At 73.7% G+C, this 230,686-nt stretch carries 186 protein-coding genes, 1 tRNA gene, 1 other RNA gene and 2 pseudogenes (2 of these 190 only partly in view); 88 read left to right on the forward strand and 102 right to left on the reverse strand.

All coding sequences use genetic code 11. From position 1 onward, the window contains the following. On the reverse strand, positions 1 to 50 hold the 5' portion of the coding sequence (locus tag IEZ07_RS07855) for a PP2C family protein-serine/threonine phosphatase (protein WP_191894150.1). The gene continues 748 nt to the left of window position 1, outside the view; 50 of the gene's 798 nt are visible here — the first part of the coding sequence; it begins with the start codon at positions 48 to 50; its stop codon lies off the left edge, out of view. Between the two features lie 84 nt (positions 51 to 134). On the opposite strand from IEZ07_RS07855, the gene IEZ07_RS07860 reads away from it, so the two are divergent. Together IEZ07_RS07860 and IEZ07_RS07865 are read left to right on the forward strand one after the other, a co-directional pair. After that, complete coding sequence (locus IEZ07_RS07860; RefSeq protein ID WP_191894151.1) at positions 135 to 2,150, forward strand: N-6 DNA methylase; 2,016 nt, start codon at positions 135 to 137, stop codon at positions 2,148 to 2,150. Positions 2,151 to 2,177: 27 nt separating this feature from the next. Further along, positions 2,178 to 3,071 (forward strand): serine/threonine-protein kinase, encoded by an 894-nt coding sequence (locus IEZ07_RS07865; RefSeq protein ID WP_191894152.1) that lies wholly within the window; start codon positions 2,178 to 2,180, stop codon positions 3,069 to 3,071. Positions 3,072 to 3,151: 80 nt separating this feature from the next. Here the strand turns inward: IEZ07_RS07865 and IEZ07_RS07870 are convergent, their stop codons facing one another. Further along, positions 3,152 to 4,600: a phosphoribosyltransferase family protein gene (locus tag IEZ07_RS07870; RefSeq protein ID WP_191894153.1), complete on the reverse strand. Its 1,449-nt coding sequence runs from the start codon at positions 4,598 to 4,600 to the stop codon at positions 3,152 to 3,154. Positions 4,601 to 4,832: 232 nt separating this feature from the next. Between IEZ07_RS07870 and IEZ07_RS07875 the strand changes: the two genes are divergently transcribed. The 13 genes from IEZ07_RS07875 (at position 4,833) to IEZ07_RS07935 (ending at position 19,830) form a co-directional block, all read left to right on the forward strand. Further along, positions 4,833 to 6,512 carry a GspE/PulE family protein gene (locus tag IEZ07_RS07875; protein WP_191894154.1) on the forward strand — a complete coding sequence of 560 codons (1,680 nt, stop codon included), beginning with the start codon at positions 4,833 to 4,835 and terminating at the stop codon, positions 6,510 to 6,512. A gap of 169 nt (positions 6,513 to 6,681) precedes the next feature. After that, on the forward strand, positions 6,682 to 7,797 hold the full coding sequence (locus tag IEZ07_RS07880) for a type IV pilus twitching motility protein PilT (RefSeq protein ID WP_275413786.1): 1,116 nt from the start codon (positions 6,682 to 6,684) through the stop codon (positions 7,795 to 7,797). A gap of 10 nt (positions 7,798 to 7,807) precedes the next feature. Next, a complete protein-coding gene (locus tag IEZ07_RS07885) occupies positions 7,808 to 9,031 on the forward strand; it encodes a type II secretion system F family protein (RefSeq protein WP_204054307.1) in 1,224 nt (407 codons plus the stop codon). Positions 9,032 to 9,154: 123 nt separating this feature from the next. Next, complete coding sequence (locus IEZ07_RS36170; protein WP_191894156.1) at positions 9,155 to 9,616, forward strand: prepilin-type N-terminal cleavage/methylation domain-containing protein; 462 nt, start codon at positions 9,155 to 9,157, stop codon at positions 9,614 to 9,616. Positions 9,617 to 9,698: 82 nt separating this feature from the next. Continuing rightward, on the forward strand, positions 9,699 to 10,487 hold the full coding sequence (locus tag IEZ07_RS07895; protein WP_189235187.1) for a prepilin peptidase: 789 nt from the start codon (positions 9,699 to 9,701) through the stop codon (positions 10,485 to 10,487). Positions 10,488 to 10,553: 66 nt separating this feature from the next. Next, positions 10,554 to 11,591, forward strand: coding sequence for a type IV pilus assembly protein PilM (gene pilM / locus IEZ07_RS07900; protein WP_191894157.1), 1,038 nt, complete (start codon positions 10,554 to 10,556; stop codon positions 11,589 to 11,591). Next, on the forward strand, positions 11,591 to 12,313 hold the full coding sequence (locus tag IEZ07_RS07905) for a PilN family protein (RefSeq protein ID WP_191894158.1): 723 nt from the start codon (positions 11,591 to 11,593) through the stop codon (positions 12,311 to 12,313). The genes pilM and IEZ07_RS07905 overlap by 1 nt, the downstream gene beginning before the upstream one ends. Next, complete coding sequence (locus tag IEZ07_RS07910) at positions 12,313 to 12,945, forward strand: type IV pilus inner membrane component PilO (RefSeq protein ID WP_191894159.1); 633 nt, start codon at positions 12,313 to 12,315, stop codon at positions 12,943 to 12,945. The genes IEZ07_RS07905 and IEZ07_RS07910 overlap by 1 nt, the downstream gene beginning before the upstream one ends. 227 nt (positions 12,946 to 13,172) lie before the next feature. Beyond that, a complete protein-coding gene (locus IEZ07_RS07915) occupies positions 13,173 to 14,993 on the forward strand; it encodes a putative Ig domain-containing protein (RefSeq protein ID WP_191894160.1) in 1,821 nt (606 codons plus the stop codon). Next, on the forward strand, positions 14,993 to 15,835 hold the full coding sequence (locus tag IEZ07_RS07920; RefSeq protein WP_191894161.1) for a PulJ/GspJ family protein: 843 nt from the start codon (positions 14,993 to 14,995) through the stop codon (positions 15,833 to 15,835). The genes IEZ07_RS07915 and IEZ07_RS07920 overlap by 1 nt, the downstream gene beginning before the upstream one ends. A 29-nt stretch (positions 15,836 to 15,864) precedes the next feature. Continuing rightward, positions 15,865 to 17,418 carry a ricin-type beta-trefoil lectin domain protein gene (locus tag IEZ07_RS07925; protein ID WP_191894162.1) on the forward strand — a complete coding sequence of 518 codons (1,554 nt, stop codon included), beginning with the start codon at positions 15,865 to 15,867 and terminating at the stop codon, positions 17,416 to 17,418. A 128-nt stretch (positions 17,419 to 17,546) separates the two neighbouring features. After that, positions 17,547 to 18,854: a methyl-accepting chemotaxis protein gene (locus IEZ07_RS07930; protein ID WP_191894163.1), complete on the forward strand. Its 1,308-nt coding sequence runs from the start codon at positions 17,547 to 17,549 to the stop codon at positions 18,852 to 18,854. Between the two features lie 280 nt (positions 18,855 to 19,134). Then, the gene (locus IEZ07_RS07935; protein ID WP_191894164.1) at positions 19,135 to 19,830 is read left to right on the forward strand and encodes a trypsin-like peptidase domain-containing protein; all 696 of its coding nucleotides are present in this window, start codon (positions 19,135 to 19,137) and stop codon (positions 19,828 to 19,830) included. A gap of 80 nt (positions 19,831 to 19,910) precedes the next feature. On the opposite strand, the gene IEZ07_RS36175 is transcribed toward IEZ07_RS07935, so the two are convergent. Continuing rightward, positions 19,911 to 20,855: a DUF6597 domain-containing transcriptional factor gene (locus IEZ07_RS36175; protein ID WP_307729008.1), complete on the reverse strand. Its 945-nt coding sequence runs from the start codon at positions 20,853 to 20,855 to the stop codon at positions 19,911 to 19,913. On the opposite strand from IEZ07_RS36175, the gene IEZ07_RS07945 reads away from it, so the two are divergent. Continuing rightward, on the forward strand, positions 20,845 to 21,387 hold the full coding sequence (locus IEZ07_RS07945) for a TIGR03086 family metal-binding protein (protein WP_191894166.1): 543 nt from the start codon (positions 20,845 to 20,847) through the stop codon (positions 21,385 to 21,387). The two genes, IEZ07_RS36175 and IEZ07_RS07945, sit on opposite strands and share 11 nt — an antisense overlap. A 659-nt stretch (positions 21,388 to 22,046) precedes the next feature. Here IEZ07_RS07945 and IEZ07_RS07950 read toward each other — a convergent pair. From IEZ07_RS07950 to IEZ07_RS35520, 4 genes are all read right to left on the reverse strand, one after another. Beyond that, positions 22,047 to 22,355 (reverse strand): helix-turn-helix domain-containing protein, encoded by a 309-nt coding sequence (locus tag IEZ07_RS07950; RefSeq protein WP_191894167.1) that lies wholly within the window; start codon positions 22,353 to 22,355, stop codon positions 22,047 to 22,049. Continuing rightward, positions 22,355 to 22,723, reverse strand: a complete 369-nt coding sequence (locus IEZ07_RS07955; protein WP_204054308.1) for a type II toxin-antitoxin system RelE/ParE family toxin — start codon at positions 22,721 to 22,723, stop codon at positions 22,355 to 22,357. Before IEZ07_RS07955 ends, IEZ07_RS07950 begins: the two co-directional genes overlap by 1 nt. A gap of 388 nt (positions 22,724 to 23,111) precedes the next feature. Next, a tRNA-Arg gene (locus IEZ07_RS07960) sits at positions 23,112 to 23,186 on the reverse strand. Positions 23,187 to 23,267: 81 nt separating this feature from the next. Further along, complete coding sequence (locus IEZ07_RS35520; protein WP_301549310.1) at positions 23,268 to 23,744, reverse strand: C40 family peptidase; 477 nt, start codon at positions 23,742 to 23,744, stop codon at positions 23,268 to 23,270. A 644-nt stretch (positions 23,745 to 24,388) separates the two neighbouring features. Between IEZ07_RS35520 and IEZ07_RS07970 the strand changes: the two genes are divergently transcribed. Further along, the gene (locus tag IEZ07_RS07970; RefSeq protein WP_239319670.1) at positions 24,389 to 24,772 is read left to right on the forward strand and encodes a response regulator transcription factor; all 384 of its coding nucleotides are present in this window, start codon (positions 24,389 to 24,391) and stop codon (positions 24,770 to 24,772) included. A 78-nt stretch (positions 24,773 to 24,850) separates the two neighbouring features. On the opposite strand, the gene IEZ07_RS07975 is transcribed toward IEZ07_RS07970, so the two are convergent. Beyond that, positions 24,851 to 27,625 (reverse strand): helix-turn-helix transcriptional regulator, encoded by a 2,775-nt coding sequence (locus IEZ07_RS07975; RefSeq protein WP_275413788.1) that lies wholly within the window; start codon positions 27,623 to 27,625, stop codon positions 24,851 to 24,853. A 102-nt stretch (positions 27,626 to 27,727) separates the two neighbouring features. Here IEZ07_RS07975 and IEZ07_RS07980 point away from each other — a divergent pair, with 102 nt between their 5' ends. Beyond that, positions 27,728 to 28,348, forward strand: a complete 621-nt coding sequence (locus IEZ07_RS07980) for a LysE family translocator (protein ID WP_191894170.1) — start codon at positions 27,728 to 27,730, stop codon at positions 28,346 to 28,348. Between the two features lie 88 nt (positions 28,349 to 28,436). On the opposite strand, the gene IEZ07_RS07985 is transcribed toward IEZ07_RS07980, so the two are convergent. After that, complete coding sequence (locus IEZ07_RS07985; RefSeq protein WP_191894171.1) at positions 28,437 to 29,177, reverse strand: alpha/beta fold hydrolase; 741 nt, start codon at positions 29,175 to 29,177, stop codon at positions 28,437 to 28,439. A gap of 57 nt (positions 29,178 to 29,234) precedes the next feature. On the opposite strand from IEZ07_RS07985, the gene IEZ07_RS07990 reads away from it, so the two are divergent. Continuing rightward, positions 29,235 to 29,807 carry a TetR/AcrR family transcriptional regulator gene (locus tag IEZ07_RS07990; protein WP_191894172.1) on the forward strand — a complete coding sequence of 191 codons (573 nt, stop codon included), beginning with the start codon at positions 29,235 to 29,237 and terminating at the stop codon, positions 29,805 to 29,807. A 176-nt stretch (positions 29,808 to 29,983) separates the two neighbouring features. Here the strand turns inward: IEZ07_RS07990 and IEZ07_RS07995 are convergent, their stop codons facing one another. The 3 genes from IEZ07_RS07995 to IEZ07_RS08005 are packed head-to-tail and all read right to left on the reverse strand — an operon-like array spanning position 29,984 to position 32,771. Beyond that, entirely contained in the window at positions 29,984 to 31,195 is a 1,212-nt protein-coding gene (locus IEZ07_RS07995; protein ID WP_191894173.1) for a hypothetical protein, read from the reverse strand. 30 nt (positions 31,196 to 31,225) lie between these two features. After that, entirely contained in the window at positions 31,226 to 31,612 is a 387-nt protein-coding gene (locus IEZ07_RS08000) for a Rid family detoxifying hydrolase (RefSeq protein ID WP_068894676.1), read from the reverse strand. 25 nt (positions 31,613 to 31,637) lie between these two features. Then, complete coding sequence (locus IEZ07_RS08005; protein ID WP_191894174.1) at positions 31,638 to 32,771, reverse strand: alanine racemase; 1,134 nt, start codon at positions 32,769 to 32,771, stop codon at positions 31,638 to 31,640. Between the two features lie 207 nt (positions 32,772 to 32,978). Between IEZ07_RS08005 and IEZ07_RS08010 the strand changes: the two genes are divergently transcribed. After that, complete coding sequence (locus IEZ07_RS08010; protein WP_191894175.1) at positions 32,979 to 34,697, forward strand: glycosyl hydrolase family 8; 1,719 nt, start codon at positions 32,979 to 32,981, stop codon at positions 34,695 to 34,697. Positions 34,698 to 34,751: 54 nt separating this feature from the next. Here IEZ07_RS08010 and IEZ07_RS08015 read toward each other — a convergent pair whose 3' ends face one another. Beyond that, the gene (locus tag IEZ07_RS08015; protein WP_301549311.1) at positions 34,752 to 38,384 is read right to left on the reverse strand and encodes a DUF4153 domain-containing protein; all 3,633 of its coding nucleotides are present in this window, start codon (positions 38,382 to 38,384) and stop codon (positions 34,752 to 34,754) included. 120 nt (positions 38,385 to 38,504) lie between these two features. Next, entirely contained in the window at positions 38,505 to 39,194 is a 690-nt protein-coding gene (locus tag IEZ07_RS08020) for a response regulator transcription factor (protein ID WP_191894176.1), read from the reverse strand. A gap of 247 nt (positions 39,195 to 39,441) precedes the next feature. Here IEZ07_RS08020 and IEZ07_RS08025 point away from each other — a divergent pair, with 247 nt between their 5' ends. The 3 genes from IEZ07_RS08025 (at position 39,442) to IEZ07_RS08035 (ending at position 43,688) form a co-directional block, all read left to right on the forward strand. Continuing rightward, entirely contained in the window at positions 39,442 to 41,226 is a 1,785-nt protein-coding gene (locus tag IEZ07_RS08025) for a serine/threonine-protein kinase (RefSeq protein WP_191894177.1), read from the forward strand. Next, positions 41,223 to 43,262, forward strand: coding sequence for a protein kinase family protein (locus IEZ07_RS08030; protein ID WP_191894178.1), 2,040 nt, complete (start codon positions 41,223 to 41,225; stop codon positions 43,260 to 43,262). The genes IEZ07_RS08025 and IEZ07_RS08030 overlap by 4 nt, the downstream gene beginning before the upstream one ends. A gap of 234 nt (positions 43,263 to 43,496) precedes the next feature. After that, on the forward strand, positions 43,497 to 43,688 hold the full coding sequence (locus tag IEZ07_RS08035; protein ID WP_191894179.1) for a tail-anchor membrane protein: 192 nt from the start codon (positions 43,497 to 43,499) through the stop codon (positions 43,686 to 43,688). 144 nt (positions 43,689 to 43,832) lie between these two features. On the opposite strand, the gene IEZ07_RS08040 is transcribed toward IEZ07_RS08035, so the two are convergent. Both IEZ07_RS08040 and IEZ07_RS08045 read right to left on the reverse strand, forming a co-directional pair. Beyond that, positions 43,833 to 44,150, reverse strand: coding sequence for a DUF3817 domain-containing protein (locus IEZ07_RS08040; RefSeq protein ID WP_203871812.1), 318 nt, complete (start codon positions 44,148 to 44,150; stop codon positions 43,833 to 43,835). 134 nt (positions 44,151 to 44,284) lie between these two features. Next, the gene (locus IEZ07_RS08045) at positions 44,285 to 45,127 is read right to left on the reverse strand and encodes an SURF1 family protein (protein WP_191894180.1); all 843 of its coding nucleotides are present in this window, start codon (positions 45,125 to 45,127) and stop codon (positions 44,285 to 44,287) included. Between the two features lie 179 nt (positions 45,128 to 45,306). Here IEZ07_RS08045 and IEZ07_RS08050 point away from each other — a divergent pair, with 179 nt between their 5' ends. Together IEZ07_RS08050 and IEZ07_RS08055 are read left to right on the forward strand one after the other, a co-directional pair. Continuing rightward, a complete protein-coding gene (locus IEZ07_RS08050) occupies positions 45,307 to 45,477 on the forward strand; it encodes a hypothetical protein (RefSeq protein WP_189235215.1) in 171 nt (56 codons plus the stop codon). A gap of 237 nt (positions 45,478 to 45,714) precedes the next feature. Continuing rightward, on the forward strand, positions 45,715 to 47,172 hold the full coding sequence (locus IEZ07_RS08055) for a flavin-containing monooxygenase (RefSeq protein WP_191894181.1): 1,458 nt from the start codon (positions 45,715 to 45,717) through the stop codon (positions 47,170 to 47,172). Between the two features lie 162 nt (positions 47,173 to 47,334). Here IEZ07_RS08055 and IEZ07_RS08060 read toward each other — a convergent pair whose 3' ends face one another. Next, positions 47,335 to 49,158: a gamma-glutamyltransferase family protein gene (locus tag IEZ07_RS08060; protein ID WP_191894182.1), complete on the reverse strand. Its 1,824-nt coding sequence runs from the start codon at positions 49,156 to 49,158 to the stop codon at positions 47,335 to 47,337. A gap of 127 nt (positions 49,159 to 49,285) precedes the next feature. Between IEZ07_RS08060 and IEZ07_RS08065 the strand changes: the two genes are divergently transcribed. From IEZ07_RS08065 to IEZ07_RS08085, 5 genes are all read left to right on the forward strand, one after another. Further along, positions 49,286 to 50,509: a sensor histidine kinase gene (locus IEZ07_RS08065; protein WP_191894183.1), complete on the forward strand. Its 1,224-nt coding sequence runs from the start codon at positions 49,286 to 49,288 to the stop codon at positions 50,507 to 50,509. A 50-nt stretch (positions 50,510 to 50,559) separates the two neighbouring features. Next, positions 50,560 to 51,207: a response regulator gene (locus tag IEZ07_RS08070; protein WP_191894340.1), complete on the forward strand. Its 648-nt coding sequence runs from the start codon at positions 50,560 to 50,562 to the stop codon at positions 51,205 to 51,207. A gap of 68 nt (positions 51,208 to 51,275) precedes the next feature. Next, a complete protein-coding gene (locus IEZ07_RS08075; protein ID WP_189235219.1) occupies positions 51,276 to 51,899 on the forward strand; it encodes a Uma2 family endonuclease in 624 nt (207 codons plus the stop codon). A 119-nt stretch (positions 51,900 to 52,018) separates the two neighbouring features. Continuing rightward, positions 52,019 to 53,113 carry a sulfite exporter TauE/SafE family protein gene (locus IEZ07_RS08080; RefSeq protein WP_191894184.1) on the forward strand — a complete coding sequence of 365 codons (1,095 nt, stop codon included), beginning with the start codon at positions 52,019 to 52,021 and terminating at the stop codon, positions 53,111 to 53,113. 85 nt (positions 53,114 to 53,198) lie between these two features. After that, positions 53,199 to 54,722, forward strand: a complete 1,524-nt coding sequence (locus IEZ07_RS08085) for a tetratricopeptide repeat protein (protein WP_191894185.1) — start codon at positions 53,199 to 53,201, stop codon at positions 54,720 to 54,722. Between the two features lie 103 nt (positions 54,723 to 54,825). Here IEZ07_RS08085 and ald read toward each other — a convergent pair whose 3' ends face one another. Continuing rightward, the gene (ald, locus tag IEZ07_RS08090) at positions 54,826 to 55,944 is read right to left on the reverse strand and encodes an alanine dehydrogenase (RefSeq protein ID WP_191894186.1); all 1,119 of its coding nucleotides are present in this window, start codon (positions 55,942 to 55,944) and stop codon (positions 54,826 to 54,828) included. A 41-nt stretch (positions 55,945 to 55,985) separates the two neighbouring features. Further along, positions 55,986 to 57,380: an aspartate aminotransferase family protein gene (locus tag IEZ07_RS08095; RefSeq protein ID WP_189235223.1), complete on the reverse strand. Its 1,395-nt coding sequence runs from the start codon at positions 57,378 to 57,380 to the stop codon at positions 55,986 to 55,988. 283 nt (positions 57,381 to 57,663) lie between these two features. On the opposite strand from IEZ07_RS08095, the gene IEZ07_RS08100 reads away from it, so the two are divergent. From IEZ07_RS08100 to IEZ07_RS08115, 4 genes are all read left to right on the forward strand, one after another. Next, entirely contained in the window at positions 57,664 to 59,013 is a 1,350-nt protein-coding gene (locus IEZ07_RS08100) for a M20/M25/M40 family metallo-hydrolase (protein ID WP_068894661.1), read from the forward strand. A gap of 89 nt (positions 59,014 to 59,102) precedes the next feature. After that, a complete protein-coding gene (locus tag IEZ07_RS08105; protein ID WP_191894187.1) occupies positions 59,103 to 59,987 on the forward strand; it encodes an ABC transporter ATP-binding protein in 885 nt (294 codons plus the stop codon). Beyond that, positions 59,984 to 62,335, forward strand: coding sequence for a YhgE/Pip domain-containing protein (locus IEZ07_RS08110; RefSeq protein ID WP_239319675.1), 2,352 nt, complete (start codon positions 59,984 to 59,986; stop codon positions 62,333 to 62,335). Before IEZ07_RS08105 ends, IEZ07_RS08110 begins: the two co-directional genes overlap by 4 nt. Before the next feature lie 14 nt (positions 62,336 to 62,349). Further along, complete coding sequence (locus IEZ07_RS08115) at positions 62,350 to 62,931, forward strand: TetR/AcrR family transcriptional regulator (protein ID WP_204054309.1); 582 nt, start codon at positions 62,350 to 62,352, stop codon at positions 62,929 to 62,931. A 102-nt stretch (positions 62,932 to 63,033) separates the two neighbouring features. Here IEZ07_RS08115 and IEZ07_RS08120 read toward each other — a convergent pair whose 3' ends face one another. Continuing rightward, the gene (locus IEZ07_RS08120) at positions 63,034 to 63,558 is read right to left on the reverse strand and encodes a cysteine dioxygenase family protein (RefSeq protein ID WP_239319678.1); all 525 of its coding nucleotides are present in this window, start codon (positions 63,556 to 63,558) and stop codon (positions 63,034 to 63,036) included. A gap of 75 nt (positions 63,559 to 63,633) precedes the next feature. On the opposite strand from IEZ07_RS08120, the pseudogene IEZ07_RS36180 reads away from it, so the two are divergent. Together IEZ07_RS36180 and IEZ07_RS08135 are read left to right on the forward strand one after the other, a co-directional pair. Next, positions 63,634 to 64,689: pseudogene (locus IEZ07_RS36180) on the forward strand (LysR family transcriptional regulator); the annotation flags it as partial. 216 nt (positions 64,690 to 64,905) lie between these two features. Continuing rightward, positions 64,906 to 65,550: a LysE family translocator gene (locus IEZ07_RS08135; protein ID WP_068894658.1), complete on the forward strand. Its 645-nt coding sequence runs from the start codon at positions 64,906 to 64,908 to the stop codon at positions 65,548 to 65,550. 135 nt (positions 65,551 to 65,685) lie between these two features. On the opposite strand, the gene IEZ07_RS08140 is transcribed toward IEZ07_RS08135, so the two are convergent. Next, positions 65,686 to 65,988 (reverse strand): hypothetical protein, encoded by a 303-nt coding sequence (locus IEZ07_RS08140; RefSeq protein ID WP_068894657.1) that lies wholly within the window; start codon positions 65,986 to 65,988, stop codon positions 65,686 to 65,688. A 184-nt stretch (positions 65,989 to 66,172) separates the two neighbouring features. Between IEZ07_RS08140 and IEZ07_RS08145 the strand changes: the two genes are divergently transcribed. Both IEZ07_RS08145 and IEZ07_RS08150 read left to right on the forward strand, forming a co-directional pair. Continuing rightward, positions 66,173 to 68,134 (forward strand): protein kinase domain-containing protein, encoded by a 1,962-nt coding sequence (locus IEZ07_RS08145; RefSeq protein ID WP_191894188.1) that lies wholly within the window; start codon positions 66,173 to 66,175, stop codon positions 68,132 to 68,134. Continuing rightward, on the forward strand, positions 68,134 to 70,209 hold the full coding sequence (locus tag IEZ07_RS08150; RefSeq protein WP_191894189.1) for a serine/threonine-protein kinase: 2,076 nt from the start codon (positions 68,134 to 68,136) through the stop codon (positions 70,207 to 70,209). The genes IEZ07_RS08145 and IEZ07_RS08150 overlap by 1 nt, the downstream gene beginning before the upstream one ends. A gap of 22 nt (positions 70,210 to 70,231) precedes the next feature. Here IEZ07_RS08150 and IEZ07_RS08155 read toward each other — a convergent pair whose 3' ends face one another. The 3 genes from IEZ07_RS08155 to IEZ07_RS08165 all read right to left on the reverse strand — a co-directional run bounded on the left by IEZ07_RS08155 (position 70,232) and on the right by IEZ07_RS08165 (position 73,738). After that, entirely contained in the window at positions 70,232 to 71,191 is a 960-nt protein-coding gene (locus IEZ07_RS08155; RefSeq protein WP_191894190.1) for an aldose epimerase family protein, read from the reverse strand. A gap of 146 nt (positions 71,192 to 71,337) precedes the next feature. Next, positions 71,338 to 72,591, reverse strand: coding sequence for a serine hydrolase domain-containing protein (locus tag IEZ07_RS08160; RefSeq protein WP_191894191.1), 1,254 nt, complete (start codon positions 72,589 to 72,591; stop codon positions 71,338 to 71,340). 163 nt (positions 72,592 to 72,754) lie between these two features. Further along, complete coding sequence (locus IEZ07_RS08165) at positions 72,755 to 73,738, reverse strand: LacI family DNA-binding transcriptional regulator (RefSeq protein ID WP_191894192.1); 984 nt, start codon at positions 73,736 to 73,738, stop codon at positions 72,755 to 72,757. A 451-nt stretch (positions 73,739 to 74,189) separates the two neighbouring features. Between IEZ07_RS08165 and IEZ07_RS08170 the strand changes: the two genes are divergently transcribed. Both IEZ07_RS08170 and IEZ07_RS08175 read left to right on the forward strand, forming a co-directional pair. Continuing rightward, complete coding sequence (locus tag IEZ07_RS08170; RefSeq protein WP_191894193.1) at positions 74,190 to 75,509, forward strand: ABC transporter substrate-binding protein; 1,320 nt, start codon at positions 74,190 to 74,192, stop codon at positions 75,507 to 75,509. 304 nt (positions 75,510 to 75,813) lie between these two features. Beyond that, the gene (locus IEZ07_RS08175) at positions 75,814 to 77,283 is read left to right on the forward strand and encodes a UvrD-helicase domain-containing protein (protein ID WP_204054310.1); all 1,470 of its coding nucleotides are present in this window, start codon (positions 75,814 to 75,816) and stop codon (positions 77,281 to 77,283) included. Positions 77,284 to 77,406: 123 nt separating this feature from the next. On the opposite strand, the gene IEZ07_RS08180 is transcribed toward IEZ07_RS08175, so the two are convergent. Further along, a complete protein-coding gene (locus IEZ07_RS08180) occupies positions 77,407 to 78,627 on the reverse strand; it encodes an MFS transporter (protein ID WP_191894195.1) in 1,221 nt (406 codons plus the stop codon). A gap of 71 nt (positions 78,628 to 78,698) precedes the next feature. Here IEZ07_RS08180 and IEZ07_RS08185 point away from each other — a divergent pair, with 71 nt between their 5' ends. Beyond that, on the forward strand, positions 78,699 to 79,658 hold the full coding sequence (locus tag IEZ07_RS08185) for an ArsR/SmtB family transcription factor (RefSeq protein ID WP_191894196.1): 960 nt from the start codon (positions 78,699 to 78,701) through the stop codon (positions 79,656 to 79,658). 167 nt (positions 79,659 to 79,825) lie between these two features. Here the strand turns inward: IEZ07_RS08185 and IEZ07_RS08190 are convergent, their stop codons facing one another. After that, entirely contained in the window at positions 79,826 to 81,328 is a 1,503-nt protein-coding gene (locus IEZ07_RS08190) for an aldehyde dehydrogenase (NADP(+)) (RefSeq protein ID WP_191894197.1), read from the reverse strand. A gap of 231 nt (positions 81,329 to 81,559) precedes the next feature. Between IEZ07_RS08190 and IEZ07_RS08195 the strand changes: the two genes are divergently transcribed. After that, the gene (locus tag IEZ07_RS08195) at positions 81,560 to 82,381 is read left to right on the forward strand and encodes an acyl-CoA thioesterase (protein WP_191894198.1); all 822 of its coding nucleotides are present in this window, start codon (positions 81,560 to 81,562) and stop codon (positions 82,379 to 82,381) included. 70 nt (positions 82,382 to 82,451) lie between these two features. Here the strand turns inward: IEZ07_RS08195 and IEZ07_RS08200 are convergent, their stop codons facing one another. The 6 genes from IEZ07_RS08200 to IEZ07_RS08225 form a co-directional block, all read right to left on the reverse strand. Next, entirely contained in the window at positions 82,452 to 83,450 is a 999-nt protein-coding gene (locus IEZ07_RS08200; protein WP_191894199.1) for a zinc-dependent alcohol dehydrogenase family protein, read from the reverse strand. Between the two features lie 357 nt (positions 83,451 to 83,807). Further along, positions 83,808 to 85,394 carry an acyl-CoA synthetase gene (locus IEZ07_RS08205; RefSeq protein ID WP_191894200.1) on the reverse strand — a complete coding sequence of 529 codons (1,587 nt, stop codon included), beginning with the start codon at positions 85,392 to 85,394 and terminating at the stop codon, positions 83,808 to 83,810. 50 nt (positions 85,395 to 85,444) lie between these two features. Further along, on the reverse strand, positions 85,445 to 86,596 hold the full coding sequence (locus IEZ07_RS08210; protein WP_191894201.1) for a thiolase family protein: 1,152 nt from the start codon (positions 86,594 to 86,596) through the stop codon (positions 85,445 to 85,447). 61 nt (positions 86,597 to 86,657) lie between these two features. Further along, positions 86,658 to 87,689, reverse strand: coding sequence for a thiolase family protein (locus IEZ07_RS08215; protein WP_191894202.1), 1,032 nt, complete (start codon positions 87,687 to 87,689; stop codon positions 86,658 to 86,660). Between the two features lie 10 nt (positions 87,690 to 87,699). Beyond that, positions 87,700 to 88,731: a Zn-ribbon domain-containing OB-fold protein gene (locus IEZ07_RS08220; RefSeq protein WP_191894203.1), complete on the reverse strand. Its 1,032-nt coding sequence runs from the start codon at positions 88,729 to 88,731 to the stop codon at positions 87,700 to 87,702. Continuing rightward, a complete protein-coding gene (locus IEZ07_RS08225; protein WP_191894204.1) occupies positions 88,715 to 90,265 on the reverse strand; it encodes an acyl-CoA synthetase in 1,551 nt (516 codons plus the stop codon). Before IEZ07_RS08225 ends, IEZ07_RS08220 begins: the two co-directional genes overlap by 17 nt. A gap of 379 nt (positions 90,266 to 90,644) precedes the next feature. On the opposite strand from IEZ07_RS08225, the gene IEZ07_RS08230 reads away from it, so the two are divergent. The 3 genes from IEZ07_RS08230 to IEZ07_RS08240 all read left to right on the forward strand — a co-directional run bounded on the left by IEZ07_RS08230 (position 90,645) and on the right by IEZ07_RS08240 (position 93,914). After that, complete coding sequence (locus tag IEZ07_RS08230; protein ID WP_191894205.1) at positions 90,645 to 92,135, forward strand: hypothetical protein; 1,491 nt, start codon at positions 90,645 to 90,647, stop codon at positions 92,133 to 92,135. A 108-nt stretch (positions 92,136 to 92,243) separates the two neighbouring features. Next, positions 92,244 to 93,017, forward strand: a complete 774-nt coding sequence (locus IEZ07_RS08235; protein WP_191894206.1) for a class F sortase — start codon at positions 92,244 to 92,246, stop codon at positions 93,015 to 93,017. 81 nt (positions 93,018 to 93,098) lie between these two features. Then, on the forward strand, positions 93,099 to 93,914 hold the full coding sequence (locus IEZ07_RS08240) for a crotonase/enoyl-CoA hydratase family protein (protein ID WP_191894207.1): 816 nt from the start codon (positions 93,099 to 93,101) through the stop codon (positions 93,912 to 93,914). A gap of 123 nt (positions 93,915 to 94,037) precedes the next feature. On the opposite strand, the gene IEZ07_RS08245 is transcribed toward IEZ07_RS08240, so the two are convergent. After that, on the reverse strand, positions 94,038 to 95,594 hold the full coding sequence (locus tag IEZ07_RS08245) for an alpha/beta hydrolase (RefSeq protein ID WP_191894208.1): 1,557 nt from the start codon (positions 95,592 to 95,594) through the stop codon (positions 94,038 to 94,040). A gap of 189 nt (positions 95,595 to 95,783) precedes the next feature. Between IEZ07_RS08245 and IEZ07_RS08250 the strand changes: the two genes are divergently transcribed. Next, positions 95,784 to 96,959 carry a sensor histidine kinase gene (locus IEZ07_RS08250; protein WP_191894209.1) on the forward strand — a complete coding sequence of 392 codons (1,176 nt, stop codon included), beginning with the start codon at positions 95,784 to 95,786 and terminating at the stop codon, positions 96,957 to 96,959. Continuing rightward, positions 96,956 to 97,627 carry a response regulator gene (locus IEZ07_RS08255; protein WP_191894210.1) on the forward strand — a complete coding sequence of 224 codons (672 nt, stop codon included), beginning with the start codon at positions 96,956 to 96,958 and terminating at the stop codon, positions 97,625 to 97,627. Before IEZ07_RS08250 ends, IEZ07_RS08255 begins: the two co-directional genes overlap by 4 nt. Before the next feature lie 28 nt (positions 97,628 to 97,655). On the opposite strand, the gene IEZ07_RS08260 is transcribed toward IEZ07_RS08255, so the two are convergent. From IEZ07_RS08260 to pgfA (IEZ07_RS08285), 6 genes are all read right to left on the reverse strand, one after another. Continuing rightward, positions 97,656 to 98,006 carry a hypothetical protein gene (locus IEZ07_RS08260; protein WP_191894211.1) on the reverse strand — a complete coding sequence of 117 codons (351 nt, stop codon included), beginning with the start codon at positions 98,004 to 98,006 and terminating at the stop codon, positions 97,656 to 97,658. Positions 98,007 to 98,264: 258 nt separating this feature from the next. Continuing rightward, entirely contained in the window at positions 98,265 to 99,380 is a 1,116-nt protein-coding gene (locus IEZ07_RS08265; protein WP_191894212.1) for an NAD(P)H-dependent flavin oxidoreductase, read from the reverse strand. Positions 99,381 to 99,487: 107 nt separating this feature from the next. Then, complete coding sequence (gene dprE2 / locus IEZ07_RS08270; RefSeq protein WP_191894213.1) at positions 99,488 to 100,234, reverse strand: decaprenylphospho-beta-D-erythro-pentofuranosid-2-ulose 2-reductase; 747 nt, start codon at positions 100,232 to 100,234, stop codon at positions 99,488 to 99,490. Continuing rightward, positions 100,231 to 101,577, reverse strand: a complete 1,347-nt coding sequence (gene dprE1, locus IEZ07_RS08275) for an FAD-binding oxidoreductase (RefSeq protein WP_191894214.1) — start codon at positions 101,575 to 101,577, stop codon at positions 100,231 to 100,233. Before dprE1 ends, dprE2 begins: the two co-directional genes overlap by 4 nt. Next, positions 101,574 to 102,491 carry a decaprenyl-phosphate phosphoribosyltransferase gene (locus IEZ07_RS08280; protein ID WP_191894215.1) on the reverse strand — a complete coding sequence of 306 codons (918 nt, stop codon included), beginning with the start codon at positions 102,489 to 102,491 and terminating at the stop codon, positions 101,574 to 101,576. Before IEZ07_RS08280 ends, dprE1 begins: the two co-directional genes overlap by 4 nt. Positions 102,492 to 102,511: 20 nt before the next feature. Next, positions 102,512 to 103,432, reverse strand: a complete 921-nt coding sequence (gene pgfA, locus IEZ07_RS08285; protein ID WP_068894631.1) for a cell envelope lipid trafficking protein PgfA — start codon at positions 103,430 to 103,432, stop codon at positions 102,512 to 102,514. Between the two features lie 123 nt (positions 103,433 to 103,555). Between pgfA (IEZ07_RS08285) and IEZ07_RS08290 the strand changes: the two genes are divergently transcribed. Next, positions 103,556 to 104,806: an acyltransferase family protein gene (locus IEZ07_RS08290; RefSeq protein WP_239319681.1), complete on the forward strand. Its 1,251-nt coding sequence runs from the start codon at positions 103,556 to 103,558 to the stop codon at positions 104,804 to 104,806. An 8-nt stretch (positions 104,807 to 104,814) separates the two neighbouring features. On the opposite strand, the gene IEZ07_RS08295 is transcribed toward IEZ07_RS08290, so the two are convergent. Continuing rightward, complete coding sequence (locus IEZ07_RS08295; protein WP_191894216.1) at positions 104,815 to 106,710, reverse strand: glycosyltransferase family protein; 1,896 nt, start codon at positions 106,708 to 106,710, stop codon at positions 104,815 to 104,817. Between the two features lie 113 nt (positions 106,711 to 106,823). Between IEZ07_RS08295 and IEZ07_RS08300 the strand changes: the two genes are divergently transcribed. Next, on the forward strand, positions 106,824 to 107,567 hold the full coding sequence (locus IEZ07_RS08300; protein ID WP_191894217.1) for a class I SAM-dependent methyltransferase: 744 nt from the start codon (positions 106,824 to 106,826) through the stop codon (positions 107,565 to 107,567). Here the strand turns inward: IEZ07_RS08300 and pgfA (IEZ07_RS08305) are convergent. From pgfA (IEZ07_RS08305) to IEZ07_RS08330, 7 genes are all read right to left on the reverse strand, one after another. Beyond that, positions 107,517 to 108,596 carry a cell envelope lipid trafficking protein PgfA gene (gene pgfA, locus IEZ07_RS08305; RefSeq protein ID WP_191894218.1) on the reverse strand — a complete coding sequence of 360 codons (1,080 nt, stop codon included), beginning with the start codon at positions 108,594 to 108,596 and terminating at the stop codon, positions 107,517 to 107,519. The two genes, IEZ07_RS08300 and pgfA (IEZ07_RS08305), sit on opposite strands and share 51 nt — an antisense overlap. Further along, complete coding sequence (locus IEZ07_RS08310; protein WP_191894219.1) at positions 108,593 to 112,732, reverse strand: alpha-(1->3)-arabinofuranosyltransferase domain-containing protein; 4,140 nt, start codon at positions 112,730 to 112,732, stop codon at positions 108,593 to 108,595. The genes pgfA (IEZ07_RS08305) and IEZ07_RS08310 overlap by 4 nt, the downstream gene beginning before the upstream one ends. Positions 112,733 to 112,751: 19 nt before the next feature. After that, complete coding sequence (locus IEZ07_RS08315) at positions 112,752 to 114,098, reverse strand: glycosyltransferase family 4 protein (protein ID WP_373868846.1); 1,347 nt, start codon at positions 114,096 to 114,098, stop codon at positions 112,752 to 112,754. Between the two features lie 169 nt (positions 114,099 to 114,267). Continuing rightward, complete coding sequence (locus IEZ07_RS35525) at positions 114,268 to 114,399, reverse strand: hypothetical protein (protein ID WP_255529966.1); 132 nt, start codon at positions 114,397 to 114,399, stop codon at positions 114,268 to 114,270. A gap of 133 nt (positions 114,400 to 114,532) precedes the next feature. Then, entirely contained in the window at positions 114,533 to 116,359 is a 1,827-nt protein-coding gene (locus IEZ07_RS08320; RefSeq protein WP_191894220.1) for a hypothetical protein, read from the reverse strand. Between the two features lie 86 nt (positions 116,360 to 116,445). Then, a complete protein-coding gene (locus IEZ07_RS08325) occupies positions 116,446 to 118,719 on the reverse strand; it encodes an acyl-CoA dehydrogenase family protein (RefSeq protein WP_191894221.1) in 2,274 nt (757 codons plus the stop codon). A 54-nt stretch (positions 118,720 to 118,773) separates the two neighbouring features. Further along, on the reverse strand, positions 118,774 to 119,883 hold the full coding sequence (locus IEZ07_RS08330) for a hypothetical protein (protein WP_191894222.1): 1,110 nt from the start codon (positions 119,881 to 119,883) through the stop codon (positions 118,774 to 118,776). A gap of 131 nt (positions 119,884 to 120,014) precedes the next feature. Here IEZ07_RS08330 and IEZ07_RS08335 point away from each other — a divergent pair, with 131 nt between their 5' ends. Both IEZ07_RS08335 and IEZ07_RS08340 read left to right on the forward strand, forming a co-directional pair. Next, a complete protein-coding gene (locus tag IEZ07_RS08335; protein WP_191894223.1) occupies positions 120,015 to 121,499 on the forward strand; it encodes an AMP-binding protein in 1,485 nt (494 codons plus the stop codon). A 93-nt stretch (positions 121,500 to 121,592) separates the two neighbouring features. Further along, positions 121,593 to 122,675, forward strand: coding sequence for a S1C family serine protease (locus IEZ07_RS08340; protein WP_191894224.1), 1,083 nt, complete (start codon positions 121,593 to 121,595; stop codon positions 122,673 to 122,675). A 35-nt stretch (positions 122,676 to 122,710) separates the two neighbouring features. Here IEZ07_RS08340 and IEZ07_RS08345 read toward each other — a convergent pair whose 3' ends face one another. After that, complete coding sequence (locus tag IEZ07_RS08345; RefSeq protein ID WP_191894225.1) at positions 122,711 to 123,913, reverse strand: RNA-guided endonuclease InsQ/TnpB family protein; 1,203 nt, start codon at positions 123,911 to 123,913, stop codon at positions 122,711 to 122,713. Positions 123,914 to 123,930: 17 nt separating this feature from the next. On the opposite strand from IEZ07_RS08345, the gene IEZ07_RS08350 reads away from it, so the two are divergent. Continuing rightward, complete coding sequence (locus tag IEZ07_RS08350; protein ID WP_191894226.1) at positions 123,931 to 124,080, forward strand: Arc family DNA-binding protein; 150 nt, start codon at positions 123,931 to 123,933, stop codon at positions 124,078 to 124,080. A 168-nt stretch (positions 124,081 to 124,248) separates the two neighbouring features. On the opposite strand, the gene IEZ07_RS08355 is transcribed toward IEZ07_RS08350, so the two are convergent. Together IEZ07_RS08355 and IEZ07_RS08360 are read right to left on the reverse strand one after the other, a co-directional pair. Beyond that, positions 124,249 to 125,094 (reverse strand): isocitrate lyase/PEP mutase family protein, encoded by an 846-nt coding sequence (locus IEZ07_RS08355; RefSeq protein WP_191894227.1) that lies wholly within the window; start codon positions 125,092 to 125,094, stop codon positions 124,249 to 124,251. A gap of 209 nt (positions 125,095 to 125,303) precedes the next feature. Continuing rightward, positions 125,304 to 126,689, reverse strand: a complete 1,386-nt coding sequence (locus tag IEZ07_RS08360) for a D-arabinono-1,4-lactone oxidase (RefSeq protein WP_191894228.1) — start codon at positions 126,687 to 126,689, stop codon at positions 125,304 to 125,306. Between the two features lie 315 nt (positions 126,690 to 127,004). On the opposite strand from IEZ07_RS08360, the gene IEZ07_RS08365 reads away from it, so the two are divergent. Further along, positions 127,005 to 127,319, forward strand: coding sequence for a type II toxin-antitoxin system Phd/YefM family antitoxin (locus IEZ07_RS08365; protein WP_191894345.1), 315 nt, complete (start codon positions 127,005 to 127,007; stop codon positions 127,317 to 127,319). After that, positions 127,316 to 127,738, forward strand: coding sequence for a type II toxin-antitoxin system VapC family toxin (locus tag IEZ07_RS08370; RefSeq protein ID WP_191894229.1), 423 nt, complete (start codon positions 127,316 to 127,318; stop codon positions 127,736 to 127,738). The genes IEZ07_RS08365 and IEZ07_RS08370 overlap by 4 nt, the downstream gene beginning before the upstream one ends. A gap of 144 nt (positions 127,739 to 127,882) precedes the next feature. Here IEZ07_RS08370 and ssrA read toward each other — a convergent pair. From ssrA to ftsE, 5 genes are all read right to left on the reverse strand, one after another. After that, positions 127,883 to 128,270: a transfer-messenger RNA gene (ssrA, locus tag IEZ07_RS08375) on the reverse strand. 449 nt (positions 128,271 to 128,719) lie between these two features. Then, positions 128,720 to 130,609: a penicillin-binding transpeptidase domain-containing protein gene (locus tag IEZ07_RS08380; RefSeq protein WP_239319687.1), complete on the reverse strand. Its 1,890-nt coding sequence runs from the start codon at positions 130,607 to 130,609 to the stop codon at positions 128,720 to 128,722. Then, positions 130,606 to 131,073 carry an SsrA-binding protein SmpB gene (gene smpB, locus IEZ07_RS08385; RefSeq protein WP_068894618.1) on the reverse strand — a complete coding sequence of 156 codons (468 nt, stop codon included), beginning with the start codon at positions 131,071 to 131,073 and terminating at the stop codon, positions 130,606 to 130,608. Before smpB ends, IEZ07_RS08380 begins: the two co-directional genes overlap by 4 nt. 22 nt (positions 131,074 to 131,095) lie before the next feature. After that, complete coding sequence (gene ftsX / locus IEZ07_RS08390) at positions 131,096 to 132,004, reverse strand: permease-like cell division protein FtsX (RefSeq protein ID WP_068894617.1); 909 nt, start codon at positions 132,002 to 132,004, stop codon at positions 131,096 to 131,098. A gap of 47 nt (positions 132,005 to 132,051) precedes the next feature. After that, positions 132,052 to 132,741 (reverse strand): cell division ATP-binding protein FtsE, encoded by a 690-nt coding sequence (gene ftsE / locus IEZ07_RS08395; RefSeq protein WP_043620538.1) that lies wholly within the window; start codon positions 132,739 to 132,741, stop codon positions 132,052 to 132,054. Positions 132,742 to 132,975: 234 nt separating this feature from the next. Here ftsE and IEZ07_RS08400 point away from each other — a divergent pair, with 234 nt between their 5' ends. Next, positions 132,976 to 133,167 (forward strand): hypothetical protein, encoded by a 192-nt coding sequence (locus IEZ07_RS08400; protein ID WP_068894616.1) that lies wholly within the window; start codon positions 132,976 to 132,978, stop codon positions 133,165 to 133,167. 111 nt (positions 133,168 to 133,278) lie between these two features. Here IEZ07_RS08400 and prfB read toward each other — a convergent pair whose 3' ends face one another. Then, positions 133,279 to 134,397 carry a peptide chain release factor 2 gene (gene prfB, locus IEZ07_RS08405; protein ID WP_191894230.1) on the reverse strand — a complete coding sequence of 373 codons (1,119 nt, stop codon included), beginning with the start codon at positions 134,395 to 134,397 and terminating at the stop codon, positions 133,279 to 133,281. A gap of 123 nt (positions 134,398 to 134,520) precedes the next feature. Here prfB and IEZ07_RS08410 point away from each other — a divergent pair, with 123 nt between their 5' ends. Then, the gene (locus IEZ07_RS08410; RefSeq protein WP_191894231.1) at positions 134,521 to 135,570 is read left to right on the forward strand and encodes a DUF8094 domain-containing protein; all 1,050 of its coding nucleotides are present in this window, start codon (positions 134,521 to 134,523) and stop codon (positions 135,568 to 135,570) included. A gap of 135 nt (positions 135,571 to 135,705) precedes the next feature. On the opposite strand, the gene IEZ07_RS08415 is transcribed toward IEZ07_RS08410, so the two are convergent. Beyond that, positions 135,706 to 140,628: an NAD-glutamate dehydrogenase gene (locus tag IEZ07_RS08415; protein WP_191894232.1), complete on the reverse strand. Its 4,923-nt coding sequence runs from the start codon at positions 140,626 to 140,628 to the stop codon at positions 135,706 to 135,708. 640 nt (positions 140,629 to 141,268) lie between these two features. Here IEZ07_RS08415 and IEZ07_RS08420 point away from each other — a divergent pair. The 5 genes from IEZ07_RS08420 to IEZ07_RS08440 are packed head-to-tail and all read left to right on the forward strand — an operon-like array spanning position 141,269 to position 147,452. Next, on the forward strand, positions 141,269 to 142,471 hold the full coding sequence (locus tag IEZ07_RS08420) for a sugar transferase (RefSeq protein WP_204054312.1): 1,203 nt from the start codon (positions 141,269 to 141,271) through the stop codon (positions 142,469 to 142,471). Then, the gene (locus IEZ07_RS08425) at positions 142,461 to 143,939 is read left to right on the forward strand and encodes an O-antigen ligase family protein (protein ID WP_191894233.1); all 1,479 of its coding nucleotides are present in this window, start codon (positions 142,461 to 142,463) and stop codon (positions 143,937 to 143,939) included. The genes IEZ07_RS08420 and IEZ07_RS08425 overlap by 11 nt, the downstream gene beginning before the upstream one ends. After that, on the forward strand, positions 143,936 to 145,504 hold the full coding sequence (locus IEZ07_RS08430) for a lipid II flippase MurJ (protein WP_204054313.1): 1,569 nt from the start codon (positions 143,936 to 143,938) through the stop codon (positions 145,502 to 145,504). Before IEZ07_RS08425 ends, IEZ07_RS08430 begins: the two co-directional genes overlap by 4 nt. Continuing rightward, positions 145,501 to 146,217 (forward strand): polysaccharide deacetylase family protein, encoded by a 717-nt coding sequence (locus tag IEZ07_RS08435; protein ID WP_239319690.1) that lies wholly within the window; start codon positions 145,501 to 145,503, stop codon positions 146,215 to 146,217. Before IEZ07_RS08430 ends, IEZ07_RS08435 begins: the two co-directional genes overlap by 4 nt. Continuing rightward, on the forward strand, positions 146,214 to 147,452 hold the full coding sequence (locus IEZ07_RS08440; protein WP_191894235.1) for a glycosyltransferase: 1,239 nt from the start codon (positions 146,214 to 146,216) through the stop codon (positions 147,450 to 147,452). The genes IEZ07_RS08435 and IEZ07_RS08440 overlap by 4 nt, the downstream gene beginning before the upstream one ends. 14 nt (positions 147,453 to 147,466) lie before the next feature. Here the strand turns inward: IEZ07_RS08440 and IEZ07_RS08445 are convergent. After that, positions 147,467 to 148,666: pseudogene (locus IEZ07_RS08445) on the reverse strand (RNA-guided endonuclease InsQ/TnpB family protein). A gap of 143 nt (positions 148,667 to 148,809) precedes the next feature. Between IEZ07_RS08445 and IEZ07_RS08450 the strand changes: the two are divergent. After that, positions 148,810 to 149,562 carry a Wzz/FepE/Etk N-terminal domain-containing protein gene (locus IEZ07_RS08450; protein WP_191894236.1) on the forward strand — a complete coding sequence of 251 codons (753 nt, stop codon included), beginning with the start codon at positions 148,810 to 148,812 and terminating at the stop codon, positions 149,560 to 149,562. After that, positions 149,559 to 150,932, forward strand: a complete 1,374-nt coding sequence (locus IEZ07_RS08455) for a glycosyltransferase (protein ID WP_204054314.1) — start codon at positions 149,559 to 149,561, stop codon at positions 150,930 to 150,932. The genes IEZ07_RS08450 and IEZ07_RS08455 overlap by 4 nt, the downstream gene beginning before the upstream one ends. Here IEZ07_RS08455 and IEZ07_RS08460 read toward each other — a convergent pair. Then, entirely contained in the window at positions 150,851 to 151,897 is a 1,047-nt protein-coding gene (locus tag IEZ07_RS08460; RefSeq protein WP_191894237.1) for a glycoside hydrolase family 26 protein, read from the reverse strand. The genes IEZ07_RS08455 and IEZ07_RS08460 overlap by 82 nt on opposite strands. 409 nt (positions 151,898 to 152,306) lie before the next feature. On the opposite strand from IEZ07_RS08460, the gene IEZ07_RS08465 reads away from it, so the two are divergent. From IEZ07_RS08465 to IEZ07_RS08485, 5 genes are all read left to right on the forward strand, one after another. Beyond that, positions 152,307 to 153,596, forward strand: coding sequence for a carboxylate--amine ligase (locus tag IEZ07_RS08465; protein WP_191894238.1), 1,290 nt, complete (start codon positions 152,307 to 152,309; stop codon positions 153,594 to 153,596). Positions 153,597 to 153,678: 82 nt separating this feature from the next. Next, complete coding sequence (locus IEZ07_RS08470) at positions 153,679 to 154,935, forward strand: NAD(P)-binding domain-containing protein (protein WP_191894239.1); 1,257 nt, start codon at positions 153,679 to 153,681, stop codon at positions 154,933 to 154,935. Between the two features lie 186 nt (positions 154,936 to 155,121). Further along, complete coding sequence (locus IEZ07_RS08475; RefSeq protein WP_191894240.1) at positions 155,122 to 156,588, forward strand: FAD-binding oxidoreductase; 1,467 nt, start codon at positions 155,122 to 155,124, stop codon at positions 156,586 to 156,588. Between the two features lie 90 nt (positions 156,589 to 156,678). Further along, positions 156,679 to 158,847: a sensor histidine kinase gene (locus IEZ07_RS08480; RefSeq protein ID WP_191894241.1), complete on the forward strand. Its 2,169-nt coding sequence runs from the start codon at positions 156,679 to 156,681 to the stop codon at positions 158,845 to 158,847. After that, positions 158,844 to 159,473: a response regulator gene (locus tag IEZ07_RS08485; RefSeq protein ID WP_191894242.1), complete on the forward strand. Its 630-nt coding sequence runs from the start codon at positions 158,844 to 158,846 to the stop codon at positions 159,471 to 159,473. Before IEZ07_RS08480 ends, IEZ07_RS08485 begins: the two co-directional genes overlap by 4 nt. Here the strand turns inward: IEZ07_RS08485 and IEZ07_RS08490 are convergent. Further along, positions 159,445 to 160,119, reverse strand: coding sequence for a hypothetical protein (locus IEZ07_RS08490; RefSeq protein ID WP_191894243.1), 675 nt, complete (start codon positions 160,117 to 160,119; stop codon positions 159,445 to 159,447). The two genes, IEZ07_RS08485 and IEZ07_RS08490, sit on opposite strands and share 29 nt — an antisense overlap. Before the next feature lie 154 nt (positions 160,120 to 160,273). Further along, positions 160,274 to 160,897: an NAD(P)-dependent oxidoreductase gene (locus tag IEZ07_RS08495; protein ID WP_191894244.1), complete on the reverse strand. Its 624-nt coding sequence runs from the start codon at positions 160,895 to 160,897 to the stop codon at positions 160,274 to 160,276. Positions 160,898 to 160,977: 80 nt separating this feature from the next. On the opposite strand from IEZ07_RS08495, the gene IEZ07_RS08500 reads away from it, so the two are divergent. Further along, on the forward strand, positions 160,978 to 161,337 hold the full coding sequence (locus IEZ07_RS08500; RefSeq protein ID WP_307729010.1) for a winged helix-turn-helix transcriptional regulator: 360 nt from the start codon (positions 160,978 to 160,980) through the stop codon (positions 161,335 to 161,337). 79 nt (positions 161,338 to 161,416) lie between these two features. On the opposite strand, the gene IEZ07_RS08505 is transcribed toward IEZ07_RS08500, so the two are convergent. The 6 genes from IEZ07_RS08505 to IEZ07_RS08525 all read right to left on the reverse strand — a co-directional run bounded on the left by IEZ07_RS08505 (position 161,417) and on the right by IEZ07_RS08525 (position 168,117). After that, entirely contained in the window at positions 161,417 to 162,277 is an 861-nt protein-coding gene (locus IEZ07_RS08505; protein WP_239319692.1) for an endo alpha-1,4 polygalactosaminidase, read from the reverse strand. Positions 162,278 to 162,561: 284 nt separating this feature from the next. Continuing rightward, positions 162,562 to 162,996 carry a hypothetical protein gene (locus IEZ07_RS35530; RefSeq protein WP_239319695.1) on the reverse strand — a complete coding sequence of 145 codons (435 nt, stop codon included), beginning with the start codon at positions 162,994 to 162,996 and terminating at the stop codon, positions 162,562 to 162,564. 30 nt (positions 162,997 to 163,026) lie between these two features. Beyond that, a complete protein-coding gene (locus IEZ07_RS35535) occupies positions 163,027 to 163,428 on the reverse strand; it encodes an AAA family ATPase (RefSeq protein ID WP_239319697.1) in 402 nt (133 codons plus the stop codon). Positions 163,429 to 164,088: 660 nt separating this feature from the next. Then, complete coding sequence (locus IEZ07_RS08515) at positions 164,089 to 166,098, reverse strand: acetoacetate--CoA ligase (protein WP_191894245.1); 2,010 nt, start codon at positions 166,096 to 166,098, stop codon at positions 164,089 to 164,091. A 161-nt stretch (positions 166,099 to 166,259) separates the two neighbouring features. After that, a complete protein-coding gene (locus IEZ07_RS08520) occupies positions 166,260 to 167,111 on the reverse strand; it encodes a serine hydrolase (protein WP_191894246.1) in 852 nt (283 codons plus the stop codon). Positions 167,112 to 167,187: 76 nt separating this feature from the next. Continuing rightward, the gene (locus IEZ07_RS08525) at positions 167,188 to 168,117 is read right to left on the reverse strand and encodes a LysR family transcriptional regulator (protein ID WP_191894247.1); all 930 of its coding nucleotides are present in this window, start codon (positions 168,115 to 168,117) and stop codon (positions 167,188 to 167,190) included. Positions 168,118 to 168,225: 108 nt separating this feature from the next. Here IEZ07_RS08525 and IEZ07_RS08530 point away from each other — a divergent pair, with 108 nt between their 5' ends. Then, entirely contained in the window at positions 168,226 to 169,782 is a 1,557-nt protein-coding gene (locus IEZ07_RS08530) for a penicillin-binding transpeptidase domain-containing protein (RefSeq protein WP_191894248.1), read from the forward strand. Positions 169,783 to 169,808: 26 nt separating this feature from the next. Here IEZ07_RS08530 and IEZ07_RS08535 read toward each other — a convergent pair whose 3' ends face one another. From IEZ07_RS08535 to IEZ07_RS08580, 10 genes are all read right to left on the reverse strand, one after another. Next, positions 169,809 to 170,522 (reverse strand): HAD family hydrolase, encoded by a 714-nt coding sequence (locus tag IEZ07_RS08535; RefSeq protein WP_191894351.1) that lies wholly within the window; start codon positions 170,520 to 170,522, stop codon positions 169,809 to 169,811. 124 nt (positions 170,523 to 170,646) lie between these two features. Then, complete coding sequence (locus IEZ07_RS08540; RefSeq protein WP_191894249.1) at positions 170,647 to 171,282, reverse strand: HAD family hydrolase; 636 nt, start codon at positions 171,280 to 171,282, stop codon at positions 170,647 to 170,649. Positions 171,283 to 171,345: 63 nt separating this feature from the next. Next, positions 171,346 to 171,852, reverse strand: coding sequence for a DUF6912 family protein (locus IEZ07_RS08545; RefSeq protein WP_191894250.1), 507 nt, complete (start codon positions 171,850 to 171,852; stop codon positions 171,346 to 171,348). Positions 171,853 to 172,097: 245 nt separating this feature from the next. Further along, positions 172,098 to 172,742, reverse strand: a complete 645-nt coding sequence (locus tag IEZ07_RS08550) for an HAD family hydrolase (RefSeq protein ID WP_068894590.1) — start codon at positions 172,740 to 172,742, stop codon at positions 172,098 to 172,100. An 85-nt stretch (positions 172,743 to 172,827) separates the two neighbouring features. Continuing rightward, positions 172,828 to 174,168 (reverse strand): glycoside hydrolase family 3 protein, encoded by a 1,341-nt coding sequence (locus tag IEZ07_RS08555; RefSeq protein ID WP_239319701.1) that lies wholly within the window; start codon positions 174,166 to 174,168, stop codon positions 172,828 to 172,830. A gap of 148 nt (positions 174,169 to 174,316) precedes the next feature. Then, complete coding sequence (gene ptsP / locus IEZ07_RS08560; protein ID WP_191894251.1) at positions 174,317 to 176,002, reverse strand: phosphoenolpyruvate--protein phosphotransferase; 1,686 nt, start codon at positions 176,000 to 176,002, stop codon at positions 174,317 to 174,319. Further along, positions 175,999 to 176,256 (reverse strand): HPr family phosphocarrier protein, encoded by a 258-nt coding sequence (locus tag IEZ07_RS08565; RefSeq protein ID WP_068894585.1) that lies wholly within the window; start codon positions 176,254 to 176,256, stop codon positions 175,999 to 176,001. The genes ptsP and IEZ07_RS08565 overlap by 4 nt, the downstream gene beginning before the upstream one ends. Before the next feature lie 257 nt (positions 176,257 to 176,513). Then, positions 176,514 to 176,960 carry a PTS sugar transporter subunit IIA gene (locus IEZ07_RS08570; RefSeq protein WP_191894252.1) on the reverse strand — a complete coding sequence of 149 codons (447 nt, stop codon included), beginning with the start codon at positions 176,958 to 176,960 and terminating at the stop codon, positions 176,514 to 176,516. 208 nt (positions 176,961 to 177,168) lie between these two features. Beyond that, positions 177,169 to 177,405 carry a PTS sugar transporter subunit IIB gene (locus tag IEZ07_RS08575; protein WP_191894253.1) on the reverse strand — a complete coding sequence of 79 codons (237 nt, stop codon included), beginning with the start codon at positions 177,403 to 177,405 and terminating at the stop codon, positions 177,169 to 177,171. A gap of 46 nt (positions 177,406 to 177,451) precedes the next feature. Further along, positions 177,452 to 178,486, reverse strand: coding sequence for an SIS domain-containing protein (locus IEZ07_RS08580; protein WP_068894582.1), 1,035 nt, complete (start codon positions 178,484 to 178,486; stop codon positions 177,452 to 177,454). Between the two features lie 161 nt (positions 178,487 to 178,647). On the opposite strand from IEZ07_RS08580, the gene IEZ07_RS08585 reads away from it, so the two are divergent. From IEZ07_RS08585 to IEZ07_RS08595, 3 genes are all read left to right on the forward strand, one after another. Then, positions 178,648 to 179,388, forward strand: coding sequence for a GntR family transcriptional regulator (locus IEZ07_RS08585; protein ID WP_189235309.1), 741 nt, complete (start codon positions 178,648 to 178,650; stop codon positions 179,386 to 179,388). Positions 179,389 to 179,499: 111 nt separating this feature from the next. Then, positions 179,500 to 180,942 (forward strand): PTS transporter subunit EIIC, encoded by a 1,443-nt coding sequence (locus tag IEZ07_RS08590; RefSeq protein WP_191894254.1) that lies wholly within the window; start codon positions 179,500 to 179,502, stop codon positions 180,940 to 180,942. 318 nt (positions 180,943 to 181,260) lie between these two features. Continuing rightward, a complete protein-coding gene (locus IEZ07_RS08595; RefSeq protein WP_191894255.1) occupies positions 181,261 to 181,770 on the forward strand; it encodes an Rv3235 family protein in 510 nt (169 codons plus the stop codon). A gap of 99 nt (positions 181,771 to 181,869) precedes the next feature. Here the strand turns inward: IEZ07_RS08595 and IEZ07_RS08600 are convergent, their stop codons facing one another. Further along, positions 181,870 to 182,463 (reverse strand): helix-turn-helix transcriptional regulator, encoded by a 594-nt coding sequence (locus IEZ07_RS08600; protein ID WP_068894579.1) that lies wholly within the window; start codon positions 182,461 to 182,463, stop codon positions 181,870 to 181,872. 146 nt (positions 182,464 to 182,609) lie between these two features. Here IEZ07_RS08600 and IEZ07_RS08605 point away from each other — a divergent pair, with 146 nt between their 5' ends. Further along, on the forward strand, positions 182,610 to 184,106 hold the full coding sequence (locus tag IEZ07_RS08605) for an MFS transporter (RefSeq protein WP_191894256.1): 1,497 nt from the start codon (positions 182,610 to 182,612) through the stop codon (positions 184,104 to 184,106). A 103-nt stretch (positions 184,107 to 184,209) separates the two neighbouring features. On the opposite strand, the gene secA is transcribed toward IEZ07_RS08605, so the two are convergent. Further along, a complete protein-coding gene (gene secA, locus IEZ07_RS08610) occupies positions 184,210 to 187,008 on the reverse strand; it encodes a preprotein translocase subunit SecA (protein ID WP_068894578.1) in 2,799 nt (932 codons plus the stop codon). A 264-nt stretch (positions 187,009 to 187,272) separates the two neighbouring features. Between secA and IEZ07_RS35540 the strand changes: the two genes are divergently transcribed. Both IEZ07_RS35540 and IEZ07_RS08620 read left to right on the forward strand, forming a co-directional pair. Next, positions 187,273 to 187,653: an HGxxPAAW family protein gene (locus tag IEZ07_RS35540; protein WP_239319703.1), complete on the forward strand. Its 381-nt coding sequence runs from the start codon at positions 187,273 to 187,275 to the stop codon at positions 187,651 to 187,653. Between the two features lie 105 nt (positions 187,654 to 187,758). After that, positions 187,759 to 188,937, forward strand: a complete 1,179-nt coding sequence (locus IEZ07_RS08620) for a winged helix-turn-helix domain-containing protein (protein WP_239319705.1) — start codon at positions 187,759 to 187,761, stop codon at positions 188,935 to 188,937. 51 nt (positions 188,938 to 188,988) lie between these two features. Here IEZ07_RS08620 and IEZ07_RS08625 read toward each other — a convergent pair whose 3' ends face one another. From IEZ07_RS08625 to mtrA, 6 genes are all read right to left on the reverse strand, one after another. Next, positions 188,989 to 189,693 carry a response regulator gene (locus IEZ07_RS08625; protein ID WP_189235314.1) on the reverse strand — a complete coding sequence of 235 codons (705 nt, stop codon included), beginning with the start codon at positions 189,691 to 189,693 and terminating at the stop codon, positions 188,989 to 188,991. A 94-nt stretch (positions 189,694 to 189,787) separates the two neighbouring features. Further along, positions 189,788 to 190,435, reverse strand: a complete 648-nt coding sequence (gene hpf / locus IEZ07_RS08630) for a ribosome hibernation-promoting factor, HPF/YfiA family (RefSeq protein WP_191894257.1) — start codon at positions 190,433 to 190,435, stop codon at positions 189,788 to 189,790. Between the two features lie 520 nt (positions 190,436 to 190,955). Continuing rightward, positions 190,956 to 191,660: a ComF family protein gene (locus tag IEZ07_RS08635; protein ID WP_191894258.1), complete on the reverse strand. Its 705-nt coding sequence runs from the start codon at positions 191,658 to 191,660 to the stop codon at positions 190,956 to 190,958. Between the two features lie 85 nt (positions 191,661 to 191,745). Beyond that, positions 191,746 to 193,533 (reverse strand): LpqB family beta-propeller domain-containing protein, encoded by a 1,788-nt coding sequence (locus IEZ07_RS08640; RefSeq protein ID WP_084008002.1) that lies wholly within the window; start codon positions 193,531 to 193,533, stop codon positions 191,746 to 191,748. Beyond that, positions 193,523 to 195,262, reverse strand: a complete 1,740-nt coding sequence (gene mtrB, locus IEZ07_RS08645; RefSeq protein ID WP_191894259.1) for an MtrAB system histidine kinase MtrB — start codon at positions 195,260 to 195,262, stop codon at positions 193,523 to 193,525. Before mtrB ends, IEZ07_RS08640 begins: the two co-directional genes overlap by 11 nt. A 40-nt stretch (positions 195,263 to 195,302) precedes the next feature. Then, the gene (mtrA, locus tag IEZ07_RS08650) at positions 195,303 to 195,980 is read right to left on the reverse strand and encodes an MtrAB system response regulator MtrA (protein WP_030907316.1); all 678 of its coding nucleotides are present in this window, start codon (positions 195,978 to 195,980) and stop codon (positions 195,303 to 195,305) included. Positions 195,981 to 196,328: 348 nt separating this feature from the next. On the opposite strand from mtrA, the gene IEZ07_RS08655 reads away from it, so the two are divergent. From IEZ07_RS08655 to IEZ07_RS08675, 5 genes are all read left to right on the forward strand, one after another. Next, positions 196,329 to 197,864: a DUF7847 domain-containing protein gene (locus tag IEZ07_RS08655; RefSeq protein ID WP_191894260.1), complete on the forward strand. Its 1,536-nt coding sequence runs from the start codon at positions 196,329 to 196,331 to the stop codon at positions 197,862 to 197,864. Next, positions 197,861 to 198,520: a DUF4129 domain-containing protein gene (locus IEZ07_RS08660; protein WP_239319708.1), complete on the forward strand. Its 660-nt coding sequence runs from the start codon at positions 197,861 to 197,863 to the stop codon at positions 198,518 to 198,520. The genes IEZ07_RS08655 and IEZ07_RS08660 overlap by 4 nt, the downstream gene beginning before the upstream one ends. A 170-nt stretch (positions 198,521 to 198,690) precedes the next feature. Then, positions 198,691 to 199,797, forward strand: coding sequence for a DUF4350 domain-containing protein (locus IEZ07_RS08665; protein WP_301549312.1), 1,107 nt, complete (start codon positions 198,691 to 198,693; stop codon positions 199,795 to 199,797). 223 nt (positions 199,798 to 200,020) lie between these two features. Beyond that, positions 200,021 to 201,013, forward strand: a complete 993-nt coding sequence (locus tag IEZ07_RS08670) for an AAA family ATPase (RefSeq protein WP_275413792.1) — start codon at positions 200,021 to 200,023, stop codon at positions 201,011 to 201,013. Next, positions 201,013 to 202,335, forward strand: a complete 1,323-nt coding sequence (locus IEZ07_RS08675; protein ID WP_191894262.1) for a DUF58 domain-containing protein — start codon at positions 201,013 to 201,015, stop codon at positions 202,333 to 202,335. The genes IEZ07_RS08670 and IEZ07_RS08675 overlap by 1 nt, the downstream gene beginning before the upstream one ends. A 158-nt stretch (positions 202,336 to 202,493) precedes the next feature. On the opposite strand, the gene IEZ07_RS08680 is transcribed toward IEZ07_RS08675, so the two are convergent. Together IEZ07_RS08680 and IEZ07_RS08685 are read right to left on the reverse strand one after the other, a co-directional pair. Next, on the reverse strand, positions 202,494 to 203,432 hold the full coding sequence (locus IEZ07_RS08680) for an RpnC/YadD family protein (RefSeq protein ID WP_239319712.1): 939 nt from the start codon (positions 203,430 to 203,432) through the stop codon (positions 202,494 to 202,496). A 146-nt stretch (positions 203,433 to 203,578) separates the two neighbouring features. Beyond that, positions 203,579 to 204,571, reverse strand: a complete 993-nt coding sequence (locus tag IEZ07_RS08685) for a stage II sporulation protein M (RefSeq protein ID WP_191894263.1) — start codon at positions 204,569 to 204,571, stop codon at positions 203,579 to 203,581. 80 nt (positions 204,572 to 204,651) lie between these two features. Between IEZ07_RS08685 and IEZ07_RS08690 the strand changes: the two genes are divergently transcribed. Next, the gene (locus IEZ07_RS08690; RefSeq protein WP_191894264.1) at positions 204,652 to 205,647 is read left to right on the forward strand and encodes an RDD family protein; all 996 of its coding nucleotides are present in this window, start codon (positions 204,652 to 204,654) and stop codon (positions 205,645 to 205,647) included. Positions 205,648 to 205,762: 115 nt separating this feature from the next. Here the strand turns inward: IEZ07_RS08690 and IEZ07_RS08695 are convergent, their stop codons facing one another. Continuing rightward, complete coding sequence (locus tag IEZ07_RS08695) at positions 205,763 to 207,184, reverse strand: LVIVD repeat-containing protein (protein WP_191894265.1); 1,422 nt, start codon at positions 207,182 to 207,184, stop codon at positions 205,763 to 205,765. Between the two features lie 182 nt (positions 207,185 to 207,366). Between IEZ07_RS08695 and IEZ07_RS08700 the strand changes: the two genes are divergently transcribed. Continuing rightward, positions 207,367 to 208,002 carry a DUF305 domain-containing protein gene (locus tag IEZ07_RS08700; protein WP_191894266.1) on the forward strand — a complete coding sequence of 212 codons (636 nt, stop codon included), beginning with the start codon at positions 207,367 to 207,369 and terminating at the stop codon, positions 208,000 to 208,002. A gap of 120 nt (positions 208,003 to 208,122) precedes the next feature. Here IEZ07_RS08700 and IEZ07_RS08705 read toward each other — a convergent pair whose 3' ends face one another. Together IEZ07_RS08705 and ahcY are read right to left on the reverse strand one after the other, a co-directional pair. Then, positions 208,123 to 209,364 carry an adenosylhomocysteinase gene (locus tag IEZ07_RS08705; protein WP_068894564.1) on the reverse strand — a complete coding sequence of 414 codons (1,242 nt, stop codon included), beginning with the start codon at positions 209,362 to 209,364 and terminating at the stop codon, positions 208,123 to 208,125. 102 nt (positions 209,365 to 209,466) lie between these two features. Beyond that, positions 209,467 to 210,894: an adenosylhomocysteinase gene (gene ahcY / locus IEZ07_RS08710; protein WP_191894267.1), complete on the reverse strand. Its 1,428-nt coding sequence runs from the start codon at positions 210,892 to 210,894 to the stop codon at positions 209,467 to 209,469. A 102-nt stretch (positions 210,895 to 210,996) separates the two neighbouring features. Here ahcY and IEZ07_RS08715 point away from each other — a divergent pair, with 102 nt between their 5' ends. Then, positions 210,997 to 211,332 carry a MerR family DNA-binding transcriptional regulator gene (locus tag IEZ07_RS08715; protein WP_191894268.1) on the forward strand — a complete coding sequence of 112 codons (336 nt, stop codon included), beginning with the start codon at positions 210,997 to 210,999 and terminating at the stop codon, positions 211,330 to 211,332. A 233-nt stretch (positions 211,333 to 211,565) separates the two neighbouring features. On the opposite strand, the gene IEZ07_RS08720 is transcribed toward IEZ07_RS08715, so the two are convergent. The 5 genes from IEZ07_RS08720 to IEZ07_RS08740 all read right to left on the reverse strand — a co-directional run bounded on the left by IEZ07_RS08720 (position 211,566) and on the right by IEZ07_RS08740 (position 215,621). Then, positions 211,566 to 212,501 carry a cation diffusion facilitator family transporter gene (locus IEZ07_RS08720; RefSeq protein ID WP_191894269.1) on the reverse strand — a complete coding sequence of 312 codons (936 nt, stop codon included), beginning with the start codon at positions 212,499 to 212,501 and terminating at the stop codon, positions 211,566 to 211,568. Between the two features lie 42 nt (positions 212,502 to 212,543). Next, complete coding sequence (locus tag IEZ07_RS08725; protein ID WP_191894270.1) at positions 212,544 to 213,650, reverse strand: SIS domain-containing protein; 1,107 nt, start codon at positions 213,648 to 213,650, stop codon at positions 212,544 to 212,546. Continuing rightward, entirely contained in the window at positions 213,647 to 213,820 is a 174-nt protein-coding gene (locus IEZ07_RS08730; RefSeq protein WP_084008000.1) for a Trm112 family protein, read from the reverse strand. Before IEZ07_RS08730 ends, IEZ07_RS08725 begins: the two co-directional genes overlap by 4 nt. A 4-nt stretch (positions 213,821 to 213,824) precedes the next feature. After that, positions 213,825 to 215,189, reverse strand: coding sequence for a phosphomannomutase/phosphoglucomutase (locus IEZ07_RS08735; RefSeq protein WP_191894271.1), 1,365 nt, complete (start codon positions 215,187 to 215,189; stop codon positions 213,825 to 213,827). Positions 215,190 to 215,252: 63 nt separating this feature from the next. Then, entirely contained in the window at positions 215,253 to 215,621 is a 369-nt protein-coding gene (locus IEZ07_RS08740; protein ID WP_068894558.1) for a DUF3499 domain-containing protein, read from the reverse strand. A 253-nt stretch (positions 215,622 to 215,874) separates the two neighbouring features. Between IEZ07_RS08740 and IEZ07_RS08745 the strand changes: the two genes are divergently transcribed. Continuing rightward, the gene (locus IEZ07_RS08745) at positions 215,875 to 216,330 is read left to right on the forward strand and encodes a metallopeptidase family protein (protein ID WP_084007999.1); all 456 of its coding nucleotides are present in this window, start codon (positions 215,875 to 215,877) and stop codon (positions 216,328 to 216,330) included. 68 nt (positions 216,331 to 216,398) lie between these two features. Here the strand turns inward: IEZ07_RS08745 and IEZ07_RS08750 are convergent, their stop codons facing one another. The 6 genes from IEZ07_RS08750 to IEZ07_RS08775 form a co-directional block, all read right to left on the reverse strand. Continuing rightward, positions 216,399 to 216,809, reverse strand: a complete 411-nt coding sequence (locus IEZ07_RS08750; protein ID WP_191894272.1) for a VOC family protein — start codon at positions 216,807 to 216,809, stop codon at positions 216,399 to 216,401. 20 nt (positions 216,810 to 216,829) lie between these two features. Further along, positions 216,830 to 217,264, reverse strand: coding sequence for a helix-turn-helix transcriptional regulator (locus tag IEZ07_RS08755; protein WP_191894273.1), 435 nt, complete (start codon positions 217,262 to 217,264; stop codon positions 216,830 to 216,832). Between the two features lie 135 nt (positions 217,265 to 217,399). Then, positions 217,400 to 218,875, reverse strand: a complete 1,476-nt coding sequence (locus IEZ07_RS08760) for a DUF5719 family protein (RefSeq protein WP_191894274.1) — start codon at positions 218,873 to 218,875, stop codon at positions 217,400 to 217,402. Next, positions 218,872 to 221,727, reverse strand: coding sequence for a glycosyltransferase family 2 protein (locus IEZ07_RS08765; protein ID WP_191894275.1), 2,856 nt, complete (start codon positions 221,725 to 221,727; stop codon positions 218,872 to 218,874). Before IEZ07_RS08765 ends, IEZ07_RS08760 begins: the two co-directional genes overlap by 4 nt. A gap of 178 nt (positions 221,728 to 221,905) precedes the next feature. After that, positions 221,906 to 222,166 (reverse strand): WhiB family transcriptional regulator, encoded by a 261-nt coding sequence (locus tag IEZ07_RS08770; protein WP_068894552.1) that lies wholly within the window; start codon positions 222,164 to 222,166, stop codon positions 221,906 to 221,908. A 222-nt stretch (positions 222,167 to 222,388) separates the two neighbouring features. Further along, a complete protein-coding gene (locus IEZ07_RS08775; RefSeq protein ID WP_191894276.1) occupies positions 222,389 to 224,647 on the reverse strand; it encodes a hypothetical protein in 2,259 nt (752 codons plus the stop codon). Positions 224,648 to 224,897: 250 nt separating this feature from the next. Between IEZ07_RS08775 and cofD the strand changes: the two genes are divergently transcribed. The 3 genes from cofD (at position 224,898) to IEZ07_RS08790 (ending at position 228,838) form a co-directional block, all read left to right on the forward strand. After that, a complete protein-coding gene (cofD, locus tag IEZ07_RS08780; RefSeq protein WP_191894277.1) occupies positions 224,898 to 225,932 on the forward strand; it encodes a 2-phospho-L-lactate transferase in 1,035 nt (344 codons plus the stop codon). Continuing rightward, positions 225,929 to 227,257: a coenzyme F420-0:L-glutamate ligase gene (locus IEZ07_RS08785; protein ID WP_191894278.1), complete on the forward strand. Its 1,329-nt coding sequence runs from the start codon at positions 225,929 to 225,931 to the stop codon at positions 227,255 to 227,257. Before cofD ends, IEZ07_RS08785 begins: the two co-directional genes overlap by 4 nt. A 90-nt stretch (positions 227,258 to 227,347) precedes the next feature. Beyond that, on the forward strand, positions 227,348 to 228,838 hold the full coding sequence (locus tag IEZ07_RS08790; RefSeq protein ID WP_204054316.1) for an ATP-binding protein: 1,491 nt from the start codon (positions 227,348 to 227,350) through the stop codon (positions 228,836 to 228,838). A gap of 178 nt (positions 228,839 to 229,016) precedes the next feature. Here IEZ07_RS08790 and IEZ07_RS08795 read toward each other — a convergent pair whose 3' ends face one another. Next, a protein-coding gene (locus tag IEZ07_RS08795; RefSeq protein WP_239319713.1) for a substrate-binding and VWA domain-containing protein crosses the window boundary here: on the reverse strand, positions 229,017 to 230,686 show its 3' portion. The gene runs 1 nt beyond the window's last position; only the last 1,670 of its 1,671 coding nucleotides appear in the window; its start codon straddles the right edge of the window (only 2 of its three bases are visible, at positions 230,685 to 230,686); it ends in the stop codon at positions 229,017 to 229,019.

Consider the following 230,686-nt stretch of genomic DNA (forward strand, 5'->3'; position numbering starts at 1 on the left):
ACATCGGAGCGGGCGGCGTAGCGCAGTGCCAGTCCTTCGTTTTGTGCCATGAGGGCAGTAAAGCACTGGTTGAAGCACTTCACAAGCAAAGATGTTGTAGACCGTTTCAGCCTGGTCAACTACTCTGACTGCCTATGGAGGAGAGCCGGGACATCACCGTCAACGCGGGCGACATCGCCCGGCTCGCCGACGTGGGACGGGCCGCCGTCAGCAACTGGCGCCGCCGCCACGAGGACTTCCCGCAGCCGGTCGGCGGCACCGCCTCCAGCCCGCTCTTCTCCCTCTCCGAGGTCGCCGCGTGGCTGCGCGGCAACGGCAAGCCCTTCGAGGTCTCCCTCGGCGACCTGGTCTGGCAGCGGATCCGCACCACCGCCGACGACCTGCGGCTGGGCGGGCTGGTGGGCCGGATCGGCGCCTTCCTGCTCTTCCTGCACCGCGAGCCCGGCGCCTGGGACGAGTACGGCCTGCGCCCCCCTCCGGGACGCGACGGGCACAGCGGGGACGACGGGCACGACGGGGACGGTGAGCGCGCCGTACTCGGCGGGAACGGCGGACGGCCCCTCCCCGGGCAACCTCTCCCCGGGCGGACCCTCGCCGAGCGCGTCGCGGCCGCCACGGCCGACCTGCCCGGCTCCGCCGAGCCGCCGCCCGGTGACCGCGCCCTGCTCCGGCTGGTCGCCCGGCTGGCCGCGGCGGACGGCCCGCTGGCGGCGTTCGAGTTCCTCTGCGAGCGCTACGCCGAGGCCCACTCCCGGCAGCTCGCGGTGACCAGGGAGGACGTGGCCGCGCTGATGACCCGGCTGGTCGTCCCGGACGGCGGCACCGTGCTGGACCCGGCCTGCGGCGTCGGCACGCTCCTGCTGCCCGCGGGCACGCCGATCGGCCAGGAGCTCAGCGAGACGAACGCCCGGCTCGCCGCGGTCCGGCTGCTGCTGCGCGGCACGCCCGCCCGGATCACCGCCGGCGACTCGCTCCGCGAGGACCGGCTGGCCGGCGAACTCGCCGACGCGGTGGTCTGCGACCCGCCGTTCAACGAGCGCGCGTGGGGCTACGAGGAGCTGACCGGCGACCCCCGCTGGGAGTACGGCCTGCCGCCCCGCGGCGAGTCCGAGCTCGCCTGGGTGCAGCACTGCCTGGCCCACGTGCGGCCCGGAGGGCTGGTGGCGATCCTGATGCCCGCCGCCGCGGCCGGACGCCGCCCGGGCAAGCGCATCCGGGGCAACCTGCTGCGGGCCGGTGCCCTGCGGGCCGTCGTCAGCCTCGCCCCGGGCGGGCCCGACCTGTGGCTGCTGCGCCGTCCCGACGGGGGCCGGCCCCCCTCCCGCCTGCTGCTGGTGGACGCGGCCGAGGACCTGTCGGCGGTGGAGCCCGCCTGGCGCGCCTACCTCGAGGACCCGGAGGCCGAGCCGTCCGGCGCCGGCCGTACGATCCGGATCATCGACCTGCTCGACGACGAGGTCGACCTGACCCCCGCCCGGCACCGCCCGCAGCAGGGCGCGCTGGACTTCGCCCGCGACTTCGCCGACGCGCTGGACCGGTTCCGGGCGGCCTCCGCCACGCTGGCGGACGCGCCTCCCGCCCTGGAGCCGCCGCTCGAGCGCCACGACCTCCCGGTCACCACGATCGGCGAGCTGGCCAAGGCCGGCCTGGTCACCGTCCTGACGGCCCCGCCGAGGATGGCCTCCGGCACCGGGCCCGTCCCGGTCCTGACCGCCGAGGACGCCGCGGCGGGCGCGCCGCCCTCTGGGGGCACCGTGCTCGACCCCGCGCTGGTCATGGTCAGGCCCGGCGACGTCGTGGCCACCGCCCTGGGCGCGGTCCGGGTGGTCGCCGAGCCGGGCGCGGCGCTGGGACCGCAGCTCACCCTCTACCGGGTGGACCCCTCCCGGCTCGACCCCCACTTCCTGGCCGGATGCCTGCGCTCCGCCGGGCGGTCCGCCCACCCCGGCTCCAGCCGGCTCGACGTGCGGCGGGCCCGGGTGCCGATGCTGCCGATCACCGAGCAGCGCCGGTACGGCGCGGCCTTCCGCGAGCTGACCGCGCTGGAGGACGGGCTCCGTGAGACGGCGGCACGGGGAGAGACCTTGATCAGGCTAAGCTTTGACGGACTGGTCGACGGCCACCTGAGGCCGTGCGACCGAGGGGTGTGAGTCCCGGGAGTCCGCGGGGAGGGCCGCATGGTCATCGGCGACCGGTACGTTCTCGACGACCTCCCCCTGGGGCAGGGAGGCATGGGCGCGGTCTACGCCGGCCATGACAGGCACCTCGACCGGCGGGTGGCCGTCAAGTTCCTGCGCCTGCACACCGGTCCCGACGAGGAGCTGCAGCGCCGATTCCTCCGCGAGGCCCGCATCCTGGCCCGGCTGGAGCATCCCGGCGCACCCGTGCTGTACGACTTCGGCACCTTCGACCAGCGGCTGTTCCAGGTGATGCAGTTCATCGAGGGCGTCACCGTGGCCGACCTGGTCAGCGAGCACGGCCCGCTCCCGGTCCCGTGGGCCGCCGCCATCGCCGCCCAGGCCTGCGCGGTGCTCTCCGCCGCGCACGCGCTCTCGATCTGCCACCGCGACCTCAAGCCGACCAACCTGATGCTCTGCCCCGACGGGAGCGTCAAGGTCCTGGACTTCGGCCTGGCGATGTTCCGCGAGACCGGCTCCACCCGGTTCACCCGGGTCGGCCAGCTGCTCGGCACCCCCGCCTACATGGCCCCCGAGCAGATCCAGCGCGGCCTGGCCGGCCCGCGCAGCGACCTGTACGCGCTGGGCTGCGTGATCCACGAGATGCTGACCGGCAGGCAGCTGTTCACCGGCCCCACCGAGTACGCCGTGTTCGAGCGGCAGGTCAACGAGCGCCCGCCGCCCGTCCCCGGCGTGCCCGGCGGGCTGGACCGGCTCATCGGGGAGCTGCTGGAGAAGGACCCCGACCGCCGCCCGGCCGGCGCCGACGAGCTCTACGAGCGGCTCCAGCGGTTCGCCGTGGACCTCCCCATGCTCCCCGGCTTCCTCAGCCCGCCGTCGTCCGCCAGCCCGGTGCGGATGTACGCCCGCGTGGTCGGCCGCGTCCTGGCCTGACGGCGCCGGGCCGGACCGCTCCGCGCCGGAGGGCCGCGACCGCGCGCGACGACGCGGATCCGCCGGTCGCGCGGGGCGGCTCACCGCCGCGCGACCGGCGCCAGGTGTGCGGTGAACCAGTCGCGGGCGAACTCCGAGACGGTCTCCAGGGCGCCCGGCTCCTCGAACAGGTGGGTGGCGCCGGGGACGATCCGCAGGCTGCTCTCGCAGCGCAGCCGCCGCTGCGCCGCCCGGTTGAGCTCCAGCACCGCCTCGTCGTCCCCGCCGACGATCAGCAGGGTCGCGGCCCGTACGGCGGGCAGCCGGGGCCCGGCCAGGTCGGGCCGGCCGCCCCGGGAGACGACGGCGGCGATGTCGGCCCCCGGCTCGGCGGCCGCCCACAGCGCCGCGGCGGCCCCGGTGCTGGCCCCGAAGTAGGCGGTCCGGAGGCCCCGGACCCCCTGGTGCCCGCGCAGCCAGCCGGTGACCCGGCCGAGCCGGCCGGCCAGCAGGGGCACGTCGAAGACGTTGCCCCGGTCGAGCTCCTCGTCCGGGGTGAGCAGGTCGAACAGGAGCACGGCCAGGCCGGCGCGGTAGAGGGCGGTCGCGACCTGGCGGTTGCGCGGGCTGTGCCGGCTGCTCCCGCTGCCGTGCACGAAGACCACCGTCCCGGCGGCCGCGTCCGGTACGGCCAGCCGGCCGGGCAGCCGGACGTCCCCGGCGTCCGCCTGGACCTCCGCGGTGAAGGCGGGGACCCGGTCCCCGGCTCCGCTCTCCGCCGCCGTGTCCCCGCCCGGCGCCGCACTCCTGCCCACCGCGCTCTCCCCTGCCGCGCTCCTCGTCGCGTCCCTTCCGGACCCACCCGCCTCGACCGCGTCCCCTGCGGGCCCGCCCGCCCCGGAGGCCTCGGCGTGCGTGGAGGCGGCCCGCCGGAGCAGTTCGACCACCTGCGCGTCGGAGGTCTGGTCGAAGTCGCGGTACCAGGCGCCGATGGCGAACAGGTCGTCGGGAGCGAGCAGGCACACCACCTCGTCGGCGGCCCCGCGCAGGCTCTCGATCGCCTCCGGCGCCCCGACCGGGACCGCCAGCACCACCCGCGAGGCGCCGTGCGCCCGGGCGACCCGGCAGGCGGCGCGGGCCGTACCGCCGGTGGCGATCCCGTCGTCCACCACGATCACGGTGCGACCCTCCAGGGCCACGGGAGGGCGGTCACCGCGGAAGCGGCGGGCCCGGCGTTCCAGCTCGGCCCGCTCGGCCTCCTCCACCCGGGCCATCTCCTCGCCGGTGAGCCGCGCGGCCCGCACCACGTCGTCGTTGACGACGCGCACCCCGCCCTCCCCGATGGCGCCGAAGCCCAGCTCCGGCTGGACGGGCACGCCGAGCTTGCGCACCACGATCACGTCCAGCGGCGCGTCCAGGACCCGCGCCACCTCGGACGCCACCGGGACACCGCCTCTCGGCAGCCCCACCACGACCGTGCCCGCGCCTCCGGCATGGCCCCTCAGCCGTTCGGCCAGCCTCGTCCCCGCGTCATGACGGTCGAAGAACATCGCCGTTCACCCCCTGCCGGGCGCCCTCCCTCATCGGGTCGCCCGGGGTCGTCGCCGGAGCCCTACCCGGTCCCCGCCGCGCCAAAAGCCTCCGTCCGGCGCTCGTCCGGCGCCGGCCTCCACCGGAGGAGAGGGATCGAACCGCGCAGAAGTGGCTCAGATGGCGCGCCCGACGGCCGATGGGGTTTCCGTAACGGGGACCGAGTCGGCGAAGGCCGCTGCTAGGGGTGAAATGAACCAGCTATTCTCGCCGCTGCTCAACGCACTGAAGCAGCTGGGGGTCGACCCGCAGGCGCTGGAGCGGGCGGCCGGGGAGGCCGAGCGCACCGGGCGCTCCCTGCGCGCGGTGCTGATCCACGACAACATCGTCACCGAGGGGCAGCTCACCGAGGCCTCGGCGATCGAGTACGGGATCAAGAGCGTCGACCTGGTCGGCTACCCGATCGACCCGGCCGCGATGGCCAAGATCCCGCTCTCCCTGATGCTGCGGCACCGCGTCCTCGGTCTCTCCCTGGACGAGGACACGCACGAGATCACGGTCGGCATCACCGACCCGGGCGACGTGCTGGCCCTCGACGACGTGCGCGCGGCGACCGGGCTGACGGTCCGCCCCGTCGTGGTGGCTCGCAGCGACCTGCGCCACATCATGGACCGGCTCAAGCGCGAGGAGAACGACCTCGGCGACCTCGGCGAGACGCTCCGCGCCGAGCACCAGGCCGAGACCGTCTCGAACCTGAACTCCGTCGACGAGGACGCGCCGATCGTCCGGTACGTCAACTCGCTGCTGGAGCAGGGCATCCAGAACCGCGCCTCGGACCTTCACCTGGAGCCGACCGAGCACGACATGCGGGTGCGCTACCGCATCGACGGCGTGCTGCACGAGGTCGACACCGTGCCCCGGCACGTGCAGTCGGCCCTCATCTCCCGTCTGAAGATCATGTCGAACGTCGACATCACCGAGCGCCGGATCCCGCAGAACGGCCGCATCACCGTCATGATCAACGGCCGGAAGGTCGACCTGCGGACCGCGACCCTGCCCACCGTGTGGGGCGAGAAGATCGTGCTGCGCGTCCTCGACACCGGCGGCATCAACCTCAAGCTCGACAGTCTCGGCTTCACCGAGGACAACCATCACCGCTTCTCCGGCTCGTTCACCAAGCCGCACGGCATGGTGCTGGTGACCGGGCCGACCGGCTCCGGCAAGTCGACCACGCTCTACGCCACCCTCGCGGCGATCAGCAAGCCCACCGTCAACATCATCACCGTCGAGGACCCGGTCGAGTACCGCCTGCCCGGCATCAACCAGGTGCAGGTGGACCACAAGGCCGGGCTGACCTTCGCGGCCGTGCTGCCGGCGATCCTGCGCTCGGACCCCGACGTCGTGCTGATCGGTGAGATCCGCGACCGGACCACCGCCCAGCTCGCCGTCGAGGCCGCCCTCACCGGCCACCTCGTGCTCTCCACCCTGCACACCAACGACGCGCCCAGCGCCGTCGTGCGCCTGACGGAGATGGGCATCGAGCCCTTCCTCGTCGGCTCGTCCGTCGACTGCGTGCTGGCCCAGCGGCTCGCGCGCAGGCTGTGCGACTGGTGCAAGGAAGAGTACGTCCCCACCGAGGCCGAGCTGGCCGGCGCCCGGTGGCCCACCGGCGACCTGGCCCTGCCGGAGCGGCTCTGGCGGCCGGCCGGCTGCCGCAACTGCGCGAACACCGGCTACCGCGGCCGGATCGCGCTGCACGAGGTCATGCCGATGTCCCCGGAGATCGAGCGCCTCACCGTCCAGCACGCCTCGGCGAGCGAGGTGCAGCGGACCGCCGAGGCCCAGGGCATGCTCGCGCTGCGCACCGACGGCCTGGCCAAGGCCGCCGCGGGCCAGACCTCGATCCAGGAGGTCCTGCGCGTCGCGATCTGACGCACGGGTCACCCGCCCTCCCGGATCCGGGCACGCACCGCCCTCGGATCCGGAGACGAACGGCTCCCGGATCCGGCCCGGATCCGGACACGAACGACCCTCGGATCCGGCTCAGATCCGGGCACCACCGGCCGAAGAGTCCGGCATCAGTACGGCAAGGAGATTTCCGATGGAGACAGTGCAGGCGCCCGGCCGGCCGGGGGGCGACCTCGACGGCGCGCGCGGGCACCTCGACGCGATGCTGGTGGCCCTGGTCCGCGAGGGCGGCTCCGACCTGCACCTGACGGCGGGCGTCCCGCCCACCGTCCGGGTGGACGGCCGGATGCGGCAGCTGCCGGGTTACCCGCCCCTCGCCCCGGGTGACACGACGGCGCTGCTGCGCACGGTGGTGAGCGAGGAGCAGTGGCGCCACTTCGAACGCCACCAGGAGTTCGACGTCGGCTACAGCATCGAGGGCGTCTCCCGCTTCCGCGCCAACCTCTACCGGCAGCGCGGCTCGCACGGGGCGGTCTTCCGCGCCATCCCGCACACGATCAAGCCGCTGGAGGAGCTGGGGCTGCCGGAGGCGGTGGCCAGGTTCGCCCAGCTGCCCCGCGGGCTGGTGCTGGTCACCGGGCCTACCGGCTCGGGCAAGACCTCCACCCTCGCCGCCCTGGTCGACCTGGCCAACCGCACCCGGTCGGGCCACATCGTCACCATCGAGGACCCGATCGAGTTCCTGCACCAGCACAAGATGTGCATCGTCAACCAGCGCGAGGTCGGCGCGGACACGGCGTCGTTCGCCGACGCGCTCAAGCACGCGTTGCGCCAGGACCCGGACATCATCCTGGTCGGCGAGCTGCGCGACCTGGAGACGACCTCCACGGCGCTGTCCGCCGCGGAGACCGGTCACCTGGTCCTGGCCACCCTGCACACGCAGAGCGCCGCGCAGACGATCGACCGCGTGATCGACATCTTCCCCCCGCACCAGCAGGCGCAGATCCGCATGCAGCTGTCCACGGCCCTGCAGGGCGTCGTCACCCAGACCCTGCTGCCGCGGGCGGACGGCCTCGGCCGCACCGTCGTGGCGGAGATCATGGTCGCCACCCCCGCGATCCGCAACCTGATCCGCGAGGGCAAGAGCCACCAGATTCCGTCCTTCATGCAGGCCGGGGGCGGGGAGGGCATGCTCTCGTTCGACCAGCACCTGGCCGAGCGGGTCCGCCAGGGACTCGTCACCTTCGAGCAGGCGCTCGACATCTGCCACGCGGCGGATGACTTCAGGCGCCTCGTCGGATGGGCGTGATCCCGTGCCGGTGACCAAGACCTTCGAGTACCAGACCGTCGACCTCGGCGGCAAGCGGGCCAAGGGCACCATCGAGGCCCCCAACGAGGCGGCCGCGGCCCAGCAGCTCCGCCAGCAGGGCCTCGTCCCCGTCTCGATCTCCGAGGGCGGCTCGCTGCTGCGCCGGGAGCTCACGATCCCCGGCCTCGGCGGCCGTACCACGCTCAAGGACCTGGCGGTCTTCACCCGCCAGTTCGCGACCATGACCGCCTCCGGCATGTCGCTGATGCGCTCGCTGTCGGTCCTGGAGGACCAGGCGACCAAACCGTCGCTGAAGAAGGCGATCAGCGAGGTGCGGGTGGACATCGAGGCGGGCGTCTCGCTCTCCTCGGCGCTCGGCAGGCACCCCAAGGTCTTCCCGGCGATCATGGTCGCGATGGTCAAGGCGGGCGAGGCGGGCGGCTTCCTCGACGGCGCGCTGGAGCGCATCGCCGTCAACCTGGAGAAGGACGCCTCCCTGCGCGGGAAGATCAAGGGCGCGATGACCTACCCGGTCATCGTCCTGGCCTTCACCGGGGTGCTCGTGGCCGGCGTGCTGGCCTTCATCGTCCCGGTCTTCGAGGGCATGTTCGCCCAGTTCGGCGGGGAGCTCCCGCTGCCGACGCAGATCCTCGTCGACGCCAGCCACAGCCTGCTCTGGTCCGGCCCGCTGTTCGTCGGCGTCGTGCTGGGGTCGGTCTTCCTGTTCCGGCGGGAGCTGGGACGCAGACCCGCGCTGCGGCTCGCGTTCGACAAGGTGAAACTGCGCCTGCCGGTCTTCGGGAAGCTGTTCGCGAAGATCGCCGTCAGCCGGTTCTCCCGCAACCTCGGCGTCCTGCTGGGGGTCGGCGTGCCGGTGATGCAGGCGCTGGAGGTCGTCGGCGCCACCACGGGCAACGCGGTCATCTCCGAGGCGACGAAGGACCTGCAGTCGTCCGTCCGCGACGGCCTGCCCATGTCGGCGCAGCTCGCCAAGCACCCGGTCTTCCCGCGGATGGTCGCGCAGATGATTGAAGTGGGCGAAGAGAGCGGGCAAATCAGTCAGATGCTCGACAAGGTTGCCGATTTCTATGACAGAGAGGTCGACACGGCGGCGGAGTCGCTGACCGCCTCGATCGAGCCGCTCATGGTCATCGTCATGGGCGTCGTGGTCGGCGGCATGGTCCTCTGCCTCTACCTGCCGATGTTCACGATCTACCAGAACATCCAGGGCTAGCACGACCCTCACAGGCTTTCCGTGCGCGCCACGGAATGACCGGCCGCGAGGCCGGACCGGCGTCAGGGCGACCGTCCGGGACGTCACTCCCCATCCCAAAGAATGATTCACAGGAGTCTCACCATGAAGGCAACGCTCCGGCGTCTGCAGACGCGCGCGCACGGCGACCGCGGCTTCACCCTCATCGAACTGCTGGTGGTCGTCGTGATCATCGGCGTCCTGGTCGCCATCGCGATCCCGGTGTACATGAACTACCAGAAGGGCGCGGCGGACAAGGCCGCACAGTCCGACGTGCGAGGCGCCATCACCGCCGTGGAGAACTACTACACGACGAACAGCAACTCCTACCCGGAGGACGCGTCCGACAACAAGAACTTCTCCTTCGGAGAGGGCACCACGGCGCAGCCGGTGACCGTTTCGACCGGCACCACGCTGGGCTACAAGAAGCTCGGCGAGGGCGAGGGCTACATCATCTGCGCCAAGAACGACGGCGGCACGGACGCGGTGTACGAGTACAAGAGCGCTGCGGGCGGTTCGGTCAAGCCGTCCACCGCGACGGACGTCGCGGGCTGCCTCGGCTCCTAATTCGATCCGGCGGGGCGGCACTCCAACCGTGCCGCCCCGCCGGACCCCGTAGTGAACCCATCGCGAGGAAGGAGAGACCCCGATGGACGCGCTCGTGCCCGCCCTGGCCGCCCTGCTCGGCCTGCTGGTCGGCTCCTTCCTCAACGTGGTCATCCACCGGGTGCCGCGGGCCGAGTCGCTGCTGCGGCCCGGCTCGCACTGCCCCGCCTGCTCCGCCCCCGTCCGCCCCTGGCAGAACGTGCCGGTGCTGAGCTGGCTCGCGCTGCGCGGCCGGTGCGCCGCCTGCCGGGAGCCGATCAGCGTCCGCTACCCCCTGGTCGAGCTGGCCACCGCGCTGCTGTTCGCCGCGGTAGCCGCCCGGCTCGGGGCGACGCCCGAACTCCCCGCCTACCTCTACCTCGCCGCGGTCGCGGTGGCGCTCGCCATGATCGACCTCGACGTGCAGCGGCTGCCGAACGCGATCGTCCTGCCGTCGTACGCCGTCGGCGCCCTGCTCCTGCTCCCCGCGGCACTCGCCGGCCCCGGCTGGACGGCCGCCCTGCGCGGCCTGGCCGCGATGGCCGCGCTGTACGCCTTCTACTTCGCGCTCGCCTGGTTCTACCCGGGGGGCATGGGCTTCGGCGACGTGAAACTCGCCGGACTGCTCGGCCTCTACCTGGGCTGGCTGGGCTGGAGCGCGGTCGTGATCGGCACGTTCGCCGCCTTCCTGCTCGGCGGGATCGCCGGGGTGACGCTGCTGGCCACCGGCCGGGCCGGCCGCAAGACCGCCCTGCCGTTCGGCCCGGCCATGCTCGCCGGCGCCCTGCTCGCCCTCTTCGCCGCCGGACCGATCGCCGCCTGGTACGGCGCCCTACTCCTCCCCTCCGCCTGACCCCGGCCCCGCACCCCCGCGACCCGCCGCCCGACCCCGACCGCCTTCGATGACGAGGAGCACCTGATGGCCACCGTCAACCCCATCGGACTGGACATCGGTTCGATGTCGATCCGCGCGGTGGAGACCGCCCGCGGCAAGGACGGCCCGGTCATCACGAACTCCGGGATGGTCCCGCTCCCGCCGGGCGCCGTGCAGGGCGGGGTCGTCCACGACGCCAAGGCCGTCACCGCCGAGCTGAAGCGGCTCTGGTCGGCGACGAAGTTCCGCACCCGCAGGGTCGTGATCGGCGTGGCCAACCCCCAGCTCGTGGTCCGCGAGATGTCGGTGAGCAACCTCCCGGCCCGCGAACTGCGCCGCTCCCTGCCGTTCCAGGTGCGCGACGCGCTCCCGCTCCCGGTCGAGCGGTCGCTGCTCGACTTCTTCCCCCTGGAGGACCCGGGAACGCAGGAGACCGTGCGCGGGCTGCTGATCGCCGCCCCGAAGGAGGCCGTGCTCACCGCCGTGCAGGCCGTCGAGCAGGCCGGGCTGCACGTCGCCCGCGTGGACCTCGCCTCCTTCGCGCTGCTGCGCGCCGCCTCGCGCCTGGACTCGCAGGTGGAGGCCATCGTCGACATCGGCGCCCGGTCGACGAGCGTCATCGCCCACACCGACGGCGTGCCGCTGATCGTCCGCACGCTCCCCCGCGGCGGCGCCGAGGTCACCGAGACCGTCGCCGCCCGGCTCAACGTCGACGTGCCGACCGCCGAGGAGCTCAAGTGCCGCATCGGCGTGCGCGAGGACCAGGACGGTGAGGAGGCCGCTGCCGCCGCCTCGGTGATCCGCGAGGCCGTACGGCCCCTCATCGGTGAGATCCGCAGCTCCTTCGCCTACCTCGGCTCCGGCAGCAAGCCGACCCGCGTCACCCGGATGGTGCTGTCCGGCGGCGGCTCCCTGATGCCCGGCCTGGTGGAGATGCTGCACGCGCAGCTCGGCATCGACGTGGTGCCGGGCGACCCCACGGTGCGCATCCGCCAGGGCCGCCGCGGCAAGCACGACAACCTCGACCGGTTCCGCGCGGCCGCCGCGGTCTCGATCGGACTCGCCATGGGAGCAGCAGCCTGATGACCACCACCCTCACCCCGCCCGAGTCCGGGGCGCCGGTCCTGGACCCGTTCCGGCCGCTGTCCATCGCGGCCGACCTGCTCCCGCCGGAGATCACGGCCGCGCGCCGGGGCCACCGGGCCCGCGCGGTCGTCCTGTCCGCCCTCGCCGTGTTCGCCATGCTGCTGGCCGGCTGGTACGTCGTCGCCCGCCAGCAGACCGCGGAGGCCGAGGACGCCGTGGCCGTCGCCCAGGCCGACGTGCAGGACCTGATCCGGCAGCAGCGGGAGTTCTCCGACCTCGTCACCGTCCGGTCGCAGGCCGAGACGATCGGGGCACGGCTCTCCACCCTGCTCGCGAACGACCTGCGGTGGGCCACCGTACTCTCCTCGGTCCGCAAGGCCGCGCCCGCCGGAGTGGAACTCGTCAGCGTCAACGGCAAGGTCGACGAGCGGGGCGCTGAGGCGGCCGGCTCCGAGCAGCTCAACACCTCGGGCGAGAAGCTGGTCGGCGAGCTGAGCATCACGGGCACGGCCGGCGGCAAGCAGGCCGTGACCGAGTACGTCGACGCGCTCGGCGGGATACCCGGCCTGGGCAACCCGCTCCTCACCGACGTGCGCGAGGAGGAGTCCGGCGTGGGCTTCGCCGTACGCACCGACCTCACCGAAGCCGCCCTCGGCGGCCGGTACACCGACCCCGCCGACACCGCGGACACCGCGGACACCGCCAAGAAGGGGGACTGATGTTCTCGGGACGCACGGACCGGCTCTGGATCATCGGCGGCGTCCTCGCCGCCGCCGTCCTGCTCGTCGCCGGCTGGTTCCTCCTCATCAGCCCGGAGAAGGCCGAGGCCGACCGCCTCCACGGGGACGCCGAGACCGCGCAGACGCAGGTGGCGACCCTGCGCAGCAGGCTCGCCGACCTGGAGCGGGAGAACGCCGACCTGCCGCGGTACCGGTCCGAGCTGACGGAGGCCCGCAAGGCGCTGCCCGCGACGGCGGACTCGGAGAAGTTCCTGGAGCAGCTCCAGCAGGCGGGCGAGGCGGCGGGCGTCTTCCTCCAGGGGGTCAACGTCGGCGATCCCGCCAAGCTCGAAGGCACCGACGCCGTGATGCACCACCTGTCCGTGGCCGTGACGGTCACCGGCGGCGCCGCCGAGACGGAGGAGTTCCTGGACCAGATCCAGCGGGTGCGGCCGCGGGCCGTACTCGTCGAGAGCGTCACGCTCGGCGGAGCGGACGACGAGGACACAGAGGGCGCGGAGGGCGGCGCGCTGAACACCGTGGTCAACCTGCAGATCTTCGTCGCCCCGCCGGACGGGGCGAAGCCGGCTCCGGCCGCCGCTCCCCCGGCCGCCGGCGGGAACGGCTCGTAGCGACCCGGTGGGCGGCACGCAGCGGCATGGCAGCGGCTCGCCGACGGAGGCGGCACACGGCGGCGCGGCGACCCGAGATGGAGGCGGCACACAGCGGCGTGACGACCCGCGACGCGGCGCCGCCCGGAAATCCCCCGTGAGCGCTAATCAGCGGCCCGCAGTCGCCGATCGGTACAGGTAGCCCGTCCTTCGAGGACGGCCCCAGACGATGGAACCCAGGAGGCGTGATGCCAGCCGGTCGAGCCGACCGCCGGGCGGCCGGGGCGCGCACCGCGCCGCCGGCCCCCGCCGCCGTGCGCGGCCGCGTGCCCGCGCCCGTGCGCGGTGACGGCGAGGCGGGCTTCACCTTGATGGAGGTGCTGGTCTCCATGGCGGTGATCGGCACCGTCATGGCGTCGCTGACCGTGTTCTTCACCAACTCGCTGGCCTTCACCAGCCAGCAGCGCAGCCAACAGGTCGCCGTCCAGCTGGCCGGCGACGGCATCGAGCGGGCGCGCGCCCTCAAGGGGTCGGCGCTGCTCGCGGGACGGGGGCAGGACCGGGTGATGGCCTGGTGGAACAAAGCAACCAATCGCGACACAACCGATCCCGTCGCACAGGAAGTACAGAGACACCTGGGGTCGGCGAAGGCCGGCTGGGACCCGGCCCTGCCCACCGGCTTCGGCGACGGCGCCTCCGCGCCGCTGCCGACCGAGCCTGAGAGAGTCTCGGTCAACGGCGTGGAGTACACCCGGACCTGGTACGTCGGCCGCTGCCGGCAGCAGGCCTCCCCCCTCGCCGGATCCGCCACCGAGCGCGCCTGCACCGACCCCGACCCCCGCGTCCCCGATCCCGATCCCGCCAGCGCGGACGTGCCGTTCTTCCGTGTCGTGGTCGCGGTGGAGTGGAGGCACAAGGGCTGCGCCGCCGAGAAGTGCGTGTACGTCACCTCGACCCTGATGAGCCCGACCAGTGAGCCGATCTTCAACGTCAAGCGGCCCCCGCCCTCGGTGACCGATCCCGGCGCCCAGTACGGCTACCGCGGCACCGACGCGAGCCTGCAGCTCGTCGCGACCGGAGGACGGCTCCCGCTGACCTGGTCGGCCACCGGCCTGCCCGCCGGCCTGAGCATGTCCACCGGCGGCCTCGTCACCGGTCGTCCGACCGCGCCCGGGACCTCCCCCGTGACCTCCACCGTGACCGTCACCGTGACGGACCGGCAGCAGGACACCGACAACGTCCAGTTCACCTGGACGGTCTTCGACCTGCCCGCACTCACCGACCCCGGTGACCAGGCGACCCGGGCCGGTACGGCGGTCTCGCTGGCGATGCCGGCGACCGGGGGCCGGCCCGCACTGACCTGGTCGGCCACCGGCCTGCCCGCGGGCCTGTCGATCGACGCGTCGACGGGTCGCGTCTCCGGGACCCCGACCGCTCATGGAACGACGCCGGTGACCGTGAAGGTCGCCGACAAGGGAGGGAAGACCGACGCGGTGACGTTCACCTGGAAGGTCCTGACGCTGGAGCTCGCCGAGGCGAACGCCCGGGCGAACTACATCCGGGACAAGGTCGACGGGGTCCGGATCAGGGCCACCGGCGGCGACGGGCCGTACACCTGGCGCGCCGAGAACCTGCCCGAGGGCCTGCGGATCGACCCGGCGACGGGTGAGATCTCCGGCACCGCCTGGCAGGGCACCCGGTACCTCACCACGGTGTACGTCAGGGACAGCGCGGGCGACGAGGTCTCCACCACGTTCCCCTGGCGGGTCCGGCCGCGCCAGCCGAACGACCTCAGCGTGACGCTCCCGGACCCGGCCGCCCCCGACCGGACCGGCACGGCCGGTGTGCAGGTCACGCTGGCCGCCGAGGCCGAGGGCGGGAGCAACAGCGGCTACAACACCTGGTCGGCGGAGGGGCTGCCGCCCGGGGTCGTGCTCACCCCCGTCGGCTACCAGGACGCGAGGATCACCGGCAGGCCCACCACCCGGGGCACCTACACCGTCACGCTGCGCGTGGAGGACTCCACCAACAAGGTCGCGACGCTGATGTTCACCTGGGTGGTGCGGTGATGGGCCCGACGACGCGCGGGACACCGTACCCGGACCGGACCGGATCTCTGCAGCCGCATCCCGACCGGGCCGGGTCCCGGCGGCCGCTCCCGGGCCGGACCCGCTCCGGACGCCTCCGGCGGGCCCGGCCCGCCGGGGACGCGGGCCTCTCGCTGACCGAGGTGATGGTCTCCATCTCCCTCATGGGCGTGATGATGGTGATCTTCACGACCGGGGTGCTCCAGGTCTACCGGGCCGTCAACGGCGTCGAGGCCCTGTCCGCCTCCCAGTCCCAGCTACAGACGGCGTTCCAGCGGCTCGACAAGGAGATCCGCTACGCCACCTGGATCTCCCAGCCGAGCGCCCCGATCCGGGACAACCGGTATGTGGAGTTCGCCTATGTGGAGCCCGTCGAGCGGAACCCGCAGACCGGGCAGGCGCAGACCGGGCAGGCGCAGACCGGGCGGGCGATGTGCGGGCAGCTCCGGCTCGACCTGAGCCGGGGGGTCCTGCAGCTCGTCCGGTGGACGCCCGGATCGCCGCCCGCGGAGGGCCGGCCCGGCGAGACGCTGGCCTCGGAGATCGCGGTCGACGACCTGCGCCAGGACCCGCCGCGCGGGACCGCGAAGGCCCCCTTCGTGTTCTGGCCCGCCGGGTCCCGGCCCTACGGCGGCTCCGGCGCGGGAACCGCCGGAGCCGACTTCACGCCCGACTTCCACCGGCTGGAGCTGCACCTGACCAGCCGCGTGGGCACCGGGGAGCACGCCCGCACCTCGAACCTCGACGTCACGTTCACCGCGCTGAACACGTCCCGGGAGACCCCGGCCGCCAACGTCTGCACCGAAGGAAGACCGTCGTCGTGACCCGTACCCTGCGCCGGAGGGAGACCGCCGTGACCCGCACGCCGAGGGGCGGCCGCCCGCGGCGGGGCCTCCCCCGCACCGCCTCCGACCGGGGCTCCATGCCCCTGGCCCTGCTGCTCACCCTGGTCGGCATCTCGCTGAGCGCGCTGCTGGTGCCGGTGGTGGTCAACCAGATGACCGCCACCCGCACCGTCTCCGAACGCGTCCGGGCACTGCACGCCGCCCAGGCCGGCATCGACGTCGCGGTCGGGCAGATCCGCGCCGCCGCCGACGCCGCCGGCAACGGCCTGGTGGAACGGCTGCCCTCGTGCGATCTGACGGGTGGCCTGTTCTCCGAGGACGGCACGGACTCCCCCCGCTACCGGGTGGAGATCACCTATCGTGACGCCGCCGGCGAAAAGCTCGACTGCGCCCCGACGGACGTGCCGGCCACCGCGTTGATCGAGTCCACCGGCACCGAGGCGCCGGACGCCGCCTTCGCCGCCGGTACGGCGGGCACCCGGACGATCAAGGCCACCTACGCGTTCCAGACCACCAACGCGAACATCGCCGGAGGGGCCATCCCCGTCGCCCAGCCGGCCTCGCCGCAGCTCTGCATGGACGCCGGCCCCGACGCGTCCCCCACGGCGGGAACCCTGCTCCAGATGCAGAGGTGCCAGCCCGGCGCCAGCCGGCAGCGGTTCGTCTACACCGAGGACCTGAGCCTCAAGCTGGTGGGATCGGAGATCGGAGAGATCTCGGAGACCGGGGAGCCCGAGAAGCCCGGGGAGGCGCCGCTGGGCATGTGCCTCGACGCGGGTTCCCCGCAGAAGACCGGGGCGAACGTGGTGTTCCAGCCGTGCAAGGGCCGCACGCCGCAGCAGCAGTGGAGCCTCAACGACAACTCGAACTTCCAGGGCACCGGCAACGGTGTCACCATGAACTCCTTCTGCTTCAACCTGAAGAACCCGGGCGCGCCCGGGGGCGTCATTCTGGGATCGTGCGGCACCACCCTGAACAAGCAGGTCTTCCGCGCGCAGACCGGCGTCGGCACCGGCATGGCGGGAGTGCCCACCGGGCAGCTCGTGAACTTCCGGCAGTTCAGCCGGTGCCTGGACGTCACCGACTTCACCGTGACCCGGCCCTACATGATCGTCTGGTTCTGCAAGCAGGCCCCCGACGGCAACGTCCGCTGGAACCAGAAGTGGTCGTTCCCCAAGGTCACGACCCCTGGGATCCCCGCCACCGGCCGCATCCGCACCGTCAACGACGCGGGCGCGGGATACTGCCTGCGCAGCCCCGCCTCCACCGCCGCCAACCAGTACGTCACGCTGGCCGCCTGCACCGCCACCGGCACCCTGGCGGCCAACCTCGCCTGGAAGGTGTACGGCGACACCGGCGACTACACCACCAGCTACCGCATCGTGGACGGCTACGGGAACTGCCTGACGCCGACCGACCTCGACACGCTCCAGCCCGACACGCACAGCGACGGCACCAGCAAGGCCAAGGTGGCCGTCTGCGACAGCTCCGAGCTGCAGAAGTGGAACGCCCCGGCCAACCTCAACCGGCCGCTGCCGCTGACGGACATCGCCGAGAAGTGAGCCGGCGGGACGCCCTCCCGGCGGACCTGCGGCGGTGCGGCCCGCATGCGGGCGGGACCCCACCGGTCCGCCGGGATGAATCGAGGGTCCGGCCTAATAATCGGCCGGCGGCACCCGATGGGACCACCATGAACCATGGGCGCCCGCGGGCCGGCCTCCCCCTCGCGGGACCCCCCGTCCTCCTCCTCGCCGTGCTCGGCCTCACCGCCCGGCCGTCCCCCGTCACCCTGGCCGCGACCGCCCTGCTGTACGGCACGGCAGTGCTCCTGACCCGCAGGCGGGCCCGACAGCGGGTCCGGTCGCTCCGGCACGCCGCCGAGGCCGTACTCGCCTCGGACGACCGCGACGCGCGCGTGGGGGCCGGTCACGGAGGCGAGCTCGGCGCGCTGGGCCGCGTCATCGACGCCATGCTCGACACGATCGCCGCTCAGCGCGCGGAACTGGACCGGGCCGCCGCCGCGCGGGAGGAGCAGCTCCACGCCACGTACGCCGAACGGCGGCTCAACGAGCAGCAGGCCCGCGAGCGCGCCCAGAAGATGATCAACAGCAGCATCTCGGCCATCATGGGCGAGCTGGAGGTCGTGGCCGGCAAGGCCGAGGAACTGCGCGCCTCCGCCGACGTCATCGACGAGCGGGTCGGCGCCACCGACGTGCTGACCCGGCAGGTCGTCGAACGGGGGCGCCGGGCCGGTGACACCGTCGAGCAGCTGGAGGCGAGTCTCCGCGAGGTGGAGGGGATGGCGCAGGCCATCTCGAACGTGGCCGCGCAGACGCACCTGCTCGCGCTGAACGCCACCATCGAGGCCGTCCACGCGGGCGAGGCGGGCAGGGGGTTCGGCGTGGTGGCCGACGAGGTCAAGGAACTGGCCATGGCGACGACCCGGTCGACCGAGGAGATCACCTCCATCGTCCGCTCACTGGAGGCGAACGCCGGCGCCATGGCGAGCGCGCTCACCGGCATGGCCGGCGGTGTCGACGACCTCGACACGGCCACCTCGCAGGTCGGCGCCATGACCCGGCAGCAGCACTCCGGCGTCCAGCTGGTGCAGGAGTACCTCGACCGGGCGATCCGCCGGATCTCGACCATGGCGCGGCTGAGCGAGCAGCTCGAACGGCGCAACGCCCCCCGCGCGCCGATCGGCGGCGAGACCCGGATCCGCCTGGGCGGCGGCAGCCACCCGGCACGGATGATCGACGTGAGCACCACCGGCCTCCACTGCTCCCTCCTGCCGGACAGCTCCCTCAAGCAGGGCGACCTCGTCGAGGTCGACCTCCCGCTGCCGGGAGAGCGGCCCCTGGCCCTGAGCGCGACCGTCGTCCACCGGAGGGCGCACGACGGCACCGTGGAGATCGGCCTGCACTTCACGGACGTCCCGCAGGCGGCCGAGGACCGCGTCCACCGCTACGTCGTCGCGGCCCTCAGCGACCTCGACTGACGGTGAGGATGTAGGGGAACGCCTCCCGGCGGGCCGCCCGCGGGCGGTGACGGACGGCCACGACGCGTACGAGACATACACCGACCGGCGGGACCTCCATGTTCGCCGAGAACGCGCTGGGAGCGGAGCCGGTCCTCGGCCTGTGCAAGACTTCTCCATTGAATCCGACGAAAGAGAAGAATCGGCACGTCACATGCCCCGTGATCTCCCTCCGCTGCCCGCTCCGAGCAGCTCACATGTCTGGCGCCGGGTCGCAGGGGCCGTTCTTCTGATCGTCTCGGTGTCCGCCGCCTCCGTGTTCGTCCTGACGAGGATGGCGATCCGGGCCTCGGATCCCCCCGCTCCTCCGTCCCCGCCCGCGGTCTCCACCGCAGCGGAGGCGGCGCGGCGAGGAGTGGTGAAGGTGACGGGGATCGCCCGCAGCTGCCGCAAGGTGATCGAGGGCAGCGGATTCGTCTACGCCCCCGGCCACGTGATGACCGCCGCCCACGTCGTCGCAGGCGTCGACCACCGCCAGCGCATCATCGACGACCGGTCGAAGGTGCACGACGCCAAGGTCGTGCTCTTCGATCCCGAGCGGGACGTCGCCGTCCTCCACGTACCGACCCTGCGGGCACAGCCGTTGCGGTTCGCCGAGGCCGGCCGGAACGTTCCCGCCGTCATCGCAGGTCACCCGCACGGCGCGGACTTCTCCGCCACTCCGGCGACGATCACGGCGACGCAGAACGCCTCAGGACGCGACCTCTACGAGACCACCGACGTCGTGCGCGAGGTCCATACGATCCGCGGCGAGGTCCAGCAGGGCGGCAGCGGAAGCGCGCTCCTCAGTGCCGGCGGCCGGGTCTACGGCATGGTCTTCGCCTCGGCCTCCGACCAGGCCGGAGTCGGATACGCCCTCACCTCGTCGGAGATCGCCCCTCAGGCGCGCGCCGGAGCCCGGCTCACCGAGGCGGTCGACACCCGGGACTGCGACTGATCGGGGCTTGAGCCTCAAGCCGCTCGAGATCGCGTGGTGGCGGTATGGACGACCTCCGTCGGCTCCTCGGCGGTGAGACGTCACTGCATGATCTCCTCGTGGCGCATCTGGAACTCGTCGAGCGCCGAGAACGCGTTCTCCGGGCCAGACGAGCCGTGCTGCGGGGGCGACTCCCCATGGGCACCGGGACGGGCCCCGCTCCCGAGCCGGGCGTAGGCCGCGGGTGGCATGCCGACCGCGGCGGTGAAGTCGCGGGTCAGGTGGGCCTGGTCGGTGTAGCCGAGTTCGGCGGCCAGCGCGGCGAGGCCGAGGCCCTGACGGACCCGTTCCGCGGCCTCGTGCAGCCGGAAACGGCGGATCACCCACTTGGGGCCGACACCGACATAGTCCCGGAACAGCCGCTGCAGCGAGCGCACCGACCGCCCCGATCCGGCGGCCAGCTCGTCGACCCTGGTCACGGACACGTCGCTCTCCGCCGTCGCGACCAGCGCCGCGACCTCCTCGACCAGCGGATCCCGCTCCGGCTCCAGCCCCAGCAGGAACGCCTCGGTGAGCGCGACGGCCGACCGGGGGCGGGGCTCGGCCAGCACCTGCTCGACTAGGGCCGCACCCGCTGTGCCGTACATCTCACCGATCTCCGCGAAGTGGCCGGTCAGCTCGGAGACCGGGCCGCCGAGGAACGGACGGAAGCCGCCGGGCCGGAAGCGCGCGCCGAGAACGCGCCCGCTGCCCCGCATCGTGTAGGAGAACCCGCCCCTGATCACCCCCGCGATCCGGTGGAAGTCCGGGCCGATGATCATGTTCACGGTGGGATGCGAGACGATGCGCTGTTCGTACGGCTCGGCGAGATCGGTCCAGGTGACGACCCAGAAGTGTTCCACGTACGCCGAAACCCCGGGTGACGGCGCGTGGCGGATGAAATCGAAGGCGCCGAGCCCCCCGTACGGGTCGACCCAGCCGCGCCGTCGCGTTTCTACAAGCCGCGCCCGGGGTGAGCGGGTCATCCTGGCTGCCATGGACGACATGATGCCGCTGATGGCGCGCGCCACCGAACGCACCTCGGAACTGGTGCGTGCGGTTCGGCAGGAGCAGTTCGGGTCGCCGACGCCGTGCGCGGAGTTCGACGTCGGAGATCTGATCAACCATCTGGAGTGGGTGGCGGAGTTGTTCGAGTCGCTGGGGCGCAAGGGGCCGTACGTCGAGCAGGGACCTTACGCGGACGACTTCCCCGAGCGGGCGCGGCGCACGCTCGCCGCCTGGTCACGGCCCGAGGCGTGGGAGGGGACCAGCCCCGCGATGGGCCTGCCGATGAGCACGCTGGCCCACATGTACCTCGTCGACCTGGTGGTGCACGGCTGGGACCTGGCCAGGGCCACCGGTCAGCGGTACGAGCCGGAGCCCGAGGCCGTCTCACGGGCGCTGGACTTCACCGGCCGGATGGTGGAGACGGGCAGGCAGCGTGGCGTCTTCGGGCCGCCGGTGGCGGTGCCGGACGGCGCCCCGGAGTTCGACCGCCTGCTCGGCGTCATCGGCCGGGATCCGGCCTGGGCATCGTGATCTTCTCTGCTCGCCGTGCGTTCCGGTTCCGTGTCCCCCTTGAGAACCGCGAAGGACGATTCGGCCGATCTCGCCGCCCCAGTGCCTTGATCCGCCTGACCGGACAGTCCGTACGCCGAATCGGCTGATCGGGCTCCGTTTCCTCCGTACCGGACCAGGCCCCGGCGAGACCTCCCCCTTGGGGCCTGGTTGCATGCATGATCCCGTCATCATCCACGAGATGAGCAGCGGTGGCGACCTTGCCGACGAAGTAGCCATTGAGATGGTCACCGTCGCAGGCGTACCGCAGCAGCCACGGACGCGCTTGGAAGGCGCCCATCTGACAGCAGCAGTCCGACAGAGAGGGTCCGTCCCGATGCCGTCGGTCTTCCGGCGCATCCGGCCGGGACCGCCGATGGTGCTTCTCCTCGTCCGGATACGGCTCCCCGTCATGAGGCAGGGGTGAATCCGAACCTTGCCGATGCAGGTGAAATGCATGGTCGAACAGAGCGATCCGGGATCCGAGCGATCCGCACTCGGTCGTCATGCTCACCGGTGGACGAAGGACTCGATTCGCTCGCTCATGTCCGGGATGATGCGGCCATAGAAGGCAGAAGACGCATGAGAACACGAACAAGCCGACAAGGCAGCGCTGATCTGAAGCTTCTCGTGCATATCGATCACGCGGCGTGGGCCTCGAACCAGAGGGAATCCAAGTCGTCACCCGAGGTGATGCGGACATCAGCGTCGAGAGCGGCGGCCAGGTGCCGCAGCAACGCGACGGTGGGCGCCGTACCGCCCTCCTCGATGCACTCGATCTCGTCCTCGGTCATGTCCGCCCGCTCGGCCAGTTCGGCCACGCTCAGGCCAAGGGCCGTACGCCGGTCGTACAGCGCCTTGCCGAAGGCCAACGCCTCACGGATCGCCGCTCGCTCAGGGTCGTGGATCTGCGTCTCGGGACGCACCCAGCGGGTGTGGTAGCCGGCCATCACACCTGCCTCTCGTAGGTCTCTGTCACCGGTTCCCAATGATCACGCTCACAGATCTTCTGCGCCCGGACCGCCCGGTCGATCTGTCGCTGATCATGCTGCTTGGTCTTACGGAAAACCGTAAGCAACACGATGATCCTGTCTGGAGTACACCAGTACGTTACCCGATCTGCAACATCACGAAGCCGTATCCGCAGCTCCCGCACAGGGCCTTCCAGATGATCCGACCACGGCCCGCCGAGTTCGGCACCCTTCTCCGCGAGCAGACCGGCCACCTCGTCGACCCGCTTGAAGTCACCGTCACTGAGGGAGTCGAGCCATTCGCGGACTTCAGGTTCGATCTCGAAGTCGTACAGTTCCCGCGCCACCTCAAGCCTCCTCGCCGCAATTTCGCCGAGGATAATGAACCGATCGCACACCGTGAGCGGTTTCCCCGTAGACGACCAGGACGATCTTCTCCGGCATCACGTCCGAAACGGCAGTGCCCAGGACGTGGAGATCGCAAAGCCAGCCTGCTGAGCCCGACGTGTATGCGTGCGACGCCGTGGAGGCACCCGTTCCGACGAACCGCACCCGCAACGGCAGCGCATCGCATCCGTATCGACCGAGAGGGGCACCACCGGAGAAAACCTGGTGGTCATGATCAACGCCCGTTCTGCAGCATCCAGCGTCTACGGCCGTCGCGGGACGGTAAGACCGACTCATCGCCGGGAAAGCAAAAGGCCAGGTCAGACGATGTCTGACCTGGCCTTCGGTTGGTGCCCCCTGCAAGATTCGAACTTGCGCTCCCGGCTCCGGAGGCCGGTGCTCTATCCCCTGAGCTAAGGGGGCCAACGAGTCATTAGGTTACCAGCATCCGGAGGCTGCTCGACACTCGTTAGGCGAAGCAGATGATCTCAGGGGGCGGAGGGGTCAGCGGGTGGAGGGCCGGACGGCTCCGCGGTAGCGGGCGCGGTAGTAGGAGGAGCCGGCGAAGTCCACGGTTCTGACGACGTCACCGGTCTTGGGGGCGTGGACCATGGTGCCGTCCTCGAGGTAGACGCCGACGTGGGTCGGGTCGCCGGAACCGCCTCCGAAGAAGACCAGGTCGCCCGCGCGGAGCTGGGAGAACGGCACGCGGCGGCCCTGGCGGAACTGGCTGCCGGTGTAGTGGGTGAGCCGGACCCCGGCCTTGGACCAGGCGTGCAGGGCGAGCCCGGAGCAGTCGAAGCCCCCGCGGGTCGGTCCCCTGCCCGACCCGCCGCCCCATACGTACGGCGTGCCGAGCTGGCGCAGGGCGGCGGCCGCGGCCGTCCGGCCGGGGGTCAGACGGCGCTGGATCCCTAGCGGCCTCGCCGGCGATCCGGGTTTCCGGCCCTCCGACGACCCGGGCTCCCGCTGCCGGGGCACGGACGGCCGTTCCGCCGGCGTGAGCTCCTCCGGCCTCGGCGAGGGGCGAGGATCCCGCCGGGGCCGGGGTTCGGCCTCGCCGCCCGGCGTGACTCCGGGCCCAGGTTCGGTCTCACCGCTCGGCTTGGCTCCGGGCCGGGGTGCGGGCTCCTCCGCAGGCGCGGCGCCGATCGGCCGGAGGGCGGCCTCCGCCCCGGGTCCGGGCAGCGGTCGGGGTCCGGGGCGCCAGGCGGCCGGAGGCTCCCACCAGGACGATGGGCCCGGTCCGTCCGAGGGCCCGGCGCTCCGGCCGTCCTCGCAGGCCGCGACCGCCAGGGCCCAGACCTCCTCGGGGATCCAGCGCTGAACGTGACCCGGGAGCCCGTGGAGGTGAGCCGGGCACCACAGCCGCGTGTGGAAGGCTCCAGGACCACCCGAGGGTGCTGCGGCGAGGGCGGCGGCGACGGTGAGAGCGACGATCATGTGCGGACCTCCTGGGCTCGTTGGACGACCGAGCTCAGGATCCGCAGAACGGGGTGATCACAAATGGACCGAGTCCGGTTCTGTGGATGACCTGCCGGACGCTCCGTCGCCTGTGGACGGGAGGGGAACACGTATCCCGGAAAACCTCGCATGATCGTTGCCGAAGGGTTAGCTTGGCGGCCGTGGACGAGTTTCTGGGCAAAGTACTGGTCGTGGACGACGACGAGGTCATCCGGCAGCTCATCGCGGTCAACCTGACGCTGGAGGGCTTCCAGGTGGAGACCGCCCTCGACGGGCAGGACTGCCTGGACCGGGTGCCGGACGTGCGGCCCGACGTGATCACTCTGGACGTCATGATGCCGAGGCTGGACGGCTGGACGACCGCCGCCCGGTTGCGCGGCGGCGACGGCACCGGTCACATCAAGATCGTCCTGATCACCGCTCGGGCTCAGGAGGAGGACAAGCGGCGGGGCATGGAGATCGGGGTGGACGCCTACCTCACGAAACCGTTCGACCCGGCCGAGCTCATCCAGGTCGTCCGCGACCTGGCCCCCAAGAAGGACTGACCCTCCTGGAGCCCCGAGCGGGACCGGCCCGCCGGGGACCCCCGAGGGGAACGGCGGCCCTCCGGAAGCGGAGCCGTCTCAGAGGAGGCCCGCCCTGCGGGCCGCGGCGACGGCCTGGGTGCGGGAGGCGACGCCGAGCTTGCCCAGGATGTTCGAGACGTGCACGCTCACCGTCTTCGGGGCGATGAACAGCCGCTCGCCGATCTCCCGGTTGGGCAGCCCGTCGGCCACCAGTGCGAGCACCTCCCGCTCGCGGCCCGTCAGCGCCGCCGTCCGGTCCGGGCCGGCCGGCTCCGGCTCGGACCTCCGGACCGGGCCGAAGCGCGCCCGCCGTCCCAGCGCCGCCAGGGAGTCGCCCAGCGGCCGGGCGCCGAGGGACTCGGCGGTCTTGACGGCCTGCTCCCACTCCTCCAGCGCGGCGGCGCGGTCGCCGGCGGCCAGCAGCGCCTCGGCCAGCCGCCACCGGGAGCGCGCGACCTCGTAGACGAACCCGTAGTCGAAGGCCTCCGCCACCGCGCGCCAGGCCCCGGCATCGAGCCTGCCGTGGACGCGGTGCCACTCGGCCTCGGCCCGCAGCAGCCAGGCCGTACCCTCGCGTCCCATCCCGGTCCGCGCCGCGCTCCGCGCCCGGCCGAGCAGCGCGTCGGCCCCGTCGGCGCGGCCCAGCTCGGCCAGCGCCCAGAGGCCGACCGCGGCGATGCGGATGCTGCCGGTGTCGGAGGGCTCCAGGACGCCGAGCACCGCGGTGACGTGGTCCAGTGCCCGCTCGGGCTCACCCCGCCAGAGGGCGTGCTCGGCGGCCAGCCCCCGGGACATGTACGCCACCAGGGAGTCCCGCCAGAACGGCCGGAGCCAGGCCAGCCGCTCGTCGACCTCCGGCACGCCCATGGCCACCTCGACGAAGAGCGCGAACGAGGACAGGATCGCCTCGGGGATCGTGCCGACCCGCCGGCCGAACCCCGCGGCGCGGGCCTGCTCCCACTCCCCGGCCGTGTAGTGGATCAGGAAGCGGAGGAACCGCAGGTCGGTGCCGTAGGTGCTCCACGACAGGCCGGTCTCGGCCGCCAGCCGGATGCCGCGGTCGGCGGTCGCGGCGGCCTCGGCCATGGCGCCCCGCTCGAACTGGATCCGGGTGTAGTGGAACAGCCCCCGCAGGTCCATCGCGAGGTCACCGGACTCCTCGGCCGCGACCTGGGCGAACAGCTCCTCGGCCCGGTCCCGGTCACCGTCGAACTCCGCGCAGGAGGCGAGCATGATCAGCGCGCTCTTCTCCGCGTCCCGGGCCCCGGCGGCACGGGCCACCTCCAGGGCCCGCCCGGCCAGCGGCTCGGCTTCGGCGTGCCGCTCGGTCCAGAAGACGGTCCGCGCGAAGGTCGCCAGCGCCCGGCCCAGCAGCGGCCCCTCGGGGGCCGCCTCGACGGCGGCCTGGGCGATCTCCAGCGCCTCCGTCTCCTGGCCGGCGTCGTAGAGGTAGTAGGCCAGCCGTTCGCACACCTCCGCCGACGGCGGCAGCGCCCGCACGTGCGCGACCGCCCGGTGGTTGTCGCCCATGTCGGCCGCGGCGGCGGCGGTGCGCAGCGCGAGGCGGGTGTGGTCCGTCCCGGCGAGGCGCTCGGCGTCGTCGACCCGGTCCCAGAGGCCGAGCGCCCGCTCGAAGTGGCGGTGCGCCTCCGCCGGGGCGCCGAGCCGCTCGGCCCGGCGCCCCGCCTCGACCGAGGCGGCCAGCGCCCCGGAGAGGTCGTGGGCCGCCAGGTAGTGGTGGGCGAGCTCCGCCGCGCTGGCGTTCCGCTCGGTCAGCAGCCGGGCGAACTCGGCGTGCAGGCGGGTCCGCTCGCCGGGCAGCAGGTCGGTGTAGACGGCCTCCTGGAGCAGGGCGTGGCGGAAGGCGTAGCCGTACTCGCCGGACGGGCGGATGAGCCCTCGCGAGACGATCTCCCGCATGGCCTCCTCGAAGGCCAGCTCGTCCAGGCCGGAGGCCTCGCGGAGCAGGTCGTGGTCGGCCTTCCGCCCGGCGACGGCCGCGCCGCGCAGCACCCGCTGGGCGGACTCGGAGAGCAGTTCGGAGCGGGAGAGCAGCAGGCTGGCCAGGCCGTCGGTCATCGCGCAGCCCTCGGTCGCCGCCTCCAGGAGCTCCTCGGCGTAGAACGGGTTGCCCTCGGCCCGGTCGACGACCTCGTCGATCATGCGGGCGTCGGTCCCGCCGAGCAGGGCGACGTAGTCGGCCATCTCGCCGCGGTCCAGCGGGCTCAGTTCGACGGACGTCACCGAGGGGAGCCGCTTGAGCTCGGCGAGGACCCGGCGGAGCGGGTGGCGGCGGTGGATGTCGTCGGTGCGGTAGGTGCCGACCAGGCAGACGCGCTCGCCCTGGAGCATCCGGCTGAGGAAGACCACCAGGTCGCGGGTGGACTGGTCGGCCCAGTGCAGGTCCTCCAGGATCAGCAGCACGGGCTGGGCGGACAGGAAGCCGAGCACCGAGCCGAACAGCTGCTGCTGGGTGAGGGCGGAGGCGCTCTCCGGCCCGGCGTCGGTGCCGCCGGGCAGCAGCCTGCCGAGGACGGGCCGCGCGTCGAGCGCCGCGCGCAGCTCTCCGCGCACGTCGCGCAGGGCGTCGGCCAGCGGGAGGTACGGCAGGGTGTCGCCGAGCTCGGCGCACTGCCCGACGAGTACGGCGAAGCCCTCCACCCGCGCCCGTTCGGCCAGTTCCGTGACGAGCCGCGTCTTGCCGATGCCCGCGTCCCCGCCGACCAGGGCGACCCCGGCCGTCCCCTCGGCGGCGGCGCGCAGCACGGCGAGCAGGCGATCAAGCTCCCCCAGTCGCCCTACCAGCGTGCTTTGCACCTTTTGCGGCTCCACGTCGGCGAGTATCCCACGGACCACCGACGTCCGGATTGGTCCGCCGGGGGCGCTCCGGATTGGCCTTCCTCCCGATGGGCGTCCCGCGCCTATGGTCGGGGCATGGTCTCGTTCTCCACACTCCTGCTGTTCTCCGCGGCGTCCCTGGCGCTGGTCCTCGTCCCCGGCCCGAACCACCTCTACATCGTCGCCCGCGGCGTCGCCCAGGGCCGGGCGGCCGGGATGGCCAGCGCCTTCGGCGTGGAGGTGGGCACCCTGGTGCACATCGCCGCGGCGGCGGCCGGGCTCTCCTACGTGATCGCCCGGTCGGCGACCCTGTTCAACGCGGTCAAGTGGGCCGGGGTGGCCTACCTGCTCTACCTGGGGGTGCGGGCGCTGACGAGCCGGCCGGAGCCGGAGGTCCGGGAGACCGCCCCGCAGCCGCTGCGCTCGATCTTCCTCGAAGGGGTCGTCGTCAACGTCCTCAACCCCAAGGTGATCCTGTTCTTCCTGGCGTTCCTGCCGCAGTTAGTGGACCCGGCGGCGGGCGCGGTCCCGCTGCAGATCGCCGTCCTGGGCGGGACGCTGCTGCTTCTGGGGCTGCTCTCCGACATGGTCTACGCCGCGGGGGCGGGTGCGCTCGGGCGGCGGCTGCGGAGCCGGGCGAGGCTGCTCGGCCGCGCCAGCGGGGCCGTCTACCTGGGGCTCGGCGTCGCGACCGCGTTCTCCGGCCGCTCGGTCTGATCACCCTGGTCCCGCGGCCTCCCCCGTCCACCCTCCCCGGCCACCCGGCCGCAGTCACCCGGAACCGCCCACCTGGACCCGGCCACGGTCACACACGGCTCTCCGACCGCTCCTCCCGATCGTGCGGGGCCGGGTCCACCTGGTCGCACAGGTCGTCCAGCAGGCGGGCCAGCGGGCCGGGGGCGGCGAGCACCCCCAGGTGGCCGCGGCGCGGGAGGTGGATCAGCCGGCCGTTCCGGCAGGCCCGCAGGAAGGCCCGCTCGTCCGCCCGGAACGGGTCGCGGGCGCCGTTGACCAGCCACACCCGCCCCGGATACGCGGCCAGCGCCGCGAGCTGGTCGTGCCCGGCGACGGCCTCGACCACCTGGGGCGCGACCTCGCAGGACAGCCCGCCCGCCACGAGCGCCTCGCCCGCCGGACCCGGCAGCAGGCGGCGCAGGCCGTACGCGCTGATCCGGTTCGCGAGCCCGGGGTCGCGCGCGGCGAGGGACGCCACGGACCGGTGGATCCCGGCGCGGCGGCCCGGGGAGGCCGTGCAGCCCATCGCGACCAGCCCCGCCACCCGGCCGGGGAACCGCCCGGCGGCGGCGATCCCGACGTAGCCGCCGAGGGAGAGCCCGGCCACGACGGCCCGCCCGCCGCTCCCCGCGACGCCCTCGATCGCGTCGGCCACGGCCTGCACGGCCGCCTCCATGGTGAAGGGCTCCCCCCTCCTGCTCCCGTGCCCGGGCAGGTCGACGGCGGCCGAGGGCCGGTCGAGACGGGACCTGACCGGGTCCCACATGGTCGCGCTGACCCGGATCCCGTGGACGAAGACGATGGGCACCATGACGGACCTCCCGCACCAAAGAAACACAACGCACCGTTGCGTTGCTATTATCACCCCATGGCACCGCGCAGGGAACAGGAGATCTTCTCGGCCACGCTCGGCCTGCTCGCTGAGAAGGGCTACGAGGGGCTGACCGTGGAGGGCGTGGCGGAGCGGTCGGGGGTGAACAAGACCACGATCTACCGGTGGTGGCCGTCGAAGGCGGCGCTGCTGGCCGCCGCGCTCGTCGAGGCCGACGTGCTCACACTGGACCCGCCGGACACCGGGAGCCTCAGGGGTGACCTGGAGGCCCTGGTCGGGCAGGTCGCCGCGCTGCTCACCCGGCCTCCCGCCGCGGACGTCGCGGTGGCCGCGCTCGGCGCCGCCGTGCACCACCCCGAGCTGGCGGACGTCGCCCGCCGCTTCTTCGCCGACCGCCTCGCCCGCGAGGAGCGGGTGTTCGAGCGGGCCGGACGGCGCGGCGAGCTCGCCGACGGCGCCGACCCCATGATGATCATGGATCTGCTGGGCGGCGCGGTGTGGCTGCGGGCGGTCTTCCGGGGACTCCCCGTCGACGAGGGCTTCGCCGCCGAAGCGGTCCGGACCGTCCTCGGCGGAGTCTCCCCGGAGCGCCCCCGAGACCTCGACTGAGTCTTCCCGGGACGCCCCGAAACCCCGCGACCTGCAGCCGCCCCGAAACCGCGGCTGAGCCGCTCCGGAACGCCCCCGAGACCCCGCGACCGGCTGAGCCGCTCCCGGAACGGGCCCGCGCGGGCCCGTTCCGGGAGCGCGCCGGGGACCCGGGCCGACGCGCGGGCCGTACGGGCTCAGCCCGTGAGCGCGCCCGGGATCCGGTCCAGGATCGGGTACGGCAGGAGCCCGTAGGCGAAGAAGTCGACCGCGCCGGCCCCGGCGGCCCGGACGGCCCGGACCTTCGCGGCTAGGCGGTCGGCCGAGTCGGTGTCCGGCGGACCCGGCCGGAGCACCACCCGCAGCTCCCGGTCCTTTCCGGTGGAACGCCGGTAGGCCGCCACGTCGTCGGCGATCCGGGCCGCGTCGCGGGCGTAGGCCAGGACGCCGAGCGAGGGCACCAGGTCGCCCAGCGCGACCAGGTCCACGCCGAGCTGCCAGGAGTCGTGCGCGGCGAGACCGGAGGAGGGCAGCCCGTCGGCGTAGCCCTTCACCGACCCGGTGCCGTCCAGGAAGACCAGCCGGGAGCCCTCGGCCGAGACCGCCGCCGAGACCTCGGAGACCAGCGAGGTCACCGTCTCGGAGCGGGCCCGCGCGTAGGCCACCACCTCGGGCCCGGCGTAGGCGGTCAGCGCCGCCCGGGTCACCTCGCCCTGCGCGGGCGGGTCCCCGCCGAGCACGCCGTCCACGATCCTGGCGCACTCCTGGCGCGCGGCCCCGGCGTCGACGCCCAGGTCCGCGGCGCGGCGCAGGCAGAACCCGCAGAAGCAGAGCCCGAACAGGAAGGCGTCCATCGGCCCGAGCGGGACGGCGCTCCGGTCGTGCCGGCACCCCTGCCCGTAGGGCGCGAAGTGCAGGGCCTCGGCGACCACGCCGTCGACGCCCTGCCGGGCCACCGCCCGGCCCAGCGCCACCGCGTAGAGGCGGACGTCGGGGTGGGACGGGCACAGGTCCTCGGCCGAGGCCGCGTCGCCGAAGCAGTTGCGCACGGTCACGTCGGGGCAGGCCTCGCCCAGGGGGGCGCTGCGCAGGAAGGCGGCCCAGCCGTGCAGCCGGAGCCCCCGCTCGGCGGTGGCGCGCCGCAGGGCCGCCAGCGGCTCCTCCTCCGCCCCCGCCTGGACGGGCGGGACCAGGCGCAGGCCGCCGAAGAGGTCCTCGGGCGGGGCGAAGTGCGCGCCGTCGCCGCGGACCGTCACCCGGGACGAGCCGTGCGGGGTGACGTCGCGGGTCCGCCGGGAGGCCGCGGCCACGGTCACCCCGGTCACGCCGTACCCGGCGATCCGGTCGAGGACCTGCTCCGATCCCTCCCCCCGCACGTCCTCCACGTGGACGTACACAGAGCTGTCCAAGCCGCCTCCCCGTGCGCAGTCGCTCAGACTCTAACGCCCCTTGTAGGCCACGAAGTCGATCTCCACGAGGATGTCCATCAGCTGGGAACCGACGGTCGTGCGGACCGGGTAGGGCTTGGTGAAGTAGGACTTGTAGACCTCGTTGTAGGCGCCGAAGTCGCGCTTGAGGTGCTGCAGGTGGACCGTCGACTTCACCACGTCGTCGAAGCCCAGGCCGTGCGCGGCCAGGATCGCGCCGAGGTTGCGCATCACCTGGTGGGTCTGCGTCTCCACGTCGGTCCCGACGACCTCGCCCGTCACCGGGTCCAGCGGCCCCATGCCCGAGGTGTAGACGAAGTCGCCGACCACGAGGCCCTGCGAGTAGGCCCCGACCGGCGCGGCGCCCTCGTCGGTCCGCAGTTCGAGCTTCTCGCTCATGTCACCCGTCCTCAAGTGCGGAGTTTCAGAAATAGGTGTGGATCAGGTCGACGACCACGTGGTCGTCGTCCACCACCGGGATGACCCGCCACTTGTCGAAGGCGGTGCACGGGTGGGAGATCCCGAACGACACCAGGTCCCCGGGCCTCACCGGCGAGTCCGGGGCGGTCCGCAGGACCGCGTGCTGATCGTAGAGCCTGGTCACCTCCGCACCGGCGAGGACCCCCCGGGGGATCGGCATGCCCTCGTCGAACGGGGCGTCCCGCTTGCCCATCCCGACCACGGCCAGGCCGGGCTCGGGCACGGAGAGCACGTGCGCCCAGACCTCCAGTGCCGGGCGCAGCTCGCCCTCGATCCGGTTGTACGGCGTGTGCTCGCGGTAGTGGCCGTCGTCGTGGGAGATGTAGGCGCCGCTGCGGAGCATGATGGTCGCCTGGCAGGCGGCGAGCTCGCGGCTGACCACGTCGAACCACTGGCTGCCGCCCACCGACAGGATCGGGCGGCGGACCCGCAGGTGCTCCAGCGCCTCCAGCAGCCGGTGCAGGAAGGTCCGCACCTCGGCGGCCGAGGCCAGCGTGCCCTCGTACCCGGCGACGCCCGCGAGCTCCACTCCGGGCGCGGCCTGGGCCGCCGCGGCGACCTCCAGGAGCCCTTCGAGGGTCCGGCACCCCGCCCGCCCGCCCTCATGGCCGAGCTCGGCCAGCACCCGGAAGGGCCGGGGTCCGGCGTGCTTCGACAGCGTCTCGATCCCGGCCACCGAGTCGGCGAAGCAGAGCAGCTCGAACGACGGGTCCTCGGCGAGGTGCGCCGCGAGGGCGTCGAGCCCCGCCGGATCGAAGACCTGGTTGGCGATCGTGATCCGGGAGACGCCGAAGCCGCGCAGGATGAGCGCCTGGCTGGGGGTGGCGACGGTGAGCCCCCAGGCGCCCGCCTCCAGCTGGGCCGCCACCAGCTCGGGCGACATGGTCGTCTTGGCGTGCGGGACGAGCAGCATCCCGTGCCCGCTCGCGAAGGCCGCCAGCGTCTCGATGTTGTGCCGCAGCGCGCTGCGGCGGGCGGTCATCACCGGGAAGGTGAACGCCCCGCCGAACAGCGACGACCCCACGGCCGCGTCGGGATCCACGATCCCCTTCGCCAGTCCCTCGATCGGCCCCTTCATCGGCCCTCCACCGTGCGCGCGGTGCTCCGTGCTCCGCTTTCCCGAGGACCCTATCCGGCTCCGGAAGCCGTCCGCGCCCGGCGCCGGAGGGATTTGGGCCCTCCGCCCTATTGACCACGACGCGTCAGGAATGGTGCCATCTTCCCTTAATTAGGAATCTTTCCTAACCAGCCTAACCAGTGCTGGCCGACGACAGAGAGGGCTCCCATGCACGCGAGACCGCTGTACGCGAGACCGCGCCCGCGGCGTCCCCGCCGCCCCTCGACCCTCCTCGCCCTGACCCTGGGGCTGATCGCGCCGGCTCTCGTGCTGACCGCGGCCCCGGGCCACACCGCCGACTCCCTCCTCTCCCAGGGCCGTCCGGCCGCCTCCTCCTCGGACGAGGACGCCTCGTTCCCGCCCGGCAGGGCCTTCGACGGGAACACCTCCACCCGCTGGGCCTCGGCCGAGGGCGTCGACCCCCAGTGGCTCCGCGTCGACCTCGGCCGCTCCGCCGCCGTCTCCCGGGTCAGGCTGACCTGGGAGGCGGCCTACGCCAGGGCGTACCGGATCCAGGTCTCACCCGACGGCTCGTCCTGGACCGACGTCTACTCGACCTCCTCGGGGGACGGCGCCGTGGACGACCTCTCCGTCTCCGGCACCGGCCGCTACGTCCGGATGTACGGGACCGGCCGGGGCACCCCGTACGGCTACTCGCTGTACGAGATGGAGGTCTACGGCTCCACCGGCGGCTCCACGCCGGGTCCGAGCCCGACCCCGACGCCCACGGCGGGGGGCCCGCGCGTGCCGTTCGGCGGCCACACGATCCCCTACGCCTCCGGGATGCTGCGCCCCGGCGGCGGCCAGGCCGCCCTCGACCAGAAGGTCGTCGACTACTACCGGAAGTGGAAGGCGGCGTTCGTCCGGCAGAACTGCGGCAACGGCTGGTACCAGGTCATCTCCCCCGACGCCGACCACCCCTACGTCGCCGAGGCGCAGGGCTACGGCATGGTCATCGCCGCGACCATGGCCGGAGCCGACCCCGACGCGAAGAAGATCTTCGACGGCCTGCTGAAGTACGTCCTCGCCCACCCGTCCTCGATCACCCCCGGGCTGCTCGCCGCCGAGCAGGACGCCTCCTGCAAGAGCGTCAACGGCGGCGACTCCGCCACCGACGGCGACCTGGACGTCGCCTACGGCCTGCTCCTGGCCGACCGGCAGTGGGGCAGCTCCGGCACGTACGACTACAAGCGGCTCGCGATCAAGCACATCAACGCGATCAAGGTCGGTGAGCTCAACCCGACCACCAAGCTGCTGAAGCTGGGCGACTGGAGCAGCTCCGGCGGCGAGCACTACTGGATCAGCCGGCCCTCCGACTGGATGATCGACCACTTCCGGGCCTTCCGGAAGGCGACCGGGGACGCGACCTGGGACACCGTCCGGGCCAACCACCAGAACCTGATCGCCTCCATGCAGTCGAAGTACGCCCCGGGCACCGGCCTGCTGCCCGACTTCGTGGTCGACACGAACGGCAGCCCCAGGCCCGCGCCCGGCGAGGTGCTGGAGAGCGCCAACGACGGCGACTTCTGGTGGAACGCCTGCCGGGTCCCGTGGCGGATCGCCAACGACGCGGTGACCAGCGGGGACGCCGGGTCCCTGGCCGCGGCGCGGAAGCTGAACGCCTGGATCAAGGCCAGGACGGGCGGCGACCCGGGCAGGATCGTGGCCGGTTACCGGCTCGACGGCGGCGCGCTGGCCGACTACGCCTCTCCCGCCTTCTTCGCCCCGTTCGCGGTGGCGGCGATGACCGACCCCGGCAGCCAGGCCTGGCTGGACGCGCTCTGGAACCGGATGCTCGCCACCCCGGTCTCCACCGACAGCTACTACGCCGCCAGCATCCAGCTCCAGGCCATGATCACCGTGACCGGCAACCACTGGGTGCCCTGACCCGCACGCCCGGCCGTGGCCCCTCTCCCGGGAGGGACCACGGCCGGGCCCGGATCAGTCCTGGTCGGGGATCAGGCGGGACGACGAGTAGCCGTCCAGGCACAGGACCGGCCCCGGCGGGACGGGCCGCGCGGCGAGCACCTCCCTGGCCCGGTCCCGCGCCAGGTTCCAGCCGTTCCACGGGTCCGGCCGGTCGAGCCGGTTGGCCCGGGTCACGTCCCTCAGCACGCAGCTGCGCAGCGGCTCCGGCAGCCGGTCCAGCGCCGGCACGGCCTCCGCCCCCAGGCCGCCCAGGTAGCGCTGGTCGAGCCGGTCCACGCCCCGGACGGCGAGCTGGGTCTCCGCGACCCGCAGGTCCGGGTTCCACACCGCGAAGGCCAGCAGGCCCACGCCCGTCATCAGGACCATCGTCCGGGGCAGCCATCCGGCCGGGCCGCGCCGCAGCAGCCGCAGCGCGCCCGCGGCGAGGACCAGCAGGAAGACGCCGCCGAGCCACCAGATGGCCGCCTGCACGGAGGCGCGGAGCCGGGTGAGGCCGTAGGCGTCGACGTACAGGTCCAGCCGGTACATCGCGGAGGCCAGGATCACCATGGTCAGCGCGCACAGCAGGCCGAGCAGCCCGGCCATCAGCCAGCGCTCGCGCCCCTCCGTCTCGACCGCCCCCGACGCGATCGCCACGATCGCCAGCACGAAGACGCTGACCACGACCAGCTGGAAGAACCCGGAGCGGGCGTACTCGGCGTAGGTGAGATCGGTGGTGGCCACCACCCAGCCGGCGTCGCCGAACAGCGCCGTCAGCTGCATCGCCACGAACGCGCCGAACAGCAGGTTGAGCGCCGCCAGCGGGGTCACCCACAGGCCGCGGCCGACGCGCAGGCGCAGGCCCTGCGCCTGCGGCTCGACGACCGGCCGCAGGCCCACCAGCACGGCCGCGGCGACCACGGCCGCGAAGACCGCGAAGACCAGGACGCGCAGCGGCAGCGTCTCCGCCCAGTCCTGCGAGAACAGCAGCCGCTCCACCGTACGGGCGAAGACCGCGTCCGCCGAGGCGAACAGCGCGCCGAAGATCCCGAGCAGCACCGCGGTCAGACCGAGCCCGACCAGTGTGGGCAGCACCCTGCGGGTCGCCATGCCCTTCACCGGCCCCTTCAGCGGCGCGGCCAGGAACCACGGCACCGGCAGCAGCCCCAGCACCACCGAGATCCCGCCCCTGGCCACCCCGAGCCAGCCGCGCCCGGCCCCCGACAGGGCGAGCGCGGCCATCCCGAACCCGGCGAGGAGGAGCAGCCCGACGAGCCAGTCGGCGTCCCGGAAGACCGCCACCGAGATCAGTCCGTAGGCGACCAGTCCCATCGCCGCCGACCAGGGGGTGATCCGCTTCCTGGCGACCGGCAGCACCGCCGCCCCCATGGCCGCCGCCACCAGCACGAGTCCCACTCCCACCGAGCTGTACGGCAGGGCCACCGCGGCGAGCAGCCCGACGACCGCGCAGGCGGCGAGCAGCCACCGCGGCGCGTCCGGCAGCTCGGGGCGGGGGAACACCGGGGGGGCCACGTACCCGCCGGGCGGCCCCTCCGCCGCCCTCCCCGCGGGAGCGGTCGTCCTCCCTCCTGCGGCCGGTCCCCGGACCGGTCCCGCCGCGGCGACGGCGGAACCCCCGCCCCCCGTCGCGCCGGGAGGTCCTCCTGCCGTCCTCTCCACCGGTCCCTGCGTCGTCCGCCCCGCACCGACCGGAGGCGGACCCGCGGAAAGCGGACCGACGGGAGGCGGACCGACGGGAGGCGGACCGACGGGAGGCGGGCCGACGGGAGGCGGGCCGACGGGAGGCGGGCCGGAGATCGGCTGGTAGCCCGTCCACAACCCGTCCGACGCCGTGGTGGCACCGATCACCGTGCCGACGAACGCCGCGACCAGCGGGACGCCGACCCCCACCAGGATGCCCAGCGAGGGCGAGACCGCCCCGAGCCCGAAGCCGAGGAGCAGGCCCGCGAGAACGCCGAGGAAACCGCCGAGCAGGACCCCGGCGATCGCTCCCGGCCAGTTCCGGACCGGGACGGGGACCGCTCCGGGCTGTCCCGGCAGGAACCGGGGGGCCGTGACCCCGGGGCGGATCGGAGGATGGGACGGCGTCCGGATCTCCCCCGCGGAGGCGGGCGCCCCCGCGGGCGCGGATGTCCCGGTACGGACGGGGTCCTCGACTGAGGCGGACGCGCCGGCGGGGACCGGGTCCGGCCGGGGAGCCGCCGCCTCCTCGCGGCTCCCCTCCTCGCGGTCTTCCGCCTCCTCGCGGTCTTCCGTCGTCTCGCGGGCCTCCGCCTCTTCACCGTCCGCCGCCGTTCCACGGGCCTTCACCGCCTCACGGGCGGCCGGAGCGACGGAGACGGCGGCGGGATCAGGGCCGGAGCGGCCCTCGGGATGGCCGTCCGGGCTGGGAGACGCACCGGGGGCGCCCGGGCGACCACCCGAGACGGGGGTCTCCGGTCCACCGGACCCTCCGGAGGGGGAGTCCTCCGCGGAGGTGCCGCCGGAGGCGGGAGGGAAGGTCATCGGGATCCTTTCTGGGAGGTCGACCGCTATCCGGCAGCCGACACCGTCTTCGACACGGATGGAACCGCCGTGGAGCTCGACGATCTCCTTCGTGATGGCCAGGCCCAGCCCGGCGCCGCCCTGGTCCGCCGCCCGTCCCGCGTCCAGCCGGGAGAACCGCTCGAACACCCGGGTCCGGTCCTCCTCGCGGATGCCCGGCCCCTGGTCGGTCACCAGCAGCCGGACGCCGGACCCCTCGGGCCGGGCGGACAGGACCACGACACCGCCCTCGGGGCTGTGCCGCACCGCGTTGTCGAGCAGGTTCGCCAGCACCTGCGCCAGCAGGTCGGCGTCGGCCCGGACGCTCAGCCCGCCGGACACCTCGCACCGGGCCGCCACCCCGTCCCGCGCCAGTACGGCCTCGCGCAGCGCCTGCTCGCAGAGCGGGCCGAGCTCGACCTCGTCCCGCTCGATCAGCCGCGCCCCGGACTCCAGCCGGGACAGGTCCAGCAGCTGGGCGACCAGCCGCCCCAGCCGCTCCGTCTGGGCCAGCGCCGTACCGAGCGTCACCGGGTCGGGCTCCGAGACCCCGTCGACCACGTTCTCCAGCACTGCGCGCAGGGCGGTGATCGGGGTCCGCAGCTCGTGGCTGACGTTGGCGACCAGTTCCCGCCGCTGCCGGTCGACCTCGCCCAGGTCCGCCGCCATCGCGTTGAAGGCCCGGGCCAGCTCGCCGACCTCGTCACGGGAGGTGGCCGTGACCCGCAGGCCGTACCGGCCCTTGGCGATGGTCTGCGCGGCGGCGGCCATCTCGCGCAACGGCCGGGTCATCCCCCGGGCCAGCAACTGCACCATGACGAGCGCGAGCAGCACCGCCACCGCGATCCGGGTGTTCCTCGAGTAGCCGGCGTTGATGCCGACCTCGTTGACGACGAACGCCGCCACCACGGCCAGCAGGATCACCACGCCGAGCTTCGCCTTGATCCGGCCGAGGAAGTCGAGGGGCCGCAGCCACCGCCGCCCTCCCCGGGCGGGCCGCCCTCCCTGGTCCTCCGCCGGGGCGGCGGACGGGCGGGCCGCGTCCCTGCGGGACGGGGAGGGGGTGGAGAGACCGGTTCCCCGCCGGGCGGGCCGGGTGCTCTCCTCGTCGGGTCTCATCATGTTTCGCATTCCGGGGTGTTCGAGTGGCGGGAAGGGAAATCGGTTCGCCGGACCCCGGCGGGACCATCGGCCTGCGGGACGGTGGAGGAGGCACGAGGACGCAGCCGGTCCCGTGGACGGTCAGGGCCTGACCAGGGCGTAACCGACTCCGTGGACGGTCCTGACGGCCCCGGGGCCGAGCTTGCGGCGCAGGGCCCGTACGTGGCTGTCCACCGTCCGGGTGGCCGCGGCCTCGGAGAAGCCCCAGATGTCGGCGAGCAGCCGCTCCCGCTCGAACACCTGACCCGGGCGCTCCGCCAGCCGGCAGAGCAGGTCGAACTCGGTCCGGGTCAGCCGTACCTCCGCGCCCGCCACGTAGACCCGGCGCTCGGCGGTGTCGATCTCGACGTCGCCGACCCGCATCACCGAGTCGTCCACGGCCAGCTGCGAGGCGCGCTCCACCCGCCGCAGCAGCGCGTGCACCCGCGCCACCAGCTCGCGCATGCTGAAGGGCTTGGTCATGTAGTCGTCGGCTCCGACCCCGAGCCCCACCAGCAGGTCGGTCTCCTCCCCCAGCGCGGTGAGCATGAGCACCGGGACCGGCCGGGCCGCCTGCATCCGGCGGCAGACCTCCAGGCCGTCGAGGCCGGGGAGCAGCCGGTCGAGGATCACCACGTCGGGTTCGGCCTTCGCGTAGGCCGCCAGCGCGCCCTCCCCGTCCCCGGCCACCCGCACGTCGAAGCCCTCCGCCGCGAGGCGGTGCCGTACGGCCCGCGCGATCGTCTCGTCGTCCTCCACCACGAGGACACGTCGTTGCTGGGGAAATGCCATACGCGGAGCGTAGAGGGACCCTGTGCAGATGACTTGGGGCGGATTGTGAAGATTCCGCGCACACCGGGAACGTGCTCCGCACGAATTACGGTGGTCGAGATGGTCTTGCGGCATGAGACCACGATCGTGACGGAAAGGGGAGGTCGCTCTCGTTGGTCCCCATCCCGTTGAATGACTATCTTTTGAGCGCGACAAGCTGTCCGATACGGGCCAGTGGACCTTCTGAGCGCGGCAGCCGGTGAACGGGGTGAGCAGGATCGACACACGAGCGCTGGCGGGCCGTTACCGCCTCCTCCGCCCCCTCTCCGAGGGCGGCGACGGCATCGTGTGGCTCGCCGCCGACGAGGTACTCCACCGCGACGTGGCGGTCAGGGAGGTACGGATCCCGTCCGGCCTCGGGCCCGTGGCGCGGCAGACGTTCCACGCCGCCGCGCTGCGCGAGACCAACCTGGCCGTGCGGATCAAGCACCCTTCCATCGTCGTCGTCCACGACGTGGTCGTCGACGACGACCGCCCGTGGATCGTCATGGAGCTGCTGCACGGGGCCTCCCTGAAGGAGACCGTCCGGGAACGGCGGCCGCTCCCGCCGCGTCAGGCGGCCCGGGTCGGCGCGGGCATCCTCGGCGCGCTGGCCGCGGTGCACGCCGCCGGGGTGCTGCACCGGGGGATCGCGCCGGGCAACGTCTTCCTCGCCGAGGACGGCCGGGCCCTCCTCACCGATTTCGGCATCGTCCTCACCGAGAGCGGAGGGGAGGCCCCGAGCACCGGCCGCCCGATCGGCGCCCCCGGTTACACCGCTCCGGAGCGGTTGCGCGGCGCGCTGGGCGACGCGCGCTCCGACCTGTGGTCGCTCGGCGCCACCCTCTACTTCGCCGTCGAGGGCACGCCCCCGCACCCGGCGGACACCCCCGCCGACACGATCAGACGGACGCTCGCCGAACCGCCCCGGCGGCCGGAGCGTGCGGGCGCGCTGGGTCCGCTGCTGATGCTCATGCTGGCCCCGTCCCCCATCGCCCGGCCCTCCGCCGAGGCCGTCGCCCGGATGCTGGACGACGTCGCCCAGGGCCGCTCCACCTCCGCGCCCTCTCTCCTCGGGCCCGCGGCCTCCGAGCACGGTCCTTCCGGGACCGCTCCCGGCCGGACCGACGTCCCCGGGTCGGTCCCGCCGGGGCGCGTGCTCCCCCTGCCCGCCCCCGCCCGGACCGGTGATCCCCGACCCGGCGGGACCGGCCCCGATCGGGACGTGACCGGTGAGACCCCCGGGATCTCCCCGGAGCCGTCCCCCGGAACGGCCTCCTCCGGCCGGGCGCCGCTCCCCGCCCGGCTTCCGCGCGAGGACCGCGCCTCCGTCCGGTTCCCGCGCACGGGCGGGCCCCTGGTCTGGGCCGCGGCCGAGATCACCGCCCTGGCGGTGCTCGGCGGGGTCGCCATGGGCGTGACCGGCCTCGTCTCCTCCGGAGCGGACCCGGCCCCCGCTGCGGAGCTCAGCGAGCGGCCCGGCGCCTTCGCCTCCCCGGTGGACGTGTGCGGCCTGATCCCCGCGGACCGGGTCAGGCAGTTGCTCCCGGCCCTGGCGGGCGAGGGGAGACCGACCGACGGGGGCGGCTGCGAGTGGACCAGCCCCGGGACGGGCCTGAGGGTCGCCCCGGCCGGTCCGGCCGCGCAGTGGGGTAGGAGCCCGCGGCAGGCCCACGAGCTCTTCGTCAACCGGCGCAACGGCACCATCCCCGACGGCGGGCTCGTCTGGAGCCGGTCGAGCATCTCCGCCGGGATCCGCTCCGCCAGGAACACCGGCCCGCTGCCGGTGAAACCCGTCGGGGAGGAGGCGTTCGGCCACGACGTGTACGAGAACCGCACGACCGGCAGGCTGGAGCGGAGCCACGTGACGTTCCGGGTGGACAACCTGGTCGTCGAGGTCGAGTACACCGTGGTGGACGGCAGCAAGGACGGTCCCGCGATCCAGAGTGGGGCCCACACCGCAGCGACCTGGGTCGCGGACGCGTTGAGAAAGCAGAAGGCGGCAGCCGGATGAACCAGGCAGACACCCCCAGGCCGTACGGCAGGCACGCCGGTGCCGGACCGGGCTCCGGCGTCTCCGACGCCGATCCCCTCGGCCTCGGGCTCCCCGCGCAGACCTCCCTGGAACTCGTCATCGGGCGCCACGGCCCGATGACGCCGACCCAGGCCGCCCGGATCGGCCTGTCCGTGCTGGACCAGCTCATGAGCGTGCACCGGCACGGCATGGCCCACGGCGACGTACGGCCGGGCTCGGTCCTGATGGGGCCGCAGGATCAGGTGGTCCTGGCCGGGCCGTCCCTCCGCTCTCCGGTCTTCACCGCCCCCGAGGGCGTCACCGGCCCGGTCGCGGACCTGTGGTCCCTGGGTGCGACCCTCTTCACCGCCGTCGAGGGCAGACCTCCTGCTCCCGGTGCCTCGCTGCAGAACGCGGGTCCGCTCGGCCCGATCCTGGTCGGCCTCCTCGCGGGCGACCCCGCCCTCCGCCCCGACCCGGGCGCGCTCCGTGACGGCCTGCTGGAGGTCTCCCAGGGCCGCCCCGCGCCGTTCCCCGCGCTTCCCGCCCTCCCCGCCCCGCCGCCGGTCGGCCCCGGCGGCGCCTTCGCCTCGCCGTTCACCTCGGACCCGGGCCACGCACTCCCCGCCTCGCCGTTCACCTCGGACCCGGGCCACGCACTCCCCGCCTCGCCGTTCAGCTCCGACCCGGGCGGCGCCTTCCCCCTCTCGTCATCGGACTCCGCGCCGGGCCGCACGTTCCCCGGTCCGGTGCCCCCACCCCCGCAGCCGCCCTGGGCCGGCGCCCCGCTTCAGGCTCCGTCCGGCTCCCCGTCCCCGGACCCTGGAGCGGCCCCCGGGTTCTCATCCCAGGAACCGGGTCCGGCCCCGGGATTCCCGTCTCCGGAGCACGGGGCCGCGCCGCCGTTCCCTGCCGGAGCGGCCGGCGCCGCGCCGTCCGGTTCCCCCGAGCTGACCGTGCCCTTCCGGATTCAGCCCCCGGCTGCTGCGGCACCCGGTGCCGCGGCTCACGCTTCCGCTTCGGCGGCCCCCTCAGTGCCGGCGTCACCCGCATCGGCCTCCGCATCCCCACCCGCACCCGCACCCGCACCCGCACCCGCACCCGCACCCGCACCCGCACCCGCACCGACAGTCCCCGCCACCTCGGCAGACCCCACCACTCCAACGGGCCCCGCCACCCCGACGGGCCCAACCACCCCAACCGGCCCCGCCACCCCGGCGGGCCCAGCCGCCTTCGCCGGTCCCGCCGTACCCGCCCCCGCGGACTCGGCCCCGTCCGATCCACGTCCACGGGAGGACGTGTCCTCCGTCCACCGGGACGTCTCCTCCCGCGGGAACTCCGGTCCCGTCGCCGCCGTACCTCCTGCCGCGCGCCCCGCCGACCGGCCGGACGGCGTCCTCGTGCCCCGCTCGATCGTGGCGCTGACCGGTGTGCTGATGGCGGGTATGGCGGTCACCATCGGGATCCTGCTCGTGCCGGTGCTGAGCGGTTCCGGTGAGGAGAGCACGGACCCCGGCGCCAAGGGCCGCTTCGCCGCCGCCCCGAGGGCCTGCGGCCTGCTCACCGACGCACAGGCGGGGGAGGTCGTCCCCGGCTTTCGGAGCTCGGAGGTCGAGCCCGCCGAGTGCAACTGGCTCAACAGCGCCGACTGGCGCAAACCCGGCTCGGAGAAGTTCGACCTGCGGGTGCGCCTGGTCGCCCAGAAGCAGGACGGGTCGGAGGTGCGGCGGGCGCAGGAATACCTCGCGAGCAGGAAGCAGGACACCCGCGACCGGAGCGAGCGCGCCACACCCGCTCCCCTCCCGCCCCAGGACCTGAAGGGCCTCGGGGAGGAGGCCTTCATCACCGGCGGCTACGGGCCGAGCAAGCTCTACGGCGGCTCCTACAAGGTGACCGTGGTCTTCCGCGTCAGCAACCTCGTCGCCGAGGTCGAGTACGAGCGGGGCAGCGTCAAGGAGGACGCCGACGGCAGGGTCGCGGAGAACGGCGCGAAGGTGGCCCGCTGGGTCGCCGAGGCCCTCAGAGCCCGCGGCTGACCCGCCGGGCCGCTCCGCGCGCCCTCCCGAACCGGCCCGCTCTGAACCGGCCCTGCCTGAACCGGCCCCGCCGGGCGGCCCGGCGCCCGGGACGGCCCGGCGGGCCGCGGTGAGCCCGTCCCGGGAAACGAGATATATCTCAGATGGAACCCGGGTGGGTGGCCCGCTCGTTGACCGGGCGACGCAGAATGTCATCAGGCGGGGCGCGCGCTCCGCGTTCGGAGGATGTTGAGGATGTCGCCCATCCAGAAGTACGCGATCGGCGCCGGAGCAGCCGTGCTGCTCTCGTGGATCTTCCTGCCGGGCTGGCTGGCCCTGCTGGTCTTCCTCGGCGTCGTCGCCGCCCCGGCCGTCGGCTACATGATGCTCGATCCCTCCCAGCGGGAGCGGCTCAAGCGCGCCCGCAGGCGGGGCATCGGCCGCTGATCCGGCGCGGAGGCCCGCTCCCGGCGGGCCTCCGCGGCACAGCGCTCCGGGGTCCCGCCCGGCGGGACCTCCGTACGGCCCCGCCCCCCGTAGCAGAGTCAGGCGGGGAGCCGGGCAGGGGCCAGGCGGGGAGCCGGGCAGGGGTCAGGCGGTCGCCGTCGCGGCGGCGGCCTCGGTCTCCACGCGCCGGGTGACCTTGCGCTCGAAGACGAACGAGAGCAGCGGCACGGTGCCCGCGAGCATCACGCCCAGGATGTACTGCCACGACCAGCGGGCCTTCATGCCCAGGTTCATCGCGGCCACGAGGTACAGCATGTAGAGGAAGCCGTGGATCGGGGAGACGACCTTCGACGGGCCCTCGATGCCGAAGCCGTACCTGAGCACGATGCACACGGTCAGGACGAGCAGCATCACGCCGACGACGTACGCCAGGACTCGGAAGGGCTTGAGAGCGGATTCCACGGTCATCTACCTCGGGTCGGGGAGCGGGGACGTTCAACGATATGCGGGGCCGGACGGGGTGTACGCGGGACGGGGTGTGCGCGGGACGGGACGGCCCCACGGGCGGATCCGGGGTCCGCGCCCGGGGCCGCCGGTCAGACGGCGGCCGGCCGGGACTCCGGCGCGGACCCGGAGTCCGCAGCGGAGGCGGGTTCCGGGTCCGGATCCGGCTCCGTCCCGGGATCCGGCCCGGAGTCCGGGCCCGTTCCGCCCTCCGGAGCGGCCCTCCCGCCCCGGAGGGCGTCGCGCACGAAGTGCCACCACATGAAGACGGCGAACAGGCCGAAGATCCACCACTGGGCGGCGTAGGCGAGGTTGCGCCAGGTGAGCACGCCCTCCTGCGTCGGCGCGGGGGCGTGGACCGGTTCGGCCGCGACGGGCGGGGCCGGCGACTGGGCTGTGGCGATCACGAAGCCGTCGCGCAGCTTCACGCCCCGCCACAGGTTGACCAGCTCCGCCGACGACACCGTCAGCACCTGCCCCTGCGGGAGCTGCCGGGTCCTGCGCTGCACGCTGTCGGTCGGCTCCGACGCCTGCAGCCGCCCGGTCACGGTCACCTTCCCCTGCGGCACGGCCGTCGCCGGGTCCCCGGCGGCGGGCACCCGGCCGCGCACGACGGGGATCACCGTGCCGTCACCCAGGTCGAGCGGGGTCAGCACCCACAGGCCCTCGTCCCGCTGCGCCACCAGGAGCTGCCGGGAGGCGTCGAAGGTCCCCTCCGCCGTCACCCTGCGGCCGATCGCGTCGGCCGCCAGATGGCGGCCGGCCTCGGTGAGCGTGCCCACCGCCACCGGGGCGGGGTCCCGCGTGGACTGGGGCCTGCCGGAGTCCTCGAAGACCCCGAGCTGCCAGCGGCCGAGCAACCCGCACACGACGAGCGCTCCGACCGCGAGGAGGTGGAGCACCACCACGCGCGGAGAGAACAGGATCCGGAGCATGACACCACGCTATCCGCCCATACCCGCGGTCCCGCCCCCAGGACCGCGCCACGCCCGAGACGGTGCGCGGGCGACCCTGCGAAGCACCGGGAACCGGCGGAGCACCGGGAACGGTCCGGGCACGGTTCGGGTACAGGAACCCGGGTTGAAAAGTCGCGATGTGTCGCTAAAGTCGACCCATGTCTGACCCTCAGATCGACCCGGCAGGGAACACCCAGCAGTTCCGCGCGTTCGCACAGCGTAAGGACCCGGAGGCCGCCCCGCAACGGCGGTCGCCGATCGTCCCCATCGTGGCGGGCGTGGTGGTGGTGCTGGTCATCGCCGCCGTCGCCGCCTACCTGATCCTCTAGCCGCACCCGCGGTCACACGGCAGGGCGGCGACCGCTCCGCCGTACGACGCCGTGCGACGCCGTACGACCCGACGCATGTCCGCCCGCGCCGAAGGCTTCGCCCTCGGCGCTTTTCGCGTACCCCTGGGCCGATGCCGTACCGACCGGTCGGTTTCTCTGAGTGCTCCGGCGTCTCGGGGATGGACGGCACGCGGGCCCGCTCGTTACATTGGACTTTGCGTCCAATAAGGAGATGGGATGAGAACCTCCCCCGGGATGACCATCATCGGCTCGGGCTTCGCCGGGCTGTGCATGGCGATCAAGCTCAAGGAGGCCGGATACCACGACTTCGTGATCCTGGAGAAGGCCGGCGAGCTCGGCGGCACCTGGCGGGACAACACCTATCCCGGCTGCGCCTGCGACGTCCCCTCCCACATGTACTCCTTCTCCTTCGAGCTCAATCCCGGCTGGTCGCGGATGTTCCCGGCGCAGGGGGAGATCCGGGACTACATGCGCGCCTGCGCGGAGAAGTACGGCCTCGGCCCGCACCTGAGGTTCGGCAAGGAGGTCGTCTCCCTGGAGTACGACGACGCGGCCCGCGACTGGCGGGTCGGCACCGCCGACGGCGAGGTGTTCACCACCAACGCGGTCGTCTCGGGCGTCGGCGCGCTGCACGTCCCGTCGCTCCCGGAGATCGCGGGCCGCGAGCGCTTCCGCGGAGCGGCCTTCCACTCGGCCGCCTGGGACCACTCGGTGGACCTGACCGGCAAGCGGGTCGCGGTGGTCGGCACGGGCGCCTCCGCGGTGCAGTTCGTCCCCAGGATCGCCGAGCGGGCCGCGCACCTGACCGTCTACCAGCGCACCGCGCCCTGGATCCAGCCCAAGCCCGACTTCGCCTTCCCGGAGCGGACGAAGCGGCTGCTCGCCCTGCCCGGCGCGGCCCGGGCGCTGCGCAACGCGATCTACTGGGCGCTGGAGACCCGTGCGCTCGGTTTCACCGTCGACCCGCGCCTGATGAAGGTGCACGAGGCGGTCGCCCTGCGCCACCTGGAACGGCAGGTGCCCGACCCGGGGCTGCGGGCCAGGCTGACCCCGGACTACACGATCGGCTGCAAGCGCATCCTGCTCTCGGACGACTACTATCCCGCGCTCACCCGGGAGAACGTCGAGGTCGTGACCGACGGGATCAGCGAGATCCGGGAGGGCTCGATCCTCGACGCCGCCGGCCGGGAGACCGAGGTCGACGTGATCGTCTACGGCACCGGCTTCAAGGTCGTGGACGCGCTGAACGACCAGCGGATCACCTGCCGGAACGGCCGGAAGATCCAGGACGCCTGGCAGGACGGCGTCGAGGCCTACTACGGCGTCGCCGTCTCGGGCTTCCCGAACCTGTTCTTCCTCCTCGGGCCGAACACCGGCCTGGGCCACAACTCGGTCGTGTTCATGATCGAGTCCCAGGTGCGGTACGTCATCGAGTGCCTGCGGCTGCTCTCCCGCACCGGCGCCAGGGCGTTGGACGTCCGTCCCGAGGCCCAGCGCGACTTCAACGACCGCCTCCAGCGGCGCCTCTCCGCCCTGGTCTGGAACGAGGGCGGCTGCCGGAGCTGGTACCTCGACTCCCGCGGCGTCAACCGCACCCTCTGGCCGGGTTTCACCTTCGAGTACTGGGCGCGGACCCGGAAGGTGAGACCCGGCGCCTACCGGCTCATCCGCTGACCGCCCGAGGGCGGCGGACGGCGGACGGCCCGGTCCCGGACCGGCGAGGCGCCGATCGCCTCCCGGGCCCAGGCCTGCGGCGCACCGGCCGCCCCCCGGCTCCGGACCTGCGGCGCACCGGCCGTCTCCCCGCCGTGGCGGGCCGGGAGACGGCCGGCGTGGTCACCGCGCCGGGGAGACGACCAGCGCGCTGCCGCCGCCCCGGCGGGACGGCTCGGCGACCGCCTGCAGCCGGCCGCGGCCGAGGAACTCCACCGCGGTGGCCGCGCCGATCTCCGGGTTGAGGACCAGGCTGTGTCCGCGCCCGGTCAGCTCGGCGCCGTGGCGGTCGATGAACCCCTGCTCCGCCTGGGTCTGGGCGGTGTTGCGCTGGGTCGCCCGGGGCGCGGCGAGGGCCTCGGGCAGGGACATGCCGAACTCCCAGCGGTTGACGAGGATCTGCAGCACGGTCGTGATGATCGTGGACCCGCCCGGCGAGCCCAGGGCCAGCAGCGGCTCGCCGTCGGCCAGGACGATCGTCGGGGCCATGGACGAGCGGGGCCGCTTGCCGGGACCGGGCAGGTTCGGGTCGCCGGGGGCCGGGCCGAAGGTGAAGTCGGTCAGCTCGTTGTTGAGCAGGAAGCCCCGGCCGGGGACGACGATGCCGTTGCCGCCGGTGGACTCGATGGTGATGTTGTAGGCGACCACGTTCCCCCGCCGGTCCGCCACCACCAGGTGGGTGGTCTCCGGACCCTCGGGGGCGGCCGTGCCGGTCTCCGGGGCCGCCGGGGAGTCCGCCGGGCACGGCCCGTAGGCCCCGTCGGGCTCCCCCGCCGGGGCCGGGTGGGCCATCGCCCGCTCGGTGACCAGGCAGGCGCGCTCCTTGGCGAATCCGTCGGAGAGCAGCTCCGCCAGCGGCACGCCGGGGACCCCGGAAGGATCGCCGACGTACCTCCCCCGGTCGGCGAAGGCCAGCCGGGACGCCTCCAGGTACTCGTGCGGGCCGACCTCCGGCAGCGCCTCCAGGATGTTCAGCGCCTCGCCGACGGTGGAGCCGCCCGAGGACGGAGGCGCCATGCCGTACACGTCCATGCCCTTGTAGACGACCTTCGTCGGCGGCCGCTCCAGCGCCCGGTAGGCCCTCAGGTCCGGCAGCTCCATCAGGCCCGGCCGGACGTTCCGGGCGGAGCCGGGCGTGACCGGCGGCCGCTTCACGGTCGCCACGACCTCCTCGCCGAGCCGCCCGCCGTACAGCCAGCCGGGGCCCTTCCTGCCGAGCGTGCGGTAGGTCTCGGCCAGCTCGGGGTTGCGGAACGTGGAGCCGACCCGCGGCGGTGCGCCGCCGGGCAGGAAGAGCTTCGCGGTGGAGGTGAAGTCCGCGAACCGGGCCGCGTTGGCGGCGGTCTGGTCGTGGAACGTCTGGTCGACGGTGAAGCCGCGGTCGGCCACCTCGACGGCGGGCTGCAGCGCCTGCCGGAGCGAGAGCGTGCCGAACCGGCGCAGTGCCAGCTCCCACTGGGCCACGCTGCCGGGCACTCCGGCGGACAGCCCGCTGGTGACGGCCTCCTCGAACGGGACGCCCTCCAGCGAGGTCGCCGTCATCGCCTTCGGGGCCGTCTCGCGGCCGTCGATCGTGTGGACCTTCCCGCGCCGCGCGTCGTAGTAGAGCAGGAACCCGCCCCCGGCGAGTCCGGCCGAGTAGGGCTCGGTCACCCCCAGCACGGCCGCGGCCGCGACCGCCGCGTCGACGGCGTTGCCCCCGCGCCTGAGGACCTTCAGCGCCGCCCTGCTCGCGTCCGGGTCGACGGTCGAGACCGCGCCGCCGTACCCTTCGGCGACGGGGGCCTTCCCGGTCTGGCCGCCGCCCGGTCTCCCGGTCGTCGGCGAGGCGGCCGGCGCGACCGGCTGCGGGGTCGGCGGCGGATCGGCCCAGGCCGGCGGGGTGAGCACGGTGGAGCCCGCCACCAGGATCACTGCGAGGGGCGCGACAGAGCGATTAGTGATCATATGTCCTCCCGCGCTCAGCTTTACCCACCTCGGCAGGGTTGTCAGCCTCATGTACCGCCGAAGATGTAGCGGCGCCCGCGCCTCCGGGCGGACGCGCAGGTCAGGCGGGCGGGCGTAGGGTGCTGGCGTGCGCTCCCGACCCCGCTGGACCGACCGGATGCTCCCGCTGATCGTGGGAGCCGTTCAGGTCGCGACCAACCACGCGGCGCAGGGCAACCAGCCCGAGCGGCTCCCGGCGGACCCGCTCGGCGTCGTCCTGCTGCTCATCGGGCCGCTCGCCCTGTTCTGGCGGCGGCGCAACCCGGTGCTCGCCCTGACCGTCACCGTCACCGCGATGATCGTCTTCGTCGCCCGGGGCCACGCCTACGGCCCGATCTTCTTCAGCCCGGCCATCGCGCTCCACCAGGCCCTCGTCCTGGGCCACCGCCGGGCCGCCTGGACGGCGGCGGCGGCGGCCTACGCGTTCTTCCTCGTGCACACCACCTGGCTGGCGCCCGTCCCCAGCACAGGCCTGTGGCACTCCCTGGCGATGGCCGCCGTCATGGGGGTGCTGCTGGCCACGGGCGAGTTCGCCCGGGCCAGGCGGGAGCGCAAGGCCGAGCGGGAGCGGACGGCGCGGGAGGAGACCCGGCGGCAGGTCAGCGAGGAGCGGCTGACCATGGCCCAGGAGCTGCACGACGTGCTCGCGCACAACATCTCGCTCATCCACGTCCAGGCGTCCACCGCGCTGCACCTGATCGACGACCACCCCGAGCAGGCCCGCACCGCGCTCACCACGATCAAGCAGGCCTCCAAGGACGTGCTGACCGAGATGCGCTCGGTGATCGGCGTCCTGCGCGACGACGCGCCGCGCTCCCCCACCGCCGGGCTGGACCGGCTGGACGAGCTGGTCGAGCGGAGCGGCCTCGACGTCACCGCGGAGACCTCCGGAAGCATCCGGCCGCTCCCGCCGGGCGTGGAGCGGGCCGGATACCGCATCGTGCAGGAGTCGCTCACCAACGCGCGCCGCCACGCCCCCGGTTCCTCCGTCACGGTCCTGCTGGAGTACGGCGCCCGCGAACTGCTGATCCGGGTCACCGACTCCGGCGCCCGGGTCACCGCCGCGGGTCCGGACGGCCGTCCGGCGGGCGCGCCCGGCGGGGGACCGGACGCGGACCCCGGCGAGAGGCTGGGCGGCGGGAACGGGATCCCCGGCATGCGCGAGCGGGCCGCCGCCCTCGGCGGCACGCTCACCGCGGGCCCCTTCGAGCGGGGCTTCCGCGTCGAGGCGCGGCTGCCCGTCCCGGAGCGGCCGGGTGACGCCCGCGCCGGGCGGGACGCCACCGCGTCCGTCCCGGGGAGGACACCGTGACACCCGCGCCCGGCCAGAGCCGTGACGGCGCCCGCAGCCGGGTGGACGACGTGATCAGGATCGTCCTCGCCGACGACCAGGCCCTGGTCAGGGCCGGGTTCCGGGCGCTGCTCGACGCCCAGCCCGGGATGACCGTGGTGGCCGAGGCCGCCGACGGGGCCGAGGCCCTCGTCCTGGCGGCGGAGCACCGGCCGGACGTGGTCCTGATGGACGTCCGGATGCCCGGCATGGACGGCCTGACCGCCACCCGGCGCATGCCCCCCGGACCGAGGATCATCATCCTGACCACGTTCGAGCTCGACGAGTACGTCTTCGAGGCCCTCCGGGGCGGCGCCAGCGGCTTCCTGGTCAAGGACACCGAGCCCGCCGAGCTGATCCAGGCCGTCCGCGTCGTCGCCGCCGGGGACGCCCTGCTCTCCCCCGGGGTGACCCGGCGGCTGATCGCCGAGTACGCCGGCCGTGCCAAGGAGCCCGTCGCCGGGATGGACCTGTCCGCGCTCACCGACCGGGAGCGCGAGGTCCTCGCCCTGGTGGGCACCGGGATGACCAACGACGAGATCGCCCGCGCGCTCTTCATGAGCCCCGCCACGGCCAAGACCCACGTCAGCCGCACCATGACCAAGCTGCACGCGCGCGACCGCGCCCAGCTCGTCGTCATCGCCTACGAGTCCGGCCTGGTCCGCCCCGGCTGGGCCTGAACTCCTCGCGATCCGATCGCGTCTTTGCGATACTGACCGTGTTCATCAGGACACGAAGGGACACGGTCATGGTCAAGACGTCACGACGGCTCCCCGCCGAACTGCGGCCCACTCCCGAGACCGCGTCCCGGCCCCTGCCCAGCACCGCGCGCGAACTGTTCGACGCGCTCCCGCAGCTGCCCGGACTGCGGACCGAGGTCATCGACGGGAGTCTGATAGTGAGTCCGGTAGGCACCCCCGAGCACGGCTGGACCGCCACGCTGCTCTATCACGCCCTCCAGTCATTGGTCATGGACCGCGACTGGCGCGCGTACGTCGGCAACGTCGACGTCTGCATCGACGGACCCCGCGACCCGGTCGAGCCGGACTTCGTGCTGGCCCCGGCCGACTGCCCCCGCTGGGGCACGCGCGAGCTGCTCTCCTCCGGCCTGTTCATGGTCGCCGAGATCGTCTCCCCCGGCAGCGTCATCGACGACCGCGACCGCAAGCCCGACCTCTACGCCATGGGCCTGGTCCCCGTAATGCTCCTCATCGACCCCGTCGCGACCCCCGCCACCGTGACCGTGTTCAGCGACCCCAAGGGCGGCGAGTACCACACGGTCTCCCGCGTCGCCGTGGGCAGCCCCCTCCGCCTCCCCGCACCCGTCGACTTCACCCTGGAGACCTCGATCTTCGAGAAAGCCCTCGGATAGCACGGGCTGGTCCCGCCTCCGGCTCTCCGCCATGGCGGTGGGTGAGCGAAGTGTCACTGTTCGCTCCGGCCGGGGGCGGTTAACGTTCGGGGCGTGAGGACCCGGGCGGGGGGCGCTCGTTGAGCGCCGAGGTGATCACGCTGTTCACCGGCGGTCTGGCCGCCGGACTGGTGGCGGGCACCGCGTCGTGCACGGCGGCGCAGGGCGGGCTGCTGGCCGGGCTGGCCCCCGGGACCGCGGGCGGGGAGTGCCACCCGTCCCCTGAGCCGTCGGACCCGAGGGCCGTCGCCCTCTTCCTCGCCGGACGGCTCGCCTCCCACATCGCCGCCGGAGTCCTGCTCGGCCTGCTGGGCTCCGCCGTACGGCTCGGCCCCCCGGTCCGGGCGGCGCTGCTCGTCGCGGCCGGGATCGCGGTCGTCGGCTTCGGACTCCGGCTGCTCGTCCGCGGTTCCACTCCGCGCCCACCGGGCGCACCGGCGTCTCCAGCCGTGCCGCCGCCCGACGCACCCGCGTCTCCGGCCCGTCGCGCCCCGGTGCCGCCGCACGCCCCCGATGATCTCACGCCGCCCGGCGGCGGCCCTGTGCCCTCCGCGCCCCGGACGGGGCGAGCGACCAGGCGAGCGACCGGGCGGCGGGCCGCGCTCCTGGGGGCGGCGACGATCCTGGTGCCCTGCGGGGTCACGCTCAGCACCGAGGCGGTGGCGGTCTCCAGCGGTTCGGCGATGGGCGGGGCGGCCGTCATGGCCGGGTTCGCGGCGGGCACCGCGCCCGCGTTCGCACTGCTGGGGCTGGTGCTGCGGCGGGTGGCCGCGACCCGGCTGGCGGCACTGGTCGGGGTGGCCGCGCTGGTCGCCGGCCTGTGGACCGCCGGTTCGGGGCTCCGGCTGGGCGGCTGGCTCCCCTCTCCCGGCGGTGTGGCGGGCGCGGCGGCCGCCACACCGCCGGTACGGCCGGTCGGCGCCGACGGCGTGCAGCGGATCGACGTGTGGGCGACGGACCGCGGCTACCGGCCCGGCATCGTGACCGCCCGCGCGGGCGTGCCCACCGAGGTCTCCTTCCACCTCGCGGGGGCGCCGGGCTGCACCCGGACGGTCACCGTCGACGGCCGGGACGTGGCGCTGCCCGCCGCGGTGCGGCTAGCCCCGCGCCGGCCCGGCTCGCTGCGTTACGTCTGCTCGATGGGGATGTACGTCGGCTTCATCACCTTCCGCTGAGAAATCCCCGAGCAGAAGAGGTGATTACGCTCCGCTGTCAATCCGTCGCGTGCGAACCTGTGGCTTGGCTGCGAGGAGGTTGGACATGGGGTGGTGGCCGGACGACCCGGAGACGACCACGGCGGCGCTGGTGCCCGCGCCCCGGGGCACCGGGCACGACGCTCCGGACGGCGCGGGTGGCGCGGGTGGGGCGGGTGGGGCGGGTGGGGCGAACGCCGCGCGTGAGACGGGCGACGGGGGTGAGGCGGACGAGGTGGTCGACGAGGCGGCCCTGCTGCGGGCCGCCGAGAGCGGGGACGCGCACGCCGCGCACCTGCTCGGCCGCCGCCACGCGCAGCGGGGCGACCGGTCGACGGCGCGGCACTGGTGGGAGCGGGCCGCGGCCGCGGGCAACCTGGACAGCGCCTACAACCTCGGCGTCTGGCACGAGAAGCACGGCAGCCTCGACGAGGCCGTGCGCTGGTACGAGCTGGCCGCGGGCGGCGGCGACGCCGAGGCCGCGCTCAACCTGGCGACGCTGCTGATGGAGCAGCACGGCGACCTGCCGGCGGCCCGGCGGTGGTTCGAGGCGGCGGCCCGGGCGGGTTCCCGGCCCGCGGCCCGGCGGCTGGCCCTGATCTGCGAGGACGCCGGCGAGGTGAAGGAGGCCGGGGAGTGGCACCGCAGGGCCGCGCTGGACGGCGACCCGCTCTCGGCCCACGACCTCGGCTTCCTCGCCTACTCCTCCGGCGCGGAGGACGAGGCGCTGCGCTGGTGGGAGCTGGCCGCCCGGAACGGCCACTCCGACGCGGCCTACCATCTCGGCCTGCTCATGGCCGCCCACCGGGATCCGGAGGGCGCCGAGGCGTGCTACCGGACCGCCGCCAGGAACGAGCATCCGGGCGCCGCCTCGCGGCTCGGCGGGATCGCGCTGGCCCGCGGAGACCTGCGCGCCGCCCGCGCCTGGTTCGAGCAGGCCGCGCAGGCGGGGCGGGTGGACGACCAGCGGACGGCCGGTTTCGTCTGCGTGGAGCTGAAGGACCCGCAGGCGGCCAGCCACTGGTTCGGGCGGGCGGCGGCCTGCGGCGACGCGGAGTCCGCCTTCAACTTCGGGCTGCTGCTCATCGCGGAGCTGAACGACCTCAAGGGCGGACAGCACTGGTTCCGCCAGGCGGCCCTGGCCGGTCACCGCCAGGCGGCGGCCGAGCTGGCGGCGCTGCTCTCGGTGACCGGCTCGGCGCCCGAGCTGACCGAGCTCTACCGGAGCGAGCCGTGGCCCCCGGCCCCGGCCTCGTCGCCGTGGGACCGTACGGCCGAGCCCGAGCTGGTCGCCCGCGCCGAGCTGACAGCCGCCGCCGTGGGCCGCCGGGGCGGCGCCGCGCTCGCCCCCGGCGACCTGGCCGAGATCCTCGGCACCTGGGACCTGGTCACCCGGCCGCTGCTCGACCACACCGGCGTCGTGGACTGGCTGGCCGAGCGGAGCGGGCTGCACCGGGGCGCGGTCGAGCACCTGAGCGCGGTCAGAGCCACGCTGCTCCGTCCCGGCAGCGCCCCCTGGCCGACCCCGGCCGAGATCGAGCACGTCCTGGTGACCGCCCGTGAGCTGCGGAGCCGCCTGGAGACGCGCTGACGCCGCCCGTGAGCTGCGGAGCCGCCCGGGGACACGGCTGACGCCGCCCGCCGTACGCGGCGCCGGGGGCGGACGCGTACGGCGGGCGGCGGGACCCGGCGGGTCACGCCTGGGCGAGCACCTCGGAGACCGGTGTGAACGGCAGGCCGAGGGCGACGGCCACCTGCTCGTTGGTGAGCAGGCCGTCGTGGGTGTTGAGGCCCGGCGCGAGGGTCGCGTCCTGCCGCAGGGCCTCGCGCCAGCCCAGGTCGGCGAGCCTGACCGCGTACGGCAGGGTCGCGTTGGTCAGGGCCCGGGTGGAGGTGTTGGCCACCGAACCCGGCATGTTGGCCACGCAGTAGAAGATCGAGTCGTGGACCCGGTAGGTCGGCTCGGCGTGCGTGGTCGGGCGGGAGTCCTCGAAGCAGCCGCCCTGGTCGATCGCGATGTCGACGAGCACGGAGCCCGGCTTCATCCGGGAGACCAGGTCGTTGGAGACGAGGGTCGGGGCCTTGGCCCCCGGGATCAGCACCGCGCCGATGACCAGGTCGGCCTCCAGGACCTCCTGCTCGATCGCGTAGGAGGTCGAGACCAGCGTCTTCATCCGGCCCTGGTAGACGGCGTCGACGAAGCGCAGGCGGTCGACGTTGAGGTCGAGAACCGTGACGTCCGCGCCCATGCCGACCGCGATCTGGGCCGCGTTGAGGCCGGAGACGCCGGCGCCGATGACGACGACCTTGGCAGGCGCCACGCCGGGCACGCCGCCGGGGAGCAGGCCCCGGCCGCCGTTGGACCGCATCAGGTGGTAGGCGCCGACCTGCGGGGCCAGGCGGCCCGCGACCTCCGACATCGGGGCGAGCAGCGGCAGGGCGCTCCCGGACTGGACGGTCTCGTAGGCGATGCCGGTGACCCGCCGCTCCAGGAGGGCGTCGGCGCACGCGCGGCCGGCCGCCAGGTGCAGGTAGGTGAAGAGCACCTGCCCCGGGCGCATGCGGGGGTACTCCTCCGCGATCGGCTCCTTGACCTTGAGGACCAGGTCGGCCTCGCCCCACACCGCGTCGGCGGTGTCGAGGATCTTGGCTCCGGCCGCCAGGTAGTCCTCGTCGGGGAAGTGCGAGCCGAGGCCCGCGCCACGCTGCACGGACACCTCGTGGCCGTGGCGGACCAGTTCGTGCACGCCGGCCGGGGTGGCGGCGACGCGGTACTCGTGGTTCTTGACCTCGGCGGGCACGCCGATCTTCATGGGGGGGTTTCCTTTCCGGAGCCCGGGCGGGGCGGAGGCGGTCAGAGCCGGTTCCATGCCTCGGTCAGCACGGAGCGGAGGATCGACTCCATCTCGTCGAACTCCTTGGGGCCGCAGATGAGCGGCGGGGCGAGCTGGATCACGGGGTCTCCGCGATCGTCGGCACGGCAGTACAGGCCCGCGTCGTAGAGGGCCTTGGAGAGGAACCCGCGGAGCATCCGTTCGGACTCGTCCGCGGTGAACGTCTCCTTGGTCGCCTTGTCCTTGACGAGCTCGATGCCCCAGAAGAATCCGGAACCGCGCACGTCGCCGACTATCGGCAGGTCGAGGAGACGCTCCAGGGTCGCGCGGAAGACCGGCTCGTTACGGGTCACGTGACCGAGCAGGTCCTCGCGCTCGAAGAGGTCGAGGTTGGCCAGCGCCACCGCCGCGGAGACGGGGTGGCCGCCGAAGGTGTAGCCGTGGGCGAACATCTCGGTGCCGTTCTTGAACGGCTCGAAGAGGCGCTCGGAGGCGATCATGGCGCCGATCGGCGAGTAGCCGCTCGTCATGCCCTTGGCGCAGGTGATGATGTCGGGGACGTAGTCGAACTTCTGCCCGCCGAACATGGTGCCCAGCCGGCCGAAGGCGCAGATGACCTCGTCGGAGACGAGCAGCACGTCGTAGGCGTCGCAGATCTCGCGCAGCCGCTGGAAGTAGCCGGGCGGCGGGGGGAAGCAGCCGCCGGCGTTCTGCACCGGCTCGACGAAGACGGCGGCCACGGTCTCCGGGCCCTCCATCTCGATGGCGCGGGCGACCCGCTCGGCGGCCCAGTAGCCGTACTGCTCCGGGGTCATGCCGGGGACGCCGGTGATCTCGTCGGCGCGGTAGTGGTTGGTGTTCGGCACCCGGACCGAGCCCGGCACCAGCGGCTCGAACATCACCTTGAAGGCGGGCACGCCGGTGATCGACAGGGCGCCCTGGGTGGTGCCGTGGTAGGCGATCTGGCGGCTGATGACCTTGTGCTTGAGCGGCCTTCCGGTGATCTTGAAGTACTGCTTGGCGAGCTTCCAGGCGGTCTCGACGGCCTCGCCGCCGCCGGTGGTGAAGAAGACCCGGTTGAGGTCGCCGGGGGTCTGCGCGGCCAGGCGCTGGGCCAGCTCGGCGGCCTTGGGGTGGGCGTAGGACCACAGGGGGAAGAAGGCCAGCTCCTGGGCCTGCTTGGCGGCGGCCTCGGCCAGCTCGCTGCGCCCGTGCCCGGCCTGCACGACGAACAGCCCGGCCAGGCCGTCGAGGTAGCGCTTGCCGTTGACGTCGTAGACGTAGGCGCCCTCACCCCGCGTGATCATCGGCACGTCGGCGTCGGCGTAGGAGCCGTGCCGGGTGAAGTGCATCCACAGGTTGTCCTGCGCGGCCTTCATGACCGACGTCACGTCGGTGTTCTCGGGGTGCGTCATCGCCATCTTCCCTCGGTGAGCTGGGCTTCCCACAGTGTGCACACCAAGGCGGAGTCTTGACAAGTGAAAGCGTCGGACTCTGCAGGAAGAACGCCGGAATCCGCATCACAGTCGTCTAACGGCAACGAAATCAGCGACACCGGTCTTCTCCCTGCCCGGCCTCGGAGCGGCCCCGGGCCGGGGCGCGGCGGAGCGGCCCGTGAGGTGCGGCGCCCGGACGAGACCATGCGGCGGCTGTGCTCAAATAGGGGGAGGAACAGCTGTCGAGATGCGAGGGAAAGCGTTGACTCCTGACGAGATCGAGGGCGCCGTCGCCGCGGACCTGCCCCGGGCGATCGAAGAGCTCAAGCGGCTCGTCTCCATCCCCTCGGTGGCCTTCCCCGGCCACCCGGAGGAGCCGGTGCGCGCGGCCGCCGCGCTGACCGAGGAGCTGCTGCGCGGCGCGGGGCTGCCGCACGTCCGGCAGATCCCGGTGGAGGGCAGCTTCCCCGCCGTCTACGCCGAGGCCCCCGCCCCGCCGGGCGCGCCGACCGTGCTGCTCTACGCCCACTACGACGTCCAGCCCGCGGGAGACCCCGCCCTCTGGCGCACCCCGGCCTTCGAGCCGACGGAGATCGACGGGGCGATCCACGGCCGCGGCGCCGCCGACGACAAGTCCGGCATCATCTCCCACGTCGCCGCGCTCCGCGTCTTCCAGGGCCGCTTCCCGGTGGGCGTCCGGGTCCTCATCGAGGGCCAGGAGGAGTACGCCGGGGAGCGCCTGGAGGCGTTCGTCGAGCGCAACCCCGAGCTGGTCCGGGCCGACACGATGATCATCGCCGACACCGGCAACCCGCGGGTGGGCGACCCGTCGGTGACCACCTCGCTGCGCGGCATGGGGGCGTTCACCATCGAGGTGCGGACCCTGGAGGAGCCGCTGCACAGCGGCTCGTTCGGCGGCGCGGCCCCGGACGCCCTGGCCGCGCTCATCCGGATGCTGGCCGCCCTGCACGACGACCACGGCGACATCCGCGTCCCGGGCCTGCCGCGCGGCACCTTCCTGGGGGTCGGGCCCTCGGAGGAGGAGTTCCGGGAGACCGCCGGCGTGCTGGACGGGGTCTCGCTGGTCGGTTCCGGCTCGCTGGCCGACCGCCTCTGGGCCTCCTACGCCATCACCGTCACCGGCCTGGACGTGCCGACCGTCTCCGGGGCGATCAACGCGGTCCAGCCCGCGGCCAGGGCCCGCGTGACCGTGCGCGTCCCTCCGGCGGGCGACCCCAAGACGACCATCGAGGCCGTGGTCGGCTTCCTCCAGCAGGTCGCCCCCTGGGGCGTCCGCGTGGACGTCACCGACTACACCATGGGCTCGGGCTTCCTCGCCGACACGGCGGGCCCGGCCCGCTCCGCGCTCAACCGGGCCATGGAGCGCGCCTACGGCCGCCCGCCGCGCGACGTCGGCGCGGGCGGCTCGATCCCGCTGGTCTCCACGCTGGTCAGGCAGTTCCCGGCGGCCGAGGTCCTGCTCTTCGGGGCCGAGGACGACGGCGCCTCGATCCACGCGCCCAACGAGCGGCTCGTCATCGAGGAGCTCCGCCGCACGATCGTCTCCGAGGCGCTCTTCCTCCAGGAGTACGGCTCCACCGCGGCGGGCTGATCCGCCGCACGGCCCCGTCCGCGGAGGGCGGGGCTTTTTCCTGTGCTATTTTTTGTACTGACCAGTCAGTTTTAAAAGTGGAGGTTCCGATGCCCGGAGGGGTGGCGGTGCACGCGGCGGGGCTGTCCCTGGAGGGCGGGCACGGGCCGGTCTACCGGGACGTCGGCCTGGACGCCCCGGCGGGCAGCCTCACCGCCCTCGCCGGGCAGGCGGGCAGCGGCCGGACCAGCCTGCTGCTCACCCTGGCCGGGCGCATGAGGCCCACCTCGGGAGTGCTCACCGTCGCGGGGCAGGCCCGGCCGTGGGCGATCCGGCGGGTCGCCGCACTGGGCCTGGTCGACGGGGTCAACGACCTGGAGGGGTCGCTGACCGTCCGTGAACACGTGCACGAGCGGTCCCGGGGCCTGTTCTGGAACGCCCGGAGCAGGGCCCGGGCCGCGGCGGCGCTGGAGCGGGCCGGGCTGGACCTCTCCCCCGACGACCGGACCCTGGTCCGCGAGCTCGGCCGTGAGCAGCGGGTACGGCTCGGCGTCGCCCTCGCCCTGCTCGACGGGCCGGGACTGCTCGTCCTCGACAACGTGGACGCCGGTCTCCCCGGCGACCGGCGCGACGCGCTCTGGGCGACCCTGGAGGACCTGGCCGCGCAGGGGCTGACCGTCGTCGCCGCCTGCACGGAGAGCCCCCTGCCCCGGACCCTCCGCCTGGGCGGCCCCGGACTCCCGGAGCCCGCAGAGCCCGTGGAGCCCGCAGAGCTCCTTGGGGCGGTGGGGCTCCTCGAAGCGGCGGAACCCCTCTCGGCGGTGAGAATCCCCGAGGCGGCGGAGCTCCCCGAACCCGCGGAGGCCACGGCTCCCGAGGCCGTCGAACACCCCGGTGATCCGGTGCGGACGGGGACCGCACCGGATCCCGGCGACACCGGGGCACGGGACCGGGACGGGAGCGGAGACGCGCCCGGCGAGGAGGGACGGCGGTGAGACCGGTCCGGCTGGGACGGCTGGAGCTGCGGCGCTTCACCCGCTCGCGGCTCACCCGGGCCGCGCTGGCGGGCGTGGTGATGCTGCCGCTGCTCTACGCCGGGCTCTACCTGTGGTCCTTCTGGGACCCGCAGGGGAACCTGGAGAACATCCCGGTGGCGCTCGTCGTCGAGGACCGCCCGGCCAGAGCCGGGGACGAGACCGTCGACGCGGGCCGCGAGCTGGCCCGGGAGCTCACCGAGCGCGAGGTCTTCGCCTGGCGCCGGGTGAGCGCCCGCCAGGCCGCCGACGGCGTCGCCGACGGCTCCTTCTACCTCTCCCTGACGATCCCCGCCGACTTCAGCGCCCGGCTCGCCTCGCCCTCCCGCGACGGCACGCCGACACCGGCGGAACTGGGCGTCACGGTGGACACCGGCCGCAGCTACATCATGGGCACCATCTCCGACGCGGTGTTCGCCGAGGTCAAGGAGGCCGCGGGCCGTACCGCGCTCAGGGACTACTGGGACGGCGTCTTCGTCTCCTTCGGCGAGCTGCACGACGCGACCGCCAAGGCCGCCGACGGCGCGGAGAAGCTCCACGGCGGCAGCCGGAAGGCCCTGCACGGCGCCGGCGCGCTCCGCCGGGGGGCGGGCGACCTGAGCGACGGGCTCGACCGGCTCAGGATCGGCACCCGGCAGCTCTCCACCGGCCTGGGCACCGCCGCCACCGCCACCGGGAAGCTCACCGCCGGGGCGGAGAAGCTGGCCGCGGGCCTGAACGAGGCGGAGGACGGCTCCCGGAAGCTGGGCCGCGGTCTCGGTGAACTCACCGAGGGCGCCAGGCAGGTCGCCGACGGCAATGCGGAGGCCTACCGGCAGGTCCACGCCCAGGTGCCGAAGGTCGATCAGCTGGCGGACGCCACCGTGCCCGCCCTGGAGGAGGGGAGCACCCGGCTGCACGCCCTCGCCCGGGCGCTGGAGCAGGACGCCGAGGCGATGGCCGCCGCCGGCGGGGCGCAGGGGACACCCCCTGAGGTGAGCCAGGAGGCCGGGCAGGCCCGGCAGCAGGCCGAGCGGTTGCTGGGCCTGCTGGAGAGCGACCCCGGCACCGATCCGGAGCTGCGGGCCGCCGCCCGGCGGCTCGTGCAGTCCACGGGCCGGGTCGCGAGCGGCCTGACCGGCGGAGCGGCGGACGCCCCCGCGGGCGGCGCCGGCGAGGTTCTCGCCCGGCTCCGGCAGAGCGCCCCCCGCGCGGCCGAGGCCGCCCGGTACGCCGACCGGTTGGCCGACCGCGCCTCCGGCGCCGCACGCACGATCGACCAGGCCCGGAACGCGGTGAACCGGCTCGACGACGGGCTCGGCAAGCTGGCCGACGGCTCGGCGAAGGTCCACCGGGGCCTGCGCGATGCCGCGGCCGCCGGCGAAAAGCTCACCTCCGGCGTGGCGGAGCTCGGCGACGGGGCGGGGAAACTCTCCGGCGGGCTCACCGAGTTCGGCGGCGGCGTGGCGAAGCTCCGCGACGGGGCCGTCCGGGCCGACGCCGGGGTCGGCGCCCTGCAGAGCGGGGCCGGGAAGCTCACCGGCGGCGTCGACCGGCTCTCCGGCGGGCTCGGCGAGCTCGCCGACGGCTCGCGCGAGCTGAGCCGCAAGCTCGGCGACGGGGCCGGGGAGATCCCCGACTACGACGAGGAGGAGCGCGCCGGCCGTACCGCCATGATGAGCGAGCCCGTCACCCTGGCCGGCCACGTCGTCAACGAGGTGCCCAACTACGGCACCGGCTTCGCGCCGTTCTTCGTCCCGCTGGCGCTCTGGGTCGGCGCGATGGTCGCCTACATGGTGCTCCGCCCGCTCAACCCGCGCCTCCTGGCCGGCACGGCCCCCGCCTGGCGGATCGCCGTGGGCGGATGGCTGCCCGGCCTGGCCCTGGGCGCGGCGCAGGCCGCCGTGCTGGCGGCGGTGCTCCGGTTCGCCCTCGGCCTCCAGGCCGCGCACTGGGCCGGGACGATCGGGATCCTGCTGCTCACCACGGCCGCGTTCCTGGCGATCGTGCAGGCGGTCAACGCCCTGCTCGGCGCGCCCGGCCGGGTCGCGGTGCTGGCGCTGCTCATGCTCCAGCTCACCTCCGCCGCCGGGACCTACCCGATCGAGACCTCACCGGGTTTCTTCCAGACGATCTCGCCGTGGCTGCCCATGAGCTGGGTGGTCAGCGCACTGCGGCGGCTGATCAGCGGCGGCGACCCGGCCGTGGTCTGGCAGGCCTGCGGGGTGCTGACCCTGTGGACCGCCCTGGGACTGGCGCTGAGCGTCTACGCCGTGCACCGGGGGCGCACCTGGTCGATGCGCCGCCTCCACCCCGAGCTGTCCCTGTGACTACCGTGGTCACCATGATGGCGAGCGGCCGGCGGGCCGAGACGAGGCTGCGGTTGTTCGGCGCGGCGGTGGAGCTGATCGCGGAGCAGGGATACACCGCGACCACCGTGGACGCGATCGCCGAACGGGCCGGGGTCGCCAAGGGCACCGTCTTCTACAATTTCGGCACCAAGGAGGCCCTCTTCTCCGGCCTGCTCGAGCACGGGGTGGGGCTGCTGTCCACCGCCCTGTCCGGGGCGGCGGCCGGGGAGACCGCGCTGGACGCCCTGGACGCGGTGGTCATGGCGCAGCTGCGGTTCTTCGAGGAGTACGGCGCGTTCGCCCGGGTGCTGCTCGCCGAGATGTGGCGCACCGCCTGGCAGGACGCGGTGGCCAGGCTCCGCCGGGACGTGCTCGGGGTCTACGCGGACGTGCTGCGCCGGGCCGTGGCCGAGGGCGCGGTCCGCGGCGACCTGGACGTCGAGACCGCGGCGACCGCCGTGTTCGGGATGGTGCTGACCGTCGCGATCGAGCGCAGGGCCCTCCACCCCGACCGCCCGATCGAGCGGGTCCACGCCACCCTGGTCGATCTCCTGCACGGCCGGGTCACCGGTTAGGCGTCCCCGGACCGCTCCCCGCCCGGTCCCCGCACCCGGTCTCCACCCGCCCGGCTCCGCGCGGACGGCGGACGGCGGAGCATGATCCCGGTTCGGACCGGCTCAGCGCACGGGCAGGTCGTAGGTGCGCCGCACGCTCGTCGGCTCCACGCTCAGATCGGCTCCGTAGACGTGCAGGGAGATCGCCGTGACGTCGCCGACGTTGTGCACCCGGTGGATGTCGCCGGGCGGGGCGAATCCGCTGACGTCGCCGGCGCGGTTGGCGGCGCGGCCGATCTCGGTCAGGTGGTCGCCCTCGTCGCGGTAGAGCGTCTCGTACTCCACGCCCTGCAGGACGCCGAAGGCACACCAGGCGATGTGGTCGTGCGGCCTGGTGCCCTGACCGGGGCGCCACACCACCGCGACGACCGAGAAGCCGGGCTCGGTGTGCAGGGTGTGCCTGACGTAGGTCTCCGGGTCGCCGGCCCGCTCCTCCTCGGTGAGGATCTCCGGCGCGGGCAGCCGCCCGCGGAGCAGCTCCGCGACGGCGAAGGCCGCGGCGCGGGGCTCGGCCGGCCTGCTGAGCAGCTCCCGGATCCCCTCGACCAGCTCGGCGAGTCCGGGACGCGCGAGTGTCATGGTTCCCATGACTCCAGCGTGCGCCTCCCTGACACATAGCGTCCAATGCCTATCTTTCCGCTGATTCATAGATAACGTTGATAGGTGCTCGATGTCGTACGGCTCCGCGTGCTCGCCGCCGTGGCCCGGACCGGTTCGGTGACGGGGGCCGCGCGGGAGCTGCACTACTCCCAGCCCTCGGTCAGCCACCACCTCGCCAGGCTGGAGGCGGAGACCGGGGCCAAGCTGGTCCAGCGCGCGGGGCGGGGCATCCGGCTGACCGAGGCGGGGCGGTTGCTGGCCGAGCGGGCCGCCGAGATCATCGGCCGGGTGGACTCCGCCGCCGCGGAGCTCGCCGCCCATGTGGGCCTGCGCGCGGGCCGGGTCCGGCTGGCCGCCTTCCCCTCTGCCCTGGGCACGTTCGTCCCCGAGGCCGCCGCCCTGCTCGCCCGCGGACACCCCGGCCTGGAGCTCCGGCTGACCGAGACCGAGCCGCCCGAGGCCCTGCGCATGCTCCGCGCCGGTTACGTGGACCTGGCGGTCATCTTCCGCTACGACGACACCGCCCCTGAGGATGACGGCATCCGGCTGGTCCACCTGCTGGACGACCCCAGCTACCTGGTCGTCCCGGGGGACGGCTTCCCGGTCTCCGCGGGGAGCGGGGGCCCGGGATCGGCCGACCTGGGATCGGCCGCCCTGGAGATGTCCGATCTGGGGATGTCCGGCCCGGGAGCAGGCGGACCGGGAACGACCTGCCCGGGAGCAGCCGGCTCGGAGCCGGGCCGCAGCGGGCCGGACGGTGGTGTGCGAGGCGGTGGCGGCGTACCGGGCGGTGGTGTGCTGGGCGCCCGGCGTGACGCCCGGTGGATCGCCGGGTGCGAGCGGTGCCGCAGCCACCTGCTCGACCTGTGCGCCCAGGAGGGCTTCGAGCCGGTCATCGCCTTCACCACCGACGACATCGTGGCCGTCCAGGCGCTGGTCGCCGCCGGGATGGGGGTGACCGCCCTGCCAGGCCTGGCACTGCAGGCCCATCGGCACCCGGCGGTCGGCGCGATCGAGCTCCCCGGCTCGACCCGCCACGTCTACGCCGCCACCTACGGCGAGCCGCCCGATCCGCCCGCCACGACCGCCCTGCTGGAGGCCCTGACCTCGGTGGTCCGAGCGGCGCCGTACCGCCTCCCCGGCCCGGACCGAGCCCCGGACCGAGCCCCGGACCGAGCCTTGGACGAGGACTCGGAGGAGAACATGGGAGAGGGGCCGGAGGGGGACCCGGGAGAGGGTCCCGAGGGGAGGCCGGACGGCCGCCCCCGCTCCCGCCGCGGTGCACCGCCGGAAAACCGGAGGTGATCAGCGCACGGCCCGGCTTACGATCCGGACATGCCGGATCTCGCGACCCTCGCCCTGTTCACCGCCGCCACTCTCGCCCTGCTGCTCGTGCCGGGCCCCGCGGTGGCCTACATCGTCACCCGCAGCGTCGCCCAGGGCCGCAGCGCCGGCCTGGTCTCCGTCCTGGGCATCCACGCCGGCTCGGTGGTCCACGTGGCCGCCGCCGCGCTCGGTGTCAGTGCCGTGCTCGCCGCCTCGGCCACCGCGTTCACGATCGTGAAGTACCTCGGCGCGGCCTATCTGGTCTGGCTCGGCCTGCGCAAGCTCCTGACGCGTGCGGACGCCGGTGAGACGGCCGGCACGCCGCTCGCGAGCAGGCGGCGGATGTTCTGGGAGGGCTTCGTCGTCAACGTGCTCAACCCGAAGACCGCGATCTTCTTCCTCGCCTTCCTCCCCCAGTTCACCGACCCGGCCGCGGGCCCGATCGCCCCGCAGATCGTGCTCCTCGGCGTGATCTGGATCGCCCTGGGCGTCGCCAGCGACGGCGCCTTCGCCCTGCTCGCCTCCGCGCTGGCCGGCCGGCTGCGCCGCTCGGCCCGCGCCCGCCGCCGTCTCGACGTCACCAGCGGCCTCGTCTACCTCGGCCTGGGCGCCGCCACGGCGCTCACCGGCGAGAGCGCGGCCGCCAAGGCCTGACCCCGGCCCGCCGCACGGGTCCGGCGGCAGAGAGTCCGGCGGCAGCGGGTTCAAAAGCCCGGGTTCGAGCCCGGGCCTCGGACCCCGAGCCTGAGGATGCACGAGTCCGGGTCTCGGGCCCGGGGACCGGCGGGTTCAGGGCCGGGGCGAGGTGCGGGTCCAGCCCTTGCTCCAACCCCGGCTGGAGCGGCCGGTCGCACCCTCGCACCTGCGGCACACCTGGCGCACCTCGGCGGCCGACCCGCCCGACTCCGGGAACGTCTCCGGCCACCGTACGTGGTGGAAGCGGTGCAGCCGCGACCGGCTGAGCGCCAGGCCGCACAGGGTCTGGTTCGTCCCCGGCCACCAGGCGTGCACCTCGCCCGCGGGCATGCGCACGCCGTCGTCGTCCACCCACTCCCCGGAGGCCGCGACCGAGGGCTCACCTCGTGCGGGCATGGCACACCTCCTCCTGGCGCCGCCCCGGACGCGGGCCGCGCGCCGTCCCCGGTCCCCCTGCCCGTACCCGGCCGCTCCATTCGGCCGGGTACGGCCGACCGGATCACGTCATGCCCTTCACCCCCGCACGGACCGCGCCCATAATGGGTGATCTACGGCGTCTCCTCCGAGAACGGGACACCCCATGTCACGTGCCGCACCGCTGACCCCGTCCGACCCGCGTGAGCTGGCGGGATACCGGATCACCGGGAGGCTCGGCGACGCACGACCGCAGGACGCCTACCTCGCCGAGGAGCCCTCCGGCGCCCAGGCGGTGATCAGGCTGCTGCCCCCGGGTGCGGACCCCGAGCGGTTCCTGCGGACCGTGGAGCCGCTGCGCGGGGTGTCGGCGTTCGGCGTGGCGCAGGTGCTCGGCGGCGGATTCCACGGCGACCGGCCCTACATCGTGAGCGAGTACGTCGAGGGCCCCACCCTGGCCGAGGCGGTCGCCGCGGACGGGACGCTGCGCGGCCCTGCCCTGGACCGGCTGGCCATCGGCACGATGGCCGCGCTGGCCGCCGTCCACCGGGCCGGCGCCGTGCACGGCGGCATCCGGCCGGAGACGGTCGTCCTGGGCCCCGGCGGCCCCGTCGTCGTGGACTTCGGCCTCACCGGGGCGCTGGCGGCCGTGGAGGGCGCGCCGACCACGCCCGTCGGCCTGCCCGCCTACCAGGCACCCGAGCAGTTGGACGGGGCCCCGCCCGCCCCGCCCGCCGACGTGTTCGCCTGGGCCGCGACGGTGGCGTTCGCCGCGACCGGCGCGGCCCCGTTCGGGGCCGGCACGGTGGCCGCGACGATCAACCGGGTCCTGCACGACGAGCCGGATCTGTCGGCCGTCCCCGGTGAGCCGGGCGCCCTGCTGGCGGAGTGCCTGGCCAAGGACCCGGCGGCCCGGCCCGCCGCCGGCGCGGTGCTGCTCCGGCTGGTCGGCGAGGAGTCGCTCCTGGAGACGGCCACGGCCATCGCCACCGGCCGGGTCGCCGAGGAGCCGCCCACCCGGCCGGCCGGGGGCCGCGGCAAGCGCGCGCTGCTCCTGGGCGGGGCCTTCGCCGCGGTGGCGGCCGTCTCCGGCGCGGCGGTGTACGTGGCGGCGCCGCCGCGACCGGCGGAGGTCCGGCGGGCCGCCGCGACGGCCTCGCCCGGCGGCTCCCTGGCCCCGGCGTCCACCGCCGTCCCGGGCCCGGTCGCGACGGCGCAGCCGACCTCCGCGGCGTGGGAGAAGGTCGAGGAGCCGAACGCGGAGGTCAGGCTCGACGGCACCTCGACCGTCGTCCACGAGCACCCGTCCGACCCCGTCAAGCTCAGCGCCTACCTGCTGAGCGGCCAGCCGTACACGTCCTATCTGCGGGAGCGGTCCGGCGGCTTCCGCAAAGTCGGCACGGCCGAGGAGGCCGTGCCGTCCCCCGACGGCAGGTGGGTCGCGCTGAACCCGTGGCTGAAGTTCCTCGACTCCGACCAGGACCACGTACGGCTGAGCGACCCGGCCACCGGGGAGCAGTTCACGGTCAACACGGTCAAGCAGCCGCTGCAGACGATGTTCCCGGTCTGGTCCCGCGACGGTTCCCGGCTGCTGATGTCGATCCACGACCCGGACAAGAAGCTGATCACCGGTTTCGTGCTCATCGACCCGGTCGCCCGCACCGCCGCCGCCGTGCAGGCCGAGTACTCCGACGACGTGGCGCGGCCGTTCAACTTCATGCCTGACGGCCGGATCGCCCGCGGGTTCTCGGACGGCGCGCGGATCGGGATCAACGTCTACGACACGGGCGGGCGGGTGGCCAGGTCGCTGCACTGGGTGGGCAGCCCGCAGGGCACCTCCTGGTTCTCCCCGTCGGGCGACCTCTTCGCGACCTACTGCCCCAGGGGCGACGGGAGCGTCTGCGCCTGGAGCACCCGGGAGGGCGACCGGCGGGCGACCGTCACGCCGCCCGCTAAGGCGGAGCTGGTCGGCTGGTTCAACGAGCAGCACGTCATCGTGCGGGTCCCGCACAAGAAGGGCGTCCGGTTCCAGCTCGTGGGCCTCGACGGCGCCGTCGAGCGCCTGCTGGTCGACATGCCGAAGAAGAACGAGGCCGTCCTCAGGTTCGACCCGGCCGCCCCGCGCTGATGCCCTCCGCCGCACGCTCCCGCTCCGATGATCCCGAGCTCCCGGCGGGGTACCGCGTGCTCGGCAGGCTCGGCGCGGGCGGGCAGGGCGTGGTGTACCTCGCGGAGTCGGCCGGGGGCGAGCGCGTCGCGGTCAAGGTGCTCCACCGGAGCCCGGCGGGCGACCTGGGCCCGTTCCTCGCCGAGGCCGAGCTGATCCGCCGGGTCCGGGCGTTCTGCACCGCCCAGGTCGTGGACTCGGGGGTGGCCGACGGCCGGCCGTACCTCGTCACCGAATACGTCGACGGGCCGAGCCTGGCCCGGGTGATCGAGGAGCGCGGCGCGCTGCGCGGGCCCGAGCTGGTCCGGCTGGTCTTCGGCACGCTCACCGCGCTGGCCGCCGTCCACCAGGCCGGGGTGGTGCACCGGGACTTCAAGCCGGCCAACGTGCTGCTCGGCCGGGACGGGCCGCGGGTGATCGACTTCGGGATCGCCCGGGTGGCGGAGTCCACCGCGGGGACCGACGAGCTGGTCGGCACCCCGCCCTACATGGCCCCGGAGCAGTTCGACGGGTCGGGCGCCGGACCGCCCGCGGACATGTTCGCCTGGGCCTCCACCGTCGTCTGCGCCGCCACCGGGAGCCCTCCGTTCGGGACCGCGCCGACGCCGGCGGTGATCAACCGGATCCTGAACGAGCCCCCGGATCTGGGTGGGGCGGCGGAGCTGGACGGCGAACTGCGCGAGCTGGTGAGCGCCTGCCTGGACAAGGACCCCGCCCGGCGGCCCACCGCCGCGGGCGCGCTGATGCGCCTGCTGGGCGAGCGGGTGCCCGCGCGGGAGATCCTCCCGGAGGGCAGCCGCCGCGCCGTACCGGGACCTCCGCCCGGGGAGGGCCCTACCGCGCCGTGGCCTGCTTCCGGGAAAGGCCCTGCCGCACCGGGGCATGCCTCCGGGGAGGGCCCCGGCGCGCTGGGGATACCGGCCGACGGGAGCCCCGCCGCGCCGCCGGACGTCCCGGGGCGGACACGGTGGCGGGGGCGGACGGCGGTGCCGCCCGCGCTGGCCGCCGTTGGGCTGCTCGCCGGGAGCCTGCTCACCGCCCGGCTCCTGGCCGCCGGCGACGTGTCCTCCTTTCCGCTGCCGTTCTCCTCTCCGGTGCCGGCCTCCTCCGCTCCCGCCGCCCCGCCGACCATGGCGGCCGCCTCTACGACGGACACCCCCCTCCCCGGCACCGGGATCACGTTGCACGAGAACCCCGCCGACGGGCTCTGGGTCTCGTCCTACCAGGACTGGCGCGACAACCCGGACAGGAGCACGAAGGGCCTGCCCGGGTTCCTGCGGGACCCCCGCACGGGCGCCTTCCAGCCCGCCGGGGCGCTGCGGCTGACGGTGGCGGCCCCGGGCGGGCGCCTGGCCGCGTCGCTCTCGAACTCGCGCCTGATCGCATCCGATTACGACCGCATCACCGTCACGGACCGTGCCTCCGGCGCCTCCTACGACATCCGCACCGTGGACCGGCCGCTGATCACCTTCCATCCCGCCTGGAACGACGACGGCACCCGGATCCTGCTCACCGTCTACGAGGGTGTCGGCGACGACGCGCCGAGCGTCGGCTTCGCGGTCGTGGACCCGGTCGCGCGTACGGCGCGCATCACCCGGATGCCCGCCGCCGGCCCCCACCCGTACGTGTGGGGCGTCGAGCCCGGCACCGTGATGCACCGGGGCTCCGGCGGGGCGGTCCGGGTGCACGGACTCGACGGCCGGGAGCTGCGGGTCCTGCCCGGCGTGGGCGACCTGCACCCGGGCGGCGCCGTCACCACCGCCGAGGGGGGCCTGTTCCTGACCTCCTGCCCGGACGCGCCCGCGGACACGTGCGTGTGGACCTATCCCGCGGGCACCGGGAAGGCCCGGGTGCGGGTCGGCGGGCGGACCGCGGTGCACGGCTGGCTGGACGCCGGACACCTGCTGGCGGTCCGGCGGGGGGAGAAGACCTCCGAGGTCGTGATGCTCGACCTGGCGGGGAAGGCCGTCCGGGTGCTCGCCGACGGGCCCGCCGGGGACATCGACGAGGTCGTGCTCTGGTACACGCCCCGTTGACGCGCTCCCCGGCCCCGAGGGGTCAGCCGAACCGGTAGACCGTGCCGGAGGTGAACTCCTCGCCGGGGCGCAGCACGGTGGAGGGGAACTCCGGCCGGTTCGGCGAGTCGGGGAAGCGCTGGGTCTCCAGGCACAGGCCCGCGTGCCTGCCGTAATCGGTGACCACGCCGTCGAGCATGTTGCCGGAGTAGAACTGCACGCCCGGCTCGGTGGTGGTGACCCGCATGACGCGGCCGCTGACGGGTTCGCGGACCTCGATGTCGCCGCGCAGGACGTAGCAGTGGTCGTAGCCGCCGCCCAGCGCCGGGTCGTCGATCCGCTCGCCGATCGCGCGCGGCGTCGTGAAGTCGAACGGGGTGCCCGCCACCGGCGCGAGCTCGCCGGTCGGGATCTTGGTGGAGTCGACGGGCAGGTAGTGGTCGGCGTCGATCCGGACGACGTGCCCGAGGACGTCGCCGGAACCGGCGCCCGCGAGGTTGAAGTAGGAGTGGTTGGTCAGGTTGAGCACGGTCGGCGCGTCGGTGGTCGCGCGGTAGTCCAGGACCAGGGCGTCGTCGGTCAGCGTGTAGGTGACGCTCGCGGTCAGCGTGCCCGGATAGCCCTCCTCGCCGTCCGGGCTGACGTACTCCAGCGTCACGGCCGACGGCGAGGCGTCGGCGACCCGCCAGACCCGCGAGGAGAAGCCGCCCGGCCCGCCGTGCAGGCTGTTGGGCCCGTCGTTGACCGGGAGCTCGTGGGCGGCCCCGTCCAGGGTGAACCGCCCGCCCGCGATGCGGTTGCCGTACCGCCCGACGACCGCGCCGAAGTAGCGGCTGCGCGTCAGGTAGTCCTCCAGTGTGCCGCAGCCGAGCACCACGTCGACCCCGGAGACCTCCAGGGACTGCACGACCGCGCCGTAGCTCAGCACCGCGGCGCGCATCCGCCCGCTGGACAGGACGTGCCGCTCGACGGGCTCCCCCGACGGCGTGGTTCCGAAGTGCATGCGTGCGCCTTTCATCAGGAGACGGCCGGTCCCGGCGCCGGTCCGGTGGACTCCCGGGCGCCCCGCTCGCGGAGCCCCCGATCGGCCCCGTCGCGACCGGGTCATTGTAGGCGGGCACGCCGGCCGCTCAGAAGCGACGGGGTCCCTCAGAAGTAGCGGGGGCCGAGATCGGTGGCGGGCCAGGAGGCGACCTTGTTCAGGGCGGCGTTCATCCGGGAGCTGAGCACGTCGTAGTCGGGGGTGCCCTGCTCCTCTCGCCGGTTGAACAGCGCGGCGTAGGTGAAACCGTTCTGCAGGCGGGCCAGGTAGGTGTAGGTCCCGGGCATGCCGCCCGCGTGCCAGGTGTTGAGGTTCCCCGGGACCTGGCGCACGTACCAGCCGCACCCGTACCACCAGCCGTCCCCGCTGACACCGATCTCGGGCTTGGCGAGCACCTTCGCGATCGACGCCGCGTCGAGCACCGGGCCCGCGGCGTCGAGGACGCCGGCGAAGCGGACGAGGTCGACGGCGGAGGCCAGCCAGCCGCCGTTGGCGTCGTGGTTGGGCACGTTGAAGCCGCCGTAGGGGTACGGCACGGTGGTCCCGGTGTCGTCCAGGACGGTCTTGGCGGTGTACTGCGACGCGTAGGCCACCTCGCCCGCGGCGGCCTCCGACCGGAGGCTGCGGCCGATCCGCATCCGGGTGATGCCGAGCGGGGCGAGGACCTTCTCCTTGACGTACGACTCGTAGTCCGTTCCGGAGGCCTTCTCGATGATCCGGCCGAGCAGCATGTAGCCGTAGTTGCTGTAGGCCATCCTCGTCCCGGGGGCGAAGTCCAGGGGCCGGGCGGTGGCGTACCTGATGATGTCGGCGTGGTCGATCGGCAGGGGCACGTCGAGCGCGGCGGAGATCGCGTGGTCGGACCAGAGGTGGTCCAGGGAGACGCTCCGGTCCCAGCCGCCCAGATGCTGCATGAGGCGGAGCACGGTCACCTGCGCCAGGCGGGGGTCGGCCTCGGCCGGCAGGCCCAGCAGGGTGGTGACCGGGGCCGAGAGGCCGAGCCGGCCCTCCTGGACCAGGCGCATGACCGCGGCCGCGGTGACGGGCTTGCTCAGGCTGGCTATCCGGAACAGCGAGGTCGGGCTCACGGGCGGGACGTATCGCGCCTGGGACGCGGTGTAGTAGCCGCGGGCCAGCAGGAGCCTGCCCCGCTTGGAGATCGCGAGCTGCGCGCAGGAGATCTCGCGCTCCTTGACGAAGGTCTTCATCACCTCGTCGAACCCGGCCAGCTCCGCCGGAGCCGTACCGGTCGTCTGGAGCCCGGTGGGCGGCGGTGCGGCGGCGGCCGGGCGGGCGGTGAGCAGGACCGGCGCCAGCGCCGCACCCGTCTTGATCAGGTTTCTCCGGCTGAACGTCGCCATGTCCGCCCCATCCGAACGACAGATCTTCACGAGGAAAGATCATGCTAGGGGATCATGCGCCCGAGTGATGATCTTTCGGCGGAAGCGGCCGGCGCGGAGGCGGCGGCCGGCGCCAGGAGACGGGCCGCCTCAGAAGACGGGTGGCGTCGGAAGACGGGCTGCGTCAGGAGGCGGCCGGTTCCGGGGCCGGTCCGGTGGACTCCCGGACGACCAGGCCGGTCGCCAGGGTGGCCAGGGTGGCAGTGCCGCCCTCGGCCACCGACTGGAGCAGCAGGTCCACGGCCATCCGCCCGGCGGCGGCCGTGGGCATGGCCACGGTGGTGAGCTTGGGCCGGTTCAGCCGGCCGGCGACGATGTCGTCCACTCCGACGACGCTGACGTCGCCGGGGACCTGGACGCCCCGCTCGTGGAGCCCCTCGATCAGCCCCATGGCGACCAGGTCGTTGTAGGCGAGCACACCGGTCGCGCCCGAGGCGGCCACCTCGGCGGCGGCGGCGAGGCCGCCCTGCTCGGTGGGGGTGTTGGGGCCGAGGAAGACCAGGTCGACCCCGTCCACCGCGGCGGCGGCCTCCCGCATCCGCTTGCTCGTCCACGACCCGCTCGGCCCGGAGACGAGGGCGACCCTGAGGTGGCCGAGCCCGGCCAGGTGCTCGATCGCGAGCCGGGCGCCCTGGCCGATGTCCATCAGCACCGTCGGCATGCCCTTGACCTCGCGGTTCACCACGACGAACGGCACGTCGGCGTGGAGCCGCTCGATGGCCCGGTTCGACAACCGCGGGCTGCACAGCAGCACCCCGTCGACCTGCTTGGCGAGGGCCTTGATCAGCTCCTCCTCCACCTGCGGGTCCTCGTCGGTGTCGGCCACGAAGACGTGGTAGTCGCGCGTCCTGGCGTGCGCCTGGGCCGCCTTGATCAGCGGCGGGAAGAACGGGTTGGAGATGTCGGCGACGATCAGCCCGAGGTTGTGCGTCCGGCCGGTGGTCAGCGCGCGGGCCGCGCGGTTCGGGCGGTAGCCGAGGTCCTCGGCGACCGCGAGCACGCGGTTGCGCGTCTCGGGGTTGACCAGATGGGGCGCGGAGAAGGTGCGGGAGACCGTGGAGACGTGCACACCCGACGCCTGCGCCACGTCCCTGATCGTCGCTGCCACTCTGCTCCTTCGCCGGGGTGCTCACCGGGCCCGGCAGCAGGGTAGTACAAACGGTTGCACCGCTGTCAACGCCGCGTGTCAGAGGGTTCGGAGGGGCGGGAACGGTTGCCATCCCGATGAATCCTGGAGCGGCACTCCGCCCCAGTTCAGTCGGGGTTTATCAAATTGCGCTCTTGACGTTGCGTTCTGGTATCCGCCATGTTTCACGCAACCGGTTGCAAGCCCCCAGCACCGAACGGGAAGGAGTCGGCCCTCCGATGGCAGTCGACGCGGCGGATCTCAGAATACGCCCCCGTCGGAGCCGCACGGCATGGACGCCCCGCCCGCCGGTCTCCCGCCCGCCGATCGCACCGGCCGTCGTCGCGTCGATGAGGTACGTCTCGCAGAGGTGCCTCGGGTCGAGAGGTACGTCGGGTCGAGAGGTACAAGAGCGTTGAGAGGTTCCAGAGCAATGACCACACGCTCCAGGCGTACGGCGGTCCTCGCCGCCGCACTCGTGCTCGGGACCGGCGCCGCCGCCTGCGGGTCCGGGGATCCGGGCGCCGGCCCCGACGGCAAGGTCGTGATCACCTTCTGGGACGACAACGGCGGTCCCGCCCGCACCCCTGTGTGGCAGCGCATCATCGCCGAGTTCCAGAAGGCCAACCCCACCATCGAGGTCAGGTACGTCGGCATCCCGATCTCCCAGGCGCAGCAGAGGTACGACGCCGCGATCGCCGGCGGGGAACCGCCCGACGTGGGCGGCGTCACCAGCGCGATGCTCTCCAACCTGGTGGCGCAGGAGGCGCTGGAGCCGGTCGACGACCGCATCTCGGACGGCGCGCTGAACGGCAGGCTGAACGAGCAGGTGGTCAACACGGTGAAGGCGACCGTGGCGGACGGCAGGATCTACATGGTGCCGCTGTCCACCAACATGGGCGTGTTCTGGTACCGGACGGACTGGTTCTCCGCGGCCGGCCTGGAGGTCCCGCAGAACTGGGACGACTTCTACGCCGCGGCCCAGCGGCTGACCCGCGCGGGCAAGGACCGCCACGGCTACACCATCCGGGGCGGCGCGGGCTCCATCGCCCAGCTGCTGGAGGTGCTGTACGCCCAGTCCGGCATCACGGAGATCTTCGACGCCGCGGGCCGGGCCACCGTCGACGACCCGCGGAACGTGGCCGCGCTGGAGAGGTACGCCGCCCTCTACAAGAGGGTCACGCCCGAGGCCGACTACAACAACGACTACGTGAAGATGGTCGCCCAGTTCGACGGCGGCGGCATCGGGATGATGCAGCACAACCTGGGCTCCTACAACGACCACGTCAAGACGCTCGGCGCGGACCGGGTCGCGGCCATGGCCGTGCCGAGGTCCGGGAGCGGCGTGCGCACGATCCTGTCGAATCCGGTCACCGGCATCGGCCTGTTCGCCGGCGGGGAGAAGCAGGACGCCGCCTTCAAGTTCGCCGAGTTCGCCGCCTCCAAGGCGATGAACAGCCACTGGGCGGAGAAGACCGGCGTGCTGCCGGCCAACACCGAGGTCAACGACGAGCCCTGGATCAAGAAGCTGCAGCACGTCGACATGGCGGTCAAGGTGCTCAACGACCCGGCGACCAGGGTCGTGCAGATGCCGTACCACCTGCCGGAGTTCAACACGATCACCAAGACCGACGCGGAGCCGCAGTTCCAGAAGGTCCTGCTCGGCCAGCTGACCGCCGAGGACTTTCTGGGCGAGATGGCGGCCAGACTGACCGCGGCCCAGGCCGCCTACAGGCAGCGCCACAGCGACTGACCCGCCCGCCGGGTCCCTCGGCACGGACCCGGCGTCCGTCCGCCGCCCTCCGCCCCGGACCCCTCCCATGGGCTCCTCCCCCGGATCCTGCCCTCCGCCCTCCGCCCTCCGGCCCCGGGCCTCACCGCCTGACCCGGTGGGGCCCGGTTCTCCCCTGCGGCCTCCTCCCGCTCCGCGCCCGGAACGCCGCACTCCACCGGCGCCTCATCGGGATCTTCGCCAAAACCGATATACCTCAACGTCACCGATCGATTACATTCTGAGGTCTTCCGTCGTGTCCGACCTCTTCCCGCAGGAGCCCCCCGTGCCCGCACCGACGATCGAGCAGGAGGCCGCCGTCGCCGCCTTCCGCGACGGCGAGGACCTCGCCCTGCAGGCCGGAGCGGGGACCGGTAAGACCACCACGCTCACGATGCTCGCCGCCGCCACCCCGCGGCGCGGGCTGTACATGGCCTTCAACAAGGCCATCGCCGTGGCCGCCGCCCAGGTCTTCCCGCCGACCGTGGAGTGCCGGACCACGCACTCGCTCGCCTACCGGGCCGTGGGCCACCGCTACCGGCAGCGGATGGCGAACGCCGTCCGGATCCCGAGCTGGCAGGTGGGCGCCCATCTCGGCATCGCCCCGAATCTGGCGGTGCGCATCGGCGAGCGCAGGATCACCGGCAGGACCGCGTCCATGGCCGCCCTGCAGACGGTCAGCCGGTTCTGCCACTCCGCGGCCCGGGAGATCACCGCCGGCCACGTCCCCCGGCTGCGCGGCCTGGAGGCCGACCCCCTGCACGCCGAGCTGGCGGAGCTCGTCCTGCCCTACGCCCGCAGGGCCTGGACGGACCTGCAGAGCCCGTACGAGGGCGCGGTGCGCTTCGAGCACGACCACTACCTGAAGATGTGGGCGCTGACCGAGCCCCGGATCGAGGCCGACTTCCTCCTGCTCGACGAGGCCCAGGACACCAACCCCGCGGTCGAGCGGCTCTTCACCGGCCAGCGGGACCACGCCCAGCTCGTCATGGTCGGCGACTCCGCCCAGGCGATCTACGGCTGGCGGGGCGCCCGCGACGTGATGTCCGGCTTCGACGGCACCCGGCTCGCCCTTTCGCAGTCCTTCCGGTTCGGCCCGGCGCTGGCGGAGGAGGCCAACCGGTGGCTGACCCTGGTCGACGCCCCCATCCGGCTGAGCGGGACCCCGGACGTCCCCACCGAGCTGGCCGCGGTGGAGCACCCGGACGCGATCCTGTGCCGGACCAACCTGGGCACGATGGCCGAGATCATGGCCCTGCTGCAGACGGCCGGGCGGGTCGGCCTGGTCGGCGGCGGGGAGGGCCTGGCCTCGCTGACCAGGGCCGCCCGCGACCTCAGGGCCGGCCGCCGCACCTGGCATCCCGAGCTGGCCCTCTTCGAGACCTGGGGCGACCTGCAGGACTACGCGCAGTTCGACCCGGCCGGCCGCGACCTGCGGACTTTCGTCGATCTGGTCGACGAGCACGGCCCCGAGGTCCTCCTGGACGCGCTCTCCCGGCTGACCGACGAGCGCGACGCCGAGGTCGTGGTCTCGACCGCGCACAAGGCCAAGGGCCGCGAGTGGACGCGGGTGCGCATCGGCGGGGACTTCAGGGGCGGCGAGCCCGAGGTCTCGGAGGGCGAGGACGGCGAGCGCCGCCAGGGCCGGGTCGGCGACGCCGAGGCGCGTCTGGCCTACGTCGCGGTGACCCGGGCCCGCCACCGCCTGGACCTCGGCGGCCTGTCCTGGATCGACCGGTACGCCCCGACCCCGTGACCGGGACACCCCGGCGTCATGACCGGTACGCCTCGGCCCCGTGACCGGGGCCCGCACCGGCCGCCCGCGCCGCCGGCCGGAGGCCGGGGTGGAGGTCCCCGCCGCCTGACCCGGCGGGCCCGGTCAGTCCTCCCAGCGGCGCAGGCTCGGCCAGGCCAGCAGGCTGACCAGCAGGCGCAGCACGGCGCAGACGATCCAGGGGGCGACCAGCCCGAAGGCGTCGGCGACCAGGCCGCCGCAGACCGCGCCGAGCGGGATGGCGCCGAAGGAGATCATGCGGCCCGCTCCGCCGACCCTGCCCAGCAGCTCGGCCGGGATCAGGCGCTGGCGCAGGGAGGAGGCCATGACGTTCCACAGCGCCACGGCCAGTGAGAAGACGGTGAAGAGGGCCACCACCGTGACGGCGCTCCTGCCGACCAGGGCGATGCCCAGCCAGCTCAGCGGGATCACCAGCTGGACGCCGAGCGCGATCGGCCGGCCGCCGAACCGGACGACGACGCGCCCGGCCACGAGGCTGCCGGCCACGCCGCCGACCGCCATGGCGGCCACCAGCACGCCGTACCCTCCGGATCCGACGCCGAGCACGTCGCGGGCGAACAGCACCAGTGTGGACAGGGCCATGGTCTCGCAGAAGTTGCCGGCCCCGGCGATCAGCGTGAGGGTCCTGGGCAGCCGGTTGCGCGCCAGCCAGCGCAGGCCCTCCCCGATCTCGGCGAGCATGCGCCCGCGCGGCCGGGAGCGCTCGACCGCGCCGCCCGCACGGATCCGGGTGATCATCATGAGCGCCAGCAGGAACATGGCGGCGTCCAGCCAGAACGGCAGCGGCATCGCCAGCGCGAACAGCGCCGAGCCGAGGGGCGGGCCGCCGAACTCCCCCAGGATCGATTCGGTGGCGACCCTGCGCCCGTTGGCGGTCTCCAGCTCCGACTTCGGCACGACGGAGACGATCAGCGCCTCGCCGGCCCCGGTGACCAGCAGGCCGGCCGCGCCGACGCCGAAGGCCAGGACGAACAGCATCCAGATCCGGGCCGCGCCGAGTGTCACCAGCAGCGCCAGCACGGCGATCAGGAACACGTGCGCGCCCTGGGCGGCCATCATCAGGCGCCGCCGGTCGAACCGGTCGACCCAGGCCCCCATCGGCAGGCTGAGCAGCAGCCACGGCAGGGTGGCCGCGGCGGTGACGCCGGAGACCAGCACGGGGTCGTCGGTGGTCGCGGCGGCGAGCAGCGGCATGGCGGCGACGAGCGCGCCGTCGCCGAGCGTGGACAGGGCCCCGGCGCCCCACAGGTGACGCCAGTCCCTGCCCAGGCCCCTCACGGGGGCCGGGGCGTCAGCAATGGTCATGCCGGACAGGGTGCGCCGCAGCGGGCGGGCGGCGTTATCGTTTAGCCGGTTCTACAACATCGGAGGCTCGGATGGCGGTCACGATCACGCTGTCCCGGACGGAGACGGCCCGCGTCCGGTTCGCCTACTCGCCTCTCGCGGAGACCGTCTTCGCCGTCAAGCTCCTGTTCCGCGACGGCGCGAACGCGGTGCACCACCGCTGGGTCCGGCAGGCCGGGAAGGCGGTGGCCGGCGATCCCGACCTGCCGCTCCTGGCCGACCTGACGTCCGGCTGCGTGGCGGCCTTCCTGCTGCCGCCGCCCTCCGGCCCGGAACCGGCCTTCGCCGACGAGCTGGAACGGGTGCGGCGCACCCCGCACGACCACTTCCGCACCGAGCTCGACCGGCTCTTCGGCCCGGGCGGGCGTCCGGAGCTGCGCGCCGATCCGGCGGCGGTCCTGGAGCGGCTGGCCGGCGCACTGGAGCGCCACCACGACCGGCTGATCGCCCCGCACTGGGGGCGGATGCGGGCGATCCTGCTCGCCGACGTCGAGCACCGGGCGCGCACGCTGGCCGCCCGCGGCGTGGAGGGCCTCTTCGCCGCCCTGCACGAGAACATCACCTGGCGGGAGGGGGACCTCGTGGTGAGCGGGCGGCGCACGCCCGGCTCCTTCACCGTCGACCTGGGCGGCCACGGGCTCGTGCTGTTCCCGACGATCTTCTGCTGGCCGTACATCTGCATCGACATGGAGCCCCTGGCCGCCGGGTCCCTGCGGTACCCGGCACGCGGGCTCGGCACGCTCTGGGAGCCCGCGGGGCCGGTGCCCGAAGGGCTGGCGGCGGTGCTGGGCCGTACGAAGGCGGCGCTGCTGGAGGCCCTCGGCGAGCCGTGCCCCACCGGGGAGCTGGCCCGGCGCCTGGGCATCACGGCCAGCGCGGTCTCCCAGCACGTGGGCGCGCTCCGGGAGGCGGGGCTGGTGACCACCCGCCGCGACGGCCGTACGGCCCTGCACCTGCGCACCGAGCGCGGGACCCGGCTCACCCAGGTCTGAGCACCGGCGCCTCCGGTGACCGGCGCGAGCCGGAGGCGCGCGCCTCTCCGGCAGCGCGCCGTCCTCTCCGGCGCGGAGGAGGGCAGGCCCGCCTCACCGACGTGCCGCGAGCGGACCGGGCGGCGGCACCGGGGCCGGTTCCCGGTGCCGGTGCCGCCGCCCGGGGATCAGAGGGTGAGCGTCCCGTCGACGCGGCGGGGGACACCGAGCGGGTTGTCGTCGCGCAGCTCCGGCGGGAGCAGCTCGGCGGGCCAGTCCTGGTAGGAGGTGGGCACCAGCCAGCGGCGGATGGCCGCGGCGCCGACCGAGGTGTGCGCGGGGGCGGTGCTGGAGGGCCACGGGCCGCCGTGGTGCATGGCCCAGCGCACGGCGACGCCGGTCGGCCAGCCGTTCCAGATGACCCGGCCCGCCTTGCGGGTCAGCACCTCGGCGATCTCCTCGGCCTCGGCCGGGTCGGTCGCGTGCACGGTCGCGGTGAGCGAGCCGTCCAGCCGCTCCAGTACGGCGGGCAGCTCGGCCGGATCGCGGTAGGTCACCACGATCCCCGCCGGGCCGAAGCACTCCTCGGCCACCCGCGGCAGGGCCGCGGCGAACGCCTCGAGACCGGTGGTGAAGAGCTGGGGGGTCACCGCGTAGGCGCCCTCGCCGGCGCGGCCCTCGGCCAGCCGGTCGAGCTCCGACAGCCGCTCCAGCTCGTGCAGGAAGCCCTCCCGCATGCGCGCGGTCAGCATCGGCCCGCCGGTGGTGGCGGCGACCGCCTCGGCGAGGGAGACGAGCAGCCCGGCGTCCTCGGGCACGAACAGCAGGCCGGGGTTGGTGCAGAACTGGCCGACGCCGAGGGTGAGGGAGGCGGCGAACCCCTCGGCGAGGCCCTCGCGGCGGGCCGAGGGGAGGACGACCACCGGGTTGACGCTGCCCAGCTCGCCGTAGAAGGGGATCGGGTCGGGCCGCTCGTCGATCATGGCCTGGATCGCCTTGCCGCCGGGGATGGAGCCGGTGAAGCCGATCCCCACCACGTGCGGGTGGCGGACCACGCACCCGCCGGCCTCGCGCCCCCGGACCAGGCCGAGCAGGGCCGGGTCGGGCAGGGCGCCCCGGACGACCTCGGCGGACAGCTCGGAGGTGCGAGGGTGGCCGTCGTGGGCCTTGACCACCACGGCGCACCCGGCGGCCAGCGCCGAGGCGGTGTCGCCGCCCATGACGGAGAAGGCGAAGGGGAAGTTGCTGGCCGCGTAGACGCCGACCACGCCGGACAGGGGGCGGTTCATCCGGCGCAGGTCGGGGACGGGGGGCTCGGTGGTGGCGTGGTCGATGACCGCCTCGGCGTGGCCGCCGTCGCGCAGCACCTTGGCGAAGAGCCGGAACTGCCCGGCGGCGCGGGCCACCTCACCGCGGAGCCGGGTCTCCCCCAGCGCGGTCTCGGCATCGGCGACCCGCCAGAGCTCCTCGACGTTCTTCTCCAGCGCCTCGGCCACGGCCTCCAGCACCTGGGCGCGGGTCTCGCCGGAGCCGCCGGACAGCTCGCGGGCGCGTTCGGTGGCGGGCGTCTCCCGCCAGACCCGGCCGGCGGCATGGGCCGCGCGGACGACGGCGTCCGCCTCCGCCGCAGAGTTCGCGGGGAAGGGCTCGCCGACGGTCTCGCCGGTCCGGGGGTCATATGAGTGGATCATCGAAAAGCCTTTCGTCACCGGTTCGGCCGCGGCGCTCGGGCACCGGCCACCTCCTAAGGTAAGCGCTTTCCGAACGGAGCGCCACCCGGGACGGGCCCGAGGTCGAGGGGGTCGGGGGTCCGCCGTGCCTGGTCTAGGTAAGTTGTCGGACACATATCCGGTGTGCGCCGGATCATCCATCCCGCGGATCATCCGTCCCGCGGAACGTCCATCCCGCTCCGAGGAGACAGCGTGACCGAGATCGACGCCCCGCCGCATCCCTTCACCGCGGCCGTCGCCCTCACCCCCGTGGCCGGCGGCCGCCTGCGCGGCCGGACCCGGCCGGAGTACGCGAACATGGTCGGCCCCTTCGGCGGGGTCACCGCCGCCACCCTCGTACGCGCCGTCCAGCAGCACCCCGACCGGCTCGGCGAGCCGCTCTCCCTCACCGTCAACTACGCGGGCCCCGTCGCCGACGGCGACTTCGACGTCACCGCGCGGCCCGTGCGCACCAACCGGACCAACCAGCACTGGATGATCGAGCTGACCCAGGACGGCGCCGTCGCGACCACCGCCACCGCGGTCTTCGGCCTCCGCCGGGACACCTGGTCGGACACCGAGCTCGCCATGCCGTCCGTGCCGCCGCCGGACGCCGTCGCCGTGCACGGGTTCCCGGACTTCATCGCCTGGGCCCGCAACTACGAGATGCGGTTCGTCACCGGCGCCGTGCCGGAGCAGGACGCCGGTGAGCACCCGGACTCCACCTCGACCCTGTGGGTGCGCGACGCGCCGGCCCGACCCCTCGACTTCCCGGCGCTGACGGCGATGTGCGACGTGTTCTATCCCCGGGTGTTCCTCCGGCAGGGCCGGTACGTGGCGGCCGGCACCGTCTCCCTCACCGTGTACTTCCACGCCGACGCCGCGGAGCTCGAGGCCTGCGGCGAGGACCACGTCCTGGGCACCGCGCGCACCCACCGCTTCTCCCGGGGGTACTTCGACCAGACCGCCCACCTGTGGAGCCGCGGCGGCACCCTGCTGGCCACCGCCCACCAGTCGGTCTACTTCAAGGACTGAGGGTCCGCGGCGCCGTCCCGGAGACGGCCGCGGGGGCCTCTCCCCCGGTGGCCCGACGGCCCGGCGGCGGTCAGTGCGCGACGGTGACCACGACCTTGCCGATCCGGGCGTCCGACTCCAGATACCGGTGGGCCTCGACGATGCCGTCCAGGTCGAAGGTGCGGTCCACCACGGGCCGGAAGGCGCCCGAGCGCAACCCGGAGGTCACGAAGGCGGCGGCCCGGCGCAGCCGTTCGGGCCGCCTGGCCGTCTCCAGCATCGTGTAGGTGCGCATGTTCAGCGCGGGCATGCCGAGCTCGAAACCCGGATAAGGGGTCTCCCGGCCGCTCAGCGCGCCGTACAGCAGCAGCGTGCCGCCCTCGGCGACCACCCTGGCCAGGTCCCGCACGCCCGGACCGGCGACGGCGTCGAAGACGTACTCCGCGCCCCGCCCCCCGGTCGCCGCGAGCACCCGCTCGGCCACGTCCTCCGAATCGCTGACGATCACGTCCGCCGCGCCCTCCTTCAGCAGCGCCTCCTTCTTGGCGGCGGTGCGGGTGACGGCGATCGGCGTGGCGCCGATCCGCTCGGCGACGTGCAGGGCGGCCAGGCCCACGCTGCTGGAGGCCGCGTTCAGCACGACGGTGTCCCCGGGACGCATCCCGCCGACCTCCACGAGCCCGCCGTAGGCCGTGAGGTACGGCATCCACACGGCCGCGCCCCCGACCGCGTCGAGCCCTTCGGGACGCCGTACCAGCGCCGCCGCGGGCACGATCGCCCGCTCGGCGTAGACGCCGTGGTCGTTCTGCGAGAAGGCGGGCACGGTGCTGACCGCGTCCCCCGGCCGGAACCCGGTCACGCCCTCGCCCACCGCCTCGACCGCACCGGCCGCCTCCGTGCCCAGCCGGGCCGGGAACCGCTTCACCGGCTCGATGTAGTGCCCGGTGCGGAACAGCACCTCCGCCCGGTTGAGGCCGATCGCGTCCACCCGGATCCGCACCTCGCCCGGGCCCGGCTCACCGACCTCCACCTCCTCCAGCCGCATCACCTCGGGCCCGCCGAGCCCGTGGAACAGCACCGCCCTGGTCATCGCCCCTCCCCCGTACCCGGGGAACGGCGACCCGTTCCCCTCCGCCGGGGGTGGACACCGCCTGCGCCGCGGCGGCCGGCGGCCTCCACGCGCCCGCCGCCGGTGGCGGGCGGCGGGGTGGTGCGGGAGGCGCCGACGGCGGCTTCCTCGATCATGTGGAATGTCATGGACCTACCGTCCACCACACGCCCGGACCGGCGGCAGTGGCCCGAATGCCAAACATCCGGAGGATCCGGCCAGCGCACCGCACCGTGCCCGTCGCCGTGACGCCGACCGGGGGCTCCGACGGGTCCGTCCCGTACACGGTCTCCGGCGGCGTGATCAGGCGGCCCGCACCGGGGACCCGCAACGGGAGGCCTACCGCGAGGCGGCCTGGGCCGTCTCGCGGGCCCAGCGGTAGTCGGCCTTGCCCGCCGGCGAGCGGACCATCTCGTCGACGAAGGCGAAGATCCGGGGGACCTTGTAACCGGAGAGCCTCCTCCGGCAGTGCGCGTCGAGCTCCGCGGTCGTCGGAGCCGTGCCGGGGCGGGGCTCGACCACCGCGGCCACCCTGCTCCCCCAGCGCTCGTCCGGCACCCCGGTGACGACGGCGTCGAAGACCGCGGGGTGGCCCTTGAGCACCGCCTCGACCTCCTCCGGGAAGACCTTCTCCCCGCCGGTGTTGATACAGCCCGAACCCCGGCCGAGGAACGCGACGGTGCCGTCCTCCTCGACCGTGGCCAGGTCGCCGGTGAGCAGCCAGCGCACCCCCGCCGCGTCGGTGACGAAGGTGCGGCGGGTCTTCTCCTCGTCCCGGTGGTAGCCGAGCGGGATGCGGCCGCTCCTGGCGACCGTGCCGACCTCTCCGGAGCCGGGTTTCACCGGTTCCAGGGACGGGCCGAGCACCGTCAGGCCGACGGTGGCGTTCGGCTGGAAGCGCAGTCCGGTCTCCGGGGAGGAGCCGGGGGCCGCCGAGGCGGTGTAGCCGGACTCGGTGGAGCCGAAGCTGTCGACGATCATCACGTGCGGGACCAGCTCCTGGAGCCGGTCGCGGACCGCTCCGGTCAGGATCGCCCCGGTGGAGCTGAGCACGCCCAGCGACGACAGGTCGTAGGAGCCCGCGGCGAGCTCCTCGGCGAGCGGCCGGGCCATCGCGTCGCCGGTGATGCTGAGCGTGAAGGCCTTCTCCCGCTCGATCGCGCGCAGCACCGCGACGGGGTCGAACCGGCGGACGTAGACCATGGTGCCGCCCATCCACCAGGTGATGAAGGTGGCCATCTGGGCCGCGCCGTGCATCAGCGGCGCCGCCGTCAGCATGACCAGCGGCCCGGAGGCGCGCGCCTGCTCCACCACGGCCTGCGGGCTGCGCAGCGGGTCGCCGTACGGGTTCCCGCCGCCGAAGGCGAAGAAGAGGTCCTCGGTCCGCCACAGCACGCCCTTGGGCATGCCGGTCGTGCCGCCGGTGTAGACGATGTAGAGGTCGTCCCCGGAGCGGGCGGGGAAGCCGCGCGTCTCCGGCATCCCCTCCAGCGCCGTCTCGTACGGCACCGCCCCGGCGACCTCCGACGGGCCGCCCACCGCGACCAGGTGGGCGAGCGTGGGGACCCGGGGCGCGACGGCCGCCACCCGGTCGCCGAACTCCACGTCGAACAGGAGCGCCGCCAGCTCGGCGTCCCGGTAGAGGTAGAGCAGCTCGTCCTCGACGTAGCGGTAGTTGACGTTTACCGGTACGGCCCGCAGCTTCAGCGCCGCCAGCATCCCGGCGATGTACTCGACGCCGTTGTAGAGGTGGAGGCCGACGTGCCGCCCCGGTCCGACGCCGTGCGAGGCCAGGTGGTGCGCGAGCCGGTTGGCGTGCGCGTCCAGCTCCGCGTAGGTCAGGCGGCGCCCGTCGCAGACGACGGCGACGCGCTCCCCGATCACGTCCGCGAGCCCTTCGAACAGATCTGCGTGATTGAACTCCATGGGGGGCGCTCCTTCGACCGCTGCCAGGGTCCGGCCCTGCTCTGAGGGCTCTAGGGTCTGTCTCTGCCGACCATCCACATCGCGAAGAACTGCGCGCCTCCCCCGTAGGCGTGCCCGAGGGCCCGGCGGGCCCCGTCCACCTGGTGCTCGCCCGCCATCCCGCGGACCTGCAGCGCCGCCTCGGCGAACCGGATCAGCCCGGAGGCGCCGATCGGGTTGCTCGACAGCACCCCGCCGGAGGCGTTCCACGGGATGTCGCCGTCCAGGGCGGTGGCCCCCGACTCGGTGAGCTTCCAGCCCTCCCCCTCGGCGGCGAAGCCGAGGTTCTCCAGCCACATCGGCTCGTACCAGGAGAACGGCACGTAGACCTCGGCCACGTCGATCTCCCGGCGCGGGTCGGTGATCCCGGCCTGCCGGTACACGTCGGCGGCGCAGTCCCGGCCCGCCCGCGGGTCCACGGTGTCGCGGCCGGCCCGGAAGATCGGCTCGGAGCGCATGGCCGTGCCGAGGACCCAGGCGGGGGTGCCGGTGACGGCCTTCTCCGAGGCCAGGACCAGGGCGCACGCGCCGTCGCTGGACGGGCAGGTCTCCAGGTAGCGGATCGGCTCCCAGAGCATCGGGGTCGACTCGACCATGGCCCGGTCGATGCCGGGGATCCGAAGGTGGGCGTAGGGGTTCTTCAGCGCGTTGCGCCGGTCCTTGACCGCGACCAGCGTGCCGATGTGGCCGGGCGCCCCGGACCTGCGCATGTACTCGCGGATGTGCGGGGCGAAGTAACCGCCGGCGCCGACCACCAGCGAGGCGTTGAACGGCGGGTGCGTGGACAGGGCCCAGGTGGCGTTGGACTCCGACTGCTTCTCGAAGGCCACCACCAGCACCCGGTCGTGCACCCCGCCCTGGATGAGGGAGGCGCCGACCAGGGCGGTGGAGCCGCCGACCGAGCCCGCGGTGTGCACGCGCATGATCGGCTTGCCGGCCGCGCCGAGCGCGTCGGCGAGGTACGCCTCGGGCATCATCACGCCCTCGAACAGGTCGGGGGCCTTGCCCAGGACGACGGCGTCGATGTCCCGCCAGGTCAGCTCCGCGTCGGCGAGCGCGCGGGCGGCGGCCTCGCGGACCAGCCCGGCGATCGAGACGTCCCGCCTCTTGGTGCGGTACTCGGTCTGCCCCACCCCGATGACCGCGCAGCGGTTACCGCTCATGGTCGCTCACCACTCCTCGCTCGCTCCGCTCACCGCGCCGGATCCGCTCCGCCCCCATGGCTCAGCCCTCCAGCACGGCGACGAGGTTGTGCTGCAGGCAGGGGCCGCTCGCGGCGTGGCCGAGGGCGCGGTCCGCGGTGCCGTCGATGACGCGCCGGGCCGCCTCGCCGATCCGGATCAGGCCGGTGGCCATGACGGGGTCGGCGGCCAGCGGGCCGCCGCTGGGATTGACCTCGGTGGCGGCGGAAAAGGCCCCGTCGAGGCCGAGCGCCTCGCGGAGGATGGGTTCTTCGTGGCTGAACCGGACGTGCAGCTCGGCCACGTCGACCTGAGCCTTGCCGGCCCCCGCCGCGCGTGCGGCTTCGGCGGCGGAGGCCGACCGGGCAAGGTCTCTCATTCCCAGGTAATGGGAATCCATGCAATGGGCGATGCCCGTGATCCAGGCGGGGCGTTCGCACACGCTCCGGGCGAGGTCCCCGGCCGCCAGCACCACCGCGGCGGCGCCGTCGGCGGGGGCCGCGACGTCGTACGGCCGCAGCGGCTCGACCTCGAAGGCGTCCCCCTCCGGATCGGGCAGGTCGAGGGCGTAGGGGTTGGCCCGCCCGGCGGCGCGGCTGCGCCGTACGATCTCGTCGAGCTCGGCCCGGTCCGTCCCGCGCGCCGAGGCCTGCAGGGCGGCGTAGGAGACGTGATCCAGGCCGAGCGGGGCCAGGTAGTACGGGTCGAGCTGGAGGGTCATGATCTGGTGCAGGTCGCCCTGGGAGGGCTTGCCGAAGCCGTAGACCAGCGCCGAGTCGACGTCGCCGTGCTGGAGCCGGACCCACGCCTCGTACAGCGCCCAGGCCGCGTCCATCTCCACGTGGCTCTCGGAGATCGGCGGCCAGGCGCCGACCGCGTCGAGCGCGGAGACGAACGAGAACGGCGCGCCCGCGAGATAGTCACAGCTGCCCGAGCAGGTGAAGCCGAACGTCCGCAGGCCCGACGCGCGCCGCACCTCCTCGATCACCGGCAGGATCAGCTCCGGTTCGCTCAGCCCCTCGTCGACCGCGCTGTGCCGGGTCTGGGCGAACGCCACGACCGCCACCTCACGCATCCGCGTCCCCCTACAGCTCGGCGTCGGGTTCGCCGGTGGGGGCGAACCACTTGATGTTCGACATCGACAGCGGGGACGGCGCCCACTCCTGTCGCGGGGCCCAGACCGCCCGCACCCGCATGCCCTGCCGCACCTCGTGCGCCGGGACGTCGCCGACCAGCGCGATCAGCGGCACGTCCGCGCCGTCGAGCAGGATGTAGGCCGAGACGAACGGCACCTCGGGGGCGCGGGGGTCGGGCAGGTTGTTGATCGCGAAGGTGGTGACCGTGCCGGTGTCCGGCAGCTCGCGCTCCTCGGTGATCGCGACTCCGCACTCGGGGCAGGACAGGCGGTAGGGCATGTAGACCTTGCCGCAGGAACCGCAGCGGCAGCCCAGCAGCACGCCCCGGGCCACGCCCTCCAGGAACCGGGTCAGGGCCCGGCCGGGCCGCAGGCGGTACTCCGCGCGGACCGGAGAGACGATCTTCGTTACCTCGGGCACGAAGCTCTCGATGTCGGTGATGTGCCCGGTGCGCTCGGCCCGCCAGCGGGGGCGGACCCGCAGGCCGGGGCGCATGGCGCGGGCGTCGCCGGCGTCCACCGCGTGGACCAGCGCCGTGTCGGCGCCGTCGAGGCGGATCAGCGCCCAGGCGAACGGGCGGGCAAGGGGGTGCTCCGGGCGGGGGGCGCCCACCCAGGCCCAGCTCTGCACGGTCCCGGCCGGGCCGACCTCGGCGAACTCCCCGGTGACGTCCTCGCCGGTGGCCGGGTCGTACTCCAGCGGAGGCACCAGGACCCGGCCGTCGGCGGTGCGGACCCCGACGATCCGCGCGTCCCGCAGCTCGGTGAGGAAGCGCCCGATCACCGGCCCGGTCGTGCGCGTGTAACCGCCGGGGAACTCCAGGACGTGGTCGACGACAGGGTCGACGACGGGGTCTCCGGCGGGAACCCCGCCGGGATCCGCGACGGTTCCGCCGGGATCCGCGACGGTTCCGCCGGGGTCCGCGACGGCCCCTCCCGGCGACGCGGCCGCCCCGGGCGGCGCCTCAGATGGCACGGTCATGTCCCTCCCAGTAGGGGTCGCGCAGCCGGCGTTTGAGGAGCTTGCCGTTGGGCTCGCGCGGCATCTCCTCGATGAAGTCGACGCTCTTCGGCCACTTCATCCTGGACAGGCGGCCCTCCAGGGAGGAGAGGATCTCCGCGGCGAGCTCCGGGGAGGGCTCCACCCCGGGCGCGGGCTCGATCACGGCCTTGATCTGCTCGCCCCACTCCTCGTCGGGCACGCCGAACACGGCCACGTCGGCGACCTTCGGGTGGACCGTCAGCTCGTTCTCGATCTCGGCCGGGTAGATGTTGGCCCCGCCGGAGATGATCAGGTCGGCCTTGCGGTCGCAGAGGAAGAGGAAGCCCTCGTCGTTCAGGTAGCCGATGTCGCCGACGGTGAAGAAGTCCCGCAGGCGGTTGGCCTCCGTCTTGGCCGGGTCGCCCTTGTACTCGAAGGAGGCGCCCATCATCTTCATGTAGACGGTGCCGGGGGTGCCGGTGGGGACCGGCCGCAGGTCCTCGTCCACGATGAGCAGCTCGCTGATCGGCCAGGCCGTGCCGACGGTGCCCGGGTGCTTGCGCCAGCCCTCGGGGGTGGCGATCGTGCCGCCGCCCTCGGTCGCCGCGTAGTACTCGTAGACGCAGTCGCCCCACCACTCGAGCATCGCCCATTTGACGGGGACGGGACAGGGGGCGGCGGCGTGGATCATCCATCTGAGCGAGGACAGGTCGTAGGCCCTCCGGGTCTCCTCGGGCAGCGAGAGCAGGCGCTTGAAGTGGGTGGGGACCAGGTGCGAGTTGGTGACGCGGTACCGCTCGCAGAGCCGGAGCATCTCCTCGGCGTCCCACCGGTCCATGTAGACGAGCGTGTGGCCCATGTGCAGGGCCGTGCCGCCGAACTGGGTGACGGCGGTGTGGTAGCCCGGCGAGGTGACCAGGTGGACGTTCTCCTCGCCGGGGGTGATGCCGAACATCGACAGCAGGAAGGTCATCAGCTCGGCCGAGTCGTCCGGGTCCAGGCCGTTGAGCGGACGGCGCACGCCCTTGGGCCGGCCCGTGGTGCCGGAGGTGTAGTGCATGGTCGCGCCCGCCGTACGGCCTGCGGGGGCGGTGTCCGGGCGGCCGTCGGTCAGCTCCGCCGCGGGCCGGGCGCCGTCCACCCGGCCGAAGGCGAAGACGCGGTCGGCGGGCAGGCCGGACCCGGCGGCGGCGCGCATGCCCTCCTCGGCGTGGCGCTCGTGCACGAAGAAGGCCCTGGCCTCGCTGTCGTCGATGATGTAGGCGATCTCGGGACCGGTGAGGTGCCAGTTGACCGGCGTGTAGTACCACCCGGCCTGCAGCGCGGCCAGGTAGAGCACCAGGCCGTCGGCGCCGTTGGGGACCAGGCCGCAGATCCCGTCGCCGGGCTCCAGGCCCAGCTTCCGCAGGCCGTGCACGAGGCGGTTCGCCCGGGCCAGCAGGTCTCCCGCGCGGTGTTCGGTGCCGTCCGGGTCCACGGCCGCGATCCGGTCCGGATCCGCCTGCGCCAGTCTCCAGAAGCCGAGCGTGCCCATCGCGGGTTCCCCTCTGGTCGGAAGGCACCCCGGCCGCCGGAGCGGTGCGCGTCCCCGGATCGCGGCACGGCACCGGCGGCATGGGAGCCCTCGAACGAGAACGTGTTCTTGTTCGCAGGGGCAGAGTAACCCGGCCACGCTCGCCTAACAAGCGTTTGATTCGCGGGCGGATCCTGGCAGGCCCTTTGCCTTCCCATCACCATCGGCACCGCCGCCGTCACGCATAGCTCATGAAAGGTAAGAAGAAAGTCAAGTTCATGGATGAAACTGCTTATTTGTCCCTTATGGGAACTTTGCTCGGTCAATATGGCTAGGCGAGAGGCGGCGTCCCCGAGCTGGGCTCATGTTGACCACCCGCCGTCTCCGCGATGGGGAGATCATGCGTTTCAACAAGTCCCTGGCGGCCGCCGGTGCTCTCGGCCTCGCCGTACTGACCGCTTCCCCGGCGTTCGCCGACGACATCGACGGCGTCCCGGCCGGTTCCGTCGTCGATCTGACCGAGGCGCGGGGCGACCTCGACGTCACCGCCTCCGAGGGGGTGACCCCCGAGGCCGCGCCCGCCGCCGCCCCGGAGGCCGCCGCCCCGGAGGCGGAGGCCGAGGCGCCCGCCGCGGAGCCCGCCCCCGTGGCCGAGGCCGACCCGGTCCCGGCGCAGGCTCCGGCCGAGGAGCCCGCCGAGCAGCCCGTCGAGAAGCCCGCGCCCGCCCAGGACCCCGTCCCTGCGCCGCCGGCGCAGGACCCCGCGCCCGCCCAGGGCCCCGGGTCCGCGCCGAACCCCCCGCCCGGCGACGTCGTGGAGGTCAAGCGGCCGGTCATCGACTCGGCCGTCGTCACCCCCGGCGCCATCGTGCGCGGCGGCGCCTACACCGTGACGGTTCGCACCCTGGAGGTGCCGAACGGCGCCCGCGTCTTCATCCGGGGCATCGGCGGCAGGAGCGCCGCGGGCATCATCCGCTCGGGCCGGGCCGTCATCGGGATGACCGCCCCGGCCGACGCCCGCCTCGGCGAGCACACCCTGCGCGTCAGCGTCACCCGCGCCGAGCCGGTCGAGACCTGGGCGGTCGTCAAGGCCGCACCGGTCGCCTCGCTGGACCTGCGCACCAGCCCGGGCAGCGTCCGGGCCGGTCAGACCTACCAGGCCGTCGTCAACACGAAGCGGGCCAAGCCCGGCACCGTGGTCACCGTCAAGGACCTGGCCGGCCGCCTCCACCGGGCGAAGCTCGACGCGCACGGCTGCGCGCGGATCACTCTGACCGTGCCCAAGGGCACCAGGCCCGGCCGCTACGCGGTCTCGGCCTCGCTGCCGGACGGCGCCCGCGACTCCGCCGCGCTGACCGTCGTCAGGACGCCGCTGCCCGCGGGCCGGATCGCCCTGGACCTGACCCCGGACACGATCACCGCGGGCGGGAAGTTCACCGCGCTGATCGCGACCACGTACGTGGCCCCCGGCACCCGGGTCACCCTGGTCGACCCGGCCGGCCGCAGGTTCACCCTCAAGCTCGACCGGAACGGCGCCGCCATCAAGCGGTTCCACGTCCCGTCCAGCACCGACGCGGGCTCCTACTGGTTCACCGCCAAGCTGCCCACCGGCCAGAAGTCGTCGGCCCGGCTGACGGTCAAGAGCCCGCGGGCGCGCACCGGCGCGCACACGCACGTGCACACGCAGACGAACGTCTACACGAAGATCTACTCCTACACCTACACCCCCCGGGGCGGCGCGCAGACCGGTGGCGGCCGCATCGAGCAGAACCTCGCCGCGAACACCACCGGCACCGGTTCCTCCCCCCTCGCCGCGCTGGCGCTCGGCGGCACGCTGATCGCCGGCGGCACCGGCGCGGCCCTGTTCGGCCGCTTCGGCCGCCAGGGCTGAGGCTCCACCGGGGCTGAAGCCCCAGCGCTCCATCGGGGCGCGGCCCCGGTCCCGGGTCCGCGCCCCGCCCCGCCCCGCCCACCCCGACCTGAGGCAGGTGTCCCGGCCATGTCCGGCTCCACTCCGTCCAAGCGCCGCATCGCCGTCACCACGGGAGCGGCCCTGGCGATCTTCTGCGGCGTACTCGTCACCGGAGCCGCCCTGGCCAACGACCCGCCCTCCGCCCTCCCGGTCCCGGGTTCGGTCCAGGAGGACTCCGCCGGACCCGGGGCGCCGGACTCCTCGGCGGCCGGGGACGCCGAGGAGTCCGAGGACGCCGAGGACTCCAAGGACGCCGCCAAGTCCTCGAAGGCGGATGGGTCCAAGAAGTCCGGCAGGTCATCCGGCACCGCCGGCAAGCCGGCGTTCACCACCGCCGAGGCGATGACCGGGTCCGAGCCGGTCAGCCTGGACATCCCGGCGATCGGGGTGAAGGGTGCGCCGATCGACCCGGTCGGCCTGAACGCCGACCGGACCGTCGAGGTCCCCGCACTGGACCGCCCGGAGCTCGTCGGCTGGTACAAGCACCGCCCGACGCCCGGCGAGGCGGGCCCCGCCGTACTGCTCGGGCACGTGGACGCCTACGGCAGGCCCGCGGTCTTCGCCAGGACGCACACCCTCGAGCCCGGTGACACCGTCAAGGTCAAGCGCGCCGACGGCAGGACCGCCGTCTTCACCGTGGACGAGCTGGAGCGGGTGGACAAGGACGCCTTCCCCACCGACCGGGTGTACGGCGAGACCGCCACGCCCGAGCTCCGGCTGATCACCTGCGGCGGCGCCTTCGACCCGGCGACCGGGCACTACGAGGACAACATCATCGTCTACGCCCACCTGAAGGCCTGACCTCCGCGCCGTCTGGCGGCACAGGCGGTGGCCGATCTAGGATCCCCTAACAAGCGCTTGGGGCAATGACGGAGGTCGTCCGTGGAACAGCTGCCGATCAGCACGCCGCACTGCCGGGTCGAGCGCGACGGCCACGTCGTCGTCGTGACCATGGACCGGCCCGAGGCGAAGAACGCCCTCTCCACGGACATGCTGGTCGGCCTGGCCGACGCGTGGGCCTACGTCTCCGACGAGCCGGAGGTCCGGGTCGCCGTGCTGACCGGCGCGAACGGCACCTTCTGCGCGGGCGCCGACCTCAAGGCCATGGGCCGCCCGTCGTCCGACCCCCGCGTCGCCGAGCGGGCCGCGCAGATCCCCGACTACCACTGGAAGGGCCTGCTGCGCGACTCCGGCGCACTGCCCACCAAGCCCGTCGTCTGCGCGGTCGAGGGCCACGCCGTGGCCGGGGGCACCGAGCTGCTCATCGGCACCGACCTGCGCGTGGTCGCCGAGTCGGCCGTCCTCGGCCTGTTCGAGGCCCGCCGCGCGCTGTTCCCGATGGGCGGCTCCGCGGTCCGCCTCCCCCGGCAGATCCCCTACGCCTTCGCCATGGACATCCTGCTGACCGGCCGGGCCGTCACCGCGCAGGAGGCCCTGGCCATGGGCCTGGTCAACCGGGTCGTCCCGGACGGCACCGCGCTGGAGTCCGCCCTGGAGGCCGCCGCGCAGATCGCCGCCTGCGGGCCGCTGGCCGTACAGGCCATCCTGCGCGCCTGCCGCCAGACCGAGGGCCTGCCCGAGCCCGAGGCCCTGAAGGTCTCCGACGCCATCGGCTGGCCGGTCATCGGCTCCGAGGACGCCAAGGAGGGATCCCTGGCCTTCCGCGAGAAGCGCCCACCGGTCTACCGGGGCCGGTGATGTTCTCCTGGCCGACGAGCGCAGACCTGTTCCGCGGCTCATCCCGGTGGCCCCTCCCCGTCGGCCGTCCGGCCGGAGAGAGGGGCGGGCGGTCCCCGACCGGGGAAGCCGACGGCATGACGGTCAGGGCCGGGGGCCGTCGCAGGTGACGTCCTCGGCCGGCAGGGTTCCCTTGATCAGGAACGCGGCGGTGGCCTTGTCCGCGCAGGTCGAGCCGGTGCCGTAGACGAAGTGGCCGCCGTGCTCGACACCGAGGAAGCCGGCGCGGTCACCCAGGGCCCTGCGCATTCCCCGGCCCGCGGCCCACGGCGTGGCGTTGTCGCGGCGGTTCTGCAGGATCAGGATGTTACGCGGACCGTGTGAGGTGATCTTGACCACCGGCTCGATCGGCTTCTGCGACCAGAACGCGCACGGCAGGATGTTGTCGGGCATGCCCGCGCTCAGCGGGTACTTCGCGCGGGCGGCCGCGGTGGCGTCGGCGTAGGAGCCCACGTCTCGCGACCAGGTGGTGTCCCCGCAGAGCATGGCCAGGACCATGGTGGCCTGGTTGTCCGCCGGCACGCCCTTCGCAGCCGGGGTGTCGGCGAGGATCCGCCGGAGCACGGCGACGTCCGCGTCCGCCGGGACCTTGCCGGCGGACAGGTCGGCCGCCGCCTTCCAGAATCGGGTGAGCGGGGCGAGCATCTCGTTGCGCTGCAACATCTGGTACGTGACGCCGCGCAGCAGCGCCCCGCTGACGGCCACCGGTGTGTCCGGCATCATGGCCGGTTTCCGGTCGAGGCGGTCGGCCAGCGCGAGGAAGGTGTCGGTGACCTCGCTGACGGTGCCGCCCAGCCCGAGGCCGGCGTCGTCCGCCGCGGCCACGCGGGCGGCGTCCGGGAACCGGTCGTTCATGCCCTGGTTCCAGGTGTTCAGCATCTTCGCCCACACCTTGCCCGGGTCGACGTTGCCCTCCAGCACCATCCGGTCGGCGTTGCGGGGGAACAGCGAGGCGTAGACCGCGCCGAGGTAGGTGCCGAAGGACTGGCCCCAGTAGGAGATCTTCCGTGCCCCGAGCGCCTGGCGGATGCGATCCATGTCGCGCGCCGTGTTCGCGCTGTTGAAGAAGCGGAGCCTGTCACCGATCGTGGCGCACTGCCGGGCGACGGCGCGCGCGGTGGTGACGTTGCCCTCGATCGAGCCGCCGGCGCCGGGGTAGGGGAAGATCGTGAGAAGGCTGGTGCCGGACAGACCGCAGCTCATCGGGGTGCTGTGGCCGACGCCGCGCACGTCGAACCCGATCAGGTCGTAGGAGTCCAGCACCCCCTTCGGGAGCGTGAGTGCCATCTGGCCGGGCATGTCCAGGCCCTGCAGCCCCGGACCACCCGGGTTGAGCAGCAGGTCGCCGCGCTTCCTGCCGTGCTTGGCGGTGGCGATCCTGGAGACCGCGACGGTGATGGTCTCTCCGCCGGGGCGGCGGTAGTCCAGAGGCACCTTGACCGTGCCGCAGGTTTGCCTGGGGTCCCGTTCGGCGCCCGGCGCGGGTTCCGGGCACTCACCCCACTTGATCGAAGTCTGGACGTGACCGGCGGTCGCCGCGGCCCTGGCGCCGGCCGGCTGCCCGCCGATCACCGCCCCCGCTGCCGCGACCGCGGTCAGGGCGCCGGCGACGACGACGCGTACGCGGATGGTGTTTCCCATGGTGCTGTCCTCCGAATTACCGATGTGCCGTGATCCGGCTTCGCGGTTGACCGTGGTTGCCGGCCGCTGACGAGAAAGGTAGGAGCGGAGGGCACTGTCCCGAATCACTGCGTTGCGGACATTCCGTGTAGCTCACATGAGGGACAAGCGCGGGAACATCGGGGATCAGAGATCGCTAGGCTCTGAGCCATGTCGGGGACCTGGGCCGGTGACCGCTTGCGGAGGTTGCGGGAGGTGTGGCGCGTCTACGACGCCACGGTGTGGGACCGGTGGCTGGCCGTCGGGTCCACCGGGCTGGCGTTCGCGCCGGCGCTGTCGATCATGAGCGTCCAGTTCGGCGACCTGTCAGGACACCCGGCCGACGCGTTCCAGATCGTCCTGATCCTGGCCCAGACGGTGCCTCTGGCCGTGCGTACCCGATGGCCCGCCGCGTGTCTGGCGATCAACGGCACGGCTTTCGTGATCCACGAGACGCTCGGCTACCCGATGCAGTTCGGCACCGTGACGGTGTACATCGCGCTGTACTCGGTGGGCGCGCACCAGGAGCGGTTCCGGCGCGTCATCGCCGCCGTGGCATCGGCCGCGTACGTCGTGCTGTGCGCGGCCGTGGTCCTGCTCGGCTCACCGGTTCTGCAGAGCGAGTTCCTGGTGTTCTACCTGCTTTTCGCCGCGTGCTGGCTGGGCGGTGCCTTCGTACGCGGGCAGCGGCTCCAGGAGGCCGGGCGACGGCGGCTCGCCGCCGAGGCCGCGGCCGCCGCAGAGCGGGCGCGCATCGCGCGGGAGCTGCACGACGTGGTGACCCACCACGTCACCGCCATCGTCGTGCAGGCCGACGCCACGCAGTTCGTGGCCACGTCGCCGGAGCGCGTGGTCACGGCACTGTCCACGATCGGCGCCGCCGGCCGCCGGGCCCTGGCCGAACTGCGGTACCTGCTGGACGTGCTGGAGGCGACCGGAGAGTCGGCCACGCCCGTCGTGGGCAACGTGCGGGACCTGGTCGAACGGACCCGGAGCGGCGGCCAGCCGATCGAACTGGTGGAGGACGGCGACCGGCCCTCGCTCCCCGTCGGCGTGGGGCTGGCCGTGTACCGGGTGGTGCAGGAGGGCCTGACGAACGCCGTCAAGTACGCCGAGGGCCGCCCCACCACCGTTCGCATCGGCTGCCGGGACGACCGCGTGGAGGTCGAGGTGACGAACGCCCCCGCCGCGGTCCCCGTCGGTGCGAGAAGCGGCCTCTCCGGCGGCCGCGGCCTGGCCGGACTGCGCGACCGGATAGGCGCGCTGGGCGGCGCGCTGGCCGCAGGCGAGCAACCGGACGGCGGTTTCCGAGTCTCCGCGTCGATCCCCGTAGGCGGTACCGAATGACCATCCGCGTCATGATCTGCGAGGACCAGGAGGTCGTCCGTACCGGCTACGTGACGGCGTTCGACGCGCAGCCGGACATGGCGGTGGTCGGCGCGGCCGCCGACGGCCCGGCCGCGGTCGAGGCGGTCGCCGGCCTGAAGCCCGACGTGGTGGTCATGGACATCCACATGCCGCTGATGGACGGCATAGAGGTGACGAGGCGCATCGCCGGCCCCGGTGTCGTGGCGCCGCCGAAGGTGCTGGTGGTGACCACGTTCAACGTGGACAAGTACGTCTACGAAGCCCTGCGTGCCGGAGCCAGCGGCTTCCTTCTGAAGGACGCCCCTCTACTGGAGCTGGTGAACGGCGTCCGCACCGTCGCCCGCGGAGAGTCCCTGCTGTCCCCCACCGTGACCCGTACCCTGATAGGTCGCTTCGCCGACCGCCTCCGCCCGGCCGTCCCCACCCCCGACGAGGATCCGCTGGCCGTCCTGGCTCCCCGCGAACGCGAGGTGCTGCGGCTGATCGCCCGTGGCCTCTCCAACGCCGAGATAGCCGCGGAACTGGTGATCAGCTTCGAGACCGTCCGAACCTACGTCTCCCGGATCCTCACCAAACTGGACCTACGCGACCGAGTCCAAGCCGTGGTCTTCGCCTACCGCACAGGCTTCGCCGACGACGACCGCTGAAAAACGGTCCACGCCTCCGGCGGGCTTGTCACACGCGAGCCCTGCGGCGGCCGATGACGAGCAGCCCGGCGCCTCCGGCGAGACCGGCGACCGCACCGGCGGCCAGGAGCTGCGCGCCCTGCGTCTGGGAGTCGCGCTCCTCCTGGTCGAGCTCGGCGAACTGCGCGCGCCGCCCGGCCTCGCCCGTCAGCTGCTCGTAGCGGGCCGGGTCGCTCTCCTTGACGGACTCGGCCTCGCGGAGCAGGTCCTCCGCCGCCTGGAGGCTCGCGTCGATGCGCGCCGCGGTCTCACCGGCCCGGGAGAACGCGAACGCGCTCAGCCCCGCGGCGACCAGGCCGACCACCAGCAGCCCGGCCCCGACCCACGACATCCACTTCACTGCGATCTCCTCCGTACGCGCTCACTCGCGGCCCCGGTGACTCCGGGCCGCGCGCAGGCAACGGTAGTGCCGCGTTCCACCTGGTCGCGCCCGCCGTACGGATGACCCGCCCTCCCCCGCCCGGGTGACCCGCCGGCGTGCGACCGGTCCGGGGTACGGCCGGGCCCGGGCACGGCCGCCGTCCGGGCCGGAGACCGCGCGGCCGCCGCCGGGCCGGTCGGCCGATCCCGGACGCGTACCGGGCCGCGGCGCCGGAGGTCAGTCCCGCGTCAGGCGCTCCAGGCGGTCCATGGCCTCGACGTACTGCTCGACCATGCCGAAGACCACGTCGCGCGCCGACTTCACCTGGTTCATGGTCCCGATGATCTGGCCGGCCGGGAAGGTGGCCAGCTCCGAGGCGTCGGAGCGGCCGATCCGGCGCAGCGCGTCGGAGATCAGCATGAACTGCAGCGGCATCGGGAGCGTGCCCGGGGACTCGGCCGACTCCCAGGCGTCGGTCCACTCGTTCCTCAGCAGCCGGGCGGGCTTGCCGGTCCACGAGCGGGAGCGGACCGTGTCGCGGGAGGTGGCCGAGAGGATGCGCCGCCGGGCCGATTCGGGGGTGTCGGCCTCCTCCACGGTCAGCCAGATGGACCCGGTCCACACGCCCTCGGCGCCCAGCGCCATGCCCGCCGCCATCTGACGGCCGTCGCCGATGCCCCCGGCGGCCAGCACGGGCACGTCCACCGCGTCCACGACCTGGGGGACGAGCACCATCGTGGAGATCTCACCGGTGTGCCCTCCGGCCTCGGTGCCCTGGGCGACGACGATGTCCACGCCGACCTCGACCTGCTTGACCGCGTGCCGGGGGGTGGAGGCGAGCGCCGCCACCCTGACCCCCCGGGCGTGGGCGAGCTCGACGATGTCGGCGGGGGGCGGGCCGAGCGCGTTGGCCAGCAGCGCGATGGGATGCCGGAGCGCCACCTCGACCTGGGGCCGGGCGGTGGCGTCGGTCCAGCCGAGCAGGACCCGGCCCGCCTCGCTCCCCTCCGCCAGCGGCGGCACGTCGTGCGCGGCCAGCAGGTCGTCGACGAACCTGCGGTGGCCTTCGGGGATCATCCCGGCCAGGCGCCCCACCAGGTCCTCCGGGGAGTCCACGCCGAGGTCGGCCCCCGCGTAGGAGGCGGGCATGACCACGTCGACGCCGTACGGCCTGCCGTCGACGTGGTCGTCGATCCACTTGAGCTCCGTCTCGAGCTCTTCCGGGGTGAAGTAGAGGGCGCCCAGCACGCCCATCCCGCCGGCGCGGCTGACCGCGGCGACGACGTCCCGGCAGTGGCTGAACGCGAAGATCGGAAACTCGATTCCGAGCATGTCCGTGACACGTGTCCGCATGCGCCCACGGTACGACCGGCGAGCCGGTAACTGCAACGCGTTCTAGTGCAGAATCTTCCGATGAAAATTTCCGCCGTACTGACTGGTAACAGCGGCCAGAACAGGTTTCAGCGCGGCATTCTGCGCCAGACCGCCCGGGGCAGCACGCGCATCACCGCGAACATCGCCCGCAGCGCGCCCGGCACCCACACGGTCTCGGCCCCCGACCGGAGCCCCGCCACCACCGCGTCGGCGACCTGGCCCGGTGTCGAGGACAGCGGCGCGGGGGTCATGCCCTCGGTCATCCGCCCCACGACGAAGCCCGGCCGGACCACCATCACCCGGGCCCCCGAGCCGTGCAGCGCGTCGCCCAGCCCCTGCGCGAACCCGTCCAGTCCCGCCTTGGCCGAGCCGTACACGAAGTTGGCCCGGCGCACCCGGATCCCGGCCACCGAGGAGAGCACCACGAGCGTCCCGTGGCCCTGCTCGCGCAGCCGCCGGGCGGCGTACAGCCCGGCCGACACGTGCCCGCCGTAGTTGACCGCGACCGCCTCGGCGGCGGCCACCGGGTCGGCGTCGTAGTCCGCCTGCCGGCCCAGCACGCCGAACGCGGGGATCACCACGTCCAGGTCGCCGACCAGCTTCGCGGCGGCCTCGATCACCTCGCCGTGCGTCTCGGGACGGGAGGCGTCGAAGTCCAGCAGGTGGACCTCCGCGTCCCCGATCACCGGCGGCTCGCCGCCGGTCGCACCGCGGGCGGCGAGCACGACCCGGCGGGCGCCGTCGCGGACCAGCCGCTCGACGATCGCCAGCCCGATCTCGCTCCGGCCGCCCAGCAGCAGCACCGTGTCCACCGAACCCAGCGCGTTCCTCACAGTCCGAGCCTCCTGGCCAGATCGGTGCGGAACACCCCGTCGGGGTCCGCCTCGTCGCGGACCTTACGCCACTCGGCGAGCCGGGGGTACGTCGCGGCCATCGTCCCGGCCGCCATCCGGGAGTCCTTCGCCAGGTAGATCCGCCCACCGGCCTCGGCCACCTGCGCGTCGAACGCGCGCAGCAGCCCGGCCAGGCCGCGCTGCCCGGCGGGGATGTCCAGCGCCAGGGTCCAGCCGGGCATCGGGAACGAGAGCATCCCCGGCGTGCCGGGGCCGAAGCGCTTGAGCACCGTCAGGAACGAGACCACGCCCTCGGCCGAGAGCCGCGCGACGATCCGCCGCAGTGTCGCCTCCTGGCCGAACGGCACCACGAACTGGTACTGCACGAACCCGCGCGGGCCGTACGCGCGGTTCCAGCCGTCCACGAAGTCCAGCGGGTGGAAGAACGGCGCCAGGCCCTGGACGGAGGTCCCGGGCCGGGACTTGAGGTACCAGGCCTCGTTGAAGGCCCGGACGGTCAGCGGGTTCAGCAGGCCGTCCGGCGCCCACGGCGGAGCCTTGACCAGGGCGCGGGGGGCGAACTCCAGCGGGTCGGCGCCGCGCGGCAGCTCCTCGCGCGCGGCGTGGTCGCCGCGGGTGAGCACGCTGCGGCCCATCCGGCCGCCCCGGGCGAGCAGGTCGATCCAGGCGACCGTGTAGCGGTACCGGTCGTCGGTGGCGGCCATCGTCTCCAGCGTGTGGTCCAGGTCCCGGGTCCGCTCGGTGTCCACCCGGACCCGGGAGGTCTCGATCGGCACGCACCGGAAGACCGCCTCGACGATCACCCCGGTCAGCCCCATGCCGCCGACCGTGGCCCAGAACAGGTCGTCGGCCGGGGTCAGCGTCCGGATCCCGCCGCCGGCGGTGACCAGGGTCAGCGAGCGCAGGTGCGCGCCGAAGGAGGAGTCCACGTGGTGGTTCTTGCCGTGCACGTCGGCCGCGACGGCCCCGCCGACCGTCACGTGCCGGGTGCCGGGGGTCACCGGGACGAACCAGCCGCGGGGCACCAGGGCCGCCATCAGGTCGTGCAGGCTCAGCCCGGCCCCGGCGGTGACCAGGCCGGTGGCCTCGTCCAGGGACCAGGAGGTCAGCGCGGTGCAGTCGACCACCAGCCCGCCGGCGTTCTGCGCGGCGTCGCCGTACGCGCGGCCGAGGCCCCGGGCGGCGACGCCCCGCTCCGGCGCCCGGCGCACGGTCTCGGCGACCTGCTCGGCGGTGGCGGGCCGGACCAGCCGCGCGGGCGTCGGCGAGGTACGGCCCCAGCCGGTCAGGAAGGTCGTCCCGGGCGGCGCGGCGGAGCTCATGGCAGGTATATACCGATCGTCAGGAGGGCCACGAGGGCCGCGATGAACAGCTGGATGGGCCGGTCGCGCAGGGCGAGCTCCTCCGGCTCCTCCCCGATGCCCCGGTCCACGAGGAGATTGTGCCGCAGCACGATGAGCACGAAGGGCACGATGCTCATCGAGTGGAACGGCCCGCCGGGGTGGTCGTTCAGCGCCCACAGGCAGTAGGTGACGATCATCGCGCCCGACGACATGGTGCGGACCTGCCCGAGGTAGGCGGGGGTGTAGGCGGCGAGGATGGCCCGGGTGGCGTTCCCGCTGGCGTTCTCCGCCGCGGCGCGCACCTCGGCCTCGCGCTTGCCCGCCACCAGCTGCAGGGAGCCGAGCGAGACCACCACCAGGAACCAGCTCGTCACCGGCACGTCCACCGCGATCGCGCCGGCGAAGGCCCGGATGACGTGGCAGCCGGCGACCGCGACCAGGTCGACCACGGGCTGGTGCTTGAGCCAGAAGGTGTAGGAGAACGTCAGCGCCAGATAGCCGGCGACGACCGCGGGCAGCCGCCAGTCGCCGGGCAGCGCGGCGACCGCCGGGGCCAGGAGCACCAGCAGGACCCCGGCGACCCGGGCGAGCGCGACCGGGACCAGCCCCGCGGCGACCGGGCGGAAGCGCTTGCGGGGGTGCCGCCGGTCGGCCTCGACGTCGGCGGCGTCGTTGAGCAGGTAGGCGCCGCTGGCGGCCAGGCAGAAGGCGGCGAAGGCGACCAGTGCGCCCCGCAGTCCCGCGGCGGTGCCCAGTACCCCGGCCGCCGCGGGGGCGGCGAAGACCAGCGCGTTCTTCAGCCACTGGCGCGGGCGGCAGGCCCGCAGCAGCGCGACCGGGGAGAACCCCCGGGACGCGCGGACGGCCGCCGGCGGGTCCGCCGGCGGCCGCACGGCCGTTCTCTCCTCGCCGGTCACGCCTTGCCGTCTGCGCCGCGCGCCACGAAGAACCCGGTGACCAGCAGGACCAGCCCCAGCAGGAGCAGGACCAGCGGGATCGTCACCTTGATCATGGAGATCTGGTTCTTGCTCTCGGTGGCGTTGGACACCAGGTCGTTGACCGTCTCGGGGGTCATCCTGATCGTGGCCGCGAGGGCGGTGACGCTGTGGGCGCCGTCCTGGGTGCGCAGCACCTCGTCGCGCCGCTGCTCCTGCTTGACCGGCGAGCCGGTCACCGGCTCGATCCAGAACGTGTTCTTGCCCTTGTAGATCCGGTCCACCTGGACGTCGCCGGTGACGTCGGTGACGCCCATGACGGAGGCGGGCACGCTGCGCGTCTCGGTCTTGGTCTCCGGCACGTCCTGCTCGAACTTGTAGGCGGTCAGGCCGTTGACCTGCTCCTCGCCCACGAACCTGGCGTCGAACGCCTTGCCCGCCACGGAGTTGAAGACCTTGTAGGTCTTCTGCTCCACGTCGAAGGGCCACTTGTAGATCTGGCCCTCCATCGTGACCGGCCTGTCGTCGATGTTCACCGAGCAGCAGGTGACGCCCTCGCCGGTGTACTTGTTGAAGGCGCTGCGCCGCTCGGTGATCGTGATGTTGGGGTTGTTGTTCGTCACGTCGTTGACCGCGGTGAACTCGTCCCAGACGACCGTGTCGCCCTTGGCCTGGCTCACGTCGCCGCGGGTGGTGACCGTGACGCCGAGCTGGGCGGTCATGACCTTGAGGTCCCTGGCGCTGAAGTACTGCGCGCCCTCGGCCTCCAGCTTGCTGATCCCGTACTGCGCGGCGGGCGCGGCGACCAGGCTGCCGGCCACCTGGAACCGCACCAGTGGTGCCAGGACGATGAGAAAAGCTCCCAGGGCTAAGAGAACGATCCCGACTATTCGGCGCATTGATCCTCCTGGGGGGTCCCTGGATGGGCAGGTGGTCATGGGGGGTGAAATGTACTTAAATCGCGAGCTACTGGCCAGTATGTTAGTGACGCCGATCACCCACGTCACCAGGGATGCGGAAAAGTGACCGAAACAAGTTCTAGGTCGGTGCCCGCCGTCCGCCCCGCCGTCCGCCTCGCCGTCCGTCCCGCCGTCCACCAGGAGGCGGCCGGTGCCGGCGGCCGTCTGGACGCCCTCGACGGGGTGCGCGCGGTGGCCTCGTTCACCGTGCTCCTCTACCACGTGGCGAACGAGACCGGGGCCGCGCTGCAGGAGGGTTTCACCGGCGCGCTGCTGTCCCGCGGCGACGTGGCCGTGCCGATCTTCTTCGCGCTCTCCGGCCTGCTGCTCTACCGCCCCTTCGCCGCCGCGGTCCTCACCGGCGCCCCGGCGCCCCGGGCCGGGGCGTACCTGTGGCGCAGGGCCGTCCGCATCCTGCCCTCCTACTGGCTGGTGGTCGCGGTCGCCCTCCTCCTCTGGTCGCGCGAGCACCTGGCCGACGTCTGGAACTGGATCGTCCTGCTCACGCTGAACCAGAACTACGCGGTCGAATCGTGGTGGCACGGCCTCGGCCCCAAGGGCCTGGCCCAGATGTGGAGCCTGTCGGTGGAGGCCGCGTTCTACCTGGCCCTCCCCCTGCTCGCGGCCGGGATGGCCGCGTTCGCCCGGCGCGGCGGCGCCGACGCCGACCGGCGGGCCCGGCGGCTCCTGGCCTGCCTGGGCGCGCTGGCCGCGGCCTCCTTCGCCTGGACGCTGCTGGTCTACTACCCGGAGTACCGGCCCCACCTGAACCTCTGGCCGCCCCGCTCCGCGGTCTTCTTCGCCGCGGGGATGGCCCTGGCCGTCGTCATGGCGTGGGCGCGGGCCCGGCCGGACGGCCCCGCCGCCCGCTTCGGCCGGGGGGTCGCCGCCTCCCCCGGCTCGTGGTGGCTGGTCGCCGCCCTCGCCTACGCCGTCGCGGCCTCCCCGGTGACCGGCACCCGGTTCCTCGGCATCGACGGCGTCTGGTCGGGCCTGTTCGAGCTGCTCCTCTACACGGTCGTGGCCTTCTGCCTGCTCGCCCCGGCGGCGCTGCTCCCCGACGGCGGCTCCCCGGTCCGGAGCCTGCTGGGCAACCGGTTCACGGGCTTCCTCGGGCGCATCTCCTACGGCGTCTTCCTCTGGCAGTTCGTGGCGATCTACGCGTGGTACGGGTTCACCGGGCAGCAGCCGTTCACCGGCGACCTGCTCGCCAACCTGGTGCCCGTCACCGCGCTCACGGTGGGCCTGGCCACGCTGACCTACCTGCTGGTGGAGCGGCCCTTCCAGCGGCTGAACGCCCTGGTGAAACGCTGAGACACTGCTCAGGCGGGCTCCTCGCCCTCCGCGACCGGGGTGCCCAGCGCCATGCCCGTCAGGCAGACCTGCGCGGCCGGATCGTCGATGACGATCCGGACGCCCTCGCCCACGCCCCGCACCGGGAAGTGGATCAGGTCGCCCGGCGTCGCCCGCAGGCTGAGCGCGAGGCGCTCCTCCCCCGCCTCGAACGTCACCGAGGCGGGCCGTACGGCCGAGTAGGACAGCGAGCCCGCGGTGGCCGGTCCGCCCGGGGCGGTCACGTCGGGGAAGACCACCGCGCCGTCGGTCACCGGCAGGCACCGCTCCCCCGGCCGCACGGCCTGGAAGAAGCCGAAGAGGCCCATGTCCGCCAGCCGGCCGCGCCGGTCGAACACCTTCGCGTCGTGGGTGGGCTCGGGATTGGCCATCCTGAACCGCAGGGCGGGGCGGGCCAGCGGGGCGAGCGCCCGGCTGCTGAGGCGCTCGTCACCCAGCCACGGCACCATGACGGTGCGCGGCACCGGGGTCGGGTAGATCACGACGTCGTCCGGTGCGGCGGCGAGCTCCGCCTCCGCGGTGGTGAGGTAGTCCCGGGCCAGGTCGCCGGTGAGGGTCGCCCGGTAGCCCTCGATCGAGACCGTCGACACCGCCAGGTAGGCCCCCGCGGCCAGCACCGCGGCCAGGGCACGCGTACGGCCCGCCGGCAGCGGGCGGCGGTACGCGTCGCGCTCCCCCTCCGCCGGCAGCAGCGCGAACCCCAGGCAGAGCATGAGCATGACGACGGCGTCGGCCACGTAGCGGGGCTCGGCGCCGCTCACCGCCATGGCGCCGCCCCGGGCGACCACCGTGGGGACCGCGTCCGCGGCCAGCAGGTAGGCCCCCAGCAGCACCCAGGCCCGCAGCGCCCGCCGCCGGTAGGCCAGGCTGATCCCCACCAGGGCCGCGGTGACCAGCCAGGCGACCGCGACCAGGGCGTCGGAGGGCGCCGCCAGCCCGCCCGTCGCGCCGCTCCCCGTCCAGGTGAGCGGGCCGCCGACCGCGCCGGCGGGGAAGGTCCGCCCCAGCATGGTCCCGACCAGCTCCAGCGCGACGCCCGGCACGGGCGGCCCGCCCCCCGCCTCGGCGGACAGGCTCCGCAGCACCAGGTAGAGCCCGGTGTAGGCGGCCATCACCGCCGCGTAGGCCCCCCAGAGCCGCCGGTGCCCGCGCAGTTCCGCGATCACCGACCGGGCCCAGCCCGTCTCCCGGTCGCGCAGGAAGGCGGTGGTGACGCCGAGGAGCACGAAGCCGACGAAGATCCCCTTGGTGCTGAAGGCCATGGCCGCCACGAACCAGCCGAGCGCCCGCAGGCCGTACCGGACGCCCTCGCCGCGGGCGAACCGGACCTGGGCGGTCAGCGCGAGCACCAGCGCGAGCTGGAGCGGGACCGCGTTGATCGCCGCCGCCCACCAGCCGAACGAGGGGATCGTCAGCGGGCAGAAGAGCAGCACCGCCAGGAACGGCAGGATCATCGGGCGGGTGCCGAACAGGAGCCGGAGCAGCCGGAGGGCGAGCACGCCGAGCAGCGCCTGCGCCAGGAGCGTGACCCCGGCGGCCAGCGTCCAGTCGTAGGGGGCGACGCGGGAGAGCACCCAGGTCAGCGCGAGCGAGCCGGGCATGAGGTGGCCGCTGTGGATCCGCGTCACGAAGTCGAGCGTGAGCCCGCTCTCGTAGGCGTTGCCGACGAAGACGAGGTCGTCCTCGACGAAGTAGGAGTCGCCCAGGACCAGCACGCGCAGCGCGAGCGAGACCCCGATCAGCAGCCCCGCGGCGAGCGCGACCGGATCGCGGAGCGCCGCCGTGCGGCCGGGCGGGACGGCGCGCGCCGCGCTCCCGGGAGGGACACCGCGCACCGTCCGCGACCCGCCCTTCGCCACTTCCACCCGCCCGGCCCTCCTCTGTCTCCGAATGATCACCCTACGGTCCGGTAACATCGCTCACAATACGGTGTTATGCTCCGGCCCACCCGATTCGTCCATCGCGGTGAGGAGCACCATTGGAGACTCCCCCGGCCCCCTTCCGCGCCACTCTCGGCCGGTCGGTCAGGCTGCTCGGCGCCTTCCGCAAGGAGCAGAGCGACCCGGACTTCTTCTACGGCCTGCTCGCCCGTGACACCGTCGCCCAGCTGGCCTCCTACACCGACCTGAACGACGCGCTGGTCGCCGACATCGGCGGCGGGCCGGGGTACTTCACCGACGTGCTGCGGGCCGCGGGCGCCCGGCCCGTCTGCGTGGACTGCGACGCCGGGGAGATGATGGCCCGCCGGGGCGCGGCCCCGGAGGGCGCGGTGCTCGGCAGCGCCCTGGACATCCCGCTGGCCGACGGCGCGGTGGACGTCTGCTTCTCCTCCAACGTGCTGGAGCACGTCCCGGACCCGTGGCGAATGGCCGCCGAGATGGTCCGCGTGACCAGGCCCGGCGGCGTGATCTACCTGTCCTTCACCAACTGGCTCTCCCCCTGGGGCGGCCACGAGACCTCCCCGTGGCACTACCTCGGCGGCCACCGCGCCGCCGCCCGCTACGCCCGCCGGTACGGCAGGCCGCCCAAGAACGTCTACGGCACCAGCCTGTACCCCGTCTCGGTCGGCGCGGCGCTGCGCTGGGCCCGCCGGCGGCCCGACGCCGAGATCCTGGACGCCCTGCCCCGCTACCATCCCCGCTGGGCCACCCCCGTCGTCCACGTCCCGGGCCTACGCGAGATCGTGAGCTGGAACCTGCTGCTCGTCCTGCGCCGCCGCTGACGGCGGCACCGGCCGGCGCAGCCGTACGGCGACCAGCAGCAGCACGGCCCCCAGCAGGCAGAACGCGCCCGGCAGCACGTCCCGGACGAGCAGCGCCCACCGGGTGAAGGCCCGGGCGGCGGCGACCTCGGCCGCGACGTCCTCGGGGGACATGACCAGGTCGGCCCGGAGGCTCACCGCGCGCTCGACGCCGTCCACGGTGCGCAGGGTCTGCCGGTGGCTCTCCATGGTCTTCACCGTCAGGCCGCTCTCCGGTTCGACCCAGAGGGTGCGGGTCACCTCGGCGTACCGGGAGACGCCGAGGGCCGGCCTGCCCGGCAGGCCCAGGGCCCGGCCGGGGAGCGACCCGGGCACGTCCTCGATCTTGATCGGCCCCACCGTGTAGCCGTAGCGGTGGGCGCGGATCCCCTGGACGTCCCCCTCGCCCTCGAACCGCAGGGTGACCGCCCGCCGCAGCACCGTGTCGTACATCGGGTAGGAGCGCGGCTCCGCGCGGAACGGCAGCCGGAAGGCCAGCCCCGACTGCCGCGCCCCGGCGTCCTCGTCGACGTACTCCCCGCAGCAGTTCACCGTCATCGCCGTCCTGCGGTCGAAGGCGGTCCGGCGCTCGTGGTAGTCGATCCGGTTCCCCCGGGCGTCGGCGAGCGAGGTGAACTCCGTCCACACCGCGGTGTCGCCGTTCCCCGCCGCAGGGTCGCCCTTCAGCGTGACCGTGGCCACGAGCGGGACGCCCTCCCTGAAGGAGAGCGTCCCGTGGTCGAAGTAGTCCCCGTCCGACGTGGCCAGCCGGTAGGTCCTGTCCTGCTCCAGCGGCAGCGCCAGGACGCCCTCGTAGACGTGGAGGCGGAGCAGCGCCGCGAGGGTGAAGAGGAAGGCGGCCGCACCCAGGGCCGCGGTCCAAAGCATCCGCCGCGTCGGCCCGGACCCGCCGGACGCGGCGATCCCGCCGCCCGCCACGGGCCCGCCGGACGCCACGAGTTCACCGGTCGCCGCAGTCCCGCCGGTGGCCGCCGTCCCATCGCTCGTCACAGTCCCACCGTCAGTCTCTCCGGCCGCCGCACGGCGGCGACGGGCTGCGGGTGCCGTTCCCCCGGGACGCCCTCGCGGGCGGGGACCGCCGCCAGCAGCCAGCCGATCCCGACGAGGCAGAGCACCTGGGGCACGGCCCCGAGGAGCGCGCTCTCGTCGAAGTGCCCGAGCGCCCGGCCGGCGGCGAAGGACGCCCCGGCCAGGCCGAGCAGGACCACCGAGGCCCACGGCGCGGTCACCGCGGCCGCGACGCCGGGCAGCGGCCCGCTCCGCGCGTGCCGGGCCCGGGCCACCCGGTCCAGCCAGGCGTGCAGGCCCAGCGCCGCGCACACGATCACGGCCCCGGCGAAGCCTCCCGTCCACAGCCCCAGCAGCGGGGCGAGGCCCCAGGCCCAGGCAGCGCGGACCGCGGCGGGGGCCGTGCCCGCCGGGTGCCGCGCCGTACGGCGGGCGGGCACGAGCGCCGCCGCGGCCACCAGGAGCACCAGGACCAGCCCGCCGAGCAGCGCCGCCCGGTAGGCGGCGTCGGGCTCGTAGCGCATGGTCACCACGCCCGTCGCCGCGGGCGCCTCCCAGGCCTGCCGCCACCCGTCCAGCCGGACCGGGACCAGGGGCTCGCCGTCGAGGTAGGCCTTCCATCCCCGGTTGAAGTTCTCGTTGACCACCAGGTAGGAGGGCTCGGAGGTGGAGATGCGCACGCGCCGCTCCGCCGGTCCCCACGTCTCGGTGCCGACCGGCGCCGCGTCCGCCCCCCGCGCGGCGGCCGTCTCCGGCGCACGCAGGAGCACCGACTCGATCCGGAAGGCGTCGGTGTGCGCGGCGCTCACCCGGGCGGGCCCGGCGGCCAGCTCCACCGGCGCGCAGGAGCGGTACCCGAGCGGGCGGCCGTTCAGCACGTCGTCCAGCGTGCCGGTCACGATCTCGGTGGGCACGGCGTTGCCGTTCACGGTGAGCGCCGGGCCGAACCCGCAGGGCAGCCGGATCGGGAAGGACGCCAGCGAGCCGAGCTTCCGCACGCCCGGGATGCCGACCTCCGCCACCTCGATCTGCCGGGCCGCGGAGGAGGTGAACGTGATCTCCAGGCGGTCGGCCCGCAGCGGGGTGAAGGTGATCCGGCCCTCCGCCCCGGTCCAGGCCCGCACCGTGCGGCCGCCGCCCCGCACGGTCACCCTGACCGGCGGCCGCCCCAGGTAGGAGTCGGGGAAGAGCACCCGCAGCTGCGAGATGACCGTCTTCCTGCCGAGTTCCACGGTCAGGGTGGGGTTCCGGTCCGCGGGATGGGCGTACCAGAGCGTGCTCAGGTCGCCGTCCATGGCCGCCCGCCCGATGACCGCCGGGTGGTCGGTGGCCGTGGAGGAGGCCGTCACCCTCGGGAAGACCCGGGGCAGGGTGGTGAGCCGCCGGGCCGCGACGGGGTCGGTCAGCACGGTCCGCCCGGTGACGGCCCGCGGACCTCCGGTCCTGACGGTGAACTCCCGGTTGAAGCCGTAGCCGTCCTCCCCCAGCACCTCCAGGTGCGGCGCGCAGGTCCACGTCTTGACCCCCCGCATGCAGGCGGACGCGGAGCCCTGGCGGGTGAGCAGCACCGTGCCTGGGTCGCGCTCGGCCGCCGGGGGGACGGTGATCCTGCGGCCCGCCCGCACCCCGGGGACGGTGATCTCGGAGATGCCGACGCGGTTGCCCACCGACATCCCCTCGCCGCGGGCCACCCCGGTCACCCGGATCCGCAGCCAGGAGCTCCGGCCCGGCGGCGGGTCGACCGCCTGGGGATCGCTCGTCTCCCGCACCGGGACCCGGCGCGTCCCCGCGGCCGTCTCCACGGAGATCTCCGCCACCGGCGGCCCGACCGCCTTCTCGAACGCCACGGTGATCCGCGGGATCTCGATGCCCTCGACGAACCGCACCTCCAGCCACTGCCCGACCATGCCGTTCCAGCCGTCGGAGCGCCAGCTCGTGCGGTGGTCGCCGTCGACCGCCGCGTACGGCTGCCGCCCGGGGTCCCGGTGCGCCCCGATCGCGGTGACGTCCGACTCGGCGGAGGAGGCGAGCACGTCGGCGACGCCCGAGTGGTCGGCCGTGGCGGTGGATCCCTGCCACGCCGGGTCCACCAGGTCGGAGGCGGTGTCGCGCCGCGGGGCCTGCCCCTCGGTGAGGGTGGCCGTGCCGGACCGGCGCAGGTCGCCGAAGACGATCTCGCGGCGGCGCAGCGTGTCGGTCGCCACCGTGTCGCGGGCGGGCAGCGCCCGCGCCCCGGGTTCGTCGCCGACCAGCACGGGCCGGTCGTCGGTCAGCAGCCCTTCCTCCGCCAGGGACAGGACCGCCTCCGGCGCCCCGGTGACGCGGACCGCGCCCTGGCGGGGCACGGTCCCGGCCGTGGGCGCGGGGTCGGGTACGGCGTAGACCTCCAGGGCCGGATAGGACTGGTCCAGCCAGCCCGAGGCCGTCGGATGGGTCTCGGTGCCGGCCTGCGGCCCGAAGGAGGCGACCCGCCGCAGGCCGGTGGACTCCTCCAGGGTCTCGTGGACGCGGGCGGGCCAGGCCGTGCCGAGCGTCCCGCGCGCCAGGTCGTTGCGGACGAGCAGGTAGGTGACGCCGATCCGGCGCAGCGCGGAGGTCAGGCCGGGTGATCCCTTGCCGGTGGCGAAGCGCTCGTCGACCGCCTGGAGCAGCCGGGCCAGGCCGGGTGATCCCCAGGGCACGTTGGTGTGGGTGGCCCAGCGCACGGTCAGCAGCGACTGCATGGGCTCGTCGATCGGCCGGCCCCACACGTACTCGCCCCGGCGGGAACCGGGCACGGCGAGCACCATCCCGTCGCCGGTGCGCTCGTTGAGCCAGTCGGCGGCCTGCCGCCAGTAGGCGGGCAGTTCGGCGAACGCCCCCTGCGGGGTGACCCCGGCGGAGGCGACGGGTACGGCGGCCAGCACGACGACGCCGGAGAGCCCGGCCAGGACGGGCCTGCGGAACGGGAGGCGGACGGTCAGCGGGAGCGCGGCGAGGCCGAGCGCGAGCGGGAGCCGTACCAGCGCGTCGAACTTGTGCAGGTTGCGGAAGGGCGCGAGCGGGCCGTCCAGCAGCGCCCGCACCTGGTCGGTCCAGGGGTGGGCCAGCGCGTCGGCGTGGCCGAAGGAGATGACCGCGACCCCGGCGAGCGCGGTCAGCGCGAGGAAGGAGCGCTCGGGAGTGGTGCGGGCGGCGAGGCCCGCGGCGCCGAGCCCGGCGGCGAGCGCGGTGGCCGCGATCAGCCACGGCGCGGTGGCCTGCTCGAACGCGGCGGGCAGCCACGGGCTGCCGTCCACCGGCAGGAACGCCATCCAGCCGGAGGTGCCGCGCAGGATGTTGAGCAGCGAGGTGACGCCGGTGGTGGCCGAGGCGGTCTCGATGAACGGCAGGAAGGAGAAGATGTAGCTGCCCATCACCAGCAGCGGCACCAGCCACCACAGGGACACCGCGCCGACGCACGCCAGCCACCAGGCCAGCAGCCTGCGCCTGCGCGGCCCTCCGCGGCGGGTGAGCAGGTACAGCAGCGGGACGGCCAGCACGGCCAGCTCGGCCACCGCGTTGATCCCGCCGGCGAACAGGAACGCCAGCGCCGACAGGGCCGCCGCCCGGCGCGGGCTCACGTCCCCTGAGGCGGCGCGCACCAGCGGCAGCATGATCCACGGCAGTACGGCGCTCGGCTGGAACTCCGAGGAGTTGATCCCGATCAGCGCGACCGCGTGCGGGGCCAGCGCGTAGGCGAGGCCGGCCAGGATCCGGGTCGCGGGCGTGCCGACGCCCATCGCCCGGGCCAGCCGTTCCACGCCCAGGAAGGCGGCGCACAGCACGGCGGTCATCCACAGGCGCTGGATGTTCCACGGCGGCATGTCCAGCGCCTCGAAGAGGGCGTAGAACGGGCCCATCGGGAAGAAGTAGCCGTGCGCCTGGTTCTGCAGGTGGCCGAAGAACGCCCCGTCCCACAGGTGCACCGCCCTCGACAGGAAGCCCAGCGGGTTGAGCGCCATGTCGAGCTTGGTCTCGGAGATGATCCGGCCGGGCGAGGTGTTGAACGCGACGGCGCCCAGCAGCAGGCAGCCCGCCAGCAGGCGCAGCCGGTGCCGCATCCGGGCGGAGGCGGCGGCCGTGCTGTCAGGGGTCATCGGGAGGTCACCGCGGGGCTCACGCAGGGTCGGTCTCACTTACGGCGAGACGGAGGTCGGGGGCTCCGGCCTGCGGGCGGCCCGCGGACCGGCGTCGACGGTCAGCTATGGAGAGATCTGTGGTGATAAGTCTGGTTATCGTAGCGCCGGTCCGCCCCCAGGTGAACTCCCCCGCCCAGGCCCGGCACGCCCGCTGGATCTCCGCCCGCCGCGCCGGGTCGGACAGCTCCCGGATCGCCCGCTCGACCGCGGCCGCCAGCGTCTCCCCGTCCCGGACCAGCCAGCCGGTCTCCCCGTCGCGGACCGAGTCGCGCAGACCCGCGACGTCGTAGGCGACCGTGGGCACGCCGAAGGCCGCCGCCTCGATCACCGTCAGGCCCCAGCCCTCGAACTCCGAGGCCGTCACGTTCAGCAGGGCCGAGCTCAGCACGGCGTTCTTGTCCGGCTCGGAGAGGAAGCCGTGCAGGTGGACGCGGTCGGCGACGCCCCGCTCGGCGGCGAACGCGGCCAGCGCGCCGGACTCCGGTCCCCGCCCGACGACGTGCACGTGCAGGCCGGGACGGCTCTCCCCGAGTTCGGCGGCGAGACCGACCACGCGCTCGACGCGCTTGTGGCCGACCAGCCGGCCCAGGTAGACCACGGCCGGGTCCCCCGGCACGGTCCGCTGCGTGACGGGCCGGACCGCCGGGCCGCCGTTGGGCACGACCTGGATCGGGGCCGTCCAGCGCAGCCTGGCGCGCAGGTCGTCCCGGGAGGACTCGGAGACGGTGACCGTCGTGCGGCGGCGGTAGAGCAGGCGGGCCACCGGCCCCTCGATGAAGCAGCCGATCCTGGCCAGCCAGGCGGGGAAGAACGCGTAGAACTGCCGGTCGTGGACGTGGTGCACCAGGCAGATGACCGAGGTACGGCGGCGCACGACGAGCGGGGAGAAGAACGGGATGCCGTTCATCGAGTCGATGACGACGTCGAAGGAGCGGCGCCGCAGCAGCAGCCAGAGCGGGACGAGCAGGTAGACCAGGTAGCGGTTGCCCATCCGGTGCAGCGTGATGCCGTCGAGGTGCTCGCTCCCGGCCTGGCCGGGTTCCCGGCTGGTCGCGAAGTGCACCGTCGCGCCCTGGGCGACCAGGTGGCGGCTGACCTGCCAGGCGTACTCCTCCGCGCCGCCCGCCACCGACTGCCGCGGCTCCCGGAAGTTCAGCACCGCCACCCTGACGCCCTCCAGCGGGGCCGCGGCGGCCTCCCCCGTCCCGCCCCCGGCCTCCGTCCCGCCGGCCTCCAGGCTCAGCCGGGGCCGCGGTGCGGCCGGCGGGTACGACGCGGCCGGCCGGTACGGCGCGGCGGCCGCCTTCCCACGGGATAGGACCACGATCTCTCCTCCACTCCGTGCTCCGCGCACGGCCGGATCAGGGCATGGCGAAGCCAGGCCCCGAGCTGATCAGGGCATGACGAGGTCAGGCCCCGAGCTGATCACTGATGTCCGGCCCCGCCTGGCCGGTGAAGAGGTGCCCTCGGGGGCCGCCGGACGGCCCCCGAGTTCACTTGTCGCCGTAGTTGTACAGCGGCCTGTTGGGCGGCTCCGGCGTGGGCGCGGCCACGTTGACTACTGCCACGGAGGCACCGACCGCAAGGACCGCTCCGACGGCCAGTGCTGCGAGCACGCGTATCACTGGGCTCTCCCTCACAGATTCGGACAGTGTGCCGAGAGTAGAACGTGATTCATCTCATAAGCCATAGGCTTAGTAAAACCGTGACAAAGCAAGTTACCCTCCGGTACGCCTTCCGGTCCCACGTATCTCCAGGTCAGGAGGGGCAATCGAGGCGGAGGAGACGGAGCTCCCGACCCTGGAAAACGGGCGCGCCATCCTGGAACGCGTTCTCGGAAGAGTGTTCGAGAACGTATCGCACCCCGAGCCCGGCCAGGGCCGCGGCCCGTCGCTCCGGGTCACCGCGCAGCACCGCCCCGACCCGGACGGCCAGCGGGTCCTCCGCCGCCACCCGGATCCGGCCGCCGCCGGGCAACCCCACCAGCAGCTCGTCGTTCCAGACCACCCGCCGCGCGAACAGCTTGGTCGCCGGGTCCAGGACCACCCGCCCGCCGTTCCAGGCGAACGCCCGGTGCGCCCCCCAGGGCAGCGAGAGCAGCGCCCCCGGGACCGGGTCGGCGTTCACGATCGCCTGGACCCGCCGCCACTCCTCCGGATAGCCGACGGCCTCCAGCCGGCCGAACGCCCCCAGCGCGAGGGTGGGCAGCACCAGCACCGGCACCGCCACCGCGACGGCGGTGACAGCGGCGGTGGCGGCCCGGGAGGCGAGCAGCCGTACGGCCGACGCCAGGCCGAGGGCCTGCAGCAGGGCGAACGGGGCCAGGTAGAGCTGGCCGTCGCGGAGCGGCCCGAACCCCGGCCACCAGCCCACCAGCGCCTTCAGCACCCCGGGCGCGAGGGCCCCCAGGCACGCGACGCCCAGCCCGGCCACCGCCGCCCCGGCCAGCCCCGCCCGGTACGGCGGGGCCCCGCGGCCCTGCGTTCCGGCCGAGGAGCTCCTGACCCGGGACTCCGGCGGCCCCGGGGAGAGCGCCTGAGTCCGGGACCCCGGCGGCCCGGCCTCCGATGCTTCCGCGGCGGAGGCCGGCGGCCCGTCACCACGGAGCCGTACGAAGCCCCAGACGGCGACCCCGGCCAGCAGCAGCCGCACGCCCGCCGACCACCAGGACTCCTGACCGGGCACCACCGCGTGCGCGTTCCAGATCCCGCCCAGTCCGAGCAGGCTGCCCACCACGCCGAGCGGGCCGTCCGCGCGGGCCGCGAACGCGTCCACCCCGGCGGGGTCGGTCGTGGCCCCGCTGAGCAGGGCGGGCACCAGCCACGGCAGGCTCAGCACGCCCAGGACGAGCGCCGCCTCCCCCGCCCTGCGGGCCCGCTTCGCCGCACCGGACGACCGGAGCGGCGCACCACCCTGCGCACCGCCCGCACCATCCGCACCGCCCGGAGAGCTCGGAGAGCTCGCACCGCCCGGAGAGCTCGGAGAGCTCGCACCGCCCGGAGAGCCCGGAGAGCCCGCACCGCCCGGAGAGCCCGGAGAGCCCGCACCGCCGGGCAGCGTCACGGCGGTGGCGAGGACGACCAGCGCCGAGACCAGCATGGCCTGGAAACCGCCGACGGCCGCCGGGAGCAGGGCCGCCGCGAGCCGCAGCCGCCCGCCGAGCACCACCGCCCGCACCGCCCAGGGCAGCCCGGCCACGCCCAGCAGCAGCGCCCACTGACCGAGCAGCAGCCGCTGGGCGAGATAGGCGTTCCAGGCGTAGAAGGCCGCGGCGGCCAGGCGCGGACCGAGCCGCCCGGACGGCACGAGCGCGGCCGCCCCCGACGCGGCCAGCACGAAGATCCCGAGCAGGAGCGCCTTCTGCACCGCCTGCCCGGGCAGCACCGCCGACAGCAGCGCGACCACCAGGTCGCTGGGCACGGCCCGGGGGAAGCCCTGCCCCGGAAGGGCGAGCGGCGGATCCGGGACGAACACCATGTCGTAGCGGAGCACGAACCCCGGGCCGAGGGCGGGCCCCAGCGCCAGCAGCCCGAGCAGCAGCCCGAGCAGCGCCGGCGCCAGCGTTTTAGCCCGATCTGTCCGCATATCGCCAGACCTTACGGCAGCCCCGGCAACGTCCGCAGAGGCCGCCGACACCGGTGGTACCGGCACCGGTGTCGGCGCCTCCGGGTCTACTTGCCGGGCTCCGGGTCGCGCGGCAGGCCGAGCATGCGCTCGGCGATGATGTTCAGCTGCACCTCCGTAGTGCCGCCGTAGATCGTCATGGCGCGGGTCGCGAGGACGGCCCGGTTCCAGAAGCCCGGGTCCCCGAGCTTGACGTCGGCCGCCAGCACCGCCGAGGCGCCCAGCAGCCCCACCGCGCACTCCGAGACGTGCTGCGCGTGCGAGGTCGACAGCAGCTTGCGGACCGAGGCGTCGGCGCCCGGCTCGGCGCCGGCGAGCTGCTTCATCGTCACCCGCAGGCTGAGGGCGTTGATCGAGTGCCCCTCGCAGACCACCCGGGCCAGCTCCTGCCGCTCGGCCGGGTTCAGCTCCCGGCCCAGCCGCCCGGCCAGGCCGAGCAGGTCGGGGACGGAGGCCCCGGTGCCGCCCGAGCCCGACGAGAGCGAGACCCGCTCGTTGGACAGGGTGTTGCGGGCGACCTTCCAGCCCTCGCCGACCTCGCCGACGACCAGGTCGTCCGGGACGAAGACGTCGTCGAGGAAGACCTCGTTGAACAGGTTCTCACCGGTCATCTCGGTGAGCGGCCGGACGGTGACGCCGGGCGCCTTCATGTCGACGAGGAAGTAGGTGATGCCCTCGTGCTTGGAGCCCTCGGAGGAGTTGCGGGCGATGCAGATGCCCCACTCGGCGAAGTGCGCCACCGAGGTCCAGATCTTCTGGCCGTTGAGCCTCCAGCCGCCCTCGACCCTCTCCGCCTTCATCTGCAGCGCGGCGAGGTCGGACCCGGCACCCGGCTCGGAGAAGAGCTGGCACCAGATCATCTCTCCGGCGAGCGTCTTGGGCAGGAAGCGCTCCTGCTGCTCGCGCGTGCCGTACGCGGCGATCGACGGCACCACCCAGGCGCCGATGATCATCTGCGGGAGCTTGACCCTGGCGGCCTTGAGCTCCTGGAAGATCAGCACCTGCTCCAGCGGGCTCGCGCCGCGCCCCCACGGCCGGGGCAGGTGCGGCATGACGAACCCGCCGTCGGCCAGCGCCCGCTTCTGCTCCCTTCCCTCCAACTGCGCGATCGCGGCGATCTCGGCGCGGATCGACTCGCGCAGCGCGGCCGCGTCCTCGGGGAGCTCGATCTCCATCTCGCGGGAGACGCCGTTCAGCGCGAGCTCGGCGACCGACTCGGCCCACTCCGAGCTCGGGCCGAGCAGGGCGCGCAGGGTGAGCGCGCGGCGGTAGTAGAGATGGACGTCGTGCTCGTAGGTGTAGCCGATGCCGCCGAAGATCTGGACGGCGTCCTTGGCGCACTGCACCGCGGCGTCGGGAGCGGTCACGCCCGCGATCGCGGCGGCGTAGGCCGACTCGTCGCCCGCGTCCGCGCCCGCTCCCTCGCCCTCGGCCGCGCCCGCTCCGCCCGCCGCGTCCGCCCGCCGCTCCGTGTCCGCCGTCGCCCGGGCGGCGTCCCAGACGGTGGCGCGGGCCTGCTCCAGTGCGACGAGCATCCGGGAGGCCTTGTGCTTCACGCCCTGGAACTGGCCGATCGGACGGCCGAACTGCACCCGCACCTTGGCGTACTCGGCGGCGGAGGTCACACACCACGACGCGACGCCTGCGGCCTCGGCGCCCAGCAGGATCGCGGCCAGGTTCAGGACGGCCGAGCCCTTCAGCCCGTCCAGCACCCGGTCGGCGGGCACGGCGACGTCGTCGAGCTCGACCCTGGCCACGCCGCGGGTGAGGTCCAGGGACCCGACCGGCGTCACGGTCGCCGCGGAGGCGTCCACCGCCACCCACACCTCGCCCCGGTCGGTGTGCACCGGGAGCACCAGGACGTCGGCGAGCGCCCCGCCGAGGACGAACTCGGCGGTGCCGCCGACGGTCAGCGCGCCGTCCGCGCCCCGCCCGCCGGAGATCGAGCCCCGCAGCGCGACCGCGCCGGTCAGCGTGCCGTCGGCGAGGCCGGGCAGCAGCTCGGCGCCGGCCTTGCCCTCGGCGGCGAGGATCGCGGCGCTGGCGAGCACCGTCGGGACGTAGGGGCCTGGGGCGACCCGCTCGCCCAGGGCCTCGACGGCCACGGCCGTCTCCAGCAGGCCGTACCCGCTGCCGCCGTGCTCCTCGGGGATGTGCAGTCCCAGCAGGCCCTGGTCGGCCAGACCGGACCAGAAGGCGGGACGCGCCTCGCTCTCGGCCGCGATCGCGGCCCGTACGACCTCGGACGGGATGTTCCGCTCGGCCCAGCCGCGCACCGACTCGTGGAGCGCCTCGTGCTCCTCGCTCAACCCGATCGCCATGACAGCCTCCAGAAACGGTTCAGTAGCAGAACCATATTCTAGAAGGTGCTTCCATCACAACGCGCGGACGCTCGTCACCAGAGGCGCGATGTCCGCCCACAACCGCTTGCGGCCGTCCGGTACGGTCACCAGGAACACGGCCGGCTCGGCCCGGCGGGTCTCCAGCAGCGCGAGCGCCGCCTGCGAGCTGCGCCGGACACTACCGAGCTCGTAGTCGACGCGGTAGCCGAGCACCCAGCCCCGGCCCGCGGCGGGCCGCTGCGAGGCGGTCCACGCGACCCGGGCGCCCGGCGGATAGTGGTTGCGCAGGGCCCACCGCACCGCGCTCAGCGCCGCGGCGCGGAAACCGGCGTCGGTCCGCGGCCCGGTCCACGGCGTCCTGCCGGGCAGCGGGAGCGAGACGGCCAGCGTGCGCGGCAGACGTGTCCCGCCCACCCGCTGACCCGCGGCGAACGGCGGCACCGGCCCGTCCGCCCACGGCCGCCCCAGCCTGACGTAGGTGATCCCGCTCCCCTGGTCGACGACCGCGCCGACCACCGGGCTCGCCCTGCCGGGCAGCGCCGCCAGGGGCTTGGACCTCGGCGGTTTCGGGAGCCTCGGCCGGACCGCCGCCGCGGGGGACGCGCTCGGCGGGGCGGAGGCGGCCGTCGGCGCCGCGTCCGGGACGGGCTGGCGCAGCGGCACCGGGTCGGCGGGCTCGTCGCCGGAGAACAGGGCGAAGACCGAGAAGATCGCCAGGACCGTCACGACGGCGGCCCCGGCGCTGTAGACCAGCCTGATCGGGATGTCGGCGATCCGCGCCCCCAGCCCGCGCCGGAGGACCCGCCCGGCGGGCGGAGCCCCGAGGCGGAACGGCCCGGCGGCGTCACCGGAGTCACTCGAACCACCCGAACCACCGGAGTCACGGGAGTCACCGGAACCACCCGCGTCGCCGGCGTCGTCACCGCCGGACGCGGCCTTCGCGGGTCCGGCGGGTTCCGGTCCCGGCCGGCCGGGACCGGACACCTGGACGTCCGCTCTCTCCTGCGGCCGCCGGGGCACGCGCGGGGTGACGACCGGGTCCCCGTCCGGGCGGACGACGGGCATGGGCGTGGTGGGCGCCTCGTAGGACGGGACCCGCCCGTCCCGAGAGCGTCCGGAGGAGGTGCCGTCAGCGTCCGCCATGGCCGCCAGATTACGTCGGCTGGGTGGCCGACACACCGTTTCCGACCACGCTTGTGCCGCGAGCACACGCCTCGCCGGAGGCGGCGACCCCCTCTTCCAACACCAGAATCTAGTTCTGTATGGTCGCGCTCATGAGGGGTTTCTACGAGATCGCCGCCGCCGACCCCGCCCGCGCCGCCGTCCTGGGAAGCACCGCTCCCGGCCGTGACGCCGTGCCGGTGACGTACGGCGACCTGCACGACCGGGTCAACCGCGTCTCCCACGGACTGCTCGCCCGCGGCGTCACCCCCGGGGACACCGTGGTGACGGTCCTGCCCAACGGCGTCGACGCGATCACGATGATGCTCGCGACCTACCAGATCGGCGCCTACCTCGTCCCGGTGAACTGGCACTACACCGCCGAGGAGATCGGCTACATCGTCACCGACTGCGCGGCCCGCGTCGTGGTCGGCTGCGAGCGGTACGCCGACGCCGTACCGGGCGGTTACGAGGAGGTCGACGCGCTCGCCGCCGGCCGCCCCGCCGCCCCGCCCGCCGAGCGCCGGGCCGGATCGATGATGCTCTACACCTCGGGCACCACCGGCAGGCCCAAGGGCGTGCGCAAGCGGCTGATCGAGGTCACCCCCGAGGAGCTCTTCCCCATCCTGGTCCGCAAGAGCTGGCGTCACTTCCGGCTGCCGCCCGACGGCGTCCACCTGGTCCTGTCGCAGCTCTACCACTCCGCCCCGTACGGCCAGGCCATGATGGCGCTGCAGTACGGCCACTCGCTCGTGCTGACGGAGCGGTTCGACGCCGAGGAGGTCCTGGAGCTGGTCGAGCGGCACCGGGTGACGAACACGTTCATGGTGCCGACCATGTTCCACCGGCTCCTGGCCCTGCCCGCCGAGGTCAGGGGGAAGTACGACCTGTCGTCCCTGACGCACCTCTACCACGGGGCCGCCCCCTGCCCGCCCGCCACCAAGCAGGCGATGATCGACTGGCTCGGCCCGGTGCTGTGGGAGTACTACGGCTCGACCGAGGCCGCCGCGGTCACCATGGTCTCCTCCGCGGAGTGGCTGGCCAGGCCGGGCACGGTCGGCCGGGCGGTCGATGGCATGCGGTTCTCCGTCGTCGGCGAGGACGGCGAGGAGCTGCCCCCCGGAGAACCCGGCCTCGTCTACATCGGCGGCATCAACCGGTTCGAGTACCACCGGGACCCGGCCAAGACCGCCTCTTCGATGCTCGGCCGCCTCTACACCGCCGGCGACATCGGTTACCTCGACTCCGACGGTTACCTGTTCCTCTGCGACCGGCGGACCGACCTGATCATCTCGGGCGGGGTGAACATCTACCCCGCCGAGGTGGAGGCGGTGCTCCTGGAGCACCCCGCGGTGGCGGACGTCGCGGTGATCGGCGTGCCGGACCCGGAATGGGGGCACAAGGTCGTCGCCCTCGTCCAGCCCGCGCCCGGTGCCGAACCCGGCCCGGACCTGACCGCCGGCCTGCTGGCCCACTGCGCCGGCCGGCTCGCCAGGCTCAAGCACCCCCGGCTGATCGAGTATCGCGAGCGGCTCCCCCGCACGCCCACCGGCAAGCTCAGCCGAATCGGCGTGCGCGAGGCGTACCTGTCGTCCTGACCGGCCGTCCCGACCCTCCACGCTTTCCCGGCCCGGCGGGCGGCGGGCGGCGGAACCGTAATCTTTTCCCACGGGCCGGGAAGGTAGGCCCGCATGGAGAGACTCGCGCATCTCGCACTGCTCACCGCCGTCGCGGTGACGCTCGGCGGCTGCAGCGCGGACATCGGTGCCCGGCCCGCCGGAAGCCCCGCAAGCCCCGCCGCCACCGCCTCCCCCGTTTCCCCCGCCGCCCCCGAGGGCGGGCCCGCGGCGCTGGAGGCCGCCTACGAGAAGGTCATCGGCGACGTGCTCCCGTCCATCGTGCAGATCAACACGAGGACCGGACTGGGCTCGGGCGTCGTCTACGACACCGCGGGCCACATCGTCACCAACGCCCACGTGATCGGCCAGGCCAGGGAGTTCGAGGTCACCCTGGCCAGCGGCGGCGCCCCCCGGCCCGCCCGGCTGGTCGAGGCCTTCGAGCTTGGCGACCTGGCCGTGATCAAGGTGGACGACCCCACCGGTCTCACCCCGGCGAAGTTCGGTGACTCCGGGAGACTCCGGGTCGGCCAGATCGTGCTGGCAATGGGCAACCCGCTCGGCCTGTCCGGCAGCGTGACCAACGGCATCGTCTCCGCGCTGGGCCGCACGGTCAGCGAACCCCAGACGCAGGGCTCGCCCGGCGCCACGATCACCAACGCCATCCAGACCTCGGCCGCGATCAACCCGGGCAACAGCGGCGGCGCCCTGGTCAACCTGGCGGGCGAGGTCATCGGCATCCCCACCCTCGCCGCCACCAACCCCGAGCTCGGCGGCGGCGCGGCCCCGGGCATCGGCTTCGCGATCCCGTCCAACACCGTGACCGACATCGCCGGTCAGATCATCAAGGGCGGCAAGGTCGTCAACACCCGCCGGGCCGCGCTCGGCGTCTCGGTGCAGACCGTGGTCGGCGGCCAGGGCGGCGCGGTGGGCGTCGGCGTCATGCGGGTGACCGAGGGCGGCGGCGCCGAGCGGGCCGGCATCGAGCCGGGCGACGTGATCGTCTCGGTCAACGGCACCGAGACCCCGACCACGCAGGCGCTCTCCGAGGTGCTCGCCACCCTCAAGCCGGGTGACGAGGCGAAGGTGGGACTCCTGCGCCCCGACGGCTCCACCCCGACCGTCACCGTCACCCTGGGCGAGCTCTCCGAGGATTGACTGCTCCCGTCCCTGAAGGGGAGGGGATTCCCGGCTCACGCCGCCTGACGCCCCGGCGGGGCATCAGGTCTTCCGCGATCGACACCAGCCGGGTCCAGACCGGCCCGGATCAGCATCACGCGGGCGGAGTTCTTGTCCCTGGGAGACGAGGCTCCGCACGCGGTGCAGGTGTAGGTGCGCTCCGACAGCGGCAGGGCGTGCTTGGCTCTCGCTCCGCACCGCGCGCAGTCCATCGTGGTGTGCGCGGGATGCACCAGGCGCAGGTCCCGCCGGTGTTTGCGCGCCATCTCGATCAACGCTTGCTTGGTCGCTCCGATCGCCGCGTCGGCGGCCTTGCGCGCCATCGTGGATTTGGCGAGGAACTTCGGCCGAAAGTCCTCCACCGCGATCACGTCGTGGTCGCGGACGACCTTCTTCGCCCATTTGCGGGCCGCGTCCTGTCGCTGCCGGGCGACCTTCTTGTGGAGTTTCGCGGCCTGCCGGGCGGCCGTGCGGTAGCCCTGGGAGGCCGCCTGCCCGCGGGCGGGCTTCCGGCGGGCCATCATCTTCTGGTAGCGCGCCAGTTTCGCGGCGGCCGTCCGGCCGTACCGGGGGTGCGGCAGGTCATGGGCGTCGCTGGTGGTGGTCGCGACCTCTTTGACGCCCCAGTCGACGCCGATCGCCCGGCCGGTCTGCGGCAGCGGTTCGGCCTGCGCGGGCACGACGAAGGAGGCGTACCAGTGGCCGAGACTGTCGTGGTACACCCGCACGGAGGAGGGGCCGGCGGGCAGGTCCCTCGACCACACCACCGTCAAGGCGATGCCGCCGGCCAGGTGCAGGCGGCCGTCGTGGAGGCGGAAGCCGCGCCGCGTGTAGTTGAGCGTGGGCGCGGCCAGGTCCTTCTTCTTGAAGCGGGGCATCCCGGCACGCCGGCGCATCGGCAGCCGGGCCGTGATGTCTTTGAGGGCCTTGGCCCGGGAGGTGGCGAAGTCCCGGATGGTCTGCTGCTGGGGCACCGACGCCCCCGCGCGCAGCCAGTCGTGTTCGGCGCGCCAGCCGGTCAGTGTCTTGTCGAGTGTGGCCGGGCCGCATTCCTGCCTGGTCTGGTGGGCGGTCCGGGAGGTGGCGACGCACTGGTTCCACACCCACCGGCACCGGTCCCATTCGGCCAGCAGGGCGGTGCGGGCGGCAGACGACACGCGCAGCCGGTAGGTGTACCGGGCGTGGGCGGTCCCGCCGGTTTCCCGTAGCGTCGTCATGGTGCCATGATAATGCCATGGTTCGTTTCTCGCTCAGAATTCCCGACGACCTCCATGACCGGATCGCCGCGCGGGCGGGCAAGGACCGCCGGTCGGTCAACTCCGAGATCCTGCACCTGCTGGAGGTCGCCCTCGATGCGGTCGGCGACGACGCCGGATCGCCCTGACGGCGATCCGGCCGCCCTTGCCCGGCTACGCGGGAGGCCGGATTCCTCCCCGGCCTGAAGGCCGGGGCGTCCTCCGGATTCTCCGGTGATCCCTCACCCGTGCCGGCCGGGAGGGGCACCGGGTTCGGCACCACCACCAGACCGCCAGGCCGGGAGGACATCGGGCCCTCAGCCCTCCCCGCGGGCCAGGAGGCCGTTGAGATCGCCGAACTCGACCCCTCCGGCCAGCGCCGTGTAGGTGCCCTCCTGGTACAGCTCCCGCGCCGCCCGCCGGGCGAGGCCGTAGGCGGCCGCGGCGAGGTCCGCGCCCGCGCTGACCCGCGCCACGCCGAGGGCGGCCAGCTCTCCGACGGGCGGCGCGCCCGGCCCGCAGGGGACGTTCAGCGGCAGGCCCACCCCCTTGACCAGGGCGGCGATCGCGCCGGAGTCGGGCGCGCCGATGACGAAGATCCCGCTGGCCCCGGCGTCCCGGTAGGCGGCGGCGCGCTCCAGCGTCTCCGCCAGGCGCGCCTCCGGCTCTCCGGAGCCGCGCAGATAGACGTCCACCCGGGCGTTGATGTAGAGGGGCACGCCCGCGGCGTCGGCCGCCGCGCGGGCCGCGGCGATCCGGGCGGCCTGCTCCCCGGCCGGGCGCAGCGCCGGGGCGGCCCCGTCCCGGACCGTGTCCTCGATGTTGACCCCCACCGCGCCCGCCTCGATCACGCCGCGGACGGTCTCGGCGAGCGCCTCGGGCGTGTCCCCGAACCCGCTCTCGATGTCGGCGGTGACGGGCACCCGCACCGCGGCGGCGATCCGCGCGACGAGGTCGAGGGCGCGGTCCCGGTCGAGCCGGTCGCCGTCGGGGGCGCCGAGGCTCCACGCCACCCCGGCACTGGTGGTGGCGACCGCCTCCGCACCCGCCTCCTCCACGAGCAGGGCGCTGGCGACGTCCCAGGCGTTGGCGAGGACCAGCGGACGGCTTTCCCGGGTGTGCAGGGAGTGGAAGAGGTCGGCCTTGTCACGGAGATTCGTCATGGTGATCAGTAAACCAGTGTGTTCCGGCGGCTTCCGGACGCGCCCGGCGGCGCGCCACGGCATCTGGTCTCCCATGCCCCTTCCATGTCTTCCATGTCTTCCATGTCTTCCATGTCTTCCATGTCTTCCATGTCTTCCATGGCCCCGCGGCGCGCCACGGCGCCGGGCCCGCCGGTGCCTCCGTACCGCCCGGCCCCGGCAAGCCCGTCTCAGAGGTCCCGGAGGAGGTGCCGCTCCAGGAAGTCGCCGGAGAACTTCCCGGCCGGGTCGTACTCGCGCACCAGGCCCAGGAAGTCCGGCAGCCGCTCGTAGCGGGACCGCAGGACGGCGGGCGGGGTGGCGAAGAGCTTCCCCCAGTGGGGCCTGGCCTCGAACGGCTCAAGGACCTCCTCCAGCAGTCCGATCACCGGGAGCACCGCAGCGGCGTCCTTGACCCAGGTGAAGTGCACCGCGACGGTGTCCCTCCGGTAGGACGGGCTCATCCACAGCTCGTCGGCGGCCACCGTGCGGACCTCCGAGACCTGCAGGACCGGGGCGATCCGGTCGCGGACCCGGTCCAGCGCGCGCAGCGCCGCGACGGCGTGCCGCCGGGGCAGCAGGTACTCCGACTGCAGCTCCTCCCCGCTGCTCGGGGTGAAGTCCGGCCGGAAGTGCGGCAGGCGCTCGAACCACGGTCCCGGCACGCCCAGCTGCTCGGTGCAGTGGACGGCGGACATGCCGGGCACGGGGTGGCGCGGGCCGTCCGCCGGCCGCGCGCCGTACAGGTCCGTGAGCCGCGCGCCGTACGGCTCCGCCTCCGGCGCCGGACCGCCGACCGCCCCGGCCCGCACCACCGCCGGTGCACCACCGGCCGCGCCACCTGCACCGGCCGCCCCGTCCGCGCCTCCCGCGCCTTCCACGTCTTCCGGGCCGATCCGGTGCTTGACCCACACCTGGTCGATCAGCGGGCCGCTCCAGCGGGTGAACAGGCTCACGCTGTACGCGCCGGAGACGATCGCGTCGAAGTGGTCGTCCAGCACCTCGAACGGCAGCCCTTCGTAGACGTACTGCCGCACGCCGAAGGCGGGCACGACGTCCAGCGTCATCGCGACGACCACGCCCAGGGCCCCCAGGCCCACGACCGCCCCGCGGAACCGGTCGCCGTCCGCGTCCCGGGAGAGGGTCACCAGATCGCCGTCCGCGGTGACCAGCTCGAGCGCGGAGACCGCCGTGGCGAGGTTGCCGTTGGCGTCGCCGGAGCCGTGGGTGGCCGTGGCGCAGGAGCCGGCGACGGAGATGTGCGGCAGGGAGGCGAGGTTGGGCAGGGCGTACCCCGCCTCGTGCAGGCGGCGGCCCAGCTCGGCGTAGCGCACGCTCGCGGCGACCCGCACCGTCCCGGTCCCGGCGTCCGTCTCCACCTCGGGCGGCAGGCCGGCGAGCGAGACCAGGTCGCCGGGCGAGTCGGCGATGTCGTTGAACGAGTGCCCCGTGCCCAGGGGCCGGATCCGCCCGCTCCGCGCGACCAGGGCCCGCAGTTCCGGGACGGAGGACGGGCGGTGGACCCGCCCGGCGCGGAAGGTGATGTTGCCCGCCCAGTTCGTCCCTGTCGTGGTCATCTTGCGGCCCCTTCCGGCTCCGGCGGGAACAGCGCGTCCCGGCCCTCCGCCTCGCACCTTAGAGCCGGCGCGCCTCCGGCTGATCACCGCCCTCGCACCTCCGGCTTCCGTTGGGCGTCCGGTTTCGTTCTGCCGCCCTCTACGAGGCCACCGGCCGCGCCACCACGCCTCTCAGCGTTCCGGTCTGAGAAGCGCACGGTCACGCGGACGCGACGACGGCGCATGAAGCGTTCCTCCGCCCCACCCCCACTCCCGAAAAGGAGTGCCACTTGATAGCACCATGTAGCACATAAGGCGTAAGGTCGGTGCATGAGCATGCCGGAACCCAGCAGCGCATCTGAGATATCGCAGCGCGACCTGCGTAATCGTTCAGCGGAGATCATGGACGCCCTTGAACGCGGCGAGCGGTTCGCCGTGACCCGGAACGGCCATCACATCGGCGACCTGGTTCCCATCCGCCGACGGCGACGCGCCGTCTCCCGCGCCGAGTTCGCCGCCATGTCACGGGGCATGCCGCGCCTCGACGACCGGAAGTTCCGCGCGGACATGGACCGCCACGTGAACGACGACCTCTACGACCCCTACGATCGCGCCTACGGCAGGGGCGAGTTCTCCGAGGAGCAGCGGTGACCCATCCGCTGGGACTGCTCGACACCAACATCCTCATCCTGCGGGCGGACATCGACCCCGACGAACTGCCCGACGAGATGATGATCAGTGCGATAACGACGGCGGAGCTGTCCGCCGGGGTGCTGGTGGCCGACGGACCACAGGAACTCGCCCAGCGGATGAAGATCCTGCAGGGCGCCGAAGCCGAGTTCGATCCTCTGCCGTTCGACGACACCGCCGCCCGCGAGTACGGCCAGCTCTGGATCTCCGTCGTCGCCTCGGGCCGCAAACCTCGGCCCCGGACCGCGGACCTGATGATCGCCTGCGTCGCCATCGCGAACCGGTTGCCGCTCTACACCTGCAACCCTGGAGATTTCAAAGGCCTCGACCATCTCCTCACCGTGGTTCCCGTGACCCGACCGAGGCGTGAACCCGCGTGACAGGATGCCGCATCGCCCGGCCTGCGGAGAGACGGCGGTGCGCAGCCGTACCGCGTCCGGGAAAGCCGAAGGGCGGCCGGTCGGCGAGGTCGCCGGCCGACCGCCCTTCGGCGATCTGCTCCACACGTTTCGAATGCGGAGCGGGGGTGGAGGTGGCGGGAATCGAACCCGCGTCCTTCAACTCCAAGACAGGGCTTCTCCGGGTGCAGCCTGCTGTGCTTTTCTCAGCCCCGGCGATCACGCAGGCAAGACGCCGACGGGCTCAGCCACTGTTAGATTTCCCGCTCGACCCCGTGGCCGGGTCTTGCGGTTGAGCCTCCTAGCGATGCCGGATCCGGGCCGGAGGCGCTCCCGGGCCGACAGAAGCCACTCGCTGCTTAGGCGGCGAGGGCCAGGTTGCCCTGGCTCTTGACTTCGGAGTGCGTCTTATTGGCACTTATTGGTCGCGGTCACAGGATTAACGAGGTTATGTCCGCAGTCCTCGACCCGCTTCTCCTGACTTGCAAAGCCAAAGTCGAAACCAGTCACCCCCCTGTTGAGTTGTCAACCCGCTCCCCACGAGGAGGGGCGGACGATCCGAAGATACCGGTTACAACACCGTCCGCGCCAACCGGATTCCCTCCGGCCGGACGGACCTTCGTCCGGGACGTCTTCGAAAGCCATCGGGTACAACGCCTCCCGCGCCCGCCGGATTCCCGCCGCCCCCCTCCAGGAGGGAGGAACGGCGAAGCCCCGGAGGCGCGGCGTCTCGCACGCGCCCCCGGGGCCGACCGGCAGGGTCGAGCCGGTCGTGACGGCAGGGCCTCCCCCGAGACGAAGCCCTGATCTCATCACGGCGACTGAGCCCGCAACCCCCCGAGCGGTGCTCAGTCACTGGGGAGGACGCACGGGGAGCCCCGGATGGTTGCTCACGGTGACGAATCTTCTTCCCGGTTCTTCCTCGGCTCGCATCCCGGCCGGGACTCGCATCCCGGCCGAGACTCACATCCCGGCGCGCAGGTTCCGGAAGAACCGGCCGGCGGCGACCGCCCCGGCCGTGGAGTCCGGGCTCTCCACGAGCGCCGCCACGGCCACGTCCCCCTGCCAGCCGACGAACCAGGACAGCGGCTTGTCGTCGGCGGACGCCGCGGCGGTGATGCCGTGGACCGGGTCGCCCGGCGCCGCGGCCGCGCGGGCGGACCCCGAGGTCACGCCGGCGCGCATGAGGGAGCGCAGCGCGGCGGTCGTCTCCTCGTCGAGGTCGATCGGGGAGACCTGCCTGGGCGCCTCGGCCTCGTCGGACGGGTCCTGCGTCGCCGGCTCCTTGACCAGGATCGGCGGATGCCAGGTGCCGGAGGCCATCGCCCCCGCCACCAGCGCCATGGACAGCGGGCTGACCGAGACGTTCTGCCCGGCCAGGGCCCTGGCCGTGGCCGCGTCGTTCTTCAGCGGCTGCACCTTCCCGCTGAAGGACTTCAGCGGCAGCGTCCACGGCACGCCGATGCCGAACTTCGCGGCGGCGGCCGTCAGCGCGGTGCCGTCCACCCTGCGGGCGAGCGAGGCCAGAGCCGTGACGCATCCGCCGGCGAAGCTGGCCTGGATCGTCGGGGTGCCGCCGGCGGACGCGCCCGCCTGCCGGAACCGGATCCCGCCCACGGTCCGCTCGGCGGGGCAGTCGAGTTTCTGCTCCAGGTCGACCCGGGACTTGAGCAGCCCCTCCACGGCCATGACGGAGAACGCGGTCCCGGCGGGGAACTCCCCGGCGAAGGCGTGCTTCTCCTGGTGGTAGTCCTTGGTGCCGCCCACGGCCAGCACCTCGCCGGTCGAGCCCTGGACCGCGACCAGCATGCCCGGGCCGGTCGCGGCCAGCGCGGAGTCGGCCGCCGCCTGGGTCTTCCGGTCGAGCGTGGTGCGCACCGGCGAGGCCGTACGGCCGGGCCGCCACTTGGCGAGCTCGGTGACGGGCTCCAGCGTCTTGAGGTCCACGGTGATGACGCTGGTCTCGGTCGAGCCGGTCAGGTGCTCCTGGTAGGCCTTCTGCAGCCCGCTCCGGCCGACGGTGTCCCCGGCGCGCTGCGGGCCGCCGAGCTGCTGCTCGGTCTCCGGCGTGACCGCGGTGACGGTGCCGACGATCTGCGTGGGCGCGTCCGGCGCGACGGACGCCTCGCGCACGGAGAACTTCAGGCCCTCGATGGCCTCCAGCTTCGAGCGGAGCTGGGCGAAGCGGAGCCGGCCGAAGGTGACCAGCGGCAGCTCCTCGCTGGGCGGGGCCGAGCGGATCCGGCTGAGCAACCGGTCCTGGGGGAAGCCGGTCACCGCGGCCAGCCGCTCGCAGAGCCCGGCCGCGTCCTGCAGCCTGGCCGGGGTGACGCTGGCCACGTGCAGGTTGGCGGGCTGCTGCAGCGGGTCGTTGTTGCGGTCCACGATCGGCTGGCGGTCCTCCGGATCGGTGTCCACCGCGAAGCGCTGGCCCTCGCGCAGCTCGGGGTGGAGCACGGCAGGCGACCAGCGCACCTTCCACCGGCCGTCCACCAGGCGGAGCGGGAGCCTGCCGTCGTACTCCCACAGGGGGTTGTTCTCCCCCAGGTCCACCTCGGCCTCGAAGGTCGCCTCGGCCTCGTCCCCGGTCCGGCGGACCCCCTTGAGACCGAAGCGGAAGGAGGCCGCGTCGAGCTGGATCCGGACGTCCTCCAGCGCCTGGCGCACCTTGCCCTCGTCACCGTCGGTACGGCGGGCGGCCATGGCGTAGTCACCGGTCTGCCAGCCGACCAGGAAATCGCGGACCGCGTCGTGGGCCGACGGCTCCTCGAAGCACCCGGACAGCATGGGGGCCGTCACCGCCAGCGCGAGCGCCGCCGTCACGGCCCTGCGAGCCCTTCCCGTCACGCTCACCGGTTCCGGTGCCTGACCGCGCGGGCCATCTCCCGCTTGGCCTGCTTCTCGGCCAGCGTCTGCCGCTTGTCCCAGTCCTTCTTGCCGCGCGCGAGACCCAGCTCGACCTTGGCCCGGCCGTCCTTGAAGTAGAGGGAGAGCGGGACCAGGGTCAGGCCGCCCTCCTTCGTCTTGGCGACCAGCTTGTCGATCTCCTTGCGGTGCAGCAGCAGCTTGCGGGTGCGCCGCGCCGCGTGGTTGGTCCACGTCCCCATGGTGTACTCCGGGATGTGGATGTTGATCAGCCACGCCTCGCCGTCCTTGACGGTGGCGTATCCGTCGACGAGGGAGGCGCGGCCCAGTCGCAGCGACTTCACTTCGGTGCCCTGCAGCACGAGGCCGGCCTCGTAGGTGTCCTCGATGTGGTAGTCGTGCCGGGCACGCTTGTTCTGGGCGATGACCTTCCGCCCGGTCTCACGTGGCATGCCTGGAGCCTACCGGGATGCCTTACACACGGAGGTAACGGCGGAGCGTGACGAAGGAGGCGAAGACACAGATGAGCACGCCGATGATCATCGTGAGGCTGATCGCCGAGGCGACGGTCTCCCAGGAGAGCTGGGCCGTCCCGCCGAGGTAGAGCTGCACGCTGTCGAAGAGGAACACCTTGCTGACGATCAGCAGGACCGCCGCGATCACGCCGCCGATCAGGCCGGCGATGACGCCCTCCATCACGAACGGGAGCTGGATGTAGAGGTTCGAGGCGCCGACCAGCCGCATGATGCCCGTCTCACGGCGGCGGTTGTAGGCCGACAGCCGGACGGTGTTGCCGATCAGCAGGGCGGCCGCGAAGACCAGGGTGATCGCGATCGTCAGCGCCGCCCAGCGGAGCTTCTCCAGCAGGCCGAAGAACTTCTCCAGGATCTCCTTCTGGTTGATCACGTTGGAGACCCCGGGCGCCCCCTGCAGCCCCTCGATCACCGCGCCGTACTCGTCGGGGTTCTTGAGCTTGACCCGGAAGGACTCGGGCATGTCCTCGACCTGGATCGCCGAGATCAGCACGTTGTTGCTGGCGTTCTGCGCCTTGAAGTTCTCGTAGGCCTTGGCGGCGTCCTCGAACTCGACCCGCTCGACCTGCGGCATGGCCTCGATCGTCGCCTTCAGCGCCGCCTGCTCCTGCGCGTCGACGCCGCCGCTGCCCTTGCACTGGGGGAAGGGGTCGTTCTTCTTGCACAGGAAGACCGAGACCTCGACCTTGTCGAACCAGGAGTCCTTCATGCCGGAGATCTGGGAGTTGATCATCAGACCGACGCCCAGCAGCGCCATGCCGATCGCCACGGTCACGATGACCGCGATGGTCATCGTGAGGTTGCGGCGGAGGCCGATCCAGACCTCGGAGAAGATGAAGTTTGCCCGCATGCTCTTCCTGTCGCTGTCGCTTTCCGGGTTCCGGGACGTCCTGGGACTCAGTACGCCTGGCCGTACACGCCACGCGACTGGTCACGGACGATCTTGCCGTCCTCCAGTTCCACCACGCGTTTGCGCATGGAGTCGACGATGGCCGCGTCGTGCGTGGCCATGACGACCGTGGTGCCCGTCCGGTTGATCCGGTCGAGGACCTTCATGATGCCGATGCTCGTCGCCGGGTCGATGTTCCCGGTCGGCTCGTCGGCCAGGAGGATCATCGGCCGGTTGACGAACGCGCGGGCCATCGCGACCCGCTGCTGCTCGCCGCCGGACAGCTCGTCGGGCATCCGGTGGGCCTTGCCCTCCAGGCCGACGAGCTCGACGACCTCGGGCACGACCTTGCGGATGAACCGCCGCGGCTTGCCGATGACCTCCAGCGCGAACGCGACGTTCTCGTACACGTTCTTGTTCGGCAGGAGCCGGAAGTCCTGGAAGACGCAGCCGATCCGGCGGCGCAGGTGCGGGACCTTGAAGTTCGACAGCCGGGCAAGATCCTTGCCGGCGACGTGGATCGCCCCGGAGTTGGGGCGCTCCTCCTTCAAGATCAGTCGGAGGAAGGTCGACTTCCCGGACCCCGAGGGGCCGACGAGGAACACGAACTCACCCTTGTCGACGTCGACGCTGACGTGGTCCAACGCGGGGCGGTTCTGGTTCGCGTAGACCTTGGTGACATTATCAAAATGGATCACGGGCGCATCACGGCATGCCAGTCTAGGGGTTAGGACGGTCGCGGTAGTGGCAGAGGTCCACTTTCCGCCTCTCGCCGGCCGGGGGGCGCCGATCTTTACCTGGATCGACGTTCCGGTTGGCCGGAGCCCAGTCTAGGGGGAAGACCGGCATGGAAGGTCCATAACGGAAACAAAACGATTCGGCGCCCGGTAACGACCGCATAAAGTGGTTCCGACTCCGAAGGGGAGGACCCCATGAGCTGTGACGACCTGGTCTGCGCGCGGTGCGCCCATCCCGTCGCCGAGGGCCGCTGCCCTCTGTGCCGGGCCAACCGCGACCGGATGCACCAGGCGGGCCTGGGCGGGATGACCCCGGCGATGGTCTCGCTGGCGCTGATCGTGCTCTTCTTCCTGACCCTGGTGCTGGAGCACCTGGCGAAGGGCTGAGCGGCCCGGGGGCCTCCCGGCCCGCCGGGAGGCCCGGACCCGGTCCAGGCGTCGGTGCCCGCCCTTCTTGACCACCTCAGTCGCCCCGGACGACAGCAGCCCGGACCCGGTCTAGGCGTCGGTGCCCGCCTCCTGGCGGCGCAGCCAGCGGATCTCCGACTCGATGAACCCGTCGATGTCCCCGTCGAGCACCGAGCCCGGGTTGCCCGCCTCGGTGCCCGTCCGCAGGTCCTTCACGATCTGGTACGGGTGCAGCACGTAGTTGCGGATCTGGGTGCCCCACGAGGTGGTGGACTCGCCGCGGATCTCGTTAAGCGCCGCCGCCTCCTCCTGCCGCTTGCGCTCCAGCAGCTTGGACTGCAGGACGGCCATCGCGGTCGCCTTGTTCTGCAGCTGCGAGCGCTCGTTCTGGCAGGAGACCACGATGCCGGTGGGCAGGTGGGTCAGGCGCACCGCGGAGTCGGTGGTGTTGACGCCCTGCCCGCCGGGGCCCGAGGACCGGTAGACGTCGACCCGCAGGTCGTCCTCGTTGATGTCGATGTGGTCGGTGGTCTCGACGACGGGGACCACGTCCACGCCCGCGAAGGAGGTCTGCCGGCGGCCCTGGTTGTCGAACGGGCTGATCCGGACCAGCCGGTGGGTGCCGTGCTCGCCGCGGAGCGTGCCGTAGGCGTAGGGCGCCTTGACCGTGAAGGTCGTCGACTTGATCCCGGCCTCCTCGGCGTAGGAGGTCTCGTAGACCTCCGTCGGGTAGCCCTTGCGCTCGGCCCAGCGGAGGTACATCCGCTGGAGCATCTGCGCCCAGTCGGCGGCGTCCACACCGCCCGCCTGGGACTGGATGGTGACGACCGCCTCACGCGCGTCGTACTCGCCCGAGAGCAGGGTCCGGACCTCCAGGGCGCCGATGTCGCCCCTGAGGGACTCCAGCTCGCGGCCGGCCTCCTCCAGGGTGTCGGCGTCGTCCTCGGCCGCGGCGAGCTCGTAGAGCACCACCAGGTCCTCCAGGCGCCGCCCCAGGGACTCGATCCTGTTGACCTCGCCCTGCATGTAGGACAGCTTGCTGGTGACCTTCTGGGCCCGATCCTGGTCGTTCCACAGGTCGGGCGCGGCGGCCTGCTCCTCCAGCTCCTCGATCTGCTTGCGCATCGCGTCGAGGTCCAGCACGTCCTGGATGCTTCTCAGCGTGCCGGTAAGCTCGTTGATCTCTTCTGCCGGATCGATGACTGCCACGTCTGTAAAGGGTACGCGACCACCGCACCCCGTTGTGTACGGCACGGTTGTGTACGGCACGAGCCCTCACGACCGGACAGGCCATAGCATGGGCGCCGCGGCGGGGACCATCGGGAGGTTGGCGTGCGGGGACACGGGCGACGAGGGCTGCTCGCGCTGACCGTGGCCGTGGCCGTGGCGTCCGCGGCGGCCTGCTCCGGGTCCGGCGACGCCGCCCCCTCCCCGAGCGCCCCGGCCGGCGGCACCGCCCCCGCGCCGACGCCCTCCGTGCGCCCGCAGGTCACGCTGGAGGAGGCGGGCCGGGCGCTGCGGGACCTCCTCTCCGCCGACGAGGTCCTCGGCGCGGCCGCGCCGCACCTGCTGGCCGACCGGCACCACCTGCTCAAGCAGGCCCGCGACGGGCACCTGGCGCTCACCCAGGCCGCCTACGACAGCGCGGAGGCCGAGGGCGGGGACCCGCCCCGCTACACCTGGGGCGAGCCGCGGCTGCTGGTCCCCCGCCTGGCGCGGGGGCCCGTCTGGTTCGCCGCCGTGGTGGACCGCCGGGATGCCGCCGGGCGCGCCCGCCCCGCCGTGCTGACGGTGGTGCGGCAGGGCGCGGACGACTGGCAGGTCAGCTCCCTGTCGCTGCTGGACGACGTGCTCCCCGAGATCGCCCTGGACGCCGAGGGGTACGCCACCGCCCTGGCCGAGGACGACATGACCGTGGCGATCAGCCCCCGGCTGATGGCGCCGCTCCACGCGACCACGGCGGAGGAGGGGGCGGCGGGGTTCTCCGCCGGGCTGATCGCCGAGGGCCCGCACACCACCGCCCACGCGACCGAGATCGCCGCCGCGCGCACGGCGGAGAAGCGGGACGGCTGCCTGGGCTACGACTCGATCTTCGCCGCGGCCGGCTACCCGGTCCACGCGCTGCGCACCGGAGACGGCGGGGCCCTGGTGATGTACTCCCTGGTCAGGACGACGACCAGGACGATCAAGGTCGATCCCTGCGCGCCGTACATCGCGGTCCCCCGGCAGGCGCGGGGGTTGACCACCGAGCCCTACGCCCGCAAGGAGCTGCGCACCGTGGAGACGCAGCAGTACGTGAGCGTGGTTCCGGCGAAGGAGAGCGGCGAGCCGGCCAGGGTCGTCGGCTACCTCGGCGGCATCACCAAGGTCTTCGTGTCCTGACGCCCCGCCGGTCTCCCGGGGACTCGGCGTCCCAGGGAGACCGGCGCCCGGACGCCCAGCCCGCTCCCCGGGGGATCGGCGCGCGGACGCCCGGCCCGCTCCCCGGGGCCGGTCCCCCGGGAAGCGGACGGGGACTCAGTCCTCCGCGTGCGGCAGGCCGGTGGAGGCCACCAGCGTCCGGACCGCGCGCAGCGCCACCGAGAGCGTCGCCAGGTCGAAGTCGTCGCTCTCCCAGATCTCCGAGAGCGTCTGCCGGGCCCGGGCGACCGCGGCCGAGTTCACCTCGCTCCAGCGGGCGAGCCTCTCCTCGGGCGAGAGCCCGGACTCGCTGCCCATCAGCACGCCACGGGTGAGCGCGGCGTGCGCGGCGTAGAGGTCGTCGCGGAGCGCGGCGCGCGCCATGGAGTTCCACCGGTCGTCCCTGGGCAGCGCGATGACGCGCTCCCGGAGCCCGGCCAGGCGGAGCCGGTCGGCGAGGTCGAAGTAGACCTCGGCGGCCTCGTCCACCGGGCGGCCGGTGCTCGTGGCGATCTCCACCAGGTCGAAGGTGGAGTACGCCGGGACCATCGCGGCGACCCGCTCGGCCAGGTCGTCGGGGACCCCGCGGGCGATGAAGGAGTCCCTGCGGTCCTCGAACGCCGCCAGGTCGGAGCCGGTCAGCAGCTTGGGCAGGTGCGGGAGCAGGCCGTTCATGCCCTTGGTGAAGAAGCCCACCGTGGAGGCCAGGTCCAGCGGCGGCCGGCGGTTGCCGAGCAGCCAGCGGGTGCCGCGCTCGCACAGTTTGCGCGCCTCCAGCTCCATCGCGAGCTGGGTGGAGACGTCCACCTTGTTCTCCAGCTCCTCGACCGCCCGCCAGAGGCTCGGCAGGTCGAAGACCTCCCGGGTGACGAGGTAGGCGCGGGCGATGTCCGGGGCGGACGCGCCGCTCTCCTCGCCCACCCGGAACATGAAGGTGGTGCCGCTGGAGTTGACCAGGTCGTTCACCACGCAGGTGGTGATGATCTCCCTGCGGAGCGGGTGGTCGTCCATGAAGGGGCGGAACCGCTCGCGCAGCGCCGACGGGAAGTAGGAGACCAGCCAGGACGCCAGGTAGGGGTCGTCGGGCAGGTCGGAGCCGAGGATCTGGGCGTCCACCACCAGCTTGGTGTAGGCCAGCAGCACGGAGAACTCCGGCGCGGTCAGGCCGAGCCCGGCCTGGCGCCGCTCGGCGAGCGCCTTGTCCGACGGCAGGAACTCCAGCTCCCGGTTGACCAGCCCGTCCCGCTCCAGCCGGCGCAGGTAGCGCGCGTGGATGTGCAGCATCTCCGGCGCCTGCGCGCGGGCCGCGGCCAGCACCACGTTCTGGTCGTAGTTGTCGCGCAGGACCAGTTCGGCGACCTCGTCGGTCATGTCGAGGAAGAGCTGGTTGCGCTGCTTGTCGGTGAGCTCGCCGTCGCGGACCACCCGGTCCAGCAGGATCTTGATGTTCACCTCGTGGTCGGAGGTGTCCACGCCCGCGGAGTTGTCGATGAAGTCGGTGTTGACCAGCCCGCCGCCCAGGGCGTACTCGATCCGGGCGAGCTGGGTCAGGCCCAGGTTGCCGCCCTCGCCGACCACCTTGCAGCGCAGCTCGGCGGCGTCGACCCGCAGGCCGTCGTTGGCCTTGTCGCCGACGTCGGCGTGCGACTCCGACGACGCCTTGACGTAGGTCCCGATGCCGCCGTTCCACAGCAGGTCCACCGGGGCCTTGAGGATCGCGCTGATCAGGTCGTTGGGCGCCATTGCGGCGACCCCGTCGGGGATGCCGAGCGCGGCGCGCGCCTGCGGCGAGACCGGGATCGACTTGGCCGTGCGCGGCCAGACGCCGCCGCCCGCGGAGATCAGCTCGGGCGAGTAGTCCTCCCACGAGCTGCGCGGCAGCGCGAACAGCCGGGCGCGCTCGGCGAAGCCGCGGGCGGCGTCGGGGTGCGGGTCGATGAAGACGTGCCGGTGGTCGAAGGCGGCGACCAGCCGGATGTGCTGGGAGAGCAGCATGCCGTTGCCGAACACGTCGCCCGACATGTCGCCGATGCCGACGACCGTGAAGTCGGTGGCCTGCACGTCCACACCGAGGGTGCGGAAGTGGTACTTCACCGACTCCCAGGCGCCGCGGGCGGTGATGCCCATGCCCTTGTGGTCGTAGCCGACCGAGCCGCCGGAGGCGAAGGCGTCGCCCAGCCAGAAGCCGTACTCCTTGGCGACCCCGTTGGCGATGTCGGAGAAGGTCGCGGTGCCCTTGTCGGCGGCCACCACCAGGTAGGTGTCGTCGCCGTCGTGCCGGACCGTGTCGGCGGGCGGGACCACCTGCCCGTCGACGAGGTTGTCGGTGAGGTCGAGCAGGCCGGAGATGAACATCCGGTAGCAGGCGACGCCCTCGGCCTGCAGGTCCTCCCGCCGGCCGGACTTCGGCGGGTTCTTGACCACGAAGCCGCCCTTGGAGCCGGTGGGCACGATCACGGTGTTCTTCACCATCTGCGCCTTGACCAGGCCCAGGACCTCGGTGCGGAAGTCCTCCATCCGGTCCGACCAGCGCAGCCCGCCGCGGGCGACCTTCCCGAAGCGCAGGTGCACGCCCTCGACCCGGGGCGAGTAGACGAAGACCTCGATCTTCGGCCGGGGCAGCGGCAGCACGCCGATCGAGGGCGAGTCGAGCTTCACCGCGATGTACGGCTTGCGCTCCCCGTCCGCCCGCTGGAAGTAGTTGGTCCGCAGCGTGGCCTGGATCATCTCCAGGTAGGCCCGGAGGATCCGGTCCTCGTCCAGGGAGGCGACGTCGTCCAGCGCGCCGAGGATCTCCTCGTGCAGCGCGGCGGCCAGGTCCTGGCGGGCCTCCTCCGGGCGGGCCGGGTCGAGCCGGGCCTCGAACAGGCCGACCAGCAGCCGGGCGAGCCGTACGTTGCCCTGCAGCACGCGCTCGATGTAGTCCTGGCTGAAGGCGGTCCCGGCCTGGCGCAGGTACTTGGCGTAGACCCGCAGGATCTCGGCCTGCTCCCAGGTGAGGCCCGCGGTCAGGACGAGCGCGTTGAAGCCGTCGCTCTCCACCCGGCCCCGCCACAGCGCGTCGAACGCGTCCTGGAAGAGCCGCTTGAAGACGTCCCGGTCCACCTCCGGCGAGGGGGTGTAGCGCAGGCCGAAGTCGTAGATCCAGGCGTCCTTCGTCGCCGGGTCGTTGTCGAGGTCGATCTCGTAGGGCCGCTCGTCGACCACCTCGACGCCCATCCGCTGGAGCAGCGGGAGCACCTGCGACAGGGAGATCGGCCGGCCGATCCGGTAGAGCTTGAACCGGCGCTCGCCCTCGGGCGCGTCGTACGGCTCGTAGAGGTTCATCCCGATCGCGTCGGACGGCTCCGGCGCGCCCGAGGCCCCCGACGACGCCGGGGTCCCCGACGCCGCCGCCAGCGCCTCCAGCCGGCGCAGGTCCGCCACCGCCATCCGGGGCGGGAAGTCCGCCTTGTAGCCCTCGGGGAAGGCCGAGGCGTAGCGGCGGACGAGGCGGGGCGCCTCGGCCTCCGAGCTCAGGTCGGTGATGGCCGCGGCCAGGTCGTCCTCCCAGGAGCGGGTGGCGGCGGCCAGCACGGCCTCCAGCTCCCCCACGTCGACGGAGTCGGCCCCCAGCGTCCGGCCCCGCTCCCCGCGGACGACGACGTGCAGCCGGGCGAGGGCCGACTCGCCGATCATGGCGCTGTAGTCGAGGGAGGCGCCGCCGAGCGCCTTGAGGAGGATCTCCTGCATCCTGATGCGGATCTTGGTGGTGTAGCGGTCGCGCGGCAGGTAGATCAGGCAGGAGACGTAGCGGCCGTAGTCGTCCGGGCGCAGGAAGACCTTCACCTGCTTGCGCTCGCGGAGCCGGAGCACGCCGAGCGCGATCGGCAGGAGCTGCTGCACGGACGTCTGGAAGAGCTCGTCGCGGGGGTAGGTCTCCAGGATCTCGATGAGGTCCTTGCCGTCGTGGCTCTCGGCGGAGAACCCGGCCAGGTCGAGGATCTCGGCCAGTTTGCGGCGGAGCACCGGGATGCGGGCGACCGACTCGTTGTAGGCCGCGTGGGTGAACAGGCCGAGGAACCGGCGCTCGCCGACGACCTCCCCCGCCGCGTCGAAGAGCTTGACGCCGACGTAGTCCAGGTAGGCCGGGCGGTGCACGGTGGCGCGGCTGTTGGCCTTGGTGACGATCAGCATGTGCTGCTTCTCGCGGGCCTTGGCCCTCAGCTCGGGCGGGAGCGCGGCGAAGCTGCCCGAGCCTGCCTTGTCGTGCCGGAGGATGCCCAGGCCGGTCCCGGGCACCGCGTGCAGCTCGTCGCCCTGCTCGCCGCGCTCCAGGCGGTATTCGCGGTAGCCGAGGAAGGTGAAGTGCCCGTCCGCGAGCCAGCGCATCAGCTCCAGGCTGTCCTCGACCCCGGCGGGGTCGAGCGGCGGCGGGTTCACCGAGACGTCCTCGGCGGTCCGCACGGCCAGCGCCCGCATCTTCGGGAAGTCCTCGACGGCGTAGCGCACGTCCGACAGGACCCGCTGCAGGTCGGTCTCGAGCCGGCGGAGCACGGCGGGGTCGCTCTGCCGGTCGATCTCGAAGTGCATCCAGGACTCGACGAGCATCTGCCCGGTGACGTCCTCCTCGCCGGAGCCGAGGAGCCTGCCCGTCATGTCCCGGCGCACCCGCATCTGCGGGTGGATGATCAGGTGGGTGCCGATGTCGTGGCGGTTGAGCTCCATCGTCACCGAGTCGACCAGGAAGGACATGTCGTCGGTGACCACCTCGACGACCGAGCGGCCGGGGTCCCAGCCGTGCTCCTCCAGGTTCGGCGTGTAGGCCCGCACCAGGGCCCGGCCCTGGGGGCGCCGCTCGGCGATCTGGCGGTGGGCCGTCGCGGGGCCGTACACGTTGACCGGGTCGCGGTCCAGCAGGTCCTCCGGCGCGACGTGCCGGTAGTAGAGCCGCAGGAAGGCGAGCGCCTCCTCGGCGCTCCCGCAGTCGCCGCCGGGTGTGTGCGCACAGCTCGCGGCGGCACTCCTCAGCAGCTCGTCTTTGGCCTCTTCGAGCGGCATGTCGCTCTCACTCCTTTGTGAGGGGTATTGCTCATTTTTGACCGGATCTACACCAGATCCGCGGCGCCGTACAGGTGCCCGTACAAGGGGAAATGATGCTCGGTCCACGGGCACGGCGGTGACCATCCGCGCCGGTCATCGTCGACCGGTGCGCGGCACCGTTCCTGATACCACCCGAAAAGTTGCGAAACGTCAACGTGACGACCGGTCACCGTCACCCGGCCGCCACTGCCCCGCCGCCCCGTCGCCGGCTCCCCGGCGGGGCGGGCGGAATGAGGGCGCGGACCGTCCCCGCGCGTTCTCCGCTCCCCGGCCCGCCCGATATACGGTCCCCGCCATCCGATATGTCGGCGCAAAAGCCAGCCCATTGGAAACTTGCCGCAGACGACCGGCAAACGCGTGGTCAGGTGCGGGATCGGCGCCACTTTCGTCAGTAGCATCGAGAAGCTCGCAGGGGCCGAGGTTCTCGCATTCGGAGAAGACCTGCGTCCATTGCGGTCGAGGCATTCCGGAAATCACCGGCCGGCCTTCCGCGAGATCGGCGCGATATTCGCGGTGTCAAAATGGAACCGCCGAGTTGGGGGAAGCTTGACTGAATTCAGGCCGGTCGCGGAAAGAGAATTCGAATACGGAGGCACCGATGTCCGCGACCACCAGGGATGAGCGACTGTCCGGCGGCGCGGCCGGGACCGGCGGGGGCGGGGCGGCCTCCCCGGCCGGACCGGCCGTACGGCCTCCCACCGGCCCGGAGAGCGGCACCGGCGCCCCGGACGCCATGCGGTACCGGCTCCCCACCCGGCGGGGCCGGCGGTCGCGCCGTGGCGCGCGGCCCACGATCGTGCTCGGCACCGGACGGCACGCCCGGCGGCTCGCCTCGGTCCTGCTCGACCACCCTGAGCACGGGCTGGCGCCCATCGGCTTCGTCGACGACGGGCCGGGAGCGGGACGTACGGCCGGGCAGGCGCCGGGCCGGCTACCGGGGCAGGCACCGGACCGGGCGCCCGGACAGGCGCCGGGGCAGGCGTCCGACCGGCCCGAGCGGTTCGCCGCGGCACTGCGGGAGCACCGCGTCCGCGCGGTGATCGTCGCCTCGGACCCCGCCCCCGGGGCGGACACCCCCGTGCTGGCCCGCATCGCCAGGGACTTCGGCTGCGAAGTCTTCCTCGCACCGGAACCGGGAGGCCTGCTCACCGACTTCCTGCCCCCGCACGGCCACGTCCGCGGCTTCCCACTGCTGCGGATGCACCCCGTCCCCCAGACGCGGCCGTCCTGGCCGCTGAAGCGGCTCCTCGATGTCGCCGTCGCCCTCACCGGCCTGGTGGTCACCGCCCCGCTGCTCGCCCTGTGCGCCCTGGCGGTGCGCTGCGAGGGCGGGCCCGGCGTACTGTTCCGGCAGAGCCGGGTCGGGCTGGGCGGCCGCCGCTTCGAGATGCTCAAGCTGCGCACGTTCCACCCCCGCGATCCCCGCGAGTCCGAGACGCGCTGGAGCGTCGCCGGCGACGAGCGCGTCGGCCGGGTCGGCCGGCTGCTGCGCAGGACCTCACTGGACGAGCTGCCCCAGCTCTGGAACGTGCTGCGGGGCGACATGAGCATCGTCGGCCCCCGGCCCGAGCGCCCCTTCTTCGTCGACCAGTTCTCCCGCTCCCTGCCGCACTACGAGAGCCGCCACCGCGTCCCCGCCGGGATCACCGGGTGGGCGCAGGTCCACGGCCTGCGGGGGGACACCTCCATCGAGGACCGTGCCCGCTTTGACAACCACTACATCGACGGCTGGACCCTCCGGTCCGACATCAAGATCATCATCCGCACCTTCGCATCCGTGCTCCGGCCCAGTGGAGGTTAGGGAGGCGGACCCGCACGGCGCTCCCGGTCCGCACACCGCCCCCGGTCCGTACGGCGCCCCCGGTCCGCGCACCGCCGCGGCTCCGGTGCCGGGCGGCCCGGTGGGCGCGGTACGGCGTGCCGCCGGGATCGCGGTGGGGCGCGGGCCCGGCGTCCTCACCGCGGCGGTCGTGCTCTGCGTGTGCGTGCCCGACCGGCGCGACGACCTCGCCTCCGCCTTCCACGTGACGCCGGCCGACCTCGCGTCGGTCGTGCTGGTCGCGGCGGCGGCGGCGCGCCTCCTGGCCGGAGGGCGGCGGCTGCCGGTGCGCTTCCTGGTGCTCGTCCCGCCGGTGGTCGCCGTCTGCGCGGCCACCGTCGCGTCGCACGACGTCCTGGCGAGCCTTCCCGGCCTGGCCCGCTACCTGCAGGTGTTCGTGCTGGTCCCGCTGGCCGTCGCCGTCGCCCTGCGGGACCGGGCGGACCTCCGGCTGACCGGCGGGGCGGTCGTCTGCGCCGCCCTGGTCCAGGGAGCGGTCGGCTGCCTGCAGGCCCTCACCGGCACCGGCGCCTCCTACGCGGGCGAGAACGTCCGGGCGGTCGGCACCTTCGGCGCCCAGGACGTGATGGGCATGGCGACGGTCGTCAGCCACGGGCTGGTCGTCCTGCTCGGGTTCGGCCTGGCCCTGCGCGGACGGCCCCGGGCGGCGGCCCTCCTGGGCGCCGCGCTGCTGCTGCCGCCGCTGGTCCTGTCACTGAGCCGGGGCGCGTGGCTGGCGACGGCGTGCGCGGCGGTGGTCATGGCGGCGCTGTCCGGCCGCCGGACCGCGGCGGGCGCCGGGCTGCTCGCCGCGGCCGCCGCCCTGCTCGTCGCCGGTTCGGCGGTGGGACCGGGGGGCCCGGCGGGACCGGCCGGAGCGGAGACGGTCGGGCGGCGGCTCACCTCGATCGGCTCGTCGGTCACGCAGCCGGACCGTTCGGTGAGCGACCGCTACGACCTGTGGCGGACCGCCGCGGGGATCTGGCGGGACCGTCCCCTCACCGGGGCGGGACCGCGGGGGTTCCCCGCCTTCCGCGACGCCCACGCGCCCCTCGGCCTGTCGGCGGGCAGCGACACCGCCGACCCGGTGAGCGGTTTCCGGCGGCAGCCGCTGCTGTCCCCGCACAACATGTACCTCCTCGTGCTGAGCGAGCAGGGCCTGGCCGGGATCGCGGCCTTCTGCCTGCTGCTGGGCTCCCTGGCGCTCTGGTCGGTCCGGCGCGTCCGCCGCACGGCCCACCCCTCCCGCTCCGGGCCGTTCCCCCCGGACCGGGCCCTGGGACTGGTCGTCGCGGGCTTCCTGACCTGGCAGCTCGTCGACTTCGCCTACTCCGACATCGGCGGCGCGCCGACGCTGGTCATGGCGGTGATGCTGGGCGCCACCCTCCGCTGGGCCTCCGCGGGCGCACCCGAAGGGCCCTCCCCGGTGAGCCCCGGGCGGTGCCGATGACCCTGACGGCCCGGCCGAGCCGGCCGCCCCGGACGACGGGCGGCTCCCCGCTCCTGCGCGCCGCCTCCGTCACGGCGGCGCTCGTCGCGCTCGGCTCCCTCCTCGGGTTCACCCGCGACCTCCTCCTCGCCCGCCTCTTCGGCGCGACCCACCGCACGGACGCCTTCCTGCTGGCGTGGACCGTGCCGGAGACGGCGGCGCCGCTGCTCATCGAGGGCGCGATGGCGTTCCTGCTGGTCCCGCTCTTCAGCCGGGCCGTGGAGCGGCGCGAGGACATCCGCCGGGTGGTCTCCGCCACGCTGCCGCACGTCCTCGCCGCACTCGTCGCGGTGACCGCCGCCACCTTCCTCGGGGCGCCGCTGCTCGTCGAGGTGCTGGCCCCCGGCTTCGCCGACCCGCACCTGGCCGTGCGGTGCACGCGGATCGTCTCGGTCACGGTGCTGCTGTTCGGGCTGGCGGGGTACCTGAGCGCGGCCCTGCGCGCGCACCAGGTGTTCGGCCCGCCGGCGGCGATCCACGTCGCCTACAACGTGGGAATCATCGCGTGCCTCGCCGCCTTCCACGACCGGCTGGGGGTGACCGCCGCGGCGCTCGGGGTGGCGCTCGGCGGCCTGCTCATGGTGGCCGTGCAGGCGCCCGCCTTCCTGCGGCACGTCGGGCCGCCCCGCGGGCCGTCCGCCGCGGCGCTGGTCTCCCTGGGCGCGTTCGCGCCGATCGCCGCCTTCACCCTGCTGCGCCAGGGCCAGGTCTACGTGGAGAGGTTCCTCGCCTCCTCGCTCCCGGCGGGCTCCATCTCGCACCTGAACTACGCGCAGAAGATCGCCCAGGTGCCGATGGTGCTCTCGCTCATCGTCGTCACGGTCTCGTTCCCCGCGCTCGTGCGCTCCGTCACCGCCGGGGACCTGCCCGCAGCCCGCCGCCGGATCACCGGCGACCTCGGGCTGTCGGGCACGATCGTGCTGGCCGCCTCCGCCTTCCTCGTCGCGTTCTCCCCGGAGATCGTCGCGCTCCTGCTGGAGCAGGGCGAGTTCACCGGGGCGGACACGGAGGCGACCGCGCAGATCATGCGCGTCTACTCGCTGGGGCTGCTCGGCCAGACGGTCGTCGGGGCCGCCTCCCGGGTGTTCTTCTGCTTCGGACGCCCGTCCTGGTACCCCGTGGCCGCCATGGCCGCGGGCCTGGCCGCCACCGCCGTCCTGGCCGTCCTGGCCGTCACCGCCGCGCCCGCCCGGGAGACCGCGGGGATCGCCGCGGCCAACGCGGCGGGCATCACGCTCACCGCGGCGGCGCTCCTCCTGGGTCTGCGCAACTCGGAGACGGCCCTGCCGGCGCGGGCCGTCGCGGCGGCCCTCGGCCGGCCCGTCCTCGCCGCCGCGGCGGCGGGCGCCGCCGGGCTGCTCCTGCGGCCCCTCCTCGGCGGCCTGCCGGCCCTCGCCGCCCTGGCCCTCGGCGCGGCCGCGGTCGCGCTCGTGTTCACCGTCGTAGCAGCACTCACCGGATCCAAGGAGATCACGCGAATGATCGGCTCCATGCTCGGCTCCATGCCGGGAACGAGGCGGACGTGACCGGCAGAGCGGCCATGCCGTACATCCTGATGTACCACTCGGTGGACGGGTACGACAGCGACCCGCTGCTCGTCACCGTCTCCCCGCGGCGGTTCGCCGGCCAGATGGACTGGCTCCGGCGGCGCGGCCTGCGCGGGGTCTCGGTGCGGGAGCTGCTGGTCGCCGAGGCGTCCGGCCAGGCCGGCCGGATGGTCGGGCTGACCTTCGACGACGGGTACGCCGACTTCGCGTCCGAGGCGGTCCCCGTCCTGCTGCGGCACGGCTTCACCGCGACCGTGTTCGCGGTCGCCGGGCTGCTCGGCGGGCACAACGCGTGGGACCGGGACTGCCCGCGCAAGACGCTGATGACCGCGGCGGACCTGCGCCGGGTGGCCGGCGCGGGCATGGAGGTCGCCTCGCACTCCGTCCACCACGTGTCCCTGACCGGCGCCTCCGACGCCGAGCTGGAGATGGAGCTCAAGGAGAGCCGGGCGGTCCTGGAGGACGTGCTCGACCGCGAGATCACCGGGTTCGCCTATCCCTACGGCCACGCGGGCGCCCGGGAGGTGGACGCGGTCCGCTCGGCCGGCTACTCCTACGCCTGCGCCGTCCGGCCCTCCGAGTTCAGCGGGCGGCACGCGCTCGCGCGGACCTACGCCGGCGACCGCGACGGGCCGCTGCGGCTGCGCGCCAAGCACCTCCGCCACGGCCTGCGCTGGGGGTGGAACCGATGAGGGGAGGGCAGCGGACGAGGGTCCTGCACGTCATCACCGGCCTGGCCACCGGAGGGGCCGAGCAGCAGCTGCGGACCCTGCTGCCGCACCTGGACGCCGAGTGCGAGGTCGTCGCGCTGACCAACCCCGGGGCCGTCGCCGAGGCCGTCGCCGACACCGGCGTGCCCGTGCACTGCCTGGGCATGCGGGGCAACCGCGACCTGCGCGCCGTACGGCGGCTGGCCCGGCTGATGCGGGCCGGGCGCTACGACGTGGTGCACACGCACCTGTACCGGGCCTGCGTGTACGGGCGGCTGGCGGCGCGCCTGGCGGACGTGCCCGCAATCGTCTCGACCGAGCACTCCCTGGGCGAGGACCGGGTCGAGGGGCGCCGCGCGACCCGGGGGGTGCGCGCGCTGTACCGGATCAGCGAGGCGCTCGGCGACGTGACCGTCGCCGTCTCCGGGACCGTGGCCGACCGGCTCGCCCGGTGGGGGGTGCCGCGCTCCCGGATCGAGGTGATCCCCAACGGGATCGACAGCCAGGCCTTCCACTACGACCCCTACCTCAGGCACGAGGCGCGGGCCCGCCTGGGCATCCCGCCGGACGCGCACGTCGTGGGCGGCGTGGGGCGGCTGGAGCCCGGCAAGCGCTTCGACGTCCTGCTGGAGGCCCTGGCGGGCCTGGACGGGAGCGTCCTGCTGCTGGTCGGCGAGGGGTCCGCCCGCGGGGCGCTCACCGAGCGCGCCCGCGCGCTGGGGATCGCGGAGCGGGTGGTGTTCACCGGCGAGTCGACGGAGGTGCCCGCGCTGCTGTCGGCCATGGACGTGCTCGCCGCCCCGTCGGTGGAGGAGACGTTCGGGCTGGCCGCCGTCGAGGGCCTGGCGGCGGGGCTGCCCGTCCTCTACTCCGTCTGCCCCGCCCTGGAGGAGCTGCCGCCGGACGCCGCCCCCGGGGCGCGGCGCGTGCCCCCCGACCCCCGCCGCCTCCGCGCCAGGCTGCGCACGCTGGCCGCCGCGGGACCGGTACGGCTGCCGCCGCCGCGCGCCGTCTCCCACTACGACATCCGGCGGCACGCCGCGCGGACCGAGGCGCTGTACGAGCGCCTCCTCGAAGACGTCTCCCACTACGACGCCCGGCGGCACGCCGCGCGGGCCGAGGCGCTGTACGAGCGCGTCCTGGAGGACGTCCCCTCCGCCGTGCCGGCCGGGGCGCTTCCCGCCACGATGTACGACGCCCGCAAGGAGTACCGTTGACTCTTTCCCCACGGCTAAAGCCGAGGGATTCCACCCCTCGCGGGTTGGGTTTCCTGCTTCACAGCCGACCGCACCCGGGAAGACCCGGGGTGTCTCACGTCAGCTCCACAGGCGGACACGGCAAGACCTGCCGCCAGGATGTTCTTCGCGGCGTTGACGTCCCGGTCATGCCGGGTGCCGCAACCCGGGCACGTCCAGTGCCGGGTGTTGAGCGAGAGCGCGGCGAGCAGGTGCCCGCACGCGCTGCATGTCTTGCTGGAGGGGTACTAGCGATCGATCACGATCAGGTGGCGGCCGTACCGGGTTGTCTTGTACTCCAGCAGGCGGCGGAACTCGCCCCACCCGCAGTCGGAGATGGCCCGGGCCAGGGACCGGTTGCGGACCATGTTCTCCACGGCCAGGTCTTCGATCACGATCACGTCGTGGTCGCGGACCAGTCGTGTGCTGGTCTTGTGAAGGAAATCCCGGCGGGCGTCGCGGACCTTGCGGTGTGCCCGTGCGACCTTGGCCCTGGCTTTGGTCCGGTTCGCGCTGCCGCGCTGTTTGCGGGCCATGCGCCGCTGGTAGCGGGCCAGGTTGCGGGCCCTGCGCTCCAGGTGACGCGGGTTGGCGATCTTCTCGCCGTCGCTGGTGACGGCGAAGTCCTTCACCCCGAGGTCCATGCCGACCGCGGTCCCGGTCGCCGGGGCCTGCTCGGGGTCGGGCACGTCCACGGCAAGGGAGACGTACCAGCGCCCGTCCGGGTCGCGGGAGACCGTCACGGTGGAGGGGTCGATCGTGGCCGGGTCCACGTCCGGCCACGACCACACCAGTTTCAGCGGTGCGTCCGTCTTCGCCAGCCACAGGCGGCCATCGCGCCAACGGAACCCGCTGCGGGTGTACTCGGCGCTCTGACGACCGGTCCGGGACTTGAAGCGGGGGTAGCGGGCGCGCCCCTCGAAGAAGTTGACGAACGCCCGCTGCTGGGTGCGCAGCACCTGTTGCAGCGGGACCGAGGACACCTCGTTCAGCCAGGCGAACTGTTCGGTGCGTTTGAGCTGGGTGAGGAAGGCGTTGGCCTGCGGCACGTTCGTGGGTTCCCGCTCGGCGTGCCAGCGGCGGTGCCGCCAGGCGAGGGTCTGGTTCCACACCACGCGCACACAGCCGAACGTGCGGCTGAGCATCGCCGCCTGTCCGGGGGTCGGGTAGGCCCGACACCTGTACGCCGTCCTCACACCCAAAATCTAAGCAGGGACCGGCGTTCCTGCTTAACGTCATTCCGCCTCAGCGACGGACTGACGTCCCCGGTGCCGCTACGCGGCCGGTTCGCTTTCCTCCTCGGGGCTGAAGCCCGAGGTTTCCAGCGAGAGGACATCCGATGAGAGATCCGGCGCCGGCCCGGACCGGCCTGCTGCGACGCTGGTGGCCGCTGGGGGCGGCCGTGCTCGTGGGAACCCTGGCGGGCCTGGCCTTCTCCCTGGTCAGGGAGCCGGTCTACACCGCCGACGCGTACGTGGTCGCGGTCCCCGCCGACCGGAGCGACACCGCCCGGGCGGTGGACTTCGCGCAGACCTACGCCCGCGTCGCCACCCAGCCGGAGATCCTCGCCCTCGCCCTGGACGACGCCTCCCCGCCTCCCGTTCCGGACCCCGCTCTCCTCCCCCGGGGGACCTCCCCGGACACCGGTGTCCCGGGGGCCTCCGTCCCGGAGGCCTCCGTCGAGCGGCTGCGGCGCGCGGTGCAGGCGTCGGCCTCGCCCGACGCCCCCCTGGTCGGGCTGAGCGCCTCCGCGCCCGGTCCTCGGCAGGCCGCGGACCGGGCCAACGCCGTGGCGACCGCCCTGATCACGTATGCGAACTACCAGGCGGTCAACACCCGCGTCCGCCTCGTCCGCTTCACCAAGGCCCTCCCGCCCGCCTCCCCCTCGTCTCCGCCGCCCGCGGTCGGCGCCGCGCTCGGCGCGACCGGTGGCGTCCTGGTCGGCGCCCTCGTCTGCCTCACGGTCCCGGTCCGGTCCTCGGCCTCCTGCGGCCGGCTCCGTACGGCCCCGGCCCGGCCCGCCACGCGGAAGGTGACGGTGCGGGTGCGACCGGCCGAGCGCGAGGCGGCCCTGGGGGAGGTCCGGGCATGACCGCCTCCCGGCGGGGCTGGCCCGCGGCGCTGGCCCCCTCCGTGCTCCACGTCAGCCGGCCCGTGGACGGCGGCGTGGCGGGCTACGTCGCCGTCCTCGCCGCCGACCAGGTACGGCGGGGCTGGAACGTGGCCGTCGCCTGCCCCGGCTCCGGGCGCCTGCCGGACGAGCTGGCCGCGCTCGGCGTCCAGTGGCTGCGCTGGGAGGCGTCCAGGTCGCCGGGGGCCGGCGTCCCCGGCGAAGCGCGGCGGCTCCGCCGGCTGATCGACGGGTTCGCCCCGCACGCCGTCCACCTGCACTCCGCCAAGGCCGGGCTGGCGGGCCGCGCCGTGCTCCGCGGCCGGATCCCCACGCTGTTCCAGCCGCACGGCTGGTCGTGGCTGGCCGCCCGGGGCGCCGCGGCGCGGGCGGCCCTGGCCTGGGAGCGGGCCGCCGCCCGCTGGGCGGGTCTGCTGGTGTGCGTGGGCGAGGGCGAGGCCGCGCTCGCCCGGGAGCAGGGTCTGCGCGGGAACTTCACCGTGGTCCGCAACGGGGTCGACCTCGACCGGTTCCGTCCGGCCGGTCCCGGCGGCAGGGCGGCGGCCCGGCGGCTGCTCGGCCTGCCCGAGCACGCGCCGCTGGCGGTCTGCGTCGGCCGGGTCACCCGGCAGAAGGGCCAGGACCTGCTGGTCGGCGCGTGGGAGCGGGTCACCCGGGTCTGCCCGGACGCCCGGCTGGCGGTCGTCGGCGACGGCGACCTCCGGCCCGCCCTGGGGGCGGCGGCCGGGCTCGGCGTGGTGTTCACCGACGCCGTCGCCGACGTCCGTCCCTGGTACGCGGCGGCCGACGTGGTCGTCCTCCCCTCCCGCTGGGAGGGGTTGCCGCTGACCGCGCTGGAGGCGCTCGCGAGCGGCCGCTCACTGGTCGCCGCCGACGTCCCCGGCCTGTCCGAGGTGGTCACCCCCCGGGTCGGCGCCCTCGTCCCACCGGAGGACGCCGGGGCCCTGGCCGAGGCGGTCGCCCTCCGGCTCCGTCATCCGGTGCTCGCCCACCAGGAGGGGGAGGCCGCGGTCGCCCGGGCCGCGGACTTCGGCATCCGGCCCGTGCTGGACCGGCTGGCGGCGCTGACCTGGCGCGTCATCCGGGACGTGCGGGCGGACGCGGCCGGGGGACCGGCCGGGAGCGTCCCGGCCTCCCGGTGGGACGAGGGCGACGGGAACGGCATGGACGGCGGAGACGGCGGAGACGGCGGCGGGGGGCTCCGGGGCGGCGCGGGAGCCGCCGGTGACGGGGACGACGCGGACGGGTGTCAGGGCCGCGCGGGAGCCGCCGGGGACCCGGTCCCGCCGCCCGGCCGCCCGGCCCGGCCCATCGACTCGCGGAACGCCTGAGCCGAGCGGGGGTTGTCCCGGCACTGCCAGACCCCGTGCGGGCAGTAGTCGGAGATCGAGTGGTAGGCCACGTCGTGGGTGCGGATCCACTCCAGCATCCCCCGCACGTACTCGGGGCGGTCGCCCCGGCGGAACAGCCCCCACTCCGGGAACGAGATCGGCTTGCCGCGCGCCGCCGCGAACCGCGCGTGGTGGCGCATGCCGTACGGCTGGTCGAGGTAGTCGTCGAAGGTCCCGCCGGGGGCCTGGTCGTAGCTGTCCATGCCGATGATGTCGACCACGTCGTCGCCGGGGTAGCACTCCGTCCACGGGATGGCGTCCCGGCCCCGGCTGGGCGCGAAGTCGAACCGGAAGCCCTGGCCCCCCACCGCCCGCATCACCGCGACGATCCGCCGCCAGTAGGCCTTCCAGGCCGCGGGGTCGGGTGCGCAGCGGCTGGAGTAGGTCGTCCCGTTCATCTCCCAGCCCAGCACGACGATCGTGTCGGCGGCCCCCGCCGCGACCAGCCGGGCCGCCAGCCGCCGGAAGACGGGGTCGAAGTCCCCTTTCGCGCCCGCGCGCAGCAGCCCGGCGACCTCGGCGTCGGGCAGCCGCCCCTCGTTGGGCGCGACCATGGGGACGTTGACCGCCAGCACGCGCCCCGGCGCGGCGGCGCGCCAGCGGGTCCAGGGGTCCAGGATGAAGTCCGGTCCTCGCAGGGCGGTCCAGTTCTCCCCCGGCAGGTACGTCCGGCCGACGGTCGCCCGGGGGCCGCCGAGCCAGGCCTCGAACCGGGGCAGCCGCTCGGCGCCGCGCGCGTCGGAGGCGAGGAACACCCCGAACGGGACCGCCGCCGCGGGCCGTACGACCCGCCCGCCGCCATCTCCACCGGTCGAGGGCGGCTCCCCCGGCGGTCCCGAGACCGCGAGCACGGCGAGCATCCCCCAGCCGAGCGCCTTCACCCGCCTCCCGCGCCCCGTTCTCATCACCCCGGCCGCCCCCGCCATCCCGCCGTCCCCGTCCTCGTCACCCCGGCCGCCCCGTCGTCTCCGTCACCCCGGCACCGCCTCCCAGCCGTCGCCCCCGGCACCGCCTCCCGATCTCCGCCGGTACCGCCTCCCTGTCACCCCCGGTGCCTCCTCCCGGTGGCCGCCGTCCACCGGACTCGGCCCCCGTCGACCGGCGGGGATCCGCACGGCCGCCGAATGAATGCGCACAACGTCCGGATTTTTCAGTGAAAGCCATGTTCGGAACCGGTTATCGGAGGGGTCCGAAATTAATCGCACATATCAAGGAAACGCCTCCCGTGGTTCACCGTTATCCGCGGGAAGCTTATATAGTGAGCGGCGGACGACGACGGGCCCAGATTAATCAATTCATGTGGCGGGCGTATTCATGAGCACGATCGAGCCGGTGGAGAGCGGCCTGCCGCACGCCGGCCGGCCCCACGCGGTCCGGCTGGACCCGGCCGTCCCGGCCCTGGTCCTCCGGCTGGACGACAACGTGCTCCACCACGGCACGCTGGCGGCCGTCCGCTCCCTGGGCCGCGCCGGAGTGGAGGTGCACGCCGTCCTCGAAGGGCGGCACGCCCCGGCCTCCCGCTCGCGCCACCTCGCCCGGACGCACGTCTGGCCGGACGGTCCGAGGACCCCGGAGGCGCTGACCTCCGCGCTGGAGGCGATCGCCTCGGTCATCGGGCGCCGCGCGGTCCTCCTCCCGATGGACGACGCGGGCGCCGTCTTCGCCGCCGAGCACGCCGCCGCCCTCGCCCCCCTCTTCCTGCTGCCCGGGCAGGTCCCCGGGCTGCCCCGCCGCCTGGCGGACAAGTCCTCCCTGGCCGCGCTCTGCGCCGGGCTGGGCGTCTCCCACCCGGAGACGCACGTGATCGCGACCGCAGGCGACGCCGCGGCCGCCGTCCGCAGGCTGGGCCTGCCGCTGATGGCCAAGTGGGCCAGGCCCTGGCTGCTGCCCCCCGGCTCCGGACTGCGCAGCACGACACAGGTCCGCACCGCGCAGGAGGCCGCACGGTTGGCGGCGCGGACCGGCGGGCCCGGCGGCGACCTGCTCTTCCAGCGGTTCGTGCCCGGCACCGCGGGCTCCGACTGGTTCTTCCACGGCTATTTCGGCGAGGACTCCTCCTGCCTGTTCGGCGGCGCCGGCCGGAAGGAGCGGGCCTACCCGCCCCGCGCCGGCCTGACCACGCTCGGCCGGTGGCTGCCCAACCCCCGCGTCGAGGGCGCGGCGCGCTCGCTCGCCTCCGGACTGGGCTACCGGGGCGTCCTGGACCTGGACTTCCGGTACGACGCCGCCGCGGACGCCTACCACCTGCTGGACTTCAACCCCCGCCTGGGCGCGCAGTTCCGGTTGTTCACCGACGAGCGGGGCCTCGACCTCGTCCGCGCGCTCCACCTCGACCTCACCGGCACCCCGCCGTCCCCGGGCCGCCCCGCGCACGGCCGCACGTTCCTGGTCGAGAACTACGATCCGTTCCCCGCCCTCCACGACCGGCGCATGCACCGGCTGACCTGTGCCGGCTGGCTCCGGTCGCTGCGCGAGGCCGACGAGTTCGCCTGGTTCGACGGCGACGACCCCCTTCCTTTCCTGACCATGGCGAGACAGACAATGAAACGAGGCTTTAACCGCCTCGCCCGCCGCCGCCGGAGCCTTCCCGCGGCACCGCGTTAGAATTTTCGAAGCATTCGGAGAACAAGGGATCAGCCGCGGGTCGATTCCTTTACGGGGGATTTTAAATGAGCAAGGAGAAAGCATGCGCACGCCGGTAATCGACGTCGCCGTCGTCGGTGCGGGCCCCTACGGGCTCTCCGTCGGCGCCCATGCCGTCGCGGCCGGGCTGGACGTGCGCGTCTACGGCCGCCCCATGGAGTCCTGGGAGCGGCACATGCCCCGGGGGATGCTGCTCAAGTCGGAGCCGGCCGCGTCGAACCTCGCCGACCCGCACAGGAGCTACGGCCTGGACGCCTACTGCCGCCCCCGGGGCCTGTCGTGCGCCTACGGCGAGCCCGTGCCCGTGGAGACGTTCGTCGACTACGGCAAGTGGTTCCGGGCCCGGACCGTCGGGGAGGCCCTCGATCCCTCCTCCGTGACCGAGATTCGCCCCCAGGGAAGGCTCTTCGCCGTCGAGCTGTCGACCGGGGAGACGGTGATGACCCGGACGGTGGTCCTGGCGCTGGGCTTCCTGCCCTTCGCCCACCGCCCCGCCGTGCTCTCCGGACTGCCCTCCGAGATCTGCACGCACAGCTCCGAGCACCACGACCTGTCGGCGTTCGCGGGCCGCGACGTCACGGTGGTCGGCGCCGGGCAGTCCGCCCTGGAGACGGCGACCCTGCTGCTGGAGGCCGGAGCCCGGCCCCGGGTGGTGGCCCGGGTGAACACCCTGCTCTGGAACAACGTGCCGGAGACCCGCGCCTCGGCGCTGCGGCGGCTGCTGTCCCCGGTCTCCGGCCTGGGCACCGGCTGGCGCTCGTGGATCTGGTCCGAGCTGCCCGGCAGCGTGCGCCACCTGCCCGTCGCCACCCGCCACCGCATCGTCCGCACGACCCTGGGCCCGGCCGGGGCGTGGTGGCTGCGCAAGCGGTTCGACGGGCACGTCCCGGTGGTGCTGGGGCAGACGCTCGCGGGCGCGGTCCACGGCGACGACGTGAGCCTGACGCTCCGCGACGAGAACGGGAGCATCAGGACCGTCCGCACCGAGCACGTGATCGCCGCCACCGGTTACCTGGTGGACGTGGAGCGGATGGACGTCCTCGACGGCAACCTCCGCTACGCCATCCGGCGCACCGGGACCTCTCCCCTGCTGACGAGGGACTTCGAGACCTCGGTCAGCGGCCTGTTCGCCGTGGGGCTGGCCGCGGCCGGCACGTTCGGCCCCGTCATGAGGTTCGTGCACGGCACGCACTTCGCGGCCCGCCGGGTCACCCGCGGCCTGGTCGCCGCCGTGCGGGCGCGCTCGATGCTCTCCGGGGTCTCCGCGCGGCCGGCCCGGCCCCGCGAGTACATCGGCTGAGGCTCCGCACCGGACCTGCACGGCTCCGCACGACCCTCTCGGGCTCCGGCGCCGCCGTACGGCCCCGGCGGCGTCACCCCGTACGGCTCCGCGCGGCCACCGGGAAGTGACGTCTTCGTGACGAACCGGGCGGGCACGGCGCGCGTCTCACCAGGCGGACGACACGGGACCCTCGGGGAGAAGAGCATGGAACGCACTCCGGACCGACGGACATTCCTCCGGATCGGCGGCCTGGCCGCCCTCACCGCGGGCGCCGGGTCGCCCGCCCGCTCCGGTCCCGGCCCGTCGGACTGGAGGGCGCTGGGCCGCGGACTGGACGGCAGGCTCGTCCGGCCCGGTGACGGCGCCTACGACGCCGCCCGCCGCCTGTTCAACCCGGCCTACGACGGAGTGCGGCCGGCGGGCGTCGCCTACTGCGCGAACCCCTCCGACGTGGCCGAGTGCGTGAACTTCGCCCGCCGGATGAGGGTGCCGCTGGCCGTACGGTCCGGCGGGCACTCCTACGCGGGCTGGTCCACCGGGTCCGGGCTGGTCGTCGACGTCTCGCCGATGAACACGGTCGCGTACGCCTCCGGGCGGGCGACCGTGGGGGCGGGCGCCAGGCTCGTCGACGTCTACGACCGGCTCGCGGCCCGCGGAGTGAGCATCCCGGCGGGCACCTGCCCCACCGTCGGGGTGAGCGGGCTGGCGCTGGGCGGCGGGATCGGCGTGGTGTCCAGGAAGTACGGCCTGACCTGCGACGTGATGGAGTCGGTACGGATCGTCACGGCCGACGGGCGGCTGCTGGACTGCGACGCGGACCACGACCCTGACCTGCTGTGGGCCTCGCGCGGCGGAGGCGGCGGCAACCTCGGGGTGGCGGTCTCCTTCGGCTTCCGGACCCATCCCGCCCGCGAGGTGACGGTCTTCACCCTGCGCTGGCCGTGGGCGAGGGCGGCCCGGGCGGTACGGGCCTGGCAGGCGTGGGCGCCGTCCGCCCCGGACGCGATGTGGTCCACCCTGCACCTGAGCCGCGACGGCGGCGGCACGGACGTTCGGCTCGTCGGCCTCCACCTCGGGAGTCGGGCGGAGTGCGAGCGGCTGCTCGACCCGGCGGCCGACCGGATCGGCCCGGCCTCCTCCGCCTCCGTCAGGGAGGTCCCCTACCGGCAGGCCATGATGATCATGGGAGGCTGTTCGGACCTGTCGGTCTCCCAGTGCCACCGGGGCGGGTCCCTGCCCGGTCAGACCCGCGACGGCCGGCTCTCCCGGGACCGCTTCTCGGCCAGGTCGCACCTGGCCTACCGCCCGCTGTCCGAGGGCGGGGTCAGGAAACTGGTCGCCGAGGTGGCGAAGACCGGCGACCACACCGTGCTCCTGGACGCGCTGGGCGGCGCGGTCGGCCGCGTCCGCCCGGACGCCACGGCCTTCCCGCACCGGGCCGCGCTGTACAGCGTGCAATACTACGCCCACCGATCCGGGGCGGCCGGCTGGACCCGGGCCGCCCGGGCCGCGATGCGCCCCCACTTCGGCGACCACGCCTACGTCAACTACGTCGACCCCGAACTGGACGGCTGGCGCACCGCCTACTACGGGGCCAACTCCTCCCGGCTCGCCCGGATCAAGGCCGCCTACGACCCCGGCCGCCTCTTCCGGCTCCCGCAGGGCATCTGAGCCGCTCCCCGGGCCGTGTCCCGGGACACCGTCCCGTCCCTTCCGGGCGCGGGCGCGGGTACGGTGTGCCCGACCGGACCCGGAGGAGCAGTGATCACAGCGGCGCGCATCGCCTGGGCGGCCTGCGCCCTGACGCTGGCCCTGATCGCGTGCGCCGCGGTCCTGGCCGGGCTCAACGGCTACGAGCCGATCACCCAGAGCCACCTGCTGCTCAACGTGGCGTGCGCGCTGGCGGGCGGACTGATCGGGGCGCACCGGCCGGGGCATCCGGTGGGCCGGCTGCTGGCGCTCAGCGCGCTCTGCTTCGCCCTCCTGGAATCCTGCGGCGAGTACGCCGTCTACGGCGCGCTCACCCGCCCGGCCGCCTCTCCCGGCCAGGGTCCCCTCCCCCTCCCCGAGGCCATGGCCTGGCCGCAGACCTGGCTGTGGATCCCGGCCAACTTCTCCCTCGCCCTGGTCCCCCTCTTCTTCCCCGGCGACGCGCCGCCCTCGCCCCGATGGCGGCCGTTCGTGCGGGCGGTGGTCGCCGTGGCGGCGGCGGGCGCGGCGGTGAACGCCCTGCGCCCCGGGACGAACGAGCAGGTCGGCCCCGGTCCCGGAGTGCCGAACCCGCTCGGGGTCGCGGTGATGGCCGGGCCCGCCCAGGTCATGGAGACGGCGCTGGTGGTCCTGCTGGCGGTGGTCTTCGCCGCCGGGGGGATCGACCTGCTGGTGCGGGCGCTGCGCAGCACCGGCCGGCAGCGCGCGCAGCTCAAGTGGCTGGCCTACGCGGTCGCGCTCAGCCTGCTGGCCGCCCACGCGCGGCTGGCCGCGGGGCTGGCCGACGACGACCCCCGGCATGTCTACCCGCCGGTCCACTCGCCCTGGGAACTGGTCGGCGCGCTGGCCACGGCGCTCATCCCCGTCGCGATCTGCATCGCGATCCTGCGCCACCGGCTGTTCGACATCGACCTGGTCGTCAACAGGACCCTGGTCTACGCGCTGCTGTCGGGCTGCGTGACCGGCGGCTACGTCCTGGTGGTCGGCTACCTCGGCGCGGTCCTCCCCTCGGCCGGCCTGCCGGCCTCCGTGCTGGCCGCCGGCCTGGTGGCCCTCGCCTTCGCCCCGCTCCGGCAGCGCCTGCAGAGCTGGATCAACCTGCTGATGTACGGCGAGCGGGACGACCCCTACGCGGCGCTCACCCGCCTGGGCCGCCGCCTGGAGGCCAGCGGGGCGCCGGACGCGGTGCTGCCCGGGGTCGCGCGCTCGGTGGCCGAGGCCCTGCGCCTGCCGTACGCGGCGGTGGAGACGGCCGACGGCGAGCGCCACGCCTGGGCGTCCGCAGGGGAGGGTGTTCCGGGCGGAGCGGTACGGCTGCCGCTGACCTATGACGGTGCGCGGGTCGGTGATCTCGTCCTGTCCCCGCGGCCGGGCGAGAGCGGCTTCGGCCCGCATGACCTGCGGGTCCTGTCCGACCTGGCCCGGCAGGTGGCGGTGGCCGCGCACGCCGTACGGCTCTCCGCCGACCTGCGCCGCTCGCGGGAGCGGCTGGTGATGGCCCGCGAGGAGGAGCGCCGCCGCCTCCGGCGCGACCTGCACGACGGACTCGGCCCCACGCTGGCCGCGCTCACCATGCGGGCGGAGGCCGCGCACGACCTGGTCACCGACGAGCGCGCCCGGGACCTGCTGGCCGGCCTCGTCCGGGACGCCGAGGCGGCGACGGCCGACGTGCGCACGATCGTGGACGGGCTGCGCCCGCCCGCGCTCGACTCCCTCGGCCTGCTCGGCGCGTTGCGCGCCCACGCCGCCCGGCAGCCGCCCGGCCTGCGGGTGACCGTCGAGGCTCCGGACGAGCTCCCGCCGCTGCCCGCCGCCACCGAGGTCGCGGCCTACCGCGTCGCGGCCGAGGCGCTGGCCAACGTCGGCCGGCACGCGGGCGCCGCCGGTGCGGAACTGCGGATCTCGGTGGCCGGGGACAGCCTCGTGCTGGAGGTCCTCGACGACGGCGGCGGCGTGCGGCCCGCCGTACCGGGGCCGGACGCCCCGCCGGGCGCCTCGTCGAAGGCGTGGCGGGAAGGCGGGCGTGAAGGCGCCGGGCGGGAGGGCGTAGGACCGAAGGGCGCCGGGCGGGGGACCGCGGGGCGGGAGGGCGTCGGGCTCGTCTCGATGCGGGAGCGGGCCGCGGAGCTGGGAGGATCGTGCACGGTGGAGGAGCGCGCGGAAGGCGGGACCCGGGTCAGGGTCGTGCTGCCCGCGCGGGAGGAAGGGAGGCGGCGGTGATCCGGATCCTGCTGGTCGACGACCACGCCGGGTTCCGGGCCGGGCTACGGGCCCTGCTCTCGGCCGCCGAGGGGATCGAGGTCGCCGACGAGGCCGCGAGCGGCGAGCAGGCGCTGGCCCTGGTCGGGCGGGCGCAGCCGGACGTGGTCCTCATGGACCTGGCGATGCCCGGCATGGGAGGGGTCGCCGCGACCGAGCGGCTGACCCGCGACCACCCGCACGTCCGGGTGGTCGTGCTCAGCATGTCGGACGACGACGACTCGGTGTTCGCCGCCATGCGGGCCGGAGCCCGCGGCTACGTCCTCAAGGGCGCCCGCAAGGCGGAGCTGGTCCGGTCGGTGCAGGCGGCGGCCGAGGGCGAGGCGATCTTCAGCCCCGCCATCGCCGCCCGGATGACGGCCTACTTCGCCGAGCGCGAGCGGAGCGAGCCGGCGCTGCCCGAGCTGACCCGCCGGGAGCGGGAGATCCTCGCCCTGGTGGCCGAGCACCTCACCAACCCGCAGATCGCGGCCCGGCTCGGACTGAGCCAGAAGACCGTGCGCAATCACGTCTCGGCGGTCTTCGCCAAGCTCCAGGTGGCCGACCGGGCCCAGGCGATCATGCGGGCACGGGAGGCCGGGCTGTGAGCTCCGGCCGGTCCCACTCCGCCTGGGGCGCGCGCAGCACGCGGAGCCCGATCCAGCCGTAGGCCGCCAGTTGGAACAGCGCACCGACGGACTGCACGGCGGGCGGCCGGTCCATGGTCGCGAACGGCACGACCGTGCCGGCGAGCGCCGCGACCGGCACCCACCAGGGCGCGTACCTCGTCGCGGCCAGCCCGATGAGGAGCGTGAACAGTCCGACGTGGGCGAGGAAGGCGGGCAGCAGCATGCCGTACAGGAATCCGGGCAGTTCGCCCGCGCGGGCGGTCACCTGCTCGGCCTGCGCGGCGGGCAGGGTCTGCGCGAGCGCCAGGTCGTAGAAGTCGGTGGTGAACAGGGTCAGCGCGTGCCCGGCGCCGATCAGCCCGAGCGCCGCGCCGATGCCGCCGGTCCGGGGTGCGCGGTGCTTGAGCAGGTGGGCCAGGCCCAGGACGACGGGGATGAAGGCGAGCGCCGCCCAGAGGTAGAGCAGGGCGCTGACCTGTACGGCCCCCGGGCTCTCCCGGAAGATCCCGGGATCGTGCTCGGCGCCCGGGGGCGAGGTCAGGAAGGCCAGGAAGAGCAGTACCGGCCAGCCGAGCAGGGCGGTTCCGGCGACCACCCGGCGGAACGAGTCAGGATTTTTCAGCATGTGGCGGAGTCAACCCGCCCGCCGTCCCGGTCCACCTGAGTGGTTGTCCGGCCCGCCCGGGAGGAATGTCCCGGGGGGCCGACGTGTCCCGCGGACCCTCGCCCCCGGGTTCCCGTCGTCACCGGAGGGGGCGGGGTGGCCCAGCAGGGGCGGCTCAGTAGGCGACGGTGATGCGGCGGCCGACGGCCTGGGCGGTCTCCAGCTCGTCCACCAGGGCCACGGCGTAGTCCTCGGCGCTGATGAGGCTCCTGCCGTCGGCGTCGGCGAGCACCTGGTCGCCGCCCCGGCGGTAGGAGCCGGTGCGCTCACCCGGCTCGATCACGATCGCGGGTGAGACGTAGGTCCACTCCAGGTCACCGGCCTGAGCGCGGACCAGCTCCAGCAGCTCGGCCTGGGCCAGCGCCTCGCCCTTGTAGACGGCGGGGAATTCGGGGGTGTCGACGAGCCGGACACCCGGCGCCGCCTCCAGGCTGCCCGCGCCTCCGACGACCACCAGGCGGCGCACCCCGGCCTTGCGCAGTCCCTCCAGCACCCCGCGCCCGGCGGCGAGCAGCGGGGCCGACGGCTCCGAGCCGTCGCGCGGCGGGGCGATCGCCAGGACCACGGCGTCGTGGCCGGCGGCGAGCTCGGCGACGGCCGAGGAGTCGCCCGCGTCCGCGCTGCGGGTCCCCGCCGCGCCGCTCCGGGTCACCCCGGTGACCTCGTGCCCGCGGTCCCGGGCCTCGGCCGCGATCCGGCTCCCGATCACGCCGGTGGCGCCGATCAGCAGAATCCTCATGACACAACCTCCCGTGGAGTCATCGTGGACTCGACGGTATCCATCGGATACTGGTTACTTCAACGTGCCCTTGGTACCCTATGGAAACCATGATGAACGGCGACGCCTTCGACCCCGACTGCCCGACCCGCCTGATCCTCGACCGCATCGGCGACAAGTGGTCCGTGCTGGTCGTGCTGAGCCTGCGCGGCGGCCCGCGGCGGTTCACCGAGCTGCGCGACGCGATCGGCGGCGTCACCCCCAAGGTCCTCACCCAGACCCTGCGCGCGATGGCCCGCGACGGCCTGCTGACCCGGCACGTCTTCGCCGAGGTCCCGCCGCGCGTGGAGTACGAGCTCACCCCGCTCGGGCAGTCGCTGCACGCCCCCATCCAGGCCGTCGCCGACTGGGCCGAGAGCCACGTGAACGAGGTCATGGCCGCCCGCCAGGCCGCCGGCTGACCATGGCGAGGCCCGGGAAACCCGACGGCCCGGTGGTGGGACGACCGGCGCGACGGGCGTCCCACCGGCGGGCGCCGGATCAGCAGGCGTCGTAGACGTAGTTGCGCTGGCCGGCCTTGCGCAGCGGCACGTCGCGCAGCATCACCGACAGGCGTGAGCCGAACCGCTTGCAGGTCTTCGTGAAGTCCGCCCGCCGGTACTCGACGACGATCACGTTGGAGCCGTACTCGCCGACGTAGGTGCCGCACTCGTCGTAGCGGCCGCACTCCTCGGCCACCGCGAAGTCGAAGCCCGCCTTCCGGCCCGCCGCGACGATCTCGGCCGAGTTCTTCTGCGCGATCGCCAGGCCCTCGGCGTGGGCGGCCTCGATGAGCAGCCCGGCGAACGCCAGCGCGTGCTCCTGCTTCACCAGCCCGCCCGAGCGGGAGAAGGTGTCCAGGTTGTCGATCTCGACGGCGTCGTAGCCCTTGTCCGCGCAGCTGGCGATCCAGCCGCCGACGATCCCGGCGAGGGCGGCGCGCTTGGCCGGGGTCCGGACGTCGAGCAGCAGCTCGCCCCACTCCTCGTCCTCGACGTGGGCGCCGCCCGCGTCCTTGAGCAGGAGGTCGTCGTGGGTCCGCTTCCACCAGGCGGTCTCGTCCGGCTGGGTCTGGAAGCCGTTGACGTAGCAGATGTTGTAGAGACCGGCGGCCGGGGCCTCGGTCCGGTCGCGCGAGACGATCCGCGTCCCGGCGGGCGGGGTGTACCCGCCGCCGAGCTGGTAGTCGGCCTTGGCGTTCGCCGGCGGGAGGACGGGCGCGGGGGCCACAGCGAGGGTCACAGCGGCCCCCGCCGTACCGGTGGAGAGCGCGGCGCCGAGGAGGGCCGCGGTCGCGGCCAGGAGCGCGGAGCTCCGGCGGAGGCGGTGCGTCGGACGCGTCGTCGCTCGGGGGAAGGGCACGAAGAGGTTCTCCTGTACGGCTCGGCGCCCGCCCCGCGCCCCGCACGGCGGGCATGCCGGAGGGCCGGTGGCCGGACGCGGACGGATCCACTCCGCTTCCGGCCGGGGAGGCCGGCCGGAAGCGGCCATCAGGTGCGGCAGCACGCTAACAGACGGACGCCTTACCGGCCCGCCCGATTCACCACTTTTAAACGTCTTATAAGGATATACATATTGTAATTATCCGATAACATATCGCTGAACGTGCACATCCCGCCTTCTCGCAGTTGCCGCTCGGCTTGGCCTCAGCCGTACAGCACGGGCAGGTCCACGAGGAGCACGCGGTCGTCCCCTCGAGCGGCCGAGGTGAGGTCGGCGTCGAAGCCCGCACCGCTGTAGCAGGCCAGGACGGTGCGGGAGGTGTCGTAGCCCTTCGCGGCGAGCAGGTCCCGGGCTCTCCGCAGGCGCTGCAGGTGCCTGACTCCCATGACCTTGTCCCACTTCGCCTCCCCCAGGGAACGCACCGCGCGGGCCTCGTTCGGGTAGGCGGGGCCGAGGACGGCGACGTCCACCTGGATCTGCTTCCTGGTGGACGGGTCCACGACGGTGCCCGCCGCGACCTCGCCCACCCCGCCCTCGAAGACCTCGCGCGCGTGGCGGGTCGCGAACTCCCGGCAGAGGACCTCGAAGTACGGCCCCATGACCTTGGAGAGGAAGCGCTGCCGGGACCGCTCCCACACCTCCTGTGCGTGGCCCAGCCCCAGGTCGGTCTATTCGGGGCGCATGACGGCCTGGTAGAAGGAGATCAGCGGTTCGGTGATCCTGTACTGCGAGGCGGACTTGAACGCGTCCTTCTCCTTCGCCAGGAGCCCGCAGTCCTCCAGCACGTTGATCGGGTGGGCGATGTCAGATGACTTGTAGCCGATGTGACCCGCGATCCCGCCCCACGTGCCGTTCCCCTCGGCGACCGCGGCCAGGACCGAGTGGTAGAGCGCCGGGTCCCGGATATCCGCCTCCTCGGCCAGCAGGTAGCGTCCCTCCCGGAAGAGGGAGGTGCGGCGGTTGAGGACCGTACGGACCACCCAGCCGTCGAAGTCCTCCAGCGCGGCGGGGAGGTCGCCGGCCGTGAACTCGTCTCGGTAAGCGGGGGTCCCGCCCACGATCGCGTGCACCAGCGCGGCCAGCCGGGGGTCGGAGATCCCCAGAACTCCGCGGCCTCGCGGAAGCCCAGCGGCTGGACGAGCAGCTCCAGCCGGGCGCGTCCCCGCAGCGGAGCCTGACCTGACAGGATCTTCCCCATCACGGAGAGCGCGGAACCGCAGATCAGCACCCGGGCGAGGCTGCTCCCCCGGTGGGTCCGCCCGCGCAGGTCGATCTCCTGCTTGAGGATGGACGGCAGCGCGGGCTCGGCCTTCATCAGGTAGGGGAACTCGTCGATGATCAGCGGGAGCGGCCGGTCCTTCGGGAGCGAGAAGAAGAACGCCAGCGCGTCCCGCCAGTCCGCGAAGGGATAACCCACCGGCGATCCCGAGTATCCGGCCATGGCCATGCCGAAGAGCCGGAGCAGCTCGATGCTCGTCCCCTCGGTCGCCTCGAAGTAGAAGCCGCCCGCCTGCTCGGCGAGCGCCTTGAGCAGGAACGTCTTTCCCTGCCGGCGCCGGCCGCCGACCACGCCGAACGCCACCTCGGCCTGCGTGCCCGCGGCGAAGGAGGCCAGGGACTCCCACTCCCACTCGCGACCGAAGACGTGGTCCGGCTTCTCGACCACGGATGCCCCCGCACATCACTGAAGTACAGGCCAGTGGACTGTACTGCAGTATTGTGCGGCCGTCTCAGGATTCGGGGGTGAAGGCGAAGAGCACCTCGGGGTTGGCCATGGCGTCGAGGTTGGCGGCCTGCTCGGGCGGGACGCCGAGGAGGATCTTGCGGATCGGGACCTCCAGCTTCTTGCCGCTCAGCGTGCGGGGGATGCCGGGCACCTCGGTGATCTCGTCGGGGACGTGGCGCGGGGAGAGCTCGGTGCGCAGGGCCGTACGGAGGCGGGCCACCAGGTCGCCGGTGAGCTCCGCGTCCTCGGCCATGGTGACGTAGAGCAGCAGGCGCCCCTCCTGGCCGAGCTGGCCGGTGTCGATGACCAGGCTGTCGGCGATCTCCTCGAAGCGCTCCACCACCCGGTAGAACTCGCTGGTGCCCATCCGCACGCCGCCCCGGTTCAGGGTCGAGTCGGAGCGGCCGTAGATGACGCAGCCGCCGTCGGGCAGGATCTTGATCCAGTCGCCGTGCCGCCAGACGCCGGGGTAGTCGTCGAAGTAGCTCTCCCGGTAGCGCGAGCCGTCGGGGTCGTTCCAGAACATGACCGGCATGGACGGCATCGGCACGGTCAGCACCAGCTCGCCCACCTCGCCGGCCACCGGCTGCCCCGACGGGTCGAACGACTCCACCTTCGCGCCCAGGCACCGGCACGGGATGACGCCCGCGCGGACCGGGAGCAGGGGGACCGCGCCGACGAAACCGGTGCACACGTCGGTGCCGCCGGAGAACGAGCCGAGCTGCACCTCCGGGAGCGTGTCGTGCACCCAGGCGAAGCCCTCGGGCGGGAGCGGCGAGCCGGTCGAGCCGAGGCCGCGCAGCCGCTCCAGCCCGCCCGGCTCCAGCCCCGCCTTCATCGAGGCGGTGATGTACGGCGCGCCGGTCCCGAAGTAGGTGACGCCCTCCTCGGCGGCCAGCCGCCACAGGGCGCCGGTCTCCGGATGGGTGGTCGAGCCGTCGTAGAGCAGCACGGCCGAGCCGACCAGCAGACCGCCGACGAGGTAGTTCCACATCATCCAGCCGGTCGTGGTGTACCAGAAGAACACGTCGCCGGGGCCGAGGTCCTGGTGGAAGGAGAGCGCCTTGAGGTGCTCCAGGACGATGCCGCCGTGGCCGTGCACGATCGGTTTGGGCAGGCCGGTGGTGCCGGAGGAGTAGACGATCCAGAGCGGGTGGCCGAAGGGGACCCGCTCGAAGGCCAGGGGGCCGTCGGCCGAGCGCAGTTCCTCCCAGGTCAGCACGGTCGCGGGGCCGCCCGGGGTTCCGTTCCCGTCCACTGCGCCGCCCGTGCCCGCCGTACGGCCCGCGTCCGGGATGTCTTCCGTGCCCCGCGTGTCTCCCGTGCCCGCGCCGGGTGCGGGCAGGCGGACCAGGGCGGCGAGCGTGGGAAGCCGTGCGGCGATGTCCGCGGCCACGCCGGAGCGGTCGAAGTGCCTGCCGTTGTAGTCGTAGCCGTCCACCGCCAGGAGCACCTTGGGCTCGATCTGGGTGAAGCGGTCGATCACGCTGGGCGCGCCGAAGTCCGGGGAGCAGGAGGACCAGATCGCCCCCAGGGAGGCGGTGGCGAGGAAGGCGACGAGCGTCTCGGGCACGTTGGGGGCGTAGGCGGCGACCCGGTCGCCCCGGCCGACCCCCAGGGCCGCGAGCCCGGCGCGGACCCGGGCGACCTCGGCGGCCAGCTCACCCAGTGTGAGCGTCCGCCGTCCGCCCGACTCGTCGCGGGAGACCACCGCGAGCCGGCCGGGCTCCGCCTCGGCGCGGCGCAGCGCGTTCTCCGCGTAGTTCAGCGCCGATCCTGTGAACCATTCGGCCCCGGGCATCGTCCCTGATATGACGGGCCCGTCACCACGCTCCCCCACCACGCCGAAGTAGTCCCAGACCGACGCCCAGAACTCCTCCGGAGCCTCCACCGACCACTGCCAGAGCGCCTGGTAGTCGACCGGCCGGCCGAGCCACTCCATGTACGCGGTGACCTTGGCGTTCTTCGTGACGTCCGGGGTGGGTTCCCAGAGCAGCGCACCTTCCTTGACCATGCTCCCATCCTTCCCACGTCCCGCCCTGATGTTATCCCCCGGACCCACACACCCCCGCCTCGCGGGATGTGGACCGCGCACACCACCCCGGCGGGGCGGACCTCCGGCTCCCGCACCGCCCCGGGAACGCAGCCACTCCACCACCGGCCCGGACCGCGACCTCAGGAGCGCAGCCGCTCCACGGCGACCCGGGCCGCGGTGCCGATCACCGCGTCGGCGCGCGGCTGGTTCTGCGCGGTGCCGTACGAGCGGGTGAAGACCGCCACGGCGTAGCGGCTCCCGTCGGGGTACTCCACCACCCCGGCCTCGTTGCGAAGCGTCGGCAAAGTGCCGGTCTTCCCGCTGACGGCGACGTCGTCGTACGGGAAGCCCGAGGCGAGCCGGTGCGGCCAGACCTGCAGGCCCAGCAGGCGGCGCATCCACGCGCAGGACTCCGGCGAGGCCGCCTCGTCCCGCCAGATCATGCCGAGCAGCCGGGTCGTCTCGCGCGGCGTGCTGCGGTTGGTGCGGGCCGGGTCGAGCACGCGCAGCCGGGCGACCACCGCCGGATCGGTCGGCATGTCCTCCTGCCCGGCGTCCTCCACGATGCTCGCGAACAGCCCGGCGCAGTCGTGCTCCAGCCACGTGCCGGCCAGGCCGAAGGAGGCGAGCATGGTGTTGACCGCCGTCAGCCCGACCCGGCCGATCAGGGTGTCGGCGGCGGTGTTGTCGCTCACCGCGATCATCAGGTAGGCCAGGTCCCGCAGGGAGATCGTCACGTCGTCGGCCATGGCCGACACCCCGGTGGGCCCGGGGGTGTGGCCGTCCGCCACGATCCTGACCCGCTCGGACGGATCCAGCGCCCCCCGGTCCGCCTGCCGGAAGAACTCCACCAGCAGCGCCACCTTGAACACCGACGCCGTGACCACGGCCTGGTCCGCCCCGTGGGCGATCTCGGCCCCGGTGTCCAGGTCCACGGCGTGCAGGAACCCGGTGACGCCCGCCGTGCGGAACAGCCCGTCGAAGTCCGTCACGCTCGCGCCCTCCGTGCCTGCGACGTCCCGGGCGTCCCGGGCGTCCTCCGTGCCCGGCCCACCGAGCGGATGCCCGTCATGCCAGGAAGCCCGTGGCGGGGCGGGTCCGCACCCGCCGCACCGGCGCCGCGCCGTCGTCCGTCATCCCGGCATTCTCCTTCAGCACCCGTACGGCCACCGCCCCGAAGACCTCGGCCGCAGGTCCCGCCTCCCCCCGCCAGGCGGTCGAGACCCGCCAGGCCAGCGGTTCACCCAGCAGCGGCCGCCAGCGCAGGCCGGGCAGCTCCACGCGGGGCCCGAAGGCGATGGCGGTCCCGGCGATGACCAGTCCCAGGGTCTGCGCCTCGTGCACCTCCTCCGGGACGAACCCGTGGCGGCGGCACTCGGCGAGCGTCTCCTCCTGCAGCCCGGGCTCCCCGGGGAACAGGACGAGCCGGCGGCCGGCCAGGTCGGCCAGGTGCACCGACGGCCGCTCCGCGAGCGGATCCGACTCGGTCAGCACCACTCCCGGGCGCTGGACGAGCACCGGGCCGAAGCTCAGGTCGGCGGCGGCGACCGGATGCCGGACCACGCCCACGTCGAGGGTGCCCGCGGCGAGCCCGGCCACCTGGTCGGTGCTCCACATCTCGGCGGGCGCGAGCCGCACCCCGCGGTCCGCCTCCCGGAACCCGTCGATCAGCGCGGCGATCACCGCCGAGCCCAGGTCCGGGGGGACGCCGACCCGCAGGACCGCGCCCTCGCCGCCCTCGCCGCGCCCGGCGAGGGCGCGCAGCCGCTCGACCCGGGCGACGATCTCCTGCGCCTCGGGCAGGAGCGCCTGCCCGGCCGCGGTCAGCCGCACCCGTCGGTTGGACCTGTCGAACAACCGCACGCCCAGTTCGTCCTCCAGTCGGCGGATGCGCTGGCTGAGCGGCGGCTGCGCCATGCCGAGCCGGACGGCGGCGTTGCCGAAGTGCAGTTCCTCGGCGACGACGGTGAAGTAGCGCAGGTGCTTCACCAGGTCCATGGGCAGGAATGATATCTGTTCCGCTATTAAATTCTGACATATATCGATATTGGACAGACAGGCGTCTCCTCTGGTCTCCTCTGCCGACGAGGACAAGGGGGAACGCTCATGAAGCCGAGAAACCGCGTCATCGCCGCCGCCGCGGCCCTGCTCGTCCCGGCCGCCGCGGCCGGCGGGGCGGTGTGGATCCTGCGCACCCAGGGCTCGCCCGAGCAGACTGCCCGGGACTTCCTCGCCGCCTGGGAGCGGCAGGACCACCCGGCGATGCGGGCGCTCACCGTCGGCCCTCCCGCCGACTTCGACCGCTGGTACCGGCGGTTCCGGACCGACCTGAAGCTGACCGGGGCCCGCTTCGAGGTCGCCGGCGCATCCGACGGCACCGACGGCTCCGGCGGCGCGGCCGTGCGCTTCCGCGCCCACCTGAAGGGGGCGGTGGACTGGAGCTACGACGGCTCGCTGACACTGGTCGAGCACGAGCGGGCCTGGCGGGTGAAGTGGAGCCCGACCGCCGTCCACCCCCGGCTCGGCCCCGGCCTGCGGATCAAGACCGTGACGGTCGAGGCCGAGCGGGCACCGGTCCTGGCCGCCGACGGCACCCGCATCGACACCGCCTCCGCCCCCGGCTCGGTGCAGCAGCTCGTCGAAGCGCTCACCGAGACCTACCGCGACCGCCTCACCGGCTCCGCCTCCGCCCGGGTGGACCTGGTGAAGAGCCGGACCAAGGTCGCCACCCTCGCCACCGCCGAAGCCAGGCCCGGCCGGGAGCTGAGGACCACGATCGACCTGCGGGTCCACCGCGCCGCCGCCGACGCGCTCACCGCCACCGGCAAGCCCGCCTCCCTGGTGGCGGTCCGCCCCTCCACCGGGGAGATCCTGGCTGCGGCCAACAAGCCGGGCGGGTTCAACCGGGCCCTGCTCGGCCACTACCCGCCGGGATCGACGTTCAAGGTCGTCACCGCCTCGGCGCTGGTGGCCGGCGGCATGACCGCCGAGGAGCGCACCGCCTGCCCGGCCGAGCAGAACATCGGTGGCTTCCCCTTCCACAACGCCGGTTTCAAGGACTACGGCACGCCCTCGCTGCGCGAGGCGTTCGCCCACTCGTGCAACACCACGTTCGGGCGGCTGAGCGTCGACCGGCTCGGCGGGGAGCGGCTGGCCGAGGTCGCCGCGGGCTTCGGCTTCGGCGCCCCGGTCCAGCCGGGCGTGCCCGCCGTACGGGCGGAGTTCCCGGCGCCGAAGGACGACACCGACCTCGCCTCGGCCTCTATAGGCCAGGGCCGCGTGCTGACCAGCCCGCTCAACATGGCCGCCGTCGCCGCGGCCGTCGCCGACGGCTCCTGGCGCCCGCCCCGGCTGGTGGACCCCGGCCTGCTTCCCCCCGCCGAACCGCGCGAGCTCGAACCCGGGGTGGTGCGGGCCCTGCGCACGCTGATGCCCGCGGTCGTGGTGGAGGGCACCGCCAGCGCGGTCTCCTTCCCGCCCGGTACGGCGGGCAAGACCGGCACCGCCGAGTACGGCTCCGGCGCCGAACCGCCCTCGCACGCCTGGTTCATCGGCTACCGGGACGACCTGGCCTTCTCCGTGATCGTGGAGGGCGGCGGCTCGGGCTCGGCGGTGGCCGCCCCGATCGCCGCCCGCTTCCTGACCGCCCTGGCGGACTCCTGACCGGCCGGGACCGCGGGCGGGTGGCGTCAACCGGTCCGAGCGGGGACGGTGAGGCGGGTCACCGCCTCGACGAGCCGGGCCGGGTCGGACAGGTCCGGCAGGACCACGTCCGCGCCCGCCTCGTGCAGCTCGGCCGGGAGGGACCGCCCGGTGGCGACCGCGATCATCGAGGCCCCGGCGATCCGGGCGGCCTGCACGTCCCGGGCCGAGTCTCCGATCAGCACGGTGTTGCTCCCGTCGAAGACGGCGCCGTGCCTGCGTCCCGCGCGGCCCTGCGCCACCTGGAGCAGGCTGGCCTTGGGGTAGACCTCCTCCCCGTAGCCGCCGATCTCGAAGTCGACGTAGCGGTCCAGGCCGAACGCGGTCAGCTTGTGCACGGCGTTGCTCCTGATCGTGCCGGTGAGCACCGACTGCACCGTGCCGCCGAGCCGGGCCACGGCCTTCAGCGCGTCCTTCGCGCCGGGCATCGCCCTGCCCTCCTTGGCCAGCCGCCTGCGCCGGGCGCCGAAGGCCTCGGCCAGCGCGTCCAGGAACTCCGGGAGGTGCTCGTCGGAGGCGACGACCCCGTTGATCGCCAGGGTCTCGAAGACGATCTCGGAGTCGGGCCGGCCGTTGTGCTGGGTCAGCTTCACCAGCGGCCTCCCGGTGACCTGCCGGAAGGCGTCGGCGTACGCGTCACGGGTGACGATGGACACGTCGACGAGGGTCAGATCGACGTTCCAGAGAACGAGGCGGTTGATCGTGGCCTCCGGAAATGGGTGGGATGCCAGAGTACGGCCGTCGCCGTGCTCCGGCCGTCCCCGATGCCGAAACCATCCGGGACCGTCCGGCGCGGACGGTCCGGGAGGAACCAGGAGACCCCGCTCAGGCGTGGTCGACGGCGTCCGCGAGGGTGTCCACCACCGGGACGCCCAGCGCCTGCAGGTCCCTGCGGCTGGTCATGCCCCCGGTGTAGAGCACCGCCCGGGCCCCGACGTGCTGCGCGGCGTGGGCGTCGTCCACGCTGTCGCCGATCACGAGCACGTCGGCCGGGTCGACGCCCAGTGCCTTGATATGGGCCACCATGGACTCGGCCTTGTGCCCGCCGGGCACGCTGTGCAGCAGCCCGTCGACGCGGGTGAAGTGCCGGTCGATGCCGTACTCGGCGACCTTGGCGACCAGGCGCTCGTGCCACCACATCGACAGCAGCGACTGGCTGCCGCCCTCCCGCTCCCACTCCCGCAGGGTGGAGAGCGCGTCGGCCGTCAGGCCGCACTCCAGCATCAGCCGGTGGTAGTGGTCGTGGAAGCCCTGGTCCATCAGCTCCCACTCGCCGTCGGCCAGCGGGCGCCCGAGCATGCGCTCGTAGGCCGTCCAGATCGGGCGGGTGTAGACGGCGCGGAAGCCGTCGGCGTCGTAGGCTCCCACGCCGTACGGCTCGAAGACCGCGTTGGTCGCGCCGACCACGGCCTCGATGTCGTCGAAGAGCGTGCCGTTCCAGTCCCAAACGATGTGTCTCATATCGCCACCAAGACTAGTCAGCGCTCCGCGTGCCCCGCACCGGGATAAAACCGGGGCGGGACCTCAGCCGACCAGGTCGGAGATCTCCTGGGTGGCGTACCACAGGAGCTCGTGGGCCTCGGCGCCGTCCACGGTGAAGCGCGCGTCGTCGTCGCCGGCGTCGGCGGCGGGCAGTGCGGCGACGGCGGCCTCGACGTCGGCGGCGGCCGACTGCTCATCGACGTGGACGGCGGCGATCTCCTCCAGTGCGACCGCGCGCGCGAGCCGCACCCGCGACCGCTCGGCGAGGTCGGCGCCCACGGCCACGGCCTCGTCCGGCACCTCCGCCGCGATCACCACCCGGCGCGCGGCGGCCTCCACGCCGTCGGCGCGGTCGGCGGCCAGCATCCGCAGGGACGCCCTGGCCGCGTCGGTCAGGGCGACGTACTCCAGTTCCTCGGTGTCGCCCGAGGCGTACCACTCGATCAGCGCGGGGGTCACCGCGTAACCGGTCAGCGGGGCCGGGCCGAACTCCTTCGCGGTGGCCACGCGGGCCAGCGCCGGGAGCGTGGCCGGCAGGTAGACGCGCATCCGTTCCTCGATCTGCTCATACGATCTCTGCTGCGGCGCGGCGGCGAAGGCCGGCGCCGGATGACACCCGAGTCTGCCAGTCTCCTCGGCCCGGCCGCGAGATCCGGTCCCCCGGCGGCGAGCCGGGCTCCGGACGGGCCCCGCGGGCGCGGTAGGCACAGCGGGCCCTGCGGGCCCCGTGGGTACGGCGGGCACGCCCCCTCGCGGGGCTCGAACGCCGGGCACGGGCACCGGGCAGGCCGCCCTCAGCGCAGGGAGACGCCGAGGAGCCCCTCCAGCTCGGTGATGGTCGTCTCGGCGTCCCTGTGGTGCACCCCGGTGATCCCCAGCGCGCGGGCCGCCGCGATGTTGGCCTCGATGTCGTCCACGAACACGCACTCGGGGCCGGAGAGCCCCACCAGGTCCAGGGTGTGCCGGAAGATCCGCGGCTCCGGCTTGCGCATGCCGATCTCGCCGGAGATGACCACGTGGTCGAAGAGGTCCTCCCACGCGTCCCGGGGGTAGTCGTTGGCCCAGGAGTTGGAGAGCAGGCAGGTCTTCAGGCCGGCGGCGCGGGCGGCGGCCAGCATGTCGTACATCGGCTGGACCGGCTGGAAACCGGCGAACATCCGGGTCAGCAACCCCTCGGCGACCGGCGGCACGCCGTCCAGCGTGAGCAGCCTCCTCGCCAGGTCCTGTTCGAAGTCCAGGGCGGAGATCTCGCCGCGCTCCAGCGCGTGGATCGTGTTCTCCCCGTCCGCGGCGCCCTCGTAGGCGTGCATGATCAGCTCACGCATCACGTCGCGGTAGCGGTCCGGGTCGATCCGCTCGGCGGCGATCCACACGTCGATCGCCTCACGCAGCCCGGTGGTGAGAACACCGCCCCAGTCGATCAGCACGCCCTTGAACATCCCGCCTCCTCGTCTGGAACGGGTTACAGGGTAGGCGCAGCCGACGGGGAGGCGGAACCGGGCGGGCGCCGAAGGCGACCGGGTCCTACCGGGCCCTGGAGGTGATCAGCGAGGCGACCTTGCGGTGCGCGGCCGAGCGCAGCACCCGCTCCGCCTCGGCCGGGTCCGCCACCGGGGCCTTCGCCAGGAGGCCCCGGGCGGCCTTCAGCTTCAGCAGCCGCCGCACGGACTCGTCGAGCCGCTCGCCGGAGATCCGGCCGGACCGCACCGCGGCCAGCACCGCCCCGTGCGCCTTCGGGTAGTCCGGCGGCATCAGCAGCAGGTCCGCCCCGGCCAGGACGGCCCGCACGGCCACCTCGCCGTCGCCGTACTTCTCGCGCACGCCCGCCATGTTCAGCGCGTCGGTGGAGACGACGCCCTGGAAGCCGAGCTTCTCGCGGAGCAGCCCGGTCAGGATCGGCTTGGAGAGCGTGGCCGGGTCCCCCGACGGGTCGAGCTTCGGCATGACCACGTGGGCGCTCATGATCGCGTCGACGTCCGCCTCGATGGCGGCGGCGAACGGCGGCGCGTCCAGCTTCGACCACTGGGAGCGGGAGTGCTTGATCACCGGGAGGCCGGTGTGACTGTCGACGTTCGTGTCGCCGTGGCCGGGGAAGTGCTTGGCCGTGGCGGCGACCCCGGCGTCGTGGAAGCCCCTGACCGCGGCGGCGACCATCGGCGCGACCTTCTTCGGGTCCGAGCCGTAGGCGCGCGGGCCGATCACCGGGTTGCGGGGGTTGACGTTCACGTCGGCGACCGGGGCGAAGTCGAGGTTGACTCCCAGCGCCCGCAGCTCGGTCCCGGTCACCTCGGCGGCCCTGCGCGCGAGCGAGGGGTCGCCGGTGGAGCCGATCACCTTAGCCGCGGGCAGCTCGGTGACCAGCGGCGCGAGCCGGGAGATCTGCCCGTTCTCCTGGTCGGCGCCGACGAGCAGCGGGATCTCCGGCGAGGCCTTCTGCATGCCGTTGGTCAGCGCGACGAGCTGCCGGACGTTCTTCACGTTGTCCGCCCAGGGGAACAGGATCACCCCGCCGGGCCGGTATTTGGCGATCACCTTGGCCGGCGTGGCCGCGCCGAAGCGGGCCTGGTTCTCCCCGGACGAGGCGGTGGCCGACGAGCCGTACAGGACGGGCATGAAGAGCTGGCCGACCTTCTCCTCCACGCTCATCCCGGCGAGCACGTCCTCCACCGGGGAGGACGAGCGCGCCGAGCCCGCGGAGGTCGCCTCCGGCCGGGCGGCGGCCGTCTCCCGCACCGCCGGGGCGGCCTCGTTCGCCCTGCCCGCGGAGGGGCCGCCGGAGGCCTGAGAGGCGGCCCCCGAACCGGCGCAGCCGGCCGCCATCGTCACGATCACTGCAAGACCCGTCGTACGAATGCACCGAACCATGGCGACCACGCTATCCGCGCGGGCGACCGGACGGCCCGGCGCTTCGCCGTCTCTTTAGCTCCCGCCGGTCCCACCGGGCCCTTCGCGCCCCAGGCTGGACGTCCCCGGCGTCCTGAAGGCCCCCACCGCCAGGAGCGTCCCGGACGCTTCAGAGCCCCAGCCCGGACAGGCCCGGCAGGTGCGCCCGGGCGGCGTCCCGCGCCTGTGCGGGCGAGGCGGCCGCTCGCGCGGCCCGTGCGGCGAGCCGGCACTGCTCCCGGCTGTGCCGCGCCAGGGCCGCCCGTACGGCGGGCAGCGCGGGAGCGCTCATCGACAGCGAGGCCGCGCCGAGCCCGACCAGCACGCAGGCGAGGACCGGGTCCCCGGCGGCCTCTCCGCACACCCCGCACGGCCGGTCCCGCCCGGCGGCCCCGGCCGCGGCCAGGGCGACCAGATCGAGCAGGGCGGGCTGCCAGGCGTCGTGCAGCGCGGCCAGCGCGGCCACCTGGCGGTCGGCGGCGAAGGCGTACTGCGCCAGGTCGTTGGTGCCGACCGAGAAGAAATCGGCCTCGGCGGCCAGGTCGGCGGCGCGCAGGGCGGCGGAGGGCACCTCGATCATGACGCCTGCGGACGCCAGGCCCGCCTCCCGGCACGCGGCCGCGAACAGGGCCGCCTCCTCGGCGGTCGCCACCATCGGGGCCATCACCCGGAGCACGGCCGTGCTCCGGGAGGCCGCCCGCGCCAGGGCGGCCAGCTGGGTCTCCATCACCTCGGGGTGGAGCCGCAGGAGCCGTATCCCGCGCTCCCCCAGCGCCGGGTTCGGCTCCTCGCCCGGCGGCGGCAGGAACGCCAGCGGCTTGTCCGCCCCCGCGTCGAGCGTGCGCACGACGACCTGCCCGCCGGGGAACGCCTCCAGCACCTCCAGGTAGGCCGCCTCCTGCTCCTCGGCGGACGGCGCCTCCGCCCGGCCCAGGAAGAGGAACTCGGTCCGGTAGAGCCCGACGCCCTCCGCGCCGTGCTCCAGCGCGTCCGCCAGGTCCTGGGGCCCGCCGATGTTGGCCAGCAGCGGCACGGCGTGCCCGTCCGCGGTCGCGCCGGGGCCGGTGACCGCCGCGAGCGCGGCCCGGCGGGCGGCGGCGGCCCCGCGGGCGGCGGACACCTCCTCGCCGGAGGGCGCGAGCCGTACCAGGCCCGAGGAGCCGTCGGCGAGCACCGGCGTGCCCGGGGCGACGGCGGTCGCGCCGGGGCACGCCACCACGGCCGGCACGCCCATCGCCCGCGCGATGATCGAGGTGTGGCTGGTCGGGCCGCCCTCCTCGGTGACGAACGCGGCCACCTGGTCCGGGGAGAGCAGCGCGGTGTCCGCCGGAGCCAGGTCGCGGGCGACGAGCACGTACGGCTCCGCCCCGGCGGGCGGCGCGTCCGCCACCGGTCGGCCCTCCAGGACCGCGAGCGCGCGGTCCCGGACGTCGTCCAGGTCGGCGACGCGGGCGCCCAGGTAGCCGCCGGCCTCGGCGAGCATGCTCCGGTAGCGGCCGAATCCCTCGTAGACCGCGCGGGCGGCGCTCTTCCCGGCCCGGACCAGCTCGGCGACCCCGTCCGACAGGCCGGGGTCGCGCGCCATCAGGGCCTGGGCCTGAAGGATCTTGCCGCCCTCGCCGCCGGCCCGCTCCCCCCGCTCCTGGAGGTCCGCGGCGACCCGTTCCAGCGCCAGGAGCGCCCGGTCCCGCTCCGCTCCGGCGTCCCCGCCGTGCGGGACGTCCGCCGGAGGCGGCGGGACCGCCCGGGACATCACGTGGGCGGGTCCGAACCCGGCGCCGGGGCTCACTCCGATCCCCTGGAGCGTCCCGCTCATGGCGCCGAGGCGATCTCCGCCAGCCGGTCGAGGAGTTCCTCCGCCCCTTCGCCCTCCGCCCTGATCACCACGGTGTCGCCCTGGCGGACGTCGAGCGAGAGGACGCCGAGGATGCTCTTGGCGTTGACCGGCTTGCCTCCGGCCTTGGCGACCGTGATGTCCAGCGCGGCCTTGGCCGCGGTCTGCACGAACGTCGCCGCGGGGCGGGCGTGCAGGCCGACCTCGGCCTTGACGATGACGTGACGCTCGGGCACGGGCTCCTCCTGAAAGATCCGGCCGGGTGGTCTAGACCACCCGGCTCGCCGTATGGCCGGGGAGGGCCGGTCGGCCCCGCCGGACCACGGCCGCGGGACGAGCCCGCGGCCTCCGGCGCTTCCGCCCCGCGCCCCGATCTCCCTCCTCCGCGAGACCGGGTCACGGGGCCTCGTTCCCCCCGAGAGCGCAAATTGCACTTAAGTCCTATTCTTCCCGAAGATCCACTTTCCGCCTCCACCGCCGTCGCACCCGGGCCTCAGGCCCATCGGAACAGCTCGTCCCCGGCGTCCACGATCCCGTCGGCGATCTCCGTGACGGCCTCGGCGAACGCGTCCAGCGCCACCACCGGGCAGACCGGGGAACGTCCCCCCGCCTCGATCCCGGCGGGGTTCCAGGCCACCACGGGCTGGCCCGCGCTCACCCGGTCGCCCTCGGCGGCCAGCAGCTCGAAGCCCTCCCCCCGCAGCTGCACGGTGTCGATACCCAGGTGGACCAGGATCCCCCGGCCGTCGTCCCCCACCACCACGAACGCGTGCGGGTGCAGCTTGTGGATCCGCCCCGCGATGGGCGAGACCACCCGGCCGGGTCGGCGCGCCGGGTCGATCGCCGCCCCCGGCCCGACCAGCCCTTCGGAGAACACGGGATCGGGAACCGCCGTGAGGCCGACGGCCGTCCCCGCGACCGGGGCCAGAACTGCGGTCATCACCCTCCCTCGGGCCGTACGTGCCCGCGCCGGCGGGGACGGTCCACTGCACTCCTCGGCCTGCACCGCACTCCTCGACCCGCACCGCGCTCCTCGGCCCGCGGACCCCGGCGGCTCCGGTGGTCCGGGCCGACCCCGGCGGCTCCGGCGGCCCGGGCGGACCCCGGTGGTCCGGGCGGGCCCGCCGGAACGGGCCCCCGCCGGGCCCTCAGCCGATGATGTCCTCGATGTCCCCGGCGATGGTGTCGGCCTGGGGCCCCACCACCACCTGGACGACGTTGCCCGCGGCCATGACCCCGTGGACGCCGGCCGCCCGCAGCGCGGCCTGGTCGACCTTCGAGGCGTCGCGCACCTCGGTCCGGAGCCGGGTGATGCACGGTTCGATGTCGATGATGTTCTCCGCGCCACCGAGCCCCGCGATGATCGCGTCGGCGTCTGCCGCCATGTCGTCCTCCTGCTTCGACGGTCCCCGACCAGACTAGGTCCGGGCGTCAGTCCGTCTGGGTCACCTTGTTGAGGCCGCGCGGCGCGTCGGGGTCGATCCCCAGCCGCCGCGAGAGCGCCTCGGTGAGCAGCTGGCCGGGGACGACGAGGCCGAGCGGGGCGACCCACTCGGGCAGGTCGGGCCCGTTCAGCGCCGCCGTGCCGGCCGCCGCGAGCCGGGGTCCGCCGCCCACGGTGAAGGCCGCGGCGCCGGCACCGACGACCCGCTCGGCGAGCGCCACGGTGCCGTCCAGGGTCGGGCCGTCCCCGGCCGCGACCAGGATCGCCGGGGTGTCGGCGTCCACCACGGCGATCGGGCCGTGCAGCAGGTCGGCGTAGGACAGGCCCATGGCGTGCAGGTAGCAGGCCTCCTTCAGCTTGAGCGCCGTCTCCAGGGCGGTGGAGAAGGCCAGGCCGCGGCCGGAGACCACGACGCCCGGCTTGTCCGCCAGCCCCTCCACGACGTCGTCCAGGTCGCCCGGGTCCCCGATCAGCTTCTCCACGGCCTCGGGGACCCGCCGCAGGTCGCCGGGGTCGACGTCGGCGCCCAGACCGAGGCCGAGCACGGCCAGCGCGGCGAGCTGGGTGGTGTAGGTCTTGGTCGCCGGGACGGCCTTCTCCTCGCCCGCCAGGGTGCACAGGGCGAGGTCGGCGGCCTGCGCCAGCGGGCTCTCCTCACCGCCGTTGGTGATCGCCACGGTCCTGGCGCCGCAGTCCTTCGCCCAGGCGAGGGTCTCGACGATCTCCTCGGTCCGGCCCGACTGGGACAGGCCGACGGCCAGCACGCCGTCGAGGTCGAGCCGGCGCCGGTAGGTGGTGGCGATCGAGGGGGCGGCGAGGGTGGACAGGCGGCCCGTGTGCGCCTCGGCGAGGTATCGGCCGTAGACTGCGGCGTTGTCGGAGGTGCCACGGGCGACGAACAGCAGCTGCCGGGTCTCCCGCGCCAGGCGCTCCACCTCCCCGACCCTGGGGAGAAGGGCGTCCAGCGTGGCCTGCAACGCAGCGGGCTGCTCGGCGATCTCGCTGCGCATCTTGGTCGTCATCTCGCGCTCATCCTTCGGCTCGGACAGGCGCGATCGGGCCGTTATCGATCCGTCGCCGGTCCGTACGTTGACACCCTTTTCCGGCCTGTGGTCTAGTCCGGACTAGACCAGTACGAACCATAGCCCATCAGACATTCCATATCGAGAGGGGGCGGAATCCCATGGCGCAGATCGATCCGGACAGCCCGATCCCGAAGTACTTCCAGCTCCGCGAGATCCTGCTCGACCTCATCGACAGCCACGAACTGGCCATCGGCACGGCGATCCCGTCCGAGCGCGAGCTCTGCCAGCGCTTCGGGCTCTCCCGCATGACCGTACGGCAGGCGGTCGACCACCTGGTCTCCGAGGGCAGGCTGCAGCGCGTCGCGGGCAAGGGCACCTTCGTGGCCCGTCCCAAGATCGAGATGCCGCTCCGGCTGACCTCGTTCAGCGACGAGATGCGCGCCCGCGGCATGGAGCCCGGCTCGCGCGACCTGGACCGCCGGGTGGTGCGCGCCAGCGCCCACCTGGCCAGGGAACTGGGCATCCAGCCGGGTGACGAGGTGCACTTCATCGAGCGGCTGCGCACCGCGGCCGGTGAACCCATGTGCATCGAGCGGGCCCACATCCCCGTCTCCCTCGCGCCGGACCTCGCCGCCCACGACCTGACCGGCCGCTCCCTCTACGCCCTGCTGGAGACCCGCTACGGGCTGATGCTCGACGCGGGCGAGCTGACCATCGACGCGGGCATCGCCGACCCCGGCGACGCCGACCTGCTGAAGCTGCCGCGCGGCGGGGCCGTCCTGCTGCTCCAGCGGCGCTCGTTCGCCGGGGGCGTCTGCGCCGAACTCGGCGTCTCCACCTACCGCGCTGACCGCTACCAGCTCCGCACGGTGCTGGAGACGCCGGCGCGCCGCGCCTGACCCCGCCCTCGCGGCCCCTCCCGGCCCGCCCGGCCCCGCCCGCCCACCGGGGAAACGCCCGGTCACACGCTCCCGGCCCGAGGGCGGGGATCTGCACGCTGGAGGCAATCGATGAGCTCCACCTCAGCGGGCGCGGCGGCGTCCGGGTCCGGACCGGGCCCCGGCTCCGCCGTGATGGGCGTGCTCCAGCGGCTGGGCCGCTCGCTCATGCTCCCGATCGCGGTTCTCCCCGCCGCCGGTCTGCTGCTCCGGCTGGGCCAGGACGACCTGCTCGGCCGTACGGACAACGCCTTCCTCGACGACGCCGCCCACGTGCTCGGCACCGCGGGCGGCACGCTCTTCGACAACCTGCCCGTCCTGTTCGCGATCGGCGTGGCCATCGGGTTCGCCAGGAAGGCCGACGGCTCCACCGCACTGGCCGGGCTCGTCGGCTACCTCGTCTTCCACGCCGTCAGCATGAAGATGTTCTTCACGCTGTTCGACGACGGCCTGAAGGAGTCGATCACCACGCAGGTCTTCGACCCGTCCACCCCGGGCGTACCGAAGATCGTGCTCGACCTCGGCGCGCAGAACCCGACCGGGGTGCTCGGCGGCATCGCCATGGGCCTGGTCTCCGCGACCCTCTGGCAGCGCTTCCACCGGACGAAGCTCCCCACCGCGCTGGCGTTCTTCAGCGGCCGCCGCCTGGTCCCGATCCTCACCGCCTTCGCCGGACTGGTGATCGGGGTGGCCGTCGGGTTCGTCTGGCCCGTCCTGGGCGGCTGGGTCCGCGCCTTCGGGGTCTGGCTCGCCGAGAACAGCACGCTCGGAGCCAGCGTCTACGGCATGGTCAACCGGGCGCTGCTCCCCCTCGGCCTGCACCACATCGTCAACAACATCGTCTGGACCCAGGTCCCCGCCTGCGTGACGGAGACCGGCAAGCGGCTCGCGGGCGACCTGGTCTGCTTCAACAACGGCGTCCAGGGCTACGGCGGCTTCGAGGCCGGTTTCTACCCGGTCCTGATGTTCGGCCTGCCCGCCGCGGCGATCGCCATCTGGCGGGCCGCCCCGCCGCACCGGCGCACCGCGGTCGGCTCCATCATGGTCTCGGCCGCGCTCACCGCCTTCCTCACCGGGATCACCGAGCCGATCGAGTTCGCCTTCATCTTCGTGGCGCCGGTCCTGTTCGTCGCGCACATCGTTCTGACCGGCGTCTCCCTGGCCGTCGCCTCGGCGCTGGGGGCCAAGCTCGCCTTCGGCTTCTCCTCCGGCCTGATCGACCTCGGCCTGTACGGCACCGCCCCGAACGCGCACGGGGTGCCGGTCCTCATCGCCATGGGACTGGTCTACGCGGTGGTCTACTACGCGGTGTTCGGCTTCCTGATCAGACGCCTGGACATCATGACGCCGGGCCGCGAGCCCGAGCCGGACATGGACTCCGGCGGCTCCGGCGGCTCCGGCGGCTCCGGGGACGCGTCGCCGGGCCGCGCGCCCGAACCGAACATGGACTCCGATGGCCCCGGCGGCTCCGGCGATGCGTCGCCGGGCCGCGCGCCCGGAGCCGCCGGCTCCTGAACCCGCCCCCTCCCGGGAACCCCACCGTCCTCCGGACCCTCCTCCGGGGAACCCCGGCCGGCTCCTGGCCCCGCCCCCCCTCTCGGGAACCCCTGTCGACTCCGTGAAACCGGTTCCGGTCATCCTCCGGAAACCGCGAACGCGTCCGGAACCCGTTTCCCTGTGGGCGGGAACCACTCCAGCTTGAGGCGATCTTCTCCGCACAACGGACGGAACGGCCGCAGTTCTCCGGAAAGCTGGTGCGCGACGTATCTGGGCGGGGGACCGGAAACTCCTAGAGGTGTCAGTTCCGCACCGAACCTTCGAACCGGAGTCGCCATGTCCCCCGCGCCGTCCCCCGTGCCACTCCCCCGGATCGCCCCGTCGCCCCTGGCCGAGCCGCCCGGCGACGACGAGCGGGCCGTCCGCACGTCCCCGGCCGCTCCGCCGTACGTGCAGGGCACCCTCGCCCTCGCCCACGAGCCGGAGCCCGCCGCCCCCGCGATCCGGCGGCCGCTGGTCTGGGGGCCGCCCGGCGCGGCCCCGGACGAGCGGCGGCTGCGGGCCCTGGCGCAGGCGGTGGCCGAGATCCTGGCCGGACGACGGCCCCCGGCGAGCGTCGCCCGCCACCTGACCCGCCGGGCCCACGCGGAACTGATCCGCACAGGGAAGATCATCGACTGCCCTCGGCCCCCGCTGGTGGGCGCGCCGCACATCTCCCAGCCCCGCGACGGGGCGGTGGAGATGTGCGTGCTCGTACGCTGCGGCGAGCGCTCCCGCGGGCTGGCCCTCAGGCTGGAGCGCCGGGGCGTGCAGTGGCTGTGCACCGGCTTCGAGACGACCCCCTGACTCGCCGTTCCCGGCCCCCGTACCGGGGGCCGGGAACCCCGCGGGAGCATCCACCGCCCGGGTCAGGAAGCGGCCCGGGTCAGGAAGCGGCGTGGGCGCTCAGCCGGGCTCGTGGCGCCGGAGAGCCGCCGGGCGCGCACGCACCCGGGCCTTGTCGCCCTGTGGGCCGAAGATGTGGAGGATCTCGACGGGGGTGTCGCCGCTCGGGCCGAACCAGTGCGGCTCGGCCGTGTCGAACTCGGCCACCTCGCCGGGGCGGAGCGTGAGCTCGCGCTCCCCGAGCACCAGCAGCAGCTCGCCCGCGAGGACGAAGAGCCACTCGTAGCCGGCGTGGGTGACGAGTTTGCGGGGCTTGGGGGCGATCACCTGTTTGAAGACCCGCAGACGGCCCGGATACTGCGTCAGCGGCACCAGGACGCTTCCGTTGCGGTGCCGGCGCGGGGTCAGGTGGACCCGCGGGTCGCCGGTCGCCGGGGCGGCGATGAGCCGGTCGAGCGCGACGCGGTGCGCCCGCGCGATCGGTATGAGGAGTTCGAGGGTCGGGCGTCTCCTGCCGGACTCGACCCGCGACAGGCCGCTGACCGAGATGCCGGTCGCCGCCGACAGCGCCTCAAGGGTCATGCCGCGGTCACGGCGCAGCGCGCGCAGGCGCGGACCGATGGCGGCGAGCGTCTGCTCCAGTTCGGCGTCCATGCCCGGCAGTCTGGCCGGGCCCGCGGGTTCTTTGCAATCTTCGCAAAATTCCTACCCGATCCGTTCCCGGCGGCCCGACATTGTCATCCGGGCCCGCGGGGTCCCGAGGCCGCGAGCGTCTGCGCGGCGCCACGTGAGGAGTGATCATGAAAACGGAATCCGGCGTGCCCGAGCGTTGGACGGTGCTGGCGGTCTGCTGCCTGAGCCTGTTCCTGGTCGGGCTGGACACGACGGCCGTGAACGTCGGCCTGCCGTCGATCGGCGCCGGCCTGCAGGTGGGGACCCGCGGGCTGGAGTGGGTGGTCGACGCGTACACGCTCGTGCTGGCCGGCCTGCTCATCTCGTCCGGCGCGCTGGCCGACCGCATCGGACGGCGGCGCGTGTTCCGGCTCGGGCTGGCCGTCTTCGGCGCCGCGTCCGCGGCGTGCGCGCTCGCACCGACCGTCGGCGTGCTGGTCGCGGCCCGCGCGGTGCAGGGGGTTGGCGGGTCGATGCTCAGCCCGGTGGCGCTCGCGATCGTCGTCAACGCGATCACCGAGCCGAGGGAGCGGGCCCGCGCGATCGGCGTGTGGGCGGCCGTCTTCGGCGCCAGCATGGCCGCCGGGCCCGTCGTGGGCGGCGCGCTGGTCTCGGAGTTCGGCTGGCGGTCGGTCTTCTGGATCAACGTGCCGATCGTCGCCCTGGCCCTGGCGCTGACGGCGGTCTTCGTGCCGGAGTCCCGCGCGGAACGGCCGCGCCGGTTCGACGGCCCCGGGCAGCTGCTGCTGACCGTCGTGGTCGGGGGAGCGGTCGCCGTGCTGATCGAGGGACCGCACATCGGGTGGGACTCGCCCGCGGCGGTCGCCGGCTGCGTCGTCACCGCCGTCGCGGCCGCTGCCTTCGTACGGATCGAGTCGCGACGCGCCGAGCCGCTCGTGGATCCCCGGCTGTTCCGCCGACCGCCGTTCACCGCCGCCGTCGTCGGCGCGGTCACCGTCTTCGTCGCCCTCAGCGCCACCCTGCTGCTCACCACCCTCTACCTCCAGGACGCCAGAGGCATGACCCCGTTGGCTGCGGGGGTCGTCACGCTCCCGATGGCCGTCGCGGCGACCGTCTGCGCGCCGCTCTCCGGGTTGCTCACCGGACGTTTCGGCGCGCGCCCGCCGCTGCTGCTCGCGGGGGGCTTCATCACGGCCGGCGGTCTCTGCCTCGTCGGCACCGGCGACCACACCGACGTCCGGTCGCTCTCCCTCGCCTGCCTCCTCGTCGGCGTCGGATTCGGGTTCGCCAACGCGCCGATCACCAACACCGCGGTCAGCGGCCTGCCGTCCGCCCGCGCAGGCGTCGCCGGCGGGATCACCTCCACCGCCCGCCAGCTCGGCTCGGCCCTCGGCATCGCCGTCGCCGGCGGCGTCATCGCCAACGCCCCACCCGCGCATCTCGCCCAGGCGGCGCGTCCCGGCTGGCTCCTCGTCGCCGGCTGCGGGCTGGTCGTGCTCGCCGTGGCCATGGCGGCCCCGGCCGCCGGTGCGCGCCGGAGACCGGAGGCGGGCGCCGAACCGGACGGGGACGGGGAGGCGGCGCACGCACGCGCGGACGCCGGACCGGACCAGAAGACGCGGGCAGCGCGGATCCGCACGGGCGCCGACCCCGGCAGAGGCTGACGGAGAACACGAATGGCGGCGGCGGACCGAAGTCCGCCGCCGCCACCGGCCGCTCTCCTACCGCCCGGACGCCGGGCTCACCGGATGTCCCGTGGCCGCAGGATCAGGCCCCCGCGTGCTTCGGGTCGCCGTGGCAGCGCTTGTACTTCTTGCCGGAGCCGCAGGGGCAGGGAGCGTTGCGCTCGACGTCGCCGTAGGCGTCCCGCTCCTCCTTCGTGCTGACCCGGGTGTGCTCCACCTCACCGGTCTCGCCGGGCGCGGTGTACTGCAGCTCGCTGGGCCGCTGCGGACCGCGCAGGCCGCGGGCGATGATGGAGCGGGCCTCCGCGACCGACTCGTCCTCGTCGGCCGCCGCCTCCTCGACGATCGGGCTGGTCTGCACCTCGACCTCGAGGTTGAACAGGTAGCCGACCGACTCCTCCTTGATGCCCTCGAGCATCTGGGAGAACATGTCGAAGCCCTCGCGCTGGTACTCGATCAGCGGGTCGCGCTGGGCCATCGCGCGCAGGCCGATGCCCTCCTGGAGATAGTCCATCTCGTAGAGGTGCTCGCGCCACTTGCGGTCCAGGACCGACAGGATGACCCGGCGCTCCAGCTCGCGCATGGCCTCCGGCCCGAGCTCCTCCTCGCGGCGGTCGTAGGCGGCCAGGGCGTCGGCCTTGACCTTCTCGGCGAGGAACCCGGCGGACAGCTCCTCGCGGCTGCCGGCCTCCTCGACGACGCCGTCGACGGTGAGGGTGATCGGGTAGAGCTGGCCGAGCGCCTTCCACAGCTTGTCGAGGTCCCACTCCTCGGCGAAGCCCTCGGCGGTGGCGCCGGCGATGTAGTCGTCGATGACGTCGCCCACGAAGCCGCGGATCTGCTCGTGCAGGTCCGCGCCCTCCAGCACGCGGCGGCGCTCGGCGTAGATCACCTTGCGCTGCCGGTTCATGACCTCGTCGTACTTCAGAACGTTCTTGCGGATCTCGAAGTTCTGCTGCTCGACCTGGTGCTGGGCGGAGGCGATGGCCTTGGAGACGATGCCCGACTCGATCGGGACGTCGTCCGGGATGTTCAGCCGCGTCATGATCATCTCGACCCGGGCCGAGTTGAACAGGCGCATCAGGTCGTCCTCGAGCGAGAGGTAGAAGCGCGACTCGCCCGGGTCGCCCTGCCGGCCGGATCGACCGCGGAGCTGGTTGTCGATGCGGCGCGACTCGTGCCGCTCGGTGCCCAGGACGTAGAGGCCGCCGAGCTCGGTGACCTCCTCGTGCTCGGCCTTGACGGCCGCCTTGGCCCTCTCCAGCGCCTCGGCCCAGGCCTTCTCGTACTCCTCCGGCGTCTCGACCGGGTCCAGGCCGCGGCTGCGCAGCTCCTGGTCGGCGCGGAACTCGGTGCTGCCGCCGAGCTTGATGTCGGTGCCGCGGCCGGCCATGTTGGTGGCGACGGTGACGGCGTGCTTGCGGCCCGCCTCGGCGACGATGGAGGCCTCACGCGCGTGGTTCTTGGCGTTGAGCACCTCGTGCTTGACGCCCCTGCGCTTGAGCTCCCTGGACAGCCGCTCGGACTTCTCCACGCTCGTGGTGCCGACCAGGACCGGCTGGCCCTTCTCGTAACGCTCGGCGATGTCCTCAACGCAGGCCTGGAACTTGGCGTCCTCGGTCTTGTAGACCACGTCCGGCTGGTCCTTGCGGATCATCGGGCGGTTGGTCGGGATCGGGACGACGCCGAGCTTGTAGGTCTGGTGGAACTCGTTGGCCTCGGTGGCCGCGGTGCCGGTCATGCCGGCGAGCGTCTCGTAGAGGCGGAAGTAGTTCTGCAGCGTGATCGTGGCGAGAGTCTGGTTCTCGTCCTTGATCTTGACGCCTTCCTTCGCCTCGATGGCCTGGTGCATGCCCTCGTTGTAGCGGCGGCCGTGCAGGACGCGGCCGGTGAACTCGTCGACGATCAGGACCTCGCCGTCGACGACGATGTAGTCCTTGTCCTTCTTGTAGAGCTCCTTGGCCTTCAGCGCGTTGTTGAGGAAGCCGACCAGGTGGGTGTGCTCGGGCTTGTAGAGGTTGTCGATGCCGAGCCAGTCCTCGACCTTCTCCACGCCGGACTCGAAGATGCCGACCGTGCGCTTCTTCTCGTCGACGGCGTAGTCGCCGGTGCTCTCCTCGCCGTCCTTGCCCTCGGTGCCCCTGCGGAGCCGGGGAACGATCTTGGCGAACTCGCCGTACCACTTGCCGGACTGCTCGCCCGGACCGGAGATGATCAGCGGGGTCCGGGCCTCGTCGATGAGGATCGAGTCGACCTCGTCGACGACCGCGAAGTTGTGGCCGCGCTGGACGCACTCCTCCAGCGACCAGGCCATGTTGTCGCGCAGGTAGTCGAAGCCGAACTCGTTGTTCGTGCCGTAGGTGATGTCCGCGTTGTACTGCTTGCGGCGCTCGTCCGGCGGCATGTTGGCCAGGATCACGCCGACCTCGAGCCCGAGGAAGCGGTGGACGCGGCCCATCTCCTCCGCGTCGCGCTTGGCCAGGTAGTCGTTGACCGTGATGACGTGCACGCCCTTGCCGGACAGCGCGTTGAGGTAGGTCGGGAGCGTACAGGTCAGGGTCTTGCCCTCACCGGTGCGCATCTCGGAGATGTTGCCCATGTGCAGGTTGGCCCCGCCCATGATCTGCACGTCGAAGTGGCGCATGCCCAGCACGCGGCGGGCCGCCTCGCGGACGGTGGCGAAGGCCTCGGGAAGCAGATCGTCGAGGGACTCGCCGTCGGCGTGGCGCTGCTTGTACTCCTCGGTGAGCGCGCGCAGCTCGGCGTCGGTGAGGCTCGTGAAGTCGTCCTCGATGGAATTGACCTGGTCGGCGATCCGCTTGAGCTTACGCAGAAGCTTGCCTTCGCCTGCGCGAAGAATCTTGTCGAGAAAGGCTGGCACTTTAGGTAAAGCTCCTCGCAGGTCTTCCGCGGCCGGACAGGCCCGGATGAGGACGAGACATGGTTCTCCGCTGCCATCGTAGGCGGTTCCACCACCGGACACATCCACCATGGATGACGCGCCCCGCGGCCATGGTGTTCCCGGAGCGTTCCCGCGTCCCCTTCGCGGGGAGTACGGCCCAGCGTGGAGGGGTAGGTCGCCTGCTGTCGCACGTCGCACGAAAAAGACGGCGGACGCACCACCCTGCACGAGGAGACGTGGAACGTGACCGAGACCGCACCCGGCCCAGCGCCCGAGACCGGCCACGGGAGCGGCCACGGGAGCGGCCACGGCCGCGACGGTCGCGGAGACCGCGGCGGCCGTGACGACCACGGCGGCCACAGCGGCCACGGCGACCGGGGGCGCGGGGCTTCCGGCGGCCACGGAGGCAGGGCCTCCTCCTGGCTGGCCGTGACGGTGAGCGTGCTGGGCTTCGCCATCGGGGGCTTCGGGCTGACCGCCGGTCCCGACTGGTTCGTCTTCTGGCTGGGCGCGGCGGTGTGCGCGCTGGGCGGGGTCCTGCTGCTGGCCTTCGGCGCCTTCGGCGACGTCGTCGTCGACGCCCCCCGCACCCGGGCCGGACGGCAGGAGGGCGTCCTCGGCTGACCGGAACACCGCCGTAGTGTTCTCGTCGGTGTGAGGCGTTAGCCTCGCCTCATGCTGATGCGGTGTTTTCATCGTTCCCCCCTGGATCCCCTCGGGGGGGCGGCCGTGACGGTCACGCTCCCCGCCGACGAGGCCCGCCGGATCATCCTGCGCGCCCAGGGTCTCCTGGGCGCCGACGCCCGCCGCGGCGGCGCCTCCGCCGCCCTGCGCCGCCTGGGCGCCGTCCAGCTCGACACGATCTCCGTGCTGGCCCGTTCCCACGAGCTCGTTGCCTACGCCCGTCTCGGCGCGGTCGGCAGGCGGCAGGTCGAGCAGGCCTACTGGGACGTCCCGCCCCGCGCCTTCGAATACTGGTGCCACGCCGCCTGCATCCTGCCCCTCGACGACTGGCCCCTCTACGCCTTCCGGCGGCGCGCGTTCCGGGAGCGGAAGTACCGCTGGCACGAGGTCCCGCCGGTCGTGGACAAGGTGCTGGAGCAGGTGCGCGAGAGCGGCCCCGTCACGACCACCGACCTCGGCGGCGCCAAGAACGGCGGCCCCTGGTGGGACTGGTCCGACACCAAGATCGCCATCGAGTGGCTGCTGGACACCGGAGAGGTGGTCTGCACCCGGCGCGTCGGCTGGCGCCGCGTCTACGACCTCGCCGAGCGGGCCGTGCCCGCCGCCCTGCTGGCCGAGGACCCTGCCGACGCCGAGTGCGTCGCCCGCCTCGCCCGCACGGCCGGCCGCGCCCTCGGCGTCGCCACCCGGGCCGACCTCGTCGACTTCCTCCGCCTGACCGGCCCGCACGCCGCGCTGCTCGACGCGGCGCTCGCGGACGGCGCCGCGGGGCTCGCCGAGGTGCGGGTCGAGGGCTGGACCGGTCGTTCGGCGGTGGCCTGGGCCGACCCGGCGGCGCTGGCGGCGCCGGCCCGGGGCCGCCACCGGACCACCCTGCTCTCGCCGTTCGACTCGCTGGTCTGGGACCGCGCCCGCACCGCCCGCGTGTTCGGCTTCAACCACCGCCTGGAGGCGTACGTCCCCAAGGACAAGCGCGTCCACGGCTACTTCGCGATGCCCGTGCTGAGCGGGGGGCGGCTGATCGGCCGGGTCGACCCGGCGCGCGAGGGCTCCACCCTCGTCGCCCGCCAGATCGGTGTCGAGCCGGGGATCGACCCGCGCAGGGCGGTCGAGCCGCTGGCCGAGGCCCTGCGCGAGGCGGCGGGCTGGGTCGGCTGCGACGCCGTCCGCGTCGAGCGCGCCGAGCCCGCCCTCCGCCAGGCCCTCGCCGCGGCGATCCCCTGACCTGCGGGGCGCCGCGGATCGTGCGGCGGCCGGGTCCCGGCCGCCGCGCGGTCAGGTGATCTCGAGCATCCGCTCCCGGACCGCGTAGACCACCGCTTCCATCCGCGAGTGCAGCTGGAGTTTGTCCAGGATGTTGCGGACGTGGTTCTTCACGGTGTTCTCGGAGATGAACAGCTGCTTGGCGATCTCGCGGTTGTTCATCCCCTTGGCCACCAGGCGGAGCACCTCCATCTCCCGGTCGGTCAGCCGGGGGACGGGGAGCTGGGGAGGCCGCTCGGCCTCCTTCCGGCTCATGGTCGCGAACTCGTTGATGAGCTTCGTGGCCATCGCCGGGTTGATGAGCGACTGCCCCTCATGGACGCCGCGCACGACCTCGGGGACCTCGTCGAGCTGGACGTTCTTCAGCAGGTAGCCGGTGGCCCCCGCCTTGATCGCCTCGAAGAGGTCCTCCTCCTCGTCGCTGACGGTCAACATGATGATCCGGATGCTCGGCGCGGAGGCCTTGATCTCGCGGGTGGCCTCGATGCCGCTCCGCCGGGGCATCCGGACGTCCATGAGCACGACGTCGGGGGTGAGGCGGTCGGCGAGCTCGACCGCCTCCTGCCCGTCGCTCGCCTCGCCGACCACCTCGATGTCCGCCTCCGCGGCCAGAGCCATCTCCAGGCTGCGGCGGATCAGCGCGTGATCGTCGACGATCAGCACGCGGATCGGGTCGCCGCGCTCGGCAGCGCGGGCCGCCTCGTCGGGTTCCGTCACGCCTCCTCCTCGGGGGGCCAGAGCCGTTGGACCGCCATGATTACACGGGTTCAGGGTCCTCGGGTTGGTCGGAGAGGATCTTCGAACGCTGCGGTCAGGGCTCCACGAGCCGCAACACGCCGTAGTTGTAGCCCTTGCGCAGATAGACGACGCTGGGCAGGCCGCTCTCCTTGTCGCGGAAGAGGTAGAAGTCGTGGCCCACCAGCTCCATCTCCAGGAGGGCCTGGTCGATGGTCATCGGGTCGGCCTTGTGGAACTTCTCCCTGACCACCAGGGGGCCGTCGCCCTCCATCTCGATCGGGACGATGGTCTTGTCCTCGAGGACCTCGCCGCCGGCCTCCGGCTCCTCCTCCGCCGCCTGCAGCCGGATCCCGGCGCCGTCGGCCTCGAAGGACTCGGCCACCGCCGCGGCGGTCAGCTCGGCGACCGACGTGCCGTGGTGCACCTTGCGCCGGTCGGCCAGGCGCCGGAGCCTGCCCTCCAGCTTGCCGAGGGCGATGTCGAGGGCGGAGAAGCGGTCCTCGGCCGAGGCCTCCGCCCGGACCGCGGGACCGCGGGAGTGGATGGTGAGCTCGACCCGCTCACGCTGATCGGCCATGCGCGGGTTGCGCTCCTTGGACACCTCCACGTCGACGCGGATGAGTTTTTGGTCCAGACGCTCGATCCTGGCCAGCTTGGTCGTCACATGGTCGCGGAATCGGTCACTCACTCCGGTGTGCCGACCCTTGACGATGATGTCCATGCACAGCCCCCCTTAGGCTCTCGACTGTGGTACTGCTGCGGCACCCGCCCGGCCGACCTGGTCTTCGTCCCCACATCCGCCTGCTGAGGGTCTCGCAGCTCTTTGCCACTACTGCCCTTCTCTTCTGGCGAGGAACATCTGGCTCCTCGGGAAGGCAGGACTTACCTCTAAGCCGCACCGTGATCGGTCGACAAAAAGTCGCCTTACGTGGACCGTTTCGCCTGCGGCTGGCATCGGCTAGCCGGACCGGCCCCCTTGCGGGAGTCGATCCGGTGCAACCACGGACCCGGGCGGGTGCCATGTCTTGACGCTATCCGTATCGCGACCGAATGTCAGCCTGGCAACCGTCCCGAGGATCACTTTGGGTGATTCATCCAGGGGTTCGGGGCGCCGGAGATGACCGCTTCTGCGATGCGCCATCCCTTACGTGAAGCCTTCTCATGTCCTCCGCAGGGCACCGGAGCTGCGATTGGGACACGGAGGCGGGGTCCGCGGACGGGACCGATACTTGACCCGCCTTTTACCGGGAGTGATCGTCGCGCGCCCGCCCCCGTCGGCGTGTCGCCGCCACCGTGACGGCGACCGCCGACTCGGCGCCCGCCGCGCGGAGCGTCCGCGCGGCCTCCGCGAGCGTCGCACCGGTCGTCACGACGTCGTCGACGAGCACGATCACCGTCCCGCTCTCCAGGAGGGCCGCCATGGACGCACCGGCCCCGGGGGCGAGGCGGAACGCCGAGGAGAGGTTCTCGGCTCTCTGGAGCGCGTTCAGCCCCGCCTGGTCGGCGACCCGGCGACGCTGGGCGAGCACCTGCGCCGCGCTCGCGGGCCAGCCCGCGGCCCGGAGGTAGCCGGCCGCGAGCACGGCCAGCCGGGCCACCGGATCGTGCCCGCGCCGCCGCAGGGCCGGGCGGGCGCTGGGCACCGGGACGAGGACCACGGGGTGCCCGCCCACGGCGGTGCCGGCCGCCAGCGCCAGGGCCCCGGCCAGCGGGTGGGCCAGGGCCGTGCGGCCGTGCTCCTTGTAGGCGAGGATCGCCCGGCGCGCGGCTCCGGCGTAGACGGTGGCCGACCAGCAGTCGGGCAGGCCGGGCGGGGACGGGACCGGCATCCGGCGGGCGGGCTCGCCGCGCAGCTCCGCCGTGCAGCGGGCGCAGACGAGCACGCCGGGCGCGTCGCACCCGGCGCAGCGCGGCGGCAGGACGAGGTCGAGCAGAGCGGTCGTCACGTACACCAAAATGCCAGGTCCCACCGACAGAACCGGGGGCCGGGCGATGCCGCGGGGCCCCCGACCACCCCAGGGGGAACCCCGGCTACCCCAGGGGGAAGGCCGGGAAGGCGGGGCCGTCCCCGCCGAGGACGGCGGCGCCCTTCTCGTCCTTGACCTGCGGCTCCCAGGTGTCCCCGTCCCAGTAGAGGACCTGCAGCTTGCCGTCGTCGTCCTCGACCCCGGCCAGCAGCGAGTTGTTCTTGTTCAGAGCGGCGATGCTCCGGATCCCGGGGGGCGACGGGATGCTCTGCGACGGCTCGGCGATGAGCGAGGCCTCGAACAGCTCGGACTTGCCGGTCAGCACGTAGAGGGCCGTGCCGTCCTTCCAGGCGATGTCCTCGATGGTCTGCTTCTCGTCGCCGTCCATCGCGATCTGCAGGTTGCCGATGCGGCTGTCGGCGCGGTCTCCGACGATCGCGCCGATCATGACCTTCTCCCCGGTGCCGTCCTTGACCGCGACCGCGACCCGAACCCCGTCCCGGGCGACCTTGAGCGCGGTGACCTCGACCGTGTCCAGTTCGGGCGCGGCCACCCGGTACTGCCGCCTGTCGTCGGCGTACTGGCGCAGCACCACCGAGGTCTGCGGGCCGGTCCGGTCCACCGTCCACATCGAGTCGTAGCGGTCCCAGGAGGGCGGGACGAGGTCGTTGCCGACGGTCCACTGCTCCCACTGCCCGTCGGGGGTGAGCGGTGCGACGGAGATGCGTCTGCCGTCCTCGGACACCGCCGCCACGTGCCTCGGGGCGGAGCCGCTGATCGCCGGAGCGGCGGCGGGCGAACCGGTGTACTCCCGCCCGGCGCCGCCCGGCACCGGGCCGCCGACGTTCTCCTTGCCCAGCACCCGCAGGGCGCCGTCCTGCAGGTAGTACGGGGCGGCGTCCACCGCCGCCATCCACCGGTCGAACCTCAGGTGCTCCTGGGCGTCGATGTACAGCGGGACGCCGGAGCGGTACGGCTCGCCGTTCACCCGCACCTCGAAGCTCGAACCGCCGGCGAGCTTGGAGAGCGTCCCCGCCAGCTGGGCGGACATCGCGGCGGCCCGGTCGGCGGGCACCCCCTCGGTCAGGTCGACGACGACCCGGTTGTTCTCCGTGGTGACGTCGATGAGCCCGGTGCCGGTGTCGAAGGCCGTCTCCACCGCGCCCCGCAGGGACCCGCTCGGCCCCTTGATCAACCGCTCGACCGTCGTCTTGGCGAGGGTCGAGGCCGGGTCGACGGGCATCTGGACCCGGTCGATCACCAGGCCCTGCCGCTTGGTGTCCAGGAAGTACAGGTCCACCGGCTCGTAGGCCCGCTCGACGTCGGCCTGCGAGAGCAGCAGCCCGTCCGGGCCCGCGCTGATCCGCCAGCCCTTGGGCCCCTTGACGAGGGTGAAGAGCTCGTCCAGCGTGCCGCCCCGCGGCCGGTACTGGCCGTCCTGGTCGATGCTCGCCGTCACGGCGCCCTTGAGCGTGACCCTGGCCTCCGTGGCGCCCTCGGCCAGCGGCGCCGTCACGGACGGGGCCGGCTGGTAGACCGTCACCCCGGTCTCCGGCTTCCACCGCGCGGCGAAGTCGTCGGTGAGGTACCGGCGGGCGGCCGCGTACCGGACGTCGCCGATGCTCGCCATCGCGGCGCGGAACCCCGTGACGACCTGCTCGGGCGTCCAGGAGGGGTTCGGCTCCATGGCGATCACCCGGGCGTACGGCGGGTCGAGGGGGTTGCCCTGGTCCCGGTCCTCCACGACCGTGGACCGGCCGGTCGGCACGACCGAGCAGGCGGCCGCCGACCAGGACAGCGCGGCGGCCAGGAGCACGGCGCCCGCGCGCCGCCGCGTCCGGCTAGTCCGCATCCTGTCCTCCGTCCGCCGCCGCCGGAGAGAGCACCGGCGTCATGTGTCCCCGCCACGTCCGCCGCATCTCCACCTCCGGCGGGACCAGCGGCAGCGGCGACCCCCGCAGCGGGACCCCGGCCGTCCGGGGCAGCGAGAGCCGGAACTGCGACCCCTCGCCCGGCGCGCCCCACGCCTGGAGCCAGCCGCCGTGCAGCATCGCGTCCTCGCGGGAGATGGCCAGGCCCAGGCCGGTGCCGCCGATGGTCCGCGCCCGGGACGGGTCGGCCCGCCAGAACCGGTCGAAGACCATGGTCTCCTCGCCCGGCTTCAGGCCCACCCCGTAGTCCCGCACCGCCACCGCGACCGCGTCCCGGTCGGCCCCGACCGAGACGACGACGTCCCTGCCCTCGCCGTGCTCGATCGCGTTGAACAGCAGGTTGCGCAGGATGCGCTCGACCCGCCGGCTGTCCATCTCGGCCATGCACGGCTCACCGGGCAGGCGCAGGTCGAAGCGGGTGGAGTGGCGCTCGGCCAGGGCCTCGGAGTCGGCGACGGCGCGCAGCACCACGTCGCGCACGTCGACCGAGTCGACGTCGAGCGTCGCGGCCCCCGCGTCGTAGCGGCTGATCTCCAGCAGGTCGGCCAGCATCGACTCGAACCGCTCCAGCTGGTTCTGCATCAGCTCCGCCGAGCGGGCGGCCATCGGGTCGAAGTCCTCGCGGGCGTCGTAGAGCAGGTCGGCGGCCATCCGCACGGTGGTGAGCGGGGTGCGCAGCTCGTGCGAGACGTCGGAGACGAACTGCCGCTGGACCTGGGAGAGCTCCTCCAGCTGATGGATCTTGAGCGCCAGGTTGGCCGCCATCTCGTTGAACGAGGTGCCCAGGCGGGCGAGGTCGTCCTCGCCCCGCACCTTGAGCCGCTCGTCCAGCTTCCCGGAGGCCAGGCGCTCGGCGGCCTGCCGCGCGAGCCGTACCGGGATGACCACCTGCCGGGTGACCAGCGAGGCGATCGCGGCGAGCAGCAGCACCAGCCCGGATCCGACCACGATGAGCATCTGCTGGAGCGACCCCAGCATCTTCTCCTCGCGGTCCAGCGGGACCAGGTGGTAGATCTCGTAACCGCCGTCGAGCCGCGGCGCGCCGATGGTGTCCAGGCGCGTGCCGATCACCACTCCGGGGACCGCGTCGGCCCTGCCCTCGTAGTACAGCGGGAGGAACCAGGGGGCGTTCCGGCCCGGCTCGTTCTTCTTCACCTCGGCGCGGAGCCGGTCGGGCACGCTCCGCGGGTCGATGTTGGTGGTCCCGAAGAACTCCCCCGGCAGGTTCTCGTTGCGGATGATCACCGAGTAGCGGCTCGCCGAGCCCGCCCGCTCGGCCAGCGCCTGGGTGGCCCGGCTGAGCGGGCTGTCCCCTCCGCCCTGCGGCGCCTCCCCCTGGTCGGCGGGGCGCTCGGAGGTGTCGTTCTCCGGCTGGGTCAGGAAGCCGAGGACCGCGTTGCGGTCGGCCTGCGCCTCGCTGATCGCGGCCCGCACCCGCGACTCCAGCACCGACTGCTGGATCTGCTGCATGAGGAAGACGCCCAGCACCGCGACCACCACGATGGAGATGACCATGGTGCTGGTGACCACGCGCAGCTGCAGGGAGCGCCAGAAGACCCGGCGCAGCCGGCCGGCGGCGCGCCGGGTGCGCCGCCGGACCCCCCGCACCAGCTGGCGCGGGGTGCGGCGGTGCTTCTTCGCGGGGACCATGTCGGATTCCGAGGGGAGCCGGGAGGAGCCTGGGGGCTCTTCAGGCGGGTCCGGCCTTGTAGCCCACGCCGCGGACCGTCACCACGATCTCCGGGTGCTCCGGGTCCTTCTCGATCTTGGCGCGGAGCCGCTGGACGTGCACGTTGACCAGGCGGGTGTCGGCCGCGTGCCGGTAGCCCCAGACCTGCTCCAGCAGGACCTCGCGGGTGAAGACCTGGCGCGGCTTGCGGGCGAGCGCGACCAGCAGGTCGAACTCCAGCGGGGTGAGGTTGATGGTCTCCTCCTCCCGCTTGACGGAGTGGCCGGCCACGTCGATGGTGATGTCGCCGATCTGCAGGATCTCGGGCGTCGGCTCGTCCGTGCGGCGCAGCCGCGCGCGGACCCGGGCCACCAGCTCCTTGGGCTTGAACGGCTTGACGATGTAGTCGTCGGCGCCGGACTCCAGGCCCAGCACCACGTCGATGGTGTCGCTCTTGGCCGTCAGCATGACGATCGGGACGCCGGACTCCGCGCGGATCCTGCGGCACACGTCGATGCCGTCGGCGCCGGGCAGCATCAGGTCCAGCAGCACCAGGTCCGGCCGGGTGTCGCGGAACGCGTCGAGCGCCTTGTCCCCGTCGGAGACGAAGGAAGGTTCGAACCCCTCTCCGCGCAGCACGATGCCGAGCATCTCGGCGAGAGCGGCGTCGTCGTCGACGACCAGCACGCGTCCTTTCATGGCCCCTCATTCGTTTTACGCAGTTAGGGAGTATCTATGGCAAACCACACGATTACTGAAGGTTACCCTTGTCCGGCCACCAGATGACACGATCCACCATTCGGCCGCCCGGGTGCTGAATCTTAGGCGTATCGCCACGTGGAACACACGGCGATCCCCCACCCCGTCGGCCGCCTCCGCCCCGGCGACTGCGGGCGCCGGGAGACGGGGACGGCCTCCTTCCCAGTCTGCGGCAGACGACGGCGTCTCTGCCATCCCTCCGGCATCTCCCGCCGGGTTCCGCCCGGGAAAACACGGCGGGATCCCCCGAACGGCCCGATGCGGTAGCCGACATGCCAGGATTGGGATATGTCAGACGGTCACGGCTCCAGTCCCGACACGCCATCCGGCTGGGCGTCCAACCAGCCGCCGCCGTACGGCGGGCAGGGCCCGGCGCCGTGGGCCGCGCCCGGCGCCGGCGGGACGCCCCCTCCCCCCGGACCCCCGCCCCAGCAGGGCCCGTACGGCCGACAGCCCCCGCCCCCGGGCGGACAGCCGTACGGCCAGCCCCCGCCCCCCGGCCAGCCCTACGGCGGGCAGCCGTACGGACAGCAGCCCTACGGCGGAGCACCGTACGGGCAGCAGGCGTACGGCGCGGCGCCCGGGCCCTACGGCTACGGGACCCCGCCCGCGCTCAAGCCCGGCGTCATCCCGCTGCGGCCGCTGACCCTCGGCGACATCTACAACGGCGCGGTCCAGTTCATCCGCGACAACCCCAAGGCGACCCTCGGGCTCTCGGCCGTGGTGGCCGTCGCCCTGCAGGTCATCTCCTTGATCATCACGGTGGTCATCCTCGGCTCCCTGGCGGTCACGCTCACCGACATGATCACCTCGCCGGGCCGGTCAGGCGACCCCGACCAGGTCCTCGCCGTGATGGGCGGCGCCATCGCGGGCGTGTTCGCCGGCGTCCTCGCCACCCTCGTCATCCAGATGATCGGGACCGTGCTGCTGAGCGGCATGCTGACCAGCGTGCTGGGGCGCGCGGTCTTCGGCGAGCACATCTCGATCGGGGAGGCCTGGCGGCTCACCCGCGGCCGGGTGCTGCCCCTGCTGGGTCTGGCCGTCCTGTCGGCGGTCATGGTCTACGGCGCCTTCATCGCGATCTTCCTCGTCGGCAACGTCCTGCTCGCCGTCCTCATCGCGGCGAGCGGGCCCGCCTGGCTCGCCATCCTGCTCTTCATCGCCTGCCTGCTGGGGGCCGTCGTCGTGGCGGCGTTCCTCTACACCAAGCTCAGCCTGGCCGGACCGGTGGTCGTGCTGGAGCGGGCCGGGGTGGGCGCCGCGATAGGCCGGTCGTTCCACCTCGTCAAGGGCGACTTCTGGCGGGTCTTCGGCATCCTCCTGCTGACCGCGATCGTCACCGGCCTGGTCGGCATGGTCATGGGCCTGCCGTTCACCTTCGCCGGCGAGGCGGTCAGCCCCGCCGACCCCCTCACCGGGATCCAGACGGGGATCGCCGGCCTCGCACTGGCCGGGCTGGGCGGCATCATCGCCTCGACGATCACCTACCCCTTCTCCGCCGCCGTCACCGCCCTGCTCTACGCCGACCGCAGGATGCGCGGCGAGGCGTTCGACCTGGTGCTGCAGACCGCCGCCACGGACCGCGGGCGGGGCCTCGGCACGTCCCCCGAGGACCTGTGGCACCCGTCCCACGCCGCGAGCCACCAGGCCCACGGCTACGGAGCCCCGCAGTCGTACGGCCACCCCGGCCACGGAGCCCCGCCCCAGGGTCCCGCCCAGGGCTACGGCGGGCCCGGGCAGGGCTACGGGGGCGGCTACCCGCCCCAGGACCCCGGGCAGGGTTACGGCCACCCGCCCCAGGACCCCGGAGCATGGCCGCGGTGACCGTCCCGCCCGTCGTCCCGCTGACCGACGGCGTCCCGGTCGACATCGCCCGCGACGCCGCCAGGGAGGCCGCCGTCCGCGAGCTGGCCAGGCCGATCTACCCGAGGGAGTCCTGGTGGGAGCGGATCTCCGGCGCCGTCCGGGACTGGCTGGAGGACCTCCTCGACGCCGCCTCCGGGCTGCCTGGCGGATGGTTCTCGATCCTCCTGCTGGCCTTCGTCATCCTGCTCGTCGCCCTCCCCGTCCTGTCGATGGCGCGCAGGGCGACCCGCGCCCGGACCGTCCGCCGGGGCGAGCTGTTCGAGGCGGCGGTCCGCTCGGCCGCCGAGCACCGGGCGGAGGCCGAGCGGCACGCGGCCGGGCAGCGGTGGGCGGAGGCGATCAGGGAGCGCCTGCGGGCCGTCGCCCGCGACCTGGAGGAGCGGGCCGTCGTCGAGGAACTGCCCGGCCGCACCGCGGACGAGCTGGCCGCAGAGGCGGGCCGGGCACTGCCCGGCTTCGCCGGTGAGCTGACGGCGGCCGCCCGGCTCTTCGACGACGTCACCTACGGCGACCTGCCCGGCACCGCCGAGGGCTACGGGCGCCTGGCCGACCTGGACGACCGGCTCCGCACCGCCAGGCCGGTGCTGTCGGGGCACCCGGGAGGAACCCCGTGACCGCCGGCACCCCCGCCTCCCCGCACGGGGGCCCGGAAGCCTCCCCACGCGGGGGTCCGGAAGCCTCCTCGCGCGGGACCGCCGACGTCGCCGTCCCCGGGCAGCCCGTGCCCGGGGACGGCGTCCCCCCCTCCCCGGACCGGGCCCCGAGCGCGCCCGCCTCTCCCCGGGTGCGCGACGCCTGGGCGCGCTGGCGCGGGCCGCTGGGCGTCCTGGCGCTCCTGGCCGCGTTCGCCCTGGTGACCGCGCTGGTCACCCGGCCGGGCACCGGCGGCTACCTCAGCGCGGAGTCGACGACCCCGCGGGGCGCGCACGCCCTCGCCCAGCTCCTGCGCGACCAGGGCGTCGACGTGCGGCCCGCGGGCACAGTCCAGGAGGCCCGCGAGCTGACCGGCCCCGACTCGCTGCTGGTGGTGGCGCAGAGCCAGTTCCTCGCCGACGAGGCGCTCCTTCGCGACCTCGCCGCGCTGCCCGGCGACCGCCTGCTCGTCGAGCCGGTGACGCAGGCGCTGCAGGCGCTCGCCCCCGAGGTCGGCGCGGGTGCGCTGACGGACGTGGAGTCGCGGGCGCCCGGCTGCGACCTGCCCGCCGCGGTGCGGGCGGGCACCGCGGTGACCGGCGGCGTCTCCTACAACCCCCCGCCCGGGGCGCGCAGCTGCTACGGCGGCGCCCTGGTGAGCTTCTCCTCCGGAGGCCGGACCGTCACCGTGGTCGGCTCCGGCGAGTTCATGACCAACGAACGGCTGGCCGACGACGGCGACGCCGCCCTCGCGATGAACCTGGCCGGCACCAGGCCCGCCGTGACCTGGCTGGCCCCCTCGCTGCCCCAGGCCGGAGCGGCGGAGGGGAAGGCGTCCGTGCAGGACCTGATCCCGCCCGGCGTCACCTGGGCCGCCGTCCAGCTCCTGGTCGCGATCGGGCTGCTCGCGGTCTGGCGGGCCCGCCGGCTCGGCCCGGTCGTCACCGAGCGGCTGCCTGTCGTGGTGCGCGCGGCCGAGACCGTGGAGGGGCGGGGACGCCTCTACCGGTCCCGCGGGGCGCGCGACCGGGCGGCGGCGGCGCTGCGGGCCGCAGCCCTGGACCGCATCGTCCCCCGCCTCGGACTGACCGCCGACGCCACCCCCGCCGAGGTGGTGGCCGCCCTCGCCGTGCGGACCGGGCAGAATGCCCAGCAGGCGGGCGCCGTCCTGTACGGCGCGCCGCCCGCCGACGACGCCGGTCTCATGGCCCTGGCCCGGCACCTGGACATCCTGGAAAGGCAGGTATCGAACGCGTGAGCGAGCACAGCACCTCCGGGGAGGGGAACCCGTGACCACGCCCGACTCCCCGCGCCGGCCGTCCGACGAGCGGCCGGTCTGGCCTCCGGCGGACGCCGCGCCGCCGGCGGGCCCCCCGGCGGACGCCACCCAACCGATGGGCCCCCCGTCCGCGCCCCCTCCGGCCGGTCCCCCGGTGGCCGCGCCCCCGCCCGCCGGTCCCCCGGTGGCCGCGCCTCCGCCGGTGACGGACCCGCGACCGGTCGCCCCCGTGCCCGCCGAGAGCGAGGAGAGCCGGGCCGCCCGCGCCTCGCTGGGCGCGCTGCGCGCCGAGGTCGCCAAGGCCGTGGTCGGCCAGGACGCCGTGGTCTCCGGACTGGTGATCGCCCTGCTCTGCCGAGGCCACGTGCTGCTCGAAGGCGTCCCCGGCGTCGCCAAGACCCTGCTGGTGCGCACGATGGCCGCCGCGCTCTCCCTGGACTTCAAGCGCGTGCAGTTCACCCCGGACCTGATGCCGGGCGACGTGACGGGCTCGCTGGTCTACGACGCGAAGACCTCGGAGTTCGAGTTCCGCGAGGGGCCGGTCTTCACCAACCTGCTGCTCGCCGACGAGATCAACCGCACCCCGCCCAAGACCCAGGCCGCCCTGCTGGAGGCCATGGAGGAGCGGCAGGTGAGCGTCGAGGGCGAGGCCCGCAGGCTGCCCGACCCGTTCATCGTGGCCGCCACGCAGAACCCGATCGAGTACGAGGGCACCTACCAGCTGCCCGAGGCCCAGCTCGACCGGTTCCTGCTGAAGCTCACCGTCCCGCTCCCGGGCCGCGAGCAGGAGATCGCGGTGCTGGAGCGGCACGCCCTCGGGTTCGACCCCCGGGACCTGTCCCACGTCAAGTCCGTGACCTCGGCCGAGGACCTGGCCGTGGGCCGCGCGGCGGTCGCCCGGGTGCACGTCGGTCCGGAAGTGCTCGGCTACGCGGTGGACGTCGCCCGCGCCACCCGGCAGTCGCCGGCCCTGCGCATGGGCGTCTCCCCGCGCGGGGCGACCGCGCTGCTGGGCGCGGCGCGGGCGTGGGCGTGGCTCTCCGGCCGCGGCTACGTCACGCCGGACGACATCAAGGCCCTGGCCCTGCCCGCGCTCCGGCACCGGATCCAGCTGCGGCCCGAGGCCGAGCTCGAGGGCGCCACCCCCGACGGCGTGCTCGACGGCATCCTCGCCTCCGTCCCCGTACCGCGCTGATGGCGCTCACCGGACGCACGGGGCTGCTCGCCGCCCTCAGCGCGCTCGTGGTGCTGTTCGCCCCCCGGCCGGAGGCCGCCGCGGCCGGGCTGCTGCTGGTGCTGGCCGCACTCGTCGCGGTGGACCTGCTGCTCGCCGGGAGCGTCCGCCCGCTGCGGCTGGAGCGCTCGGGGGAGCACAGGGTACGGCTCGGCGACTCCGCCCGGGTGACGCTGACCGTGACCAATCCGGGCACCCGCCGGGTGCGCGGCCTCATCAGGGACGCCTGGGCGCCCAGCGCCGGCGCCCGGCCGAGGGAGCAGGCCCTGGACGTCCCGGCCGGGGAGCGCCGCCGGGTGGCCGTCACGCTGACGCCGCTGCGGCGGGGCGACCGCGACTCCGCCGTGGTCACCGTACGGTCGGTCGGCCCACTGGGCCTGGCCGCCAGGCAGGGATCGCACGCCGTACCGTGGACGGTGCGGGTGCTGCCGCCCTTCCTCAGCCGCCGCCACCTGCCCGCCAAGCTCTCCCGCCTGCGCGAGCTCGAAGGCCGCAACCCCGTCTCGATCCGCGGGCAGGGCACCGAGTTCGACTCCCTGCGGGAGTACGTCCCGGGCGACGACGTGCGTTCCATCGACTGGCGGGCGACCGCCAGGCGCAGCGACGTCGTGGTGCGGACCTGGCGCCCGGAGCGGGACCGGCGGGTGCTGATCGTGCTCGACACCAGCCGCACCTCCGCCGGGCGCGTCGGCGTCGACCCGGCCTCCGGCGACCCGTCCGGCTGGCCCCGGCTCGACTGGTCGATGGACGCCGCGCTGCTCCTCGCCGCGCTCGCGGCCCGGGCGGGCGACCGGGTGGACTTCCTCGCCCACGACCGGACCGTCCGCGCCTGGGTGCCCGGCGCGTCCCGCACCGAGCTGATGTCGGTCCTGGTGAACGCCATGGCGCCGCTGGAGGCGGAGCTGGTCGAGGCCGACTCCGAGGGCATGGTCGCGGCGATCCTGGCCCGGGCCCGGCACCGCTGCCTGGTCGTACTGCTCACCGACCTCAACCCGGCCGCGCTGGAGGAGGGGCTGCTCCCGGTCCTGCCCCAGCTGGCCGCCCGCCACCAGGTCCTGCTCGCCGCGGTCTCCGACCCGCGGGTCGCCGCCATGGCCCACGGCCGCGACACCCTGGAGCAGGTCTACGACGCCGCCGCGGCCGAGCACCTGCGGAACGGACGGCGGCGGATGACCGCGCGGCTCCGGCGGCACGGCGTCGAGGTCGTCGACGCCGCCCCCGAGCACCTCGCCCCCGCCCTCGCCGACGCCTACCTGGCCCTGAAGGCCGCAGGGCGGCTCTGAGCACCGGACGATCAGAAGAGACGAGACGTCCGGAGCGCCGGCGAGGCGGGTCAGCAGGTCCAGGGTGAGTACGGAGTCACCGCCTCCGACGATGGAGATCCGCGGTCGGGCCATCTCCACGCGACGGGTCACCTCGGCCGGGCCGAAGACCGTTCTCGTCAGCGGTCCGCTTCGTCCGCCTCACCGAACAGCTCGTACACGGTCTGGGCGGTCGCGGCGCGGGTCGCCCAGAACTCCAGCCGGGCGAGGTCGGCGCAGGCGGTGATCCGGGCGCGGACGTCGTCCGGTGCCTCCAGGCCGCGGGCGGCCAGCACCAGCAGCACCAACCGGGCCGCCTCCTCGGCTCTGCCTTCCGCCTTGCCTTCCGCCTTGCCCTCGGCCTTGCCCTCGGCCTTGCCCTTGGCCTCACCTTCTTCCAGGCCGCGGCCGTAGTGCTCACGGGCGAAGGGGCTGTAGACCGGCCAGGTGGGGGACGTCATGATCTCCTCCAGGAGGCGCCGCACCTCGGGTGCGGACATGCTGTATGCGTACTCATAGTACTTCGGAGCGTGATCGTCGGGCAGTTCCGCGAGCGCCGCGGCGAACGCCTCGACGACCTTGCGCTCGCGGCCGTGCACCATGACCGCCAGGGCCGCCAGCTCGGGCCGGGCTGCGGCCTGCTGCGGGTCGGTGACGACGGGGATGCTGTCCGGCCCCAGCACACAGGCCTGCAACCGGTAACCGGGCAGGCCGGAGTCGATCGGGCGGGCGTAGTAGTCGGCGGTCCTGGCGTCGGGGCAGACGACTATGACGGTGACCGCGCAGCGCAGCAGCAGCCAGAGCGCGGCGGCGTAGCGGGCGAGCTGCCGGGGGTCCTTGGACGTGTCCTGCTGGATCTCGACGATGATCGCGTGTGCGGGGGCGGTCGGCGGCCCCAGGACGACGACCAGGTCGGCCTCGATGTCGTCGGAGGGCCGGGTGTTGAAGGTGGTGTTCTCCAGCCGGACCAGCGGGGTGGCGGGCAGTTCCTGTCCCAGCAGGTCGCGCAGGATCTCCACGGCCAGTTGGGGGCGGTCGCGGAACAGGTTGATCAGAGAGTCATGTCGGGGAGATGGCACGTCGCTTATTGTGACATGTCAATCACGCAAGGCGATCGAATTTTTGATCGATTGTCGTTCGCGGAGCCGTACCACCGCAGTCTCCCGGCGATCGGGCGGCTTCTCGGCTCGGTTCCGGGGACCCGCCGTACCGGTCCTCCGTTACGTCAGCTCGCCGGGGCGACGTCCGGGGCGCGCTCGACGTCGCCGGTCTCGCCCTGCCGTACGGCGCGGCGACCGAAGTACACCACGTAGCCGAGGAAGGCCGCCTCGGCGAGCACGCCGATGCCGATCCGCGCCCAGGTGGGCAGCGGGGAGGGGGTGACCAGGGCCTCGATCAGGCCCGAGAGGAACAGCACGGCGACCAGGCCGAGTGCGACGCTCACGATCGCGCGGCCCTGCTCGGCGAGCGCCTGGCCGCGCGGGCGGTGGCCGGGGTCGACCGCGGTCCAGCCGAGTTTCAGGCCCGCCCCCGCCGCCAGGAAGACCGCGGTGAGCTCCAGCAGCCCGTGCGGGGTGATCAGCCCGAAGAAGACGTCGCTCTTGCCCGCCGCCGCCATCAGGCCGCCCGTGACGCCCACGTTCAGCGCGTTCTGCAGCAGGACGTAGAGGATCGGCAGGCCCAGCAGGATGGAGAAGGCGATGCACTGCGCCGCCACCCAGGCGTTGTTCACCCACACCTGGGCGGCGAAGGACCCGGCGGGGTTCGCGCTGTAGTAGTCGGCGAAGTCGTGCTCGACGAGCTGTCTGATCTCCTCGGGGGTGCCGACGGCCGCCTGCACCTCGGGGCTGCCGGCCACCCACGCCCCGAAGGCCACGGCGACCGCCGTCGAGGCGGCCGCGGCCCCCAGCCACCAGCGCCAGGCGCGGTAGGCGACGACGGGGAAGGAGACCGTCCAGAACCTGGCGAACTCCCGCCAGAGCGGGGCGTGCGCCCCGGTGACGGCCGAGCGCGCCCTGGCCACCAAGGAGGAGAGCCGCCCGACCAGCAGCGGGTCGCGCGAGGACGAGCGCACGATGGACAGGTGCGTCGAGACCCGCTCGTAGAGCTCGACCAGCTCGTCGACCTCCTCCCCGCGGAGGGACCTGCGCCGCCGCACCAGCTGGTCCAGGCGGTCCCAGGTCGGCCGGTGCACGGTGACGAAGGCATCGATGTCCACAGGAAAAGAGCCTATTCGCCCCGGCCGGGACACCGCCACGCGGCAGAACCGCACGGTACGGCGGGCGGTAGGGTCGGGGCATGTCCGATCTGGTGACCGGTGACGCCGTCGTCCTCGACGTCTCGACCGCGCAGCTGCCGATCCGGGCGGCCGCCTTCCTGATCGACCTGGCCGTGCAGGCCGCGGCGGTGGTCTCGGTCTTCCTGCTCGTCGCCAACACCGCCAGCGTCACCGACTCGGCGCTGCTGACGGCCTTCATGATCCTGTTCGTCGTGCTGGTGTTCGTGGGATACCCCGTGCTGGTGGAGACGCTGACCCGGGGGCGGAGTCTCGGCAAGCTCGCCCTCGGGCTGCGGGTGGTCGGCGACGACGGCGGGCCCGAGCTGTTCCGCCAGGCGCTCTTCCGGGCGCTGGCGGGTTTCGTCGAGCTCTACCTGCTCACCGGCGGCCCGGCCGTCATCTGCTCGCTCCTGTCCCCGAAGGGCAAGCGGCTCGGCGACGTCTTCGCCGGGACGATGGTGATTTCCGAGCGCGGCCCGCGGAGCCCGGCCGCGCCCCCGGAGATGCCGCCCCAGCTGGCCGGCTGGGCGGCGACGGTGGAGCTGTCCCAGCTCCCGGACGACCTGATCCACACCGCCCGGCAGTACCTCTCGCGCAGGGACGACCTCTCCCCCGCCGTCCAGCAGGAGATGGGCGCGCGGATCGCGGCCCGGACGGCGGCCTTCGTCTCCCCGCCCCCGCCGCACGGCGTGCCGCCGCACGTCTACGTCTCGGCGGTCCTGGCCGAACGGCGCCGCCGCCACCTGGAGCGGCTGACGCTGCGGGCGGAGGCCCGGCGGGCCGCGGCCGGGCAGGGGGTGCCGCGCTACGCCGCGGCGGTCTACGCGCCTGCACCGCTCCACACCGCCGCGCCGTACGCTCCGCCGGGTGCCGCGGTCCCCGCGCCCCACGCGCCGCCCGGTGCCGCCGCCGCCCCGCCGGTGCAGGCTCCCGCTCCCGCTCCGGCCTCCGCCGCCCGTCCCGGCTCCCCGTCCGGGTCCGGGGCTTCGGCCGGCGGTTTCGCCCTCCCCTCCTGACGGCCCCCGGACGCCCCGTCCCGGACCGCCCTCCGGCCTTCCGGGACGCGCCGAGGGGACGGCGGGGGTTCCGCGCCGCCCCCTCGGGGTCGTCGGGTCGTGGCGATGCCCGCGGTCAGTGGTGGCCGTGGCCCCGCTCGCGGTAGGACGCCTGGGTCTGGGCGTTCAGGATGTCGAATTTGACGCCCTGGGCCGACCTCGTGCGCGGGTCGTTGATCTTCAGGATGTCGAGTCCGAGGTTGAAGTCGCTGCCGTAGATGTAGCCGTTGTAGTAGTACGCCGACCAGTGGCCGCCGCTCAGCGCGGGGGCGGTGCTGTCGGGACCGCGCTCGAAGAAGGCGATCTCCTTCGGGCTGGCCGAGTCGGTGAAGTCCACGACCGAGATGCCGCCCTGGTACCAGGCCTGGACCATGATGTCCTTGCCCTTGACCGGGATCAGCGAGCCGTTGTGGGCGACGCAGTTCTCGGTGTCCGCCTGGTGGCGGGCGATCTTGAAGTAGCTCTTGAAGACGAGCTGCCCGCCGACGATGTCGAAGTAGGCGTTGGCTCCGCGGTTGGGGCCGATGGCCTCGTTGCAGGTGGCCTGGGTGCCGCCGCCGAGCTCGTCGGTGAAGACGACCTTGGTGCCCTCGTTGTTGAACGTCGCCGAGTGCCAGAAGGCGAAGTTCTCGTCGTCCCGGACGGTCGCGGTGACCTTGGGGCTGACCGGGTCGGAGATGTCCATCAGGATGCCCTCGCCCATGCAGGCGCCGGCGGCGATGTTCTTCTCCGGGTAGGCCGTGATGTCGTGGCAGCCGCTGGTGGCCGACGTGCGCTCGGGGTACGGCAGGCCGTCACCGGGGTTGCCGCCGTCGGGGAACAGGTTCGGCGTCGCGACGACGGCCGCCGCGGTGGGGTTGCGCAGCGGCACCTTGATGATCGAGATCAGGTCGTGCGGCGGCTGGCAGTCGGGGAAGGTCGCCGACGGGTTGTAGGAGGAGACGTAGACGTAGACGTTCCGCCGGTCGCGGCCCTTGCCCGGCACCAGGGTCAGGGTGTGCGAACCGCAGTTGGTCTCGACCGACTTGATGTACTTGGGGTTCTTCTTGTCACTGATGTCGAAGATGCGGACGCCCTCCCAGGAGTCCTTGTTCGACGCGGGCTGCGCGGTGCTCTGACAGGAGTCGTCGCTGCGGGAGGAGTCGACCGCGCCGAAGAGCAGGTTCCCGTAGACCGAGACGTCCATCTGGCCGCCGGGGCAGACGAGCGAGCTGACCGGGGTCGTCCTGTTGGGCCGGCGGATGTCGTAGATGGAGAAGCCGCTGTAGTTGCCGACGTAGGCGTAGTCGCCCTGGAAGGCCATGTCGGTGTGGATGTCCGTCAGTTCGGCGGGCCTGGGCACGTTGCGGACGTGCTCGATGTTGGCGCTCTTGACGATCTCGCCGGGAGCCGGGATGTCCGCCGCCTGGGCGGGAACGGTGGACAGCGCCGTCAGCGCCGCGACACCGGCTGCGATCAGGAGGCGCCTGGTGAGGCGTCTTCCGTGCGGGGTGAACACTCGCGAACCTCCTTGTCATGCGCTCCGTAGGAGGCGCATAAATGACTGAATCGTTCATCCCGAACAACCAGCCCGACAAGGTGTCATAGTGTCAGTAGATACTTCCGACCTGATCCCTTTACTCCGTAGATAGGGCGGTATTAGTGTTTTCCGGCACGAGTCCCTCCCCGAAAGGAGAACGGGTGCGCGCCGCCCTCCTCTTCCTGGCCGCCGCCCTCTCCCTCACCGCCTGCAGTGCCGGGTCCGAGCCGCCCCCGCGGGCCTCCGGACCGACCGTGCCGATCATCGTGCCGGGCAGGCCCGGAGAGGACGCCAGGACCGTCGGCCCGGCCGAGGCCGCCACCCTCGTGCCGACGCCCACCGCCAACGCGGCGGACGTGAAGTACGTCCAGGACATGATCGTCCATCACCGGCAGGCCCTCGACATGGCGGACCTGGCCCCCGCCCGCGCCCGGTCCGTCCCGCTGAAGGGCCTGGCCTCGCGCATCGCGGACTCCCAGGGACCGGAGATCCAGTTCATGACCTCCTGGCTCCAGCAGCAGGGCCAGCGGGTCCCGGACCACCACACCGGTCACGACGGCATGCCGGGGATGGCGGCCCCGGAGCAGCTGGAGGCGCTGAGGGCCGCCTCCGGCCAGGACTTCGACCGGCTCTTCCTCGACCTCATGATCGCCCACCACCGCGGCGCGATCACGATGTCCGAGCAGGTCCTGGGCGCCGGGTCGCACATCAAGATCGAGGAACTCGCCAACGAGGTGTCCGTGACCCAGGGCGCGGAGATCCGCCGCATGCTGGAGATGCGGGCCGCGGCGGGCTGACCGCCGCCCGTCGTCCGCCTGCCGGACCGCCGGCCGACGGCACGACCGCCCGCGGAACGGCACGCCCGCCCGGCGAGCTCGCAGGCCGCCTCACGAGCCGGCCCGAGCCGGCCGCGGCGTCTACGAGCCGGCCCGCCAGGAGCGGAGGTAGCGCTCCTGGTCGGCGGTGAGCTCGTCCACCTCGATGCCCGCCGCGGCCAGCTTGAGCCGCGCCACCTCCGCGTCGACCTCCTCGGGCACGTCGTAGACGCCGGGTGCCAGCAGCTCGTGCTCCCGGACCAGCCACGCGACCGCGAGCGCCTGCGCGGAGAAGGACATGTCCATGACCGCGGCCGGATGCCCCTCCGCGGCGGTCAGGTTGACCAGGCGCCCCTCGGCGAGCAGCAGCAGGCGGCGGCCGTCGGCCAGGACGTACTCGTCGGTGCTGGCCCGCACCCCCCGGTGCACGGCCTGCGCCAGGTCGTCCAGGGCGCGCACGTCGATCTCGACGTCGAAGTGGCCCGCGTTGGCCAGGATCGCGCCGTCCTTCATCACGGCCAGGTGCTCGCCCCTGATCACGTCGCGGTTCCCGGTGACCGTGACGAACACGTCCCCGGCCTGCGCCGCCGCGGCCATCGGCCGCACGTCGTAACCCTGCAACGAGGCGTCCAGCGCCTTGACCGGGTCGATCTCGGTGACCACCACCCGGGCGCCGAGGCCCCGGGCCCGCTCGGCCACGCCCCGGCCGCAGTAGCCGAATCCGGCGACCACCACGGTCTTGCCCGCCAGCAGCGTGTTGGTGGCGCGCATGATGCCGTCGAGCGTGGACTGGCCGGTGCCGTACCGGTTGTCGAACATCCGCTTGGTCCGGGTGTCGTTGACCGCGACCACGGGGAAGCGCAGGGCCTCCTCCGCGGCCATCTGCCGTAGGCGGATGATGCCGGTCGTGGTCTCCTCGCAGCCGCCGCGGACCCCGCCGAGCAGTTCGGTCCGCTCGGTGTGCAGGATGTTCACCAGGTCGCAGCCGTCGTCGAGGACGAGATCGGGGGCGATGTCGAGCGCCTGGTGGATGTGCCGGTAGTAGGCGTCCCGGTCGGCCCCGGCCCTCGCGTGGACCGCGATCCCGTAGTCGCCGAGCGCCTGCGCGACGTCGTCCTGGGTGGAGAGCGGGTTGGAGGCGGCCAGCGCGATCTCGGCGCCGCCGGCCCGCAGGGCGCCCATGAGCACCGCGGTCTCGGCGGTGACGTGCAGGCACGCGGCGATCCGCCAGCCCTCCAGCGGGCGCTCCGCGGCGAACCTCTCGCCCAGCGCCGTGAGCACCGGCATCGCCCGCGCCGCCCAGCCGATCCGCCGCTCCCCGGCCTCCGCCAGCGCCCTGTCCACGTCTTCTCCCCCTGATCGCCCGAGGGCCCCCGCAGGACTGCGGGGGCCCGGGTGGAGCCGTCCTCGGCGCCCCGGCCCGCGACGGGCCCGGGTCGGGGTCTCTCAGTAGCGGTAGTGGTCGGGCTTGTAGGGGCCCTCCACCGGCACGCCGATGTAGTCGGCCTGGGCCTTGGTCAGCTCGGTGAGCTTCACGCCCAGGGCGTCGAGGTGGAGGCGGGCGACCTTCTCGTCGAGGTGCTTGGGCAGCACGTAGACGCCGACCGGGTACTCCTCGGTCTTGGTGAAGAGCTCGATCTGCGCGATCACCTGGTTGGTGAACGAGTTGGACATGACGAACGAGGGGTGGCCGGTGGCGCAGCCCAGGTTCATCAGGCGGCCCTCGGCGAGCACGATGATCGAGTGGCCGTCCGGGAAGGTCCAGGTGTGGACCTGCGGCTTGACCTCCTCCTTCACGATGCCGTCGATCTTCGCCAGGCCGGCCATGTCGATCTCGTTGTCGAAGTGGCCGATGTTGGACACGATGGCGTTGTGCTTCATCCGCGACATGTGGCCGGCGGTGATGATGTCGAAGTTGCCGGTCGTGGTGACGAAGATGTCGGCGATCTCGACGACGTCCTCCAGGGTGGTGACCTGGAAGCCGTCCATGGCCGCCTGGAGCGCGCAGATCGGGTCGATCTCGGTGACGATCACCCGGGCGCCCTGGCCGCGCAGCGCGTCGGCGCAGCCCTTGCCGACGTCGCCGTAGCCGCACACGACCGCGACCTTGCCGCCGATCAGCACGTCGGTGGCGCGGTTGAGGCCGTCGATGACGGAGTGGCGGCAGCCGTACTTGTTGTCGAACTTCGACTTGGTCACCGAGTCGTTGACGTTGATCGCCGGGAAGAGCAGCGTGCCGGCCTTGAACATCTCGTACAGGCGGTGGACGCCGGTGGTGGTCTCCTCGGTGACGCCCTTGATCTGCGAGGCGATCTGCGTCCACTTCTTGTCGTCGGAGACGGTGCGGCGGAGCAGGTCGAGGATGACCTTCCACTCCTCCGGGTCGTCCTCGGCGGCGCTGGGGACGGCCCCGGCCTTCTCGTACTCGGCGCCCTTGTGGACGAGCAGCGTGGCGTCGCCGCCGTCGTCGAGGATCATGTTGGGGCCGTCACCGCCGGGCCACAGCAGGGCCTGCTCGGTGCACCACCAGTACTCCTCCAGGGTCTCGCCCTTCCAGGCGAAGACCGGCACGCCCTTGGGCTCCTCGACGGTGCCCTCCGGGCCCACGACGACGGCCGCCGCGGCGTGGTCCTGGGTGGAGAAGATGTTGCAGCTGACCCAGCGGACCTCGGCCCCGAGCGCGACCAGCGTCTCGATGAGCACGGCGGTCTGGATGGTCATGTGCAGCGAGCCCATGATCTTCGCGCCGGCCAGCGGCTGCGCGGCGGCGTACTCCTTGCGGACTGCCATCAGACCGGGCATCTCGTGCTCGGCGAGCCGGATCTCCCTGCGCCCGAAGGCGGCCAGGGAAAGGTCGGCGACCTTGAAGTCCATGTGCTGTTACCCCTCTACCGGATGGTCGACGAGTGCGAGTCTAAACGCGCGCGGTTACCAGACGCACACCTGAAGCGGGGAAACTGACATAAGATTGTCAGAATGCGAATCACGGAGGCCGCCCGGCGGCTGGGCATGTCCCCCCGGATGCTCCGCTACCGCGAGGCGCTGGGCCTGCTCCCCCCGGTCCGGGGCCGGGGTGCGCACCGGCGCTTCGGCCCCGAGGAACTCGCGGCCGTCGCGCAGGGCGTGGAGCTGGAGAAGCGGTTCGACATCTCCCCGAGCGAGCTGGCCTTCGCCCTGCGGGTGCTGAGCGAGCCGGCGGTGGCGCAGGCCGTACGGGACCTGGGGCTGCGGATCGGTCGGCTGCAGGCCCCCCGGCGGGCCCTGGACTTCGAGAAGGAGAAGGCCCTGCGCCTGCTCCAGGGCCGCCCGTAGGGCCGGGGCACTCGGGGCCGCCCTGCGGGGCCGGGCGCGCTCCGGGACCGCCCCGGGGAGCCGTTCTCCGGCGGACGGCGGACGCGTTCCAAGGCCGTCTCCGGAGAACGCCGAACGCCGTACCGCCCGCCGCGGAGGACTCCGGCGGCTGGCGGTACGGCGTTCGCAGACCCCGACGGGTCCCGGGCGAGAGGGCGGGCGGAGGGGCCGCGGCCGTGTCCGACCGGCGGAGGTCAGGCGGAGGGGCCTGCCACGGCGTCCGCCCGGTAGAGGTCGGGCTCCAGGTAGATGACGCGGGCCTCCGGGACGGCGGCGCGCACCCGCTTCTCGGCCTCGTCGATGCCCTTGGCGATCTCCGAGGCCGTGTCGTCGTTCTCCACCGCGATCTTGGCGGCGACCAGGATCTCCTCCGGGCCCAGGTGCAGGGTGCGCATGTGGATGACCCGGCTCACCTCGGGAGTGCTCTCCAGGGCCGCGCTGATCCGGTTCTCGACCTCGGGGCCGGCGCCCTCGCCGATCAGCAGCGACTTGGTCTCGACCGCCAGGATGACTGCGATGACCGCGAGCAGGGCGCCGATCATCAGGGTGCCGATGGCGTCCCAGATCGGGTCGCCGGTCACCACGGCCATCGTCACGCCGAAGAGCGCGAAGATCAGGCCGAGCAGCGCGCCGAGGTCCTCCAGCACGATGACCGGCAGCTCGGGAGACTTCGACCGGCGGATGAACGCCCACCAGGACTGGTCGCCGCGGACCAGGTTCGACTCCTTGATCGCGGTGCGGAAGGAGAACGCCTCGGCGATGATCGCGAAGATCAGCACGCCGAACGCCCACTGCGGGGACTCCAGGCGCTCGTGCGCGCCGAGCTTGTGGATGCCCTCGTAGATGGAGAAGAGCGCGCCGATGGTGAACAGCACGACCGCCACCACGAAGGCGTAGAAGTAGCGCTCCCGGCCGTAGCCGAAGGGGTGCTCCGGAGTGCGCGCCCGGGCCGCCCGCTTGCCGCCGAGCAGCAGCAGCGCCTGGTTGCCCGAGTCGGCCACGGAGTGGATGCCCTCCGCGAGCATGGCCGACGAGCCGGTGAAGACGAACGCGACGAACTTGGCCGCCGCGATCGAGAGGTTGGCGGCCAACGCCGCGATGATCGCCTTTGTACCGCCGCCCGCGCTCACGGCAGCCTCCACTCATATATCAGGAAAAACCGGGACACGATCCTATTGGGAAATTCTCGTCTTGAGTTCCGTGATCGCCGACACCGGGGTCGGGTCGATGCCGTACCCCAGAGCGAGGTAGGTACTCGCGTAGTCCCCCAGCCCGATCAGGGAGGCCAGCCGCTCCAGCGGATGCGTCCCCTCGGCGGCGATCTCGGTGACCGGCACGTTCCGGTCGTGCGCCAGCCGTACGGACGCCTCGCGCCGCTTGGCCACCTGCGGGTGCTCGTCCGCGTCGCGCAGCACGAACAGCCGGAGCGACCTCCCGGCCTCGTCGGCGAAGATGTCCCGCTCGGCCAGCGGCCCGTCGAAGGTCACCACCTGGTTGTGGCCGGTCTCCGGGATCTCGCCCCAGATCGCCGGGTACTTGCCGTTCTCGTTGAGCTGGCAGGCCCACCGGTGGGCCGCGACCGCGGCCAGCGGCGACGACCCCCAGACCATCGGGATCGTCTCGGCCAGCTCCATCGCCAGCGACTTGCCCGGGTTGATGAACGACTCGCTCGCCGGGCGGCAGCGGTTCGCGATCTCCTCCAGCCGCCCCGCCGCCGTCTCGAACGTCTCCTCGTCCACCCGGAGCAGGCCGAGTTCGGCGGCGGCGGCGAGCAGCGGGACCGAGAGCGCCCAGAGCCCGGCGCGCGGCTGCCCCCCGGAGGCGACGGGCACGAACGGCGCCCCCGCCTGCCGGGCGATCGCCTCCAGCGCGGAGCCGGGGCCGCCCACCGCGAGCAGGCGGCACCCGCGGCGCACGGCCTCGGTCGCCGCCGCGAGCGTCTCCTCGCTGGATCCCGAGCACGACACCGCGATGACCAGGTCGGTCGCGCCGACCCAGCCGGGCAGCCGGTAGGAGCGCACGGTCACGATCGGCAGCGGCGCCCCGTGCCCGCACACCGCGGCCAGGACGTCTCCCGCGATGCCCGAGCCGCCCATCCCCGCGACCACGACGGCCCGGGGGCGGCCGTCGCGGGCCAGCGACGACACGCCCGCCTCACGGGCCGCCCGGTAGGAGGTCCGTATCTGGGCCGCGGAGGAGGCCACCGCCCGCAGCATGCCGGAGGAGTCGCCCTCCTCCAGCCACCGGGGGTCGTCGAGACGGCCGGCCTCCCAGCTCACGGCTTGCGCGCCTCGTCCACCAGCAGCACGGGGATGTCGTCACGGACCGGGTAGACCAGCCCGCACTGCGCGGAGGTGCAGGACAGCTCGTCCGCCTCCGGCTCGGCGCGCAGGGGGGACTTGCAGTTCGGACAGGCCAGGATCTCCAGCAGCCAGTCGTCGATCTTCACGCGTTCAGCTCCTCACGACAGCCAGGACCTCGTCCCTGATCGCTGCCATCTGAATCTCGTCGGCCGCCTCGGCGTTCAGCCGGAGCAGCGGCTCGGTGTTGGACGGACGAAGATTGAACCACCATCCGGGGCCGGACACGGTCAGGCCGTCCAGCTCGTCGAAGGTGACACCGTCGCGGCCGGTGAAGGCCGCGCGGACGCGGCCGGTCGCGGCGGCCTGGTCGGCGACGGTGCTGTTGATCTCCCCGGAGGCGGCGTAGCGGGAGTAGGCCGCCAGGACCTCCGAGAGGGGCCGGTCCTGCTCGCCCAGCGCGGCCAGCACGTGCAGCGCGGCCAACATGCCGGAGTCGGCGAACCAGAAGTCCCTGAAGTAGTAGTGGGCGGAGTGCTCCCCGCCGAAGACCGCGCCGGTCCTGGCCATCTCGGCCTTGATGAAGGAGTGGCCCACCCGGGTGCGGACCGGCTCGCCGCCGTGCTCCGCGACGATCTCGGGCACGCCCCGCGAGGTGATCAGGTTGTGGATGACCACGGAACCGGGGTGCTTGGCCAGCTCGCGGGCGGCGACCAGCGCGGTGACCGTGGACGGCGAGACCGACTCGCCGCGCTCGTCGACCACCCAGCAGCGGTCCGCGTCGCCGTCGAAGGCCAGGCCGATGTCCGCGCCGGTCTCCAGCACCGCCTTCTGCAGGTCGCGGAGGTTCTCCGGCTCGATCGGGTTGGCCTCGTGGTTGGGGAAGGAGCCGTCCAGCTCGAAGTAGAGCGGGACCAGCTCGATCGGCGCCCCGGCCCGGTGGCCCAGCACCTCGGGGACCGTGTGACCGGCCATGCCGTTGCCCGCGTCGACGACCACCTTCAGCGGGCGGACGCCGGACAGGCCGACCAGCGTCAGCAGGTGGTCGGCGTAACCCGCCAGCAGGTCGGCCCGGGTGACCCGCCCCGAGCCGCCGCCGCCGGGACCGCCGGCCGCCAGGATCTTCGCGGCCCGGTCGCGGATCTCGGTCAGGCCGGTGTCGCGGCCGATCGGCACCGCGCCCGCGCGGCACATCTTCATGCCGTTGTAGCGGGCCGGGTTGTGGCTGGCGGTGAACATGACGCCGGGCAGCTCCAGGTGGCCGCTCGCGTAGTAGAGCAGGTCGGTGGAGCCGAGGCCCGCGTGCACCACGTCGGCGCCCCGCGAGACCGCTCCCCGCGCGAAGGCCGCGGCCAGCGGCTCGGACGAGGTGCGCATGTCGTGGGCGACCACGAGACAGTCGGCCCCGGTCACCTCCACGAAGGCCGCGCCGACCGCCTCCGCGGTCTCCTCGTCGAACTCGTCCGGCACGACACCGCGAACGTCGTACGCCTTGAAGATCCTGGCGAGATCGCCCACTCCAGCTCCGCCCCCCTTGTGATGTCTGCTGGTCCCCAGCCTAGGGGGTGACCGGCGTCCGGGTCAGCGATCGCGCTGGGGCTGCGCCGAGCGGAGCACCCGCAGGTGCCCGCGCCGCCCGACCTCGACCCCCTGGCCCACCGGCTCGGTGCCGCTCCCCGGCGCGGGGCGGGCCGCCTCGCGCACGGCGTTGGCGAGGGCCTCCAGGTCGTCCGTACTGGGCGGGGCGCCGTCGGTGGGCAGGCGGACGACCTCCCAGCCGCGTGGCGCGGTCAGGCGCTCGGCGTGCTCGGCGCACAGGTCGTAACAGTGCGGCTCGGCGTACGTAGCCAAGGGCCCGAGGACTGCGGTCGAATCGGCGTAGACGTACGTGAGCGTGAAAACGGCAGGCTGACTGCACGCGGTGCGGGAACAGCGGCGGACGGGGCTCACGGTGGGACCGTATCCGGTAAGCGTCCGGGGCGCCACTATCTGGACGCTCTTAACGAGCGTGTCGCCACAATTCGGACACGTGTCGCGGCTTTTGCCCAGGTGTTCGGCTTCCGCACTCCGCGCTCCCCGCGGTCGCCGGAACCATGCGTCCCGGCCGTCTCCCGGGCGTGCGTCCCGGGGCCGTCCCCGCCCGGGGCGCATCGGTCGCCTCCACCCCTCGCGGGCCCTTCCCCGGCGCGTCTAAGCTTTACAGGTGAGTTCGGCACCCGGAAGACCCCGCCCGCCGCGCAGGCGCGACCGGCACGGCCGCGGCATGCGCGGCCCGCTGGCCCCCTCGCACGTGCCGATCGCCAAGTCCCGCAGCGAGCGCTTCGACGACCTCGTCCTGGACGCCGTGGACCGGCTCAAGCCCCGGTGGGGCAAGCAACTGGCCGTCATGGAGTTCGCCGTCGAGGAGGTGCCGCCCGCCGACGACCTGGGCGACGGCCCCGGATCGCTCACCGGCGAGCCGATCCCGTTCGGCCGGGCCGAGCCCGCCGCGGCGGACCGCCCCGCCGTGGTGATCGTCTACCGGCGGCCCCTGGAGGCCAGGGCCAACGACCGCGACCAGCTCGGCGCGATGGTCCACGACACCGTGGTGGAGCAGGTCGCCGGGCTCCTCGGGCTCTCCCCCGAGTCCGTCGACCCGGGCTACGACGAGCGCGGCTAGGTCGTGCCCGCCGTCGGCGGCGCCGCTCCCGGCCGGTGTCCACCGGCCCGGGCGGCCCCGGTCGCGCGTCAGGTGAGCTGGTTGATGCGGATGAGGTTGCCCGCCGGATCGCGGAAGGCGCAGTCGCGGATCCCGTAGTCCTGGTCGATCGGTTCCTGGACCACGTCGGCGCCGGCGGCCTCCAGACGCTGGAAGAGGCCGTCGAGGTCGTCGGTGGCCAGGGTGATCGCGGCGTAGGTGCCCTTGGCGATCAGTTCCAGGACGGTGCGGCGCTCCTCCTCGGTGACGCCGGGGTCGGCGGCCGGCGGGTGCAGCACGATGGAGGTCCCGGGCTGCCCGGCCGGCCCGACGGTGATCCAGCGCATGTCCTCGTAACCGACGTCCTTGCGGACCTCGAAGCCGAGGACGTCGCGGTAGAAGCCCAGGGCGGCCTCGGGGTCGGTGTGCGGGAGGAAGGCGTAGTGGATGGTGATGTCCATGCCCCTCACGCTAGGCGCGGCTACGGAGGGGACGCTTCTCGATTCCTGACCGGTCTGGTCACCTGCTTGGCCAGGCACGGCGGGATGCCCGCCGCCGCCTGCGAGTGGTCCTGGCGGTAGACGCTCGGCGGCACGCCGACCAGCTCGGTGAACCTCGTGCTGAACGTCCCCAGCGAGGACGAGCCCACCGCGAAGCAGACCTCGGTGACGCTGAGGTCCCCCCGGCGCAGCAGCGTCATCGCCCGTTCGATCCGCCGGGTCATCAGGTACGAGTACGGCGACTCGCCGTAGATGCGGCGGAACTCCCGGCTCAGGTGCCCGGCCGACATGTGCGCCCCGCGGGCCAGCGCCTCGACGTTCAGCGGCTCGGCGTACTCGCGGTCGATCCGGTCGCGGACGCGGCGGATGGCGGCGATGTCGCGCAGCCGCTGCTCGTGCGCGCGCCTGTCGGACATGGATGCCATCCTCCCACGCCTCACCCCGGGCGCACCGGCCGGGGAGACGGCCGCCCCCTCGTCGGGCAGGCCGTGAGCCGAGCCGGTGAGCCCGGCCTCCCCGGGATCCGCCTGCGTCACCACCGATGAGAGCCGTCAGGGCACGACGGTGGCGACCGACTCGGTGACCGGCGGCACCAGCGCCCACATGCGGGCGGCGGCCAGCGGCTGGACGGTCAGCGCGAGCCCGTCCTTGATCCGCTCGTCCATCACCCGCGCGCCGTACACCGGGCCCGAGCCGGGCAGCGGGAGCACCACCACCGCGAAGGAGCCGTCCGTCTCGGGCAGCTTGACCTCCTTGACGCGGGAGGCGGCGATGCCCAGCTCGAACGCCTCCGGCGCGTCGCCCGAACGCGGCAGCACCTGGACGCTCACCTTGCCCTCCGCCTCCGGCGCCGCCAGCACCAGCCGGGATCCCCGCTTCCCGTCCGTGCGGTTGTCGGCCACCACGCTGCCCAGGTCGATCGGGGCCGCCCCGGCGGTGAAGGCCACGTCGGGCTTCTTCCCCGTCCCGGTGGCGGCCAGCCCGGCCACGACCGGCGTCTCGGAGGTGAGCACGAGGGCGGCCGGCTGCCCGCCGATCCCGGTGGACAGGTCGACGGAGACGACGGATCCGGCGGGCACGTCGACCAGTTCGCGGCCCTTGAGCGCGTAGGTCCCGTCGGGGGTCAGCACCTTGACCTCGACCAGCGTGTCGACCTCGGCCGGGGAGGCCACCAGCAGCTCGCGCTTCCCGCCTCCGCCGGGGACGCCCGGCACCACGACCCGGGTGGCCGGGGCCGCCGCGGCGGGCAGCCAGTCGACGCCCCGACCGCCGTTCATGATCGCGCGGGCGGCGGCGGTGACCCGCCCGGTGGCGGTGCGCACCTCGACCGCCATGACGAGCGGCGACGGGGCCAGCTCCTTCAGGTCGACCGTACGGCTCCCACCCGGCTCCAGGACGATCGTGCCTCCCGTCCCGCCCGCCACCGGGCCCTCGCCGGAGTAGACCAGGACCTCGACGACGGCCCGGGCGGGATCGGGGTTGGACAGGTACAGCCTGACGTCGGCCGCGGCCGGGCCCGGACCCACCAGCCAGGTGCTCGCGGCCGGCTCCACGCACCGGACCCCGGCCAGGCCCCGCTGCCCGCCGGAGGTCTCCCGGCGCGTCTGCGCCGACTCCAGGCCCGCCGCGCTGCTCCCGGTGGCGGTGACCGTGACGGGACCGCTCCCGGCGGGGACCTCCTGCTGCCAGAGCCTCCCCGGCGTGTCCAGGGTGTCCAGGACCTTGTCCCCGGCGGCCCCGGCGTCCCCGCCGTCCCCGCCTCCGGTCCCCTCGACGGTGATCGTGGCCGTCCCCGGGCCCGCGTCACCGCCGTCCGGCGGCGTGACGACGCCGACCCGGGTGTCCGCCGGGGCGGGGCAGACGGTCGTCACCGAGGAGATCGGCACCCTGCGGGGTTCGGGCGCGGCCGCCGCACCTCCGGCGGCCGTCCGGTCCGGGCGGGTGGCCGCGGCCGTGCCGTACAGTGCCAGCAGCGCCACCAGCACCAGGACGAGGAGACCGAACCGGTTCTCGATCAGGGACTTCACCGGGCCGCCAGCTCCCTCTCCGTCTCGGGCTCGTCCTGCGGGAGCTCCTCCTCGCTCCGCGAGCCGGGCGCCGCCAGGACCGCCACCACGCACACCAGCAGCGCCTGCACCCAGAGCCAGCGGGCGTGCCAGGGGTCGCCGGGCGGGACCGGGGGCATCCCGACCGGCTGGGTCAGCCGCCACACGCCGAGCTCCCGGGACAGGCTCATCCTGGCCAGCGCGGGCTGGGAGTCCAGGGCCCGGCTGATCTCCGGGCTCACCGGGCTGGCCACCACCACGAACCGCACGCCGTGCGCGGCCAGCACCCGGGCGTCGTCGCCCCCCCTGCCGGAGACCAGCCCGGCCGCGGCGACGCTCACCAGGTCACGCGGCCCCTCGGGCGAGGGGATGTCGGCCTCGCCGATCAGCGGCATGCGGCCGCGCAGCACCGTGAAGGTCAGCGCGCCGTCGCGGGAGCGCAGCAGCAGGGTCCGCTCGCCCCCGCCGGAGTTGGCCGCGACCAGCGCGGGCACCGCGTCGCGCGCGTTCCCGCTGATCGGTCCGGGGGTGCCCCGCGCCATCCACATGCCCGCCGCGAGCAGCGGGGTGGAGAACGCGACCGCCACGACCAGCAGCGCGGCGATCCGGCGCAGCCCTCCGGCGGCGCGGAACTCGGCGACCCGGCCCGCGGTGAGGGCCGCCACCACGAGCATGCCCAGGGCCGCGAAGGCCAGCGGCACCCCCGGCCAGGCGGGGGCCTCGGTGCCGCCACCCGGCGAGGTGACCGTGATCCGGCCCGCCAGCACCGCCACCAGGACGCCGAAGAGGGCCACGCCCCAGCCGATCGCGATGACCATCCGGTTGCGGCGCATGAGCAGCGCCGCCAGGCACGCGACGATGAGGCCGGCGGTCACCCAGAACGGCGGCATCCCGGGACCGCCGGGACTGAGCAGGAGCAGGGACTCGGCCGGAAGCGCGGGATCGACCAGCTCGGGCCGGTGGAGCCCGGCCTCCAGCAGGAACCGGCCGGGGTCGGCGACCAGCTGGACCAGCCAGGGCAGCAGCAGCACGACCGGGACGCCGAACGCGACGGCCACCGAGACGCCGAGGCCCCGCCTCGGGAAGGCCAGCACGGCCAGCGCGCCGAGGAGCAGCGTGAGCGGGTAGACGACCGGGGCGAAGGCCGTGCCGACCGCGAGCAGGAGCCCGAGCGCCCAGGCGGCGCGGCGGGCCCGGCGGCCCTCGCCGGAGAGCAGCGTGGTGGCCAGCGCCGCGTAGACGGGCAGCAGGACGAAGACCACGGCCGTGCCGAGCCGCCCGGCGGCGACCGCGCCGGTGGCCACGGGGAGCAGCGCGTAGGAGGAGGCCAGCCAGACGCGGGTCCACCGGCCGGAGACGATCCTGCGGGTCGCCGCGTAGGCGGAGAACCCGGCCAGCGGGACGCAGCCGAGCAGCAGCACGGAGACCGCCAGCCAGGTCTTGCCGAGCAGCACCGACGAGAGCGCGGCCAGCACCGCGACGTACGGCGGGGCCCAGGCGTCGCTGCCCAGCCCCGTCGGGTGGTACCCCTCGGTGTACAGCCGCCACAGGTCGGCGGCCCCGCCGGTCACCGGGACGAGCGCACCGCCGCCCAGCCTGGTGCCGCCGACCAGGCCCCGCTCGGCGATCAGGGTGACCGCCAGCAGCGCCAGGAAGAGCAGCACGCCCGGGTTGCCGAAGACCCGGCGGGTCGCCCCGGCGTCGTCGGTGAGCAGTTCCTCCCCGTCCTCCTGCGCCCGGACGACGGCGTGGTGCCGTCCGGCGGACTCCACCGGACCGCCGGACAGGTAGTTCTGGATCCGGTCCACCAGCCGCCGGTAGCCCGCGCCCGGCGGGGTGAGCAGGCGCTTGACCGCGTTGTAGCGCTGCTTCCTGCCCTTGGCGCGGGCGCGGCGCGCCCGGAGCAGGCGCCAGGGGTGGGCCAGCACCGAGCCGAACGCCACGACCTCGTCCAGCGCGTTGGCGGGCTGCTTGGCCAGCAGGAACATGGCGGCCCGGAAGAGCGATCCGGCCAGGTTGCGCAGCAGGGCCCGGAGCAGCGGCCCCGCCGGCAGGTTCGCCAGGACGACGAAGATGGCGTTGCGGCGGTCCAGCCGCCGGGGGTGGGCGCCGCTGACGGTGATGCGGCGGCGCCGCCGGGAGGCGGCCTCGGCGTGCCAGGCGACCGCGCGGGTGACGTTCTGCACCCGGTGGCCCGCGTTCCTGACCCGCCAGCACAGGTCCAGGTCGTCACGGAAGATCCGCAGGAAGGGGTCGAGCCCGCCCACCTCGTCCCAGACGTCGCGGCGGATGAGCATCCCGGCGGTGGAGACCGAGAGCACGTCCCGGACGCCGTCGTACTGCCCCTGGTCGAACTCCCTGGCCTCCAGGCCGGTGTCCCTGCGGCCCGTCCGGTCGACCGTGACCCCGACCTCCAGCAGGAGCCGCCGGTCCAGCCAGTCGCGGAGCTTGGGGCCGAGCACCCCCGCCTTGGGATCGGCGTCGGCGGCCCGGAGCAGGTGCTCCAGCGCCCGGGCGTCCGGCGCGCAGTCGTCGTGCAGCAGCCAGATCCACTCGTGCCCCCCGGCGGGCTCCAACCTCTTCAGCACCTCGGCCACGGCCTCGCCGAAGCCGGTGGAGCGCGGCAGGGTCAGCACCGCGTTCGATCCGAGGGTCCGGGTCAGCAGGTCGGCGCCGCCGTCGCGGCTGCCGTTGTCCGCCGCGACGATCCGGTCGACCGGCCGGGTCTGCCGGAGCAGCGCGTCGAGGGTCTCCCCCAGCCAGCGGGCTCCGTCGTGGGAGACGACGATCGCGGTGACGGTGTGGGGCGTGCGGGGGGAGTCGGTGATGGACATGCGTCCCGTGGTCCAGGAGTGGGTGATCGGCGGCGACCACGATACGGCACCTTATGTCCGTATATACCGGCGGCACGAAAAAAGGCCACGCGGCCGGCAGCCGCGTGACCTCATCGAGATATCGTCGAGCGCCCCGGAGGGCGCCTTGGATTTCTTCAACGCGTCGGACGTCGTCCCCTCAGACGGCCTGACGCTTCATCCGGCGACGCTCACGCTCGGAGAGCCCGCCCCAGATGCCGAACCGTTCGTCGTGCTCGAGTGCGTACTCCAGACACTCGGCACGCACCTCACAGGAACGGCACACCTTCTTGGCCTCCCGAGTCGATCCCCCCTTCTCCGGGAAGAACGCCTCCGGGTCGGTCTGCGCGCACAGCGCGCGTTCCTGCCAACCAAGCTGCTCTTCAGCGCCGCCGTCCTGTGCGATGACCAGGTCGGCCACTGCACACCTCCTTGCCGCCCGCAATGGAGCCCCCTATGAACGCCTCCCCCTTACCCACCCGGAGGGAGACGTAACAACACGCCTGTAATTACACGCGCGTGGCTGGTGTGGCGTCAAGCGGCATGCCGCTATCCGGGGAAAGACCCGCTCTCCCCGGCTCTGAGGCGTGTGCCTGCGACGATGGCAATTGCCCCCGGCGATCGTGAAGATCGCCTTGGGCCTTCAGTGCTCTCGACGGTCGGAACCGTACCAGGACATGTTCGGCTCCTGACCAGGTCCCGTCCTCTCCCTGTCGAGGTTTTCCTCTCCCGTTGCCTGGCCCGGGCGCTCCGGCGTGTAGATCGCCGTCGGGTCGATGGGCTGGGAGTCCCAGCCCCGGCCCGCCGTACCCGCCTGGTCCCCCGGGCCGGGGGCGTTGAGCGGGTCGTTCCGGTAGGCGCCCGGGTCGAACCTGAGCGTCGCCTCCGCGGGCGCCTCCCACGGCTGGCCCTGGCCCGGCTGCGGGGCCTGCGGCTGGGCCTGCTGCTGGATCGGGGGCGCCTGCGGGGTCTGCGGGTGCCCGAACGGGTCGTCGTATCCGGCGCCCGGCGAGGAGGTGTACTCCGGCACGCGCAGCTGCGGCTCGGTCCCGGAGGACTGCTGGTAGCTCTCCGCCTGCTGGTACGCCTGGGCGATCTGCTGGGAGCGGGGGTCGGCCGGGTCGGGGTACGGCAGGCCCGGGTCGCTCTGCCGGGCGAACTCCGCCCCGGAGTAGCCGGTGAGCGGCTGGCCGTAGTTCTCCGGCGGTTGCGGGAACGCGGATCCCTGCGGCTGCGCGTCGAAGGACAGGCGCGGCCGGCTGTCGGCCGGCGTGTACGGCGCGGGCTGCGACGCGGGGAACGGGTCCTGCGACAGCGGGTGGGACTGCGGCTCGCCCTGCGGCTGGCCGTAGGACTCCCCCTGCTGCCCGTAACCGGACAGCAGCGGGTCGGTCGGCTGCGGCACGTAGTTCGACGGCGAGGAGTCGCCGTACCCCTGGGGCGCGCCCTGCGACTGGGCCGCGTGCCCCTGGACCTGGGCGGACGACTCGTAGCCCGGGGACTGCGCGTGGGTCTCGTAACCCTGGGACTGCGCGGCCGGCTCGTAACCCTGGGACGGGGACTGCGCGGGCGGGAACGGCTCGGCGGGGGCGGCGTAGGCCTGGGCGGGCGGCTCGTAGGAACCCGCCGGAGGCTCGTAGGGCACCGGGGCCTGGGGCTTGACGTCCGCCGCGACGTACGGGCTCGGGGTGTAGGCCTGCGGCTCGGCGTGCTGGGCGGGGACCTGGTCGTAGCCGGGGGACGGAGCCCCGTAGGGCCGGCTCTCCGCGGACGCGCCGTACGGGTTCTCCGGGGCGGTGCCGAACGGGTTCTCCGGGGTCGTGCCGAACGGGTTCTCCGGAGTGGCGCCGTACGGCAGGCCGCTCTCGGCGGACGCCGCGCGGTGCGGGCCCTCGTTCTGGCCGCCGTAGGGCGAGCCCTCGGCCGCCGCTCCGTGCGGCCTGCTCTCCGTGCCGTAGGCGGACGCCTGGCCGGTGTGGCCGTCGCTCCCCTGGGAGGCGTAGCCGTTCTCCTGCTGCGGCGCGGCGTGGGAGCCCTCCTGCGGCGCGTACGCGCTCTCCGGCTGCCGGCCGTACTGGTCGGAGGGGGCGGGCGGGAGCGCCGGGGGGCTCGGCGGGCTGTACTGCGCCTGCGGGGCCGGGGCTTCGGGGAAGGCGTGACCCTGGGCGGGGGTCTCAGGGAAGGCGTGACCCTGGGCGGGGGCCTGGTGCGCGGGGGTCTCGGCGAAGCCGTTCCCCTGGACGGGCGTCTCGAGGTGACCGTGGCCCGGAACGGGAGCGCCCTGCGGCGCCCGGTCCTGCGGCTGGTGGAAGGGGGCCTGCGGCGCGGGCTCGTGCGGCTGGGGGCCCGTGCCGTACGCCGGGGCCGCGCCGTACTCCGCCGGCCGCCCGCCGAAGCCGCCGTCGGGGCGGAACCCCGGGGCGTCCCAGGACTGTACGGGGCGGGCCGCGCCCGCCGGGGCGTTCGCGGCCTTCGGGAGCAGGAAGAGCGCGGCGAGCACGGCCAGCGCGAGCACGGGCACGTTCAGGAGGAGGAACTCCACCTTGCCCATGAAGCCGGTGTCACCGGCGAACACGCCGCCCAGCAGCCCGATGGCGCCGAAGAGGACGGCGAGACCGAGCGTGGCCACGGCCACGTACACCATCGGCTTGAGCCGCGCGGTCGCCGGGCCGGAGCCGCCCGCCAGCAGGACCGCGCCGACGAGCAGGGCGATGGTCACCGGCGAGACGAGCTGCTGGAGGAAGACCGCCGCGCGCAGCGCGAAGGACGACCCGCCGAGCGACGAGCCGAACAGCAGCCGCTCGATGCCGACGAGCACGCTCCCGGACGCCGCGGCGACCATGAGCCACGCGGCAGGCTCCCGGAGCCGGCCCGCATCGACGTTGATCACAATTACCCCCATTAGGGTCCTTGGGTAAACCCGGGCCAAGTTTTACACATGGCCGACTTCAGCGTCGGTGGACCCAGGAAGCTCATGAATCCCACAAGTGTCCCATTACTCGGTATTCACCGCGAATTGAAGCGCGTCGTGAGGGGCCCCGCCGTCCGCCGCCTTCCCCGGGATGATCTATGGAAGCCGCTCCCGTCCTGGTCGTCCGGTGGATCCGGCCCTTCGGACCGGAGCGTCGCGAGCCGGTGGGAGACTGGACGGCATGCGCATCGTGTCCCTCGCCGGCGGCATCGGCGGCGCCCGCTTCCTGCGGGGCCTGCTGGCCGCCGCCCCCGACGCCGAGATCACCGTCATCGGCAACACCGGTGACGACATCACCCTCTACGGCCTGCGGGTCTGCCCCGACCTCGACACCGTGATGTACACCCTGGGCGGCGGCATCGACGAGGAGCAGGGCTGGGGACGGCGGGACGAGTCGCACGTCGTCAAGGAGGAGCTCGCCGCCTACGGCGTCGAGCCGCAGTGGTTCGGCCTGGGCGACCGCGACTTCGCCACCCACATCGTGCGCACGCAGATGCTCGACGCCGGCTACCCCCTCTCGCAGGTCACCGAGGCCCTGTGCGCCCGCTGGAACCCCGGCGTGCGGCTGATCCCGATGAGCGACGACCGGACCGAGACCCACATCGTGATCAACGACGGGCAGGGCCGCCGGGCCGTGCACTTCCAGGAGTGGTGGGTGCGCATGCGCGCCTCCGTCCCGGCCGAGCGCATCCTCCTGGTCGGCGCCGACGAGGCGAAGCCCGCGCCCGGGGTGCTCCAGGCCATCGAGGAGGCCGACGCGGTGATCCTGCCGCCGTCCAACCCGGTGGTCAGCATCGGCACGATCCTGCAGATCAGGGGCATCCGCGAGGCCCTGGAGGGCAAGACCGTCGTCGGCGTCTCCCCCATCGTCGGAGGAGCCCCGGTCCGCGGCATGGCCGACGCCTGCCTGACCGCGATCGGCGTGGAGACGACCGCCCAGGCGGTCCTGGAGCTGTACGGCGCGGCGCTCGTCGACGGCTGGCTGGTCGCCGAGGAGGACGCCGGGGTCCGCCTGGACGGGGTCCGGGTCGAGGCCCGGCCGCTGATCATGCACGACACCGGGTCGGCCGCCGCCATCGCGCGGGCCGCCCTCGACCTCGCCGCCGAGCTCTCCGCCGCGCGGTCGCGACCGGACGGCGGCGCCGACACCGGCACCGGCACCGGCACCGGCGGGGACGCCGGTCTCGGCGACGGCGCCGGGGAGGGGGCCCGATGAGCAGGATCCGGCGCTTCCGGCAGGACGAGACCGAGCCCTCCGAGGTCCGCATCGAGGTCTTCGCGGTCGACGGCATCCCCGAGGTGCGGGAGGGCGACGACGTCGGCGCGCTGATCGCCGCCGCCCGGCCCGACCTGCGCGACGGCGACATCCTCGTGGTCACCTCCAAGATCCTGAGCAAGGCGGAGGGCCGGGTCCGCCGCGGAGCCACCCGCGCCGAGGCCATCCGGGACGAGACCGCCCGGGTCGTGGCCCGCCGCGGCGAGACCGTGATCGCGCAGACCGCGCACGGCTTCGTCATGGCCGCCGCCGGCGTGGACGCCTCCAACACCGAGCCCGGCACCATCGTGCTGCTCCCCGCCGACCCCGACGCCTCCGCCCGGGCCGTGCGCGCGGGCGTCCGGGACCGGCTCGGCGTCTCGGTCGGCGTGGTCGTCTCCGACACCTTCGGCCGCCCCTGGCGCAACGGCCAGACCGACATGGCCGTCGGCGTCGCCGGCGTGCCGCCCATGCTCGACTACCGCGGCCTGTCCGACGACCACGGCAACGCGCTCGAGGTCACCGTGACCGCCATCGCCGACGAGTTCGCGGCCGCCGGCGACCTGGTCAAGGGCAAGCTCGCGCAGACCCCGGTGGCGGTCGTCCGCGGCATGGCCGAGTACACCACCGAGGACGACGGCCCCGGCGTCCGCGAGGTCGTCCGCCAGTCCGAGGACGACATGTTCCGGTACGGCTCGCGCGACGTGGTCTTCGCCCGCCGTACGATCCGGGAGTTCTCCGCCGAGCCGGTCGACGGCGCCAAGGTACGGCGGGCGGTGGAGGCGGCCGTCGCCGCGCCCGCGCCGCACCACACGACGCCGTGGCGGTTCGTGCTGCTGGAGTCGGCGGGGGTGCGGGAGAAGCTGCTCGACGCCATGCGCGAGGCGTGGATCGCCGACCTGCGCGGGGACGGCTTCTCCGAGGAGTCGATCGCCAAGCGGGTCCGCCGCGGCGACGTGCTGCGCAACGCGCCCTACCTGGCCGTGCCCTGCCTGGTGATGGACGGCTCGCACACCTACCGCGACGAGCGCCGCAACGCGGCCGAGCGGGAGATGTTCGTGGTCGCGACCGGTGCCGGGGTGCAGAACTTCCTGGTCCAGCTCGCCGTGGAGGGCCTGGGCTCGGCCTGGGTGTCGTCCACCATGTTCTGCCGCGAGGTGGTCCGCGAGGTGCTCGGCCTGCCCGCGGACTGGGACCCGATGGGCGCCGTCGCCATCGGCCGCCCCGCCGCCCCGCCCCGCGACCGCGACCCCCGCGCCGCCGCGGACTTCACGATCGTGTTGTGAGCCGGCTTCCCCGGAACTCCCGCACAGAAGTGTAAATCGGCTTACGTTGTTTGACGTAAACCGATTTACACTTCCCTGCGGGAGGTCATCGTGGAGAAGCCTGCGAACATCGTCGGCAGAGACCGGCAGTGGCGGACGGTCGAGCGCTTCCTCTTCGAGGGGGGGCAGACCGACGGGCCGCTCCGGCTGGGGCTGGTGTCGGGGCGCCGCCGTACCGGCAAGACCCAGCTGCTGACCGCCGCCTGCGAGGCGGTGGGCGGCTTCTACATCGCGTGTGTGCAGGACGAGGGGGACCGCGCGGCCAGGGCCAGGTTCACCGCCGCGATGACGGAGCACGCCGGGCTGGGAACGGTGCTGAGGGGCGAGCCGGAGTCATGGGACCGGCTGTTGCGAGCCGTCCTGGAGACCGCGGCCCGCACGGCCCCCGCCGGGTCGCCGGGACTCGTCGTCATCGACGAGTTCCCCTACGCGATGGCTCACGCCCCGCAGCTGCCCTCCCTCATCCAGCACCTGTACGACGACTCCCAGAACGGGCGGGCGCCCGGAGGGCGGCTGGTCCTCTGCGGCTCCGCGCTGAGCGTCATGCACAGCCTGCTGTCGGGGACCGAGCCACTGCGGGGACGCGCGATGCTGGACATGCGCCTGTCCGCGCTCGACTACCGCGAGGCGGCACGGCTGTGGGGGATCCGCGAGCCGGATGCGGCGCTGCGGGTGCACGCCTGCGTGGGCGGCATTCCCGGCTACCGCCCCCTCATGGCGAGCGTCCCCACGACGGTGGCGGACTTCGACCACTGGGTCGTGGAGAACCTGCTCGCGGTGGACGTCGGCGTCTTCACCCGGACCGAGGTCGACTACCTCCTGCGGGAGGACCCGAGGATCACCGCCCGCGCCGTTTATTACGACGTCCTCAGCGCGGTCGCGGCCGGCGCGCACACCCCGTCCAAGATCGGTGCGGCCATCGGCAGGGACAACAACGCGGTGCGCTATCCGATCGACGTCCTGGAGTCGGCCGGCTATCTGACGAAGACCCACGACCTGCTCCGTTCGCGGAAACCTGTGATCACCGTCTCCGACCCGGTCATCCGCTTCGACCGCCTGATCACCGCACCGTACCTCGGGCAGCTCCAGCTGGGACGCGCCGAGCAGGTCTGGCGGGCCGCCGCCCCGACCTTCCGGTCCAACATCCTCGGCCCGCATTTCGAGGAGCTCGCCCGCGAATGGGTCCGCCGCTTCGCCCCGGACGAGCTGGGCCGACCCGAAGGCTTGGGCGAAGTCGGATTCGCCAGCGTCCAGGACCACAGCGGCAGAGCGAAGCACGAGATCGACGTGATCGCCCTCGACGGCAGGCGGGTCCGCCTCCTCGGCGAGGCCAAGGCCACCCTCGCCCGCCGGGGCCTTCCCGACCTCGAACGCCTCGACGGCATCCGGGGCCTGCTCGAACGGGAGGGCTACGACACCTCGGAGACCGTCATCGCGCTGTTCTCCACCACGGGCTTCACCTCCGACCTCGAACAGACGGCGGCCACCCGCCCCGACCTCGAACTCGTCGACCTCGACCGGCTGTACCAGGGCACCTCCTGACTTCACCGCTTCGGAGCGACTGATCAACTATGGTGGCCGGCCATGAGGTTCCTCATCGTCGGCGGCAGCGGTCTCCTCGGCGGCGAACTCGTCCGGCGGTTCCTGCGGTGAGGCGTTCACCGGCGATCCCGGCCTTCGGCAGGTGGAACTCGCCGCTGCCGGATCCCTGCCGGGGAGGTCAGGCCTTGCGGCAGGTGGGGTGGCAGAGGCGGCGGGCGAGGGCGGAGAGGAAGACGTCGATGATCTCGCCGGGCTCCCGGGCGACGTGCAGCGAGCCGTTGGTGATCGAGGCGACCTGGTCGAGGGTGGCCCGGTCGAGGTCGTCGCCGAAGGCCAGCACGACGACCTGGACGGGGTACTGCGGGTCCCACTCCTCGCGCAGCTTCTCGGCCAGCTCCCCGCCGGAGATCCCCCTGCCGTCGTCCTTGCCCGCGGTGATGACCAGGAGCGTGTTGTTCATGCCCTCGTCGTAGGCCCCGGTCAGCTCGCGGAACCCGGCCAGGATCGAGTCGTGCAGGGAGCTGTCCCGCTTCGCGTCGGCGCGCAGGGTCCGGGTGAGCTCCTCCAGGCGGCTGCGCCGGACGACCTGCCCGTCCTCGGCCTCGGTGATCGGGCCGAGTCCCACCCGCTCGCGGTGGTCGCCGCCCGCGCCCTTGGCGTCGGCGAACTCCCACATGCCCATGTGGGTCGAGTTCGGGAAGAGCTGCAGGCCCAGCCGGGCGGCGTCGAGGGCGACCGTCAGCTTGGTCCGCCCCTTGTCCCCCCTGATCGGCTCGGCCATGTGCCGGGAGGCGTCGGCCAGGACCAGGATGTTGGTCGGCGGGGCCAGCCTGCTCCACGCCTCCAGCGCCTCGTCGATCACCGCGGGCACGATGGTCGGGCGGGTGCGGGGCGCCGCGGTGGGGATCTCGGGGCCGGGCGCGTAGGGACCCAGGCTGCCGTCGGCCGAGCGGAAGCCTGCCCGCCGTACCGCGTCCTGGGTCTCCGGGGCGCGGAGCCAGGAGGCGAAGGCCCGGGAGCCGGCCGCCTTGGCCGGGTCGCCGGAGGTGACCACGTAGGGGTAGTCCAGGTTGATCGTCCCCTCGCGCGGGTGGAGCGCGACCAGCGGATCGGCGGAGGGCCGCTGGTTGTGCTCCCAGACCGACTGCTCCGGGACGATCACCACGGGCCGCTTCCAGAAGGAGCGCTCGTCGATCGCGTCGAGCATGCTGCGGTAGTCGGGCGCCGCCCCGGCCTGGGCCCACCGGACGAACGCGGTGAGCGCCCGGTCCGCCTCGGCACCGGTGCCCACCACGTCCCGGGCCGCGGCCACGGTGGCGATGCCGGCCCCGGCGAGCGACGGGTCGGGGACGCGGACCACGTCGGGCTCGTTCTCGGTGGGCTGGACGCGGCCCCGGGTGGTCGGCGGGAAGACCATCCGCCAGTTCATCTCCGTCCTGCCGACCGCGAACCGCTTCGCCAGCGAGGTCCGGGTGGCGAAGACCAGGGGCGAGGTGGCCATCACGGTCTCGGTGCCCGCCAGGTCGGCCGCGCCCTGCTTGCGGGCCAGCCGGATCCAGGCGGAGGAGTCGGAGATCCAGCCGTCGGGGCGGGCGGCGAGCACGCCCGCGGTGTCCCCGATCAGGGTCCGCAGCACGGTGGCCGGGGGCCGCTCGGTCACCTGCACCAGCACGCACCGGCCGTCGGCCTCGGTCCTGCTCGCGTTGAACCGCCCGGCCGCCTCCATCACGGTGGGGGCGATGTCCACCGCGGCGGCGACGTCCACCAGGACCGGCTCGCCGGAGCAGTCCGCACCGATCCGGTCCGTGATCACCACCACGGCTCCGGCGGCGGCGACCGCCAGGGCCA

Source organism: Planomonospora parontospora (assembly GCA_014647935.1).
Classification (GTDB): Bacteria; Actinomycetota; Actinomycetes; order Streptosporangiales; family Streptosporangiaceae; genus Planomonospora; species Planomonospora parontospora.

Bases quoted from the DNA above. Each gene is read 5' to 3' on its own strand.
- IEZ07_RS08475 (WP_191894240.1), top strand. From the start codon at position 155,122: ATGGAACGCACTCCGGACCGACGGACATTCCTCCGGATCGGCGGCCTG.
- hpf (WP_191894257.1), bottom strand. From the start codon at position 190,435: ATGGACATCATCGTCAAGGGTCGGCACACCGGAGTGAGTGACCGATTC.
- IEZ07_RS08555 (WP_239319701.1), bottom strand. From the start codon at position 174,168: ATGGTTCGGTGCATTCGTACGACGGGTCTTGCAGTGATCGTGACGATG.
- IEZ07_RS07865 (WP_191894152.1), top strand. From the start codon at position 2,178: ATGGTCATCGGCGACCGGTACGTTCTCGACGACCTCCCCCTGGGGCAG.
- IEZ07_RS08575 (WP_191894253.1), bottom strand. From the start codon at position 177,405: ATGGCGGCAGACGCCGACGCGATCATCGCGGGGCTCGGTGGCGCGGAG.
- IEZ07_RS07870 (WP_191894153.1), bottom strand. From the start codon at position 4,600: ATGTTCTTCGACCGTCATGACGCGGGGACGAGGCTGGCCGAACGGCTG.
- IEZ07_RS08245 (WP_191894208.1), bottom strand. From the start codon at position 95,594: ATGGGAAACACCATCCGCGTACGCGTCGTCGTCGCCGGCGCCCTGACC.
- IEZ07_RS08440 (WP_191894235.1), top strand. From the start codon at position 146,214: ATGAGGGGAGGGCAGCGGACGAGGGTCCTGCACGTCATCACCGGCCTG.
- IEZ07_RS08360 (WP_191894228.1), bottom strand. From the start codon at position 126,689: ATGACCACGACAGGGACGAACTGGGCGGGCAACATCACCTTCCGCGCC.
- IEZ07_RS08690 (WP_191894264.1), top strand. From the start codon at position 204,652: ATGTCCGATCTGGTGACCGGTGACGCCGTCGTCCTCGACGTCTCGACC.
- IEZ07_RS08675 (WP_191894262.1), top strand. From the start codon at position 201,013: ATGGCGCTCACCGGACGCACGGGGCTGCTCGCCGCCCTCAGCGCGCTC.
- IEZ07_RS08465 (WP_191894238.1), top strand. From the start codon at position 152,307: ATGAGCACGATCGAGCCGGTGGAGAGCGGCCTGCCGCACGCCGGCCGG.
- IEZ07_RS07930 (WP_191894163.1), top strand. From the start codon at position 17,547: ATGAACCATGGGCGCCCGCGGGCCGGCCTCCCCCTCGCGGGACCCCCC.
- IEZ07_RS08225 (WP_191894204.1), bottom strand. From the start codon at position 90,265: ATGGGCACGCTCGGCTTCTGGAGACTGGCGCAGGCGGATCCGGACCGG.
- IEZ07_RS08005 (WP_191894174.1), bottom strand. From the start codon at position 32,771: ATGAAGGGGCCGATCGAGGGACTGGCGAAGGGGATCGTGGATCCCGAC.
- IEZ07_RS08055 (WP_191894181.1), top strand. From the start codon at position 45,715: ATGAGAACCTCCCCCGGGATGACCATCATCGGCTCGGGCTTCGCCGGG.
- IEZ07_RS08340 (WP_191894224.1), top strand. From the start codon at position 121,593: ATGGAGAGACTCGCGCATCTCGCACTGCTCACCGCCGTCGCGGTGACG.
- IEZ07_RS08120 (WP_239319678.1), bottom strand. From the start codon at position 63,558: ATGGGAACCATGACACTCGCGCGTCCCGGACTCGCCGAGCTGGTCGAG.
- IEZ07_RS07895 (WP_189235187.1), top strand. From the start codon at position 9,699: ATGGACGCGCTCGTGCCCGCCCTGGCCGCCCTGCTCGGCCTGCTGGTC.
- IEZ07_RS08585 (WP_189235309.1), top strand. From the start codon at position 178,648: ATGGCGCAGATCGATCCGGACAGCCCGATCCCGAAGTACTTCCAGCTC.
- IEZ07_RS08145 (WP_191894188.1), top strand. From the start codon at position 66,173: ATGTCACGTGCCGCACCGCTGACCCCGTCCGACCCGCGTGAGCTGGCG.
- IEZ07_RS08015 (WP_301549311.1), bottom strand. From the start codon at position 38,384: ATGATGAGACCCGACGAGGAGAGCACCCGGCCCGCCCGGCGGGGAACC.
- IEZ07_RS08035 (WP_191894179.1), top strand. From the start codon at position 43,497: ATGTCGCCCATCCAGAAGTACGCGATCGGCGCCGGAGCAGCCGTGCTG.
- IEZ07_RS08595 (WP_191894255.1), top strand. From the start codon at position 181,261: ATGTCCCCCGCGCCGTCCCCCGTGCCACTCCCCCGGATCGCCCCGTCG.
- IEZ07_RS08170 (WP_191894193.1), top strand. From the start codon at position 74,190: ATGACCACACGCTCCAGGCGTACGGCGGTCCTCGCCGCCGCACTCGTG.
- ald (WP_191894186.1), bottom strand. From the start codon at position 55,944: ATGAAGATCGGCGTGCCCGCCGAGGTCAAGAACCACGAGTACCGCGTC.
- ftsX (WP_068894617.1), bottom strand. From the start codon at position 132,004: ATGCGGGCAAACTTCATCTTCTCCGAGGTCTGGATCGGCCTCCGCCGC.
- IEZ07_RS08365 (WP_191894345.1), top strand. From the start codon at position 127,005: ATGCCGGAACCCAGCAGCGCATCTGAGATATCGCAGCGCGACCTGCGT.
- IEZ07_RS08230 (WP_191894205.1), top strand. From the start codon at position 90,645: ATGCGTTTCAACAAGTCCCTGGCGGCCGCCGGTGCTCTCGGCCTCGCC.
- IEZ07_RS08500 (WP_307729010.1), top strand. From the start codon at position 160,978: ATGGAAACCATGATGAACGGCGACGCCTTCGACCCCGACTGCCCGACC.
- IEZ07_RS08180 (WP_191894195.1), bottom strand. From the start codon at position 78,627: ATGACCATTGCTGACGCCCCGGCCCCCGTGAGGGGCCTGGGCAGGGAC.
- IEZ07_RS08570 (WP_191894252.1), bottom strand. From the start codon at position 176,960: ATGACCGCAGTTCTGGCCCCGGTCGCGGGGACGGCCGTCGGCCTCACG.
- IEZ07_RS08050 (WP_189235215.1), top strand. From the start codon at position 45,307: ATGTCTGACCCTCAGATCGACCCGGCAGGGAACACCCAGCAGTTCCGC.
- IEZ07_RS08255 (WP_191894210.1), top strand. From the start codon at position 96,956: ATGACCATCCGCGTCATGATCTGCGAGGACCAGGAGGTCGTCCGTACC.
- IEZ07_RS08345 (WP_191894225.1), bottom strand. From the start codon at position 123,913: ATGACGACGCTACGGGAAACCGGCGGGACCGCCCACGCCCGGTACACC.
- IEZ07_RS08550 (WP_068894590.1), bottom strand. From the start codon at position 172,742: ATGTTCAAGGGCGTGCTGATCGACTGGGGCGGTGTTCTCACCACCGGG.
- IEZ07_RS07985 (WP_191894171.1), bottom strand. From the start codon at position 29,177: ATGGTGCCCATCGTCTTCGTCCACGGGATCCGGGTCAGCGCGACCATG.
- IEZ07_RS08765 (WP_191894275.1), bottom strand. From the start codon at position 221,727: ATGTCCATCACCGACTCCCCCCGCACGCCCCACACCGTCACCGCGATC.
- IEZ07_RS08105 (WP_191894187.1), top strand. From the start codon at position 59,103: ATGCCCGGAGGGGTGGCGGTGCACGCGGCGGGGCTGTCCCTGGAGGGC.
- IEZ07_RS08135 (WP_068894658.1), top strand. From the start codon at position 64,906: ATGCCGGATCTCGCGACCCTCGCCCTGTTCACCGCCGCCACTCTCGCC.
- IEZ07_RS08190 (WP_191894197.1), bottom strand. From the start codon at position 81,328: ATGATCCACTCATATGACCCCCGGACCGGCGAGACCGTCGGCGAGCCC.
- dprE1 (WP_191894214.1), bottom strand. From the start codon at position 101,577: ATGAGCTCCGCCGCGCCGCCCGGGACGACCTTCCTGACCGGCTGGGGC.
- mtrB (WP_191894259.1), bottom strand. From the start codon at position 195,262: ATGGTCCCCGCGAAGAAGCACCGCCGCACCCCGCGCCAGCTGGTGCGG.
- IEZ07_RS08355 (WP_191894227.1), bottom strand. From the start codon at position 125,094: ATGACGAATCTCCGTGACAAGGCCGACCTCTTCCACTCCCTGCACACC.
- IEZ07_RS07920 (WP_191894161.1), top strand. From the start codon at position 14,993: ATGGGCCCGACGACGCGCGGGACACCGTACCCGGACCGGACCGGATCT.
- IEZ07_RS08095 (WP_189235223.1), bottom strand. From the start codon at position 57,380: ATGACGCACCCCGAGAACACCGACGTGACGTCGGTCATGAAGGCCGCG.
- IEZ07_RS08715 (WP_191894268.1), top strand. From the start codon at position 210,997: ATGCGAATCACGGAGGCCGCCCGGCGGCTGGGCATGTCCCCCCGGATG.
- IEZ07_RS08495 (WP_191894244.1), bottom strand. From the start codon at position 160,897: ATGAGGATTCTGCTGATCGGCGCCACCGGCGTGATCGGGAGCCGGATC.
- IEZ07_RS08460 (WP_191894237.1), bottom strand. From the start codon at position 151,897: ATGAGAACGGGGCGCGGGAGGCGGGTGAAGGCGCTCGGCTGGGGGATG.
- IEZ07_RS08310 (WP_191894219.1), bottom strand. From the start codon at position 112,732: ATGACCCCTGACAGCACGGCCGCCGCCTCCGCCCGGATGCGGCACCGG.
- IEZ07_RS08060 (WP_191894182.1), bottom strand. From the start codon at position 49,158: ATGATCACTAATCGCTCTGTCGCGCCCCTCGCAGTGATCCTGGTGGCG.
- IEZ07_RS08430 (WP_204054313.1), top strand. From the start codon at position 143,936: ATGACCCTGACGGCCCGGCCGAGCCGGCCGCCCCGGACGACGGGCGGC.
- IEZ07_RS08330 (WP_191894222.1), bottom strand. From the start codon at position 119,883: ATGGCGGACGCTGACGGCACCTCCTCCGGACGCTCTCGGGACGGGCGG.
- IEZ07_RS07910 (WP_191894159.1), top strand. From the start codon at position 12,313: ATGTTCTCGGGACGCACGGACCGGCTCTGGATCATCGGCGGCGTCCTC.
- IEZ07_RS08020 (WP_191894176.1), bottom strand. From the start codon at position 39,194: ATGGCATTTCCCCAGCAACGACGTGTCCTCGTGGTGGAGGACGACGAG.
- IEZ07_RS08155 (WP_191894190.1), bottom strand. From the start codon at position 71,191: ATGCACTTCGGAACCACGCCGTCGGGGGAGCCCGTCGAGCGGCACGTC.
- IEZ07_RS08470 (WP_191894239.1), top strand. From the start codon at position 153,679: ATGCGCACGCCGGTAATCGACGTCGCCGTCGTCGGTGCGGGCCCCTAC.
- IEZ07_RS08325 (WP_191894221.1), bottom strand. From the start codon at position 118,719: ATGGCGATCGGGTTGAGCGAGGAGCACGAGGCGCTCCACGAGTCGGTG.
- IEZ07_RS08415 (WP_191894232.1), bottom strand. From the start codon at position 140,628: ATGCCGCTCGAAGAGGCCAAAGACGAGCTGCTGAGGAGTGCCGCCGCG.
- IEZ07_RS08000 (WP_068894676.1), bottom strand. From the start codon at position 31,612: ATGAGCGAGAAGCTCGAACTGCGGACCGACGAGGGCGCCGCGCCGGTC.
- IEZ07_RS08320 (WP_191894220.1), bottom strand. From the start codon at position 116,359: ATGCGGACAGATCGGGCTAAAACGCTGGCGCCGGCGCTGCTCGGGCTG.
- IEZ07_RS08160 (WP_191894191.1), bottom strand. From the start codon at position 72,591: ATGGCGACGTTCAGCCGGAGAAACCTGATCAAGACGGGTGCGGCGCTG.
- IEZ07_RS08545 (WP_191894250.1), bottom strand. From the start codon at position 171,852: ATGCGCGTCTACCTGCCGGCCACGCTCCCGGCGCTGGCCCGCGTGGCC.
- IEZ07_RS07915 (WP_191894160.1), top strand. From the start codon at position 13,173: ATGCCAGCCGGTCGAGCCGACCGCCGGGCGGCCGGGGCGCGCACCGCG.
- mtrA (WP_030907316.1), bottom strand. From the start codon at position 195,980: ATGAAAGGACGCGTGCTGGTCGTCGACGACGACGCCGCTCTCGCCGAG.
- IEZ07_RS08455 (WP_204054314.1), top strand. From the start codon at position 149,559: ATGACCGCCTCCCGGCGGGGCTGGCCCGCGGCGCTGGCCCCCTCCGTG.
- IEZ07_RS08600 (WP_068894579.1), bottom strand. From the start codon at position 182,463: ATGGACGCCGAACTGGAGCAGACGCTCGCCGCCATCGGTCCGCGCCTG.
- IEZ07_RS08075 (WP_189235219.1), top strand. From the start codon at position 51,276: ATGGTCAAGACGTCACGACGGCTCCCCGCCGAACTGCGGCCCACTCCC.
- IEZ07_RS08530 (WP_191894248.1), top strand. From the start codon at position 168,226: ATGAAGCCGAGAAACCGCGTCATCGCCGCCGCCGCGGCCCTGCTCGTC.
- IEZ07_RS08045 (WP_191894180.1), bottom strand. From the start codon at position 45,127: ATGCTCCGGATCCTGTTCTCTCCGCGCGTGGTGGTGCTCCACCTCCTC.
- IEZ07_RS08525 (WP_191894247.1), bottom strand. From the start codon at position 168,117: ATGGACCTGGTGAAGCACCTGCGCTACTTCACCGTCGTCGCCGAGGAA.
- IEZ07_RS08450 (WP_191894236.1), top strand. From the start codon at position 148,810: ATGAGAGATCCGGCGCCGGCCCGGACCGGCCTGCTGCGACGCTGGTGG.
- IEZ07_RS07875 (WP_191894154.1), top strand. From the start codon at position 4,833: ATGAACCAGCTATTCTCGCCGCTGCTCAACGCACTGAAGCAGCTGGGG.
- IEZ07_RS08200 (WP_191894199.1), bottom strand. From the start codon at position 83,450: ATGACCAGGGCGGTGCTGTTCCACGGGCTCGGCGGGCCCGAGGTGATG.
- IEZ07_RS08655 (WP_191894260.1), top strand. From the start codon at position 196,329: ATGTCAGACGGTCACGGCTCCAGTCCCGACACGCCATCCGGCTGGGCG.
- IEZ07_RS08185 (WP_191894196.1), top strand. From the start codon at position 78,699: ATGGCGGTCACGATCACGCTGTCCCGGACGGAGACGGCCCGCGTCCGG.
- IEZ07_RS08250 (WP_191894209.1), top strand. From the start codon at position 95,784: ATGTCGGGGACCTGGGCCGGTGACCGCTTGCGGAGGTTGCGGGAGGTG.
- smpB (WP_068894618.1), bottom strand. From the start codon at position 131,073: ATGCCACGTGAGACCGGGCGGAAGGTCATCGCCCAGAACAAGCGTGCC.
- IEZ07_RS08420 (WP_204054312.1), top strand. From the start codon at position 141,269: ATGTCCGCGACCACCAGGGATGAGCGACTGTCCGGCGGCGCGGCCGGG.
- IEZ07_RS08010 (WP_191894175.1), top strand. From the start codon at position 32,979: ATGCACGCGAGACCGCTGTACGCGAGACCGCGCCCGCGGCGTCCCCGC.
- IEZ07_RS08540 (WP_191894249.1), bottom strand. From the start codon at position 171,282: ATGAGACACATCGTTTGGGACTGGAACGGCACGCTCTTCGACGACATC.
- ptsP (WP_191894251.1), bottom strand. From the start codon at position 176,002: ATGAGCGGGACGCTCCAGGGGATCGGAGTGAGCCCCGGCGCCGGGTTC.
- cofD (WP_191894277.1), top strand. From the start codon at position 224,898: ATGCGCATCGTGTCCCTCGCCGGCGGCATCGGCGGCGCCCGCTTCCTG.
- IEZ07_RS08265 (WP_191894212.1), bottom strand. From the start codon at position 99,380: ATGCGGACACGTGTCACGGACATGCTCGGAATCGAGTTTCCGATCTTC.
- IEZ07_RS08220 (WP_191894203.1), bottom strand. From the start codon at position 88,731: ATGACCGTGCCATCTGAGGCGCCGCCCGGGGCGGCCGCGTCGCCGGGA.
- IEZ07_RS07945 (WP_191894166.1), top strand. From the start codon at position 20,845: ATGGACGACATGATGCCGCTGATGGCGCGCGCCACCGAACGCACCTCG.
- IEZ07_RS07905 (WP_191894158.1), top strand. From the start codon at position 11,591: ATGACCACCACCCTCACCCCGCCCGAGTCCGGGGCGCCGGTCCTGGAC.
- IEZ07_RS08785 (WP_191894278.1), top strand. From the start codon at position 225,929: ATGAGCAGGATCCGGCGCTTCCGGCAGGACGAGACCGAGCCCTCCGAG.
- IEZ07_RS08400 (WP_068894616.1), top strand. From the start codon at position 132,976: ATGAGCTGTGACGACCTGGTCTGCGCGCGGTGCGCCCATCCCGTCGCC.
- IEZ07_RS08115 (WP_204054309.1), top strand. From the start codon at position 62,350: ATGATGGCGAGCGGCCGGCGGGCCGAGACGAGGCTGCGGTTGTTCGGC.
- IEZ07_RS08210 (WP_191894201.1), bottom strand. From the start codon at position 86,596: ATGAGCGGTAACCGCTGCGCGGTCATCGGGGTGGGGCAGACCGAGTAC.
- IEZ07_RS08515 (WP_191894245.1), bottom strand. From the start codon at position 166,098: ATGGTCAAGGAAGGTGCGCTGCTCTGGGAACCCACCCCGGACGTCACG.
- IEZ07_RS08335 (WP_191894223.1), top strand. From the start codon at position 120,015: ATGAGGGGTTTCTACGAGATCGCCGCCGCCGACCCCGCCCGCGCCGCC.
- IEZ07_RS08205 (WP_191894200.1), bottom strand. From the start codon at position 85,394: ATGGAGTTCAATCACGCAGATCTGTTCGAAGGGCTCGCGGACGTGATC.
- IEZ07_RS07860 (WP_191894151.1), top strand. From the start codon at position 135: ATGGAGGAGAGCCGGGACATCACCGTCAACGCGGGCGACATCGCCCGG.
- IEZ07_RS08590 (WP_191894254.1), top strand. From the start codon at position 179,500: ATGAGCTCCACCTCAGCGGGCGCGGCGGCGTCCGGGTCCGGACCGGGC.
- IEZ07_RS08235 (WP_191894206.1), top strand. From the start codon at position 92,244: ATGTCCGGCTCCACTCCGTCCAAGCGCCGCATCGCCGTCACCACGGGA.
- IEZ07_RS07950 (WP_191894167.1), bottom strand. From the start codon at position 22,355: ATGGCCGGCTACCACACCCGCTGGGTGCGTCCCGAGACGCAGATCCAC.
- IEZ07_RS08150 (WP_191894189.1), top strand. From the start codon at position 68,134: ATGCCCTCCGCCGCACGCTCCCGCTCCGATGATCCCGAGCTCCCGGCG.
- IEZ07_RS36175 (WP_307729008.1), bottom strand. From the start codon at position 20,855: ATGTCGTCCATGGCAGCCAGGATGACCCGCTCACCCCGGGCGCGGCTT.
- ahcY (WP_191894267.1), bottom strand. From the start codon at position 210,894: ATGGACTTCAAGGTCGCCGACCTTTCCCTGGCCGCCTTCGGGCGCAGG.
- IEZ07_RS08775 (WP_191894276.1), bottom strand. From the start codon at position 224,647: ATGGGGGTAATTGTGATCAACGTCGATGCGGGCCGGCTCCGGGAGCCT.
- IEZ07_RS08755 (WP_191894273.1), bottom strand. From the start codon at position 217,264: ATGTCCGACAGGCGCGCGCACGAGCAGCGGCTGCGCGACATCGCCGCC.
- IEZ07_RS36170 (WP_191894156.1), top strand. From the start codon at position 9,155: ATGAAGGCAACGCTCCGGCGTCTGCAGACGCGCGCGCACGGCGACCGC.
- IEZ07_RS08750 (WP_191894272.1), bottom strand. From the start codon at position 216,809: ATGGACATCACCATCCACTACGCCTTCCTCCCGCACACCGACCCCGAG.
- IEZ07_RS07980 (WP_191894170.1), top strand. From the start codon at position 27,728: ATGGTCTCGTTCTCCACACTCCTGCTGTTCTCCGCGGCGTCCCTGGCG.
- IEZ07_RS08030 (WP_191894178.1), top strand. From the start codon at position 41,223: ATGAACCAGGCAGACACCCCCAGGCCGTACGGCAGGCACGCCGGTGCC.
- IEZ07_RS08640 (WP_084008002.1), bottom strand. From the start codon at position 193,533: ATGCGGACTAGCCGGACGCGGCGGCGCGCGGGCGCCGTGCTCCTGGCC.
- IEZ07_RS07990 (WP_191894172.1), top strand. From the start codon at position 29,235: ATGGCACCGCGCAGGGAACAGGAGATCTTCTCGGCCACGCTCGGCCTG.
- pgfA (WP_068894631.1), bottom strand. From the start codon at position 103,432: ATGCGCCGAATAGTCGGGATCGTTCTCTTAGCCCTGGGAGCTTTTCTC.
- IEZ07_RS08580 (WP_068894582.1), bottom strand. From the start codon at position 178,486: ATGACGACCAAGATGCGCAGCGAGATCGCCGAGCAGCCCGCTGCGTTG.
- IEZ07_RS08350 (WP_191894226.1), top strand. From the start codon at position 123,931: ATGGTTCGTTTCTCGCTCAGAATTCCCGACGACCTCCATGACCGGATC.
- IEZ07_RS08085 (WP_191894185.1), top strand. From the start codon at position 53,199: ATGGGGTGGTGGCCGGACGACCCGGAGACGACCACGGCGGCGCTGGTG.
- IEZ07_RS08605 (WP_191894256.1), top strand. From the start codon at position 182,610: ATGAAAACGGAATCCGGCGTGCCCGAGCGTTGGACGGTGCTGGCGGTC.
- IEZ07_RS08490 (WP_191894243.1), bottom strand. From the start codon at position 160,119: ATGCTGAAAAATCCTGACTCGTTCCGCCGGGTGGTCGCCGGAACCGCC.
- IEZ07_RS07880 (WP_275413786.1), top strand. From the start codon at position 6,682: ATGGAGACAGTGCAGGCGCCCGGCCGGCCGGGGGGCGACCTCGACGGC.
- IEZ07_RS08140 (WP_068894657.1), bottom strand. From the start codon at position 65,988: ATGCCCGCACGAGGTGAGCCCTCGGTCGCGGCCTCCGGGGAGTGGGTG.
- IEZ07_RS08215 (WP_191894202.1), bottom strand. From the start codon at position 87,689: ATGCGTGAGGTGGCGGTCGTGGCGTTCGCCCAGACCCGGCACAGCGCG.
- pilM (WP_191894157.1), top strand. From the start codon at position 10,554: ATGGCCACCGTCAACCCCATCGGACTGGACATCGGTTCGATGTCGATC.